Annotated in this window: 207 protein-coding genes, 7 tRNA genes and 3 pseudogenes (2 of these 217 only partly in view); 118 read left to right on the forward strand and 99 right to left on the reverse strand. The window is 41.4% G+C overall.

What is annotated here, in order from left to right:
• Both WA352_RS02500 and WA352_RS02505 read left to right on the forward strand, forming a co-directional pair.
• Window positions 1–560 carry the 3' portion of a DUF2804 domain-containing protein gene (locus WA352_RS02500; RefSeq protein WP_004802803.1) on the forward strand. The gene continues 436 nt to the left of window position 1, outside the view, so only the last 560 of its 996 coding nucleotides appear in the window; its start codon lies beyond the left edge, outside the window; the stop codon is at window positions 558–560.
• 199 nt (window positions 561–759) lie between these two features.
• The gene (locus WA352_RS02505) at window positions 760–1,296 is read left to right on the forward strand and encodes a hypothetical protein (protein WP_336141137.1); all 537 of its coding nucleotides are present in this window, start codon (window positions 760–762) and stop codon (window positions 1,294–1,296) included.
• A 67-nt stretch (window positions 1,297–1,363) separates the two neighbouring features.
• On the opposite strand, the gene WA352_RS02510 is transcribed toward WA352_RS02505, so the two are convergent.
• Window positions 1,364–2,239, reverse strand: coding sequence for a metal-dependent hydrolase (locus tag WA352_RS02510; RefSeq protein WP_336141140.1), 876 nt, complete (start codon window positions 2,237–2,239; stop codon window positions 1,364–1,366).
• A gap of 116 nt (window positions 2,240–2,355) precedes the next feature.
• On the opposite strand from WA352_RS02510, the gene WA352_RS02515 reads away from it, so the two are divergent.
• Window positions 2,356–3,378 (forward strand): AraC family transcriptional regulator, encoded by a 1,023-nt coding sequence (locus WA352_RS02515; protein WP_336141142.1) that lies wholly within the window; start codon window positions 2,356–2,358, stop codon window positions 3,376–3,378.
• A gap of 261 nt (window positions 3,379–3,639) precedes the next feature.
• Here the strand turns inward: WA352_RS02515 and WA352_RS02520 are convergent, their stop codons facing one another.
• Window positions 3,640–4,971: a Na+/H+ antiporter NhaC family protein gene (locus WA352_RS02520; RefSeq protein ID WP_336141145.1), complete on the reverse strand. Its 1,332-nt coding sequence runs from the start codon at window positions 4,969–4,971 to the stop codon at window positions 3,640–3,642.
• 275 nt (window positions 4,972–5,246) lie between these two features.
• On the opposite strand from WA352_RS02520, the gene trpA reads away from it, so the two are divergent.
• From trpA to WA352_RS02545, 5 genes are all read left to right on the forward strand, one after another.
• Window positions 5,247–6,050 carry a tryptophan synthase subunit alpha gene (gene trpA, locus WA352_RS02525; RefSeq protein ID WP_336141146.1) on the forward strand — a complete coding sequence of 268 codons (804 nt, stop codon included), beginning with the start codon at window positions 5,247–5,249 and terminating at the stop codon, window positions 6,048–6,050.
• Window positions 6,047–6,943 carry an acetyl-CoA carboxylase, carboxyltransferase subunit beta gene (gene accD / locus WA352_RS02530; RefSeq protein WP_004802814.1) on the forward strand — a complete coding sequence of 299 codons (897 nt, stop codon included), beginning with the start codon at window positions 6,047–6,049 and terminating at the stop codon, window positions 6,941–6,943. The genes trpA and accD overlap by 4 nt, the downstream gene beginning before the upstream one ends.
• Window positions 6,940–8,226, forward strand: coding sequence for a bifunctional tetrahydrofolate synthase/dihydrofolate synthase (folC, locus tag WA352_RS02535; protein WP_336141148.1), 1,287 nt, complete (start codon window positions 6,940–6,942; stop codon window positions 8,224–8,226). Before accD ends, folC begins: the two co-directional genes overlap by 4 nt.
• The gene (locus tag WA352_RS02540) at window positions 8,217–9,293 is read left to right on the forward strand and encodes an SPOR domain-containing protein (RefSeq protein WP_336141150.1); all 1,077 of its coding nucleotides are present in this window, start codon (window positions 8,217–8,219) and stop codon (window positions 9,291–9,293) included. Before folC ends, WA352_RS02540 begins: the two co-directional genes overlap by 10 nt.
• A 94-nt stretch (window positions 9,294–9,387) precedes the next feature.
• Window positions 9,388–10,308, forward strand: coding sequence for a DUF6929 family protein (locus WA352_RS02545; protein ID WP_336141152.1), 921 nt, complete (start codon window positions 9,388–9,390; stop codon window positions 10,306–10,308).
• 151 nt (window positions 10,309–10,459) lie between these two features.
• On the opposite strand, the gene WA352_RS02550 is transcribed toward WA352_RS02545, so the two are convergent.
• The 3 genes from WA352_RS02550 to WA352_RS02560 all read right to left on the reverse strand — a co-directional run bounded on the left by WA352_RS02550 (window position 10,460) and on the right by WA352_RS02560 (window position 12,811).
• On the reverse strand, window positions 10,460–11,044 hold the full coding sequence (locus tag WA352_RS02550; RefSeq protein WP_032859819.1) for a dual specificity protein phosphatase family protein: 585 nt from the start codon (window positions 11,042–11,044) through the stop codon (window positions 10,460–10,462).
• 1 nt (window position 11,045) lies between these two features.
• On the reverse strand, window positions 11,046–11,855 hold the full coding sequence (locus WA352_RS02555; protein ID WP_241272147.1) for an MBL fold metallo-hydrolase: 810 nt from the start codon (window positions 11,853–11,855) through the stop codon (window positions 11,046–11,048).
• Window positions 11,856–12,169: 314 nt separating this feature from the next.
• Entirely contained in the window at window positions 12,170–12,811 is a 642-nt protein-coding gene (locus WA352_RS02560; RefSeq protein WP_251116398.1) for a peroxiredoxin, read from the reverse strand.
• Between the two features lie 363 nt (window positions 12,812–13,174).
• Here WA352_RS02560 and secA point away from each other — a divergent pair, with 363 nt between their 5' ends.
• Together secA and WA352_RS02570 are read left to right on the forward strand one after the other, a co-directional pair.
• Window positions 13,175–15,904 (forward strand): preprotein translocase subunit SecA, encoded by a 2,730-nt coding sequence (gene secA, locus WA352_RS02565; RefSeq protein ID WP_004802826.1) that lies wholly within the window; start codon window positions 13,175–13,177, stop codon window positions 15,902–15,904.
• A gap of 148 nt (window positions 15,905–16,052) precedes the next feature.
• Window positions 16,053–16,457 carry a hypothetical protein gene (locus tag WA352_RS02570; protein WP_004802827.1) on the forward strand — a complete coding sequence of 135 codons (405 nt, stop codon included), beginning with the start codon at window positions 16,053–16,055 and terminating at the stop codon, window positions 16,455–16,457.
• A gap of 63 nt (window positions 16,458–16,520) precedes the next feature.
• Here WA352_RS02570 and lpxO read toward each other — a convergent pair whose 3' ends face one another.
• The 3 genes from lpxO to trhA form a co-directional block, all read right to left on the reverse strand.
• A complete protein-coding gene (lpxO, locus tag WA352_RS02575) occupies window positions 16,521–17,426 on the reverse strand; it encodes a lipid A hydroxylase LpxO (RefSeq protein WP_005206139.1) in 906 nt (301 codons plus the stop codon).
• 162 nt (window positions 17,427–17,588) lie between these two features.
• Window positions 17,589–18,899 carry an MFS transporter gene (locus tag WA352_RS02580; RefSeq protein WP_004802831.1) on the reverse strand — a complete coding sequence of 437 codons (1,311 nt, stop codon included), beginning with the start codon at window positions 18,897–18,899 and terminating at the stop codon, window positions 17,589–17,591.
• A 371-nt stretch (window positions 18,900–19,270) separates the two neighbouring features.
• On the reverse strand, window positions 19,271–19,912 hold the full coding sequence (gene trhA, locus WA352_RS02585; protein ID WP_336141156.1) for a PAQR family membrane homeostasis protein TrhA: 642 nt from the start codon (window positions 19,910–19,912) through the stop codon (window positions 19,271–19,273).
• Between the two features lie 101 nt (window positions 19,913–20,013).
• On the opposite strand from trhA, the gene WA352_RS02590 reads away from it, so the two are divergent.
• Window positions 20,014–21,231 (forward strand): class I SAM-dependent methyltransferase, encoded by a 1,218-nt coding sequence (locus WA352_RS02590; protein ID WP_336141157.1) that lies wholly within the window; start codon window positions 20,014–20,016, stop codon window positions 21,229–21,231.
• Between the two features lie 17 nt (window positions 21,232–21,248).
• Window positions 21,249–21,671 carry a GNAT family N-acetyltransferase gene (locus tag WA352_RS02595; protein ID WP_336141159.1) on the forward strand — a complete coding sequence of 141 codons (423 nt, stop codon included), beginning with the start codon at window positions 21,249–21,251 and terminating at the stop codon, window positions 21,669–21,671.
• Window positions 21,672–21,709: 38 nt separating this feature from the next.
• Here WA352_RS02595 and WA352_RS02600 read toward each other — a convergent pair whose 3' ends face one another.
• From WA352_RS02600 to WA352_RS02620, 5 genes are all read right to left on the reverse strand, one after another.
• Window positions 21,710–21,946, reverse strand: coding sequence for a hypothetical protein (locus WA352_RS02600; protein WP_005322474.1), 237 nt, complete (start codon window positions 21,944–21,946; stop codon window positions 21,710–21,712).
• Between the two features lie 199 nt (window positions 21,947–22,145).
• Entirely contained in the window at window positions 22,146–23,000 is an 855-nt protein-coding gene (locus WA352_RS02605) for a patatin-like phospholipase family protein (RefSeq protein WP_336141162.1), read from the reverse strand.
• Between the two features lie 66 nt (window positions 23,001–23,066).
• The gene (locus tag WA352_RS02610; RefSeq protein WP_005206131.1) at window positions 23,067–23,291 is read right to left on the reverse strand and encodes a hypothetical protein; all 225 of its coding nucleotides are present in this window, start codon (window positions 23,289–23,291) and stop codon (window positions 23,067–23,069) included.
• Window positions 23,292–23,457: 166 nt separating this feature from the next.
• Window positions 23,458–25,593 (reverse strand): 3-hydroxyacyl-CoA dehydrogenase NAD-binding domain-containing protein, encoded by a 2,136-nt coding sequence (locus WA352_RS02615; protein ID WP_336141165.1) that lies wholly within the window; start codon window positions 25,591–25,593, stop codon window positions 23,458–23,460.
• Between the two features lie 283 nt (window positions 25,594–25,876).
• Entirely contained in the window at window positions 25,877–27,082 is a 1,206-nt protein-coding gene (locus tag WA352_RS02620; protein ID WP_241352097.1) for an acetyl-CoA C-acetyltransferase, read from the reverse strand.
• Window positions 27,083–27,308: 226 nt separating this feature from the next.
• Here WA352_RS02620 and WA352_RS02625 point away from each other — a divergent pair, with 226 nt between their 5' ends.
• The 3 genes from WA352_RS02625 (at window position 27,309) to WA352_RS02635 (ending at window position 29,460) form a co-directional block, all read left to right on the forward strand.
• Window positions 27,309–28,406 carry an agmatine deiminase family protein gene (locus WA352_RS02625; protein WP_336141168.1) on the forward strand — a complete coding sequence of 366 codons (1,098 nt, stop codon included), beginning with the start codon at window positions 27,309–27,311 and terminating at the stop codon, window positions 28,404–28,406.
• Window positions 28,407–28,489: 83 nt separating this feature from the next.
• Window positions 28,490–29,032: an AAA family ATPase gene (locus WA352_RS02630; protein WP_336141170.1), complete on the forward strand. Its 543-nt coding sequence runs from the start codon at window positions 28,490–28,492 to the stop codon at window positions 29,030–29,032.
• Window positions 29,029–29,460 carry an NUDIX hydrolase gene (locus tag WA352_RS02635; protein WP_336141172.1) on the forward strand — a complete coding sequence of 144 codons (432 nt, stop codon included), beginning with the start codon at window positions 29,029–29,031 and terminating at the stop codon, window positions 29,458–29,460. The genes WA352_RS02630 and WA352_RS02635 overlap by 4 nt, the downstream gene beginning before the upstream one ends.
• 6 nt (window positions 29,461–29,466) lie before the next feature.
• Here WA352_RS02635 and WA352_RS02640 read toward each other — a convergent pair whose 3' ends face one another.
• Together WA352_RS02640 and WA352_RS02645 are read right to left on the reverse strand one after the other, a co-directional pair.
• A complete protein-coding gene (locus WA352_RS02640) occupies window positions 29,467–29,946 on the reverse strand; it encodes a GNAT family N-acetyltransferase (protein ID WP_336141173.1) in 480 nt (159 codons plus the stop codon).
• A gap of 94 nt (window positions 29,947–30,040) precedes the next feature.
• The gene (locus WA352_RS02645; protein ID WP_004652394.1) at window positions 30,041–31,054 is read right to left on the reverse strand and encodes an AraC family transcriptional regulator; all 1,014 of its coding nucleotides are present in this window, start codon (window positions 31,052–31,054) and stop codon (window positions 30,041–30,043) included.
• A gap of 213 nt (window positions 31,055–31,267) precedes the next feature.
• On the opposite strand from WA352_RS02645, the gene WA352_RS02650 reads away from it, so the two are divergent.
• From WA352_RS02650 to WA352_RS02670, 5 genes are all read left to right on the forward strand, one after another.
• Complete coding sequence (locus tag WA352_RS02650) at window positions 31,268–32,386, forward strand: CaiB/BaiF CoA transferase family protein (protein WP_336141174.1); 1,119 nt, start codon at window positions 31,268–31,270, stop codon at window positions 32,384–32,386.
• Window positions 32,387–32,530: 144 nt separating this feature from the next.
• Window positions 32,531–33,754 (forward strand): carbohydrate porin, encoded by a 1,224-nt coding sequence (locus tag WA352_RS02655; RefSeq protein WP_336141318.1) that lies wholly within the window; start codon window positions 32,531–32,533, stop codon window positions 33,752–33,754.
• 144 nt (window positions 33,755–33,898) lie between these two features.
• Complete coding sequence (locus WA352_RS02660; protein WP_336141176.1) at window positions 33,899–36,304, forward strand: glucose/quinate/shikimate family membrane-bound PQQ-dependent dehydrogenase; 2,406 nt, start codon at window positions 33,899–33,901, stop codon at window positions 36,302–36,304.
• Between the two features lie 173 nt (window positions 36,305–36,477).
• A complete protein-coding gene (locus WA352_RS02665; protein WP_336141178.1) occupies window positions 36,478–38,121 on the forward strand; it encodes a nitrite/sulfite reductase in 1,644 nt (547 codons plus the stop codon).
• Complete coding sequence (locus WA352_RS02670) at window positions 38,114–38,599, forward strand: DUF934 domain-containing protein (RefSeq protein WP_004802870.1); 486 nt, start codon at window positions 38,114–38,116, stop codon at window positions 38,597–38,599. The genes WA352_RS02665 and WA352_RS02670 overlap by 8 nt, the downstream gene beginning before the upstream one ends.
• Window positions 38,600–38,668: 69 nt before the next feature.
• Here WA352_RS02670 and WA352_RS02675 read toward each other — a convergent pair whose 3' ends face one another.
• The 3 genes from WA352_RS02675 to WA352_RS02685 all read right to left on the reverse strand — a co-directional run bounded on the left by WA352_RS02675 (window position 38,669) and on the right by WA352_RS02685 (window position 41,043).
• Window positions 38,669–39,112 (reverse strand): VOC family protein, encoded by a 444-nt coding sequence (locus tag WA352_RS02675; protein ID WP_004652388.1) that lies wholly within the window; start codon window positions 39,110–39,112, stop codon window positions 38,669–38,671.
• A gap of 129 nt (window positions 39,113–39,241) precedes the next feature.
• Window positions 39,242–40,417, reverse strand: a complete 1,176-nt coding sequence (locus WA352_RS02680; protein ID WP_336141181.1) for a thiolase family protein — start codon at window positions 40,415–40,417, stop codon at window positions 39,242–39,244.
• Window positions 40,418–40,527: 110 nt separating this feature from the next.
• Window positions 40,528–41,043, reverse strand: coding sequence for a GspH/FimT family pseudopilin (locus tag WA352_RS02685; RefSeq protein ID WP_336141182.1), 516 nt, complete (start codon window positions 41,041–41,043; stop codon window positions 40,528–40,530).
• A 365-nt stretch (window positions 41,044–41,408) separates the two neighbouring features.
• Here WA352_RS02685 and omp38 (WA352_RS02690) point away from each other — a divergent pair, with 365 nt between their 5' ends.
• Complete coding sequence (gene omp38 / locus WA352_RS02690; protein WP_005206103.1) at window positions 41,409–42,425, forward strand: outer membrane protein Omp38; 1,017 nt, start codon at window positions 41,409–41,411, stop codon at window positions 42,423–42,425.
• 458 nt (window positions 42,426–42,883) lie between these two features.
• Window positions 42,884–43,984, forward strand: a complete 1,101-nt coding sequence (gene omp38 / locus WA352_RS02695) for an outer membrane protein Omp38 (protein WP_171550177.1) — start codon at window positions 42,884–42,886, stop codon at window positions 43,982–43,984.
• A 131-nt stretch (window positions 43,985–44,115) separates the two neighbouring features.
• Here omp38 (WA352_RS02695) and WA352_RS02700 read toward each other — a convergent pair whose 3' ends face one another.
• From WA352_RS02700 to WA352_RS02720, 5 genes are all read right to left on the reverse strand, one after another.
• Entirely contained in the window at window positions 44,116–44,274 is a 159-nt protein-coding gene (locus tag WA352_RS02700) for a hypothetical protein (protein WP_005206101.1), read from the reverse strand.
• A 4-nt stretch (window positions 44,275–44,278) separates the two neighbouring features.
• Window positions 44,279–45,484, reverse strand: a complete 1,206-nt coding sequence (locus WA352_RS02705; protein ID WP_336141185.1) for an RtcB family protein — start codon at window positions 45,482–45,484, stop codon at window positions 44,279–44,281.
• A 253-nt stretch (window positions 45,485–45,737) separates the two neighbouring features.
• Entirely contained in the window at window positions 45,738–47,195 is a 1,458-nt protein-coding gene (locus tag WA352_RS02710; RefSeq protein ID WP_005206090.1) for an amino acid permease, read from the reverse strand.
• A gap of 18 nt (window positions 47,196–47,213) precedes the next feature.
• Window positions 47,214–48,230: a class I SAM-dependent methyltransferase gene (locus tag WA352_RS02715; protein ID WP_336141187.1), complete on the reverse strand. Its 1,017-nt coding sequence runs from the start codon at window positions 48,228–48,230 to the stop codon at window positions 47,214–47,216.
• Window positions 48,231–48,292: 62 nt separating this feature from the next.
• Entirely contained in the window at window positions 48,293–49,651 is a 1,359-nt protein-coding gene (locus tag WA352_RS02720; protein ID WP_017402214.1) for a uracil-xanthine permease family protein, read from the reverse strand.
• A gap of 176 nt (window positions 49,652–49,827) precedes the next feature.
• On the opposite strand from WA352_RS02720, the gene typA reads away from it, so the two are divergent.
• On the forward strand, window positions 49,828–51,663 hold the full coding sequence (gene typA, locus WA352_RS02725) for a translational GTPase TypA (protein WP_017402215.1): 1,836 nt from the start codon (window positions 49,828–49,830) through the stop codon (window positions 51,661–51,663).
• A 245-nt stretch (window positions 51,664–51,908) separates the two neighbouring features.
• On the forward strand, window positions 51,909–52,340 hold the full coding sequence (gene mscL, locus WA352_RS02730; RefSeq protein ID WP_004652374.1) for a large conductance mechanosensitive channel protein MscL: 432 nt from the start codon (window positions 51,909–51,911) through the stop codon (window positions 52,338–52,340).
• Window positions 52,341–52,386: 46 nt separating this feature from the next.
• On the opposite strand, the gene WA352_RS02735 is transcribed toward mscL, so the two are convergent.
• The gene (locus tag WA352_RS02735) at window positions 52,387–53,073 is read right to left on the reverse strand and encodes a hypothetical protein (protein ID WP_004802894.1); all 687 of its coding nucleotides are present in this window, start codon (window positions 53,071–53,073) and stop codon (window positions 52,387–52,389) included.
• Window positions 53,074–53,294: 221 nt separating this feature from the next.
• Between WA352_RS02735 and WA352_RS02740 the strand changes: the two genes are divergently transcribed.
• Window positions 53,295–53,627, forward strand: a complete 333-nt coding sequence (locus WA352_RS02740; protein ID WP_336141193.1) for a gamma-glutamylcyclotransferase family protein — start codon at window positions 53,295–53,297, stop codon at window positions 53,625–53,627.
• A gap of 61 nt (window positions 53,628–53,688) precedes the next feature.
• Here the strand turns inward: WA352_RS02740 and WA352_RS02745 are convergent, their stop codons facing one another.
• A complete protein-coding gene (locus tag WA352_RS02745; RefSeq protein WP_004802898.1) occupies window positions 53,689–53,979 on the reverse strand; it encodes a peptidylprolyl isomerase in 291 nt (96 codons plus the stop codon).
• Window positions 53,980–54,009: 30 nt separating this feature from the next.
• Window positions 54,010–54,831: a bifunctional DNA-formamidopyrimidine glycosylase/DNA-(apurinic or apyrimidinic site) lyase gene (gene mutM / locus WA352_RS02750; RefSeq protein ID WP_336141194.1), complete on the reverse strand. Its 822-nt coding sequence runs from the start codon at window positions 54,829–54,831 to the stop codon at window positions 54,010–54,012.
• Window positions 54,832–55,041: 210 nt separating this feature from the next.
• Between mutM and WA352_RS02755 the strand changes: the two genes are divergently transcribed.
• Complete coding sequence (locus WA352_RS02755; protein WP_336141196.1) at window positions 55,042–57,210, forward strand: TonB-dependent receptor; 2,169 nt, start codon at window positions 55,042–55,044, stop codon at window positions 57,208–57,210.
• Between the two features lie 38 nt (window positions 57,211–57,248).
• Here WA352_RS02755 and WA352_RS02760 read toward each other — a convergent pair whose 3' ends face one another.
• The 5 genes and pseudogenes from WA352_RS02760 to ygfZ form a co-directional block, all read right to left on the reverse strand.
• Window positions 57,249–58,049 (reverse strand): tetratricopeptide repeat protein, encoded by an 801-nt coding sequence (locus WA352_RS02760; RefSeq protein ID WP_336141199.1) that lies wholly within the window; start codon window positions 58,047–58,049, stop codon window positions 57,249–57,251.
• A gap of 256 nt (window positions 58,050–58,305) precedes the next feature.
• Window positions 58,306–59,022, reverse strand: coding sequence for a DsbC family protein (locus tag WA352_RS02765; RefSeq protein WP_336141319.1), 717 nt, complete (start codon window positions 59,020–59,022; stop codon window positions 58,306–58,308).
• Window positions 59,023–59,105: 83 nt separating this feature from the next.
• Window positions 59,106–59,425 (reverse strand): annotated as a pseudogene (locus tag WA352_RS02770) (low molecular weight protein tyrosine phosphatase family protein).
• A gap of 4 nt (window positions 59,426–59,429) precedes the next feature.
• Window positions 59,430–59,660: a hypothetical protein gene (locus WA352_RS02775; protein WP_004802911.1), complete on the reverse strand. Its 231-nt coding sequence runs from the start codon at window positions 59,658–59,660 to the stop codon at window positions 59,430–59,432.
• A gap of 89 nt (window positions 59,661–59,749) precedes the next feature.
• Window positions 59,750–60,472, reverse strand: coding sequence for a CAF17-like 4Fe-4S cluster assembly/insertion protein YgfZ (gene ygfZ, locus WA352_RS02780; RefSeq protein WP_004802914.1), 723 nt, complete (start codon window positions 60,470–60,472; stop codon window positions 59,750–59,752).
• Window positions 60,473–60,920: 448 nt separating this feature from the next.
• On the opposite strand from ygfZ, the gene WA352_RS02785 reads away from it, so the two are divergent.
• The 5 genes from WA352_RS02785 to WA352_RS02805 all read left to right on the forward strand — a co-directional run bounded on the left by WA352_RS02785 (window position 60,921) and on the right by WA352_RS02805 (window position 63,031).
• The gene (locus WA352_RS02785) at window positions 60,921–61,373 is read left to right on the forward strand and encodes an SRPBCC family protein (RefSeq protein ID WP_336141321.1); all 453 of its coding nucleotides are present in this window, start codon (window positions 60,921–60,923) and stop codon (window positions 61,371–61,373) included.
• Window positions 61,374–61,407: 34 nt separating this feature from the next.
• Complete coding sequence (locus tag WA352_RS02790) at window positions 61,408–61,770, forward strand: DUF2004 domain-containing protein (protein ID WP_171550167.1); 363 nt, start codon at window positions 61,408–61,410, stop codon at window positions 61,768–61,770.
• Window positions 61,771–61,794: 24 nt separating this feature from the next.
• Entirely contained in the window at window positions 61,795–62,151 is a 357-nt protein-coding gene (locus WA352_RS02795; protein WP_336141204.1) for a DUF488 domain-containing protein, read from the forward strand.
• A gap of 51 nt (window positions 62,152–62,202) precedes the next feature.
• Window positions 62,203–62,547, forward strand: coding sequence for a zinc ribbon domain-containing protein YjdM (locus WA352_RS02800; protein ID WP_005208695.1), 345 nt, complete (start codon window positions 62,203–62,205; stop codon window positions 62,545–62,547).
• 148 nt (window positions 62,548–62,695) lie between these two features.
• Window positions 62,696–63,031, forward strand: coding sequence for a YegP family protein (locus WA352_RS02805; protein WP_005192866.1), 336 nt, complete (start codon window positions 62,696–62,698; stop codon window positions 63,029–63,031).
• Between the two features lie 56 nt (window positions 63,032–63,087).
• Here the strand turns inward: WA352_RS02805 and WA352_RS02810 are convergent, their stop codons facing one another.
• A complete protein-coding gene (locus WA352_RS02810; protein ID WP_336141206.1) occupies window positions 63,088–64,803 on the reverse strand; it encodes a proline--tRNA ligase in 1,716 nt (571 codons plus the stop codon).
• Window positions 64,804–65,000: 197 nt separating this feature from the next.
• Window positions 65,001–65,654, reverse strand: coding sequence for a hypothetical protein (locus tag WA352_RS02815; protein ID WP_336141207.1), 654 nt, complete (start codon window positions 65,652–65,654; stop codon window positions 65,001–65,003).
• A 279-nt stretch (window positions 65,655–65,933) separates the two neighbouring features.
• Between WA352_RS02815 and pilG the strand changes: the two genes are divergently transcribed.
• The 6 genes from pilG to WA352_RS02845 all read left to right on the forward strand — a co-directional run bounded on the left by pilG (window position 65,934) and on the right by WA352_RS02845 (window position 75,124).
• A complete protein-coding gene (gene pilG / locus WA352_RS02820) occupies window positions 65,934–66,317 on the forward strand; it encodes a twitching motility response regulator PilG (RefSeq protein WP_004802929.1) in 384 nt (127 codons plus the stop codon).
• A 20-nt stretch (window positions 66,318–66,337) separates the two neighbouring features.
• Complete coding sequence (locus WA352_RS02825; RefSeq protein WP_004652355.1) at window positions 66,338–66,700, forward strand: response regulator; 363 nt, start codon at window positions 66,338–66,340, stop codon at window positions 66,698–66,700.
• Window positions 66,701–66,740: 40 nt separating this feature from the next.
• Window positions 66,741–67,277: a chemotaxis protein CheW gene (locus WA352_RS02830; RefSeq protein WP_005206065.1), complete on the forward strand. Its 537-nt coding sequence runs from the start codon at window positions 66,741–66,743 to the stop codon at window positions 67,275–67,277.
• A 46-nt stretch (window positions 67,278–67,323) separates the two neighbouring features.
• On the forward strand, window positions 67,324–69,408 hold the full coding sequence (locus WA352_RS02835; RefSeq protein WP_005322576.1) for a methyl-accepting chemotaxis protein: 2,085 nt from the start codon (window positions 67,324–67,326) through the stop codon (window positions 69,406–69,408).
• Between the two features lie 153 nt (window positions 69,409–69,561).
• The gene (locus tag WA352_RS02840; RefSeq protein ID WP_336141210.1) at window positions 69,562–74,655 is read left to right on the forward strand and encodes an Hpt domain-containing protein; all 5,094 of its coding nucleotides are present in this window, start codon (window positions 69,562–69,564) and stop codon (window positions 74,653–74,655) included.
• Window positions 74,656–74,668: 13 nt separating this feature from the next.
• A complete protein-coding gene (locus WA352_RS02845; RefSeq protein ID WP_005206060.1) occupies window positions 74,669–75,124 on the forward strand; it encodes a hypothetical protein in 456 nt (151 codons plus the stop codon).
• Window positions 75,125–75,174: 50 nt separating this feature from the next.
• Here the strand turns inward: WA352_RS02845 and dapE are convergent, their stop codons facing one another.
• From dapE to WA352_RS02860, 3 genes are all read right to left on the reverse strand, one after another.
• Window positions 75,175–76,308, reverse strand: coding sequence for a succinyl-diaminopimelate desuccinylase (gene dapE / locus WA352_RS02850; protein WP_336141213.1), 1,134 nt, complete (start codon window positions 76,306–76,308; stop codon window positions 75,175–75,177).
• Window positions 76,309–76,431: 123 nt separating this feature from the next.
• Complete coding sequence (locus tag WA352_RS02855; RefSeq protein WP_016541456.1) at window positions 76,432–76,575, reverse strand: entericidin A/B family lipoprotein; 144 nt, start codon at window positions 76,573–76,575, stop codon at window positions 76,432–76,434.
• Window positions 76,576–76,696: 121 nt separating this feature from the next.
• A complete protein-coding gene (locus WA352_RS02860) occupies window positions 76,697–77,554 on the reverse strand; it encodes a DUF1853 family protein (protein WP_336141215.1) in 858 nt (285 codons plus the stop codon).
• Window positions 77,555–77,654: 100 nt separating this feature from the next.
• Here WA352_RS02860 and WA352_RS02865 point away from each other — a divergent pair, with 100 nt between their 5' ends.
• Window positions 77,655–78,020 (forward strand): YbaN family protein, encoded by a 366-nt coding sequence (locus tag WA352_RS02865; protein ID WP_336141217.1) that lies wholly within the window; start codon window positions 77,655–77,657, stop codon window positions 78,018–78,020.
• A gap of 187 nt (window positions 78,021–78,207) precedes the next feature.
• Here WA352_RS02865 and WA352_RS21810 read toward each other — a convergent pair whose 3' ends face one another.
• Window positions 78,208–78,321, reverse strand: coding sequence for a hypothetical protein (locus tag WA352_RS21810; protein WP_442892216.1), 114 nt, complete (start codon window positions 78,319–78,321; stop codon window positions 78,208–78,210).
• A 14-nt stretch (window positions 78,322–78,335) separates the two neighbouring features.
• On the opposite strand from WA352_RS21810, the gene elsL reads away from it, so the two are divergent.
• The 8 genes from elsL (at window position 78,336) to WA352_RS02905 (ending at window position 80,376) form a co-directional block, all read left to right on the forward strand.
• Window positions 78,336–78,845 (forward strand): cell wall-recycling L,D-carboxypeptidase ElsL, encoded by a 510-nt coding sequence (gene elsL / locus WA352_RS02870; RefSeq protein ID WP_004802943.1) that lies wholly within the window; start codon window positions 78,336–78,338, stop codon window positions 78,843–78,845.
• 163 nt (window positions 78,846–79,008) lie between these two features.
• Window positions 79,009–79,084, forward strand: a tRNA-Val gene (locus tag WA352_RS02875).
• Window positions 79,085–79,107: 23 nt separating this feature from the next.
• Window positions 79,108–79,184, forward strand: a tRNA-Asp gene (locus WA352_RS02880).
• A 43-nt stretch (window positions 79,185–79,227) separates the two neighbouring features.
• Window positions 79,228–79,304 (forward strand) — tRNA-Asp (locus tag WA352_RS02885).
• 93 nt (window positions 79,305–79,397) lie between these two features.
• A tRNA-Val gene (locus WA352_RS02890) sits at window positions 79,398–79,473 on the forward strand.
• Between the two features lie 39 nt (window positions 79,474–79,512).
• Window positions 79,513–79,589, forward strand: a tRNA-Asp gene (locus WA352_RS02895).
• A 139-nt stretch (window positions 79,590–79,728) separates the two neighbouring features.
• Window positions 79,729–79,804 (forward strand) — tRNA-Val (locus tag WA352_RS02900).
• 89 nt (window positions 79,805–79,893) lie between these two features.
• Window positions 79,894–80,376: a DUF2750 domain-containing protein gene (locus WA352_RS02905; protein WP_004802944.1), complete on the forward strand. Its 483-nt coding sequence runs from the start codon at window positions 79,894–79,896 to the stop codon at window positions 80,374–80,376.
• Between the two features lie 20 nt (window positions 80,377–80,396).
• Here WA352_RS02905 and WA352_RS02910 read toward each other — a convergent pair whose 3' ends face one another.
• From WA352_RS02910 to yccS, 4 genes are all read right to left on the reverse strand, one after another.
• Window positions 80,397–81,182, reverse strand: a complete 786-nt coding sequence (locus tag WA352_RS02910; RefSeq protein ID WP_336141218.1) for a YdcF family protein — start codon at window positions 81,180–81,182, stop codon at window positions 80,397–80,399.
• 121 nt (window positions 81,183–81,303) lie between these two features.
• Complete coding sequence (locus WA352_RS02915) at window positions 81,304–83,838, reverse strand: sulfite reductase flavoprotein subunit alpha (RefSeq protein WP_336141219.1); 2,535 nt, start codon at window positions 83,836–83,838, stop codon at window positions 81,304–81,306.
• Window positions 83,839–83,999: 161 nt separating this feature from the next.
• Window positions 84,000–84,581, reverse strand: a complete 582-nt coding sequence (locus tag WA352_RS02920; RefSeq protein WP_004802952.1) for a YcxB family protein — start codon at window positions 84,579–84,581, stop codon at window positions 84,000–84,002.
• A gap of 106 nt (window positions 84,582–84,687) precedes the next feature.
• The gene (gene yccS / locus WA352_RS02925) at window positions 84,688–86,862 is read right to left on the reverse strand and encodes a YccS family putative transporter (RefSeq protein ID WP_005206055.1); all 2,175 of its coding nucleotides are present in this window, start codon (window positions 86,860–86,862) and stop codon (window positions 84,688–84,690) included.
• A gap of 107 nt (window positions 86,863–86,969) precedes the next feature.
• Between yccS and WA352_RS02930 the strand changes: the two genes are divergently transcribed.
• Complete coding sequence (locus tag WA352_RS02930; protein ID WP_336141222.1) at window positions 86,970–88,184, forward strand: multidrug effflux MFS transporter; 1,215 nt, start codon at window positions 86,970–86,972, stop codon at window positions 88,182–88,184.
• Window positions 88,185–88,204: 20 nt separating this feature from the next.
• Here WA352_RS02930 and WA352_RS02935 read toward each other — a convergent pair whose 3' ends face one another.
• Window positions 88,205–88,909: a nitroreductase gene (locus WA352_RS02935; protein WP_004802957.1), complete on the reverse strand. Its 705-nt coding sequence runs from the start codon at window positions 88,907–88,909 to the stop codon at window positions 88,205–88,207.
• 423 nt (window positions 88,910–89,332) lie between these two features.
• On the opposite strand from WA352_RS02935, the gene WA352_RS02940 reads away from it, so the two are divergent.
• The 6 genes from WA352_RS02940 (at window position 89,333) to WA352_RS02965 (ending at window position 98,514) form a co-directional block, all read left to right on the forward strand.
• A complete protein-coding gene (locus tag WA352_RS02940) occupies window positions 89,333–90,682 on the forward strand; it encodes a DcaP family trimeric outer membrane transporter (RefSeq protein WP_004802959.1) in 1,350 nt (449 codons plus the stop codon).
• Between the two features lie 189 nt (window positions 90,683–90,871).
• A complete protein-coding gene (gene gltS, locus WA352_RS02945; RefSeq protein WP_004802961.1) occupies window positions 90,872–92,107 on the forward strand; it encodes a sodium/glutamate symporter in 1,236 nt (411 codons plus the stop codon).
• Between the two features lie 94 nt (window positions 92,108–92,201).
• Entirely contained in the window at window positions 92,202–93,683 is a 1,482-nt protein-coding gene (locus tag WA352_RS02950; protein ID WP_004802963.1) for an alanine/glycine:cation symporter family protein, read from the forward strand.
• A gap of 157 nt (window positions 93,684–93,840) precedes the next feature.
• Window positions 93,841–94,821 (forward strand): patatin-like phospholipase family protein, encoded by a 981-nt coding sequence (locus WA352_RS02955; RefSeq protein WP_336141228.1) that lies wholly within the window; start codon window positions 93,841–93,843, stop codon window positions 94,819–94,821.
• A 227-nt stretch (window positions 94,822–95,048) separates the two neighbouring features.
• Window positions 95,049–96,242: a peptide antibiotic transporter SbmA gene (sbmA, locus tag WA352_RS02960; protein ID WP_336141230.1), complete on the forward strand. Its 1,194-nt coding sequence runs from the start codon at window positions 95,049–95,051 to the stop codon at window positions 96,240–96,242.
• 220 nt (window positions 96,243–96,462) lie between these two features.
• On the forward strand, window positions 96,463–98,514 hold the full coding sequence (locus WA352_RS02965) for a M13 family metallopeptidase (protein ID WP_336141232.1): 2,052 nt from the start codon (window positions 96,463–96,465) through the stop codon (window positions 98,512–98,514).
• A 49-nt stretch (window positions 98,515–98,563) separates the two neighbouring features.
• Here the strand turns inward: WA352_RS02965 and WA352_RS02970 are convergent, their stop codons facing one another.
• Complete coding sequence (locus WA352_RS02970; RefSeq protein ID WP_005322602.1) at window positions 98,564–99,079, reverse strand: chromate transporter; 516 nt, start codon at window positions 99,077–99,079, stop codon at window positions 98,564–98,566.
• The gene (locus WA352_RS02975; RefSeq protein WP_004802971.1) at window positions 99,076–99,648 is read right to left on the reverse strand and encodes a chromate transporter; all 573 of its coding nucleotides are present in this window, start codon (window positions 99,646–99,648) and stop codon (window positions 99,076–99,078) included. The genes WA352_RS02970 and WA352_RS02975 overlap by 4 nt, the downstream gene beginning before the upstream one ends.
• Window positions 99,649–99,748: 100 nt before the next feature.
• On the opposite strand from WA352_RS02975, the gene WA352_RS02980 reads away from it, so the two are divergent.
• Complete coding sequence (locus tag WA352_RS02980) at window positions 99,749–100,648, forward strand: LysR family transcriptional regulator (protein WP_336141233.1); 900 nt, start codon at window positions 99,749–99,751, stop codon at window positions 100,646–100,648.
• A gap of 6 nt (window positions 100,649–100,654) precedes the next feature.
• Here WA352_RS02980 and WA352_RS02985 read toward each other — a convergent pair whose 3' ends face one another.
• Window positions 100,655–101,404 carry a DUF4850 domain-containing protein gene (locus tag WA352_RS02985; protein WP_336141234.1) on the reverse strand — a complete coding sequence of 250 codons (750 nt, stop codon included), beginning with the start codon at window positions 101,402–101,404 and terminating at the stop codon, window positions 100,655–100,657.
• Window positions 101,405–101,690: 286 nt separating this feature from the next.
• Between WA352_RS02985 and WA352_RS02990 the strand changes: the two genes are divergently transcribed.
• The 5 genes from WA352_RS02990 (at window position 101,691) to WA352_RS03010 (ending at window position 105,449) form a co-directional block, all read left to right on the forward strand.
• Window positions 101,691–102,179 (forward strand): hypothetical protein, encoded by a 489-nt coding sequence (locus tag WA352_RS02990; RefSeq protein WP_336141237.1) that lies wholly within the window; start codon window positions 101,691–101,693, stop codon window positions 102,177–102,179.
• A 215-nt stretch (window positions 102,180–102,394) separates the two neighbouring features.
• Window positions 102,395–102,772 carry a hypothetical protein gene (locus WA352_RS02995; RefSeq protein WP_336141239.1) on the forward strand — a complete coding sequence of 126 codons (378 nt, stop codon included), beginning with the start codon at window positions 102,395–102,397 and terminating at the stop codon, window positions 102,770–102,772.
• 155 nt (window positions 102,773–102,927) lie between these two features.
• The gene (locus WA352_RS03000) at window positions 102,928–103,992 is read left to right on the forward strand and encodes a DUF1176 domain-containing protein (RefSeq protein WP_336141241.1); all 1,065 of its coding nucleotides are present in this window, start codon (window positions 102,928–102,930) and stop codon (window positions 103,990–103,992) included.
• Between the two features lie 34 nt (window positions 103,993–104,026).
• Complete coding sequence (locus WA352_RS03005) at window positions 104,027–104,797, forward strand: hypothetical protein (protein ID WP_336141243.1); 771 nt, start codon at window positions 104,027–104,029, stop codon at window positions 104,795–104,797.
• A 136-nt stretch (window positions 104,798–104,933) separates the two neighbouring features.
• Entirely contained in the window at window positions 104,934–105,449 is a 516-nt protein-coding gene (locus tag WA352_RS03010) for a hypothetical protein (RefSeq protein WP_336141245.1), read from the forward strand.
• 53 nt (window positions 105,450–105,502) lie between these two features.
• Here WA352_RS03010 and WA352_RS03015 read toward each other — a convergent pair whose 3' ends face one another.
• From WA352_RS03015 to gatC, 4 genes are all read right to left on the reverse strand, one after another.
• Window positions 105,503–105,985, reverse strand: coding sequence for a hypothetical protein (locus tag WA352_RS03015; protein ID WP_336141247.1), 483 nt, complete (start codon window positions 105,983–105,985; stop codon window positions 105,503–105,505).
• A 97-nt stretch (window positions 105,986–106,082) separates the two neighbouring features.
• Entirely contained in the window at window positions 106,083–107,552 is a 1,470-nt protein-coding gene (gatB, locus tag WA352_RS03020) for an Asp-tRNA(Asn)/Glu-tRNA(Gln) amidotransferase subunit GatB (RefSeq protein ID WP_336141249.1), read from the reverse strand.
• Window positions 107,552–109,030 carry an Asp-tRNA(Asn)/Glu-tRNA(Gln) amidotransferase subunit GatA gene (gene gatA / locus WA352_RS03025; RefSeq protein WP_241272105.1) on the reverse strand — a complete coding sequence of 493 codons (1,479 nt, stop codon included), beginning with the start codon at window positions 109,028–109,030 and terminating at the stop codon, window positions 107,552–107,554. The genes gatB and gatA overlap by 1 nt, the downstream gene beginning before the upstream one ends.
• Before the next feature lie 53 nt (window positions 109,031–109,083).
• Entirely contained in the window at window positions 109,084–109,401 is a 318-nt protein-coding gene (gene gatC / locus WA352_RS03030; RefSeq protein ID WP_004652310.1) for an Asp-tRNA(Asn)/Glu-tRNA(Gln) amidotransferase subunit GatC, read from the reverse strand.
• A gap of 133 nt (window positions 109,402–109,534) precedes the next feature.
• Here gatC and WA352_RS03035 point away from each other — a divergent pair, with 133 nt between their 5' ends.
• From WA352_RS03035 to WA352_RS03060, 6 genes are all read left to right on the forward strand, one after another.
• Window positions 109,535–110,575 (forward strand): rod shape-determining protein, encoded by a 1,041-nt coding sequence (locus tag WA352_RS03035; protein WP_004652309.1) that lies wholly within the window; start codon window positions 109,535–109,537, stop codon window positions 110,573–110,575.
• 17 nt (window positions 110,576–110,592) lie between these two features.
• On the forward strand, window positions 110,593–111,450 hold the full coding sequence (gene mreC, locus WA352_RS03040) for a rod shape-determining protein MreC (protein ID WP_004802987.1): 858 nt from the start codon (window positions 110,593–110,595) through the stop codon (window positions 111,448–111,450).
• The gene (mreD, locus tag WA352_RS03045) at window positions 111,437–111,928 is read left to right on the forward strand and encodes a rod shape-determining protein MreD (RefSeq protein ID WP_336141252.1); all 492 of its coding nucleotides are present in this window, start codon (window positions 111,437–111,439) and stop codon (window positions 111,926–111,928) included. Before mreC ends, mreD begins: the two co-directional genes overlap by 14 nt.
• Complete coding sequence (locus tag WA352_RS03050) at window positions 111,916–112,476, forward strand: Maf-like protein (protein ID WP_336141254.1); 561 nt, start codon at window positions 111,916–111,918, stop codon at window positions 112,474–112,476. Before mreD ends, WA352_RS03050 begins: the two co-directional genes overlap by 13 nt.
• 63 nt (window positions 112,477–112,539) lie before the next feature.
• The gene (gene rng, locus WA352_RS03055; RefSeq protein ID WP_004802994.1) at window positions 112,540–113,994 is read left to right on the forward strand and encodes a ribonuclease G; all 1,455 of its coding nucleotides are present in this window, start codon (window positions 112,540–112,542) and stop codon (window positions 113,992–113,994) included.
• 135 nt (window positions 113,995–114,129) lie between these two features.
• A complete protein-coding gene (locus WA352_RS03060) occupies window positions 114,130–114,303 on the forward strand; it encodes a PA1571 family protein (RefSeq protein ID WP_004775299.1) in 174 nt (57 codons plus the stop codon).
• 36 nt (window positions 114,304–114,339) lie between these two features.
• Here the strand turns inward: WA352_RS03060 and WA352_RS03065 are convergent, their stop codons facing one another.
• Window positions 114,340–115,722: a WS/DGAT/MGAT family O-acyltransferase gene (locus WA352_RS03065; RefSeq protein ID WP_004802995.1), complete on the reverse strand. Its 1,383-nt coding sequence runs from the start codon at window positions 115,720–115,722 to the stop codon at window positions 114,340–114,342.
• Window positions 115,723–115,908: 186 nt separating this feature from the next.
• A complete protein-coding gene (locus WA352_RS03070) occupies window positions 115,909–116,640 on the reverse strand; it encodes a phosphoadenylyl-sulfate reductase (protein ID WP_005206012.1) in 732 nt (243 codons plus the stop codon).
• Window positions 116,641–116,813: 173 nt separating this feature from the next.
• On the opposite strand from WA352_RS03070, the gene thrH reads away from it, so the two are divergent.
• Window positions 116,814–117,431, forward strand: coding sequence for a bifunctional phosphoserine phosphatase/homoserine phosphotransferase ThrH (thrH, locus tag WA352_RS03075; RefSeq protein ID WP_004652299.1), 618 nt, complete (start codon window positions 116,814–116,816; stop codon window positions 117,429–117,431).
• Window positions 117,432–117,519: 88 nt separating this feature from the next.
• Here the strand turns inward: thrH and WA352_RS03080 are convergent, their stop codons facing one another.
• Window positions 117,520–118,749, reverse strand: a complete 1,230-nt coding sequence (locus tag WA352_RS03080) for an OmpP1/FadL family transporter (protein WP_004803000.1) — start codon at window positions 118,747–118,749, stop codon at window positions 117,520–117,522.
• Window positions 118,750–119,003: 254 nt separating this feature from the next.
• Window positions 119,004–120,521, reverse strand: a complete 1,518-nt coding sequence (locus WA352_RS03085) for an outer membrane protein transport protein (RefSeq protein WP_336141258.1) — start codon at window positions 120,519–120,521, stop codon at window positions 119,004–119,006.
• Between the two features lie 488 nt (window positions 120,522–121,009).
• On the opposite strand from WA352_RS03085, the gene kdpA reads away from it, so the two are divergent.
• The 8 genes from kdpA (at window position 121,010) to WA352_RS03125 (ending at window position 130,633) form a co-directional block, all read left to right on the forward strand.
• Window positions 121,010–122,707 (forward strand): potassium-transporting ATPase subunit KdpA, encoded by a 1,698-nt coding sequence (kdpA, locus tag WA352_RS03090; RefSeq protein WP_033133620.1) that lies wholly within the window; start codon window positions 121,010–121,012, stop codon window positions 122,705–122,707.
• Between the two features lie 16 nt (window positions 122,708–122,723).
• Window positions 122,724–124,736 (forward strand): potassium-transporting ATPase subunit KdpB, encoded by a 2,013-nt coding sequence (kdpB, locus tag WA352_RS03095; protein WP_033133619.1) that lies wholly within the window; start codon window positions 122,724–122,726, stop codon window positions 124,734–124,736.
• A gap of 9 nt (window positions 124,737–124,745) precedes the next feature.
• Window positions 124,746–125,381 carry a potassium-transporting ATPase subunit KdpC gene (gene kdpC, locus WA352_RS03100; RefSeq protein ID WP_033133618.1) on the forward strand — a complete coding sequence of 212 codons (636 nt, stop codon included), beginning with the start codon at window positions 124,746–124,748 and terminating at the stop codon, window positions 125,379–125,381.
• A 12-nt stretch (window positions 125,382–125,393) separates the two neighbouring features.
• Window positions 125,394–128,045: an ATP-binding protein gene (locus WA352_RS03105; protein ID WP_033133617.1), complete on the forward strand. Its 2,652-nt coding sequence runs from the start codon at window positions 125,394–125,396 to the stop codon at window positions 128,043–128,045.
• Between the two features lie 11 nt (window positions 128,046–128,056).
• A complete protein-coding gene (locus tag WA352_RS03110; protein WP_033133616.1) occupies window positions 128,057–128,755 on the forward strand; it encodes a response regulator in 699 nt (232 codons plus the stop codon).
• 146 nt (window positions 128,756–128,901) lie between these two features.
• Window positions 128,902–129,573: a CsgG/HfaB family protein gene (locus WA352_RS03115; RefSeq protein ID WP_033133615.1), complete on the forward strand. Its 672-nt coding sequence runs from the start codon at window positions 128,902–128,904 to the stop codon at window positions 129,571–129,573.
• A 17-nt stretch (window positions 129,574–129,590) separates the two neighbouring features.
• Window positions 129,591–129,959 carry a DUF4810 domain-containing protein gene (locus WA352_RS03120; protein ID WP_005205995.1) on the forward strand — a complete coding sequence of 123 codons (369 nt, stop codon included), beginning with the start codon at window positions 129,591–129,593 and terminating at the stop codon, window positions 129,957–129,959.
• A complete protein-coding gene (locus WA352_RS03125) occupies window positions 129,956–130,633 on the forward strand; it encodes a DUF799 domain-containing protein (protein ID WP_005205993.1) in 678 nt (225 codons plus the stop codon). The genes WA352_RS03120 and WA352_RS03125 overlap by 4 nt, the downstream gene beginning before the upstream one ends.
• Window positions 130,634–130,692: 59 nt before the next feature.
• On the opposite strand, the gene WA352_RS03130 is transcribed toward WA352_RS03125, so the two are convergent.
• Window positions 130,693–132,153 (reverse strand): coniferyl aldehyde dehydrogenase, encoded by a 1,461-nt coding sequence (locus WA352_RS03130; protein WP_033133614.1) that lies wholly within the window; start codon window positions 132,151–132,153, stop codon window positions 130,693–130,695.
• 156 nt (window positions 132,154–132,309) lie between these two features.
• Here WA352_RS03130 and WA352_RS03135 point away from each other — a divergent pair, with 156 nt between their 5' ends.
• The 5 genes and pseudogenes from WA352_RS03135 (at window position 132,310) to WA352_RS03155 (ending at window position 138,814) form a co-directional block, all read left to right on the forward strand.
• Window positions 132,310–133,356: an AraC family transcriptional regulator gene (locus WA352_RS03135; protein ID WP_033133613.1), complete on the forward strand. Its 1,047-nt coding sequence runs from the start codon at window positions 132,310–132,312 to the stop codon at window positions 133,354–133,356.
• A 481-nt stretch (window positions 133,357–133,837) separates the two neighbouring features.
• Window positions 133,838–135,180, forward strand: a pseudogene (locus WA352_RS03140) (CitMHS family transporter).
• A 141-nt stretch (window positions 135,181–135,321) separates the two neighbouring features.
• The gene (locus WA352_RS03145) at window positions 135,322–136,461 is read left to right on the forward strand and encodes a porin (protein WP_033133612.1); all 1,140 of its coding nucleotides are present in this window, start codon (window positions 135,322–135,324) and stop codon (window positions 136,459–136,461) included.
• 213 nt (window positions 136,462–136,674) lie between these two features.
• The gene (locus tag WA352_RS03150; protein WP_005322644.1) at window positions 136,675–137,235 is read left to right on the forward strand and encodes an undecaprenyl-diphosphatase; all 561 of its coding nucleotides are present in this window, start codon (window positions 136,675–136,677) and stop codon (window positions 137,233–137,235) included.
• Window positions 137,236–137,401: 166 nt separating this feature from the next.
• A complete protein-coding gene (locus WA352_RS03155; protein WP_033133611.1) occupies window positions 137,402–138,814 on the forward strand; it encodes a glutamine synthetase family protein in 1,413 nt (470 codons plus the stop codon).
• A 45-nt stretch (window positions 138,815–138,859) separates the two neighbouring features.
• Here WA352_RS03155 and WA352_RS03160 read toward each other — a convergent pair.
• Together WA352_RS03160 and WA352_RS03165 are read right to left on the reverse strand one after the other, a co-directional pair.
• Window positions 138,860–138,932: transfer RNA gene (locus tag WA352_RS03160), tRNA-Arg, on the reverse strand.
• Between the two features lie 69 nt (window positions 138,933–139,001).
• Window positions 139,002–140,360 (reverse strand): amino acid permease, encoded by a 1,359-nt coding sequence (locus tag WA352_RS03165; RefSeq protein ID WP_004803037.1) that lies wholly within the window; start codon window positions 140,358–140,360, stop codon window positions 139,002–139,004.
• Between the two features lie 372 nt (window positions 140,361–140,732).
• On the opposite strand from WA352_RS03165, the gene prpF reads away from it, so the two are divergent.
• The 3 genes from prpF (at window position 140,733) to WA352_RS03180 (ending at window position 143,554) form a co-directional block, all read left to right on the forward strand.
• Window positions 140,733–141,920 carry a 2-methylaconitate cis-trans isomerase PrpF gene (gene prpF / locus WA352_RS03170; protein ID WP_033133610.1) on the forward strand — a complete coding sequence of 396 codons (1,188 nt, stop codon included), beginning with the start codon at window positions 140,733–140,735 and terminating at the stop codon, window positions 141,918–141,920.
• Between the two features lie 160 nt (window positions 141,921–142,080).
• Entirely contained in the window at window positions 142,081–142,992 is a 912-nt protein-coding gene (locus WA352_RS03175; RefSeq protein WP_033133609.1) for a polyprenyl synthetase family protein, read from the forward strand.
• Between the two features lie 193 nt (window positions 142,993–143,185).
• Entirely contained in the window at window positions 143,186–143,554 is a 369-nt protein-coding gene (locus WA352_RS03180; protein WP_033133608.1) for an MmcQ/YjbR family DNA-binding protein, read from the forward strand.
• Between the two features lie 47 nt (window positions 143,555–143,601).
• Here the strand turns inward: WA352_RS03180 and WA352_RS03185 are convergent, their stop codons facing one another.
• From WA352_RS03185 to WA352_RS03200, 4 genes are all read right to left on the reverse strand, one after another.
• On the reverse strand, window positions 143,602–144,453 hold the full coding sequence (locus WA352_RS03185; protein WP_005150204.1) for an SPFH domain-containing protein: 852 nt from the start codon (window positions 144,451–144,453) through the stop codon (window positions 143,602–143,604).
• A gap of 19 nt (window positions 144,454–144,472) precedes the next feature.
• Window positions 144,473–144,934 (reverse strand): NfeD family protein, encoded by a 462-nt coding sequence (locus WA352_RS03190; protein ID WP_005192694.1) that lies wholly within the window; start codon window positions 144,932–144,934, stop codon window positions 144,473–144,475.
• A gap of 181 nt (window positions 144,935–145,115) precedes the next feature.
• Window positions 145,116–146,033, reverse strand: coding sequence for a patatin-like phospholipase family protein (locus tag WA352_RS03195; RefSeq protein WP_033133624.1), 918 nt, complete (start codon window positions 146,031–146,033; stop codon window positions 145,116–145,118).
• A 62-nt stretch (window positions 146,034–146,095) separates the two neighbouring features.
• Window positions 146,096–146,722 carry a lysophospholipid acyltransferase family protein gene (locus WA352_RS03200; protein ID WP_033133607.1) on the reverse strand — a complete coding sequence of 209 codons (627 nt, stop codon included), beginning with the start codon at window positions 146,720–146,722 and terminating at the stop codon, window positions 146,096–146,098.
• Between the two features lie 144 nt (window positions 146,723–146,866).
• Between WA352_RS03200 and WA352_RS03205 the strand changes: the two genes are divergently transcribed.
• The 5 genes from WA352_RS03205 to WA352_RS03225 all read left to right on the forward strand — a co-directional run bounded on the left by WA352_RS03205 (window position 146,867) and on the right by WA352_RS03225 (window position 153,545).
• Window positions 146,867–148,114: an MFS transporter gene (locus WA352_RS03205; RefSeq protein ID WP_033133606.1), complete on the forward strand. Its 1,248-nt coding sequence runs from the start codon at window positions 146,867–146,869 to the stop codon at window positions 148,112–148,114.
• 345 nt (window positions 148,115–148,459) lie between these two features.
• The gene (locus WA352_RS03210; RefSeq protein WP_033133605.1) at window positions 148,460–149,566 is read left to right on the forward strand and encodes a porin; all 1,107 of its coding nucleotides are present in this window, start codon (window positions 148,460–148,462) and stop codon (window positions 149,564–149,566) included.
• Between the two features lie 301 nt (window positions 149,567–149,867).
• On the forward strand, window positions 149,868–151,505 hold the full coding sequence (locus WA352_RS03215) for a phosphoethanolamine transferase (RefSeq protein WP_033133604.1): 1,638 nt from the start codon (window positions 149,868–149,870) through the stop codon (window positions 151,503–151,505).
• Between the two features lie 14 nt (window positions 151,506–151,519).
• The gene (locus WA352_RS03220; protein WP_005205969.1) at window positions 151,520–152,197 is read left to right on the forward strand and encodes a DNA-binding response regulator PmrA; all 678 of its coding nucleotides are present in this window, start codon (window positions 151,520–151,522) and stop codon (window positions 152,195–152,197) included.
• Window positions 152,198–152,201: 4 nt separating this feature from the next.
• Window positions 152,202–153,545 (forward strand): ATP-binding protein, encoded by a 1,344-nt coding sequence (locus WA352_RS03225; RefSeq protein WP_004803061.1) that lies wholly within the window; start codon window positions 152,202–152,204, stop codon window positions 153,543–153,545.
• 13 nt (window positions 153,546–153,558) lie between these two features.
• On the opposite strand, the gene WA352_RS03230 is transcribed toward WA352_RS03225, so the two are convergent.
• The 11 genes and pseudogenes from WA352_RS03230 to WA352_RS03280 form a co-directional block, all read right to left on the reverse strand.
• Window positions 153,559–154,374 (reverse strand): lipopolysaccharide kinase InaA family protein, encoded by an 816-nt coding sequence (locus tag WA352_RS03230; protein ID WP_004803062.1) that lies wholly within the window; start codon window positions 154,372–154,374, stop codon window positions 153,559–153,561.
• Window positions 154,375–154,435: 61 nt separating this feature from the next.
• The gene (locus WA352_RS03235; protein WP_033133603.1) at window positions 154,436–155,152 is read right to left on the reverse strand and encodes a phosphatase PAP2 family protein; all 717 of its coding nucleotides are present in this window, start codon (window positions 155,150–155,152) and stop codon (window positions 154,436–154,438) included.
• 244 nt (window positions 155,153–155,396) lie between these two features.
• On the reverse strand, window positions 155,397–156,122 hold the full coding sequence (locus WA352_RS03240) for an amino acid ABC transporter ATP-binding protein (RefSeq protein WP_171248656.1): 726 nt from the start codon (window positions 156,120–156,122) through the stop codon (window positions 155,397–155,399).
• 14 nt (window positions 156,123–156,136) lie between these two features.
• Window positions 156,137–156,820 carry an ABC transporter permease subunit gene (locus WA352_RS03245; RefSeq protein WP_033133601.1) on the reverse strand — a complete coding sequence of 228 codons (684 nt, stop codon included), beginning with the start codon at window positions 156,818–156,820 and terminating at the stop codon, window positions 156,137–156,139.
• 1 nt (window position 156,821) lies between these two features.
• Window positions 156,822–157,565: an amino acid ABC transporter permease gene (locus WA352_RS03250; RefSeq protein WP_004803070.1), complete on the reverse strand. Its 744-nt coding sequence runs from the start codon at window positions 157,563–157,565 to the stop codon at window positions 156,822–156,824.
• Between the two features lie 79 nt (window positions 157,566–157,644).
• Window positions 157,645–158,589, reverse strand: a pseudogene (locus WA352_RS03255) (transporter substrate-binding domain-containing protein).
• A gap of 433 nt (window positions 158,590–159,022) precedes the next feature.
• Window positions 159,023–160,210: an ammonium transporter gene (locus tag WA352_RS03260; RefSeq protein ID WP_033133599.1), complete on the reverse strand. Its 1,188-nt coding sequence runs from the start codon at window positions 160,208–160,210 to the stop codon at window positions 159,023–159,025.
• Between the two features lie 355 nt (window positions 160,211–160,565).
• Entirely contained in the window at window positions 160,566–161,975 is a 1,410-nt protein-coding gene (locus WA352_RS03265) for a short-chain fatty acid transporter (RefSeq protein WP_151715045.1), read from the reverse strand.
• A 130-nt stretch (window positions 161,976–162,105) separates the two neighbouring features.
• A complete protein-coding gene (locus tag WA352_RS03270) occupies window positions 162,106–162,747 on the reverse strand; it encodes a CoA transferase subunit B (RefSeq protein ID WP_033133597.1) in 642 nt (213 codons plus the stop codon).
• 2 nt (window positions 162,748–162,749) lie between these two features.
• Window positions 162,750–163,454 (reverse strand): CoA transferase subunit A, encoded by a 705-nt coding sequence (locus WA352_RS03275; protein WP_033133623.1) that lies wholly within the window; start codon window positions 163,452–163,454, stop codon window positions 162,750–162,752.
• A 179-nt stretch (window positions 163,455–163,633) separates the two neighbouring features.
• Complete coding sequence (locus WA352_RS03280; protein ID WP_004803082.1) at window positions 163,634–164,518, reverse strand: LysR family transcriptional regulator; 885 nt, start codon at window positions 164,516–164,518, stop codon at window positions 163,634–163,636.
• Between the two features lie 506 nt (window positions 164,519–165,024).
• On the opposite strand from WA352_RS03280, the gene WA352_RS03285 reads away from it, so the two are divergent.
• Both WA352_RS03285 and WA352_RS03290 read left to right on the forward strand, forming a co-directional pair.
• Window positions 165,025–166,449, forward strand: a complete 1,425-nt coding sequence (locus WA352_RS03285) for a GntP family permease (protein WP_033133596.1) — start codon at window positions 165,025–165,027, stop codon at window positions 166,447–166,449.
• Window positions 166,450–166,496: 47 nt separating this feature from the next.
• Window positions 166,497–167,309 carry a 3-hydroxybutyrate dehydrogenase gene (locus WA352_RS03290; RefSeq protein ID WP_277605725.1) on the forward strand — a complete coding sequence of 271 codons (813 nt, stop codon included), beginning with the start codon at window positions 166,497–166,499 and terminating at the stop codon, window positions 167,307–167,309.
• A gap of 64 nt (window positions 167,310–167,373) precedes the next feature.
• Here the strand turns inward: WA352_RS03290 and WA352_RS03295 are convergent, their stop codons facing one another.
• Window positions 167,374–167,982: a hypothetical protein gene (locus tag WA352_RS03295; protein ID WP_033133594.1), complete on the reverse strand. Its 609-nt coding sequence runs from the start codon at window positions 167,980–167,982 to the stop codon at window positions 167,374–167,376.
• Window positions 167,983–168,145: 163 nt separating this feature from the next.
• On the opposite strand from WA352_RS03295, the gene WA352_RS03300 reads away from it, so the two are divergent.
• From WA352_RS03300 to WA352_RS03315, 4 genes are all read left to right on the forward strand, one after another.
• Complete coding sequence (locus tag WA352_RS03300; RefSeq protein WP_033133593.1) at window positions 168,146–168,733, forward strand: hypothetical protein; 588 nt, start codon at window positions 168,146–168,148, stop codon at window positions 168,731–168,733.
• 103 nt (window positions 168,734–168,836) lie between these two features.
• Complete coding sequence (locus tag WA352_RS03305) at window positions 168,837–169,856, forward strand: molecular chaperone DnaJ (RefSeq protein WP_033133592.1); 1,020 nt, start codon at window positions 168,837–168,839, stop codon at window positions 169,854–169,856.
• 145 nt (window positions 169,857–170,001) lie between these two features.
• The gene (locus tag WA352_RS03310; protein ID WP_081406948.1) at window positions 170,002–170,436 is read left to right on the forward strand and encodes an endonuclease domain-containing protein; all 435 of its coding nucleotides are present in this window, start codon (window positions 170,002–170,004) and stop codon (window positions 170,434–170,436) included.
• Between the two features lie 71 nt (window positions 170,437–170,507).
• Window positions 170,508–170,984 (forward strand): hypothetical protein, encoded by a 477-nt coding sequence (locus WA352_RS03315; protein ID WP_033133591.1) that lies wholly within the window; start codon window positions 170,508–170,510, stop codon window positions 170,982–170,984.
• A 164-nt stretch (window positions 170,985–171,148) separates the two neighbouring features.
• On the opposite strand, the gene WA352_RS03320 is transcribed toward WA352_RS03315, so the two are convergent.
• Window positions 171,149–174,049 carry a valine--tRNA ligase gene (locus WA352_RS03320; protein ID WP_033133590.1) on the reverse strand — a complete coding sequence of 967 codons (2,901 nt, stop codon included), beginning with the start codon at window positions 174,047–174,049 and terminating at the stop codon, window positions 171,149–171,151.
• Window positions 174,050–174,420: 371 nt separating this feature from the next.
• Here WA352_RS03320 and WA352_RS03325 point away from each other — a divergent pair, with 371 nt between their 5' ends.
• The 4 genes from WA352_RS03325 (at window position 174,421) to WA352_RS03340 (ending at window position 177,404) form a co-directional block, all read left to right on the forward strand.
• The gene (locus WA352_RS03325; RefSeq protein ID WP_005322691.1) at window positions 174,421–175,101 is read left to right on the forward strand and encodes a hypothetical protein; all 681 of its coding nucleotides are present in this window, start codon (window positions 174,421–174,423) and stop codon (window positions 175,099–175,101) included.
• A gap of 113 nt (window positions 175,102–175,214) precedes the next feature.
• Window positions 175,215–175,877: a hypothetical protein gene (locus WA352_RS03330; protein ID WP_033133589.1), complete on the forward strand. Its 663-nt coding sequence runs from the start codon at window positions 175,215–175,217 to the stop codon at window positions 175,875–175,877.
• A 13-nt stretch (window positions 175,878–175,890) separates the two neighbouring features.
• Window positions 175,891–176,697, forward strand: coding sequence for an SDR family NAD(P)-dependent oxidoreductase (locus tag WA352_RS03335; protein ID WP_033133588.1), 807 nt, complete (start codon window positions 175,891–175,893; stop codon window positions 176,695–176,697).
• On the forward strand, window positions 176,694–177,404 hold the full coding sequence (locus tag WA352_RS03340) for a diphthine--ammonia ligase (protein ID WP_033133587.1): 711 nt from the start codon (window positions 176,694–176,696) through the stop codon (window positions 177,402–177,404). The genes WA352_RS03335 and WA352_RS03340 overlap by 4 nt, the downstream gene beginning before the upstream one ends.
• A 31-nt stretch (window positions 177,405–177,435) precedes the next feature.
• On the opposite strand, the gene WA352_RS03345 is transcribed toward WA352_RS03340, so the two are convergent.
• The 8 genes from WA352_RS03345 to sdsA form a co-directional block, all read right to left on the reverse strand.
• Complete coding sequence (locus WA352_RS03345; RefSeq protein ID WP_033133586.1) at window positions 177,436–177,876, reverse strand: YbjQ family protein; 441 nt, start codon at window positions 177,874–177,876, stop codon at window positions 177,436–177,438.
• Window positions 177,877–177,884: 8 nt separating this feature from the next.
• A complete protein-coding gene (locus WA352_RS03350) occupies window positions 177,885–178,235 on the reverse strand; it encodes a YbjQ family protein (RefSeq protein ID WP_005296351.1) in 351 nt (116 codons plus the stop codon).
• Between the two features lie 108 nt (window positions 178,236–178,343).
• Window positions 178,344–179,807, reverse strand: a complete 1,464-nt coding sequence (gene adeK, locus WA352_RS03355; protein ID WP_005205918.1) for a multidrug efflux RND transporter AdeIJK outer membrane channel subunit AdeK — start codon at window positions 179,805–179,807, stop codon at window positions 178,344–178,346.
• A 5-nt stretch (window positions 179,808–179,812) separates the two neighbouring features.
• The gene (gene adeJ, locus WA352_RS03360; protein ID WP_033133585.1) at window positions 179,813–182,986 is read right to left on the reverse strand and encodes a multidrug efflux RND transporter permease subunit AdeJ; all 3,174 of its coding nucleotides are present in this window, start codon (window positions 182,984–182,986) and stop codon (window positions 179,813–179,815) included.
• 12 nt (window positions 182,987–182,998) lie between these two features.
• Complete coding sequence (locus WA352_RS03365) at window positions 182,999–184,252, reverse strand: efflux RND transporter periplasmic adaptor subunit (protein ID WP_005205916.1); 1,254 nt, start codon at window positions 184,250–184,252, stop codon at window positions 182,999–183,001.
• Window positions 184,239–184,889 (reverse strand): phosphatase PAP2 family protein, encoded by a 651-nt coding sequence (locus WA352_RS03370; RefSeq protein ID WP_033133584.1) that lies wholly within the window; start codon window positions 184,887–184,889, stop codon window positions 184,239–184,241. Before WA352_RS03370 ends, WA352_RS03365 begins: the two co-directional genes overlap by 14 nt.
• A 536-nt stretch (window positions 184,890–185,425) precedes the next feature.
• The gene (locus tag WA352_RS03375) at window positions 185,426–187,474 is read right to left on the reverse strand and encodes a site-specific recombinase (protein ID WP_033133583.1); all 2,049 of its coding nucleotides are present in this window, start codon (window positions 187,472–187,474) and stop codon (window positions 185,426–185,428) included.
• Between the two features lie 14 nt (window positions 187,475–187,488).
• Complete coding sequence (gene sdsA, locus WA352_RS03380) at window positions 187,489–188,466, reverse strand: All-trans-nonaprenyl-diphosphate synthase (RefSeq protein ID WP_004803115.1); 978 nt, start codon at window positions 188,464–188,466, stop codon at window positions 187,489–187,491.
• A 450-nt stretch (window positions 188,467–188,916) separates the two neighbouring features.
• Here sdsA and rplU point away from each other — a divergent pair, with 450 nt between their 5' ends.
• Together rplU and rpmA are read left to right on the forward strand one after the other, a co-directional pair.
• On the forward strand, window positions 188,917–189,228 hold the full coding sequence (gene rplU, locus WA352_RS03385; protein WP_004652230.1) for a 50S ribosomal protein L21: 312 nt from the start codon (window positions 188,917–188,919) through the stop codon (window positions 189,226–189,228).
• Window positions 189,229–189,246: 18 nt separating this feature from the next.
• On the forward strand, window positions 189,247–189,501 hold the full coding sequence (gene rpmA, locus WA352_RS03390) for a 50S ribosomal protein L27 (protein ID WP_004640422.1): 255 nt from the start codon (window positions 189,247–189,249) through the stop codon (window positions 189,499–189,501).
• A 67-nt stretch (window positions 189,502–189,568) separates the two neighbouring features.
• Here the strand turns inward: rpmA and WA352_RS03395 are convergent, their stop codons facing one another.
• Window positions 189,569–190,438, reverse strand: coding sequence for a pirin family protein (locus WA352_RS03395; RefSeq protein ID WP_033133582.1), 870 nt, complete (start codon window positions 190,436–190,438; stop codon window positions 189,569–189,571).
• 288 nt (window positions 190,439–190,726) lie between these two features.
• Here WA352_RS03395 and lolA point away from each other — a divergent pair, with 288 nt between their 5' ends.
• From lolA to WA352_RS03420, 5 genes are all read left to right on the forward strand, one after another.
• The gene (gene lolA, locus WA352_RS03400; RefSeq protein ID WP_005322714.1) at window positions 190,727–191,425 is read left to right on the forward strand and encodes an outer membrane lipoprotein chaperone LolA; all 699 of its coding nucleotides are present in this window, start codon (window positions 190,727–190,729) and stop codon (window positions 191,423–191,425) included.
• A 122-nt stretch (window positions 191,426–191,547) separates the two neighbouring features.
• Window positions 191,548–192,312, forward strand: a complete 765-nt coding sequence (locus tag WA352_RS03405) for an RsiV family protein (protein ID WP_033133581.1) — start codon at window positions 191,548–191,550, stop codon at window positions 192,310–192,312.
• 117 nt (window positions 192,313–192,429) lie between these two features.
• Window positions 192,430–193,701, forward strand: a complete 1,272-nt coding sequence (gene serS / locus WA352_RS03410) for a serine--tRNA ligase (protein WP_005205904.1) — start codon at window positions 192,430–192,432, stop codon at window positions 193,699–193,701.
• 67 nt (window positions 193,702–193,768) lie between these two features.
• Window positions 193,769–195,142, forward strand: coding sequence for a siroheme synthase CysG (gene cysG / locus WA352_RS03415; RefSeq protein ID WP_336141280.1), 1,374 nt, complete (start codon window positions 193,769–193,771; stop codon window positions 195,140–195,142).
• Between the two features lie 109 nt (window positions 195,143–195,251).
• Entirely contained in the window at window positions 195,252–195,722 is a 471-nt protein-coding gene (locus WA352_RS03420; protein WP_004669235.1) for a tRNA (cytidine(34)-2'-O)-methyltransferase, read from the forward strand.
• Here WA352_RS03420 and WA352_RS03425 read toward each other — a convergent pair whose 3' ends face one another.
• Complete coding sequence (locus WA352_RS03425; RefSeq protein WP_336141283.1) at window positions 195,723–196,103, reverse strand: VOC family protein; 381 nt, start codon at window positions 196,101–196,103, stop codon at window positions 195,723–195,725.
• 15 nt (window positions 196,104–196,118) lie between these two features.
• Window positions 196,119–196,502 carry a winged helix-turn-helix transcriptional regulator gene (locus tag WA352_RS03430; RefSeq protein WP_005205896.1) on the reverse strand — a complete coding sequence of 128 codons (384 nt, stop codon included), beginning with the start codon at window positions 196,500–196,502 and terminating at the stop codon, window positions 196,119–196,121.
• A 117-nt stretch (window positions 196,503–196,619) separates the two neighbouring features.
• On the opposite strand from WA352_RS03430, the gene WA352_RS03435 reads away from it, so the two are divergent.
• Window positions 196,620–197,174, forward strand: a complete 555-nt coding sequence (locus tag WA352_RS03435) for a flavodoxin family protein (RefSeq protein WP_336141284.1) — start codon at window positions 196,620–196,622, stop codon at window positions 197,172–197,174.
• Window positions 197,175–197,228: 54 nt separating this feature from the next.
• Here the strand turns inward: WA352_RS03435 and WA352_RS03440 are convergent, their stop codons facing one another.
• The 6 genes from WA352_RS03440 to rpoD all read right to left on the reverse strand — a co-directional run bounded on the left by WA352_RS03440 (window position 197,229) and on the right by rpoD (window position 203,805).
• Entirely contained in the window at window positions 197,229–198,623 is a 1,395-nt protein-coding gene (locus tag WA352_RS03440; RefSeq protein WP_005192588.1) for an APC family permease, read from the reverse strand.
• A gap of 268 nt (window positions 198,624–198,891) precedes the next feature.
• Window positions 198,892–200,076, reverse strand: a complete 1,185-nt coding sequence (locus WA352_RS03445; protein ID WP_005205894.1) for an iron-containing alcohol dehydrogenase — start codon at window positions 200,074–200,076, stop codon at window positions 198,892–198,894.
• 1 nt (window position 200,077) lies between these two features.
• Window positions 200,078–200,611 carry a hypothetical protein gene (locus WA352_RS03450; protein ID WP_004652214.1) on the reverse strand — a complete coding sequence of 178 codons (534 nt, stop codon included), beginning with the start codon at window positions 200,609–200,611 and terminating at the stop codon, window positions 200,078–200,080.
• An 81-nt stretch (window positions 200,612–200,692) separates the two neighbouring features.
• Window positions 200,693–201,346: a lipoyl(octanoyl) transferase LipB gene (gene lipB, locus WA352_RS03455; protein ID WP_336141287.1), complete on the reverse strand. Its 654-nt coding sequence runs from the start codon at window positions 201,344–201,346 to the stop codon at window positions 200,693–200,695.
• A 149-nt stretch (window positions 201,347–201,495) separates the two neighbouring features.
• Window positions 201,496–201,783, reverse strand: a complete 288-nt coding sequence (locus WA352_RS03460; RefSeq protein WP_004669225.1) for a YbeD family protein — start codon at window positions 201,781–201,783, stop codon at window positions 201,496–201,498.
• A 138-nt stretch (window positions 201,784–201,921) separates the two neighbouring features.
• Window positions 201,922–203,805 (reverse strand): RNA polymerase sigma factor RpoD, encoded by a 1,884-nt coding sequence (gene rpoD / locus WA352_RS03465; RefSeq protein WP_016162793.1) that lies wholly within the window; start codon window positions 203,803–203,805, stop codon window positions 201,922–201,924.
• Window positions 203,806–204,153: 348 nt separating this feature from the next.
• On the opposite strand from rpoD, the gene WA352_RS03470 reads away from it, so the two are divergent.
• Together WA352_RS03470 and WA352_RS03475 are read left to right on the forward strand one after the other, a co-directional pair.
• Entirely contained in the window at window positions 204,154–204,360 is a 207-nt protein-coding gene (locus WA352_RS03470) for a PA3496 family putative envelope integrity protein (protein ID WP_004803146.1), read from the forward strand.
• A gap of 72 nt (window positions 204,361–204,432) precedes the next feature.
• Window positions 204,433–204,957 carry a YecA/YgfB family protein gene (locus WA352_RS03475; protein ID WP_004803148.1) on the forward strand — a complete coding sequence of 175 codons (525 nt, stop codon included), beginning with the start codon at window positions 204,433–204,435 and terminating at the stop codon, window positions 204,955–204,957.
• Between the two features lie 137 nt (window positions 204,958–205,094).
• Here the strand turns inward: WA352_RS03475 and WA352_RS03480 are convergent, their stop codons facing one another.
• Window positions 205,095–205,700, reverse strand: a complete 606-nt coding sequence (locus tag WA352_RS03480; RefSeq protein WP_336141290.1) for a LysE family translocator — start codon at window positions 205,698–205,700, stop codon at window positions 205,095–205,097.
• 101 nt (window positions 205,701–205,801) lie between these two features.
• On the opposite strand from WA352_RS03480, the gene WA352_RS03485 reads away from it, so the two are divergent.
• Window positions 205,802–206,689, forward strand: a complete 888-nt coding sequence (locus WA352_RS03485; protein WP_336141293.1) for a LysR family transcriptional regulator — start codon at window positions 205,802–205,804, stop codon at window positions 206,687–206,689.
• A 12-nt stretch (window positions 206,690–206,701) separates the two neighbouring features.
• Here WA352_RS03485 and WA352_RS03490 read toward each other — a convergent pair whose 3' ends face one another.
• Window positions 206,702–207,325, reverse strand: a complete 624-nt coding sequence (locus WA352_RS03490; RefSeq protein ID WP_336141295.1) for a DedA family protein — start codon at window positions 207,323–207,325, stop codon at window positions 206,702–206,704.
• A 144-nt stretch (window positions 207,326–207,469) separates the two neighbouring features.
• Entirely contained in the window at window positions 207,470–208,402 is a 933-nt protein-coding gene (gene trhO / locus WA352_RS03495) for an oxygen-dependent tRNA uridine(34) hydroxylase TrhO (protein WP_016162797.1), read from the reverse strand.
• Between the two features lie 109 nt (window positions 208,403–208,511).
• On the opposite strand from trhO, the gene WA352_RS03500 reads away from it, so the two are divergent.
• On the forward strand, window positions 208,512–209,009 hold the full coding sequence (locus WA352_RS03500) for a DUF1289 domain-containing protein (RefSeq protein ID WP_336141296.1): 498 nt from the start codon (window positions 208,512–208,514) through the stop codon (window positions 209,007–209,009).
• A 66-nt stretch (window positions 209,010–209,075) separates the two neighbouring features.
• On the opposite strand, the gene WA352_RS03505 is transcribed toward WA352_RS03500, so the two are convergent.
• Complete coding sequence (locus WA352_RS03505) at window positions 209,076–210,851, reverse strand: DKNYY domain-containing protein (RefSeq protein ID WP_336141297.1); 1,776 nt, start codon at window positions 210,849–210,851, stop codon at window positions 209,076–209,078.
• A gap of 118 nt (window positions 210,852–210,969) precedes the next feature.
• Complete coding sequence (gene gltA / locus WA352_RS03510; protein WP_004652200.1) at window positions 210,970–212,244, reverse strand: citrate synthase; 1,275 nt, start codon at window positions 212,242–212,244, stop codon at window positions 210,970–210,972.
• Between the two features lie 899 nt (window positions 212,245–213,143).
• Here gltA and sdhC point away from each other — a divergent pair.
• The 9 genes from sdhC to sucD all read left to right on the forward strand — a co-directional run bounded on the left by sdhC (window position 213,144) and on the right by sucD (window position 225,027).
• A complete protein-coding gene (sdhC, locus tag WA352_RS03515) occupies window positions 213,144–213,545 on the forward strand; it encodes a succinate dehydrogenase, cytochrome b556 subunit (RefSeq protein WP_017401997.1) in 402 nt (133 codons plus the stop codon).
• Window positions 213,545–213,910 (forward strand): succinate dehydrogenase, hydrophobic membrane anchor protein, encoded by a 366-nt coding sequence (sdhD, locus tag WA352_RS03520; protein WP_004652198.1) that lies wholly within the window; start codon window positions 213,545–213,547, stop codon window positions 213,908–213,910. The genes sdhC and sdhD overlap by 1 nt, the downstream gene beginning before the upstream one ends.
• 12 nt (window positions 213,911–213,922) lie before the next feature.
• A complete protein-coding gene (locus tag WA352_RS03525; RefSeq protein ID WP_004803167.1) occupies window positions 213,923–215,818 on the forward strand; it encodes an FAD-dependent oxidoreductase in 1,896 nt (631 codons plus the stop codon).
• 14 nt (window positions 215,819–215,832) lie between these two features.
• Window positions 215,833–216,543, forward strand: coding sequence for a succinate dehydrogenase iron-sulfur subunit (locus WA352_RS03530; protein WP_004664446.1), 711 nt, complete (start codon window positions 215,833–215,835; stop codon window positions 216,541–216,543).
• A 747-nt stretch (window positions 216,544–217,290) separates the two neighbouring features.
• Window positions 217,291–220,131, forward strand: coding sequence for a 2-oxoglutarate dehydrogenase E1 component (locus WA352_RS03535; RefSeq protein ID WP_336141300.1), 2,841 nt, complete (start codon window positions 217,291–217,293; stop codon window positions 220,129–220,131).
• Window positions 220,131–221,327, forward strand: a complete 1,197-nt coding sequence (gene odhB / locus WA352_RS03540; RefSeq protein WP_004803170.1) for a 2-oxoglutarate dehydrogenase complex dihydrolipoyllysine-residue succinyltransferase — start codon at window positions 220,131–220,133, stop codon at window positions 221,325–221,327. The genes WA352_RS03535 and odhB overlap by 1 nt, the downstream gene beginning before the upstream one ends.
• Before the next feature lie 59 nt (window positions 221,328–221,386).
• The gene (lpdA, locus tag WA352_RS03545; protein ID WP_004803172.1) at window positions 221,387–222,820 is read left to right on the forward strand and encodes a dihydrolipoyl dehydrogenase; all 1,434 of its coding nucleotides are present in this window, start codon (window positions 221,387–221,389) and stop codon (window positions 222,818–222,820) included.
• Between the two features lie 137 nt (window positions 222,821–222,957).
• On the forward strand, window positions 222,958–224,124 hold the full coding sequence (gene sucC / locus WA352_RS03550; protein ID WP_003655470.1) for an ADP-forming succinate--CoA ligase subunit beta: 1,167 nt from the start codon (window positions 222,958–222,960) through the stop codon (window positions 224,122–224,124).
• A 12-nt stretch (window positions 224,125–224,136) separates the two neighbouring features.
• Window positions 224,137–225,027, forward strand: a complete 891-nt coding sequence (gene sucD / locus WA352_RS03555; protein WP_003655479.1) for a succinate--CoA ligase subunit alpha — start codon at window positions 224,137–224,139, stop codon at window positions 225,025–225,027.
• Between the two features lie 91 nt (window positions 225,028–225,118).
• On the opposite strand, the gene WA352_RS03560 is transcribed toward sucD, so the two are convergent.
• From WA352_RS03560 to trpS, 4 genes are all read right to left on the reverse strand, one after another.
• Window positions 225,119–226,759 carry an alkaline phosphatase D family protein gene (locus WA352_RS03560; protein WP_336141306.1) on the reverse strand — a complete coding sequence of 547 codons (1,641 nt, stop codon included), beginning with the start codon at window positions 226,757–226,759 and terminating at the stop codon, window positions 225,119–225,121.
• Window positions 226,760–226,955: 196 nt separating this feature from the next.
• Window positions 226,956–228,662 carry a flotillin family protein gene (locus WA352_RS03565; RefSeq protein WP_005205870.1) on the reverse strand — a complete coding sequence of 569 codons (1,707 nt, stop codon included), beginning with the start codon at window positions 228,660–228,662 and terminating at the stop codon, window positions 226,956–226,958.
• A 33-nt stretch (window positions 228,663–228,695) separates the two neighbouring features.
• A complete protein-coding gene (locus WA352_RS03570) occupies window positions 228,696–229,340 on the reverse strand; it encodes a YqiJ family protein (protein ID WP_005205862.1) in 645 nt (214 codons plus the stop codon).
• A gap of 416 nt (window positions 229,341–229,756) precedes the next feature.
• A protein-coding gene (trpS, locus tag WA352_RS03575) for a tryptophan--tRNA ligase (protein WP_004652187.1) crosses the window boundary here: on the reverse strand, window positions 229,757–230,686 show its 3' portion. 84 nt of this gene lie beyond the right edge of the window; 930 of the gene's 1,014 nt are visible here — the last part of the coding sequence; the start codon falls outside the window, past its right edge — the gene reads right to left on this strand; it ends in the stop codon at window positions 229,757–229,759.

The following is a 230,686-nucleotide window of genomic DNA, read 5'->3' on the forward strand; positions in this document are numbered from 1 at the left end:
GTGCAGGTACGGATGCCTTAAGTTTATGTAGCCCGACGGGGATTAATGGCTGGACCTATACCCAGAAACAAACCACATTGGCGGTTGAAGGATTCTTTATCAGCCCAGATCGACAACAGATTGAATTTAATGCCCATAGCCTTGCGGCTTTGGATGATACCTGTGGTTTTTTGCGCCCTGAAACAGCTTGGTTTTGGTTGTCTTGCCAGTTCCGTGATGCGCAGGACCGTCGGATTGGCCTTAATCTGGCTTCAGGAGTCAATGAAAGTTTTGGTAATGAAAATGCCTTATGGGTGAATGGTCGTTTGTTTCCACTGACGGATGTTTTATTTGAACAGCAAAATGAAAATACTTGGTCGATTCGTTCTTTGGGTGGATGTTTGAATTTGATGGTGGAAACAGGCTGGTGCCGTTTTGAAAATATTAATCTGCGTTTGATTGGCAGTCAGTTTAATCAATGGCAAGCCAAAGTCAGTGGTACGATTGCACATGAACAGGTGGAGTTAGTGACCTTAGATAATGAATATGGCTTATTAGAACAACATTACGCGAAGTGGTGATCTTAAAGTCAGAATTCTGACTTTTTAATCATCTGTATGGTATGAGTGTATTGAAGGAGAGCATATTATTTTATAAATATTTCTATAAAAAAGATAAGATGTTTTAAATTTAAATGATTTTTTTTGTTGATATGATCTTCTATGGTTCGAATTGTTTAGTTAATGAAATGTATTAAAATAATCTTAAGAGGGGGTGAGGGTGGAAGCTTATAATATATACAATATTCTTTTGTTCTTAGCATTTTCTATTGTCGTGCTAGGGATCTTTTTAGGGGCAGGAAAAAATAGAAAGATAGTTGTTTTCATTGATTATGACGACTTAGGCTTAACTTTTTTGATACCAGTATCATTTTTGGGTATTTTTTTCCTTTTTCATATGTTCGGTGGAAATCCTATATGGGGGCTTATCTTATCTGGAATTATATCTTTTACATTATTTTTGATAATGTTGATTCGTAGTTATAAGGATAACCAAAAAAATATATTAAAGACGTGCTTAGCTGTGTTTACAAAATTACCGTTAGCGTTTATTTGGATTATTAATCTTATAACACTAATAAACCCATCTGGGCAAACAGCTCGCCAGCGACGTGATAGTAGAGCTAGTGCATTACTTATATTGATGTTCATCACACCAATAATTGGATTGTTAGTCGTTAATAAAGTGGGTAGTGCTATAAATCCTAAGGATTGGATTAAGGGGCGACGTGTAGGCGGTATCAGGCAATATATGTAATCCTGAAGATATTATTGGGCTAATGCCGATTAGCCCAATATTTTAATAGATATCGCTTAAATCTAATTTATAACCCCGCTTGCCAGAATGCTTCACCTGCTGCAATTGGGTCATTGGTCTTAGCTAAAGTATCAATCCAGACATCATACTGGCGAATAACAGGATGTTGATTCGGATGGAAATCTTTTTTAAACCAGTCGCTATATTGCGCTTTTTTCGCGGTTAAAATCCCGTTGCGACCAAAGAACCAAGGCAAACCTTTACGTGCCATATCAAAACGTTGTCTTAAGTTAAAACCATCAGTTTTGAGCATGACATCAGTACGATACAGGGTGAAGCCAAACATCATCACTGTGGTGAACACTAGGGCAAAGCGACGAGTGGCTTCAGGTACTTCACCAACTTCACGCATCACATCAAAAGCCACATCACGATGTTCCATTTCTTCAATCGCATGCCAAGCAAAAAGCGCACGTACAAATGGATCAGCTTCCGCTAAGGTTTCTTTTTTACTATAGAAGGTATCGGCCATTAGTGCAGTTAAATGCTCGGCTGCTGCGGTCATAGCAATGTTGTATTGCGGAGAACGATTCTTGAGTTCAAATCTAAAGATTTTCTTTAAACGCGCCGTGAACTGATCCACAGGCATCCCTTGATCTTTCATGACTTGGTTCATTTTGTCATGTGCAATGCCATGTTGTGCTTCCTGACGGATAAAATCAGCAACACGTTCCTGCAAGTCTGGATCATCAATTTTGTCACGGAATAAACGGACACATTCAATAAAGTAGCGCTCGCCATCAGGGAAGGTGAGGCTTAAAGCATCAAACATACGAGTACGGAACGGATCACCCCCAAACCAGAAGCGTGGCGCTTGGTCGAGGTGGAAGTCCAGTTTCGTTCTCACTACCGGATCAACTTGATAGGAAACATGTGCATTCATCTTGACTATTCCTTGTTTTTCTTCATGCACTCAGTATGGAAAAACTCCGATGAAATGTTTTGACAGTTACAGCCAAGTTTTATACAAATAACGACAGCTCAGGATGAGATTGACCCATGTCAGTTAAAATAATCATTGGATATTTGCGTTTGTTTAATCGTGTTTTACAACAGGAACAAATTGATTTGTCTAAAGTTGTTGCACCTGAACTTTGGCAAGCCTTTCAAGCCTGTTTGGAAAACCCCGATGAGCGTGACTTTGATGTCGAACGCTATGCCTTGTTGTTACAGGCTGCTCAAGCACACTTTACTCGTCCGATTACTTTGGTATTGGCAGAGCATGCCAATTTACAAGATTTGGGTCTGATGGGCTATTTAGCATCGACCAGTATTGATCTACAACAAGCACTTCAACTCTTACAACGCTATTATTCTCTAGTGTTTAAACAAACCAATTTAGAACAACTCGATGTACAGCAGTTTTCTGAATATATTCAAATTGTTTGGAGTGCATCCTATAGCGATTATCGAGAAATGTATGAGCTCAATCTGGCCTTGATCTTTAAAATTTCACAATCGATTGTGCAGGATGCTTTAGTGCCACCGCAGATGATCCAATTTGGCTATGCGCCGCATACCGCGCTCTATCATTTTGAAAAATTCTATGGTTGTCCGATTCAGATTCAGCAGGGGCAGTATGCCATCCGCTTTTCCAATCAAATTTTGAAGGCAAAAAGTATTGCTGCCGATCTGCAACTGAATCAAGTGTTATCCACTCAAGCACAGCATTCATTGAATAGCGTGAGTTCTTTTGAGGTACAACAGCAGCAATTTCGTCAAAAAATACATGGCTTTATCGAGCAAGGTTTATTGCAGCAGGAAGAGGTATTGCAAAGTTATGTGGCAAAACGTCTGCACTGTTCGGAACGGACGCTACAACGCCAACTGAAGGCCTATGAGTTAAATTTTCAGGATGTGCTGGATCAATATCGTTTAGAGCAGAGCAAGCTGTATTTGCAGCAAGGTAAATCTTTTTCTGAGATTGCGGAGCGGCTGAATTATGCTGATCAGAGTGCGTTTGGACGTGCATTTAAGCGTTGGACAGGAGTTACTCCCAAGCAGTTTTTAAAATCTCTTTAGATTTTAAATGAATCTTTCCACTGGGCGTAAGTCTTATTTAAATAGAAATTTTCTCAACAGAGTCTTGCTGTATTCTCACCTAATTATTGGATAAACCTTCGGTTCGACCTACTTTTGTTTTGGCAAAAGTAGGCAAAACCATTGTCATTCACAAAACCTGTTCACTTCTTGTATTTCTTTCATTATTTCGCAGAAACAGTATTTTACTGAGACCACGCAGGTTGTGAACGACATTTCCGAGTCTCGTATTTCGCACAGGATTTAACGTGTTTTGAGGCGCGGATAATTAAAGACAATGGCAAGGACTGCGCAAATTGCAAGGATCCAGCAATAATAAATATTGCCAATCAATTCAACGGGTGAGAGTTTGGCAATCGAACAGGCCAACAGCAGTTGCGCGCCGTAGGGGATAATCCCTTGAATTACACAAGAAAAAATATCCAGTAAAGCCGCACTGCGTTTAGGATCTACGCCATATTCTCTTGCCACTTCACGCGCCATATCGCCCGATAAAATAATTGCCACGGTGTTATTGGCCACAAAGAGATTCGAGAATACGACTAGGAAACTAATCCCTAATTCACCAGCACGTTGTTTACCGAATTTGAATAGGCTTGTAATGGCATAGATACGTTGGATCAACCACTGTAAACCACCTTCTTTTTGCATCAAGGTGGATAATCCACCTAACAACATGGAAAGTAATGCCACCTCAAACATGCCGACAAAGCCATCATAAATCGCGCTATTTAACTTGAGTAAGTCGAAGTCTGGCTTCTCAATCAATCCCATCAAGCCCGATAAAATTACACCGATCATCAGTACCGCGAGGACATGCAGGCGGGTAAAAGCGAGGAAAAACACAGCTAGATAAGGCAGAATCAGCCAGATATCATAAGGGGTTGATTGAATCGCTTCCGCCTCATGGCTCATCGAAATGTAGACCAATAAGGTCATAATGGCCGCAGGGAGTGCAATCCAGACATTGACTCTAAACTTATCTCTCAGTTCGACATTCTGGCTACGGGTTGCAGCAATGGTAGTATCTGAGATCATAGATAAATTGTCGCCAAACATGGCACCACCGACTACAGCACCAATTGCATATACTGGCGCAATATCAGTGGCTTGGGCAAAACCAAAGGCGATTGGGGCACAGGCGGCAATGGTGCCCATTGATGTTCCCATTGCTGTTGCAATAAACGCGGCAATGATAAACAGCATGGGTAAGACAAATTCTGGCGAAATAAGTGAAAGTCCCAACTGTACCGTCGCATCGACGCTGCCTATGGCACTGGAGACACTGGCAAAAGCACCTGCCAGCATAAATACCATAAACATCAGAATCAGATTAGGGTGACTGGCGCCTTGCAAAAACTCTTCAATTGCTGCATTGAGTTTTTGCTTATATAACAACAACGCCAAAATGACGGCTGGAATAGCAGCAACAGGTGCTTTGACTTGATAGAAGGCAAATTCTGTCCCAATCATTGAATGATAGACACCACTCCCGAGAAAGATGATCAAAAATACCAATAGCGGTAGCAAAGCAAGGGCATTGCTTTGTACTTTTTCCTGAGAGTGGGCAGACATAAAAATAAAAAGAAAACTTAAAAATTGCGGCTAGTATAAAGGAGCTTGGCTGATTTCTAAAATGCTATGCGATCAGTCCAAAATTAGGAAGCTTTGATCATTGAGAAAAAACTCAAAATATAGATAAATGTAGCAAGGCTGTTGTAAGTAGCAAGATTCACTGTCGCATTCACGTCAAACTCTGTTCAATGAACAAAAAATAGCGTTACAATGCAGTGTTTTTGTATGACTACAAACAACTCCTTAATTTATATAAATCAGGAAAGCATAATCCTATGTCACGTCTTGCCACTCGTTTTGAACAGCTTAAATCTCAGCAACGTAAAGCGCTTGTTTCTTATGTTATGGCAGGTGACCCGCATCCACAGGTAACCGTTCCATTGCTTCACCAAATGGTTGAAGCGGGTGTCGATGTCATTGAACTGGGTCTACCATTCTCTGACCCAATGGCAGATGGTCCTGTGATTGCTTTAGCCGCTGAGCGTGCTTTGGCAGGCGGAACCAATACCTTAGATGCATTGGATATGGTGAAAGTCTTTCGTGAAAAAGACCAAACCACACCAGTGGTATTGATGGGATATTTAAATCCTGTCGAAGTCATTGGTTATGAAAAGTTTGTTGCTTATGCGAAAGACTGTGGTGTGGATGGGGTGCTTTTGGTGGACTTACCGCCAGAAGAGTCTAAGCAATTAGGTGAAGTTCTTCAACAAAATGGAATGGATCAGATCTTCTTGCTTGCACCTACTTCAACCGACCAACGTATCCAACATGTGGTCAATCAGGCGAGCGGCTTTGTTTACTATGTGTCACTCAAAGGTGTGACAGGTGCAGCAACTTTAGATACCTCTGAAGCAGCAGCGCGTATTGCAAAAATTAAGTCTAAGACCAATGTACCAGTAGGTGTTGGTTTCGGGATTAGTGATGCTGCGTCTGCAAAAGCAATGGGTCAAGTTGCCGATGCCGTGATTGTAGGAAGTGCTTTCGTTAAATCTTTTGCGACATTGCCAGCGGATGAAGCTGCGCAACAGACGGTGAATAAAGTGAAGGAGCTTCGAGCTGCGCTCGATGAGTTAGTATGAGTCAAGAGTTAACATCAGGGAAGGTTCTTAACCCTTCAACACCTTGGACTGAGCGTCATGTCCCAGGTATTCAGGTTGCAGATCAACAACAGATATTTAAAGCGACCTTTACTGAGCCTACGATTGAATGTCCTGAGTGCCATGCGCTGGTAACACGTACTGCAATGTCATTTAATGCCTATGTGTGTCCTCAGTGTGATGAGCACTTACATATGCGTGCGCGTGATCGTTTGAACTGGTTCTTTGATCAAGTGAATGGTGAGTTAGGTCAAGAATTTAATCCCAAAGATCCATTAAAATTTGTAGATAGCAGACCTTATCCAGATCGCATTCGTGAAGCACAAGACAAAACAGATGAAACCGAAGCACTTGTGGTAATGCAGGGTTCGTTGAAAGGCCTAGATCTGATTGCATGTGCCTTTGAGTTTGATTTTATGGCAGGTTCAATGGGTACTGTCGTTGGCGACCGTTTTGTACAGGCCGCTGAACGCGCAATCGCCTTGCATCAACCAATGATCTGTTTTGCTGCTTCTGGCGGCGCACGTATGCAAGAAGGCATGTTGTCTTTAATGCAGATGGCGCGTACTGCGGCTGCAATCCAAAAAATGAAAGAAGCGCGTGTTCCATACTTGGTGGTACTCACTCATCCTGTATACGGTGGTGTAACCGCTTCATTGGCGATGCTTGGTGATGTCCATATTGCTGAACCGAAAGCGATGATTGGTTTTGCAGGTAAACGCGTGATTGAACAAACAGTACGTGAAAAACTGGAAGAACCGTTCCAACGTGCAGAATATTTGCTTGATCATGGTGTGGTCGATCAGATCGTTCATCGTCATGCATTACGTGATACTGTATACAGACTTGTCGCTAAGCTGATGAATTTACCTTGAAACCACTCGCACCACATTCAACAGACACATTAACAACATGGCTCGATTATTGGGGCCATGTTCATGTTACAGGCATTGATTTAGGTTTAGAACGTGTCATTCCCGTCGCTGAAAAGCTCGGTGTGATGCAACCTCAGGCGAAGGTGTTTACCATCGCTGGAACCAATGGTAAAGGTTCAACCACCACAACCTTGGCTGCGATTTTAAATGCGCAAGGTTACAAGGTTGGCCTGTATCAATCACCGCATATTTATCGTTTTAATGAAAGGGTAAAGTTGGCGGGTGCTGAAGTTGATGATCGAAGTTTGGTGGATGCGTTTGTTTTAGTCGATCAAGCACGACGTGAATGTGGTTTAAGTCTATCTTTTTTTGAAGCAACCACTTTGGCTGCTTTTTTGATTTTTAAACAGCAACAATGTGATGTTTGGGTGCTTGAAGTCGGTCTAGGCGGTCGTCTTGATGTGGTCAATGTGATCGATCCTGATATTGCTGTGATTACCAATATTGGTCTAGATCATCTAGATTGGCTCGGCGACACCGTAGAAAAAATCGCATTTGAAAAAGCAGGGATTATTCGTCCGAATATTCCAGTGGTGTTCGCAGGTCAGCAACAACTGCCACAAGCCATTCAAGATAAAATAGTTGAAACCCAAGCTCAGCTATATGCCTTGAATCGAGATTATTTTTACCAGCAGAATGATGATTGCCAAACTTGGTCATTTGCGTCTTCTGGCACAACCTTACAGCTTCCTGTTGGACAACTAGCGCTCGACAATATTTCTACCGCAGTAGCTGCTGTATTGGTGAGTGGTGTTGAGGTTTCTCAAGCAGCGATTGCTACGGGGATTCAACAAGCACGCTTACAAGGTCGTTTTGAAATACGACAAATCCAAGATAAAACCGTAATTTTTGATGCTGGGCATAATGCACATGGTGTCGAATTTTTATTGAAGCAGTTGCGAAAATTCTTAAAATACAATAAACAGTACACAGATGTTGTTGCAGTATTTTCAATGCTGGCCGATAAAGACATTCCATCGGTCACTGATTTACTAAAAACAACAGTAAAAGATTGGTTTATTGCTAATTTAGATGTGCCTAGAGCCGCACCAGTGCAACAGATCCATGATGCATTGCAAGGGCAACAGGTATACGAGTTCGGCAGTATCCAGCAAGCGTTTGAAACTGTGCTGAAACAAAGTAATAACAATCAGCTGATTTTAGTCTGTGGTTCGTTTCATACTTTAGAAGCGGTCTGGGAGTATTTAGAAGAATGTCGATGAATAACAAACAACGTTGGATGGGCGGCGTTGTTCTACTCGGTGGTGGTGTTTTATTAGCTGCATTGCTGTTAAAGGGCAATGATGAAATTGAGCAAGATCACACGCAAGCTCCAGTTACTCATCCGATTCCCAAAACTGAGTCTAAACCGAAAACAGCACAGCCAGCTCAAGACAGCGAAATGGTGTCATTACAACCATTGGCTGTCGATGTGGAAACAGAAAAGCGGTTGCTGGAAGAACAGCGTCGTTCACGTGAAAAAGCGGTGGCTGAACAAGAAGCGCGTGCAGCTGAATTCTTAAAGATGCAGCAACAGGCCGAAGCAGCAGCAGCACGTAAAGCTGCGGAAGAATATGCAGCGATTAATGCACGTCGTACTGCAGCTCAAGAAAGCTCGGATAATATTCCACCTGAATTGGTTGAAGATGAAAAAGCCAAGGCTCAACGACTTGCGGATGAAAAACGTAAAGCGGATGAAAAGAAGCGCGCTGAACAACAGAAAACAGATCAACAAAAGTCTGATGCTGATAAGAAGTTAGCGGAAGATAAGCGTAAAGCTGAAGCAGCAGACAAGAAAGCAGCCGAAGATAAACGTAAAGCAGAAGCAGACAAGAAAGCTGCAGAAGATAAGCGTAAAGCAGAAGCAGACAAGAAAGCCGCTGAAGATAAACGCAAAGCAGAAGCTGACAAGAAAGCAGCAGAAGATAAACGTAAGGCAGAAGCAGAGAAGAAAGCTGCTGATGAGAAAAAACGCAAAGCTGACGAAGATACTAAGAAGAAAGCTGAGGCTGAGAAAGCACGCGATCTGATGGAAAATGGCGATAAAAAGTGGATGGTACAAGTCGCTTTGGCAGCAAACCAAGCCAATGCAGATGCTGTTGTGTCGAAATTACGTGCTAAAGGCTACAAGGTAACGACCAGCCAGACCTCTAAAGGAATCCGTATTATGGTTGGTCCTGCCAAGGATCGTGATACTGCGGATAACACGCGTAAGAAAATCACAACGGATGAAAGCTTAAATATGAAATCTGCTTGGGTGATTGATTGGGTTCCGCTTGACCAACGATAAACCTTGATCATCCCCTAGATCAAATCAGGAACACATCACAGGCTTTATTCATGCTGTGAGTGTTCCAGCAAAATTAAATAGGGGACTCGCGATCATGAATACAGCGATCAGAATATTAGAACGATTTGTTTTTTCACAAGATTCTGATGTTAGTGCACTCTCTGGTGTCGCCTGTATAGGGGACGATGTTTACCTTGTTGGGGACGATGTCCGTTACTTACTCAAAACCAATCGAAACAACAATATAGGTAGTGCAACGGTTTTTGAAAAAGTTCCGTTATCTGAGTCGTCTGAGCAAATATCATTTAGTGTATTGAGCAAAGCAAAAAAGCCTGATTTTGAAGCACTAAGTTGCATAACCTTAGATGGGCAACAGCAACTACTGGTGATGGGATCAGGTTCTACCGAAAATCGAAAACAAGCATTACTTTATAATCCATCTAACAATCAAATCCGCATTTTTCTGGATGCAGTCGATTATCACTTTTTAGAAAACAGCGTTGAATTAACGGGTGGAGCTGAACTGAATATAGAAGCCGTATGTTCAGACCATCATCATCTCTATATCTTTCAACGTGGCAATATTAATCGCCATCATGGTGTTTTAGTCTTTGATTTAGCTGAAATTCAAGCAGGAAAATCGTTAGAAAACGCGCTTATCAACTCGCTTAATCTCAATTTGCCTGAGATTGAGGGGGCTGCAAGTGGGATTTCTGATGCCTATTTTTTTGTGGATAAAAATCTAATTGTCGCCACGGCAGCGGTTGAGCAAACATTAAATACCTATGACGATGGTGATGTGCTGGGTAGTTTTATTTTGCTGTTTTCGCCAGATGGTAAAGCCTTATCTAGCCATTTGATTCAAGATGAAGAAGGTAAAACGCTCGCGATTAAAGTTGAAGGGATTACTTGGTTGGAGTCGAGATCCGATGGGGAAGTGTTCTTATTGGTCACGGATAGCGATGGTGGTGATTCTGAAATTTTGAAGCTATGGCTGGCTCATTCAGCTTTTTGAAAAGCAGAAGGGCAAGTAAAACTTGCTTGGTGATCATGCAATTTTGAGCAGTATATTGTGCAGGTTGATTCATGATGACTGGACAATTTAGCTTCTTTAATAAGCTCTATTTGCTAAATAAATAGAGCTTGGTCCAAAATAATTCCAATGTTTAGCGAGATGGATTAGACAGTTGTTGTTGAATCCATTTTACATTTTCAGGCGTAAATAAATGATCAATATTTTTCCAGATCACATGGAAGCCATAGCCTCCTTGTTTCATCTCTTTGACCGCATCATCAATTGACCAGTTTTCAAAAACAATCCGATACATGGCAATGGTTGCACCAGTACGGTCAGAACCATGGTAGCAATGCACTAAAATTTTATGATTCTTTTCTTTGGCTGTCTGAATCGCTTGCATGGTCTGTAATAGATCTTGACGATTGATGGCCCATGTATAAATTGGAATATGCACAAGATTAAACGGTTGATCTTTTAAAACTTTGGCATCTTCATTTTTGGCTCTGAGATTGATGACCGTATCAATGTTATATTGTTTTAAGCTTGGAATGAGTTCATTGCTGGGCTGATCACTACGAAATACATCATTGCTAATTTGATAAAAATTATGCTGCTGTGAAATCAGTGTTCCCCAGTTTTTTGGACGTTGTTCATCATTGAGGCTTGAATGCTTCATGCATCCGCCTACACTGAGTGTAGAAATCAGGGTGAGGGCAAGGAGTGTTTTTTTCATATTACTGATAACGATTGAATTCGACGGGATCGTGCGCACAAATTAACTCAATGCTTGGTTCATGTTGAGCGAGATATTGTAACTGCTTGAGGTTTTGCAAACGCAGTTGATTATTTTCAGCCAATAAGCGTTCAGTGAAATCTAAGGCTCTGAGTTTATTTTTTGGATTGAGTTCCAAGTGGGTGTAATAGGCATCGCCACAGAATAGGACCCAGCCATCAGTCTTTTTAATCGCAATCCCACAGTGTCCAGCAGTATGGCCAATCAGTGGAATCATTAGGATTTCCTCTTGAAATAAGGCTAATCCTTTGACTTTTTGTAGATTAAACCAAGATTCACCTTCACTATGTTCCGCAAAGCTCCAATGGCGATGTTGTTTGAATTGCTCCGTTTTATAACGGAGCTTGCCTTTGGCTGTGAGTGATTGAGTGGCATTAAATTCCGCAGCTAAGAGATGTACAGTGGCATTGGGGAAGTCTGAAATTCCACCGGCATGATCAAAATCTAAATGGGTCACAAAAATATGTTTTACATCACTGGGGTTAAAGCCGAGCTGTTGAATTTGTTGGATGGCAGTAAGTTTTAAATTCGGCACAATTGAACCAAACTGTTTAAGTAAACGGCCTAAACGCTGTTCAGTATGTAAATAGTCTTGAAGCCCTAGACCTGTGTCAATTAAGACTAAGCCACGATCAGTTTCAATCAACAGGCAATGACAAACGAGGTGCGCTTTCCAACCTTTTTGTCCAAATAATGGCGCACAAGTCGGGCAGAAGCTGCCACAATGTAGATGGTGGATATTGTAGATCATGGTGCTTTTTTTATTGTGTAGCGGATCGAATTATTTTTATAACCGATTGATTCAGAAATACCAAAACAATTTTTGCTGGTATATAAAAAAGCCTATCCAGAGGATAGGCTGAGATGCATGTTATTCAGATTTAATATTATTTTCTTACTGCTTGGGTTTATCCTCTACTACGCACTCCGTTTGTCTTGCACGCTTAGCTCACAGCATAGCTGCTCATCTTCTTGCGAAGCTTTAGCCGCTTCTCAGGAACGAGCATTGCTCGTCTTTATTGCTACGCACTTCGTTTGTCTTGCACTGCGATTAAAGCATACGCTTTAATCTTGTTCAGGCTGGGGGGTGAGTCTTAAATATGGTTTGACCGCCTTATAGCCTTTCGGGAAGCGTTGTTTGATTTCTTCTTCATCTTTCAATGAAGGCACAATCACCACATCTTCGCCATGTTGCCAGTTTGCTGGGGTTGCCACTTTATGCTTGTCAGTTAATTGTAGTGAATCTACCACACGCAATACTTCATTAAAATTACGGCCTGTCGACGCAGGATAGGTAATAATCAAGCGAACTTTCTTGTTCGGGTCAATAATCACCAATGAACGTACCGTTAAAGTCTCACTGGCATTTGGATGAATAAAGCCATATAGCTCAGAAACTTTACGGTCTTTGTCCGCGATAATCGGGAAGTTGACCGTGGTATTTTGCGTTTCGTTGATGTCCTGAATCCAGCCTTGATGTGATTCAACATCATCGACTGAAAGGGCGATGGCTTTCACTCCACGCTTGTCAAACTCATCTTTTAGCTTTGCGGTATAGCCAAGTTCCGTGGTACAGACTGGGGTGTAGTCGGCAGGATGGGAAAAAAGGATTCCCCAGCTATCCCCTAAAAAGCCATAGAAATCAATATCGCCTTGGCTTGATTGTTGTTGGAAATTTGGGGCGATGTCGCCTAAACGTAATGTCATGATCAGTCCTCTATACATTCTTTATGTTTTCTATCTCTATTCAATATGCAGTATTCTCTTTATAAATAAAAAGATTGTTTTTTCATTTTGTTATGAATTTTTTGGATATGAATAAGTAGTGATGCTAAAAAATGATCAGAAATACACATTCAAATCGATGTAAGTTAAATGCAAATTTGCTACATTAACGCTCTTTGGTTGTGTGATGTCAGAATCGCCTCGCAGATTTTTTTGCCTGTTTGAATGCAAAGCACTTGTAGTTCTTATTTCTGACTCCATAATAACAGCTAAGAAAAAATTAACCGACCTAGGGTTTGTTGAAATTGACAAACCTTATAACAAACAGGATTAGAGAGTTTATTCATGTTGGCAAGTCTGATCGGAGGTATCTTCGGTACAAAAAATGAGCGTGAGCTCAAACGCATGCGTAAAATTGTTGAACAAATTAATGCGCTTGAACCGACGATATCTGCTCTTAACGATGCAGACCTCTCTGCAAAAACTCCAGAATTCAAACAACGTTTTAGTAATGGCGAAAGTTTAGATAAGTTAATGCCAGAAGCGTTTGCGGTGTGTCGTGAAGCAGCAAAACGTGTCATGGGCATGCGCCATTATGACGTGCAGTTGATTGGTGGTATTACCTTGCACGAAGGTAAAATTGCCGAAATGCGTACAGGTGAAGGTAAAACCCTGATGGGTACTTTGGCGTGTTATCTCAATGCATTAAGCGGTCAAGGTGTTCACGTGATTACGGTGAACGACTACTTGGCACAACGTGATGCTGAGTTAAACCGTCCATTATTCGAATTCTTAGGGCTCAGCATTGGTGTGATTTACTCCATGCAAATGCCTGCTGAAAAAGCACAAGCGTATACTGCTGATATTACTTACGGTACCAATAACGAATTCGGTTTCGACTATCTACGTGACAATATGGTGTTTTCTCTACAAGAGAAAAAACAGCGTGGTTTAAGCTATGCCATCATCGATGAAGTCGACTCAATTCTAATTGATGAAGCGCGTACGCCATTAATTATTTCCGGTCAAAGTGAAGATTCATCTCATCTTTATCAGCTCATTAATAATATTCCCCCAACATTACGTCCACAGAAAGAAGAAAAAGTGGCTGATGGTGGGCATTTCTGGGTCGATGAGAAACAACGTTCAGTTGAAATGACTGAAGTCGGCTATGAAACGGTTGAGCAAAAACTGATTGAAATGGGCTTGTTGGCTGAAGGCGAGAGTCTTTATTCAGCAACTAACCTGAATTTGGTTCACCATGTGACTGCAGCGATTCGTGCACATTATCTTTATCAAAAGAACGTACACTACATCATCGGTGTGAATCCACAGACTCAGAAAGAAGAAGTCATTATTGTGGATGAAAGCACTGGTCGTACCATGCCAGGTCGTCGTTGGTCAGAAGGTTTGCATCAAGCGGTTGAAGCCAAAGAGAGCATGGAAATTCAACCTGAAAACCAAACGCTTGCAACGACAACCTTCCAGAATTATTTCCGTCTGTATAAAAAACTTTCAGGTATGACGGGTACTGCAGATACTGAAGCTGCGGAAATGAAAGAAATTTATGGCCTAGATGTTGTCATTATTCCAACGCACCGTCCAATGGTTCGTAAGGATCATAACGATTTAATTTATTTAAACCGTAATGGTAAATACACCGCGATTATTGAAGAAATTACTAATATTCGTCAGCAGGGTGTTGCACCAATCTTGATTGGTACCGCGACTATTGAAGCAAGTGAAATCTTGTCTTCTAAGTTGCTACAAGCTGGTATTCATCACGAAGTCTTGAACGCAAAACAGCACGAACGTGAAGCGGATATTATTGCACAAGCGGGTAGTCCAAATGCGGTGACGATTGCGACCAACATGGCGGGTCGTGGTACAGATATTTTGCTGGGTGGTAACTGGAAAGCCAAGCTTGCCAAAATTGAAAATTCAACGCCTGAAGATGAAGCACGCTTACAAGCACAATGGGAAAAAGATCACGAAGATGTTTTAAGTTCGGGTGGTTTGCATATCATTGGTTCTGAACGTCACGAATCACGTCGTATTGATAACCAGTTACGTGGTCGTGCCGGTCGTCAAGGTGACCCAGGTGTATCTCGTTTCTATTTATCGCTTGAAGATGACTTGATGCGTATCTTCGCGGGTGATCGTGTGGTTGCCATGATGCGTGCGATGGGCTTACAAGAAAGTGAAGCGATTGAACACAAAATGGTCAGTCGTTCAATCGAAAATGCGCAGCGTAAAGTTGAAGCACGTAACTTTGATATTCGTAAGAACTTATTGAAATACGATGATGTAAACAACGAACAACGTAAGATCATTTATTCGCAACGTGATGAAGTATTGGCTGAAAGCACTTTACAAGATTACATCGAAGAAATGCATCAAGAAGTGGTGAAGGGTTTAATTGCGGACTTTATTCCACCTGAGTCGGTTCATGATCAGTGGGATATCGAAGGCTTGGAAAATGCTTTACATGCAGATTTAGGTATTGACTTGCCTGTACAGCAATGGCTAGACCAAGATCGTCGTTTAGATGAGGAAGGTTTGATTGCACGCATTACTGATGAAGTAATTGCACGTTATCGTCAACGCCGTGAACAAATGGGTGATGAATCAGCAGCAATGCTTGAACGTCACTTTATGTTGAATTCACTTGATCGCCATTGGAAAGATCATTTAGCGGCGATGGATTATCTGCGTCAAGGTATTCATTTACGTGGTTATGCGCAGAAGAATCCTGAGCAAGAATACAAGAAAGAAGCCTTTAACTTGTTTGTGAATATGTTGGGTGTGATCAAGTCTGATGTCGTGACGGACCTTTCTCGTGTGCATGTGCCGACAGCAGAAGAGTTAGCTGAACTTGAAGCACAGCAACAACGTCAAGCTGAATCAATGCGTCTGTCTTTCGAGCATGATGATGTTGATGGTTTAACGGGTGAAGTCACTGCTTTTGAAGAAACTGAAGTGACAGAAAATGCATTCCCAGTACCAGAAAGTCGTAATGCGCCTTGTCCATGTGGTTCAGGTCTAAAATACAAACAATGTCACGGTAAAATCTAAGTTCATAACTTGATTTAAGCTGAAATAAAAAAGCAGAGCATCAGCCTCTGCTTTTTTTACGAGAATTTACTTGAGTCCAAGCACGCTTTGTAGTTTCATTATTGGACTTACAGATCTTGATTGAGTTCGCATTAAAAGCGGGAAGACAATGAAAAAACCATTACAACTTTTAATTTTGGCAACTGCGGCGGTATCTGGTTTTGCATTTGCAGACGATGCACCACAAACTACAACTGTGGATAAAGTATTGGCAGCAAAAGGTACCAATACAGCTGAAGCGCAAGTCAAGCGTGAAGTAACAACTGTGATTAGTCCACGTACTGGCATTCGCTATACCTTAGGTGATACAGGCAACCGCCCAATCGTATTGCAAACGGCTGCAATCGCACCTGCAAACTCAGCAAATATTAACCGTATTGTGGCATCAAACCCTGCATTATCAGCACAAAGCCAAGAGAAAGCGAAGATTGCTTTAATCGGTGAAACAGCTGTTCAGGCGGCCAATGCGGCTGCGGCACAAACTGCAGGTACACAGACTGCTAAAGCAAATTAATTTCAATTTGTTTGAAATAAAAAAGAGATGCAATTGCATCTCTTTTTTTATGGAAGAATTTTATTATAAAAAGCTTGGTAATAAAATTAAGCCAATCAGGATAGCAAAAAGCAGCCACTTTGATACGTAGTAAAGTGGGCGATTACGCTCTTTTAAACCACGGCCATAGTGATGCACGGCATAGCCGTATTTAAAAATACGGTTAATAAAACCAGTTTTGTCTTGGTCATCATTGGGCGAACTTGCCGCAGACATGACATTACGGCCAAACCAGTGATTAAACTTTTGTGCCCAACCCCATTTCATCGGGCGTTCGATGTCACAGAATAAGATAATACGGGTTTCATCGGTTTTGTTTTCAGCCCAATGCACAAAGGTTTCATCAAAGACGGTAGCTTCACCATCTCTCCAGCTATAACGCTCTTGATCGACTTCGATAAAGCAATCATCGCTATTGGGTGTCACTAGACCAAGATGATAACGTACCGATCCTGCATAAGGATCACGGTGTTTACCTAAGTAGCTGCCAGAAGGCAATTCGGTAAACATGGCTGCTTTGACTGATGGAATACTTTCCAGTAACGCCACCGTTTTTGGACAGAGTTGATGTGCAGATGGATGACTATCTTGATACCATTTCAGATAAAAGCGTTTCCAGCCTCGTTTAAAGAAGGTATTAAAGCCTGCATCATTGTTTTTTTCAGAAGCTTTAATTTGATTTTGCAGTTGAATTGCTTCTTCACGAATCACTTGCCAGTTATCCTGCAATGGTTTCAGTTCTGGGAACTGTGCCACATCGAAGAAAGCCTGATTCGGCAACTTAGAAAAGCCCGTCATAAACATGTTGATCGGTGCTAAAAATGTCGAATGGTCAAATAATTGTCGAGATGCTTTTAAGCGCTCTTTACCCCGTAAATAGGTATACAAAAAGCTGACTAAAAATACGGCAACGATAATCACTGCGTACATAACACAATCGTCTAAAAAAAATGAAGGCGGTTATTTTAGCACAAAAAATATTTGGAAGAATGCAGCCCTAAGCGCAACTTTATAAGATAAAAACTATGCAATTGAATGGTATTTCAGATGATCTGAGCGTGTATTTTTCACAGATCATCTGAAAAATAATGATTAAATTTGGTTATTTACATCATCATGCTTGGTTTCACGAATCATTAAAAATGCGATCAACGATAAAATGGAAGCCAAACTTAAATATAAACCAACTGCGCCTAAGCCATAACTTTCTGCCAACTTGGTTGCGATATACGGTGCAAAGGATGCGCCGAAAATGCCTGCCAAGTTAAAAGTTAAAGCTGAGCCTGTATAGCGAACTGAAGTTGGAAAGATTTCTGACAATACGGTACCAATTGGACCATAGGTTAAGCCCATAATCGAAAGACCGATACATAAGAACAAGAACACCAGAATTGGGCTACCTGAGCCGAGCAGTGGTGCAAAACACAGTCCGAACAAGGCTGAAAGAATACATACCGCAATTGATGTATTTCTACGGCCAAATTTCTCTGCAAAAATTGCAGATAAGGGAATAAAGGCAGCAAAGCATAATGTCGCTACGAGCTGCAATACTAGGAATTCACCACGGGCATAGCCGAGCTTGGTGGTGCCCCAGTTCAAGGCAAATACGGTGGTGAGATAGAACACCACGAAAGTACAGATTGCTGCGATCGTACCGAGGATGAGCATTGGTAAATGCTTGGTCATGACCTCTTTAAACGGGACATTCACTTCTTTTTGCTTGTTTAATACTTTTTGGAACGCGGGGGTTTCATGCAACTTTAAACGGATGTATAAACCGACCAAAACCAACACTGCACTTGCAATAAATGGAATACGCCAACCCCATGTCATGAATGCTTGTTCAGACATAAAAGCATTGAGTAATAAAAATGAACCTGTTGCAAGGATAAAACCGATCGGGGCACCGAGTTGTGGGAACATACCATACCAAGCACGCTTGCCCTCTGGTGCATTCTCAGTGGCAAGCAGTACCGCACCGCTCCATTCACCACCTAAGCCTAAACCTTGACCCAAACGGCATAAGGCGAGCAATAGAGGCGCAGCAAGGCCAATTTGTGCATAGGTTGGTAGTAGGCCGATACAGACAGTTGAAATACCCATCGTCAGTAAAGCAGCAACCAATGTGGCTTTACGTCCGATTCGGTCACCGAGATGTCCGAAAATTGCAGCACCAATTGGGCGGGCAATAAAAGCGATCGCAAAGGTCGCAAGTGACTTCAGCACCGCAGCGCCATCGCTACTTTCAGGGAAAAATAAGTGTGGAAAAATGAGTACTGCTGCTGTGGCGTAGATATAAAAGTCAAAAAACTCAATTGTCGTACCGACAAGGCTAGCAAATAATACCCGTACTTTTGAATTGCTGGCCACTTCTGGGGTGGCAGTCGTAGTGCTTGACGACATACAAGACCTTCATGTTATTCATTCAAGAACATATAGGGGCTGCTGATATTTCACCGATGCTTGCGACAGTGGAAATTTTTTAGGCGGTACAAGGAATGTCTTGCGAAACTTAGTCATTCTAAGTAAGCAAGATATAACGCAGTAACGGCAAAAAATATCCCTGTCCCGTAGGGTTATGGCTAAAACTTCCCTAAACTGCGTTATGAAACTTGACAAGGGGGATACCATTGCTTGCGTTTCATGCCTTGTTTATGTCGTTTTAGCCAATAACGCAATGTATGGATGAAACGTCAACAGCCCCTAATCACTGTCTTGAAAAATTCCTTTTGAATGTGCAGTTTTACTTCGAAAACTTAATGCTATATATGGACTTATAATACATAACAGTAGATTGCCAAAAAGTGTAATCCTGCGCCTAATAGCACAAAAACATGCCAAATTGCGTGGGTATATCTTACCTTTTTTAAGGCATAAAACAATGTGCCGATGGTATAAGCCAAACCACCTGCAATCAGTAGTTGCACCGCTTCTCGAGACAAGTAACGTTGCATATCATCCATCACCAAAACAGCCAGCCAACCCATGACTAAATAGGCGGCTAGAGAAATTTTTTGGAAGCGATGAATGAATACCAGTTTGAACAGAGTACCGATCAGGGCAATGGCCCATAAGGCGATCAGTAAGTAATGCGCTTTGGCGGTTGGGATGGCAATACTGAGAAAAGGGGTATAGGTGCCTGCAATCAGATAGTAAATCGCGGTATGATCCAGTTTTTTATACCAATAACGTTTACGTTCATCTTGGGCAAAGTGATACAGCATGGAACTACTGAGCAACAGTACCAAGCTAAAGCCATAGACCCATAAACTGATCCATTGCCCTAAAGGCAGGCCATAGCCTTTGATGATCAAAAAGATTGAGGCAATTAAAGCCAACAATGCGCCAGCCCCATGACTATAGGCATTAATCAATTCTTCTTTGGGGTCATAGTCCAGCAATGTGTTTGTGTTCATCAAGCGATCTGGTTGCATAAAAATACAACTGTATCGCAATGCAATTTCCCTTTTAAAGTAAGACGCTTTAAAATTTAGTTTCTATTTGTCAGGTTTTCATTATGTTTGCGCCGAATTTTTCTTTTGAACAAGAACAGCAGTTTTTCTTGGATATCCAGCAATCTATTGAAAATAAAAGCTTTGATCGTCTGATTTTGAGTCAGTACAAAGGCGAAATAGCGCAACTAGAAAAGATGACATTTCGTGTGATTGAACTACAGGGGCAGGCAACCTTGTCTTGCTTATACCATCACAGCACACAAGACATCACTAAAAATTATAGTATTGCCGAAGGTTTGGAAAAGATTGCTGAGTTATTGAGTCTGTCTAAGCAAGCCAATCTCTTTAGTACTGAACAAGACGTTCAACTGAAGAAAAATAAGAAGAAAGCCATGTTGAACACTCAGAAGAAACAGGCATCTACCGACAAAGTAGGGCAACAGCAGCACGATCGTGAAAAGCAGCGCTATGTACAACAGCAAAGTCCATTTTTAAAGCATCTCGGTATTACTGATGAAAAAGGACAAATCGTTCCAAGCATGGCGCGGAAGTGGAAACAGATTAATAAATTTATTGAAATCTTTTCGCATGCGTATGAACAGATTGATGCTTCACAGCAAGAATTGAATATTGTTGATTTTGGCTCAGGCAAAGGTTATTTAACTTTTGCTTTATATGATTATTTGCAGGCGCAGCATAAGACCCCCTTGATTACGGGGGTTGAACTGCGTTCGAATCTGGTTGGGTTTTGCCAGAATGTGGCTGATCAAACGGGTTTTAGTCATCTGGATTTCTTTGAAGGGGATGTGCGTAGCTATCAGCCAGAAAAGTTAGATGTGATGATTGCATTGCATGCCTGTGATATCGCCACTGACTTTGCCATTCATACTGGTATTCGTCTGAATGCATCCATGATTATGTGTGCACCGTGTTGCCACAAGGAACTTCGCCCACAGCTACAAAGTCCAGAGGTGTTACAGCCGATGTTGCAATTCGGCATTCATGCAGGGCAACAGGCTGAAATGCTCACTGATACCTTGCGAGCTTTATTGCTTAAAGCCTATGGTTATGAAACCAAAGTTTTTGAGTTTGTATCTTTGGAGCATACCAGTAAGAATAAAATGATTCTTGCAACCAAGCGCAAAGATATTCAACAACCTGATGCCAAAATCATGCAGCAAATTCAAGCGTTGAAAGCCATGTATGGCATTGAAAAACAGAGTCTGGAATTATTATTACAAGATCAGATGCCAGTCGAGAATATTGGCTGTAAGTGTTAATTAAAACAGAGAAAACGATGTACCAAGTCAAACAGGGAAATTGGGATCAATTACAGCAAGATGCGAAATTGATCCGAACATTGGTTTTTATTCAGGAACAAGGTATTGCTGAAGTGGATGAGTGGGATGAGCAAGATGCGATCTCACAACATTTTGTTATCTATGATCAGGATCAGCCGATTGCGACAGCACGATTATTGCAAAATAATAGTGTGGGGCGCGTTGCTGTGCTTAAGGCTTATCGGGGGCAAGGTCTTGGTCAAATGATTATGCTGGAGATTATTGCTTTTGCGAAGCAGCAGGGACGTATATTCCTGCATTTGTCTTCACAAGTCCATGCGATGTCATTTTATCAGCAGCTGGGTTTTGTGGTGCAAGGGGATGAATATGATGAGTGTGGCATCCCTCATATTGAAATGCGGATGCCACTTCTACAGTAAATTCACAATGAAGTGAATGAGCTTGAATTGGACTGAGTTTATGGCTGTTGCTGAGTTTGGGCAGCCACTTCAGAACTCGCTGAAGAGCTATTTTGAGTATGTTCCTGTTGTTGAGCTTTACGCTGTGCGCCTGGCATATAATCCGGTTCTTGGGTCATGGCCAAATAGAAAAAGCTTAAAAAGATCGTGCTGAGCACACCGACAATAATGACAAATTTCCATCCCAATACCGTTTCTTCATTTGAATCTTTTTTTGGGGATGGTTGATTATTCATAATAAATTCCAAAAATAACAAAAACAAAACTAGATTTTGCGCCTTTTGAGGCAGATTTGCCAAGTAGGAATATGGAATTGATGATAAGAAATTGGTTCATGCTTTGGATAGGGATGCGTAGACCGAAGATGCTGCCATCATTGAACTAAGAAAAAACGCTTCGCCATCCAAAGGAAAATTGGATTTGTTTGTATAAGAATTAAAGCTTGTTCCAGTCTTCAATTGCCTTTAAACCTGTTTCTATTCCTACATCATAGCTATAGCGTATCTTGGCTTTATTCTTTGAAAGACGACCTGCCATATTTTTTAAATCAGGGGGGCAAACTTCCAAGATTTTCTGACCAGAGGCTGAGCGGGTAAATTCGACAGCATCGTTATAACGTTGAGTCCGCGTTAATAAACTTTGTGCAAAACCACGCTGTTGTTTAAACAGGTATTTGGCAAGGAACTGATCACCTTTACTACTAGCTTTATAATATTTTTTTGGACGAGTTCTGAGTACCATTAACTTGGAAACATCATGTTGTTGTGCTGCCCAATGCACAGGTAGGGCATCGGCAACGCCACCATCAAAATAAGGTTCACCGAAAACCTCAACGGCTTGGCGTGTCAATACAGGGATCGAGCTTGATGCTCTTAAACCATCTAGAATATTGTCTTTCGAGGCTTTAATGTAAGTCGCCTCGCCTGAAATCGCATGAGTCAATACCATATAAAATTCAGGATGATTGGCAAACAGATGGGCTTGATTGAGCGGATGCTCTTTTTCGACGATGTCCCACATCCATTTTAAGTCCAATAGGTCACCGCCTTTGAAAAAGCGACCATATTGAATAAACTCAGAACGAAGCGAGTGATCGAGGTAGAGATTTAGGGTGCGGCCTTGTTGGGCTGCGAGATAGTTGGCCACATTGGTTGAGCCTGAAGAGACGCCAACGCAGAGATCAAAAGGATTAAATTGTTGCTGTAAAAATGCATCTAAGACACCGCTGGTGAATGCTCCGCGCATTCCACCGCCTTCAACGACCAGTGCCTGACGATTTTGTTGAAGCATTGAAAATCTCGAATATCATGATAAACCCATGTTTTACACGGATTTATCATATTCGACAATAACACTTTAGTGATTGTGTTGATGTGCTTCCGTTGCCCCTGTTTCTGTTGTCACTGATGATTGTGACATTTCAGCTGGGGTAGCTGCTTTCTTTTGATTCATTGGCATATAATCTGGTTCATTATTAATGGCCAAGTAGAAAATCACCATAAACAGTACACTGAGAATTGTGGTGATAATTAATGCTTTCCAACCCCAAGGCGAAGTTTCTGGGCAGAGTTTTTCAGACATAAGAAATTTCCAAATGATGCAAAAAAATAAAGCAGAATTGAGAAAGTTATAGCATAAATTGTGATGCATTACTCAGATGTTTTGCTGTGATTTTGTCGAGCGCATAAAAAAGCCCGTACAGACAAGGAGTTCCATACGGGCCTTAATTGGCTTGGCTAAATCGAGATTATTGAATCACAGTATTTTGCTGTGCTTTTTCTTTCAATAATTTTGGTGGTGTAAAACGCTCACCGTATTGTTCCGCCAGTTGCTCGGCACGTTGCAATGATTTTTGAATGCCATTTTGATTCAGGAATTGAATGGCACCGCCTGTCCATGGAGCAAAACCAATTCCGAAAATTGAACCGACATTGGCATCAATCACAGATTCTAAAACACCTTCTTCATAGCAGCGTAAAGTATCCAGTGCTTGTACAAACAGGAAACGATCAATCATGTCTTGTTCAGAAATACTATTGTCTTTCTGCCAGCGGCTGAGACCATCCCATAAATGTTTTTTACCATTTTCAGGATAGTCATAGAAACCTGCACCCGCTGCCTTACCTTTACGGTTTAGCTCATGAATCATGGTGTGTACCACTTCATCCACTGGGGTTTTCGGTAAATCTTTGCCTTCCGCTTGCAGGGCTTTACGGGTTTCTGCTGCGACATGTTCAGTCAAGCTCAGAGAAACTTCATCCTGAATCGCAAGTGGGCCAACCGGCATACCTGCTTTCAGTGCTGCCATTTCAATTTTGGCTGGATGTACACCTTCTGCAAGTAGACGCATCCCTTCTTGAATGAAAGTACCAAACACGCGGCTGGTGAAGAAGCCACGGCTGTCATTCACTACAATTGGGGTTTTGGCAATTTGCTGAACAAAGTCGTAAGCCTTGGCCAATGTATCAGCAGAGGTCTGTTTACCTTTGATAATTTCGACCAATTGCATTTTATCGACTGGGCTAAAGAAATGTAGTCCAATGAATTTTTGAGCATCTTTACTTGCCGTCGCCAAACCAGTGATTGGTAGGGTAGAGGTATTCGATGCAAAGATTCCACCTTCAGCCAAATATTGTTCAGCTTCTTGCGTCACTTTGGCTTTCAGTTCTTGGTTTTCAAACACCGCTTCTATGATCAGGTCACAGCCTTGCAAATCTGCCGCATTCGCCGTTGCAGTAATCAGTGCTAAGACTTGGTCACGCTTTTCTGCGGTCATACGGCCTTGTGAAACACGTTTATCCAGTAATTTTTGTGAGTAGGCTTTGCCTTTTTCAGCATTTTCAACAGAGACATCTTTCAAAACTACAGGAATGCCTTTGATTGCAGTTGAATAGGCAATGCCTGCACCCATCATACCCGCACCTAACACACCGACTTTGGTCGCTTGCCATTTTGCAACATCCGCAGGGCGACTTGCACCAGACTTAATTGCATTGAGGCCATGCCAGAAAGTACCGATCATATTTTTAGAAATCTGACCGACCGTGAGTTGAGTAAAGTAACGTGATTCGATACGCAAAGCGGTATCAACATCAACCTGCGCACCTTCTACTGCTGCCGCCATGATCGCTTCAGGCGCAGGGTAACAGCCTTTGGTTTTATCACGTAGCATCGCAGGGGCAATTGCAAGCACTTGTGCTACAGCAGGCGTTTTCGGATCGCCACCTGGGATTTTGTAGCCTTTAACATCAAAAGGTTGCTGTGACTTTGGATTGGTTTTGACCCAAGCAATGGCTTTGTCTAACAGCTCTTGTTCGTTCTCAGCGGTGTCATGTACCAAACCAAGTGATTTTGCTTTATCTACCCCAAATTGCTTGCCTTCCATCAGGAATGGAAACGCATTTTGTAAGCCAAGCAGACGTACCATACGCACGATACCGCCACCGCCTGGCAGCAAGCCTAAGGTCACTTCAGGCAAACCAAATTTGGTTTTTGGATCATTGATGGCAATACGGTAATGACAGCCTAAAGCAATTTCCCAACCGCCACCAAGCGCCGTACCATTTAAGGCAGCAACAACAGGTACACCTAAAGTTTCAATTGCACGTAAGTCACCCTTGAGTTCTTCAATCATTTTGAAAAATTCAGTGGCATGTTCAGGTTGTACTTGAATCAGCTCATCCAAGTCACCACCAGCAAAGAAGGTTTTCTTGGCGGAACGGAAAATAATGCCTTTTAGATCCGTTTCTGTTTTAAGCTTTTGGCTGACTTCATTGAGTGAATCACGGAATTCTGCATTCATGGTATTGGCAGATTGACCCGATGAATCAAGGGTAAGAATTACAATATTGTCAGCGTTTTTTTCGTATTTAATAGCGCTCATATATCATCGTCCAATATTTTATAAGCTTTGTTTCAAGTCACCCGCTTATCTGTATTTATGAAAATACGCATAGCAGAGTCTTGTTTAGCTCTCATCTAATTTCAGGATAAACCTTCGGTTCGACCTACTTTTGTTTCGGCAAAAGTAGGCAAAACCATTGTCATTCGCAAAACCTGTTCAATTTCTTCATTTATAAAATTGATCGTAGAAACAATAAATTGCATATACTGTGCAGGTTGCGAATGACCTTTCCGAGTATCATATTTCTGGGAGCGTTGGGTGTTTATACAACTTCAATAATGGTAGCGATCCCCATTCCACCACCAACACACAATGTGGCTAAGCCACGTTTTTTGCCTTGACGTTCTAACTCGTCTAACAAAGTTCCTAAAATCATGGCACCTGTTGCACCCAACGGATGACCCATCGCAATTGCACCGCCATTCACATTGACTTTCTCGGCTGGAACGTTGAGTTCATTGATAAAACGCATCACCACGGCAGCAAAGGCTTCATTGACTTCAAATAGGTCAATATCATCAATCGTTAAGCCCGCTTTGGCTAAGGCTTTACGTGCAGCAGGGGCAGGGCCTGTCAGCATAATGGTTGGATCTGTACCCACCAATGCCGTTGCAAGTACTTTGGCGCGTGGTTTTAAGCCTTGTTCTTTGACGGCTTTTTCAGAAGCCAATAACACCACCGCAGCACCATCAACGATGCCTGATGAGTTACCCGCATGATGCACATGGTTAATTTTTTGTGCTTCAGGATACTTCTGTAGCGCAACCGCATCGAAGCCCATTTGTCCCATCATTTCAAAGCTGGCATTCAGTTTTGCTAAGCCTTCAACGGTGGTAGCACCTCGAATAAATTCATCTTTTTCTAAGATCAGTACACCCGAATGATCTTTAACAGGAACGACGGATTTATCGAAATAACCTTTGGCCTGTGCTGCCGCTGCTTTTTGTTGTGAGCCGACTGCAAACGTATCGACATCTTCGCGGCTATAGCCATCTAATGTTGCGATCAAGTCCGCGCCAACGCCTTGTGGTACAAAAGAAGATTTTAAGTTGGTTTCAGGATCAAGTGCCCATGGGCCGCCATCAGAGCCCATCGGGATACGTGACATGGATTCCACACCGCCTGCGACGACGATATCTTCCCAACCAGAGCGGACTTTTTGTGCTGCCAAATTGACTGCTTCCAAACCAGATGCACAGAAACGGTTGATTTGTACACCAGCAACATCATCATTCCAGCCTGCTGCAATAGCCGCAGTTTTAGCAATATCACCGCCTTGGTCTGCAATCGGGGTAACACAACCTAAAACGATGTCATCCACTTTTGACGTATCAAGTTGATGGCGTTGTTGTAATTCATTGAGTAATGATGTGAGTAAAGTAATCGGTTTGACTTCATGAAGTGAGCCGTCTTTTTTCCCTTTTCCGCGTGGTGTGCGAATGGCATCAATAATGTAGGCCTCGCTCATAGGTTTTCCTTGTATCACCTTAAAATTGTTGTTTATCGAGTGTACTCAATTTAAGTGTCAGTGCAATGATGATAAACATTGGCAAGTTTGATGCTTTTCGCCAATTTGATAGGTTGCGTGAGTAATCAAGCCAAGCGTTAAATTTGGTATTTTTCTACATGTCTTGTGACATCTTCGATTAGACTAGCATTTGGAAATGATTGATAGAAAAGATGGGCGAAAGCACATGATAAAACTAAAGCGTCACTATGCGGCCATGGTATTGATCTTGTCACTTTTTGGATGTGATTCATCTGGACGGAATATTGAAAATAACAAAACAATCGAGGATAAAAACAAGGTGAGCCAAACCTATTCAAATCAAGCTGCTGATGACAAAATGCTATTGGTGTTGTCTGCACCTTCTGTACATGATCCGTATTACAAATCTGCTTTTCAACGAATTGTAGATTTTCAGATTGATTATGCAAAATCAATTTTGGGTAATGACAATGTCGTGATTTTGGTGGATGAGGATACCAAGCCTTATTTCACGGGCAAAGTGCCTGAAGATATTTTACTGGTAGATGATGTCCGTGATATCTGGATGCGCGACTTTACTACGGTTAATCCAATGCAACCTGTGCAATTTACCTATACTTGGGCTTCGATGACCCAGAAACAAAGTAAAGATGTGCAAAAAAGTTTTAGTCAGTTTGCTGATCGTTATCAAATTCAAAGAGCTAAAACTGATTTGATGATTGATGGGGGTAACCTCGTTGATGACTATGCGGGTCGTGTCATTACCACTACACGTTTTATGGAAGATAATGAGCTTAGCTATAACGAGGCCAAACAAGAGTTAAAGGCTACGTTGGGTGCAACCGAAGTTGCCATTTTAGAACCAGATGAAGAAGTGCTGGCACATTCAGATGGCATGGTCAGTTGGGTGGATAAAAATACTTTGCTTGTGAATGACTATTCAAAAACACCATCATTTAGAAAAACCGTAATGAAGGAGTTAAAAGCATCATTTCCAACTGCAAAAATTGTGGAAGTGCCTGTTGAATATAAGACCAATCCCAAAGGGCAATGGGAAGGTTTTGAGTCAGCATGTGGTGTGAATTTAAATGCGACGGTCACACATCACAATATTTATGTGCCAACCTTTAATATGCCGCATGATCAGAAAGCACTCACGATCATCAAGCAAAATACCAGTAAGAAAGTCATTCCTGTAAATGCTGAAAGTGTTTGTCCAATGGGCGGTAGCGTGCGTTGCCTCACTTGGCAGGTGACTGAGGACAATGCTGAGAAACTGATTCAAGCTGCTCGAGATAAGTAATTGATTTGCAACTTGCATCTGCTGATTCACAAGCCGATGCAAGTTGTTTAGACTCTCATGTCTTTTAATTGTGCTAATAACAAATGAAGTTTATTAATATTATTGGTACGACAGGTTCGGGTAAATCGACGTTTGCCCGACAGTTGGCGCAAAAACAACTATTACAATACATCGAACTGGATAATTTACTTTGGCTGGATGATTGGCAAGAATCGGCCAATGAAGCCTTGTTTTTGAAGCTAAAAATCGCCATGAAAAATGCTACAGCAGGGTGGGTCATTGATGGTCTTTATACCCGCACTACTCCAATGATGATGGAGAAAGTAGATACCGTCATCTGGTTAGATTATCCCTTTCACATCAATTTATATCGTTTGACCAAGCGTACATTCGGGCGTGTGATCAGTCGGAAAAAGTTATGGGAAGATTCAAATAATCGGGAAAGTTTAAAATTGATGCTGTCCAAAGAATCTATTTTTATCTGGTTAATTAAGTCCTATCCGAAAAACCGAAAAAAATACTTAGCTTTGATGCAGAATCCAGACTATCAGCATATTCGGTTTATTCGTTTAACCTCTCCACAACAAGCAGAAAAATTTTTAGAACAGATTAAGGCCATGCAATGACGTCTATTCGAGCAAAAGCGTTATGCCTATTTCGTCATAATGACAAGGTGTTACTTGCAAAAGCGTATGATCCCAACAAGGATGAATATTTTTTCAGACCGATCGGTGGTGGTATCGAGTTTGGGGAAACATCTATTCAGGCAATTGAAAGAGAGGTCTTGGAAGAAATTCAGCAGCAGCTGATACAGCCAAAACTTATCTGCGTCATGGAAAATCTATTTAGCTTTGATGGACAGCAAGGCCATGAAATTGTGTTTGTATATGATGCCGAATTTATAGACCTACATATCTATAAGCAACACCACATACAGGGTTGCGAAATCAATGGACATAGCTATATCGCACAGTGGCTAAGTCGAGAACAAATCGCACTGACTCAATATCCTGTTTATCCAAAAGGCATTGAGCAATGGCTATTCAATGCGTAGATCATCTCAAGTTGAGTTTATGGAATCATTCGACAAATCTAAATGAAAGAATTGGTTATAAGGTGATTCGGTATATTTTGCGAAAGCGGCACCTTCAATAAAGCCAAACTTCTTATAAAGTTTGATTGCTGCATCAAAGTGAGTATCTTTTCCTGTTTCTAAACTGACTTTTTCATAGTGACGTTGCTGGGCAAGTTCTAGCAAATATTCCAGTAGTTGTGCTGCAACCCCTTGACGTAAATGGGCAGGATGAGTCCGCATAGACTTGATTTCTGCATGGTCGGGTGTCAGTTCTTGGATTGCGCCACAGCCCAGTAATTCTTCATCGCTCCATAAGGTATAGACGCTAATTGTATCTTTTTGCAGACTGCTGAGGTCTAATGCAAAACTATGTTCAAGTGGGGTATTTTGATGTAGGCCATGCAAGTGGATATAAATCAAATTTTGTACTTGTGGGTGAGAAAAGTCAGCTTTTTTAATGATCATTGTTATTCAAGCAAATTGTAGGGGGCTGCTTGATTATTAGCATATTTAAAATGCAGTGTTCAACTATATAAGGTTGAACACTGCATTGTCGTTATTAGTTGTGATGGCCATGCAACTGACGATATAAACCAGGAGTCACACCTGTCCATTTCTTAAAGGCACGGTGGAAAGTACTGGTTTCACTAAAGCCGACTTGTTGTGCTACATCTTCAAGAGTGAGGTTTGGTGTGAGTAATAAATGAATCGCAGCATCACGACGCAAGGCATCCTTAACACCTTGATAGCTTTTACCTTCTGCAGCCAAACGACGACGTAAGGTTTGTGGCGATAAATACAACATTGCCGCGACATCATTGAGTGTTGGCATTTCTTCGCCAATCTGGCTCTTTAATACATCACGAATACGTGAAGTCAACGAGTTGGTATTTTTGAATTTCACTAACAGTTGGGCAGGTGCTGCTTTCAAGAATTCTTCTAAAGTCTTTTCATCTTGACGGATTGGAAGATCTAGATAATCCGCAGCAAAAGTAATCTCTGTACGTGGCGCATCGAATTGCATCACTGGAGCAAAGAATAATGCATCGTATTCATCAGCATGATTCGGACGCTCATAACCAAAATGCACACGCTCTAAAGGTAGGCGACGTTCAATCAACCATGATGCTAGACCATGCCAAATCATCAGCATGCTTTCAGTAATGAAGTGATCAGGGTCTAAAGCTTTAGGAATGTGGGGGACTAAACGTGCTTCATGCTTGTCACGTTCCAAGCTCACAGACCATTCATCTCCAAACAGTTTGTAGAATTGAGAGGAGAGTTCCAGTGCTTGTCCAAGTGTTTTGGAGTGGATGATCAATTGGCACATGATTGCAAATGTACCTAAGCGACGTGGCTGTACATCGAAACCAACGTGTTCGTCTTGGGTCACCATCCATAACATTTTTACAAAACGAGTGTACTGCTCTGGAGAGATTCGAGCCTTCGGTTGGCGAAGTAATTCAGCCTCTATGCCGACATGTGAAAGTAACGTTTCAACGTCCATGCCTAGGCGTTTAACACCTGTTAAAGCCGCATTCACGAAGTGGATGCTGATCGTATCACGGCTCATATTGAATCCTTCAGTTTCTTTACTATTCACGATAATTGACCTAAATAACCGTCTAAAATATCAAATTGGGCAATTGACAAGAAAAATAATTGCGCCTTGTATACATGTTAAATTGCCGAAACTATCAAGGTAAATGGCTGAACATGACATTGTTTTTGTGTTTATCCACACCTAGTATAAAAGAAAATTTGAACAAATTGAGTAAAAATTATTATGCCATCTGCACTAAAGGGATTGAAAGTCCTCGATTTTTCGACTTTATTACCAGGGCCATTTGCCAGTATGTACCTTGCCGACATGGGTGCAGAAGTTATCCATGTGGAATCACCGACTCGTCCAGACCTTGTACGGATTATGCCACCCTATGCCAATGGTCAGGCCACTGCGCACAGTTATCTGAATCGGAATAAACAGTCGATTGCACTTGACCTCAAAGATGCAGCCAATATTGAACTGATCAAAAATAAAATATCTGAGTTCGATATCGTGCTTGAACAGTTCCGTCCAGATGTGATGCGCCGTTTGGGCTTGGACTATGAGACTTTAGCGGAGATTAATCCACGACTTATCTATTGTTCGATTACAGGTTATGGTCAAACAGGAGCTTATAAAGATCGGGCAGGACACGACATTAACTATTTAGCGTTGGCAGGCGTGTCTGGGCATAGTGGTCGTCAAGATGGTGGACCGCCACCCTTGGGAATCCAAATTGCAGATGTGGCAGGTGGTTCTTTGCATGCAGTGATTGGGATTCTTGCTGCTGTGGTTGAGCGTCAACGCAGTGGTCTAGGTCAATATCTTGATATTTCAATGACCGATTGTGTGGCGAGTCTGAATAGTATGGCCGCTTCTGCAAGTCTGGCAGGGAAAACGCCACAAGCACCCGAGGCGGGAATGCTGAATGGTGCAAGCTTCTATGATTATTATCAAACCAAAGATGGTCGCTATTTTTCAGTGGGAAGTTTAGAGCCACAATTTATGACAGGCTTGGCTGCAGCTTTAGAATTACCTGTACTCCTTGCAAAAGGAACATCGTTTGACCCAGAAGATCGTCAAGCGGTAAAGCAAGCCTTGCAGGAAAAGTTTAAAACACAAGACTTTGCAGAATGGCAGCAGCTGTTCCAAAGCTTAGATATTTGTGTTGAACCTGTACTCAGTCTGGATGAAGCCTTGGTCTCGCCAATGGCTCAACAAAGAGGCTGGGTGGTTGATGTGCCAGTATCGGAAAATGCATCACAAACTGAGCCACAGTTGGCCTGTCCGATCAAGTTTTCCCGTTCGCAAATGAAGTATGCCTTTATTGGTCAGGGTTTGGGTGAGGGTAAATGGTAGAAAATATGTGCGACTAATCACTGATTGTTAAAATATTGTACAGATTGTTAACATTTTGAATAAGTTGTAATTTAAAAATGAGAGTAACCTTTTATACACAATAACATAAAAGGTTACGTAAACATGACAATCTCTAAGTCTTTGATTGTTTCTTGTTTATCCGTTCTATCATTGAGTCTTTTCACACAACATACTCAAGCAGCATCTTCCGCATTTGACCCAAATGGTCAATGGCTGTTTGGTGATTGGAACGGTCAACGCACTGCGTTGCAAGAACAGGGTTACAAATTTTCTGCTGATTACACAGGTGAATTTGCAGGGGTTTTAGATTCTAAGCAATACTCAAGCCACGGCAGTGAATTCACTGGACAATTGGCGTTGGGCACAAACTTCGACCTAAATAAAATTTTAGGTTGGCAAGATACTGAGGCGCAGATCACGGTGACATACCGTGATGGGCAGTCTTTGTCACAAACCGCAGATGGCTTACAAGGTCACCAAAGTTCTGTACAAGAAGTTTGGGGGCGTGGTCAAACGTGGCGTTTAACCGACCTCTGGATCAAAAAGAAATTTTTAGATCAAGCTTTAGATATTAAAGTCGGTCGTTTTGGTGAAGGCGAAGATTTCAACAGTTTTAACTGTGATTTCCAGAACTTATCACTATGTGGTTCTCAGGTGGGTAACTGGGTGGGTGACCAATGGTACAACTGGCCTGTGAGCCAATGGGCATTGCGTGTCAAATATAACCTACAGCCAGATCTTTATGCACAAATCGGGGTGTATGAATATAACCCTGAGAACTTACAGCGTGGCAAAGGTTTTAACCTAAGTACAGATGGCTCTCGTGGTGCGATTATTCCAGCAGAAGTGGTCTGGAATCCTAAGCTGGGTGCACTTGCTTTGCCAGGTGAATACCGTTTTGGTTATTACTACAGTACAGCGGATGCCGCAGAAATCGAGAATCCTGCCAAGACTGGACATAAACAAGGCGGTTGGTTTACTGCGAAACAACAGTTGACTCGTCATGATGGTCAGTCAGATCGTGGTTTAACTGGCTTTGTCAATGTCACAGTGCATGATTCTAAAACCAATGCCATCAAAGACATGCAAAATGTTGGATTGGTCTATAAAGGCCTGTTAGATCAACGTCCTCAAGATGAAATTGCCTTAGGTGTTGCCCGTATTCACGCCAATGACAAAAACAATAGTCTATTGGATGAAGAATATAACACTGAGTTGTATTACGGCATTCATGCCACCAACTGGCTCACCATCCGTCCAAATATTCAATATGTTCACCATGTCGGTGCATTGAAGGATGGGGATAAGACCTGGGTGGGTGGGATTAAGTTCCAAACCATTTTCTAATTTTGATACTCGAGCAATTTTGCAGATATAGTTTATAAAATAGGCGATATCTGCAAAGTTCTTGCTGTGATTTGAACTCGACCATAAAAAGAGACTTTTCTTGCTTTTTATGGATCTAAAATATAAAAGATGCAAGGTGATCTTATGAATCAATCTGCTTCAAAATCTGGGCTTAGAGCCTTGACGGTGGTGATTATCGCCCTCATTGCATTGTTCTTGCTCGTTGGCGGTATCTGGCTCGCAGCAATTGGCGGGTCTTTTTATTATGTAATTGCAGGCGTGCTGCTGCTCATTGTAGCAGTACAACTCTATAAACGTGCCTCAGGTCCATTATGGGTTTATGCGGCATTGATGTTAGGTAGTGTGGTTTGGGGTGTATGGGAAGTTGGGACCGACTTCTGGGCACTGGCACCACGTCTTGATATCCTTGGCATCTTAGGTTTGTGGTTACTCATTCCAGCGGTGACGCGTGGGATTGATAACCTCACTTCAAGTAAAGTGGCATTGTCATCGACTTTAGCCATTGCAATTGTGGTGATGGTGTACTCGATCTTTAATGATCCACAAGAAATTAATGGTGTGATTCAAACGCCACAGCCAGCACAAGCGAAAGCCGTGGATGGTATTGCCCCTGAAGATTGGCCTGCATATGGTCGTAGTCAGGGCGGTGAACGTTATTCTCCATTGACACAGATCAACGATAAAAACGTCAAAGATCTCAAAGTGGCTTGGACATTACGTACTGGTGATTTCCGAACTGAAAATGATTCGGGTGAAACCACCAACCAAGTAACACCAATCAAGATCGGCAATAACATGTTTATGTGTACACCACATCAACATTTAATTTCGATTGACCCTGCAACGGGTAAGGAAAAATGGCGTTTTGATCCTAAGCTCAAAACCGATAAAACCTTCCAGCATTTAACTTGTCGTGGTGTGATGTACTACGATGCTGCTAATACCACTGAATTTGCAACCAGTTTACAGGCGAAAAAGTCGACCTCAACCGAGTGTCCACGTAAAGTCTTTGTTCCTGTAAATGATGGTCGTTTAGTTGCAGTTAATGCAGATACAGGTAAAGCATGTTCTGACTTTGGTCAAAATGGTGAAGTGAATTTACAAGAATTCATGCCATATGCATATCCAGGTGGTTATAACCCAACATCTCCGGGTGTGGTTTCTGGTACCACTGTAGTGATTGCAGGTTCTGTAACAGATAACCATTCGAATAAAGAGCCATCAGGTGTGATTCGTGGTTATGACGTGAACACAGGTAAATTATTATGGGTGTTTGATACAGGCGCAGCTGATCCAAATGCAATGCCAGGTCAAGATACTCAATTTGTTCATAATTCACCAAACGCATGGGCGCCACTTGCCTATGATTCAAAACTAGATATCGTCTATGTCCCAACAGGTGTGGGTACACCAGATATCTGGGGTGGAGATCGTACTGAGTTGAAAGAGCGTTATGCCAACTCAATGCTGGCGATCAATGCTACGACAGGTAAACTGGTCTGGCACTTCCAAACCACACATCATGATTTGTGGGATATGGACGTACCATCACAACCGTCATTGGCCGATATTCAAGATAAATCTGGTCAAACTGTTCCAGCGATTTATGTATTGACTAAAACAGGCAATGCCTTTGTTTTAGATCGTCGTAATGGTCAGCCGATTGTACCAATTACCGAGAAACCTGTTCCACAAACTGTGAAATGGGGCCCACAAACCAAAGGTGAGTTCTACTCAAAAACTCAACCATTCTCTGACTTTGATTTAGCGCCGAAAGATAAATTGACGGATAAAGACATGTGGGGTGCCACTATGTTTGATCAGTTGATGTGTCGTGTGAAATTTAAACGTCTGAATTACGATGGCATCTATACGCCACCTTCTGAAAATGGAACCTTGGTATTCCCTGGAAACTTAGGTGTGTTTGAATGGGGCGGTATGTCAGTGAATGCTGATCGTCAGGTTGCAGTCATGAACCCGATTGGCTTGCCATTCGTAAGTCGTTTAATTCCAGCAGATCCAAACCGTCAACCTGTGGCACGTGGTGCTGGTACTGAACAGGGTATGCAACCAATGTATGGTACGCCATATGGTGTTGATATCAGCCCGTTCCTATCTCCATTGGGTTTACCATGTAAACAACCAGGTTGGGGCTTTGTTGCAGGTGTGGACTTGAAAACTCATGAAGTGGTATGGAAAAAACGTATTGGTACCATTCGTGACAGCTTGCCAACCTTATTCCAGTTACCACCAGTGAAAATTGGTGTACCTGGTTTAGGCGGCTCGATTTCGACTGCGGGTAATGTGATGTTTGTCGGTGCAACCCAAGATAACTACATTCGTGCATTCAATGTTTCAAATGGTGATAAGTTGTGGGAAGCACGTTTACCTGCAGGTGGGCAAGCAACCCCAATGACTTATGAAGCCAATGGCAAACAATATGTGGTGATTATGGCCGGTGGACATGGTTCATTCGGTACTAAAATGGGTGATTATCTCGTGGCGTATGCATTGCCAGATAAGAACTAATTTCATTTAGAAATTGATTGTCAAAGCTCAGATTCGTCTGGGCTTTTTCTTTTTGTGGCAATTAGATAGGCTTATCAATAAAACCGTTATTAAATATGCAAAAAAAGCATTTTGTTGATGAATAAAAGCTCGCTATGCTAGTCGCCTTTATAATGAATGACTAGCCATACGCCATGTATTTATATACGGATTTCGATCAACAACTGATTAACCAACGTGTTGCTCAGTTTCGCGATCAAACAGAACGCTATTTAGCTGGAAAATTAACAGAAGACGAATATCGTCCATTACGTTTGCAAAATGGTCTGTACGTGCAACGTTATGCACCTATGCTCCGTATCGCTGTGCCGTATGGCTTGATGAATACTAAACAACTCAGAAAAATTGCTGAAATTGCGACAGAGTACGATCGTGGTTATGCCCACGTTTCAACTCGTCAAAATATTCAGTTGAACTGGCCTGCATTGGAAAATGTACCTGACATTTTAGCTGAGCTAGCAACGGTACAAATGCACGCCGTACAAACTTCAGGTAACTGTATCCGTAATACCACCACTGACCAGTTTGCAGGTGTGGTTGCAGGTGAGATTGCTGACCCACGCCCAACCTGTGAGCTGATTCGCCAGTGGAGTACCTTCCACCCTGAATTTGCTTTCTTGCCACGTAAGTTCAAAATTGCAGTATCTGCTTTAGAAGAAAAAGACCGTGCTGCAACAGCATTCCACGACATCGGTGTTTATCTGGTACGTAATGATGCAGGTGAGATGGGTTATAAAATCATGGTCGGTGGTGGTCTGGGCCGTACCCCAATTATTGGTAGCGTGATCCGTGAGTTTTTACCACGTGAAGATCTAATTGCTTATTTAGAAGCGACATTGCGTGTTTATAACTTACATGGCCGTCGTGATAATAAATACAAAGCGCGTATCAAAATTTTGGTGAAAGCTTTGACACCAGAAGTGTTTGCACAAAAAGTGGAAGCTGAATTTGAGCACACGCGTGAAGCATTGAAGATTCAACCTGAAATCTTGAAAAAATTGGATGAAGAATTTACCCCATTTGATTATCAAGATTTAGAAGATCAGGACTTCACCGACTTATTCGCTGCACATCCGAAATTCAAACAGTGGTTTAACGTCAATACCAATGCACATAAAGTGAAAGGTTATCGTATCGTTACGATTTCTTTGAAGCGTGCGGGTATTGCACCGGGTGATGTCACCAGTGAAGAAATGAACTTAATTGCGGATTTGGCCGATAAATATACTTTCGGTGAGTTCCGTACCACGCACGAACAGAACATTTCATTGGTCGATGTGCCGCAGAAAGATTTATTCGAATTGTGGCAAACGCTTGAAAACAGCGACATGGCACGTGCACATATCGGCTTTATTACCGATATTATCTGCTGCCCAGGCGGTGACTTCTGTTCATTGGCCAATGCTAAATCGATTCCAATTTCAGAAGCGATCAGCCGTCGTTTTGATGACCTAGACACTATTTATAATCTGGGTGAACTTGATCTGAACATTTCGGGTTGTATGAATGCCTGTGGTCACCACCATGTCGGTAACATCGGTATTTTGGGTGTGGATAAGAAAGGTGCGGAATTCTATCAAATCACTTTAGGTGGTCATGCAGATCATGATGCATCACTTGGTGATATCTTAGGGCCTTCTTTTGCCGCTGAAGTCGTACCAGATGTGATTGATGAAATCTTGAATACTTACCTTGACTTACGTACAGAAGGTGAGCGTTTTATCGATACCTATCGCCGTGTTGGTATTCAACCATTTAAGGAGCGTGCTTATGCTTAATACAACGCTACAAGTGCTCTTTAAAGATGGCACAATTGCAGACAATACTTATCAAGTCATTGCAGAAGATGGTGTACTTCCACAAGGTGACGTGGTTGTAACAACTGCGCAGTTGGATCAATTGGCAAATGTACAAGGCAAAAAGGCGCTTTACATTACAGTGAATGATTCGCCTGAAACACATCAATTTCCATTGAATGAGCTCGATGCCATTTTTATTGAATTTGCTGGTTTTAATGATGGCCGTGGTTATTCATTCGCTGCCTTATTACGTCGCCAAGGGTATCAAGGTGAATTACGTGCAGTCGGTGATATCTTTAAGGATGTTTTAAACTATTTAAAACGTTCTGGCTTTGATACTTTTGTCGTCAAAGAAGGGAAAGATATTCATGAAGCTGCTGCTGGGCTTCAAGATTTTACCAATCCTTATCAAGCATCGACTGCTGTACCACAAGCAAGCTATCAAACTGGCGCATAAGCAGATTGAAAGAAAAAAGCTGAACTAAGGTTCAGCTTTTTTTTGTTTTAATTGCTAAGTTCACAATGATTATTCATCTAACTGACAATTGATCATCCATTTGATTCCAAACTGATCGGTGAATGCGCCATAGAGCGCACCCCAGAAGGTTTTTTCTAAGGGCATCTCAATTTGGCCATTTGCAGATAAAGCATTAAAGAGTCGTTGTGCTTCGTCTTGTTCATCAGGATCAAGATTAATTGAAATATAGTGGTTGTTACCTTGGGTAAATACGCTATTTTGAGCGCAGAATTGATCATTAACATCTGAAGCCATCAATACGGTAAATTCATTGATGGGTAGGGAAACATGTAAAACCAAGTTTTTATCTGCTTCTGAAAGGCTGACGCCTTCAGTAGGTGGCATATCGCCATAACGGCTGAGCATGGCAAATTCACCACCAAACACAGATTTATAAAAATTGAATGCTTGTTCTGTTTGTCCTTTAAAATTTAGATAATGATTAAGTTGCATGTTGTACTCCTTGTTGTTTTTTTATACACAGCATAACTTATCGGGAATTTAACAATGGGTGCATTATTTTTTGTAATCCAAAAAATAAAAATCCTACATCAAGCAGGATTTTTATTGCATTCAAAGGGCTTAGATTAATTCAATCGCAACCGCAGTCGCTTCACCACCACCGATACATAGGGCTGCAATGCCTTTCTTACCGCCGGTACGTTTAAGCGCATGAATTAATGTCAGGATGATACGCGAGCCTGTAGAGCCAACAGGGTGACCCAATGCACATGCACCGCCATTGATATTGACTTTTTCAGCATCTAATTTGAAGTCATCGATTGGGCACATGGTCACCATGGCGAATGCTTCGTTGATTTCCCATAGATCTACATCTTGCGCATCCCAGCCTGCTTTTTTCAATACTTTTTCGATTGCACCGACAGGGGCAATGGTAAATTCAGAAGGATGTTGAGAGTTAGAAGCAGTTGCCAGAATTTTTGCCAAAGGTTGTAAACCACGTTGTGCCGCAACTTCACTTGAGGTTAATACCAAGGCTGATGCACCATCAGAAATTGAACTTGCGTTCGCAGCAGTAATCGTACCATCTTTTGCAAATGCTGGTTTTAATGATGGGATTTTATCGATTTTTGCACTTAATGGTTGTTCGTCTTGATCAACAACCACATCACCTTTACGGGTAGAAACTGTTACAGGAACGATTTCATCTTTGAAGTAACCTTCAGTAATCGCCTTTTGTGCACGCTGCAAAGAACGGATGGCAAAGTCATCCATCTGTTCACGGGTATAGCTACGTTTATTCGCCATATCTTGGGCAAATGAACCCATTAAACGACCAGTTTCAGCATCTTCCAAACCATCAAGGAACATATGATCCTTAATTTCACCATGACCCATACGGTAGCCAGCGCGTGCTTTCGGTAATACATATGGTGCATTGGTCATTGATTCCATACCACCTGCAACCACGATCTCTGCACTCCCTGCTTTAATCATATCTGCTGCTTGCATCACTGCTTTCATGCCAGAACCACACAGTTTGTTAATGGTCACTGCACCGGTAGAGTCTGGTAAGCCTGCTTTACGCATTGCTTGGCGCGCAGGGCCTTGTTTTAAGCCTGCAGGTAAAACACAACCCATGATTACTTCTTCTACATCAGTTGGTTGCAGGCCAGAACGGGCAATTGCTTCTTTAATGGTAACAGCACCTAATTCTGGCGCTGTAACACCAGATAATGCACCTTGGAAGCCGCCCATTGCTGTACGAGCGCCATTAACGATTACGATATCAGTCATGATGTGTCTCCACACTTATAATTTATAAAAATGTTCCAAACTTAAGCAGTATAGTAAAAAAAGGATTGGAATAAAGTGTTTTACCCATTTTAGGCTAGACTGAAGAGTTTTTAGCAACTTGATAACTTTTCAAAGCGAATATTGCCCATCCGACTTAAAACAATCTTAGTATGGTGCTGAGGGGATTCAGAGCAGTAGACAAAGCTGCCATTGGAGGCAAAGGGAAGGCCGTTCTCAGCTTGAAAAACAAGAGAGTTGGGGCTTCGTCCAAAAGACCTAAAGTTGAGGTAACCATATTTATGGTTCAAAGGGACGCTAAAGAGGAGAGTCTCATTCTGATCACGTTGGTTGTTTCGATTAATATCAATAAATCCGATAAAACCTTTATTCCAATTTGTGTCACAGTTCTCAAAATTTGAACTTGGGCACAGCATCACATTTTTATGATGAAGTTGTGCATCCGTTTTTGCTTTTTGTATATGAATTGTGAGGATTCTTTTAAGGTAGTTTACTTCAGTAGAGATCATCATTTCACGAAAATGGGGGATTGCAACAGTAATCAAAATTGTCAGAATTCCAAGGGTGATGACTAATTCAATCAAAGTAAAGCCAAATGGTTTAAACATATTCTACCTATCTATTTTTATTAATTTTTTTATTAACAGTGTGTTAAATGAAAACTTAATTTTGCTAGTGAGTATTTCTAAAAAAAAAATTAAGATATACTAAAGCACAAGTTCCTGAACAATAATTCAATCAGATACCCGATGGGAATTGAAAATTTACTGAACTACAACGGAAATTGTAAGAAATTTTGTCAATAATTTATGAGGTTAAAGTTATCAAGCACTTGGAAAATTCATCAAGTGATTGTATGATTCAAAGTGAAGTGAATAGCTGAAAAAATAATACTGTAGAACACCTGTGTTCTCAGGACGAAAAATCATAGGCTGAGCTTACACAAAACAATTGTTATCTCTGGAGGATATCCATGAAATTGAGTCGTATTGCACTTGCTATGCTTGTTGCTGCTCCTTTAGCTGCTGCGAATGCGGGCATAACTGTAACTCCATTATTGGTTGGTTATAGCTGGCAAGACAGTAAGCATAATAATGACAACCTAACAACTCATGCTGAGTTGCAGGATGATTTATTTGTTGGTGCTGCATTAGGCGTTGAATTAACACCTTGGTTAGGTTTTGAAGTTGAATATAACCAAGTGAAAGGTGATCTTGACGGTACTGGCGTAGCTAATGCTGAATATAAACAACAGACAGTTGCTGGTAATTTCTATGCAACTTCTGACCTAATCACTAAAAACTATGACAGCAAAATTAAGCCGTACGTATTATTAGGTGCTGGTCAAACTAAAACTGATTTTGATGGTATCTATGAAGTTAAGAAAGATACTATTGGTAACGCTGGTTTAGGTGCTTTCTGGCGTTTAAACGATGCTTTATCACTTCGTACAGAAGCTCGTGGTACTTACGACTTTGATGAGAAGTATTGGAGATATACAGCACTTGCTGGCTTAAACGTAGTTCTTGGTGGTCACTTGAAACCTGCAGCTGCAGTAGTAGAAGTTACTCCAGTTGCTCCAACTCCAGTTGCTCCACAACCACAAGAGTTGACTGAAGATCTTAACATGGAACTTCGCGTATTCTTCGATACGAACAAGTCTGACATCAAGCCGCAATACAAGTCTGAAATTGCTAAAGTTGCAGAGAAGTTAGCTGAATACCCGAATGCGACTGCTCGTATTGAAGGTCACACAGATAACACTGGTCCACGTAAGTTGAACGAACGTTTATCTTTAGCGCGTGCTAACTCTGTTAAGTCTGCACTTGTAAATGAATACAACGTGAATGCAACTCGTTTGACAACTCAAGGTTTCGCTTGGGATCAACCGATTGCTGACAACAAAACTAAAGAAGGTCGTGCTATGAACCGTCGCGTATTCGCTGCGATCACTGGTAGCCGTACTGTTCTTGTACAACCTGGTCAATAAACTCAATAATTTGAGTTTATGAACTGAAAAAAAGCGACTCGTCAGAGTCGCTTTTTTTTATGGATATATAGGTTTTTGTAGCATTGATGTAAAACTAAAACATAAGGATTCAAAACTAGAATAATCTTGCCTTAACTTTGGATACATTGTGGGAATTATTTAGTTTTATTGAAAAGATTTTGATACCTTGTTAAAATTTTGATTAAAAAGTGATAAGCTCTCACAGCTTTATTAGATGTTGTTAAAATAGAATTTTCTAGATTTTTGGGAGAGAAATAAGTGGTTTTTTCAGTGGCTGCTAACTAAATGTTGTCAAATACTTGGAAAATTGATCAGGTATTTGTATGATTCAACATAAAGTGAATGACTGAAAAAGATACAATAAGATTATTTCTCAGTATTCAAAAACTATTAGAGTTTAGAGAACAAACAATTTTTTGTTTTTTGGAGGATATTCCATGAAAATGAGTCGTATTGCACTTGCTATGCTTGTTGCTGCTCCTTTAGCTGCTGCGAATGCGGGTGTAACAGTCACTCCATTAATGCTTGGTTATCACTGGTACCCTGAGAATGCTCAGGACAAGATGCGTGATACTTTGCAAGATCGTGATCCTCAGGGTCGTGGTGATGCTGGAAGCTTAAAAAATGGCGTTGCGTTACAAAGTGATTTACTTGTTGGTGCTGCAATTGGTGTTGAGTTAACTCCTTGGTTACAAGCAGAGATTGAATATCAACAAACGAAAGCTGACGCAGCTCGTAATGAGAAAACTAACTTTAATGGTCAGCCGTGGGATGCTAAGCAACAAACTTTAAGTTTGAATGCAATTGCTACTGCTGATGTGTTTACTGGTAATTATGACAGTAAAATCAAGCCGTATGCTTTATTAGGTGTTGGTCATTCTAAAATTACAGTAGATAACCCAGGTTGGGATCGTCGTTCATATGACACAATCAGCAACTTAGGTGGTGGTGTATTATGGCAAGTAAACGATGCTTTAACACTTCGTACAGAAGGTCGTGCAGTTTATAACTACGACAATAAGTGGTGGGAAGGTCAAGCCTTGGCAGCACTTCAAGTTGTTGTTGGTGGTCACTTGAAACCTGCTGCTGCTCCAGTGGTAGAAGTTGCTCCAGTTGAACCAACTCCAGTTGCTCCACAACCACAAGAGTTAACTGAAGATCTTAACATGGAACTTCGTGTCTTCTTTGATACGAACAAATCTGTTATCAAACCACAATACAAAACTGAAATCGCTAAAGTTGCTGAGAAGTTAGCTGAGTTCCCGAATGCGACTGCTCGTATTGAAGGTCACACAGATAACACTGGTCCACGTAAGTTGAACGAACGTTTATCTTTAGCACGTGCTAACTCTGTTAAGTCAGCACTTGTAAATGAATACAACGTGAATGCAACTCGTTTGACAACTCAAGGTTTCGCTTGGGATCAACCGATTGCTGACAACAAAACTAAAGAAGGTCGTGCTATGAACCGTCGCGTATTCGCTGCGATTTCTGGTAGCCGTACTGTTTTAGTACAACCAGGTCAACAAGCTCAGTAATTTGGGTTTATGAACTGAAAAAAAGCGACTCGTCAGAGTCGCTTTTTTTATATGAGGGATTTAAGTAATAAAACATTGGGATTCTCCTTTTTGTTTAATGGGTTTAAGGTATTTCAATCACTATCAATTATTTACCATATCTCTTTTTTTAACTGCTGCTTAGTATTTTGTCTTTCACGACGATGTTGTGCTCGAGGCTTCTCGGTTTCATGAACTCCACCTTTGTGTAATAAAGGTGAAAGCGCTACAGGATTACGGACCTTAATTTTTGGCATTTCTTTGAGTTTCATTTGATTATCCTTTGATACATAAAATTTGTTTAAGGGTATGCACAATTTCAATCAAGTCAGATTGGTTGGCCATGACTTGATCAATATCTTTATAAGCAGCAGGAATTTCATCAATCACCGCACTGTCTTTGCGACATTCGATGCCTTGAGTCTGCTGAATCAAGTCATCTTGGCTAAACAGCAGCTTGGCTTTGCTGCGGCTCATTTTGCGTCCTGCGCCATGTGAGCATGAACAGAAGGACTCAGGATTGGCTTTACCTTTTACAACATAGGAGCGTGCTCCCATTGAGCCAGGAATGATGCCTAATTCATCTTGGCCCGCTCGAATTGCCCCCTTACGTGTGATTAAGAGATCCTCACCAAAATGAGTTTCTTGACTGACGTAATTATGGTGGCAATTAATCGCTTCTTTGGTCATTTGAAAAGGGGGGAGTAATGGTCGAATTGCCTCTAAAATTAGACGCATCATTTCACGTCGATTTTCAAACGCATATTCTTGTGCCCACTCAACGGCTTCCACATAATCATTAAAGCTATTTGAACCTTCCGCAAAATAACTCAAATCTTTATCTGGTACATGTCCAAATCGATGCTGAGCTTCTTTCTTTGCCAGTTCAATGAAGTAGGTTCCAATGACATTGCCTAAGCCACGGCTGCCTGAATGTAGCATCACCCAGACATCCTGATTTTCATCAAGGCAGAGTTCGATAAAGTGATTACCACCACCTAAAGTTCCCAGTTGTTTCTGCCAAGTGGCATCAAACTTTCTTAACATTCGAACTAAGCCGGGATGTTTTTTAATGATCGGTTGTAAGCGTTTTTCAAGCGGAATAATGCTCGAAGCTTTTGCTTTCACCTGTTTGTGTAATTCAAAGCCTACAGGGACTTTGCGTTCGATTGCATGACGTAGCGGTGCAAGGCTGTCTGGAAGCTGTGACGCTTTTAGATTGAGCCTTATTGCGTTCATTCCACAACCAATATCAACACCTACAGCGGCAGGAATGATGGCGTGTTTGGTCGGAATGACGCTGCCTACGGTAGCACCTTTACCCACATGTACATCAGGCATCACGGCAATATGTGAATAAACAAATTGCAGTTGTGCCATTTTTTTCAGTTGTTCAATACTTTCGCTATCAATATCGTTGGTGAAGATTTTCACTGGAACGCCATATTGTGCATCTGCATTGAGTATTTTTTGTATGCCCATTTTCTTGTCTCGGGATATTTTAATTTTTCGTCCGAATAGGCATAAAAAAACCTAGCGAATGCTAGGTTGAATAGAGCATTCGGACAAGTGATCAATCGATTTGTACACTTGTCCGTGAGTCGACAGTGCCAAACCTTATTGTGTGGTTCCTTGTGGTAATGGCATGTTGTCGTCCTCCTATCATATGGTGCCGTTGAAAATATGAGCGAGATTTTACTCATATTTTCAATTGGGTCAAGTAAAAAGCGGTTTTTTATTCGCCTTCTTTCACATTCATATCTTTATATGCAATCAGTTTGGTCTTGTGTTTCCACTTATACCCCAGCCAAATCGCTAAGAATAATGGAATACTAATATAGGTTGAAATTAAACCTAACCAGTCAATTTTTCCGCCAAGTAAAGCTTGGTAGTTTTGACCTAAAATGATAATTGAACAAAGAATAAATGCAAACCAAGGCGCAAATGGGAAAAATTTGGCACGGTAAGCCAGATCTTCAACTTTATAACCCTGAGCAATATAACCTTTACGGAAACGGTAGTGTGAAATCGCAATACCTAGCCAGACAATGAAACCACACATCCCAGACATGTTGAGTAACCAGTTAAAGACTTGTTTCTCGCCAATAAAGGTGGTTAGGAAGCACAGTGCAGCAACCGCAGTGGTCGCATAGAGTGCATTCATTGGTACGCCACGGCCATCCAGTCTTGAGAACCACTTAGGTGCACGACCTTGTTTTGCCATATCAAATAGCATACGGGTAGAAGAATACATGCCCGAGTTACCAGCAGATAAGATCGCACTCAGAATAACCGCATTCATCAAACTTGCTGCAAAGGCAAAGCCTGCTTTTTCATACAATAAGGTGAATGGTGAGAGGGCAATATCTTCACTTTGCGCTGCTTTTAATAGCAGTGGATCATCATAGCTGACTAACGTACCGATGATGAAAATGCAAAGGATATAGAACAGTAAAATACGCCAGAAGATTTGTTTAATTGCCAATGGAATGGTCTTTTTAGGATCTTTCGATTCACCTGCGGCAACCCCAACCATTTCAGTTCCCTGAAAGGAGAATCCAGCAATCATGGCCACACCGATTAAGGCTTGCAAACCACCCACAAAAGGCGCTTCTTTATAAGTCCAGTGCTGAAATACCGATACATTTGGTGTCATCATGATTTTAAAAATCATCCAGATACCAATGATGATAAACACGATAATCGCGATCACTTTGATCAAAGAGAATAAGAATTCACTTTCACCAAACCCTTTGACTGTTAAGGCGTTAATTCCAAAAATGATGGCAAGGAAAATGGCACTCCAGTAGAAACCTGGAATATCAGGGAACCAAAACTTCATGATGAACTGAACTGCAACCAGTTCAAAGGCTACCGTAATCGCCCAGTTATACCAATAGTTCCAACCTAAGGCGAAACCAAAGCCATCTTCGACATAGCGGCTACCATAGGTAAAGAATGCACCAGACGTTGGATTGTGCGTGGCTAACTCACCTAAGCTGGTCATCAAGAAATAAATCATGATACCGATGAGGGCATAGGCCAATAACGCACCACCTGGACCCGCAGTGGCAATGGTTGAACCTGAAGCAAGGAATAAGCCTGTGCCGATCGATCCACCAATGGCAATCATGTTCAGGTGGCGAGCCCCGAGCTTGCGCTGAAGGTGTTGAGGAGCAGATGTATCGCTCATAAAAATTCCTTAAAATGTTTATTTTGCACAGGCATATAACACCTTGAATCCTTGTTGATCGGCTTTCACCAGACACTCACCAAAGCTTTGTTCAATCAGAGGAGGGTAGTTTAGAAAACGATTTGCTACGATCCATAATTCACCTGAATTTTTCAGATGTCTTTTCGCACGTTGGCAAAGTTCCTCACTCGCATCGTAATTGGTATGAATTCCCTGATGAAAAGGCGGATTGCTGACGATCGCATCTAAATCATTCGGTGCATCTACAAAACCGGTGACAGCTTGCAGATTTAACTGAGTTAAATTGAGACCATTTCGTTGAAAGGTCAGTTCAGTAGACCGTAATGCAAATGCATCAACATCAAGTGCAAAAATTTGCCGATTCGAATCTAGTTTGGCCAAATAGGCACTAATAATTCCAGCGCCACAACCAAAGTCGGCAATCTTACCTGATTTTACTTGACTAAGGTAAGGGACTAATACGGCTGTTCCGACATCTAAATGATCTTGACTAAATACACCAGGCAAGGCACAGATATTTAACTGTTCTTGATCTATTTGAACTGTATAAGTTTTTAACCAGTGTTCAAGTGGTTTTAACTGCTCTGTTCTTTCGATCTTCATTTGCCAAAGTTGGCAGTGACGTGCACTGTCAAGTTTTAGTGTTTTGCCATATTGCAATAATTGTTTTGCTGCCCGCTCAACGCCACCTTTTTTTTCACCAACCAGAAAAATATTTTGATCAAGTTTTAAATGGCTAACGACAACGTGCAGAATATAATTCAGGAGTTCTTTAGACTTTGGAACGAAAATAACAACCTGATCAAACGTTGCTTGTGGGAATTCCACGGAAAAATGAGAGCGAATTCCAGAGCTGATAAAACCTTGATGATCAGCATAATTCCAAGTCCATACTGAGGCTTGGACTTTATTGGGTAAAGTTTTGGCGAGTTGATCATTTGGGGCATTAATCAGTAAAACTTGCCCGCTTAAATAATCTTGTTGTCTGATGACAACTTCACTACGTGGATCCATTTTGATCTCTCATCAAAAACAAAGCCCAGTCGTGAAACTGGGCACTTGTGATGGTTGGATGATTATTTATGTGTTTCAGGTAAAACAATATTTAAAATCAAGGCTGCAATACCGCCTGTTGCGACGCCTGAACTAAAAATATTCTTAAATAATTCAGGAAGGTGCTCAAGGATTTGAGGTACTTGTGCAACACCTAAACCCAAAGCGAGCGAAATCGCAATAATTAACAAAGCACGACGGTCAAGGTGAATACTAGAGAGAATATTGATTCCAGAAGCAGCAACTGCGCCAAACATGACCATGACAGCACCACCAAGCACCGCTTGCGGCACGGCTTGAATCACGGCAGCAACAGCAGGGAATAGCCCTAAAATAACTAGAAGTACTGCAATCCAAATCCCGACATAACGACTTGCCACACCAGTCAATTGAATCACGCCATTGTTTTGGGCAAATACAGAACTTGGGAAGGTATTGAAGATACCAGCCAGGAAAGAGTTGGCACCGTTGACGAGTACGCCACCTTTAATCCGTTGCATCCAGATTGGGCCATCGACCGGCTGATTAGATATTTTACTGGTCGCGGTAACATCACCAATCGCTTCGAGAGAAGTAACTAAATAGATGAATGCCATTGGAATGAACAAACTCCATGAGAAGCTGAGTCCAAAATGCATCGGTGTTGGAATTTGAATTAAAGGTGCATCATTGAGTACTGAAAAGTTTAAATGGCCCATGAATCCAGCAAGAATATAGCCAATCACCAGTGCAATTAAAATTGCTGAACTTTTCACCCAAATAATTTTGATACGATTTAACAGGATAATAATACCAAGTACGGTACATGACATGATCAGGTTATCTGCATTGGCAAAAGTATTGTCCTGCATTGCGGTATAACCACCGCCCATGCTAATCAAGCCTTCTTTAATCAAAGTAAGGCCAATCAACAGCACCACAATACCTGTGACTAACGGCGTAATCAGCTTTTTTACCCATGGCAAAATTCGAGAAACGCCCATTTCAATAAATGAACCCGCAATCACAACACCAAAAATGGCTGCCATGACTTGCTCAACAGGGGTACCCGCAGCAACCATCGCACTCCCAATACCAATAATTGGGCCGATAAAGTTAAAACTTGTACCTTGGACAATGAGGAGTCCCGCACCAAATGGACCAACCTTTTTACACTGTAAAAAGGTTGCAATTCCTGAAATGATTAAAGACATCGAAAGGATCATGTTGGTGTCTTCGCGAGAGACGCCAAGTGCTAAACAAATCAGTAATCCAGGGGTGACAATCGGGACTAAAATCGCCAAAAGATGCTGTAGAGCGGCTAAAAATGCAACAAAAGGTTTCGGTCGATCATTGAGTCCGTAGACCAGATCAAGCTGCTGCTGAGGTTGTGAATTCGACATGGGAGTATAAAAAGCGAGAGGCATTAGTGGAATATTCTAATAGAGTTAGTTCGCTTTACCAACGATTCTATGACACTTCGTCAGAAAAAAAGTGCACTGTCAATAAACTGTCACTACTAAAGTTTAGTATTTTTCTGTATAATTTGCCCTCAAATTTAAAGCGTATCGAATTTTACATGTCAGATATTAAAACTCTCCGTAACATTGCCATTATTGCGCACGTCGATCATGGTAAGACGACTCTAGTCGACAAACTTTTACAACAATCAGGTGCTCTTGGTGATCGCGCAGGCGAGATTGAACGTGTTATGGATTCTAACGCGCTTGAGTCTGAACGTGGTATTACCATTCTTGCAAAAAATACTGCAATCAAGTGGTTAGACGCACGTACAAACACCGAATACCGCATTAATATTGTGGACACCCCGGGACACGCCGACTTCGGTGGTGAAGTTGAACGTGTAATGTCGATGGTTGACTGCGTATTGCTTCTTGTAGACTCACAAGAAGGTCCAATGCCACAAACTCGTTTCGTAACGCAAAAAGCGTTCGCACGTGGTTTGAAGCCAATCGTGATTATCAACAAAGTCGACAAGCCAAGCGCGCGTCCAGATTGGGTTATTGATCAAGTATTTGATTTATTTGATAACCTTGGTGGTACAGACGAACAGTTAGACTTCCCAATCGTTTATGCTTCTGGTCTTCGTGGTGTTGCTGGTCCTTCACCAGAAGAATTAGCGGAAGACATGACACCGTTGTTCCAAACAATTGTAGATATCGTTGAACCACCAGCAGTTGATGTTGATGGTCCATTCCAAATGCAGATTTCATCACTTGACTATAACAGTTTCGTAGGTGTAATCGGTGTTGGTCGTATCCAACGCGGTTCAGTAAAATTAAACACTCAAGTAACTGTAATTGATAAAGAAGGTAAGACTCGTAACGGTCGTATCTTAAAAATCATGGGTTACCACGGTTTAGAGCGTGTTGATGTAGAATCTGCATCAGCTGGTGACATCATCTGTATTACAGGTATTGATGCATTAAACATTTCTGACACGATTTGTGATCCGAAGAATGTAGAAGCTTTACCGCCATTGTCTGTAGATGAGCCAACAGTTTCGATGACGTTCCAAGTAAACAACTCACCATTTGCTGGTAAAGAAGGTAAGTTTGTAACTTCACGTAACATTCGTGAACGTCTTGATCGTGAATTGATTCACAACGTAGCATTACGTGTTGAAGATACTGACAGCCCAGACCGTTTCAAAGTTTCTGGTCGTGGTGAACTTCACCTTTCAGTATTGATCGAAAACATGCGTCGTGAAGGCTTCGAAATGGGCGTATCACGTCCACAAGTAATCATGAAAGAAATCGATGGCGAAAAACAAGAGCCATTCGAAAACGTAACTTTTGACGTTGAAGAACAACACCAAGGTTCTGTAATGGAACAAATGGGCTTCCGTAAAGGTGAGATGACCAATATGGAAGTTGACGGTAAAGGCCGTATCCGTATTGAAGCAACTGTACCTTCACGTGGTTTGATTGGTTTCCGTTCAGAATTCTTAACCATGACTTCTGGTACAGGGATCATGACATCAAGCTTCTCGCATTACGGTCCAGCAAAAGCAGGTACTGTTGCGAAGCGTCAAAACGGTGTGTTGATCTCTATGGTTCAAGGAACTTGCTTGGGCTATGCACTCTTCACACTTCAAGACCGTGGTCGTTTATTCGCTAAACCACAGTTAGAAGTATATGAAGGTATGATCATCGGTATTAACTCTCGTTCTGATGACATGGTTGTTAACCCAACTAAAGCGAAGCAGTTAACTAACGTTCGTGCATCAGGTACTGATGAAGCTTTGACTTTAACACCTGCAATGGAATACACGCTTGAACAAGCGCTTGAATTCATTGAAGATGATGAATTAGTTGAAGTAACTCCAAAATCGATTCGTATTCGTAAGCGTTACTTAACTGAAAACGAACGTAAGCGTAATCGTGATAAATAATTTTTCTTCACTGAAAAATGACAAAACCGCTAAATTTATTTAGCGGTTTTTTATTGCATAAACCTAAGGGGAGGGACATGCTTAAACACATATTTTTATTAAAATAAAAAGTGTTGTTAAAGTGTGAAATAACTTTCTTTTTTTGATAAAAATATTAAATTATCAACATTATGTGGATAACTGCGCCTGTGTAATAAACAATGCAAAAACAGGTTGCGATCAAGTTCAACTCTGGAGAGTTATAGATGAGTATTATTAAAGAATTTAAAGAATTTGCCATCAAAGGCAATATGATGGATTTAGCGATTGGTGTCATCATTGGTGGTGCTTTCGGTAAAATCATTGATTCATTAGTGAAAGATATCGTGATGCCGGTGATTTCATGGATCTTGGGTGGTGATGTGGATTACACCAACTGGTTCCTTATCCTCGGCGACAACCCGAACAATGTGACAACCCTGAAAGCTGCACAGGATGCAGGACTGAATGTATTTGCTTATGGTAGCTTCTTAACCATTCTGATTAACTTCTTGTTATTGGCATGGGTTGTATTCTTGTTGGTGAAAGTGATGAACCGTATCCGCAAACAAGAAGAAGCTGCACCTGAGCCTGAAGCAACACCGGAAGATGTTCAATTGTTACGTGAAATTCGTGATGAGTTGAAGAAACAAGGTTAAGTCATCTTGTAAAAAACGGCATCTAAGATGCCGTTTTTTGCGTAGATTAGAAAGTAACCTCGAAAATATGGGCTTCGGAAATTTCTAAAAATAATGAAAACTGATTGGATGGAAAAGTAACTTTTAAAGCGATGCGAATATCGTGGAAGTGCGGAAATAGCTTTTCTAAGTTATCTGTTACTCTAGAAGTATTTTTAAAAATGGTATCCCTTTTCAGTTGATTTTCGATGTCGAACAAATCATCGAATCTTTTAAAAGGAATTGTGATACTAGTTAGATCATCTTGATGTTGCTGGATGATATTAGCTAAGAAATCATCAAGATCATCAAAGAAAACACAAGTATTTGGCTGGAAAATAAACCAAGAAGGGAGATGTAAATCTCCAAATATCAAATCATCAGTTAGAAATTTAGGTTCATGAAATTGACTTTCTCCTTGATTAAATAAGAAAAAATATTCATTTTTTCCATATTTATCATTCCAATCAGAAAGACCTAATACAAAACTTAAATCAGCGTATTTCTTACTAAAAGCTAATAAATGTTTGTCATAATCATACCATTTTGCTTCTTGTTTGGTTTGACCATCTAACGTAATAGCCTCCATCATTTCTTTGAATGGATCTATAAGCGGATCGTCAAATAGGCTTTGAATGATTTGTTGTTTTTCTCTAACGAGAACAATATTTCTCCCCCTTAGAACCCCTAAACGATACTTGCTATATATCCCCATTATATTTTCCTCAATTTTAAGTCAGTTTATTAGATTAAAAATAAATTCATTTAACTAAAATTTATTAATATTCATAATTTTAGTTAGAAAAATATGATTTCTTTTATAGCAAGAAGCATAGCAAAAATAAAATCGCTAGTGTAAGCCTTGACCACTAAATTTCATTTTAAACGTTATTTCATGGCGTGCTAAAATCTAAAAAATTCTTAAAAGGAATCGTCGTGAATCGACTATTTGTTTACGGCACCCTGTGCCCAAATCGAGAAAATGCCCATATTTTGGGGGAAATCGGGGGGGACTGGCAGCAGGCTTCGGTGCATGGCACCATTCATATTCTGGATTGGGGACCAGATCAAGGTTTGCCTGCAATGGTGCTGAATGAAGCAGATCCTTTGGTTGAGGGCTATCTATTTAGTACGGATAAGTTAGAACAGAATTGGCAAATGTTGGATGATTTTGAAGGGATACAATATCAACGTGTAAAGGTTCAGGTTAAGTTGTTTGAGGGCGGTACAACATTGGCATGGACTTATGTGATGAAGCCTCAGGATTAAAAGGTTTATTCACAGAACAGGCTGTTGAGCTTAAATCAGAATTTAAGCTCAAACCCAGCGATTATCTCAAACCATCCATACGGAATTTGACTTCGACTAGATGAAAGCCAAACTGGCTTTTAATCGGACCATGTAAAATACGCTCTGCTGCGCTAAAGACCAGTTTATCGATCACAGGGACCAACTGACCTTTTTTGACTTCACCAAGTTCACCACCACGTTTTGCTGAATTACAAGTTGAATATTGCTTGGCAACTTTGCTGAAATCCGCACCCGACTGAATCCGTTTTTTTAGCTGCTCAGCCAAGTCTTTGTCTTTAACTAGAATATGTCGAACAATCGCAGTTTGCATGCTGTGTTCTCCTTTGTACATTTCATAAGCTTACGCTTTTTTTAACTTCAGTGGCTGGCATTGTGGGCAGAATACACTGGCACGCTGACCTAATTTCATGTTTTCTAATGTGGTTTCACAATTCACGCACATTTCACCAGCACGCCCATAGGCCAAAAGCGTCTGCTGAAAATAACCATTTTCACCCATCGCATTGCTATAGTCACGTAAGGTTGAGCCACCTAAGTCAATCGCCTGTTTTAAGATGCGTTTAACCTCAATGACCAACTTTTCCACTTGTGTTTTGCTCAGCGTCGAAGCAGGTTGTGCTGGATGAACCCCGATGTTGAATAAACTTTCAGTCGCATAAATATTGCCGACACCAACCACCACATGGTTATCCATCAAAGCAATTTTAATGCCGACATTCTTTTTACTCAGCTTTCCGTGTAAATAAGCTGCGTTAAAGTCTTCACTGAGTGGTTCAGGACCAAGCGTGTCGATTAATTTACTTTGATTCTGTTGGTCTAACCACAAAATACAGCCGAAGCGTCGTGGATCATGGTAGCGAAGTTGCAGATCTTCAAAATCAATCACCAGATGGTCATGCTTTCTGAGTGCTTCATTGGGTTCACATAGACGAAAGCTACCAGACATGCCCAGATGCCAGAGCATATGGTCTTGTTCAAATTCAGCTAAAATATATTTCGAGCGACGTTTAAGTTGAATCAAACGTTGTCCAACTAGCTTATTGAGATCGTTTGGAATCGGCCAGCGTAAACTTGCATTTAAGACGTTGACTGCTTGAACACGTTGTTGCAACAGCGGCAGCAGGCTGGTTTTGGTGGTTTCAACTTCAGGAAGTTCGGGCATAGAAAGCTCAAGTTGTTTCAACAACAATACAATGAGGGCAAATGTTTCACTTACAATTATGATGGTATTTAATTTTATTTACCAATGCCGATCAGTAACCAGATTATTGATGATTTTGGCTAAAGTTAATGATGTAAGACAAATATAAAATAATCAGATGCTTACTTTTAAAAATCATCCTTTCGAAATTTTGAGAAATAAGGAATCTTCATGCCTTCACTGAAAATTAACCTTTTATACGGTTGCGTCGCAATGTGTATGGGGGCGGGTAGTAGCGTTGTCTGGGCAGCTGAATCAGATGCGGATCAAGCGGTGCAGCTTCCAACGATCAAAGTTGAAGCGACACGAACCAATACCACATATATGCAAACCCCTGCATCGATCTTTAGAGTGGATATGCCTCAAAATGATCAATCTGCGCAGGTGAACTTAACCGAAGTGGTGAAAGGGATTCCAAGTGTTCAATTACGCAATCGCGAAAATTACGCGCAAGATTTGCAGCTCTCGATGCGTGGTTTTGGTGCGCGTTCTACCTTTGGTGTGCGCGGGATCCGTTTATATACCGATGGTATTCCAGCAACGATGCCAGATGGTCAAGGTCAAACCTCAAATATTGATTTGGGTAGCTTGAGCCATCTTGAAGTTTTAACGGGGCCATTTTCATCACTATATGGCAACTCATCAGGTGGGGCGATCTTGGCGACGACCAAAGAAGGTCAGGGCAAAGATTCGATTGAGATGAGTTATGCGGGTGGCAGTCATAACAAGAATCGTGCAGGGCTGGTACTACAGGGGGGGGCAAAAAATCAAAATGAACCGAGCTATATCATCAGTTCCTCGTATTTTGATACCGATGGCTATCGAGACCACAGCAGTGCAGAAAAAGTCTTAAATAATGCGAAACTGACGTGGAACTTGGATGATGGTAGTAAAATTAATTGGATCACCAACTATGTCAAGATTCATGCCGATGATCCACAAGGCTTAAATCGAACTCAATGGCAGCAAAATCCGCGTCAGGTGAATGATGCGAATAATGAATATAACGTTCGTAAAGACATTGAGCAAACGCAAACGGGTGTGACTTGGTCTAAACCGATTAATGATCAACATGAGTTGTATGCCATGGCGTATTTTGGCAATCGTCAGGTGACTCAATATCAATCAATTCCCCAATCCGCGCAAAAAAATCCTAATCATGCGGGTGGTGTGATTGATTTTGAACGCAATTATTATGGTGCTGATTTCCGTTGGACAGGTAAAGAACTATTGCCGAATACAAGCTTCAGCGCAGGGCTTGCGGTTGATAGCATGGATGAAGATCGTAAAGGGTATGAGAACTTTAATCTCATTAATGGTTCGCCATCTTATGGGGTGAAAGGCACATTGCGTCGCGATGAAGACAATTCCTTGTGGAACGTTGATCCCTATTTACAAGCCTCTTGGCAGTTTTTACCGACTTGGCGTTTAGATACTGGTGTGCGTTATAGCAATGTGCATTATAAATCTAAGGATCATTATTTAAGCAATGGTAATGATAGTGATAAAACGGATTATAACAAGGTGTTACCATCGGCTGCCTTAAGCTGGCAAATTACACCTGAGTTATTGGCTTATGCCAGCTACGCCAAAGGCTTTGAAACCCCAACCTTTACTGAAATGGCTTATCAAGCAGATAAGGATAAATCTGGATTTAACTTTGATCTCAAACCATCAAGCAGCGATAACTATGAACTTGGCTTAAAATCACAAAATCCGCTAGGTGATTTCACCTTGGCTGTTTTCCAAAGTAAAACCAAAGATGATATTGTTTCAGCAGGCACTTCAAATGGACGTGCGACCTTTCGGAATGCTGATAAAACCTTGCGCCAAGGGGGTGAGTTGGCATGGAATAAAAAGCTCTGGAAAGACTTAGAAATGAATGCCAGTTATGGTTATTTGGATGCCAAATTCGATGCTGATATTCCAGTGAAATTGGATGAAAAAGGGGCGGTACTTGCTGTTGGTATTCCATCTGGTAATAGAATTCCGGGGATTGCCAAGAACCAAGCTTTTATGAGTATTGCATGGCAACCAGAACAGGGTTTCTATGCTGGTGTAGATGCGCAGTATATGGATAAAGTTTATGTCAATGATATCAATAGTGACGCAGCGCCAAGTTACACCGTTGCTTCAGTCTATACGGGATATGTTTGGAAATATGCAGATTGGGGCATTAATGGCTTTGCCCGAGTAGATAACCTATTTGATAAAAATTATGTTGGTTCGGTCATTATTAACGATAGTAGTGGAAATCAAAAACCTCAAGATGGCCGATATTATGAACCTGCAGATGGGCGTAACTGGAGTGCTGGAATTAAAGTGAGTAAACAGTTCTAAGTGAAAAGAGCAGCATTTATTATGCTGCTCTTTGTTTTCTACTTTTTAGTTGCTGCTTTTTTTGCTGCCATTGCTTCTTCAACCTTGGCTAAAGATTCTTTCGCATTGGGATAGTTTGCTTCAGCTAAACGAGAGAAAATATTTTTTGCCTGCTCTAAATCTTGATCGATAATATTGCCGTTGGCGAGCATGTTACCCAAAATCATTAGAGATGGCGCATAGTTTTTCTTGGCAAGATCTTTCAAGCTTTCAACAGCTTGTTGTTGCATGAAAGGGTTTTTATTCTTTACGCCAATGCCAAGATCATATACTGCTTTTAAATTCTTCGCTGGATAATAGTCCTTTCGCAGTAAAGGGAGCAACCTCTGAATGGCAATTTGGTCATATTCAGGTTTTCCTTGTCTGAATAATAAATCAGCAAACTCAACAGTTGCTTCATCTGAGCCTTGAGTCGAGGCCTTATCTAAATACTCTTTATATTTTTGCGGATTATGTGTTAAGCCAAGCGTACTTTTATGGTAGGCCTGCGCTAGGACATAGCTTGCTGGTCCATAGCCTTTATTAGATGCCTCTTGGTAATACTGCAACGCTTTTTTATCATCTTTTACTGTACCTTGGCCAAGTTGAGTCATATAACCAAGATTATAGACAGCTTGCTTATTTCCTGTTGTGGCTAAGCGTTGCATTTCTTGGAAGGCAGCAGGGTAATCCTTTGCTTCATAAAGTTGAGTCGCTTTAGTAAATGCAGGATCAGGTTTAATCGTTGACGTTTTAGGGGCAGCTGCGAATGTTGCATGGCTTGCAATCGTCATTAAACTTGCGATAAGCAATTTTTTCATGTTTATTTTTTCCTTTCATGTTGATCTGCTTTCATCCTTTGCATAGCAGAACTCAATATGCTGTTCCCATCATAAAAGCTTGCTGAAAAATGTAAATATGGATTTTGTATAAATCGTAGCAAAGGAGAAAAGTGATATTGATCTTATTTTTTATTAAATTAATTAAAATCAGTTAATTGGAATTAATTTTAAAAGAATGGCTTGTGAGTCATTTGTGGCAAAATGGTCAACAAGCCTTCATATTTTATCTTTATTTTTAGCGACTGGCTTCTTGTAAAAGTTGCTCAATCTGTTCAGCATTTTGCGGGCTACCTGAAAGTCGCATACCATTTTGCAAGAATAAGGTTGGTGTCCCATCGATTTGTAATTTTTGACCTAAGGCTAGATTTTTCTGTATTGGAGTCTCGCACTGTGCAGCATTTTTAGGTGCTTTGCGGTGCAGCATATAGTCTTCCCAAGCTTCATACTGATTTTTCGAGCACCAAATTTTATTCGCAATCGTTTCTGCTTGAGGATGTAGTCTTTTAAGCGGGAACAAGAACAGATACACGGTGACATTATCAACCGAAGTCATATGTTGCTCAAGCTTTTGGCAATAAGGGCAATCAGGGTCGCTAAAGACATAGAGGATACGTTCCCCATTACCTTTTACATATTTGATGGCCTGATCGAGTGGCAGCTGTTTAACATCAATTTTACCAAATTCAGCCAAGCGCTCTTCGGTTAGGTTTTTCTTATTTTTGACATCGAGGAGGTTACCAAAAAATAGGTATTTGGCTGTTTCATCAGTATAGATAATTTTACCTGCGGCATAGACTTCATAAATACCCGGTAAAGGAGAGGGACTGACTGATTTGACTGGAATATCAGGATAATTCTGTTTGAAGTTTCGTTCCAGTGTTTTGCTATCTGCATGCAGGCTTTGTACGCTGAGAAGGCTCAGACTGAGTACAGATAACCATGTTTTGATCATTATTTTCATGATAAATCGGTTGTATTGGGAATAGGTGAACAATAACCTTCATTTCGATTCTCGACAAGAACGATCGTTAAACTTTATTTCAAATAAGGCTGCATTGCCAATTGCAGCAATTCGATTAGTTCAGCATCCATATAGTGATAGTCATCGGGAATATCGAGCACAAACACTTTCTTATGTATAAGCTGTTTGGAAAACTGTTGTTTGATTTGCTGTTTATGTCGAGATTCCATCACAAAAATTTGCTCGGCCAAGCGATATCTTTGAGTGAAATTGTATGTTTGGCGTGGCGGCTGGTTCCCGCTGAACGGGTATGTAGACCATACCCTTGAGCGAAAATACGTTCGGCTGTAGGACTGCGCCATTGATTGCGACTGCAAATGAAAAGAGTGTTCAGTATGTTAAATCCAAGAGTTGAAATGGGCTTCACGTAAATATTTTGCTTTGGAAATTCGAGGATATTCAATTCTTAATTGCTTGGCACGTGCAAGTTTATCTTGTCGTGTATACAGATATTTCCATTGTTTAGGTGGCTTCCAACATAGAGAACTATGCCTACAGTCTCGACCACGAAATAGAAATTTTTGTTTACGTCGCCACGCTCGATTACGTTGTTGTGATACATCATCCATATTAAAAAACTCATGAGTCGATCGGGTTCAGCAGCCGCGATAACACATGAGTTTTTAATATAAAATCAAAGCCTGATTTTTACAAGTATTTAGCTTGGTCTTGCTACATCACCATTAAGCGTTTCTGGTAAATCCAAAACAGTTACACCGAGTTCTTCTAAAGCAGCGGGTTTCGCAATCACCAGTGCTAAATAGTCTTCTTCATACGCAATACTATTGACTACTTCAACATCTTTATTGAGTTGAGTTGCAGAGGTAGGAAGATCACCTTTGGCTTGGATTAAATGAAGCCAGTGCTTTGGTTTAGCTTTAAACCAAAGACGTGCCACAATTTCCTGACCAAGGTAACAGCCTTTATCGAAATGCACACCATCACGTTGATGTAAACGTAATTCTTGAGGTTGGAACAAATGTTCCGTTGTTTGGGTAATCCAAGCCTGTCCAGACTGGATTGCCTGAACTTGCCAAGTATCGATATCTGTCGTTGTTGCAGAAAACTCGGTTTGTGTGCCGACAACTGTTGGATAAACTGTTCCAACTTCTTCTAGCTTCATTTTAGAAAAAGCACCAAACTTTTTAATATGCTTAGAAAACTCTTCAGCCTGATCCTGAGTGGTCACAAGCTCAAAACTTTCTGGATTTAATCTTTTAATCCATAAACCAAAATGAATACGTCCTTTTAAGTCACAAATAGCAGTATAGCGACTTTCATTTTCAGGCAAGCGTTCTACATGAACCGTCACTTGACCTTGTAAAAATTTTTGTGCATCGACACCATTTAAACTAAAAGCAGTAAAACCAAGCTGACTCATAGATCAATCCTAAATCTGCGTTCTGATTACTAGGGGCTGTTGACCTTTCAGCTATGCATTGTGTTATCGGCTAAAACGACATAAACAAGACATGAAACGATGGCAATGGTGATTCCTTGTCAAATTTCATAACGCAGTTTATGGAGGTTTTAGCCATAACCCCGTGGGACAGGGCCATTTTTTGTCGCTACTGCGTTATGTCTTGCTTACTTAGAGATACTAAGTTTCGCAAAACATGCCTTGTATCGTCTAAAAAAAGGCCACTGTCACAAGCATCTGTGAAATGTCAACAGACCCTAAATATGGATTGTTATTTTGCGCCATTTTTCACAAAAAAGCAGCTTGAGATTCTCGATATTCGTGTTCAAATGAGCGATTGAAGGCATAGCTTTTGTACAATAAATCGCTATGATGAATCGATCCAACAGAATAATAGTGATATTGGAGAATAATAATGACAGGCACAGTTCGATTACATCGCGTATTTAATGCGCCACCTGCACGTGTGTATAACGCATTTCTTGATCCTGATGCATTGGTTAAATGGCTGCCACCGCATGGATTTACCGCAAAAGTTCATCATTTAGATCCACGACAAGGTGGAACTTATAAAATGTCATTTACCAATTTTTCAACGGGGAGCTCGCATTCCTTTGGTGGAACCTATGTTGAACTGGTACCCAATGAGCTTCTGCGTTATACCGATCGTTTTGATGATCCGAATTTACCAGGTGACATTCAAGTCACAATTCAATTGAAGCAAGTATTGGTCGGTACAGAAATACAGATTACACAAGAGGGAATCCCTGATGTGATTCCTGTAGAGGCATGTTATCTGGGTTGGCAAGAATCACTTTATTTATTGAGCTTATTGGTGCAAGCAGACATACCAGATCAATAAGGAAAACAGTTTAAATCTTAAATACAGAGTTTTGATGATCATTACATCGGGGGATGCTATGTCAGAACAAGCGATTGTTGAACGCCGTGAACAACTTGCGCGTATCGCCATGCGTGAAGCTTTGGAAAATCAACAAGCCGAAGATAGTGTGGAATTGTTTATTCAGCACCATCTGGAGGAAGTGGAGCCAGCATATTGGAAAAAGCATTTTGCAACGTCAACGCCATCACCTATACAGGTGTTAGAGTTTTTGGTGCTTACTCATCAGTGGCAAGATGAGGATTTAGACAGTTATGATATGCTGGATTTTACCTTACCAGACGAAATTACCAACTATGTGATTTGTGTGAGCTTTGATTCCAAAGGGCAGGTCATAGATATTTCAATGGAAAGTTGAACGGGTAAGGTGCTGGAGAGTCATGTGCAAATCGAGATCAAACGTATTTATGATCCTGTAGAACCAACCGATGGGCAGCGTGTACTGGTTGACCGTTTGTGGCCAAGAGGAATTTCTAAAGAGCGTGCGCATTTGGATGTTTGGCTCAAGGAAATTGCACCTTCTACAGAATTGCGGCAGGCCTTTTGTCATAAGGCTGAGCACTGGCTCAGCTTTCAAGAAGGGTATTATCAGGAATTAAGTGATAATCCACATGTGAATGAACTTAGAGAAATGGCAAAGCAACAGCAATTGACGCTGATTTATGCAGCTAAAGATCCTGGGTTGAATCATGCTTTGGTACTTAAAAATTATTTACTTGGCAAAGCGATTCAAGCCTAAATTTTGAAAAACTGCGTCTATCCATCATAATAGTCGTTTTGAGTTTCTTTTATGTCTTTTCCAAATTGCCCACAATGCCAATCAGAATATACTTACCAAGATGGCGACTTATTGATTTGTCCTGAATGTTCACATGAATGGAAAGAAGGGGAAGCATCAGCTTCAGAATTGCAAGACATTATTAAAGATGCCAACGGTAATGTATTGGCTGATGGTGATAGCGTTACGGTTGTTAAAGATTTAAAAATTAAAGGTTCATCATCTGTCGTTAAAGTGGGAACGAAGGTAAAAAGTATTCGTTTGGTTCCAGATGCCAGCGATGGTCATAACATTGATTGTAAAATTGATGGTGTGGGTGCCATGAAATTAAAATCTGAATTTGTGAAAAAAGTTTAAATTCTTATTAAGGAGCATGAAAATGCTCCTTTTTTATTCATTACATAAATTACCAAAAATGAACAAAAAATAATCTTCTTAAACGATGAGAGCTGATCTATATTGGATGAGATAACAATCAATACTAACTCCAAAAATAGAGGTCCTTATGGCAGGATGGTTCGAAGTAAGTCAAGCGAGTGATGGGCAATATCGTTTTGTATTAAAAGCAGGAAATGGTGAGCCAATTTTAAATAGTGAATTATATAAAACCAAAGCAGCTGCGCAGAATGGAATTGCATCTGTACAAAAAAATAGTCCAGATGATGCACGTTATGAGCGATTAACGTCTAAGAATGATAAACCTTATTTTAATTTAAAAGCTGCTAACCATCAGGTGATTGGTACCAGTCAACTGTATTCAAATGAACAATCGCGTGATAAAGGCATTGAGTCTGTTAAAAATAATGGACCATCAGAAACCATTAAAGATTTGACTGTTTAAATCAGTAATAAAAAAGCCGTTTCAATGAAACGGCTTTTTTACAGATAGAATTGAGATTAGCGAACAAATTTTGCTAATAATTCTTCTTTATTGAGGTTAGTCGCTTCAGCATCACGACGGCCTTTATATTCAAAAGTACCTGCATCCAAGCCTTTCTCACCGATCACGATACGGTGTGGAATACCCATCAACTCAAGGTCAGAGAATTTCACGCCTGGGCGTTCGTTACGATCATCTAATAATACGTCATAGCCTTGTGCTTGTAATTCAGCATAGAGTGCTTCAGCTGCTTCAAGCGTACGTGGTGATTTATGCGCGTTCATTGGCACAATTGCAACTTCAAAAGGTGCAATCGCTTGTGGCCAGATTATACCTTTATCATCGAAGTTTTGTTCGATCGCAGCAGCGACAACACGTGTTACACCAATTCCGTAACAACCCATGGTGACGGTAAATGGTTTGCCATCTTCACCTAAGACTTTACAGCCCAAAGCTTCAGAATACTTTGTACCGAGTTGGAAAATATGACCAACTTCAATACCACGTCTAATTTGGATCGTACCTTTACCATCTGGAGAAGGGTCGCCTTCAACCACATTACGTAGGTCAAACACTTCTGTAAATTTCGCATCGCGGTCCCAGTTTACACCCGTTGCATGCTTATCGACTTCATTTGCACCTGCTACAAAATCGGATAAGACCGAGGCAGCACGATCCACAATCACAGTTAAGCCTTTTTCAAGCAAACCTTGCGGACCGCAGAAACCAGCTGTTAGGCCGTGTTGTTGCAATTGTTCTTCAGTTGCAAATGCCAAAGGCGCAGCAATCAATGGATGCTTTTCAGCTTTAATATCATTGAGCTCATGGTCGCCACGGAGGAACAATGCAACAACTGGTGTATTGCCTTTGTCGTCAGTTGGACCTTGTACCAGCAATGCTTTAACAGACTGTTTGGCATCAGCATTTAAGAACTGGCAAACATCAGCAATGGTTTTTTGATTTGGTGTATCAACTAAGGTTAATGCTTGAGTTGCTGCAGCACGTTCACCAACTAAAAGCGCTTCTGCCATTTCAACGTTTGCGGCAAAGTCAGACTCTGTCGAGAAAGCGATGTCATCTTCACCACTTGATGCAAGTACATGGAATTCATGCGATGCAGAACCACCAATTGAACCTGTATCTGCTTGTACTGGACGGAAATCCAAGCCTAAGCGTGTAAAGATACGGCTATAGGTGTCATACATGACATCATAGGTTTCTTGTAATGATGCTTGGTCAGCATGGAAAGAATAAGCATCTTTCATGATGAATTCACGCGAGCGCATCACACCAAAACGTGGACGAATTTCGTCACGAAATTTGGTTTGAATTTGATAAAAATTCAATGGTAGTTGCTTATAGCTTTTTAGCTCGTTACGCGCCAAGTCTGTAATCACTTCTTCGTGAGTCGGGCCTAGCACGAATGGGTTGTCATGACGATCTTTAAAACGTAATAACTCTGGGCCGTATTGTTCAAAACGACCTGATTCTTCCCAAAGCGCAGCAGGTTGTGTAACCGGCATGAATACTTCTAATGCGCCTGAACGATTCATTTCTTCACGAACAATCGCATCCACTTTCTTTAAAACGCGCGTTCCCATGGGCAACCAAGAGTATAAGCCAGAAGCTAATTTACGAATCATCCCCGCACGTAACATGAGCTGGTGAGAAATCACTTCAGCATCATTTGGGGTTTCTCTTAACGTTGCAAATAAAAAGCGGCTTGCGCGCATGGAAACTGTCCTAAAGTTAAGTGTTATTTAAAAAGTGCTATAAAATGAGCAAAAATAATGGGCTCAGTTTTGAGCAATGGGCATTATGACATGAAACATTCAATTTCGCGCAGTATATAGCACTGGCATATGGTTAAATATTGAAATTGTTTAAAAATTAATATCGTGGGGGGAGGGATTTATACAAGATTTCGAGCTTAAGTCGAGCCGAGTGCATTTAAGCGATTGATAATATCGCTATATTCAACTTCAGTCTTGTGATAGGCATTACGTAGGCTTTCAACGGTTTTTTTGACGTTTTCGATATTTTGAGCATTATTTTCTAGATTGCTTTTAAGCTGGGCAGGCAGCATTTCACCTTTGCGGTGATATTCCATTTCTTGGCGTTTGAAACCAATCTTATCCTTTTGTAATTGCTGTAACTGTTCTTGCTGATAATTCAGCTGTTTTTTGAGGTTTGCTAAAATTTGATCGCGTTTTGCCGCTGCGATTTGTGGACTGCCATAGGCGCGTTTGAGCCTTAAATCCTGTTCACGACGGCGTGCGAGAGACTCGCGTTGGGCTGATTGCTGAACATCGGCAGCGGCATTATAAGCACGATTACGTTTGATCACTTGCATATTACGATCAAGTGCTTCATAACCATGTCGGATGTGTTCTGGCGTGACAGAGGTACTGACATTGGCAACACCATTTTTGTCATAATAACGATACCAAACAGGTTTAACCTGTTCAGTTGCTGCAAAAGTGGAATTGTTGACAAATAGCAATAGGAAAAAACAACAAATGTAACTACGAGTAATCGTTGTAAAGTGACGAATGCGGAAACCGCACTTTAACGAACCAGTCATTACATTCCCCGTAAAAAAGTTAATTAAATCACTTATTTTTAAATAATAATCAGTTGTATATTAGTGCTAATTTAGACATTTAAAAATAGTTATTCAGCAAAAAAATTAGGAATTTAATCAAAAGTGTGAACTGTTTGTGATTGTTAAGCGAAACTGATAGGTTGGTTCAAAAAACTTCATTGATAATGCAAGTAAAGATATGTTAAAAATATCAACTAATCTGTATAAAACAAATTAAACCAACCATAGTTTGTATTGAGTATTGGGGCAGGACAATAAATGGACGATAAATTTCAAAATTTAAAGGTGATGGTAATTGACGATTCAAAAACGATTCGCCGTACAGCTGAGACCTTATTACAACGTGAAGGTTGTGAAGTGATCACTGCGGTTGATGGCTTTGAAGCATTGTCAAAAATTGCAGAAGCCAATCCAGATATCGTTTTTGTAGACATTATGATGCCTCGTTTAGACGGTTATCAAACCTGTGCATTAATCAAAAACTCTCTAAATTATCAAAATATTCCAGTAATTATGTTGTCAAGCAAAGACGGTTTGTTTGATCAAGCGAAAGGGCGTGTTGTGGGGTCGGATGAATATTTAACCAAGCCATTCAGTAAAGATGAATTGTTAAATGCGATTCGCAACCACGTTAGCGCATAAAATTTAAGATTGAGGAAAAAATGGCTCGTATACTTATTGTAGATGATTCACCTACTGAAACATTTCGCTTTAGAGAAATTTTGACGAAGCACGGTTATGACGTTATTGAAGCGACCAATGGTGCTGATGGGGTCACTATGGCTCAAGCAGAATTGCCTGACTTGGTATTGATGGATGTGGTGATGCCAGGGATGAATGGCTTTCAAGCAACACGCCAGATTAGTAAGGGCAAAGACACACAGCATATTCCTGTTGTAATCGTGAGTACCAAAGATCAGGCGACAGACCGTGTATGGGGTAAACGTCAAGGGGCTTGTGATTATTTGACTAAGCCGATTGATGAACAGCAGCTTATTGATGTAATTAAACAATTATTAAGTTAATTTTTTGCTCAAGATGAGCCTTCTCAATACGGGATAGGGTATGGCAGCAAATGGATTTATCGAATTGCTTCGTTTATCCAAGCGAGGCAATAAACAATACACTTCAACTCAAAATGAAGTCAGCCGTTGGTCTGGTATCGCATTTGAGATGTTAGGGCAATATTTTGTTGCGCCTTTAGGGGAAATTTCGGAGGTGATTTATCCTCCGAAATATACACCAGTACCAAATACTCAGGCGTGGGTACGTGGTTTGGCCAATATTCGTGGACGACTACTTTCAGTTTCTGATTTAACACATTTTATTTCAGGGCAACGAAGTCAGTTTTCCCCAACGCAAAAAGTGATTTGTATTAGCCATCAAGACCATTATGTGGGGTTGGTCGTCGATCAGGTTTTGGGGATTCAACACTTTAATAAAAAGAGTTTTTTCTCTCAAAATAATGAGCTGGATAATAAATTGAAAGATTATTGCCAAGGTCACTTCCACCAACATAATCAACAATGGCATGTGTTTTTATTGAGTCGGTTGCTCAGCAATCCACAATACATGAACGCATCAATAAAATTTATAAACTAATTTATACGCTACGGAACATAAACGCGTATTCAGGGGAGAAGCTGATATGGGCTTTAAACTTAAAAAAAAGAACGGCAATGGCGATAGTGCAGGGCTGAAAAAAGGTGGTGCGTTTTTAGATAATATTAAAGCGCAACTTGACCAGTTTTCACGCTTATTCGGTGAAACAGAGAAATCGAAACCGATTATCTATCGTGCTTTAATTGCTTTGGCCCTTGCAGTTATCCTCTTAATTTACTTATTCGTGAGTGTTCCGCGTTCGAACCAGTTGACCCGTAGTTTGGGTGAATTGCGTTTGTTATCGCAAACGATTTCGCGTCAAGCAACTGAAGCAACTGCATCTGGTACGCCAGAAGCGATGAAAAAACTAGTCGAGTCAGAGAAGCAGTTTGCTGAAAACCTAGACACTGTTGAGAGTGTGTACGGTAAAGGATCTGATGAGTACAAGAAGGTGAGTGGTCTTTGGGATACTGTTGCCAAGAATATTGACCTGATTGCATCGCAACAAAAAGTTATTAACCAGCTTTACGATACCAACATCTCGATCAGTGAAACCATTCCTGAAATTCAGGCGGAATATAACTTGATGGTCGACCAGATGGTTCGTGAAAACATGCCGAGTAGTCAGGTAATTATCACCAAAAACCAAGTGTTCATTGCAGAACGTATTTTACGTTCGATCAACTCGGTATTGGTCGGTACGGACAACTCAAACGTTTCAGCGAATGACTTTGGTGCCGATATTGATACCTTTGGTGTGTATTTAAATGCACAGTTAAATGGTAGCTCAGAGCTTGGTGTAGACCGCATCAGTTCAGCAGCATTGCGCGAATCTGTAGACAGCATTAAATCTGATTATGATGCCGTATTGAAATCTGCGGCAGCAACGGTATTGCAAAACGCCAACCAGATTGTTCGTGTACGTCAGGCATCTTCACAAATTTTCTCTCAGTCCGATGCACTCTTAACTTCACTCAATGATTTATCAAATAAAGCTGAAGGCGGTTGGGATAACGTTGTTGCAGGTATTGTACTGATTGGCGCTTTGGGTTTACTTGTATTCTCAGCATTACAATTACTTGCATTACGTAGTAATACCGATAAAGAACGTGTAACACGTCTACAAGATGAATATGACCGTAACCAAAACGCGATTTTACGTTTACTGGATGAGATCGCCGACTTAGCGGATGGTGATTTACGCTCTTACGCAACAGTATCGGAAGACTTTACGGGGGCGATTGCCGACTCGATTAACTTCGCGATTGACCAGTTACGTGACCTTGTATCTCGAATTACCGATACCTCGCAAGAAGTTGCACGTTATACCCAAGATACCCAGAGCATTACTAACCAGTTAGCAGAAGCTTCTGAACATCAGGCGCAAGAAATTGCAGGTGCATCAGCGGCGATGAACGAAATGGCACTGTCAATTGACCAAGTATCTGCCAACGCTTCTGAATCTGCTGACGTAGCACAACGCTCGGTACAAATTGCAACCAATGGTGCGCAAGTGGTAAACCGTTCGATCGAAGGTATGGATCATATTCGTGAACAGATTCAAGAGACTTCAAAACGTATTAAACGTTTGGGTGAATCTTCTCAAGAGATTGGTAACATTGTCTCGTTGATTAACGATATTGCCGACCAAACCAACATCTTGGCATTAAACGCAGCGATCCAAGCATCGATGGCGGGTGAAGCAGGTCGTGGTTTCGCGGTCGTAGCCGATGAAGTACAGCGTCTTGCAGAACGATCTGCATCAGCAACCAAGCAGATTGAAAGCTTAGTAAAAACCATTCAAACGGATACCAACGAAGCCGTAATTTCGATGGAACAAACCACGTCGGAAGTTGTACGTGGTGCGAACTTGGCAAAAGATGCGGGGATTGCACTGGATGAGATTCAAACGGTATCGGGCGACTTAGCAAAACTGATTGAAAGCATTTCGGATGCAGCAAAACTTCAGTCTGCATCTGCCAGTCATATTGCAACTACGATGAATGTCGTACAGGAAATTACTTCACAAACAACAACTGCAACGTTTGATACAGCGCGCTCAGTTTCTGAGTTGGCAAACATGGCTGAATCATTACGTGAATCGGTAACTGACTTTAAGTTACCTGAGTAAACCGAATTGGAAAGGCAGATGGGGGTGTCTGTCTTTCCATTTTTAGAGATGTTGGATATCTCAACAAGGTGATGGCGAAATGTAACTACATCTTGTGTGATAGATAGACGTAATTTTTACCCACGTTGGTGGATAAAAACGAAAGAAGCAGCTATGAAACAAATATTAAAAACGTTAGTTGAAACGATGACGCTTCCTGAAGACAGTTATCTTGAACAAGATGCAGAGATTCTTGAAATTTTTATTGAAGAATTAGATGAGATCTTTGTTGAGTTAGAACCATTATTAGTTCAATGGACGGAACAACCACATCAGCAAGATGTGCTCACCGATATTCGTCGCCATTTCCATACGCTGAAAGGCTCTGGAAGAATGGTGGGGGCGAAGTCGTCTGGAGAGTTGGCGTGGACGGTTGAAGATACTTTAAATCGTGTGATTGCGGGTACGATTAGCTTAAATACCGATATCCAACACTATATACAAGCAGTTTTCAATCTCTACCGTTTTAAACTGATTCATGATTTTAAAGCAGTTCAAAGTCATCTGATCGACTTCAGACCACTGGTTTTATTGGGACAACAATTACAACAACAGCAAAGTCCTGAGCCAGCATTGGCCGAGTTATTTAGGCTTGCTACTGATCTGACACATGATGATGTCGTGACGGGTCTTGAATGGGCAGATGTCGAAGCAGTTGAAGAAACAGTTTCTGAAACTATCGCAGTCGAATCTCTTTCAGCTGAGACAACAGTTCATACCGATGATGAGGTTCTTGCGAAGGAAACTTTGGCCATCTTCTTGGAAGAAGCGGAAGAGCATCTTGCCACGATTGATCAATTCTTGGTGAATGATCGTCCAAGTAATGATCACTATAATACGCTGATTCGAGCATTACATACCTTACGTGGTAGCTCTGCCATGGCGCAGGTTGATCATGTGTTTGAAGCCAGCTCAAAAGTTGAGAATTTGTTTAAAACATTATTACAAGAAGAGCTGGATTCAAGCTCAGATGAAACGGCTCTGTTGACACATTATGCTCAATTTGTACGTGATTATTTACACACTTTGAAACAGCAAGCTCCACAGCAGAAATTTGATGAAATCTACCAGACCTTCAATGTTGCTTGGGATAGCTACGATTTCCAACTTGAAGAAAAGAATGGGAACACCGTTCGACCACAAGGTTTAGTCTCTGAGTTACTTGAACTCAATATTAATGATCTCTTAGACGTTGAGTTTGATTTTGAAAAACGTGCACGTCATGAGTTCCCGAAATATATTCAGTTACTCAGCCAGCAAGCTGAAACCTTGTTACAGCATACTCATCACCATGCAACCATTGGCATGTATCAATACACCAGTCAGTTGCGTTCTAGCTATCAAGATATTCTCTTTAAACCAAGTCTACTTAATCTTGATTATGCATTTGAGCTTTATCATCAAGTTCATCAACAGTTTATCCAACTGTTTGATACTTTGGCTGCAGGACAGCGTGTTACCTTAAGCAAAGCGCATGAGCTTGTTTTAAATGAATTAAGTTCCTTCACTCAACAAAATGTTGAGTCTCTAGAAACACCTGTTGTTGAGATGACTGAGGCAGTTGAAGAGACAAATACAGTCGAACTCCAACAGGCAACTACGCCTGTTATTGCCAGCACTGATTTAGCCGCTCAGTTTGCTTTAGATAAGCAGCAGTTACAGTCAGATGAAGCGAATCGAGATTTTGACCCTGACGTATTGGATATCTTCCTTGAAGAAGCCGACGAATTACTGGGTGGGATTGATACTGACCTGAATACATGGGCTGCGGATCATCAAAACGTCAATGCCTTAAAGAATCTGATGCGCTATTTGCACACCTTAAAAGGTGGTTCAAATATGATTCAAGCGCGTCATATTGGTTTGATTGCGCATGAATTAGAAACCATCTATGAGAAGTTGATCAACCAACAGATTCAAGCAACGCCACAGTTGATTACTGCGATTCGTTCAGTGCAAGATGATATTGCTGATCGTATTCAAACCATTCGTGATCAGCAGATAGATTATCCATCGACACACACTTTGATTGTATTGGCCGATTTGTCGAAAACAGCTGCTGTGGCAGATCCAGTTGAAACTGAATCGGTACCAGCAACACTGCAAGACCCTTCAGCTGTAATTGATGATGTTGCTGAGTCATCAGATTCAATTATGACGGTTGCGCCAGTCCAAACTGAATTTGTGTCAGCAACGATTGATGTCACCACATTCGCTGCTCAGTTGGCTCTGGATAAGCAACAGTTACAATCAAGTGATGCAAACCGCGACTTTGATCCTGACTTGTTGGATATCTTCCTTGAAGAAGCAGATGAGTTGATGGGTGGGATTGATGCTGATCTAATTACATGGACTGCCGATCACCAAAATATTAATGCTTTAAAGAACTTGATGCGTTATTTGCACACCTTAAAAGGTGGTTCAAATATGATTCAAGCACGTCATATTGGTTTGATTGCGCATGAGTTGGAAACGATTTATGAAAAACTGATCAACCAACAGATTCAGGCAACACCACAACTGATTGCGATCATTCGTTTAGTCCAAGACGATATTGCAGATCGTATTCAAACCATTCGCGATCAGCAAACAGATTATCCATCAACGCATGTGGTACAACTACTGCAACAGGCCGATCAAGCGGTTGCTCCTGCAACGTTTGAAACAGCTGTTGAGGATACGCCTGTAGATGAAGTCAATGAAACTGAGCGTGTTGATACTCAGGCAGACGTACTTGAACTTGTTGAGGCTGAAGCTGAAATTAACGTACAGCCAATAGCACTTGAAGAGCAAACCAGCAGTGTTGAAGTTGAAGAGGAAGTGCTGGAAGATACTTCAGCAGCTCAAACGGTTGAGACAGAGACCGCGTCAGCAGATGACGATGTTCGCTCTCTGGTTGAACAAACTTTCCTTGAAGAAGCGGAAGAGTTAATAGAGCAGGCACAAGGCTTATTAAAACAATGGTTTGATCAACGCGGTAACCGTAGTTTACTGTTGCAGTTACAGCGTAATGCCCACAGTCTTAAAGGTGGTGCACGTATGGCAGAAATGGATGCGATTGCCATTATTGCCTACCACTTAGAAAATGCATTTGAGCAATTTGGTGTGCATCATTTCAACTCGAATGTGTATGACAATCTACTCAACACTGCATTTGCGTGGCTTGAGGATGCGATCTCTAAACGCCAATATGCAAACTTTGATGGCTTAAAACAAAGCTTGGAGAAGATGGAATTTGTCGATGTTTCGGCACAACTTCCACAGAAACTCTCTGCCAAAGACATCTTTACGCCTGAATATACGATGGAGTTTGTTCAAGGGGATGGCACTGAGCCGCCGTCAATGCTAGGTGAATGGGAAACCGCTGAACGCATTGAACAGAATAATGAAATGATCCGTGTTTCTGCTGACGTCATCGAGAAGATGATTGATTTGTCAGGGGAGAATGCGATCAACCGTTCACGTATCGAGATGGACTTAGGTCAATTGGGCGGTACCTTGACGGAAATGGAACTTGCAATCAAACGTTTGGCGGATCAGTTACGCCGAATGGAAGGCGAGTTGGAAAGTCAAATCATTGCACGACATGGTGGTGAAAACTCGCGTTATGCCGACTTTGACCCACTGGAAATGGACCAATATTCATCGCTGAATCAATTGTCTAAATCCTTGGCCGAGTCAGCATCGGATTTGGTTGATTTCAAAACTACGCTGTCTGAAAAGATTCGTGATACCGAAGGTTTGCTGTTACAACAGTCACGTATTCAAGCAGAAATCCAAGAAAGCTTGATGCGTACTCGCTTGGTACCATTCTCTCGTTTATTGCCGCGTTTGCAACGTATTGTGCGTCAAACAGCATCGACCTTAAACCGCCCAACAGAACTAGTGGTAAATAACACTGAAGGTGAATTAGACCGCAGTATTCTTGAACGTTTGGTTGCGCCGTTTGAACATATGTTACGTAACGCGATTGACCACGGCATTGAAGACCGAGAACAGCGTCTACAAGCACAAAAGCCAGAGACTGGACATATTGTGCTGAACATTGGTCGTCAAGGTACAGATGTAGTGGTGACCTTTAGTGATGATGGTAAAGGGATTGATGTTAACCGCATTAAAGAGAAAGCTTTACAAACAGGTTTAATGACCAAAGACCAAAAGCTTGATCAGGAAGAAATTCTACAATTTATCTTCCATCCAGGCTTTAGTACCGCGGCTCAAGTCACTCAAATTTCTGGGCGTGGTGTAGGTCTGGACGTTGTACAAAGTGATATTAAAGCCTTAGGTGGTCACGTCAGTGTCGATTCAAGCTTAGGTCAGGGCACCACCTTTACCATTCGTGTACCAACTACCGTGGCGGTGAGCGATGCCTTGATGGTAAAAGCAGGTGATCAACAGTTCGCGTTCCCATTGGCACAGATCGATCGTATTGTACGTATCTCACCAATGGCCTTAGAGCAATACTTTGATAGTCAAGAAGACTACTTCAGTATTGACCAAGAACGCTATCGTTTACGTTATTTGTCGGAGTTTGTTGCTGGGCAACCAATTCCACGTTTAAGTGGGGTAGTGCATTCCTTACCTGTGCTGTTGATTAAAGGGGCTCAAGGTCAGACCACGGCATTACTGGTTGATCAGTTGATTGGCTCGCGTGGACAGATTGTGGTCAAACCAGTGGGACAACAGTTCTCCAGTATTGGTGTGATTGCAGGTGCAACGATTCTAGGTGATGGTCAGGTTTGTTTGATCTTGGACGGTCAAAATATTGCGCGACAAGCGCAATCAACTGCACGTAGTAAGCAGGCGGATGAGACCTATACCAAGCAGCGTTATGACGAACGTCGCTTGATTATGATTGTCGATGACTCGGTGACGGTACGTAAGGTGACTTCACGTCTATTAGAGCGTCAAGGCTATGATGTTGTAACCGCGAAAGATGGTGTCGATGCAATTGAACAGCTTGAGACGGTTAAGCCAGATCTGATGTTGTTGGATATCGAGATGCCACGTATGGATGGTTTCGAGGTTTCGAACCTGGTACGACACCATGAAATTCACCGTGACTTGCCAATTATCATGATTACATCACGTACCGGTGAGAAGCATCGTGAACGTGCATTATCGCTCGGTGTAAACCAGTATATGGGTAAACCATTCCAAGAAGAGGCGCTCTTGGAAAATATTGAAAGCTTACTTGCGGTGCGCTAAGAGGTGAAAAATAATGGCTAAGAAAAGCGCAAACTCAGCACTGGGACAGATTGACCAGCAAGAGTTACAACATTTAATTACGGTCTCAACCGGATTTATTGATGCATATATTATCCAATGTCATCAAAAAGTACCGATGCTATTACCACAAAATATTGTGTTATCAGCAATGGATACCCAAACCAATGTTGATCATATCGAATGGCATGATCTAAAACTTCCAGTCTATGCTGTGAATGATCCGAAGCAGAAACAAGGGGTTGCATTGGTGATTGAAGGGGATGACGTTTCTGAACGATTTGCTTTGGTCTGCGATGAAATGCCTGAATCGATTCGTGTGCGTATTTCAGAGATTGTGGATGAAGAGCGCGAAACCGATGACGACAAAGTCTTTAAATATGTAAAAATGGGAGAACATGAATTCTATGTTCCTCATCTGCAAAATATACAAACCCAGCTCGGGTTGTAATAAAAAAGGAACTCATTTGAGTTCCTTTTTTATTGATCTGTTTTTATTTTTTAGGCAAGCAGCTCGATTAAAATCTGTTCATAGATTTCAGCCAATGGTTCAAGCTCAGCCACATTGACATGCTCATTAATCTGATGGATGGTTGCATTCAACACACCCAGTTCAAGTACTTGTGCACCTGTAGGGGCAATAAAGCGACCATCTGAAGTTCCGCCACTGGTTGAAAGTACCGTATCAATGCCTGTAACATTTTTAATCGCTGTTTTTGCAGCATTCACCAACTCACCAACAGGCGTAAGGAAAGGCAAACCCGATAAAGTCCACTGAATATCATAATTCAATTGATGCTTATCTAAGGTCTCAAGTACACGTTGTTTTAAGATGTCCGCAGTCACTTCGGTTGAATAACGGAAGTTAAAGGTTACTTTTAAGGTACCAGGAATGACGTTGGTTGCGCCAGTACCTGCTTGGATATTTGAAATTTGGAATGAGGTTGCAGGGAAGTATTCATTGCCATTGTCCCAAACGGTTTCACAAAGCTCATTCAGTGCTTTAGACGCAGAATGAATTGGGTTCTCAGCGAGATGTGGATAGGCAACATGACCTTGCTTACCATGAACAGTCAGTACAGCATTTAGAGAGCCACGACGGCCATTCTTGACGATATCGCCCAGTTGATTTGTGCTTGATGGTTCGCCAACTAAGCACCACGTCATTTTTTCATTACGCGCTTCTAATGTTTCAACGACTTTAACTGTACCGTTAATTGATGGACCTTCTTCGTCAGAGGTGATCAGATAGGCGATTGAGCCTTTATGATTTGGATGTTTTGCGACAAAACGTTCAGATGCAACCACCATTGCAGCCAAAGCGGTCTTCATGTCTGCAGAACCACGACCATATAATTTACCATCGCGAATACTTGGTAGAAATGGATCTGAATTCCATGCGTCTAAATGGCCAGTTGGTACCACATCGGTATGTCCTGCAAAACAGAATACTGGATTTTCAGTACCGCGGCGCGCCCATAAATTATCAACATCTTCAAAACGCATGTTTTCGATATTAAAGCCAATCTTCGATAAGCGTTCAGCCATGATGTTTTGGCAATCATGGTCAACAGGTGTGACAGAAGGTTGGCGAAGGAGTTGTAAACTAAGTTCAAGCGTATCGGAATGGTTCATGCGAGATGTAGCTAAATCTGGTGAAATGTGAACCGATATAATAGGGGAATATGCAGCAGAAAGGTATGGGAAAATAAACCTTATCTAGGTTTAGATAAGGTTTTGGTAAGTTGCTTTCAGGGATTACATTTTATCTTGTGTTTTCTCCGCAGTTTGTGTGACTTTATCACCTGCCTTAGACACATCTTTACCAATACCTTTAAATGTATTACAGCCAGTTAAAACAAAAGCAGTCATGATTGAAGCAACTAAAATTTTTTTCATCATCGTCTCCATTTCAATTTAATTATGATGTACTTAAGAGGCTAAAAAAGTTAACAGAAAATGACCATGTGGGTTTGATGGTAGATATGTTATAAAATGTTAATTTGTAGAATAATAATTCACTTTATTTGATAAATAAAAGTGAAGGTTGGCGAAACATATAATAAGAAGGCGTTGGCTGATCCTGATAATACAAACCATTGCTCCACCAGACTGCAGTTTGTGATGAAGGCTCTAAATCAGGGCAGAGCCATTCATGTCGTTGTAGGCGGTAATAAGGCGTTTGTGGGATCTGGGTTCCCCAATGCCCTAAACGTCGTGATGCATTGATCCAAGACGGTAGATTTAAGTTATTTTGCTCTTGGGGTAGATAGAGTTGGCCTTTCATCACTGCAAACTTTCGTTGAATTTGATACTGATTGGCTTCTGAAAACTGAAATTGACGTTCAGTAAAATGTTTTAACTTTCGCTGCAAGGTATCTTCTAGGTTTAGGCCATACCATTGCGCTAAATCTAATTCATTTTCACCCAGGTAATATTTTAGTGCTACTTCCCAATGTTCAATTTCATTTGTTCGTGTATTGAGTACAACAAAATCGAGTTCACCTAAGGTGACTGCACCTGCAATTTTTTGAATACTATGTCCCAACAGTTGGTAGGGATGATAGTCATCATCCAATAACCAGAACCAGAGTAAATTCTCAAAACGCAAACCGAGACGGGTACTTTTGAGTTGTGCCAAAAAATCAATCAGTGGCTGAGGCTGTTGATCCAGCTGCTTTAATCGCTGTTCATAGTTTTGATAATGAGTGTGCCAAATCGAATCGTGATGAAGCTCAAAATGATGTTTTACATTAAGCTCATTAGGAATTTGAGCCAATATACTCGGGCTGGCAATACAAAATGCTAAATGTCGTACGATTGGGTTATTAAACTGTAACCACGGTTCAAAATAACTGGAAGTGGTAATCAGGTTAGGCATGAATTAACTCAATCATTGAAATAATAAGTGAAGTTTAAGAAAGAACGATAAAAACACTTTATACTAGCACGGTTGTAAATCGGTGTTGGTTAATTGCTCAATGAAAACATTATTCTGGCGTAGTTTAGTCGTGATTTTTATTACGTTAGGAATTATTGGGGCAATTCTACCGGGGATGCCAACCACGGTCTTTCTGATTTTAGCAGCGTGGGCTGCTTCAAAAGGCTGGCCTGAAATGGATGCATGGTTATTGAATCATCCGAAGTATGGACCAACCTTACGGAACTGGCGTGAGCATGGTACAGTCCCGCGTAAGGCAAAATGGATTGCCAGTATCATGATGCTGATCAGTGGTATTTTGATGCTATTTACCAATGCGCCATTTTGGGTAAAAGTTTTTACCGATGTCACTATGTTTATCGTGGCTGTGTGGCTGTGGTTACGCCCCGAGCCTGAGCAATGTTAAGAAAAGCAACGCTCTTGCGGAATATATTCCTCATGCGCAAGATGAGCACTATGTTCGAGTGAAAGCGTTAAGCAAAGCAACGCTCTTACGAAATGTATTTATCGCACGTAAGACCTTGTGCCAAATATGGTTCATATGCTGCGAGTGGCAAGGATAAATAAACTTAAAGCACTGCTTTTAGCTTATCTCAAAGATAAATCATGCTGTTTTGTTTTATATTTAAACCCAATGAACAATTAAAACTACTGAAAAGTACAAGAAAAAGCCGATCGTCTATGTTGAAATAAAGATGTTCTATCAGTTATCGAGATAAAAATGAGCTACACCTTAGATCAGGCAGACATTGTCATTGACTTGGCACAACAGACCTTAAGTTTGCCAAAACATAATAAATTTTATGTGATCTCTTCTGGTAAGAACGGCATTGGTGAGCAAGAAAATAGTGGCAAGACGCCAAGAGGTTGGCATCAGGTTGCACAAAAAATTGGTGGTGATGCACCTAAAAATGCCGTCTTTATTGCACGCCAACCCACGGGTGAAGTGTATGACCAGCAATTAGCGCAACAATTTCCACAACGAGATTGGATATTGTCGCGTATTTTATGGTTGGATGGTTTAGAGGAAGGCTTTAACCATGGGGAAGGGCACGATACGTTTAAGCGTTATATCTATATTCATGGTACTCCTGATACAGAACCGATGGGCATTCCAATGTCACATGGTTGCATTCGTATGAAGAATGATGAAATTCTTGAACTGTTTGAACTCGTTTCTGAGCAAGCTGTGGTTTATATTTCTGAACAAGCCTTAGAAAATAAAGCGTGAAAATGCAAATAAGTGCTTAAATAAAATACGAAAATATCATTTTTTTGATGGAATGACTTATTTTTTAATCATTCGTACGGTTTTTTCGGAAAAGAGTGGCAAAAGCGTTTGACAGGCTGTAAAGATTCTCTATAATGCACCTCACAAACGATGAAGACGTTAAGGGCGCTTAGCTCAGTTGGTAGAGCGTCTGCCTTACAAGCAGAATGTCGGCGGTTCGATCCCGTCAGCGCCCACCAAGCCTTTACGTTAAAACTCAAGTGCAGCGGTAGTTCAGTTGGTTAGAATATCGGCCTGTCACGCCGAGGGTCGCGGGTTCGAGCCCCGTCCGCTGCGCCACTTAAGTTTTAATAATTGTTTGTCATGATTGCAAAATTATCGTGCAGCGGTAGTTCAGTTGGTTAGAATATCGGCCTGTCACGCCGAGGGTCGCGGGTTCGAGCCCCGTCCGCTGCGCCACTTAAATTTGCAAGAATGAACACCTTGGGATACAAGATGATAATTTTTATCTTGCGTCATAAAGATTGATAGTTAATCAGTTTTTATTCCTTAGGGCGCTTAGCTCAGTTGGTAGAGCGTCTGCCTTACAAGCAGAATGTCGGCGGTTCGATCCCGTCAGCGCCCACCATAATTTGTGACATTTACTTCTCAATAGAAGTAATACAGTGCAGCGGTAGTTCAGTTGGTTAGAATATCGGCCTGTCACGCCGAGGGTCGCGGGTTCGAGCCCCGTCCGCTGCGCCATTCTCTTGATATCAATTTAAGAGAGTGTTAGTTTTAACAAGTATCTTTATACTTGATCTCTGATTCGAGATGCCATTAGAAAAATCAAGGATTTTTCTCTTGCGCTCAGACAAAGCTTCGCTTTGTTTATCCTCGCTCAGGGCGCTTAGCTCAGTTGGTAGAGCGTCTGCCTTACAAGCAGAATGTCGGCGGTTCGATCCCGTCAGCGCCCACCATATATCTTCCTTAAATCTCATATCATTGTAATCCATACAAAGTTATTCTATGATTAGCGTCAATAATGATTCTAATATTGAAGTACTTTATGAGAAACCCTTATCAACGCAAGGCTGCGTCGAAATCTCAAACTACACCTTCTGGTTCTTCACTCAAAGACGCTTACCGTCAGTTCATTCAAAATATTGTTATGCAACGTCATGTGATTGCACTGTATCACGATGGTTGGGCCTTATGCTCAACACCATCTGGACAGCATGCTTTATCCGTGTGGCAGAATAAAAGTTTGGCAAAACTGCTAATTAAAGACAATTGGGCGCAATACGAAATTCAGGAAGTACCATTACTGGCTTTTATTGAAAAATTAATTCCATTTTTAAAAGAAAATAATACGATCTTATCTCTAGACTTAACCCCAGAGGGAAACAATTTACTGGTTTCCCCTGATTCTTTATTATTGGATATTAAGAATTTTTTATACCAAATATATTTACAACGTCCAGATGTCTTTGCTGAGTTAAAACTCCCTTTACCACGTGATATTCGTTTGCATAACTCAGCTTCATCCTAATTGAGAGGGTAATCTCTCAATCAATACTCATTTAAAATCCAGCCACTCGCATAGGCAAAGTATTCTCTTAACCATGCGTTATAACGTGTTGCCAAAGGTGTGGTTGCACCAAGCATGGTGATATTGCTGTAGCCTTGTTTCTTGGCAATGGCAGCGGCACGTAAGGTATGGAAGTCACTGGTCACGATTGCAATTGGCTGCTGAATATTGATGTGTTGTGCCTGCAATAAGGTTTGACTATTTTTGAGATTTAACTCAGTACTGGTGCTTTTATCTTCCAAAATGATTTGTGATGCAGGAAGGTGATAGTGTTGTTGTACATAACGTGACATCACCACGGCTTCGCTATCAGTTTCACCAAAATCAATACCACCTGTCATGACTAATTTTGCTTGAGGCTGAGCTAAAGCAATTGGGGCGGCACGGTCTAAACGTTTTGCGAGTGTTGCAGATGGTTGTCCTTTCTCTACACCACTACCTAGTACGATAATCGCTTTAACCGCAGGGATATGTTGAGTTTTATCATTGTTATCGGACAGATAATCAAAGAAATAGCCTAAGCTAACTAACCAAATCCAGAAACAGAGCCAGCCAAAGCGCCAGATTGAATGCAAGCGGAAATGATAGAAAAAGAAACGTTCAATATGATAATAGAAATAAGCATAGAGACAGAAAAATAGTCCAAGTAGCAGCGGCAGTACGGTTCCGATATGAATCTTTTTAAAAGCGATCAGAATTGCGCCATCTAAGAACAGAACTGAACCGATAAGGGCTAAAATAATACGAACCCATGAACTTATTTGCATAATCTTAATTGTGTCGATTTGAACCGTGCTAAGTGTATGCAAAATTCAGAGAAAGGCAAATCCTCTTATTGTCTTATAAAAAAACGAGTGGCTAGCACTCGTTTTTTTTTATAGAGAAGAATTAATAAACGTCTCGGCGATAACGACCAGCTTGTCTTAACTCATCCAGTTTTTCTTCGCTAAGAATTTCCATCAATGCCTGATCGACACCAGAAGCCATACCTTCAATGCTACCACAGACATAAATCACAGCACCTTGCTCAACCCATTTGATCAGTTCATCTGCATTGTTGCGCAATACGTCCTGAACATAGATGCGCTGTTCTTGATCTCGCGAAAAAGCCAAATCCAGGCGCTGTAGTGTTCCCATGTTTAACCAGGCTTGAATGGTTTCTTGATAGAAGAAATCATGTTCGCGTTGACGTTCACCAAAGATCAGCCAGTTGGCAGTGTAATTTTGGCGATTACGTTGCTGTAACAAGCTCATGAGACCTGCGATACCAGTACCATTACCAATACAGATAATTGGGCGGTTGTCATCAATTAAATGGAATGATTCATTGGTTCGAATACGCAGGGCGATGTTTTGTTTGGGTTGCGCAAATTCGGTTAACCAGCCAGAACCAAGACCGAGTTGATCATTTTCATCACGTTTTTGGCGAACCACCAGTCTTAGTACTTGTTGAGAGGGAATACTCGCAATCGAATATTCACGTGCGGGTAGGGTGGGCAACTGTTTCAGTAAATCTTCAAGCGTACTAAAAGGCTGGATTTCAACCCGCAGATTTCTATCCCACAGCGCTTGTTCAATATTTTGCTTCAATGATTTAACGATACTATGTGCTGGGGTTTGATACTTGATCAAGAAATTCTGAATATCGGTCAAACTGTTGGCAGGTTGAATTTCTGCAATATCACCCGCATGCCAGGTCATGTCAGATGCTGAGGTCAGCTCGATATTATAAGCTGCCTGCCCTAAGCTATCTGGATTAAGTAGGGTGCGTTCGCTTAGCGTCCATTGATCAAATACTTTCTCAATATTCATCGCATGTAGCTCATGCTGGGTTACCGCAGACAAGCCCTGATTCCAACGCTGAATATCAGTGGCATTGGCATTATCCACTTCGATCAAGTCGAATAATGGTTGAGCATGGCATTGCTTTAACCATGCATCTACCGCATAGCCGAAGCTACAATAACTATCAAGATATTCTTTTGAACCCAGTGCCAGTACAGCATATTGCATTTGGCTAAGATCAAGCTTTTGTTGCATCAGTTTCTTGCTGAAACTTGCGGCCAGATCAGGTGCCTCACCTGTACCATAGGTACTGACTACGAATAAAACCTGTGGTGCTTGTAATAGATCTTGCTCAGTCAGTTGCTGAATTGGTTTAACCGTGGTGGGCTGTTGTGCTTCTTGTAAGCTGGTCGCTGTACGCCAAGCCAATTGTTCAGCCACACCAGTTTGCGTTGCATAAGTAATCAGCCAAGGCTTAGCATTTGGATCAATCTGCTGTGCGCCGAGTGACTGACGTGCCGCTTGAGTTAATTTCTTCTGTTTACGACGTTTTAGATAGAGCATCCAACCCGTTACAAAGAACAGTGGCATTGCTAATGAAGCCAACATGGCAATAAATTGATAGGTTGAACCAAAGAAGCTACCGCGATGTACTGGCAGCATGCTGCTCATGATTTTTTCATTGAGCTTTTTATCTTCATAGAGTTCGAATTTTTCGAATTTATTGTTTTGATAGTTATAAACCGCTTGGTTGCGTGCACGCTCATGTTGTGGAATAGCATCGACAAATGAAAGTTCAACCTTGGCATCATCACGTTTAGGAATATTTAAGGTGAGGCTAGAATATTCACGGCCAATCTGTGCATTTACGCCTGTCCATGTTTGCGTCAGAATGGTGTTAATCTGCGTTTTTTCTAGCTCTGGTTGTTTATCTTTACCACGTTCATTTTGTTGATTACGTTGTGGTTGTTCAACTCCCATGACTTTGAACATGCCAGCACGCCACCAGTCATAAGACCAATATAAACCTGTACATGCAAATAGTAGGTAGAACACAACTACCCAGGTTCCCACCACTGCATGTAGATCCCAAATAAAATTACGACCTTTTAGTTTCGGTTTAATAAACAACCATTGTTTAAAACTATGTTTCTTTGGAAAGCGCAGATAGATGCCACTCAATACAAAGAAAATGAGCATCAGGGTCGATGCCCCAGTAATCTGTGCGCCAAATTCACCAGCAGTTAAATTACGGTGTAAACGCTGAATAAATTGCAGCGTATCACGCCCTTTAACTTCAGGTAATACTGCCGCTGTATAGGGGTTGACCATCATATTATAGCCACGACGCGCACCTTCTTTTTTAATATTGACGGTTGACGATTCGGTGGGATCGGCGGCAATGGTAATGCTGTTAATTTCAATTTCGGGTTGTTGTTGATTGAAATGTTGATACAGTTGGGCAGGGGTGAGTTTCGGTGTTTGGGCAACCTCAACGACATAGCTGTCTTGGTTGATCCATTTTAGAATCTGTGGTTCGTATGAATAGATTGCACCTGTTACTCCCATCAAAGAGAGAATAAGCCCCGCGGTAATCCCTAAAAACCAATGGATTTGGAAGAAAACTTTTTTAAACATGGTCAAAGAATGGAAAGATAATGGAATTCATGTAAAAAATTATAACCCAAGAATAAGAACATAATATGGATTTTGCAGGTAATATTGATTTTGATTCTCATTTATTTAATGGGCATTAAAAAACCTCTCATGTCGAGAGGTCTTTTATAGTGATTAATCTATTAGATTGATTTAGGTGCACCAACCGTTTCATTGAGGTGTCTGCGTACGGTATTGAACGAGAAATTTTTCGAGTCCATACGCTTTGGTAAAATATAGGCACCTTGTTGTTCTTCACCTTTTGTTTTTACCTTGAAGTTCACCAAAATAAAGTCAGGTGAACTATACCATTCGTAAATGTCTTTCCAACCAATGGTTGCAGTACCTTCTTGCAGACCCATTTTTTGGCGCATCACGATACCGTGTGGTTGTACGCCTAAACGTAGACCTTTAATTTCCTGTACAGGGAATTCAGTCATCTTGCGTTTAACGTACCACTCCAGACCAAAACGTTTGATCAAATAGAATAGCACCACACTCACAATCACGACCCAACAAATCACGGTTGAGTAGGTTGAATAATATTTAATAAGTCCTGCAGCAACCAATGAGAGCACAACCAGTGCAATCATAATCATCCATGCTTTGCGGCTGAATTTGTTGGTACTACGCCAAATCATCAGTTGAGCTTGACGTTGTTCAGCTTCAGAAACTTCGTAAGGAACAGGTTGTAGCGTATAAGCGTATAGCGTTTTGGCGGTCATAGTATAAAAAATGAGTATATAACTGGGTTTAGTTTAACATCTATTGGCATGCAAAGATATTATGCCAATGGCGAATCATGGGCGGCTATTGCAATCACAACAGCCATTAAAGTGAAGCAAATTCGGTACCATCTTCATTCGGTTCATGGCTCAGACTCTGTTTCAGCATACTTAAGCGTGTCAACACACTGAGCATGAGTGAAAGCTGCTGCAAAATGATCAGCGATTTTGGATCATTATCTTCATTGCGGCTGAGACGGTCACGAATGGTTTGCATCAGATTTTGTGCTGATAAATCAGGAACTTCATCTCTGAGTAGTGCACCTTGAATGTCATCCAAAGCCTGATCGAGTAAGCCCAATACTTCCTGATCTTGGATTTGTTCTCGATGCGCACCTAAAGCTGCGATGTAGCTCAAAAAAGTATGGCTCAGGCATAAAAACTCAAACGCTAAACTTTTTTGATTCACATCAATATTCGGTTCAGTTGCAATGGTTGAAATCAGGGAAGCCACTTCAGCATCGGTATTGTGTGCGGCACGTCGAACGACGCGATAATTCAACGCATTATTACGACCTTGATGATACTGCTCTACCACCTCGGCAAGATATTTACATTGCGCCTGTAGAGAACGTTGAATCGAACGCGGCAGTCTACGGAATTTCCAGTCTGGCCAAATGAAACTGACACCAAACCATGCCAAGGCACAGCCAATGACAGTATCAATAAAACGGGGTAGACCCGCTGCGAATGCAGAGCCATCCAGATTAAAGTTGATTAACGCAAGGATGGTAATGAATGCAGTGGCTTGCGCATATTGCTTACTACGCAGCTCCAGAAACAGCACACCGCTCAGAATCAACATCACCAATTGACCTTCGATTGAAGGAATAAAATAGATGATGGCAAGTCCAACGATAATACCGACCAATGTTCCGACGATACGTAAATATAAACGTCGTTTAGTGGCATTGAAGTTGGGTTGGCATACAAATAATGCGGTGAGCAGAATCCAGTAACCATATGCAATATTAGTAAGCTGAATAAATAGATAGCCAATAAACAATACGATCGACAAACGTACCGCATGACGGAACAATACCGACTCAGGTGTGAGATGTTGTTTCACTCGTACCATGATGTCATTCCAGCCTTTTAGATCATCATCTTTTAACTGGCTTTCGGTATGCTGTGCATTGATCTTTTGCAGGTTTCGTTCTGTTTCTAGGTTTTGTAATTGTGCATCAATCGATTTGAGGTTTTGATAAAGTGCAAATAAGGCATTAATTCTGACTTGATCATAGTGTCCATCTTTGCGCAGTTTCTCTAATGATAGACGCAAGTTCTCAAAACTATGCTTAAAGCGCTTGTTATGCACATAACGGGTACGACTTAAAATAGATTGAGCCAAATCCTGACAGGCTTTGCCTTGAATAGATAAAATCCTTTGGAAGCGAAATAAAATGTCACTATGTTGAAACACTTTGGCCAGTTTTTGATAGTCGATATGTGCTGAATCGGCGCGCTCATGAATATCTTGAGCGACAAAATAGTATTGCAGACTGCGTCGAGTTCCCTTTTGTCCACGGTCACCTTTTAATCGTGTCAACAGCGACATCCGCATATCGTTAAAGATCGCTACTAATTTGCCATTTTCCATGGCGATATCAATCATGCTTTGTTGATAGCTAGAGGGGGTCATATCCACATCAAATAAGTTTGATTTTGCGAATAAGAAACTTCCTAAGGCAGTATAGGACGCAGCCAGTTGATCTTGAACTTTACGTACGGGGAACAATAGAAAGCTGATGGTTGACAGTAAACCATACCAAGCCGCACCGACAACAAGCAGAGCAGGTTGCAGATACCATTGTTCAAATAAATGTACGCCCAACATGGAATAGACCGAAATGACCAGACAACCATAGGCAATAGTCGCATAGCGACGACCTAAAGAACCCAATAAGATCCAGCCGATACAAGAGGCGATTAATCCAATTGCAAAGGCGATCGGATAGGGGAATAACAGTTGAACCGAAGCCGCTGTAATGAAGAACCCGATATAGGTATAAATCAGGTTCATGATGCGCACAGAAAAGCGGTCATCAATATCACTAATGGCCGCGGCAACGACACCGAGTGTTAAGGGAATCGTTGCCAATTGATAATCTAAAAGATAGGGAACAAAAGCAGTCCCCGTAAAGGCGATTAACATACGCACGTTATACATAAACGTGGTGTTATAGGTTGCTTGTCTTAAACGTCCGAACCAAGGATTCAAAGTTTGTCCTTTTTGTATTCTGCAATCAATTTTCTGATTCTTATTATGCACAAATATGTTGAGGATGCTAAGCTTAGAATGGTGATTAACATGAAAAGTAGAGCATTATGCAGGCAGAGCAAACCAATCAGCGTCAATATTCAACAGCATGGATTTTGTTGCTTGCTTTGTTAACCGCATTAGGGCCGTTGTCGATCGATATGTATTTACCCGCTTTGCCGCAAATGGCAGATGAGTTTGGGGTCAGTACACAAATGGTGGCCAATACCTTACCTGCTTATTTCTTGGGACTGGCGATTGGACAGTTGATTTATGGACCTGTCAGTGACCGTATTGGACGTAAAAAGCCATTATATTTTGGCTTGGGGCTTTATGCGATTGCCAGTTTAGCCTGTGTCTTTGCAAGCAATGAGTGGGCTTTGATTGCAGCTCGTATCTTTCAAGCTTTAGGTGGCTGTGTCGGTGTGGTCATGGCGCGAGCAACCATTCGTGATCGTCTGGATATGCACGGTTCTGCACAAGCCTTTTCCAGCATGATGATTGTGATGGGGCTGGCACCGATTCTGGCGCCAATCTTTGGTGCATGGATTCTTAATTTCTTTCCATGGCAAGCGATTTTTATCACTTTATCGATGATTGGGGTGATGTGCTGGCTCTGTGTACATTTCTTCTTTAAAGAGTCACTGCCTGTTGAACGCCGTTTAAAATTATCGGCTTATCAAGTGACTACACTCTATGCTGCTATTCTCAAAGATGAGAGCTTTAGAGTACCAATGTTTGCGGGCTGCTTAACTGGCGCAGCTTTATTCTGTTATATCAGCTCTGCTTCCGAAGTATTTATGGGGCAATATGGATTGTCTCAGCAACATTTTTCATATGCATTTGCGTTGAATGCAGCAGGGATTATGTTGATGTCCTCGCTGAATAAACATCTGAATACCCGAATGGGAATTTTCCAACGCCTGCGTTTGGGTGGTCTAATCCAATGTTTTGGGGCATTGATTGTGCTGACTGCTGGATTGATGGCGGATGCACCGCTATTACTGCTAATGTCAGGCTTATTCTTGGTGGTATCAGGAATTGGTTTAACAGGGCCGAATGCCATGGCTTTGGCGATGTCTCAGCAAGGGGCACGTGCAGGTACGGCGAGTGCCATTATGGGCAGTATGCAATTTGCTTGTGGTCTGTTGGCTGGGATTATCTTGAACTTCTTGGTGTGGAAGGCATCTTTGAACATGGGCATCATGATGCTGTTATTTACCAGTGCGGGATTGTTCGCCATTTTAAAAGTAGGAAAACAGCAAAGCAGTCTCTCAGCTTAGAGACTGCTTTATTTACAAGTCTAGTCTAAAAACACCGTAAAGTTTTCAACGGGCTCGCGTGGTGTAATAAAGGTATTCACAATATGGTCTGGGTCGGCATGACCTAAAGCCACCGCACAAACCAGTTCTTCATCTTCTGGCGCACCCAGAATATCGAGTACGATTGGGTGAAAATGATTCCATGCTGCTTGCGGGCAAGTATCTAAGCCACGCGCTTTAGCAGCCACCATGACATTTTGAATCATCATGGCAATATCCATTTTGGAGCCGATACCCATGACTTTATTCACGGTAAAATATAAAGCAACGGGGGCATCGAACAATTGAAAGTTACGCAATTGTTGTGCTGCCATTTTTTCTTTTTCGCCCTTTTGAATGCCCAGCAAACCATACAGACCCCAACCATTGGCACGACGACGATCAATGAACGGTGAAATCCAAGTTGCAGGATAATAGGCAAAAGTCTCTTGATATTGTGCTGCAAGTTCAGGTTTTTGTAGCAGTTCAATTTGGGCAGTGCAAACACGATCAATCATCTCTGCACGTTTTTGCCCTGTCACCACATAGACTTTCCAAGGCTGAACATTGGTGCCAGAAGGCGCACGACTTGCTACCGCTAAAATATCTTTGATGGTTTGTGTTTCGACAGGGGTATCTAAAAATGCACGGACTGAATGACGAGACGTAATCGCTTCATCTACATAGCGGACTTGTTCCGTGTTCATAAAAAACTCCTCATCATTTTGATCTTTTAATGTGTGCTGACTATAAATCAATAAATGGTTTTTGCAGATAGTTTTTCACATACAACTTTAGCGGTGTGTAAAAAATAACCATAAAAAGAAAGCTTTATGATATGTTGTAGTATGTTTTATATGTTTTGTTTGGTTTGTGTGAAAAAGAAAACTATTAGTAACATAATGAAATCGAAAAACTATTTTTTTATTCACGCGAAAATGATGAGAACTCCTTAAATAAAAAGTACACACAATATTCGAAATTTATGCATAATACGCCCTTTTTAAAAAACTGATTGGGCTTTCCTTACTGATAAGGTGAGGGGAATTTTCTATTCTAGGCATAGCAAATTTATCCAATTTTATGCCGCTAGAAAATGTTGAAATATACACAGATACAAGGAGCTTCTCATGAGTGTATCTCTCATCCGTAAGCCGTTCGTACTACAAGGTTTAGCAATCACTGTTGCTGCCTTAATGATGAACAACGCACACGCTGCTAGTGAGCAAGAACAGATTCAACAACTTCGTGATGAAGTGAAGGAATTAAAAGCTTTATTACAGCAATATGTTCCCCAAGCAAAACAAAAAAATGACCTTGCTCCTGTACAGGAACATTCTAATTTTAAAGAAACACACCCAGATCACCCTGCAAATGTAGCTGTAGCACCCGCTGTTCCTAAAAAGTCGCAATTGGTGTTTAACACTGCTTCTGGTGCAGAAGTTAAATTACACGGTTTCTTACGTGGTGATGCTTCTTATCAATCTAAAGGTGGTGACGGGATCTTTAACCGCATCAATAAGGTTGATTTAGAAGGCGCTGAAAAGAACAGTGATCGCTTCTACAGCACTGCAACGGTTACCCGTTTGGGGCTTGATTTTAAAGCACCAGTCGAAGGCGCTGAAGTGGGTGGTAAGTTAGAAGTCGATTTCCGTGGTGGTAGTAGCAATGACACCATTCGTATTCGCCATGCTTATTTAACAATGAATGACTGGCTATTTGGTCAAACCACCTCAACTTTCTTGGCAACTGACTTACAGCCAGAAATGCTTGATTTTAACTCGCCTTTGGGAATCGGGACTTACCGTACGCCAATGGTCCGTTATAGTGGTGCATTTAATCCAACGACACATTATTTTGTTGCTTTGGAAAAAGGCAATGACGATAACCGAGCACCTGCTTTAACTTCAAAATTAAAATATGATTTTGCTGAAGGCAAGGGCACAAGTTCGGCACGTGCATTGATTACTGAAGCACGCAGTCGAGCTGCTTATAATAATGACAAACAACTCAGTGCCAATGATTCAGAATTGGGCTGGGGTGTCGCGGTCGGTGCAAAATATAAGTTCACCGATGCGTTGCAGGCGATGATCGACTATTCGCATGTGAAGGGCGATAGTAAATTCTTGTTGTATACCAACAATGCTTACAACGTAAATCCAAATAACTTCGGTCTAAATTTGAATGAGTTCGATGCGCTGACGGTCGGTGCAACTTATCAAATTAATCCTAAACTGCGTAGTACTTTGGCTTATGGTGCAATGTTTGCTGATGACAGTAATGACTTTGCTAAGCAGGCTGTGATCGCAAAAGATGCTGCACAGAACAAAACTTTGCAACAAGGTTGGTGGAATATCATGTATTCGCCAGTTACACCGATTACGTTTGGTCTAGAGTATGTCTATGGTGAACGTAAGACCTTTGATGGACAAAAAGGTAAGGATAATCGTGTAGGGGCCATGGCTCGCTATAACTTCTAAGCCACCTATCCAGTAGGTGTAAATCATCCGTGAAAACTGATCAACGAAACAGGCCTTAGTTCTTGCTTAGAACTGTATGCTTTTTATTAAGTTGATTGAGTTTTCACTCATTTTGAGAGTTACTATTTTATGCGTTCCAAAGTGGTGAAAAAATCATCGGTAGAACGAATAAAATAAACGGAAGAAGATATGGAATTTACTTTTAATGGTTTCTATACCCTAATTTCGGCGGTCATCGTCTTGTTATTAGGACGTTTGCTCGTTAATAAAATTGACTTCTTAAAACGCTATAACATTCCTGAGCCTGTGGCTGGTGGTTTGGTTGCAGCGGTACTTTCACTACTTGTACACTCACTTTGGGGTTACAGTATTGTTTTTAGTAGTGAATTACAAACCAGTTTTATGTTGATCTTCTTCGCTTCGATTGGCTTAAGTGCTAACTTCATGAAGCTCAAAGAAGGCGGTATTGGTTTAGTGATCTTCTTGGTCTGTGTCGCCTCTTTTATTGTGGTACAGAACGCTGTCGGTATGAGCCTTGCAACCCTATTGGGTATTGATCCTTTGGTGGGTTTGATTGCAGGTTCAATTACATTGACAGGTGGTCACGGTACTGCTGGTGCGTGGGGTGAAATTCTTGAGACTCAGCATGGGATTCAAGGTGCGTTAGCTTTGGGTATGGCGAGTGCAACTTTCGGTCTGATTATCGGTGGTATTATCGGTGGTCCATTGGCGAAGTTGTTGATTAACCGTTATAGCCTTGCTCAAGCACAGACTCCAGCTGAAATCAAAAATCGCGATACGCATTTAGATCAACATCCAGACGAGCTGGCGCCATTTGAAAATCCACATCAGGTTCGTTTAATTACGGCTGATAATGCGATTACGACTTTGGGTATGTTTGCTGCGTGTTTGGCATTTGCAGAATTCATGACAGGTTTCAGTAAGGGCACTTGGTTCGAGTTACCAACATTCGTTTGGGCGCTTGGCGGAGGTGTGATCTTACGTAATATCTTAGAAAGCGTATTAAAAGTAGATATCTTTGACCGTGCAATTGATGTATTTGGTAATGCATCATTATCGCTTTATCTTGCAATGGCATTGCTTTCATTAAAATTATGGCAGTTGGCAGATTTGGCTGGTCCACTTGTCGTTATTTTAGGTGCGCAAACCATTACGATGGCATTATATGCTGCGTTTATTACCTTCCGCGTCATGGGTAAAAACTACGATGCAGCGGTATTGGCGGCAGGTCACTGTGGTTTTGGTATGGGGGCAACACCAACTGCAGTTGCAAACATGCAAGCGATTACCAATATGTACGGACCATCTCATAAAGCCTTCTTGATTGTTCCGCTTTGTGGTGCGTTCTTCGTTGATTTAATTAACGCAACAGTAATTCAATTAATTTTGAAATTCTTTGCCTAAGTCGGATCAAAAGCCCCAAGCGGGGCTTTTTTGATTCATCCATTGTTATCGTATATGTACGGATGTACATAAAATATTTAAAAGCGAATAAGTGATGAATGAAAAATTAAATGACACCCTGATGGCTTGGGTAAGTTTTTTCAATGATCCTTTATGGGACTTTCTCGTTGTTTTCCTGCTTGCAGTTGGTATTTTCTATACCATTGCAACGAAAGCTGTCCAAATCAGAATGTTCTTCCACAGTATCAAGGTGATGAAGAGCAGTCGCAGCAAAGGTGAAGAGAAAGATTCACATGGACTTACACCTTTTCAGGCTTTTGTAACGGGGTTAGCAAGTCGTGTTGGTGTAGGTAATATTGCGGGTGTTGCAATCGCGATCGCGATTGGTGGACCGGGTGCCGTGTTTTGGATGTGGTTTACTGCGATTCTCGGGATGAGCTCAGCATTTATCGAATCTTCACTCGCACAGTTGTTTAAAGTCAGAGACAGTAACAGTAAGCAATTCCGTGGTGGACCAGCTTATTATATTACTCAAGGCTTACGTAGCAAAACCTTTGGTGTGATCTTCGCACTTGCACTGATCTTTACCTATGGTTTTGTATTTAACTCAGTCCAAATCAATGCGATTGCTAATGCTTCTTCTCACGCTTGGGGTTGGGATAAAGCGAATCTCATCGCTCACTTAGGCGGTGTTGATTTAGAAATTTCATGGGTTGGTCTTGCGCTTGTGGTGATGGTTGCATTGGCAATTTTTGGTGGTATCAAACGTATCGCTAAATTTGCAGAAATGTTTGTCCCATTAAAAGCGGGTCTGTATTTAGCAGTGGCGATGTATATTGCAATTAGCAATTACGAACTTCTTCCAGGTATCTTCAAACTGATCTTCACTGAAGCATTCCAGTTTAATGCGGCAGCAGGAGGTTTCTTTGGTGCAATGATCTCGATGGCAATGATGCAAGGGATCAAGCGTGGTTTGTTCTCAAACGAAGCGGGTATGGGTTCTGCACCGAATGCGGCAGCAGCATCTGATGTAAAACATCCAGTGAACCAAGGTTTGGTGCAAATGCTCGGTGTATTCGTAGATACCTTTATTGTATGTACCAGTACTGCGATTATTATCTTGGTGTCGGGTGTTTACCACGATGCGGGCTTTGTTGGTGTTGAACTGACACAGCGTGCACTAGAGACACAAGTGGGTAGCTGGGGCGGTGATTTCCTTGCGATCTTGTTATTCTTATTCTGTTACTCAGCTGTTCTAGGTAACTATGCTTATGCAGAAAGTAATGTGCAGTTTATTAATAACAATCCGAAAGTAATGTTCATCTTCCGAATCTTTGTATTGGTGATGGTGTATTTCGGTGCGATCGGTAGTGTGCCACTGGTTTGGTCAATGGCTGACTTGTTCATGGGTATCATGGCAACGATTAACTTGATCGCAATCTTGCTGTTAACGCCAATGGCGCGGACTTTGTTAAAAGACTATACCTCGCAGCTTAAGAAAGGTATTAAAGAACCTGAGTTTAAGATTGATAATTATCCAGAGCTGAAGAAAAGAGTCGACTCTGATATTTGGTAATTTGATTTAACTCAAGTTGAGTCATCTTAAAAAGCTCCTTTCGAGGAGCTTTTTTTATGAAGTTTTTATGAAAAATACAAAAAATTGATACAGCATTTAGGCTTGGCAAACGCTAAAATTTAGTCAAGAAATATCGTAAATATGGCAATTGTTGCGTATGAAACAGCTTAAATTATGGATGTTGGGTCTTTCAATGGCAGTTTTGGCTGGTTGCCAAAACACATCACATTTGAAACCTGTCATTGAAGATGCCCAAGCTCAAGCTGTAAACCAACCCTTTAATGCCATAAAACAACAGCACAAACGTCCTGTGATTGCATTGGTGTTGGGCAGTGGTGGCGCGCGTGGTTATGCCCATATTGGCGTGATTGAAGTATTAGAGCAGCAAGGCATTCGTCCAGATTTTATCGTGGGCACCAGTGCTGGCAGTATTGTCGGTTCAATTTATGCTAGTGGTAAAAGTCCTGCTGAATTACGCGATATTGCCTTAAAGCTCAAAGCCAATGATGTACGCGAAGTCAATGTCAGTCTAAAGGGGTTTTTTGATGGCAAAAAAGTGGAAGACTATATCAACGAGCAAGTGCATAACCTGCCATTAGAAAAAATGAAAATCCCAATGTATGTGGTGGCGACCGAATTAAAAGACGGTACCCGAACTGTATTTAATTATGGCAATACTGGGCAGGCGGTACGCGCTTCTGCATCAATTCCAAGTATGTTTGTACCGACCAAGATTCATGATGTTGAGTATGTCGATGGTGGTTTAGTCAGCCCCGTGCCTGTACAGGTCGCACGTGAATTGGGGGCGGATGTGGTCATCGCCGTGGATATCTTGGCTCAGCCGATTCATACTGAAACCAGTAATGTCTGGGGCTTGTTCAACCAAAATATCAATATCATGCAAGGACGTTTGGCCGAAGAGGAACTTAAAGAGGCTGATATTGTAATTCAACCTGATCTGCGTGAAAAAGCGCATATCTTTGATGTCAAAGGTCGAGAGATGACTATGCAGGCAGGAGTGGATGCTGCCAATGAAAAACTCGCTGAAATTCAATGGGCAATTCAAAGCAAGAGCTTCCCAACGCAAAGCGAGCAACAGGATATTGCCTTAAAAATGAGTACCTCAGCGCCACGTTAAACCTTTATTTTATGAACCTTATAATGGACTTAAGTACTTGAGTCCATTTACTAAACTTATATTTGGGCAAAAACAAATTGTAAATCATCTACAAAAAGCTATTAAAAAGAGAAAAAAACAGGTAAATAACTACAAATCATCAAACTTTTTTATCAGACAGTTTTAAGTTTCAGGTCATAGGATGACCTAGTCAAATGAGTCGCTACCTAACAAGGATTGTTAAACAGATGTTTAAGTCTTTCTTTCCCAACCCACGTTTGTTTTTTATTTCTGTCATCGTATGGTTATCCCTCAATATGTTGCTGTGGTACACCGGTGGGCATAGTTGGGGCGAATATCTTGGTTTTGCCAAAGGTTATGCTGATGCTGAACTACCGATTGATGTAAGTCGCTTCTGGGCACCTTCGTTTCTTTGGTTTTATATTTGGTTTTTTATCGCAACAGCATTATTTGCAGTTTTTTGGCGGATATTCTCCGACAATAAATGGCAAGCCTGGTCGATTTGGGGCTCAGCTTTTATCCTATTTAATATCTGGTTTAGTGTTCAGGTTGATGTAGTTATCAATGCTTGGTATCAACCTTTTTATAATTTAATTCAGAAAATGGTATCTAGTGGAGGGGGAGAACTTAATCTACTTTATACTGAGATGCTGACTTTTATCTTTATTGCTATGGTCTATGTCACCATTGCGGTCCTGAATTTATTTTTTGTCAGTCATTATATATTCCGCTGGCGTACAGCGATGAATGAATACTATACCCAATTCTGGGATAGACTCCGTCATATTGAAGGTGCTTCACAGCGTGTACAAGAAGACACGATGCGTTTTGCAAAAACTTCAGAAAGTTTAGGAGTCAGTTTTATTGAAGCAATCATGACACTGATTGCCTTTTTGCCAATCTTGTTGCAACTCTCAGTTCATGTAAAGGTTTTACCAGTCGTTGGAGAAATTCCCCATGCGTTAATGATTGCGGCTTTAGGTTGGGCAATCTTCGGGACAGTTGTTTTGATGTTGGTTGGATATAAGCTTCCTGGTTTAGAGTTTAATAATCAAAAAGTTGAGGCTGCATATCGTAAAGAGTTAGTTTATGGAGAAGATCATGCAAATCGAGCCGATCCTTTGACTCTAAAAGAGCTTTTTAGCAAGGTTCGTTTGAATTATTTTAAACTGTACTTTCATTATACCTATTTTAATTTAGTGCGTATTTGGTACCTACAATTAGATAATTTATATGGGATTTTTATACTTGCGCCTTCAATTGCAGCGGGTGCTGTTACTTTAGGAATCATGATGCAAATTCTGAATGTATTCCAACAAGTGAGAAAGTCCTTTCAATACCTGATTACATCATGGCCAACGATTATTGAATTATTATCCATTTATAAGCGTCTTAAAGCTTTTGAAAAAACTTTGGATTAATCGTTTAGTTAGTTAATAAAACAAGCCTTGGCTCGATGCTAAGGCTTGTTTTATTGCCAAAGGTTTTAGCGAGTTTGTGGTTTTTATGTGAAAAGTGAATATATATTGCAACGAAAATGACTTTATTTGATCAAAGTACTTCACTATAGTCGCTTGATAAAATTAATGATCTTTCATTTCTCTCTTGTATCACTTAGAACCTAAATAAATAGGATAAATCATGAAACCTATATTGCTCAAAAGTGCATTGGCGCTTGCACTGACTGCCTTTACTGCAACTGTATGGGCAGATCAAGCAATTCAATCTTCCCCAACACAAAAAGTTTCAGGCATAGACCAACAGTATATCGACCAAAGCGTGCCTGCCAATGATGACTTTTATAACTATGTGAATGGCACATGGTTAAAAGATACTGAGATTCCAGCAGATAAATCACGCTGGGGCGCATTCAACGAATTACATGAGCTATCGACCAATCAGTTACATGCTATTGTTGATGAACTGAGTACAAAAAAATGGGCAACAGGAACAGTAGAGCAAAAAGTTTCCAGCCTATATGCCAGCTTTATGGATGAAAAAACAATTGAAGCGCAGGGAATTACACCATTAAAGCAAGAATTGGCAGGTGTGGATGCGATTCAAAACAAACAAGACCTTGCTCAATTAATGGGGCATTTCTCACGTATCGGGGTTAGAACGCCGTTTGATATCAGTATTGATCAAGATATGAAACGCTCTGATGTGATGATTGCAGGTCTGGCGCAGCGTCGTTTGGGTTTACCAGATCGAGATTATTATCTAAAAGATGATCAGAAGTTTGTGGAAACTCGCGCCAAATATCTGAAGCATATTGAGCGGATGCTGCAACTGTCTGGCGATCAGCAAGCAGCACAGCATGCACAAGACATTCTCAAGCTCGAAACAGAATTGGCAAAAATCCAGTGGAGCAATGTTCAGAACCGTGATTTATCTAAACGCTATAATATTTACTCACTTAAAGATTTGAATAAGTTAAGCCGTAGCTTTGATTGGGATAGTTATCTCAATACAGTCGGGGTCAAAGACAAAATTCAAACCATCCAAGTACATCAATTAAGTTATTTCAAAGCACTTGATCCAGTGATCAATAAAACCCCTTTAAATGTGTGGAAAGCGTATTTTAAATGGAACTTGATCAGTAATTTTTCACCCTTTTTACACAAGGCTATTGTGGATGAAAGTTTTGAGTTTTATGGCAAAACCTTGCGTGATGTGGCAGAACAAGAAGTTCGCTGGAAGCGTGGTGTACAAACCGTGAATGCAGTATTGGGCGATGGTCTAGGCAAAATCTATGTGGATAAACATTTTTCTGCTGAGAAAAAACAACGCATGGATACATTGGTTCAAAACTTGATACAGGCTTATGATCAAAGTATTAGCCAGTTGGATTGGATGAGCCCTGAAACTAAAGTACAGGCTAAAAAGAAATTAGCCAGCTTATCGATTAAAGTTGGTTATCCAAACAAATGGCGTGATTATTCAGCACTGGACATTAAAGATGGTGATTTGATTGGTAATGTGATTCGTGCCAGAGAATTTGAGCATCAAGATGATTTAGATAAGCTCGGTAAGCCTGTGGATCGTGATGAATGGTTTATGACCCCTCAAACCGTGAATGCTTATTACAATCCATCATCAAATGAAATTGTATTCCCAGCCGCAATCTTGCAACCGCCATTCTTTAATATCGATGCCGATGATGCGGTGAATTATGGTGGGATTGGCAGTGTCATTGGACATGAGATTAGCCATGGTTTTGATGATCAAGGCAGTCAGTTTGATGAATTGGGCAATATGCGCAATTGGTGGACCAAACAAGATCATCAGAAGTTTAAAGCCAAAACACAGGCTTTGGTTGCACAATACAATGCCTATGAGCCGATTGCAGGCTATCACGTCAATGGTGAACTGACCTTGGGTGAAAATATTGCCGATAACTCGGGTCTATCGATTGCCTATAAAGCGTATCAAATTTCATTAGCAGGCAAAGCTGCGCCTGTGATCGAGGGGCGTACGGGTGAGCAGCGTTTTTATATGGGCTGGGCGCAAGTTTGGCGTGCCAAAACCCGTCAAGCACAAGCAATTGTGTATTTAAAAACTGATCCGCACGCACCAGATAAAGTTCGCGCCAATGGTGCTTTAGTCAATCAAGCGCCGTTCTATGATGCTTTCAAGATCAAAGCGGGAGATAAAATGTATTTAGCGCCTGAAAAACGGGTTAATATCTGGTAATGCGAGATCTAATAAAAAACCTGCATCAAGCAGGTTTTTTATTGCCCTTTTAAAGGAAGGCGATTCCAAGCCCTGCGCCTGCGGCCATGACCCAAAGTGGATGAATTTTTTTAAACATGCCGAGGATGGCTGTCAAAATCACGATGATGACCAAGAGCAGGTTCTGTGCAGAAGCATCGGCAATCAACCATGCACTGACCAGAACTAAACCTACAGTAATCGGTTTCAAGGCTTTTTCAAAACGTGCCCGTAATGGATTGGCTTTAAAGCGTTCCCAGAATTTCAGTGCATAAATGGTGATGATTGAAGATGGACCGAACTTCGCCAGTGAAGTCACCAATAAACCTGCAGGACCTGCGACATGCCAACCGACCAAAGGTACAATCATCATATTCGGGCCTGGAGCAGCCTGTGCCATGGCAAACAGCGAACTAAACTGTTCTGCACTCATCCATTGATGCACCGTTACCACTTGGTGCTGCATTTCAGGCAGGATGGCATTACCACCGCCAAAAGCCAGTAGCGAAAGCTGAGTAAATACGACAGCAAGGGTGACCAAGATCATGATTTTTTCACTCCTAGAACCAGCATATTAATCGCCAGTAAAATCGCTAAAGTCAGTGCCAACGGTAGCTTGATCCAGATCATAAACACGAAGGTCAGGCCAATGGTGAAAATGGTCAGATAGCTTTTTAAAATTGGCTTGAGCATCTTAAATCCTGTCGCAAATAGCAAGCCTGCGGCAGCAGCGGCCAAACCTTGAATCATGTGTTTGACTGCGGGGAGGTACTGAAAATGCTCATAGACCTGATAGATGATCAGTACAATTGCAGTCGGGGCAGAGATTAAACCGAGAACTGAGCTGATCGCACCTTTCACGCCTTGGAATTCCATGCCAATAGCAACAGCCATATTGATGATGTTACCGCCTGGCAATAACTGGCACACACCAAGCAAGTCGGTAAATTTGCCTGCATCAATCCATTTATGTTCTTCAACGATAATGCGATGTGCCAGTGGCAGCACGCCACCAAAACCCATCAATCCCAATTTCATAAATCCCGTAAAAAGTGCCTTACAATCAGGAGCAGTCGCTAGTGGTTCACTCTCTATTGATAGGGCTTGGGCTTTCATTGGATTACCTTTCTGTTCAACCTTGTGAGCTATAGCATGAAAGATTTGTGGTATATTCACAAATGCTATTTTTGCCATTATCTATACTTTTAGGGTATGTATGATTGATATTCATAAACTCAATGCATTCGTTGCTGTGGTGGAAGAAAGCAATATCTCCAAAGCAGCGGTTAGGCTGCATATGCAACAGCCGCCATTGACTCGATTGATTAAAAGTCTGGAAGAAGAATTGGATACAGCGTTGTTAAAACGCTTGCCCCGAGGTGTAGAGGTGACGGAAGCAGGTAAGGCTTTATATCAGGAAGCGATTACCATTTTGGCGCACGCTCAGTCGATTCCGAAACGGGTCAAAAACATTGCGCAAGGCTTGGAAGGTCAAATCAATATTGGCTTTACCAACTCCGCTGGGCTGCATCCTTTTTTGCCTGCACTCTTGCGTCAATTCAGGGAAAAGTTTCCTGCTGTTGCCATTCATTTGGAAGAAGATAGCAGTACCGCCTTAACCGATGCGGTGATCAATGAAAAACTGGATATCGTTTTCCTACGCAAACCTGCATCGATTCATGCCGCAGTACAAAGCATACATGTACTGGATGAGCCCTTGATTGTCGCTTTGCCGAGTAATCATCCTTTGGCTGAGCAAGTGGGATCAATCCGCCTACTGGATTTAGAACCGTATGAGTTTGTGTTGTATCGCCGTATTGCGGGACAGGATCTGTTTGATAATATTTTGGCAAATTGCTATCAGGCAGGGTTTAGTCCCAACATTGTCCAAGAAGCTCCTCGTTTAACTTCGAGCCTGAATCTGATTGCAGCGGGGATTGGACTGTCAATCGTTCCTGCGTCAATTCAGGACTTCTGGAATAAGCAAATTGTGTACAAACCGCTAGAAGCGAAAAAGCCCTGTATTGCCCCGATCTATGCAATTTGCCGTGCCAAAGGCAATAGTGTTCGGGTCGAGCATTTCTTAAGTCTACTCAAAGCCAGTCAAGCAGTTTGAAACGGCTCAATGGCTAAAGTGATAGAAGTTTAAAATGGGCCCAACCAAGTGTTGTTGTGATTTATCCAAAGTTACGATGATTTCTCTAAAATTGAAGGTGTCCTCGTCATGGTATTTCGCGACGCCATGGGTTTTATTATCCAGGTTTGGGATTTGATAGCTAAAGAAAGCCACTTGTTTGGAAGGATGTACGATATTCACCAGTTTTTGTGGATCTTTATAGCCGCCAAACTCATTTTCAATACTCTCTTTTAACAGATTGGGAAAGTAAAGCGTGGCATTGGGCATACCACAACCGACACAGAAGGATGAATCGTATAATTCTATGGCCTGTTTTTGATTTGGACTCATCAGCAGGGCTGAACCTGTACCATTTGCACCCGCATGTGCCTCCACATCGTGCCAATCTTTGGGTACAAGCACTGCACCAATTTCAGGTAGCGCAACTAATTTGAGTTGCTTGGCCTGATGTGTATCTAACTTAAAATCGAAATGGCAGCTTTTGGCTGTACAGTTTTTAAAGTCTTTTAATAAGCCTTCATCGGCAGGATTAAGTGCAGTCACTCCATAAAAGGGAACACGGACATCGTTGGCAAAGGACACTTCACCCAAGGCATAAATTTGGTTTTCGGCTTTTCGCTCTTGCGCTGTATTTGAAAATTTGGGAAAGATGGGTTTAAAGGTACTGACCTCAGCATGAGTTGAAGTGGCTGATAGTGTTAATAAAACAGCAGAAACAGTGAGTGATGTTTTCATTTTTAGTGTGGTGTTTTTGGGTTGAGTTCAAATTAATATATTGTTTGAGATAAGTGCATTTAGCAAGGCGATTTATAGAGAGTGTTAATAATGAAATTCAAACTTAGCTCTAATGAGGTAGAGTGAAAAATGTTCGATATAGAATACATTTCAACTTATAGTTTACATTTAATCTATATTGTTAAGTTATAGTTAATAATTTATGTTAATAATCTTAATAATTAACATGTTGATAAATAAACAAAATAAAATAGTTCATGATCCTTGTTAGTTAGAAGAAATGGTTATGAACATAAACTTAACACTCAAAGTACTTTTAGTTGCGACTGTACTTGGAATGACAGCCTGCGCGTCTATGTCTGGTGGTACATCCAGTGAAAAATATCAACCGACTTATCTACAATCTCATTTAATTAAAGGTAAGACCACTAAAGCAGAAGTCATTTCGATGTTTGGAGAGCCTAAAGAAAAGTCTATTTCCTCTAATAAGAGAGAATCTTGGTATTACAATTCTAGCGTATCAAATTCTCCGCTTGGAGCATTTGCTTCTTCTTCCTCTCAAACGGTTAATACAGGAATGAATATCCTTAAAAATCGCTTGATGCAGGCAATTCCTGGTGGTGGGGCGGGAGAAGTAGGGGCTATGGTTAATTCTGCGAAGTCAGATGCGGTAAATGCTGCTACAGGTACAGGTGGCAGTAATAGTAATGGTGTTTCTTTATGGGTTCAATTTGACAGTAAAGGATACGTAGAGAGCTTCCATACGAGCCAATGATCAGTAGAAAAAATTTTAATATATAAAACAGGAGTATGAAAGATAGTCCTGTTTTTAATTTAAAAATTCAGTTTAATCTGAAGTGGATGTACCTCCAATGCAATCACAGGGATAAGTGTATTTAAGAACTTACCACCTGATATCTTCTTACCGTCTAAGTTGAAAAAGGAACTTGATAAAATCTCTAATCCCATAAAAATATTGAGAAATAAACCATGATGAAGCCAAGCTATCTAGGGTGGGGATTACTCAATTTACAACTGACCATCGGTTTTGCTTATTCTTATGATTATTTTCATAGACATATTATTGTAGACCATGTTTTAGCTTTTACTTTGTCAGTTATTTTTATTGCGAATCTATTTTTCTTTTTTACTAAATTTGTTAAAAATTATTCTCTTAGAGCATTTATTTCTATCATTTTCTCTAGCGTTCTAGTCTCTATATTATTTATTCAACTTAATAGAGAGGATGCTAATTTCATTGTGAGTGATGTTCTCCTTTTGATTGGGTATATGATGCTTAGAATGCTGCTCTATATTACAACTCCTATTGCATTCGTGGTTGAATTCTTTTTAAAGAAAAATAATTAAAATTTATTTTAAAAACAGTTGTTTGTGTTTATTTGTTTTTTGGTAAAGTTGCTTAATCTGTAGCGTTAAAACGTATATAGTATGAGTAATCATGTCAGTATTCATAATGATTAAAATAATAGTATTGAAATTAGACGGCCTAGAGCATAAGTCTTATGAAAAAGATTCTTTCAGCCTGTTCCCTTGTTGTTTTGAGTTCTAGTGCTTTTGCCCAAGATATTAAAGGCATTTCATTCTCGCATGAAGATTGGGAAATTTACTGTAGCAATACAGGCACTTGCCGAGCAGCAGGTTATTACAATGAATATAGTGATGATGAACCCGCATCACTGTTATTGACCCGTCAGGCAGGCGCACGACAGCCTGTACAGGTTGAATTTGCATTGGCTCGTTTTGAACAACCTTCTATGCCCGCAGCAAAGCTTAAAAATCTCCATTTTTATGTGAATGGCAAAGACTTTGGACAGGTGCCCGTCGATGGAACAGAATTCCCATTGATGGGGCAACTCTCAACAAATCAAGTCAATGCCTTATTACAGCAATCCAAGAAAAAGACCGAAATCGTGTTTAAAAATGCCAATCTACATTGGCAAATCTCAGATAAGGGGATGACTGCGGTATTGCTAAAAATGGATGATTTTCAAAAACGTATTGGCACAGTGGGCGCTTTGATTAAAAAGGGTAAGGCAGATGAGTCCAAGGTATTGGCTGCTCAACCCAAATTCAGCGTCAAGCAGATCAAAACATCCAGTAAGCCTTATCTGACCTTGCGACCAACCGACAAACGCTATGCTGCACTCTATCAAAACTTGATGGCTGCCCAGCCAATTCCGAAACAAGAAGGCTTTTGTGAAGGGGCTTATGATGGTAAGCAAACAGCACCTCAAGCAATTGATCTCTATAAATTGACCAATAAAAAAGTTTTGGCAGCTACGCTATGTTGGCGAGGTGCATATAACGAAGGTTATGGTGCATGGGTATTGGATGAGTCACTTGCGAATAAAGCCACTTTTGTGACGGAACATTCCTCTGAGTTTTATAATGGGATTCTCAGCAGTTCGCAGAAAGGGCGCGGTATTGGTGATTGCTGGTCGAGTGATGAATGGGTCTGGGATGGGCAGAAGTTTGTACATACCCTAGATCGCTGGACAGGGATGTGTCGAGGCCTTGCCGCAGGTGGAGTGTGGGAACTTGATCAGATTGAAGCGATCGTCAAATAATATTGTGAATATAAAAATAGCCTAAGGAAACACAATGCTAAAACATAAGATGGATTTAGGTGGAATGATTTTAATAGGTGCATCTGCCTATTTTAGCGCATCTGTTTTTGCTGCACCTTTACAGATTCTTGACTTTAAAAAGGGGCAACTGAGTGCAACGGAGCAGACGCAACTCTGTGAACAAGTCAAAGAGCTGTGTCAGCAGCGTACACAATGGAAGAGCCTGAAAACCCCTGACCAAACCTTATGGTTATTATCTGAGGGAAATATTGCCCAGTTTGCGACATCGAGCACAGGTTTTAAATTGTTAAAGCAGTGGCGTATTGAATTGGCGGCTACGGAAGAAATGGCAAGATCTAGCCAATATATTTTTCCTAAACTGTTTCCAATGGATCAAAACCGTTATGCCGTTGCAGTGATTGATACCTTTTCAGAATCATATTCAGGTGGTGGGGCTGGAATTGAACGTGCCAGCTTTTATGAGTTAAAGGATTCAGGCAAGACGCATCGCTTTATTGAAAATTATCCTTTTAATTTTAGCCGTATGATTCGGGCCTGTTTTTCAGAACAGGATTATGAAAGCTCTAAGGGCAAGTGCCATGATGAAGATAGTTTGAGCTTAGATATTCGTCCGATCAAGCCGATGCTTTGGCAATTCCGTTATCGCTACAGTCTGGATGTGTCACCTGCGTCAGATTCGGGTGAGAAATCATTTAAGGGCAGCCGCAACCTGAATATTGATTTAAATAAAGCACCTGAGCAGCCGAATATTCCAGAAGAATGGGACTATGAGGGTGCAGGTTGAGTGATTTACCATCATCATGGTTTTTACATTTTGCCAAAGCTTTAAGGGAGAGGACTTACGCAATTTACAGCGTCATAACAGATGATCTAGACAGAGCATGGTACAAAGGGAAAGATTGCAATTTGGAACTGTGCTTATGTCTCGTGTTTATACTTCTGCCCGCCGTAAATTTTCTCATTTGAGTCGTTCTGTGTTGATGGCTGCGGCTGTGTTGGGTACAACCCAAGTGGCGATGGCAGGGCCAACTGTGGATCAACTGAGTGATTGTTTAGTGAAAGCCACAACGGCAGCAGATAAGACTACGGTTTTGCAATGGACTTTCACGGCTTTAGCGGCACATCCAGATTTAAAGTCTTTTAGTAATGTTACACCTGAGCAGAAAACTCAGTTGGATCAGAAGTTGGCTCAGGTGTTACAGCGTGTGATTGTAGAGCAGTGTTCGACACAGACTAAGGCTGTGATTCAAGCTGAAGGCATTCAAGCAGTTGGACAGGCTTTTCAACAGTTAGGTCAGAGTGCAGGGCAGGATATTGTCAAAGACCCAGCGGTAAGACAGCAGTTGCAAGGTACATTACGTTATATTGATTTAAATAAGTTGGTCACGACTTTTTTAACGCCTGATATTTGGAATAAGTTGGGTATCGTGCGTTAAGAAATTACATAAAATCCCTCGTTCATGAGGGATTTATTTTATTGTATCTTTATTTATCGTAATGAACATGTTTTGCCTTCATATTCATAACGGTGAACCTTATATTCTTGACCATCCCAACGGAATACGGCAAAGCAAAAACCAGAACCTGCATTAATAAGATCTGGCCAACCATCTTTACCTTTTGTGTCTAAGAAAGTTGGAGTGCCTCGATTTTCGACGATCATTTTCCATCTTCCTTTTTTCTGTTGGGAGATGATGTGGTAACCAACCATTTCTCGACCATAACATGTTGAATCAGCATCTGAAATGATGGCATCTTTTATTCCATCACCATTTAAGTCTTTATACGTAGTGATTTCACCTATACCACAGTTGCCTTCCCAACCATATTTTGTTTTTGAAAAGCCCGCTGCTTTAAAAATGGCCTCAGCATCGGCTTTAGGAATCTGGGGTGTTTGTGCAAAATTAGAATTGCTGATCAAAAGCAAACAGGTACTCAGAAGTAATCTATTTTTCATAAGTTGAATAATCATGACGATTTTAGTTTAAAAATTTATTGTGCGGGTATTTTATCCTATAAAAACCAAAAAACCCGCTCTAAAGCGGGTTTTCTTTTGAAATCAGATCAGTTTAACCAATCAATTTTTTCATTAATTCATTCACTTGAGCTGGGTTAGCTTTACCTTTTGCAGCTTTCATGACTTGACCAACCAGACCGTTAAAGGCTTTTTCTTTACCAGACTTGTACTCTTCAACCATTTTTTCATTAGCTGCAAGCACTTCTTTGATAATCGCTTCAATCGCACCTGTATCGGTTTCTTGCTTTAAGCCTTTCTCAGCAATGATGTCATCCGCAGATTTACCTTCTGCTTCCCACATAAAGCCAAACACTTGCTTCGCGATTTTGCCGTTAATAGTATTGTCGACAATACGCGCGATCATGCCGCCCAATTGCTCAGCAGAAACAGGAGAGTCCGCCAATTCTAGGCCCGCTTTATTTAAAGCACCTGAGAATTCACCCATCACCCAGTTTGCAGAAACTTTACCTTGCTTCGCACCGCCAGCAGCAGCCACAACCGCTTCGTAGAAGTCCGCCATTTCGCGTGACAGCGTCAATACATGTGCATCGTACTCAGTCACAGCAAAGTCAGCGATAAAACGTGCACGACGCGCTTTAGGCAGTTCTGGAAGGGCAGCACGTGCCGCTTCGATCTGCTCATCGGCAATAATCACGGGTAACAAGTCTGGATCAGGGAAGTAGCGATAGTCGTTCGCTTCTTCTTTCGAACGCATTGAACGGGTTTCCATCTTGTTCGGATCGAACAAACGGGTTTCCTGATCAATTGTGCCGCCGTATTCCAAGATTTCCATTTGGCGTTCAATTTCAACATTGATCGCTTGCTCAATGAAACGGAATGAGTTGAGGTTTTTCAACTCGCAACGTGTACCGAATGGTTGACCCGGACGACGGAGTGACACATTACAGTCAGCACGGAATGAACCTTCGGCCATGTTACCGTCAGAAATACCTAACCAACGCACGAGCGTGTGAATCGACTTGATGTAGGCAACTGCTTCTTCAACTGAACGCATATCTGGTTCAGATACGATTTCAAGCAATGGCGTACCCGCACGGTTTAAGTCGATACCCGACATCCCTTCGAACTGGTCATGAATCGATTTACCTGCATCTTCTTCAAGATGGGCACGCGTTACGCCAATACGCTTCACAGTGCCATCTTCAAGCTGGATGTCGATATGACCCAAGCCCACAATCGGATTGTCCATCTGGCTAATCTGGTAGCCTTTTGGCGAATCTGGGTAGAAGTAGTTCTTACGTGCAAATACAGACGCTTGGTCGATATAGGCATCGATACCCAAACCAAAACGAATTGCAAGATCAACCACTTCTGCGTTTAATACTGGCAATACGCCCGGCATGGCTAAATCAACAAGGCTGGCTTGTGTGTTTGGGTCTTGACCAAATTCAGTCGATGAACCAGAGAAGATTTTAGATTTGGTTGCCAACTGAGTATGGATCTCGATCCCGATAACGACTTCCCAACCGTCAATAAGCTTTAACTTTTGAGCTTCAGTCATTATGCATTCTCCTCAGCAATTGCCGCACGTTTGGTATGCCAGTCTGTATTTTGTTGATATTGATGCACAATTGAAAGCAATTGAGATTCTGACCAGTAGTTACCAATCAACTGTAAGCCCACAGGCAAGCTGTCTTTATCGAAACCTACAGGTGCGTTGATGGCTGGTAGACCTGCCAAGTTCACAGCAAGGGTATAGATATCGCCTAAATACATTTCAGTCGGGCTGAGATTCGCACCGATCTTGTACGCAGTAGTTGGTGCAGATGGCGCAGCAATCACATCAACATTTTCAAATGCTTTGAGGAAATCTTGTTGGATCAAACGACGTACTTTTTGTGCTTTGACATAGTAGGCATCGTAGTAACCCGCAGAAAGGGCATATGTCCCGATCAAAATACGACGTTGTACTTCAGCACCAAAACCTTCTGAACGTGAACGTTTGTACAAGTCCATCAAGTCCACAGGATTTTCACAACGATAGCCATAACGGACACCGTCAAAACGTGACAGGTTCGAAGAAGCTTCCGCAGGCGCGATCAAGTAGTACGTCGGCACATAAGCTTCAGTCATGTTGAGATCAATCTCAACCAAGATTGCGCCCATCTCTTCAAGCTTTTTCAATGACTCTTCAACGCGTGCTTTTACATCTGCATCTAAACCTGCCACATTGAAGTATTGCTTTGGAATACCAATGCGTAAGCCTTTTACGGCTGTGCCGTTTAGGTTAGCCACATAGTCATCTACTTCTTTGTTGATCGAAGTCGAGTCTTTGGCATCATGACCAGCAATGACATTCATCAAATAAGCACAGTCTTCCGCAGAGCGTGCCATTGGGCCACCTTGGTCGAGAGATGATGCGTACGCAATCATACCGAAGCGAGACACACGACCATAGGTCGGTTTTAAGCCTGTTAAACCGCAGAATGAGGCAGGTTGACGAATTGAGCCACCTGTATCGGTACCTGTTGCGATTGGCGCAAGATCAGCCGCTACGGCTGCTGCAGAACCACCTGATGAACCACCCGGAACATGATCTAGTGCCCAAGGGTTAGACGTTGCACCGACATACGAGTTTTCAGAAGTTGAACCCATGGCGAATTCGTCCATGTTCACCTTACCCAAAGTCACAAGACCCGCAGCTTTGGCTTTTGCAACCACAGTTGCATCATAAGGTGAAATGAAGTTATCCAGCATTTTTGAACCCGCAGTGGTTTTAATGCCTTGGGTACAAAAAATATCTTTGTGGGCAAGAGGAATACCTGCCAGCGCGTGTGCATTGCCTGCTTTCAGTGCCGCATCGGCTGCATTCGCTTCAGCGAGTGCCTGTTCTGCGGTAACCGTCACATAACTTTTTACTTTCGGGTCAATTTGGGCAATACGCTTTAAATAATGTTCAGTCAATTCGCGTGATGAAAATTGGGCTTGTTTTAAGCCTTCAGAGAGTTCACGGATTGATAAGCGATGTAAATCTGTCATATGAAAAATTTCTTTACATTCTAAATATAAAATATTGACTAATCGAATAAAACTTATTCAATTACGCGAGGTACGAGGTATAAACCTGCTTCTGTAGCAGGTGCGACCGCTTGATATTCATCACGATGGTTGCTTTCAGTCACAACGTCAGCGCGTAAGGGTTGAGGGTTGTCAAATGGGCTCTTTAAAGGCTCAACATCATCGGTATTAATGCCTTTCAAGCTTTCCATCATGCCAAGGATTTTATTTAAACTTTGAGCATATTCAGCAGATTGCGTGTCATTGAGAGATAAACGGGCAAGGTGTGCAATTTGCGAGACCGTTTGCGCATTTAAGTCTGTTGTCTGCTGAGCATCTGATGATGTAGACATAACTTTACCTAATTCAGTATTAAAAAATTTCAAAATATCGTGCGTTATAATAAGCGATTGACTTGTTCAAATCATCACATTTAGTTAAAGTTGCCACCTTGTATTCACACAAAGTTTAATTGAGAACGCCCCCGTGATTCTAAAACGACTAATTGGCTTGTTTTCGCCGGATTTAGCCATTGATTTAGGTACTGCAAATACACTTATTTATGCACCAGGCCGTGGCATTATATTAAATGAACCAACTGTTGTGGCAATTCGCCATAGTGGTTCACAAAAAATTGTTGCCGCTGTAGGTATTGATGCTAAACAAATGTTAGGCCGTACACCAGCGAATATTTCAGCAATTCGTCCGATGAAAGACGGTGTGATTGCTGATTTTGAAGTCACTGAGACCATGTTGAATCAGTTCATTGGCAAAGTGCATGAAAAGCGTTTATTCCCGCCAGCACCGCGTGTCGTGGTCTGTGTGCCGTGTAAATCGACATTGGTTGAGCGTCGTGCGATTCGCGAAGCTGTATTTAATGCAGGTGCGCGTGATGTTCGTTTAATCGAAGAGCCAATGGCTGCTGCGATTGGTGCGGGTATGCCTGTTGAGCAAGCATGTGGTTCTATGGTGGTCGATGTTGGTGGTGGTACCACTGAAATTGCAATCATTTCATTACAGGGTTGTGTCTACGCTGATTCATTACGTATCGGTGGTGATGTATTTGATGAGCAAATCATCAATTATGTGCGTAAAGCACACGGTTGTGTGATCGGGGAAACGACAGCCGAAGTCATTAAAAAAGAAGTGGGTATGGCTGTTGCTGATGGCAAGACCCTCGAGATCGAAGTTCGCGGTCGTAACTTGGCTGAGGGTGTACCTCGCGCGATTACGGTGACTTCTGATGAAATTACGCAGGCCATTTCTGATCCGTTACAAAGCATTGTGAGTGCTGTTAAATCTGCACTAGAGCAAACGCCTCCTGAATTATCTTCGGATATTGCAGAGCGCGGTATTGTGTTGACAGGTGGTGGTGCATTATTGCGTAACCTGGATAAATTGCTTGCGCAAGAAACAGGTTTGCCTGTAATTGTTGCAGATGATCCTTTAACTTGTGTCACTCGTGGTGGCGGTAAAGTATTAGAGTTCTTTGACAATCCAAACCACGACATGCTTTTCGTTGGTTAAATCATAAGGACTAGGCGGTGCAACCGAATCTTTTTTCAAGACAACCGCCATCTTTTCGCTCATTTGTCATTGCGGTGATTACATGTTTGGTGGTGCTTTTCTTTGATTGGCGCATGCCTTATGTAATTCAACCTGCAAGGGATGTCTTGTACGCCGCGTATAATCCAATTTATGCGCTGGCAAGCTATCCTGTACTGTCGCGAGAATGGCTTAACCAACAAACCAAATCTGAAGCGCAATTGCGACGTGAAAACACCGCAATGCAAGCTGAACTGCTACAAGCACAAGTCCGCCTCCAAAAACTTTCAGAACTCTCTGCGGAAAATAACCGTTTAAGAGGGCTTTTGGATACACCGTTAATTATTGATGGACGTATGCAAATTGCGGAAGTGATTGGAACCGATGCTGATCCATTACGCCATATTATTATCATTAACCGTGGTTCAGTGGATCATTTAAGTGCGGGGCAAACTGTTCTAGACGATAAAGGGATTATGGGGCAGATTATTAATGTCTATCCACATAGTGCCCGTATCATGTTGCTGTCTGATAAAGAGCATTCATTGTCTGTGCGTTTAGAGCGTACTGGAATGCGTGCGATTATTTCGGGTACTGGCGATTTGGGTCAACTCAAAATGGAATATGTGCCAACCAGTGCCAATATTCAGGTTGGGGACAAAGTCTTTAGTTCAGGTTTAGGCGAACATTTCCCAGCAGGTTATTTGGTGGGGACTGTGTCTAAAGTCAGTCGTCATACTTCAGGTGAGTTTGCTGAAATTGATGTTACACCAGCAGCTCAACTTGCCAGTGGTCATCATGTTGTGGTGCTCTTCTCTGAATCCTTAGCGCAGGAGCAACCGTATGCCGATCGCTAAGCTCAATTATGAGAAACGCAAAGATCCGCTATGGATGATTATTCTATCCATCGTGATTGGTTCTGTATTGTTGGTTTATCCAATGGCCTATGAGGCCTCGGGTTGGCGACCATCGATCATGCTAATGATTATGCTGTTCTGGATTCTCTATCAGCCTGTTTGGTGTGGTGTCTGGTTTGCTTTTGGCATGGGCCTGTTTGCCGACCTGCTGCTTGATGCACCGTTTGGCTTAAATGCACTCAGTTTTGTTGTGATCAGTTTTGGTATTCGCTATTTAATCCGTGAGCGCCGTATTCTGACGTTTGGGAATTCGTGGGTCATTGCGGTGATTGCGATTGTCGCACATATTACTTTTTTGTGGATTAGCCAGACCATTGCAGGTACACATTTTTCGATTGCGCGCCATTGGCAACCTGTTGTGACAAGTGTACTGGCATGGCCATTGGTTTATTATTGCTTACATAAATGGCGCATATAATTCTCGCATCAAGCTCGCCTCGTCGGCAGGAGCTACTACAGCAGTTGGGTTTGGACTTTGAAATCTATCGTCCAGATGTCGATGAGGCGGTGCATGAGGGTGAGACTGTTGAGCATTATGTTGAACGCTTGGCGCGCGAGAAGGCACAAGTCGTTTTAAATAAATATACTGACGCAATTGTGATTGCGGCAGATACCAGTTTAAGTTTTGCTGGGCAGATCATTGGTAAGCCAGCGTCAAAGCAAAACGCTTTTTCCATCTGGTCGATGCTTTCTGGGCAATGGCATGATGTCTATTCCGGAATTTGTGTCGCAAGTTCTGTTCAGATTTTGAGTCGTGTGGTGAGAACGCAAGTTGAGTTACAGCAACTCAGTCATGCGGAAATGGAAAAATATTGGGCAACGGGCGAACCGATTGGTAAAGCAGGTGCTTATGCGATACAGGGAATTGCAGCACAATATATTCCACAAATTCGAGGCAGTTATAGCAATGTCGTGGGTTTGCCTTTGCATGAGATCGCACAGTTATTAGAAAGCGTTAAAGCCTAAGTATTTCAATACAGGGAACGACACTTTCGGGTATAAGAATTTTTATAAAATTTTGAGTTTGTTATGGCAGAAGAGTTGCTGATTAACGTCACGCCGATGGAATGTCGTGTGGCATTGATTGAAAATGGTACGGTCAATGAATTATTCGTTGAGCGAACTGTAAAACGTGGGTTAGTGGGTAATATCTACAAAGGTAAAGTGGTTCGTGTACTGCCGGGTATGCAAGCAGCCTTTGTCGATATTGGTTTGTCTCGAACCGCTTTTTTGCATATTAACGATATGGTGTGGTCGCGTTCACAACCGACACCAAACGTTTTTGAGCTGTTACACCCGGGGCAGATGCTCACTGTCCAAGTCATGAAAGATATGTTGGGGACCAAAGGTGCTCGTCTAAGTACCGATCTTTCGATTCCATCGCGTTATCTCGTACTCATGCCGTATGGCAATCACATTGGTGTATCGCAGCGGATTGAGTCTGAAGAAGAGCGAGACCGCCTGCGTAGTATCATTGAACATATTCAGGCAGAACATAATTTGCCGGGTAGTGTGATTGTGCGAACTGCGGCAGAAGGTGTCGATGAAGCTGCGATTGCACAAGATATGTGTTATCTCAGCAAACTGTGGGAATTCATTCAGCGCAAACAAAAAGAAGCGGCAACGGCTGAACTGATCTTTGAAGAATTGCCTTTACCGCAACGTATCATCAGAGATTTAGCCAGTGATGAAACGGCGAAGATCTATGTCGATTCACGCGAGATTCATGGCAAGCTCAGTGAGTTTGTCGATGAGTTTGTTCCGACGATTCAAAATCGCTTAATTCATTATCCTGGCGAAAAGCCACTTTTCGATTTGTATAACGTCGAAGAGGATATTCAAAAAGCATTGCAGACCCGTGTCGCACTCAAGTCTGGCGGCTATCTGATGATTGATCAGACAGAAGCGATGACCACGATTGATGTCAATACAGGCTCATATGTGGGTGGACGCAGCTTAGAAGACACAGTATTTAAAACCAATATGGAAGCAACTCAAGTGATCGCAAGACAACTACGTCTGCGTAATTTGGGTGGTATTCTGATTATTGATTTTATCGACATGCAAGAAGCTGAGCATCGTGAAGAAGTGATGCGTCAGTTTGAAAGAATGCTGGAACGCGATCATGCGAAAACTAAAATTACTCAAGTTTCGGAGCTGGGTTTAGTTGAAATGACACGTAAAAGGACTCGTGAATCATTGGAGCATTTGCTTTGTGAATCATGTCCAACCTGCCAAGGGCGGGGCTATGTGAAGACAGCAGAGACAGTATGTTACGAAATATTTCGAGAGATCATGCGTTATGCGCGTGCATTTGATTCCAAGGGTGGCTTTACTGTCGTTGCGCATCCAGCCGTGATAGACCGGCTATTAACAGCAGAAGCCCCAGCTGTCGCGGATTTAGAACATTTTGTGAATCGTGTGATCAAATTCCAAGTGGAAAATCTATATACGCAAGAGCAATACGATATCATTTTGACCTAAAGTTGTAACAAGATTTCGCTTAAGCCTTGTTACAACTGAAATTTTACTTTCTATCACGAATTTTAAATACTAGAACCATAAAATGAGCCATAGGTACTTTTGGGTCCCTTAGCAAATAATATGAGGTATATAACGATGAATGTGAGTGAAAGATTAGTGAACCACGGTTTCAAGCATGTTTTAGACAGCAACCCTGTAAATACATGTTATATGGTAGACAGCCAAGGTAAAGAAGTTCAGATTACTACGGCGATGATTCGTTCAGCCTGCCATCAACTGCTACAACGTTGCCGCACAATCAAAAAATAAGGGGCCACTGAAAGCCCCTTAATTTTTTCTCAATCTTTAATTCGCCACTTTCTGTGGTAAATCTTGAATCGCTTGCTCAAAGCGTTGAATTTCTTCTTCTAAATGGGTCAGTAAATTTTGCATTTTTGGCAAAGCATTACGACATGCAATCAAACCCACTTCCAGTTTATCTAAATAACTGGTCATGGTGATATTCAAAGCCTGTCCATCCATCACAATCGATGCAGGGTAGAGCGCATCTAACTTTGCACCATTCCAATATAAAGGTTCACGCGGACCTGGTACGTTTGAGATGACAAGGTTAAAGGCTTGACGCTTAGGTAACATGCCTGATGCAATATTCAAACCGGCTGGACCATACACAACTGCACTATAATTCAAAATCTCATTGGCAGTCATACGGCTAAAACGCTGTTTCGAGTTCTGTACGCTACGGCGAATAACTTCTAAACGCTCAATTGGGTCTTCAATATGGGTCGCAAGATTGGCCAAAATCATGGTAATACGATTGCTGACATCAGAATCGTCGGTACGCAGTGATGCTGGAACCATCGCAATTAAAGGTTTCTTTGGCAAGCTGTTATGGCTGATCAGGTATTCACGTAAAGCACCTGAACATACCGCTAGAATCACGTCATTGAGCGTTACTCCCAAAGATTTGGCAATACGACGGAAACGACCGAGTTCAAAGGATTGAGCGGCAAAACGACGTGAAGAACTCACGCGTTGGTTCAGAATAGAAGGTGGTGCTTGAAAGGTCGAGACATAATCTGGATTTTTGCCCATCTCTTTAAAAATGGTTTGCGACAGCTCTTGCATGACTTTAGGGGCAACTTCAAGCTGAGATTTAATCCCTTCCATCACACCTTTGATTTTACTCACGGTAGGTGGTTTTGGTGCTTTAAGACGCTTGGTCCGTTTGCCTTCCACACACCACAACGGCACCACATGCTTTTCATTTGGATCTTGAGAGAGTGATTTTTCAATCAGACGCATGCCCGCAACACCATCCACCATGGCATGGTGAATTTTGAAATACATGGCAAAACGGTTGCCTTCAATGCCTTCAATAATGTCGCAGGTCCAAAGAGGCTTGGCGCGATCAATCAAAGAGCTATGCTGCTGTGAAATATAAACCAGTAATTCACGGATACGCCCTGGATTTGGCAGCGCAATATGACGGAAGTGGTGATCCAGATCAAATTCGCTGTCTTCACCCCAGAATAAACCATTCAATTGGTTGTTAAATGGCGGTACAGGAATACTTTTTGATTGGCGAATTTCATTGACGAGATCGTGCACAAACGTGGGTGATGCATTCTCTGGAAGCTCGAATAAAAACAATCCGCCTACATGCATAGGCTGTTGCCTTTTCTCTAGCGAGAGAAAGATAAAATCAATGGGGTGTAGTGGGCGCATAGCAGATCTAGCCTCTCATCGCATTTTTTCTAAGATACTCTCGAAGAGCTCTTATTAGAATTATTGGAACCGTTCTGCGCAGTATATACTGTTTGTTCTGGTTAAAATATGACTTTAGACAGGCGAGTCAGGAAAAATAAAACCACTGACGAATCAGTGGTTTTAATATACCAAATCTGTAATTGATTATTTTTTTAGGTTGCCTGCGTGCAAACCACATTCTTTATGCGTGGCCTCTTCCCACCACCAACGACCTTCGCGTTCATGTTGATTTGGTAGCACCGCACGTGTACATGGTTCGCAACCAATTGAAGTAAAACCGCGTTCGTGCAATGGGTTATATGGAATTTCCATCATGCGGATATAACTCCATACATCGGCACTGCTCCAATTTGCAAGCGGGTTATATTTGATCAATTGCTTGCCTTCACCAGAAAAACCAGCATCAGCTTGAACCACAGGTACCTCGCTACGGGTTGGACTTTGATCCTTGCGTTGGCCAGTAATCCATCCATCTAATGTTGCCAGTTTCTTGCGTAGAGGTTGTACTTTACGGATTCCACAACATTCCTGATGTCCATCTTCAAAAAAGCTAAACAAGCCTTTTTCAGTCACGAATTGCTGAACTGCAGCAGACTCAGGGAAGCAAATTTCAATATCGATCTTATAGTGCTTACGAACAGTTTCAATGAATTGGTAAGTCTCTGCATGTAAACGTCCCGTATCCAAACTAAAAACACGGAAGGGCTTGCCAAGACGAGAAGCAATATCAATTAAAACAACATCTTCTGCGCCTGAAAATGAAATTGCGATTTCACCTTGCTGGCTTAACGCAAGTGCTAAAATTTCTCGTGGCGATTTATCTGCATATTCAGCAGCGAGCGCATCTACAAGGTCAATAGTCGGAATAACAGTCATGGATGTTCCTGGCGATAGGCTTGGGCACAATTGTAAATCAATGGAAGCAAAGTAGTGTGCTTGTCATTGATTTTAATCTTGCAGAATAAAATGATTTTATTCAACAACAGCGCAAAAATTGAATAATCTTAGTGCTATGATACAGCAATTTTTAACCAACATTGGAAGCATTCATGGAAATCGTATGCCTAGATCTTGAAGGGGTGTTAGTTCCAGAAATCTGGATTAACTTTGCAAAAAAAACAGGGATTAAAGAACTCGAAGCAACTACACGTGACATTCCAGATTACGATGTACTGATGACACAACGTTTGAATATCTTAAAACAACATGGCTTGGGATTGAATGATATTCAAGCTGTGATTGCAGATATGGGGCCATTTGAAGGCGCGAAAGAATTTGTTGAATGGGTACGTACTCATTTCCAATTGATTATTTTATCTGATACTTTTTATGAGTTTGCGCATCCACTTATGAAGCAATTGGGATGGCCAACGATTTTCTGTCATAAGCTTGAAACTGATGAAAATGGCATGATCACCGCGTATAAATTACGTCAACCTGATCAAAAGCGTCAGGCGGTAAAAGCATTGCATGGTTTGAACTTCCGTGTCATTGCAGCAGGTGATTCTTATAACGATACCACGATGCTGGGGGAAGCTGATCATGGTTTCTTATTTGATGCACCAGCCAATGTGATTGCAGAATTTCCACAGTTCCCACCATTGCATGGTTATGAGGCATTAAAACAGGCGATTCGTTCTGTATCACAACGTGATATTCCAGAGTAATTAATCCTCCCCAGCCCTCCTTTAGAAAAGGAGGGGGCTTTTTCACCTTGCGCCACTTCAGTCGTGGCTCAGGATGAGGGGAGATTTCTTAGAATTTATAACCAATCTTTAAACCATAAGCGATGGCATCATTATTTTCAAATTCAGCCACATAACCAGGTGTGTTGAATTGTGAACCTGATTGAGCTTTGGCATCGCCGAGCCAGAAATATTTCACGCCACCCGCAATAAAGGTTGCAGGCGTAGGACTATATTGAACACCGATACCGACATTCCAATAACCTTCAGTTGGACCCAGTGTGGTCACAGGGTTACCTGCACCAGAATCCCAACCCACAGATACATTTCCTGCCCATTGATCATTCAGTTTACGACCAACGCCTGCGGTAATTGAGTATTGATCTTCGGTATATGCAACCAGATCAAAACCGTCTTTTTTACCTGTTGAAGCAACGATTGGAGGTAATGTTGAAGCAGCACCAAATTTATATGGACGAATGGCAAAATCTTTCCAGTTCACCCAGCGTAAATTCGCAAACGCAACTGTGTTTTCCATAATCCCTGTTTGGAAATCAAGGTTAACCGATTGAGGGGTGGTGATTTCAGTTGTGCCTGTTGAATGATTGATTTTATTTAAAATCGCATCAAAACCAGCATTACCAGTCATACCTGCAATGCCATGTGTTTCATAAGCATTCATTTCATGCTTGATTTTGGCACGATAGGTCAAAGAGGTTTTGAGTGCGATTTCAGGAATTTGATAAGCAACCCCTGCTAACCAACCGACTGCTTCATCACGGCCTGTTTTAAAATCATAACCACTATAGGCACTATAGCTCTGACCACGTAATAACACGGTGCTGTCTAAAGTTTGATAAACCGCACCCGCATAAAGGTTCCAGTTTTGTGTTGGTTGATAACCGAATAACAAGTTTAAGTTTTCAGTATCGACCGTAACGGATGTACCACCTTTAAAAGGCAAAGGACGGCTTTCGATAAAGTTACTTTTGCCTGTATATTCTGCATCAGCACCATAAGGCTGGTCATAGATCAAACCAATCGAGAATTTATCCGTTGCTTGAATTTTTAGGGCAGCATTTGGAGAGTAATAATGATTCGCCATATTCCCTGTATTGTTTTGAGATGTGTCCTTACCTGATACATTGGGATCAAGAACAGTAAGACCTGCTTCAAAATAGTTATTTGGCTGTAAAAATGCTGCAATTGATTGACCTGAGCGATCCAGTGCTGCGGCAAATGTTGTCGTTGTTGGAACTAAGCTAAGTAGAAGAGCCGTTTGAATAGCATTCAGCTTCATTAATATGTTCTCTCAAATCACTTTGTAACAGAATGGCGCGAAAAGTATCATAATTTTTATGCGCTTAAATATTTTACAAATGTCAATAAATGAACTGATAAAGTCACGAAAAATGCTTGAGCATTCATGTTTTCTATTGATGCATCTAAACGTACAAGAGGGTGTGTGTTTATTGATCTATTAATTTGATTTTATTGATTAAAACATAATAAAAAAGGTCATCCTAAGATGACCTTCTCTTTTCTAAAAATTGATTAGAATTTATAACCAATTTTTAAGCCATATGCGAGTGCATTGTTGTCTTCAAACTTCGCAACGTAATCATTGCTACCTGCTTGAGCACCAGTTTGTGCCTTAGCATCACCTAACCAGAAGTATTTTACACCACCAGCGATGAATGTAGCAGGGGTTGGGCTATATTGAACACCAACACCAACGTTCCAGTAGCCTTCTGTTGGGCCTAAAGTTGTTACAGGGTTACCTGCGCCAGAATCCCAACCCACAGAAACGTTACCAGCCCACTGTTCACTCAGTTTACGACCAACACCAGCGTTTACAGACCATTGGTCATCCGAATATTCAACTAGGTTAAAACCATTTGCTTTACCTGGTACTAGGCCTGCACCACCTAATACTTTAGATAACTCGCCAAATTTATATGGTTGAATAGAGAAGTCTTTCCAGTTCACCCAACGAACGTTTGCAAATGCAACAGTGTTCGCCATGATACCAGTCTGGAAATCTAAGTTAACAGATTGAGGAGTCGTAATTTTTGTTTTCTTATCAGCATTTAATCCTGCAAGTTTAGTTGGATCAACACCTAAACCTGTAAGTACGTTTGTTAAACCAGGAAAAGCTAATAAAGATAAATCTTCTTTGATGTTCACATCGTGATCGATTTCTGAACGGTAAGTTAAAGAAGCTTTTAACGCAATTTCAGGAATTTGGTATGCAGCGCCTGCTAACCAACCCACACCAGTTGTTTCTTTAATATTTGCATCATAACCATTGTAAACGCTGTAAGCTTCACCACGAAGGCTAACATTACCTTTTACAGTTTGAAGCACTGGACCCGCATAGAAATTCAGGTTTTTATTTGGTTGGAATCCAAAAACCATAGAAAGGTTTTGAGTGTCAACTTCAACTTGTGTGCTATTTGAACCTGTGCTTGAGCCAAGGTAGCCTTTTGCTGCATTTAACGCTGCTTGAGTTTGTTGTAGTTTTTGAAGACCAGCACCTACGGCAGCATTACCACCTAGTGCAACTCGTTGTAATGCACCTAAAATTTCTTGTTGAGTAGGATTTGCTGGGTCTTTTGCAACTTGTTGAAGAGCTGGTCCGAATGAAGAACCAGCAGCTTGAACTAACTGACCAACAGATTTGGTTGATAAATCGTTTAGAGATTTTTGATTTAAAACACCGTCAGTTGGGCTAGAAACGAATACATTGTTACCAGTATATTTTGCATCAGCACCAAATGGTTGATCATAAATAAGACCAAAAGAAATGTTGTCAGTCAGTTGCAGTTTTAATGCTGCGCTAGGGAAATAATAATCATCACCTATATCGCCAATTTTACGAGTAGTTGCTGAGGTACCAGCTTCCTGACCTTTAACTGTTGGGTCTAGAACCGAAAGACCAGCTTCAAAATAGTTACCCGGCTGTAAAAATGCAGACATAGATTGACCTGAACGGTCTAACGCTGCTGCAAAAACTCCAGTTGCAGGTAGCGTTGCTAAGATCATGGCAGTGCTAAGATGTTTTAATTTCATTGTAATCTTTCCTTGAACTTCAAGATTCTTAAGTGTTAAGAAGCTATGATCTGACAACAAAAAAGTTATCTATCGTGATTGGCTATAACTTCATGTAACAAAAATACCATAATTAAAATAAGAGTAAATGTTCTAAATGAACTAAGCAGTACGCTGGATTAGATGAAAATGGATAAAAATAAATCTTAAAAAATTTATATACATATGTGTTTTTATTTGTAAAATAATGATAAATATAAATTATTATTTTAAAATAGTAATCGTTCTTTTTTGCATTTTTCCCAAAAAAGTTTTTTATTTGGTCAAAGATTTTTTGTAAAAAATGAGATTTATTTCTCCATATTTTCTTTTTAGGTAAAAATTTCAGCGCATTAGAACATCGTTGAATAATTTTACGCAGAATTTACGTCTACTGGTTTTTTCAATATAGAGAATTTACGTCCTTCATTTCCATACTAACGCTAACCTATTTTTAAATGGCATATGCTATGTGGGAATTTATCTCTGTATTTGTCCTTTCATTACTGCTGGCTTATCCGCTCGGTGCTTATCTTGCAGATGTGATGCAAGCAAAGCCAATGAAAAGTGACGCGTTGTTTAAATGGATTGAACAACCCATTTATGCTGTGTTGGGTGTTAAGCGTAGTGGAATGAATTGGCGGCAATATTTAACGGCATTTGTGCTCAGTAATATTTTACTGCTCGCTGCAAGTGTCACTATTTTAATGACTCAAGCATGGTTACCACTCAACCCTGATCATATTCCAAATATGAATTGGGATCTGGCTTTACATACCAGCATTTCATTTCTGACCAATACCAACCAACAACACTATTCAGGACAGGCTCAACTGTCTTATCTATCGCAAATGACAGTCATTGTTGGATTGCAATATTTATCGCCAATTATTGGGCTGGCTTTGTTGGTGGCAATGTTGCGAGCTTTATTTTTGCAATCAGGTCGAGAAGAAGGCTCGGATAAAAAAAATTGGAATACGATTAATTTAGGTAATTACTGGATGGATATCGTCCGACCATTATTTAGATTCTTTATTCCATTAGGTCTTATTTTTTCTTTGCTACTCACTTTTCAAGGCGTGCCTGCAACACTATCTGCCGGTCCAACCGCACAGGTCTTGGATCAAAGCACAGAAGTAAAAAACCAACATATTCCATTGGGTCCTGTTGCGCCGATGGTGGCGATTAAACAATTGGGGAGCAATGGTGGTGGCTGGTATGGTCCAAATAGTAGTGTGCCTTTAGAAAATCCAACGCCGTTATCCAATGTGATCGAGATGATCGCGATCTTACTGATTCCGTTGTCGGCAGTATTTATGGTCGGGCGCTTTATTCAACGCAAGAAATTGATGTGGATGATTTTTGGCAGCATGTTGCTGATGTCGTTGGCTTCAACCTCATTAACGTTGTGGACTGAAAAATCATCTTTAAGTGTTAATGCCGCGTTTATGGAAGGGAAAGAGCTTCGTTTCGGTGCGGATGCATCTGCATTATGGGGAAGTTTGACCACGCAAGTGAATAACGGTTCGGTCAATATGATGCATGATTCTGCCTCACCACTGACAGGATTGATTGAGCTGTGCAATATGTTGATTAATGCCATTTGGGGCGGGATTGGTTGTGGCTTATTGCAGTTCTTTATTTACCTGTTTCTTGCTGTCTTTATCGCGGGCTTGATGACGGGGCGTACTCCTGAGTTATTTGGCCGAAAAATTGAAGTGACTGAAATTAAGTTGTTAGCACTGGTGATTCTATTACAGCCGGTGGTGATTCTTGGCTTAACAGCCATCGCCATTGCATTTCCATCGATTACAGGGAATTCAAATCCAGCATTTCACGGCATCAGCCAAGTGTTTTATGAGTATGTCTCTGCTTATGCCAACAATGGTTCTGGTTTTGAAGGTTTAGGCGATAACACTCTGTGGTGGAATCTGAGTGCCAGTGTCGCGTTATTGGCAGGTCGTTACAGCGTACTGATCATCCCTGTGTTGATTGCAGTCAGTTTGGCTACCAAAGCTCAAGCAACAGAAAGCAAAGGTTCTTTACATATTGAGTCACCGACATTTGCACTGACCTTAATCGGGATCGTGTTAATTCTCACCTTATTGCAATTCATGCCAGTGTTGGTGATTGGGCCAATTGCTGACTACTTGTCTATAAAAGTTTAAGTGTGGAGCAAGCACAATGAAACATTCAAATGCGACACAACAAATGGATATTTTGAATAAAGAAATTATTCAACAAACCTTTCATAAGCTGTTACCACAGTATGCTTTTAAAAATCCAGTGATGGCCTGTGTCTGGGTGGGAACAATCTTAACCATTATTGCAACCTTGATGGGTAGTGCCAGTTTAGGTTTTGGTTTGGTACTGAGCTTGATTCTATTGGTGACGGTCTTATTCGCCAATTATGCAGAAGCGGTTGCAGAAGCCAAAGGTCGCGGACAAGCCGCATCATTGCGTCAGGCCCGTGAAAACTTAACTGCAAATCGTATCCTCGATTTAAATGCGGTACCGAATACCATTTCTGCCAATCTACTTAAAAAAGATGATCTTGTCGTTGTTAAAGCAGGTGAGATAGTCCCTGCGGATGGTGAGATTATTCAAGGCTTTGCCACCATCAATGAATCAGCCGTTACTGGTGAATCTGCACCTGTACTCCGTGAAGCTCATACCGATCGTTCAGGCGTGATTGGCGGTACCAAGGTCTTGTCCGATGAAATTATTATTCGGGTCAGTAATGAAGCTGGTCATAGCTTCTTAGACCGTATGATTGCTTTGGTTGAAGGTGCCAACCGCCAAAAAACACCCAATGAGATCGCACTGAGTATTTTGCTCAATATCATGACCATTACCTTTATTGTGGTGGTGGCGACATTACCATTCATTGGTTCCATGGTTGGGATCAAAATCAGTATGGTTTTGTTGATTGCACTGTTGGTATGTTTGATTCCAACCACGATTGGGGGCTTGTTGCCTGCAATTGGGATTGCTGGGATGAACCGTGCTTTAAAAGCCAATGTCTTAGCCAAATCAGGTAAAGCAGTTGAAGTTGCGGGTGATATTGATGTGTTGCTGTTGGATAAGACCGGCACGATTACCTATGGCGACCGCCAAGCGACTGCTTTTTATCCATTGGCGGGCGTGAGCCCAAGTGAATTGCGCCAAGCAGCCATGCTAACTTCTTTTGCTGATCCAACTCCTGAAGGTAAATCCGTGGTGAGTTTAGGTAAAGAAATGGGAGAGAGCATTCGTGAGCCTCAAGATGCCGAATTCATTCAGTTTAGTGCCTCGACACGTTTATCTGGGGTGGACTTAGTCACGGGGCAAAAGATTCGTAAAGGTGCCGTGGACGCGATTCTTAAATTTACCAACCAAGAAATCAAGGATAACGTTGAGCTTAAGACTCGTGTCGAACAAGTGGCATCAAAAGGTGCAACCCCGCTTGTGGTGGCTTCGAATCACAGCATTTTAGGGGTGATTGAGCTCTCGGATGTAATCAAGTCTGGGATTAAAGAACGTTTTGCACTGTTACGTGAGATGGGTATTAAAACCATTATGGTTACAGGAGACAATCCGTTGACTGCAGCAGCGATTGCCGCAGAAGCGGGTGTGGATGATTATATTGCAGAGGCCAAACCTGAAGATAAATTGGCTTGCATCCGTAAAGAACAAGCCGCAGGTAAACTGGTGGCAATGGTGGGTGACGGTACTAATGATGCACCTGCATTGGCTCAGGCTGATATTGGCTTAGCCATGAATTCAGGTACTCAAGCCGCAAAAGAAGCAGGCAATATGGTGGACTTGGACTCCGACCCAACCAAACTGTTGGATGTGGTGGAAATTGGGAAACAGCAATTGATTACCCGTGGCGCCTTAACCACCTTTTCTCTGGCAAATGATGTCTCCAAATACTTTGTGATCTTACCTGCACTGTTTGCAGTAGCAATTCCACAACTTGGGGTATTGAATATTCTGCAACTCAGTAGTCCAAGCAGTGCAGTAATTTCGGCCTTGATTTTTAATGCACTGATTATTCCGATGTTGATCCCATTGGCATTGAGAGGGGTGCAATTTAAACCCGCCAGTGCATTGCAATTGTTACGCCGTAATATGCTGATTTACGGTGTAGGTGGCGTGATCTTTCCGTTTATTGCGATCAAGTTGATTGACCTTATTGTGTCATTGTGGATTTAGGAGTGAGAGATGAATACTTTATTGAATCATGAGCAATTGAATAAACAGGACCTACCATTATCCAATTCAGTGCATGCAATTTTACGTCCAAGTCTTGGTTTGATTGTGGTCGGATTTGTGATCGCTGGGGTCTTATATTCTACTGCGAGTGTATCGATTGCTCAGTTGATTTTTCCGAAGCAGGCCAATGGCAGCTTAATCGAACTTGATGGCAGAATTGTTGGTTCAAGTTTGGTGGGGCAAAATTTTGTTGGTGAACAATATTTCCATGGCCGCCCTAGTGCGGTAAGTTACAATGTTGATGGGATGGCAGGCAGTAATTTGGCGGTTTCTAATCCTGACTTACAAAAACAAATGAAGGAAAGAGCCGTGCAATTTGCTCACAATAATCACATTTCAGAACAGCAGGTACCGAACGATATGGTTACGGCATCAGGCAGTGGGATTGATCCTGATATTTCACCTGAGAGTGCATTATTACAAGTGAAACGAGTGGTACAACAACGCCATTTAGCAGAGCAGCAATTGCGAGATTTAGTGCAACAACAGATTCAGCCTGCACAGCTTAGTTTATATGGGCAAGCACGAGTCAATGTACTGCAGTTGAATCTAGCCTTAGACCAATTGTCATCTACACCTCGTTAGTAGAGTCCACTTATGCAGATCGACCGTAATCACAAAGCAGATGCATGGCTGGCACATAGCCAGCGTGAACAGTCTGGACGTTTGACCATTTTCTTGGGTGCAGCACCGGGGGTTGGTAAAACCTATGCCATGCTGACTCGAGCACATGAATTGATGCAGCAAGGGCAACATGTGGTGGTTGGGATCGTAGAAACTCACGGTCGATCTGATACCGAGCGTTTGATTCAGGGGCTTAATGTTATTCCTAGAAAGACGTTGGAATATCAAGGGCGAATGTTGGAAGAGATGGATCTTGATCAAATCCTCAAATTAAAGCCTGAAATTGTGCTGGTGGATGAACTCGCACATCGTAATGTTCCGAATAGCCGGCATGAATATCGCTGGCAAGATGTCAATGAATTACTGGATGCAGGCATTGATGTTTATAGCACTTTAAACATTCAGCATCTAGAAAGTCTGAATGATGTGGTTTATCAAATTACAGGGATTCGGGTCAATGAAACTGTTCCTGATGCGTTGCTAAAACGATTAAAAGACATTCGCTTAGTGGATCTACCTGTTCCAGAACTATTAGAACGCATGAATCATGGCAAAATTTATTTAGCCGATGTTGCACCACATGCACTGCAAGGTTTTTTTAAGCCCGCACATTTAACTGCTTTACGTGATTTAGCGATTCAAACCGTTGCAGGGCAAGTTGAAATTGATTATCGGGAGAAGTTTGTTGCACAAGGGCAGATTATCCCGATTCAAAATCATGTGATGTTGGCGATTGATGGATCAGAATTTTCTGAAGATCTGGTACGGCGGGCACATCGCATTGCAGAAAGACGCAATGCAATCTGGAGTGTGATTTCGATTCAAAAGAGCCAGAAAACCACAACACAGACATTAGCCGTGACCAAAGCATTCAATTTGGCACGTAAGCTGGGGGCTGATACTTATTTGTTACATAGTAATCATATTGCATCGACCATTTTACAAGCAGCTTATGATTATGGTGCGTCCAATATTTTACTCGGGAAAAGTCCTAAAAAGTCACTCTGGCAGCGTCTATTTTCAGACCATATTGCTGATCAACTTTTAGAAAAACAGCATCCATTTGAGATCACTTTTGTTCAACCCTTAAAAGTTAAAAACAATAATGAGGCTAAGCCACAGACAGACAGGATTTATGCTTTTTGGTTAGAACAAGGCTTGGCATTTAACCCACGAGAGATGATCGAAAGTATTTTGATTGTTCTATTGGGATTGATTGCGGCAACTGTGAGTGATCATTTTATTGGTTATAGTGAACTGGCTTTAATCTTTGTGGTCACCGTGCTTATCGTGGCGATGCGAGCAAGGATGTTTATCACCATTATCAGCGTCCTGATTTGCTTCTTGCTGTATAACTATTTCTTTATTGAACCACGATTTACGCTTCGAATTAGTGCTGAGCGTGGGGTGATGACCATCATCATTTTTATCATTTCGGCATTGTTAGTAGGGCGTTTAGCCAATCAATTACGTGCTCAGGTACTGAGTTTACGTGCAGCAAATTCAGTTTCTTTGCAGCTACAAGAATTGGAGCGGAAACTATCGAGCTGCGTCGATATTGAACAAGTCTTAAATGTCGCTAAGCAGCATTTAGAAAGTTCTTTAAATGCAGCCGTTTGGCTTCGGATCGGAACACAAGAGTTAGGTGATCACTCTTTATTTAATGAAAAAGATCAGATTGCAGCAAATTGGACCCAAAAAAATGCTAAATCTTGTGGACGTTTTACCAATACATTAACGCAATCCGAATGGTGGTTTAATCCACTTAATCTGGTCGGTGGATTTGGGGTGATTGCGATCCGCTTTCATCAAAATGCAGAAAACATTAATTTTGAACAACAACGCCTTGCAGAATTGATGATTGATGATATTGCTCAAACCGCTTCTCGTGTACAGTTGTCCTTACAGTTGGAAAATTCCCGTGTGGTGGCTGAAACTGAAAAGTTACGTTCAGCTCTACTTTCATCTGTTTCGCATGACCTACGCTCACCATTGGCAGCAATGATCGGTTCTGCTGATAGTCTGAAATACTATGGCGAGCAAATGTCCGAGGAGGACCGACACGAATTGTTAGATACCATTCATGTAGAAGGTGAGCGTCTGGATCGTTATATTCAAAACTTACTGGATATGACCCGACTCGGCCATCAAGGTTTGAGTCTCAGTCGAGACTGGATTGGGGTGGATGAGCTGATTGGCTCTGCGACGCAACGGCTGAAGCGTTATCAACCCAAGGTCAATATTGATGTCACAATGACAGATGACTTGCCGCAATTGCATGTGCATCCTGCTCTGATTGAGCAGGCTATTTTTAATGTGCTGGAAAATGCAGCCAAGTTTTCACCAGATGATATCCCGATTGAAGTACATATTCAGCAGGATGACGGTTATCTTCAAATTGATATTATCGACCAAGGTGTTGGCATTCCTGAAGAGGAGAGAGAGCAAATCTTTGATATGTTCTATACCATGCAACGTGGTGATCGGGGCAAAACAGGAACGGGCTTAGGCCTCGCCATTGTCCAAGCCATTATCGGTGCACATATGGGCAGTATTGAAGCTTTGGCTGGCACATATGGTCAGGGCAGCTTAATTAGAATACGATTACCACTGCATCAGGATTAAAATTATCATCTATGCCACAAACATTAAATTCTCAAGCATCAATTCTGATTATTGATGATGAGCCACAAATTCGGAAGTTTTTGGATATTGCCTTACGTGCACAGGGCTATCAGGTGCATGTGGCTGAAAATGGTATGAAAGGGCTGGAGACTTTGGCGACGCGTGGTGCTGATTTGTTGATTCTGGATCTGGGTCTGCCGGATATGGATGGACAGGCGGTATTGCTTGAGTTGCGACAATGGTCAGATATTCCTGTGATTGTCTTGTCGGCCCGCCCAGATGAAAATCAAAAAATTAAACTGTTAGATGCAGGCGCGAATGACTATGTTACCAAGCCGTTTAGTATTCAAGAACTCTGTGCGCGTATTCGGGTGATGTTCCGCAATAAGCCACAACAGGCAGAACACAATCTGATGTTTAATGATGGACAGCTCTGGGTTGACGTGGCTGAACATGCAGCCAAACTGGCAGGCGAGGACATTACTTTAACCAAAAAAGAATTTCAGTTGCTGACTTTATTGATTCGTCATCAGGGTAAGATTGTCACACAAAAACAAATCATGACCGAGCTATGGGGCATTACTCATGAAGAGGATACCCATTATCTTCGTATCTTGGTGAAAAAGCTTAGAACCAAAATCGGTGATTCTGCTGTGACGCCCAAGTATATTTTTACTATTGCGGGTGTAGGGTTACGTTTTTGCGAATAATCTGGATTAAGTTGAGCTAATTGGTTGGATTATAAAATTATTTATGATGATTTAAAGGTGGAGCTTGAATTGTAAAATGTTAGATAGTTCACAGTTTTTAAGCTATAATTTTCACGTTTTTTAATCTTTATTTTGATCGAGCGACAATGAAAAAATTATTAGCGGTTACAGTATTCAGTGCTTTCGGCTTAATGGCCTGCTCAACAACAGAAACATCCAAATCAATTCAAAGTCCTCAAGTGACAGCAGCAGTACAACAGATTAAATATAACGGGGTAAAAGTACCTGTTTCGATTGGTAAGTTTGATAACCGTTCAAGTTATATGAGAGGTATCTTCTCTGATAATGTTGACCGTCTTGGTGGGCAGGCGAAAACTATTTTAGAAACGCATTTACAGCAAACGGGTTATTTCTCGGTTCTAAATCGTGATAATTTGTCTGAACTTAAACAAGAAGTGGGATTTAGCAACAGCACTCAAAGCATTAAAGGTGCACGTTATGTGATCACTGGTGATGTGTCTGAATTTGGTCGCAAAGAAGTGGGTGATCAGCAATTATTTGGGATTTTAGGGCGCGGTAAACAGCAAATTGCTTATGCCAAAGTGAACTTGAATATTGTGGATGTAAAAACCTCAGAGATTGTACATTCAGTACAAGGCGCGGGTGAGTATGCATTGAGTGCGCGTGAAGTACTCGGTTTTGGTTCTACAGCCTCTTATGACTCAACCTTGAATGGTAAGGTGCTTGACTTAGCGGTACGCGAAGCGGTCAACAATTTGGTGACTGATATTCAAAATAATCGTTGGACTGCGCAATAAGGCTGGACCGCTGTAAAATGAAAAAAATTCTGTTCAGCAGTCTGATGACGATCGGCTTGGTTGGCTGCGCTGCGGGGCCTCAACCTTTATATAGTTGGGGCTCTTATACACAACAGACCTATCTGATGTATAGCCAGCCAGAAAAAGCCACACCCAGTGCACAAATCATTAAGTTAGAAGCGGAAATTGAAAAAGCCAAAGCGAAAAATTTGGCTGTTCCACCAGGCTTATATGCACATCTAGGATGGCTATCTTTACAAGTGAATAATGCGCAAAAAGCAGTTGAATATTTTCAATTGGAACGACAAGTTTATCCTGAATCTACGGTATTGATGGATCGGTTGTTGCAGAAGATGGGTGCCAATGGGGGAATTGCAAAGCCATGATCAAGGCATTTTTAGTTTCAAACCTTGTGCTTGCAGGCTTACTGGTTACAGGCTGTGCTTCATCTCCAGCGGTAAATAAGGATATGACGGTGTATAAACAGCATATGCCGAAATCTATTTTGGTATTACCGCCCGTTAACGATTCTCCTGATGTAAAGGCAACTTATAGCTATTGGCCGACAGTCGTTATGCCTGTTGCTGAAGCGGGTTACTATGTCTTTCCAATTTCTGTTGTGGATTCGATGTTTAAAGAGAATGGCGTGACCAATGGTCATGACGCGCAAAGCATTTCAACACAGAAATTGAAGGAAATCTTTGGTGCTGATGCGGCTTTGTATATTCGAATTAAAGAATATGGTTCTCAGTATCAAGTCATTCAAAGTGTTGCAACGGTGAGTGTGGAAGCAAAACTGGTCGATTTAAACACCAATGAGACGCTTTGGTCGGGTGAAAAGAAAGCCGTGCAATCGAGCAATAGTGGCAACAATGACTTACTCACAGCACTGGTCGGGGCATTGGTTGAACAAATTGCGGGGAGCTTAAATGATCGTGCTTATCCCTTGGCAACGATTGTAAATACCCAACTCTTTACCCCGACGCAGCATAACCCTGGTTTGGGTTTGCTTTACGGACCTCGTTCACCGAAATACCAACAAGATGGCGTAGTGAAGTAATTCATGTTTCATTTGCAGAATAAAAAAGCCTCTTGATGAGGCTTTTTTATTATCGAATCTTATTTAATATTTGGATCACCTTGTTTCAAGAAGAAACGTAAGGCGAGTTTCTGTACCCAAGTACCATAAGGTGGATAGAACAGTTGGGTTGGGAAGAAGCGATGACGTGCAAAAACAGTTTTTGCATGGGAAAGCTCACGGAAACCTTCTTCGCCATGATATGTGCCCATGCCCGAGTTTCCGATTCCCCCAAAAGGTGCATCATGATTGACCACATGCCAGCCCCAATCATTTAAGGTTACACCGCCTGAATGAGTCTGCTTTAAGACATAATCACGTTCATTAGCATCGTGGGTAAAGAGGTATAAGGCTAATGGTCGTTCACTCGCTTGAATATAATCAATTGCATCATCCACTGTACCGTAAGCAACCACAGGCAAAACTGGGCCAAATAACTCTTCTTTAAGAATCCGCATCTCTGGGGTGCAATTGAGGACGATATGCACTGGCATACGACGCGCATCTTTGTCACGATCATATTCACCACAGGCAATGATTTGAGCGCCTTTGGCTTTGGCATCATCTAAGATATCGAGTAAACGTTTTAGATGACGATCATTCACAATCGAAGTGTAGTTTGTATTTTGGCTAATATTATTGCCATACATCGTAGTGAAATTTGCTTGGCATTCTGCAACGAATTGATCCACTTTTTCTTTTGGCACCAGTGCATAGTCGGGCGCAACGCAGATCTGACCACAGTTGGTCGCTTTACCATGTAAAACGCGTTTCGCTGCATCAGCAAGCGGATAGTTGCGGCTGACTAATGCTGGGGATTTACCACCAAGTTCTAAGGTGACTGGGGTTAAATTATCTGCTGCCGCACGCATGACCACCCGACCAATTGCTGGTGAACCTGTAAATACAATATGGTTGAAGGGCAGCGAGGTGAATTGTGCTGGATCAAGGATCTCTTCACCAAAAACAGCTACTTCATCTTCACTGAAAATTTCAGCCAGCATCCGTTTAACTACAGCATTGGTTACTGGAGTCACTTCAGGTAACTTGATCATCACCCGATTGCCTGCTGCAATTGCGGCAATTAAGGGTCCCAAGGCTAAATAAACAGGGAAGTTCCATGGAACAATAACACCCACTACACCTTTAGGCTGGTATTGCACACGTAGGCGATTCGATAAAAATAGCAGTTCAGTGCTACGTTTACTTGGTCGCATCCAACGGCGGACATGACGAATGGCATGTTCTGCTTCAAGCACTGAACCGAGTAAATCAAGCAGTTTTGATTCATCCACTGAGCGTGAACTAAAGTCGGTATTAATTGCAGTCGCAATCACATCTTGATAACGAATAATTTGTTTTTTTATTTGCAATAATTTGGTACGTCGAGCATCGAGATCTGGGTAGGGCTTGGCATCAAAAGCAGCACGCTGTTGCTTAAACACCGAATACATATGTTCGGTTGCAGGATCACTGAATTGTTGTGAAGTTGAAAGTGTCATTGTTGCTCCTTTCATGCTTATTAGTAGAATAGACTTTATGATTGATGAGATTTGTAGTCGATGTTAAATTGAGACAACAAAAGGTAATTTAGTGCCATTATGCATCATCACTCAAGGGATGAGGTGAAAAAATGCGTAAAACAGGATGTGAGCCCGATGCTGATTGAAGCGCGTTATGATCAAAATCAATTGGCTCAAGGTACGCCGATTTTAGGTCTAACCAGTCTGCTGGAAGCCATGCAACAGCAAGGTTATCGTTTGGATGAGGTTTTAGCGGGCATAGGCATTTCTCAAGATGCGCTGAATAGTGCAGCTTCTCATATTTCCCCCTATCAAAAATTACAGCTTTTTCAAACCATTCAGCGTTTATCTAAAGATCCGCTGATTGGCATGCGGGCTGGGCAAAAACAGCGACTATCGGACTTTGGCGTTTATGGTTATGCGCTGTCTTCCTCTCGTAATTTCCAACAGGCTGTAGAGTTTGGTATTCGTCATATCAAACTCGCGGCACCTGTACTCAAGAAAAGCTTTTCGATTCAAAAGCAAGTTGCCATTTTTGAAGGTCATGAAATTATTGCGCTGGGTCAATTATTGCCTTTGGTGTGTGAGTTTTGGTTTAGTTCAATGCAAACCCTGATTGAATGTGTATTAGAGGCACCATTTCAGGCCAAAAAACTGTTACTGCCTTATTCTGCGCCTGACTATGCAGATGAATATGAAAAAGTCTTTCGCTGTCCTGTGGAATTCGATGCAGAGGTAATGCAATGGCATTTTGATCTTGATTGGCTCGATAAACCTTGTCCGAATGCCAATCCGATTACTGCAGATATGTGTCAATCCTTTTGCGAAAGGATGTTGGGGAGCGATGATGATGAACAAGAACCCGATTTAGTCCGAACGATCCGTCTGATCTTATTAGATGCAGTGGGCAGCTTTCCGAGCGCACAAGAGATTGCTGATCAATTGCATTTATCCAAGCGAACTTTATACCGCCGTTTGTCAGATGCTGAAGTCAGTTATCAAGAGATTTTAGACAGCACCAGAAGGCGACTTGCAGATGAATATTTGGCAACAAGTTTGAGCATTGATGAAATCGCAGAACGCTTAGGATTTTCTGATACCTCAAATTTTAGAAAAGCCTATCGTAATTGGGTGGGGGTTTCACCAAATGAATATCGAGCCGATAAAAATAAGATAATTTAGTTTAAAAAATAGGTTTTATTCTCAAAATATGAATTTTTTAATTTAATTTTAATATCACGCGATAATAATGATGATTGTAATTGTTGGAATGTTCATAAATAGCTATTTATTTTAAATACGATAGAAGTTTTATAAATGAATGATATTTGTTTTAATTATCATTTAATTAAATATGTTATTTTTTAATCAAAAAATGCACCATAATATTGCATTAAGTTTTTAAATATATAGCATTTTGATTAGTTATTCTTCATGGTTTTTGATCGATTGATCTATATTTTTTAATAAAAACATATTAATAATTAGAGTCTTATATTTAAAAGTATATTTGTATACTTTTAAGGTATTTTTCATGTGAATGGCTATGTTCACTATATAATTAAATTAAATGAATTAGCTAAAGTTAAATCGCATAGAATCTGTGCTGGATTAGGGTAGGTCTACCCATTAAAAAAATTTATTATGCTAAGGATTGCATTCAATGCTGACTTTTTTAGGTATCAGCATGATCATGTGCTTTATGTATTTGATCATGTCAAAACGTCTCAGTGCATTAGTTGCATTAATTTTAATCCCATTCATATTCGCTATTATCGCTTGGGGCTTAGGTTTTTATTTTGACAGCTTAAGTCATATTCAATTGGCCGAACTTGGCAATACCATGTTAGAGGGTATTAAAAAGCTCGCACCAACAGGCGTTATGCTTCTTTTCGCTATTTTATATTTTGCCTTAATGATTGATTCTGGGTTATTTGACCCTTCGGTAAGATGGATTTTAAAGAAAGTAAAAGGCGATCCATTAAAAATCACTTTGGGTACAGTTTTTCTCACATTATTGGTCTCTTTAGATGGCGATGGTTCAACCACATATATGATTTGTGTGGCAGCAATGATGCCGCTTTATAAACGAGTCGGTATGAATCCACTGATCATGACTTGCTTGATGTTGCTTTGTAGTGGTGTGATGAATTTGACGCCATGGGGTGGACCAACAGCACGTGCTGCGAGTGCACTTCAAGTCGATGCCAGTGAAGTCTTCATTCCAATGATCCCATCAATGATTGTGGCGGCTGCTTGGTTATTCTTCTTGGCTTATATGTATGGCATGTATGAACGCAAACGTTTAGGCGTGATTGAACTTGTAGACATCAGCCATGCAGATGATATTTCGATTTCAAAAGATCCAGAAGCTCAACGTCCACATTTACGTTGGTTTAACGGTATTTTAACCTTAGTCTTGATGGCATCTTTGGTAAAAGGGATTTTACCAATGTCGATCTTATTTATGCTGGGTTTCTGTATTGCATTGGTGGTGAACTATCCGTGTGTCAACATGCAGAAAAAGCGTATCGCCATGCATGCAGACAGTGTCTTAGCGGTAGTGGGGGTAATCTTTGCTGCGGGTGTTTTTACAGGGATTTTATCGGGCACAGGTATGGTTGAGGCCATGTCTAAAGGTTTCGTTGCGGTGATTCCACCGAGCATGGGACCTTATTTGGCACCGATTACGGGCGTATTACATTAAGTATGCCTTTAACCTTCTTTATGTCAAATGACGCCTTTTATTTTGGTGTCCTACCGATTTTGGCAGAAGCAGCATCACACTATGGCATTGCACCGGTTGAAATCGCACGTGCGTCGATTATTGGACAACCGATTCATTTATTATCGCCATTGGTTCCTTCAACCTACTTACTCTGTGGTTTGGCTGCGGTAGAAATGGGGGATCATCAGAAATTCACGTTGAAATGGGCATTTATTACTTGCTGCGTGTTGATGGGCAGTGCCTTAATATTTGGTGTATTTCCATTTTATAATATGTAAATCAAATTGTTATAATGCTTTTATATTCATGAGAATATAAAAGCATACTTATTTACGCATTCCCACTTAATTCTAAATTTTGCTTGAAACACAGCGAAATAGAGATTTTTTACACTTTTTTAGATGGTTAGGAACATAACAATGAAGATGAAAATTGCACTCGCGACGATGATGAGTATTGCGACCTGTTCTGCATTTGCAGCACAAAAATTTTATGGAGAGATTGATGCCAGTATTGATTATCTACCAGAAAAAAATGCAAATTCGGCAGATCATGATGTTTGGAAAGTAAATAGTAATAGTTCATTTGTTGGAATTAAAGGTGAAGAAAAATTAACCGAAAATTTGAGTGCAGTTTATTTAGCAGAATGGGCATTTTATGCGGATGGCGACAAAACTGATTGGTCGCAACGTAATCGTTTTGTCGGATTAAAAGATGATCGTTTTGGTACAGTCAAAATCGGTAAACATAATACACCGTTAAAAGATTTATCCAGTCCTGTAGATAGTTTTAATAACTATATTAGTAATAAAGCAGATATCACCGGCATTATGACGGGTGAAAACCGTGTCAATAATGCGGTGGTGTATGATTCTCCTGAAATTGCTTTGAATGGCGGTAATCTGGAAGCCAGTGTCTTGCTTGCAACAGGGGAAAGCCGTGGGATTGAAGATGACAAACGTGGTGGGGTGAATACCGCAGGGCGTGGCTTAGGGGATGCATGGTCTGCATCATTGAGCTATAGTCATCCGGTATTCTTAGTCGGTGTCGGCTATGACAAAGCCATTCCAAGTGATTTCTTGGGGCATGGTCTATTAAATGCAGCTGAGACTGAAACGCAAGTGGATGAAGTGTTCGCTGCTGCGAATACCGTGCGTGTGATTGGTCGTTTGACACCAATTGAAGGGCTTGCCATAAAGGCTCTTTATCAGACATCAAAGATTGTAGATAAGCCGGGCAATAAAGTTGTTGATCCAACAACTTTAGATCCAGAAGGATTTATTCGTAATATTGATGATTCACAAGGTTGGCTGATTGGTGCGGAATACAAATTACCGAAGCAATCGAAATGGACGGTAAAGGCACAATACAGCCAAAACAGTACCAGCTTTAAAAGCAATGAGGCGGATTTCGATGCCAAGCAGTTATTGCTTGGTACAGACTATTCATTTAACAAACAAGTGAAAGTCTATGGCTATGCTGGATACTCAACATTCGAGCAAGCAAGCGCTAAAGACAAGCAACCGATTGCGGGGACTGGTCTAGAATTTAAGTTCTAAATTTCAGTGAATTAACATCAATAAATAGGGTAACTTTGTCCTATTTATTGGTGGCTTTATTTGAAGGGTTTTTCTCGTTGATAAAGCAAGGCTTGACTTAATTCCTTTTAGGATATGTGAATAATAAAATATAAAAATTATTAATAATTTCTTCATTATTCTCCTGTATATTGAGCGCATTGATCTTCATGGATAGTGTGGATAGAAAAGGAAATGATTTTTAAAGATTTAAATATCTCTTTGTTTAATAGTATAAATTCTTTTGCAAAGGAGCATGCCGCGCTAGACAAGGCCGCAATTTTTTTGGCGGAGGATTTAAATACGGTACTGATCAGTTTTCTGGTATTTTTATTGGTCATCCAATGGAAAACATATCATCTTTTATTTGCCAAAACTTTAGTGATTGTGCTGTTTTCTTTACTTTTAAGCGACATTATTGAATTCTTTTATCATCATCCTCGCCCATTTCAAATTGACTTAGGTCATAAGTTAATTGGCCATGGTTCAACTTCATCTTTCCCAAGTCAGCATACGATAACGGTTGTGATTATTGGCTTTTCTTATTGGATGGCGGGCTTTAAAAAGATTGGTTTGATCGGATTATTGTGTAGTGTAGTTGTCGGTCTATCGAGAGTTTTTGTCGGTGTTCATTTTCCCTTTGATGTGATTGGTTCTTTTGTGATTGGTTTTATGCTGGTGGTATCAGTCAATTATGCACTGAAAGAATTGGCAATTAGAATTAGACGTATAAAGCCAGTTCAATTGATGGATTGATATCTGGCCTAAATGAATTTATAAAAAACGGAGCATTGCTCCGTTTTTTATTGTCCGAGTTATAAGAAATTTATTCGATTACCCCAAGAGTTTACGCACTGTTTACGTTACTTCTACCCAAGCCTCAACTAAGCTAAATTTATCTATATAACTTGAGCTTTCAGCTATGAGTGCTGTACTTGTTGAGATCAATCATCCATCTGCGCTTAAAAAGTATATTCAAACGGCAATCTGCAACAATGATATTAATGGTGTTACGCTAAAAAAACGATTTATAGAAGAAGTTGAAACTTATTTAAAACATTATCCACAGACTCAACACGTCGATATTTATTTATGTGACTTAAATGGACATTTACGCGGTAAACGTATAGATGTCGGTTGCCTCAAAAATCTGAGTAAAGGCTGTTATTTTCCATTGTCGATTTATGCTATGAGTTTGGATGGCAAAGTGATTGAAGAGACAGGACTCGGTAAATATATTGGAGAGCCTGATCATTTATGTGAACCTGTTTTAGGCACATTGAAACCACACGCACTTGAGCCAGAAACAACAGCCCAACTACTGCTCAGTATGAAGGATGATCATCAGCAAGATTGCGTATTTGAACCTCGCAATATGTTGAAAAAAATCCTCTCTCAACTTCATGATAAAAGTTACTTTCCCTGTATCGCTGCCGAAGTCGAGTTCTATCTGCATCCCTTAAGTGAGGCTGATGAGGTTGAAGAAACCATGAGCCAATGCTTTGATATTAATACCTCCGATCATTATCAAAATATTCTGAATGAGATCGAAGCAGTCGCAAAACGACAGCGTATTCAAATTACAGGAATCGTTTCTGAATCCTCTTCAGGTCAGTATGAGATTAATCTGCAACATACAACGGATCTATTGAGCTTATGTGATCAGATTATGTTGCTGAAAAGAAGCATCAAGCAGATTGCGAATAAGCATGGACTACGTGCAAACTTCCTTGCCAAGCCTGATATGCATAAGGCGGGCAGTGGTATGCACTTCCATATGAGTCTTTTAGATCAGAATCAGGAGAACCTTTTTAGTTCGGCGCAAGAAAAAATCTCTGACAATTTATTAAAAGCGGTGAGTGGATTACTGTTATTGATGCCTGATTCAATGGCGATTTTAGCGCCTAATTTAAACTCTTTTAGACGCTTTAAATTTGGCAATCATGTGCCACTTGAAGCCAATTGGGGGCTGAATAATCGAAATGTGGCGATTCGAATTCCATGTTCAGATCAAGAAAATCAGAGACTGGAATACCGCGTGGCAGGAGCTGATTGTAATCCTTATTTGGCTGTCGCTATAATTTTGATAGGTACATTGCATGGTCTAACACAGGGATTAGATATTCCAAAGCAAGCGCATCAGTTAAAACTGAAAAGTGAGCATGTATTCTTGCCGACTGAGCAAATGCAAGCATTGCAATTATTCCAAGCCAATTCGGTTTTAATCGAATACTTAGGAACGGACTTTGCCACGCTTTGGTGTACGCTAAAGCAGGCAGAGTATCAAAGTGTTTATAGCCAAATTACTGCCATTGAAAAGAATTGGGATATTTAGCAGCTCAATGTGCTGCTGCAATATAACTAAGATGCTGATGGGTTATGCGCTCAGCGGGACTCGAACCCACGTCGGTCGCTTAGGAGGCAACTGCTCTATCCAGTTAAGCTATAAGCGCATAATTTTATGATTATAAACAAAAAAGTGATTGCAGAAGCAATCACTTTTTAATGAAACCGATTAACTGTTAGTTTTCAGTTTTGCGATTTAAAAACTTATAGAAAATAAACATGGCGACGATCCAGATCGGAATCATCAGTACAGATTCTTTGAAGCCTTGTTGCCACATGATATACAGCACTACAGCAATAAAACCTAATACCAAATAGTTACTAAATGGAGACCATAAAGCAGGGTAAGAGGTTTTAATTTGAGCTTTTTTGATATGACTTCTATATTTCAAATGGGTCAAACTGATCATGGCCCAGTTTAAAACCAGTGCACCAACAACCACATACATCAAATGTCCAAGTGCATCTTCAGGTACAAAGTAGTTTAACAAGACACAACCAAAGATCAGGAATGCCGAGAGCAGGACTGCTGGAACAGGGACGCCTTGTTTATTGGTTTTGGTAAAGATTTTTGGTGCATTACCTTGTTGAGCTAGGCCAAATACCATACGGCTATTGGCATACATACCACTGTTGTATACAGATAATGCTGCTGTCAGGATAATAAAGTTAAGTAGGTGGGCTGCCCAACCAATCCCCATTTGACTGAAAATCATCACGAATGGACTTTTATCTAAGCCACCTAAGTCCAATTGGTTCCAAGGCACAAGTGACAAGAGAATAGCAAGCGAACCCACATAGAACACTAAAATACGAATCACCACTTGGTTAATCGCTTTAGGAATGGTGGTCTTTGGATCTTTGGCTTCTGCTGCGGCCATACCAATCAGTTCAATACCCCCGAAGGCAAACATCAAGAAAGCCAGCATATAGAACAAGCCATCGAAGCCATGCGGGAAAAAGCCGCCATGTGACCACAGGTTGCTAAATGAGGCTGTTGAATTTGCATCCGCAGTGAAGAGCAAGAATAGACCAAACAAGATCATAGCAACGACGGCAGTTACCTTGATGATCGCTAACCAGAACTCTGATTCACCATAGAATTTAACATTGGTTAGGTTCACTGCCGTAATCACGACAAAGAAGAACAATACAGACTGCCAAGCGGGGATTTGTGGCCACCAGTAATTAATGTATTTACCTACTGCCGTTAGCTCAGTCATTGCGACAAGGATATACAGTACCCAATAATTCCAGCCAGTGATAAAACCTGGAAATTTACCCCAATACTTATAAGCAAAATGGCTAAATGAACCTGCAACAGGTTCTTCAACAATCATTTCACCTAAATGACGCATGATTAGAAAAACAATCAAGCCGCCAATCGCATACCCCAAAATAATAGATGGCCCAGCAGACTGGATAATTTGCGCAGAACCTAAAAATAAGCCCGTACCAATCGCTCCACCCATCGCAATGAGTTGGATATGGCGGTTTTTTAGTCCACGCTGAAGTTGAGAAGAATCGTTGTTCAAAGGACTGAGCTCGACGAGGAATTAACTGGATTATTCTAATAGATTCAAAGATTTTCGCCTAGTAAAAGTACAGCGATGCTATGACTGGAAAGTTGTTTTTAAAAGTTATTTAAAATCTTATATTTATATGAACATTAAAATGAAATATGCTGCAATTTTGTACAGTTGGAGAATGCCTTTGTTTTTCCCGACGGATGGAATAGTATTTTTGCCATTGTGAAAGTCTTGAAATCTACTCACTATAATGCACAGATTTTACACATTATGACCAATCCCAAAACCATTGGTCGTATGGTATTTTTGATGGCCGTGCAGTACCTTTAGATTCAAAACCAATCTGCACCAAGAATATGATAAAAGGAAGACATTGACATGAGCTCAGTACCGCAAATAAAAGTCCCAGCAACCTATATGCGTGGGGGGACAAGTAAAGGTGTGTTTTTCAAACTGGATGATTTACCTGAAGCGGCACAAATAGCGGGCAAGGCACGTGATCAACTTCTTCTCCGTGTGATTGGCAGTCCAGACCCTTATGGCAAACAGATTGATGGCATGGGTGGGGCGACCTCAAGCACCAGTAAAACGGTAATTTTGGCAAAAAGTTCTGAGTCAGAACACGACGTTGATTATCTATTTGGTCAAGTATCAATTGATCAGCCGTTTGTCGACTGGAGTGGTAACTGTGGCAACCTAACCGCAGCAGTGGGTTCCTTTGCCATTTCAAATGGTTTGGTCGATGCAGCGCGTATTCCTGAAAATGGGATTTGTACGGTACGGATCTGGCAGAAGAATATTCAAAAAACCATTATTGCACATGTTCCTGTGACCAATGGTCAAGTTCAGGAAACAGGTGATTTTGAACTGGACGGTGTGACTTTCCCCGCAGCTGAAGTTCAGATTGAATTTTTAGACCCGGCGGATGATGGCGAAGAAGGCGGCGATATGTTCCCGACAGGAAACGTTGTGGATCAACTGGTTGTTCCTGAAATTGGCACATTCCAAGCCACATTTATCAATGCAGGTATTCCGACCATTTTCCTCAATGCAGAAGATATTGGTTATCAAGGGACAGAATTACAGGATCAGATTAATGCTGATGCCGCAGCTTTAGCACGTTTTGAGAAAATTCGTGCCTATGGCGCAGTACAAATGGGCTTGATTAAAGATATTTCAGAAGCAGCTGCGCGTCAGCATACCCCTAAAATTGCTTTTGTCTCACAACCGAAAAGCTATAGTTCATCTAGTGGTAAACCCGTTGAGACCAATGATGTCGACTTATTGGTTCGTGCCTTGTCGATGGGTAAATTACATCATGCCATGATGGGAACGGCAGCAGTGGCAATTGGAACAGCAGCAGCTATTCCGGGTACCTTGGTAAATTTAGCTGCAGGCGGTGGTGAACGTGAAGCAGTGCGCTTTGGTCATCCATCTGGGACTTTGCGTGTGGGTGCTCAAGCTGAATTGATTGATGGTAAATGGTCTGTGAAAAAAGCCATTATGAGTCGTAGCGCACGTGTGCTGATGGAAGGTTGGGTGCGTGTACCAGGCGATAGTTTCTGATTTGTGTATTGTGCTATTTGATAAGGCCTTCATTTGAAGGCCTTATTATTTTGAATTGATTCAAAATACAAACACAATTTCCTGATATAAATAGTGTTATGATGTCGCCATTCTGGCAAGTCTTGTCATTTTCCTTTCATTAAGATTTCCCGAGGCAACTGTGTCATCTATTTCTCAAGTTAATGCGGATGTTTTACAACAAGCTCAACAACGTATTCAACAAGATTTATTGACAGCATTGGCTGCATTTTCCATTCCAGAACCTTTAAAAGCCGCCGTTCATCATGCCGTGATGTTAGGTGGTAAACGTGTTCGCCCAGCTTTATGTTATGCAGCAGCATCCTTACAGCCGAATCATCATTTTGCTGCAGCGCGTCGTGCTGCTGTTGCGGTTGAATTGATTCATTGCTATTCATTGGCACATGATGACTTGCCATGTATGGACAATGATCTATTACGCCGTGGTCAACCCACTTGCCATGTGGCATTTGGTGAAGATACCGCGTTATTAGCTGGTGACATTTTACAGTCGATGGCATTTGAGATTTTGGGCAGTCGTTTGTTCGATGAACAGGGACAAGGCACAGAGGCTGCAATCGTTTTAAAGCAAATGCAGATTTTAGCAACAGCCAGTTCAAAAATGGTTTGTGGTCAGGTATTAGACCTGCAAGCGGAAGGTAAGCAGGTCGATCAAACGGAATTAGAGAACATTCACCGTAATAAAACGGGTGCCTTGATTCAAGCGGCGATTATGATGGGGGCAGTGACCATTTTTAATGGGACGGATCAGGCCATTCCGAAATTACGCCAATTTGGACAAACGATTGGTTTAGCCTTCCAAGTGCAAGATGATATCTTGGATATTACTGCAAGCACTGAAACCTTAGGTAAAACCGCGGGTAAAGATGAGCAAGTACAGAAATCAACTTATCCTGCCTTAATGGGCTTAGCACAAGCACAGGCCTATGCACAAAGCCTACATGATCAAGCTTTTGACGCTTTGGCTTATTTTGGTGAAGACGCCAAAGAGTTGGTCGAGATTTCACAGTTTTTACTGGCACGCAAAAGTTAATCTTGCGTCAGCTTTGATCAATTATTGAATGTTATAAAAGACCATCCTTGTATGGTCTTTATTTTTGGAGTCGGTATATACCTTAAGATGATCAACAGCATAGATTTAAGCAGTTTATAAATCATTGTTTTAATATAAAAGTGAATCTAAGATAAATAGATGATCCATAGAAATAACCACAGAGCATCGCTTTATGAATGACGATCAATTAGAACAATGTGCGCTTGAATATGGACAACAACTGGCTTTTTCCATCCAATCACAACCTTTTGGTCCAGACTGTGAGGTCTTTAAGGTCTTTGACAAGGTATTTATGTTGATTGGTGTTTATTCTGGCAAGTTGCTGGTGACGATTAAATGCAAGCCTGAGAAAAGTTTGGAATATCAGGAGCTGTATCCTTCAATTTCCGCAGGTTATCATATGAATAAGAAACACTGGATATCAATTGCTAGTGGTCATGAAATTACAGCTGATTTGCTGCAAGATCTGATTAAAGATTCTTATGATTTGGTGGTGGGAAAACTCCCACTTAAAGATCGAAAGCGAATTCAGAATGTATAAAAAATAAAGCAGCGTTATCGCTGCTTTATTTTGATTGGAAACAGGACTTAGTGTTTGCCCATAATTCCACGAATGGCATTGAGTACATCCGCTGGAAGTACCACAGTTTTTGCATTGCTTGATTTAGAAAGATCTTGCATCGCTTTTACATATTGCTCACCGAGTAAGTAAGCAACAGGGATTTCTTTATCACCGACAGCTGTAGTGACCATTTCAATCGCACGTTGTGAAGATTCCGCAAGAACAACTTGCGCTTCTGCATCACGACGCGATGCTTCCAAACGGCCATCTGCTTCTAAAATTGCAGCTTGTTTTTCACCATCAGCTTTAGTCACAGTTGCACGACGTTGGCGTTCAGCAGCCGCTTGAGCTTCCATCGCTGCTTGCATGGTATGAGATGGCTGAATATCTTGGATTTCAACCGTTTTAAGTGTAATCCCCCAATCTGAAATATCATCAGAAATGGCTGCTTTTAACTTCGCTTTGATATGATCACGTGAAGAAAGCGCATCATCCAAATCCATTTCACCAACGATTGAGCGGAGTGAAGTTTGAACAAGGTTTTGAATTGCCCAAGTATAGTTTTCAATCCCGTACACCGCTTTTTCTGGTGTTGTCAGGTTGATATAAGCTACGGCATTCATCACCAGTACGGCATTGTCTCGGGTAATTACTTCTTGTGAAGGAATATCTAAAACAATATCTTTAGTGGTAATTTTATAAGCAACTTCGTCTACATAGGGGATAACGAAATTGAGACCAGGATTCAACGTAGTATGGTATTTACCCAGACGTTGAACAATCCATTTATAACCTTGGGGAACAATACGAACCCCTTTAAAGATGGTTATAGCAATAAAAGCTAAAAGTGCTAAAACAACAATAGTACCGACAGACATTGAAAACCCTCTTTTGTGTTTATGACGTGCTATGCGGTTGAACGACTAAATCATTACCCAAAATATCAACAACTCGAACGCGATCGCCGACTTGTACAGGTACGGTACAACGGCAATTCCATTCATCATTACCTAAAACAGGCATCGGAAAGCGCACAATAATTTGTCCATGCTCAAGTCCAGTTTGGATCACCATACCCACTTGACCAATGGTTGCTTCACGAGGAAGTCCTGCTTTGGTTTTATCAATGGAGAGAGGTTTGATAAATTTGAACCAAAGAATCGTGCATAAAATAGATAAAATTCCCCAAGTAATCACTTGGGTGGTAAAGCCCATCATTGGGAAAAGCCACAGTAAAATACAGACCATGACTGCTGCTATGCCAAACCATAATGCAGCAAAAGCAGGCAAAATTAACTCTGAAAGAATCAGTAAAATCCCTAATACAAACCAGTGCCAAGGTTCAACTACAAATTCCATAGATTTGCTCGCATCATTAAACGGAGTGGAGGTGAAAAAATATTCACCTTTAGCACTCTAGCAGATCATTATCTTTATGAATATACAAAGATTGTTTTTTTGGAATTTAGGGCTGATGGTCACGAGTAATCTTGCTTGGATTGCAAGTCATTATGCAGATCAACAGCCCTTGAGGAGGGTTTTAGAATTTAGACTTTGGTGCAGGTTTAAGGGCAGCAGGAGAGTTTTTAAATGTCGTAATCGCATTTCGAATTGCAGTGATCTTGGCTTGAGCCGCTTTTTCACCTTCCAAAATTGCTTCATTACTTGATTTAAGATCAAGCGCACCGAGATGACCAACTTTAGGTTGAATCACGACAGTGGCTTGATTGAGCTCCTCATTGATACTTTGTTGTCCCATAATATTAATGGTTTGATCTAATAAGCCCCACATACTGAGCGGTTTACCACCGACTGGACGTGCAGAAATATCTACTGCAATCACAATATCGGCCCCCATATCTTTGGCTGTTTTAACAGGGATTGGGCTGACTAGGCCACCATCTACATATTTGGTATTGCCAATCACCGCAGGCACAAACACGTTTGGAATACTACAAGACGCACGTACGGCTTGACCTGCATTGCCTTTAATAAACTCAGCTTTTTTACCACTATCTAAGCGCGTTGCGACTGCAGCAAAGCGAATTGGAAATTGTTCAATCGGTTTATTGCCGACTTGTGTATTCACATAATTCTGTAGTTTTTGTCCGAGAATAATGCCTTGACTATTTATAGTTAAGTCACGCAAATCAGATTCTTGCAGTTTTAAAGCCAGATTTTGCATTTGATAAGGTGTTTGACCGCTGGCGTAAATACTGCCCACGAAGCTACCTGCACTGGTACCTGTCACGATTTTGGCTTTAATGCCATGAGACTCTAAAACTTTGATCACACCAATATGGGCAAAGCCCTTGGCACCACCACCGCCTAAGGCGAGTGCGATCACGGGTTCACGCGCTTTAATTGCTGTTGTAGAGGGTGTTTTCTTTGCTGTTTGATCACATCCAAATAAAGCCAAGCTAACAATAGCGAGGCAAGACAGTCGAGCAATTTTCATATCAGGTGCAGATAAAATGTACAAAAAGATGGGCACATCAGAGCAGATTTGCCCTCAACTTTCTAGTTTTTTTTCACAAGTTTTTGTAAGGGTTCAGCCAGCCAATCTGGATTCTTTGGTGAGAAGTGTCCGACATAGCGTTGCATGATTTGCGCTAGGTCTTGTTGATAGTGACCTGTCGGAGTGAATGCACCTAAACAATAGATAGTTTTGTGGTCATAATCAAAGGCAAACATCACGATGGGAATCCCAGCGGCATGTGCGATATGATAAAAGCCACTTTTCATTTTTTCGGCTTTTTTACGCGTACCTTCAGGCGCCATGCCGATCCAGATTTTATCGTGTGCATGAATCGTGGCAACGACTTGTTCAGTCAGTCCATGTGCGCTGTCACGACGCACGGGAATCAGCCCAGCCCAATTTAATAACGGCTGAAATGGTGGTTTGAACAGACTATCTTTACCCAAGACGGTAATCTTTAGACCTAAGCCGCCAATGGCTAAAAAGCCATACCAACCATCAATGTTGGAGGTATGCGGCGAGATAATCGCAACAGCTTTGGGTAAATTGGGAATTTCACCTACGACAGTCCAGCCTTGACCGAGAAAAAGTTTTTTACACAATGCACGACTATAAGCAGTCCCACGTTGGGGAACCAACGGAGGTAAATCTGGAAAATGCTGTGGCATAAATCACGATATGTAATGACAACTATAATCATGTTAAACGCTCATGACATCGACTGCATTGGCAAAAAATAAGATTTTATTGCCTTACAGATGAAAGGATTGGATACTTGAGCGACCTTATTGTGCAGCCATGGAAAACTCTAAATGCTTAATCTTCGACAGGTTTACATTTTATTGTTTTCTTTATATTGGGCGCAGGGTTTACCTGTAGGTTTTATGACCCATGCATTGCCTGTAATTTTAAGAGCACAAGGGGTGTCTTTAGCCCATATTGGTGGCTTTGGCTTATTAATGCTGCCTTGGTCGATTAAGATTTTTTGGGCCGCTTATGTGGATCGTTTTGCCTTATCTGGATTTGGGCACTACCGTAGCTGGATCATTCCGACGCAACTTTGCAGCGTTGTTATTCTGATTATTCTCTCATTTTTCCCGATTCAATCCTTAGATCAGCCGATTTATTTATTGGTTTTCTTTGGCTTATTGCTATTCATGAATTTAACTGGTGCAACCCAAGACATCGCAACCGATGGCCTGGCCGTTAATTTACTCAAAAGTGATCAACAGCATTGGGGCAATACCTTTCAGGTGATCGGATCACGCTTGGGCTTTATTGTCGGTGGGGGAGCAGTACTCTGGTGTTTGGATTGGCTGGATTGGCAAAAGACTTTTCTGGCTTTGGCTGCATTGGTGTTGGTCAATACCTTACCAGTTCTGTTTTATCGAGAACCGCACCATCAAAGTAAAGTTGTACTTCAGCAAGCCAGCTCACAATCTTTTATACAGGCAGTCAAAAGCTATTTAAATTATTTCCAGTCTTCTCCAGAGTTAAAAGCATGGTTACTGGTATTGATCAGTTTTAAAGTGGCTGATGGTTTAGCTGGCCCTTTATTGAAACCATTGATGGTGGATATGGGACTGAACTTTACCCAGATTGGGGTGTTTATTACCATGTTTGGAGCGGTTGCTGCATTATTGGGGGCGGCTGTCGCTGGACTATTATTAAAATATTTCTCGAGAAGCTCTTGTTTAATCGTGTTCTCATTTTTGAAATTGATCAGTTTGGGGGCCTATGCCGTTCTCGGCTATGCCTACGAATCACAGTTTCAAATTGCGCCACTTTGGTTGTATGTGGTAAATGCGGTTGAAGATGCTTGTTCTGCAATGCTGCTGGTGGTGATGCTGACACTGGTCATGCAATATAGTCGTAAACAATTTGCAGGAACGGACTTTACCTTTCAGGTCTCAATTATGGCAACGGTCAGTGGTTTGTTGTATTTATTCAGTGGTGTGGTGGGCGACTGGCTGGGCTATGCGGATTATTTGTTGGTGATCTGCATCATTGCAATGCTGTGTTTGAGTCCGATCTTTTATTGGAAAAATAAAGCAAGATAAAGGTCACTTTTTATTACAATTTTTGTGTTTAAAAAACGTATGTTGAAATAAAAACTGGGTACATGACTCGGCTTATATAGGAATGGAATGATTTTCGTCGGATTTTATCATTTTATGAATATAGAGAATTCTGTGAATAAAAATAAAGAAATATTACGATAATTAATTGATATAGATATTAAATTTAGAGTGGATGTTGTCGTAAATAAGTCAATTAGAATGAATAACTGAGTGTATAAAAATTAAACTTTAGTCGAAATTGGAATAAATTAATAAGATTTTAATCGTTTTGTCATATAAAGTTAATGTGTAGGATTTGTTACAAATTTAACCAGGATGTAAACAATGAAAATCAAAATTGTAACAGCAGCAGTGCTCAGTCTGCTTGCAACAACCACATTTGCAGCACCAACATTTTATGGTGAAATTGATGCCAGTGTTGATTATTTACCAGAAAAAAATGCAACTAAGTCAAACAAAGACGTTTGGGAAATCAGCTCAAACAGTTCATTCCTTGGACTTAAAGGTGATGAAAAACTCACTGAACGCTTAAGCGCAGTTTATGCAATCGAATGGGGCTTTAGCGCTGATGGCGATAGCAATGATTGGGTACAGCGTAATCGTTTTGTCGGTTTGAAAGATGCGCAATTGGGTACTTTGAAAATTGGTAAGCACGATACCCCTGTAAAACAATTATCGAGTGTTGTCGATACTTTTAACAACTATGTTGCCAATAAGGCCGATATCACAGGTATTTTCACAGGTGAAAACCGTATTGATAATGCAGTGATTTATGAATCGCCAGCAGTGAAACTACTTGATGGCGCATTTAAATTTAATGCCTTACTTGCAACAGGTGAGTCTTCTGGTATTAAAGCAACCAGTGGTGGTGCAAAAGTTGCTGGTCGTGGTCTAGGCGATGCATGGTCAGCATCTGTAACTTATGAAAATCCATTGGTGGTAGCTGGTCTTGGTTATGACAAAGCGATTCCAAGCACCTTCCTTGGTCGTGGTTTCTTAAATGCTGCTGAGCCTGCAATTGCTGGTGGTGGCTTGTTTGCAGCGGCAAATACGGTACGTGCAATTGGTAAAATCACGCCGCTTGAAGGCTTGGCACTTAAAGCACTGTATCAGACTTCAGAAGTAGAAGCTGTGTCTGGTAATGCGCCAGGTTCAGAAAATATTGATGATACACAAGGTTGGTTGTTAGGTGCGGAATATAATATCCCTCAAGCGAAGAACTGGACGGTGAAAGGTCAATATAGCCAGAATGATACGAGCTTTAAAACCAATACTGCTGACTTTAAAGCAAAACAAATTATTGCTGGTGCAGATTATGCATTTAACAAACAAGTTAAGACTTATGGTTATGCAGGTTATCTAACGCTTGAGCAAGCAAGCAAAAAGGATAAACAACCTGTTGCAGGCTTAGGTTTAGAGTTCAAATTCTAATCTGCTTTTATTTAAAAAAATGCCCTTTAAGTTTGCTTAAAGGGCATTTTTGTTTATATTGTTTTTTCTTTAAATAGAATAATTTATTTTCATAAAACGCTAGGCTACAAGGATGGAGGATTACTTCAACAAGGATTTATAAAAATAGGACCTTATTCATACTTTAATTACTCCAATTCTTAATTAACTCAATTTTCAACCTGTCATTTGTTGGGTTGCTATTGTTTTGTTTAAGTCATTTTTAAGTTTTTATTCTTATCTTAAAAAAAGCTAAGAAATTTATTTTTAGATTGTGATGCTTATGTTGCTAAAAAGACTCAAAACCAAGACCATTTCATTACTTACCTTCAATGTGTTACTCGCAGTTTGGTTAGGGGTTTTTCTGAATTTTGCATTTTATGAAAAGATGCAGACACTGACCCCTTATACAGGTTTTAAAGCAGGACTATTTGTTTTAGCCTCAGTCGGTGTGGTAACTGCATTCTATACTTTTCTTTTTCAAGTTTTGAATTGGAAATGGACCGCAAAACCAATTGCAATCGCCTTAGTTTTTATTGGTGGTTTTGCCTCTTATGCGGTTAATACTCTAGGGGTCTGGATCACCTCAGACCAAATTCAAAACCTGATGCAAACGGATATCGCTGAAGCAAAAGATACATGGTCTTGGCATTTGCTGGTCTGGATCATTGGTATGGTGATTGTGCCGATTATTGTGATTTTGCTAATTAAACTAAAACCTGAACCTGTTATTCGACAAATTTGGAAAAAGGTGCTGGCTTCACTTGTTTCTTTAGCTATGGTTGGTGGTTTGCTATTTGTCTTTTATGTCGATTTTGCTGCAATCTTTCGTGAAAACCGCGATTTAAAAGGCATGATTTCTCCTCAAAATATGATTGCTTCATTTGTATCGTATTATAAAAAGAAAGCGCCTAAGGAAAATCTTCCTCTGGTGACTTATGGCGAAGATGCTCAAGCAACGCAATCATCAACAACTGTACCCAAACTGATGGTATTGGTGGTGGGTGAAACGGCACGTGCAGAAAATTTTTCTTTAAATGGTTATGCAAAAGATACTAATCCCAAACTCGCCAAACAGGATATTTTAAATTTCTCTCAGGTGAGTTCGTGTGGTACAGCAACGGCAGTTTCAGTACCTTGTATGTTCTCTGGTATGCCAAGAGAAGATTACGATGAACGTCTTGCGAGTCATCGAGAAGGCCTACTGGATATTGCAAAACGAGCGGGTTACCAAGTGACTTGGATTGATAATAATTCGGGTTGTAAAGGGACTTGTGACCGTGTTGAGCAATTCAAAATCCCTGAGCCAATTCAACAGAAATGGTGTAAGGATGGCGAATGTCTGGATGACATTTTGATTGATAGTCTGAAAGCTTATATTGAAACAATCCCGAAAGATGATACCCGTCCACATTTAGTGGTATTGCATCAAATGGGCAGCCATGGACCAGCCTATTATAAGCGGGTACCTGCTGAATACCGTGTATTTAAACCAACCTGTGATACCAATGCGATTCAGGGCTGTACTCAAGAAGCACTCGTGAATAGCTATGATAATACTTTGCTTTATACCGATTATGTTTTAGATTCATTTATTGAAACATTAAAAAATACAACGAAATATCAAACAGGTTTGTGGTATTTGTCTGATCATGGTGAATCAACAGGTGAGAGTGGGATGTATTTGCATGGTGCACCTTATGCGATTGCACCGACGCAACAAACCCATGTCCCGATGGTGATGTGGTTCTCTCAGGCATGGCAACAACAAGCAGCGAAGCAAGTCAAATGTTTGGCACAACAAAGTAAAAATAAGCTGAGCCAAGATAACTTGTTCCCAACCATGCTGAGTTTGCTTGATATCAAAACCAAGGTAATTAATGCTAAAAATGACATGTTGCAGACATGTCCTAACCCATAAGGTGTAATGAAATCATGACTAAGATCTTGATGATAGAAGATGATTTTATGATTGCTGAGTCAACATTGACTTTATTGCGATATCATCAGTTTGAGGTGGAGTGGGTCAATAACGGGGTCGATGGATTAGCTTTGTTAACCAAACAGTCTTTTGATTTAATCTTGTTGGATTTAGGTCTACCTTTGATGGATGGGATGCAAATTCTCAGACAGATTCGTCAACGTAGTTCAATACCTGTGTTGATTATTTCTGCACGAGATCAGTTACAAAATCGTGTTGATGGTCTCAATCAAGGTGCAGATGATTATTTGATCAAACCGTATGAGTTTGATGAATTACTTGCACGAATCAATGCGTTATTACGTCGTGGCAGTGTAGAAACAGCACAATTGAAAAGTCAGTCACAATTGTTAAAAAGTGGTGAGTTGATTCTTGATGTTGAACAGCACTTGGCGACATTTAAAGGACAACAGATTGAACTTTCTAATCGGGAATGGGCCATTCTGATCCCGATGGTTTCTCATCCAAATAAAATTTTCTCGAAAGCTAATTTGGAAGACAAACTGTATGATTTTGACAGTGAAGTGACCAGTAATACCATTGAAGTCTATGTGCACCATTTACGAGCCAAACTTGGAAAAGACTTTATTCGAACCATTCGTGGTCTAGGTTATCGTTTGGGGCAAGCTTAAACTTATGAAAAAAACTCAGCATTATTCACTCAAGAAAAGACTGATTTGGGGGACCTCTATTTTCAGTATTGTGCTGGGTTGTTTCTTGATTTTAGCCGCATATAAAATTTCATTGCATGAAGTCGATGAAATTTTAGATACCCAAATGCAGTATATGGCGGAACGTTCAAGTTCTCAGCCAGTAACGCCAACGGCAAGTCGGGTGGAGTTGCACAGAACCTACCATGAAGAGGATTTGTTGATTGATATTTGGGCCTATAAAGATCAAAGTCATTTATGGCATCAGACCCATCTCTTGCTCCCGCCTGTGAAACAAGCTGGTTTTTATACCCAAAACACACCGCAAGGAAAGTGGCGTGTGTATGTGATTCCATTAAAAGACTATCAGATTCAAGTCAGTCAACAAGAAGAGGTACGCCATGCGTTTGCGTGGGAGTTGGCCGGGAGTATGTTTGTCCCTTATCTGCTCTTATTGCCGATTGCGATTTTGGTGTTAGCATTTATTATCAGTTTGAGCTTAAAACCCTTAGATGATTTTAAAACGGAATTGACCCAACGTGATTCGGATGGTTTATCACCGATAGATGTGAAAGATTATCCACAAGAACTGTTACCCACCATTGAAGAAATGAATCGTTTATTTGAGCGTATTCAGCATGCTCAAACTGAGCAAAAGCAATTTATTGCCGATGCCGCGCATGAACTTAGAACACCTGTGACTGCACTGAATTTGCAAACCCGAATTTTGATCAGTCAGTTTCCAGAACATGAGGCTTTGCAAAATCTGAGTAAAGGCTTAGCCCGTATTCAACATTTAGTCACCCAGCTTTTGGCATTGGCTAAGCAGGATGTTGCACTAAGCCTGATTGAACCCAATACTAATTTCAGATTGAACGATGTTGCACTCAACTGTGTTGAGCAATTGGTGAATTTAGCCATGCAAAAGGAGATTGATTTAGGCTTTGAGCGCAATGATCCGATTGAAATGCAGAGTCTTGAATCAACGGTACATTCGATTATTTTTAACCTGATTGACAATGCAATTAAATATACCCCGAATCAAGGCATTATTAATATTTCAGTCTATAGCGATACCGATGATTTTGCCTATATTCAAATCGAAGATAGTGGTCATGGAATTGATCCTGAACAATACGACAAAGTACTAAAACGTTTTTATCGTGTCCACCATCACTTAGAAGTGGGTAGTGGGCTTGGACTTTCAATTGTAGATAAAGCCACCCAACGTTTAGGTGGGGTTTTGACTTTATCTCGGAGTATTGAATTAGGCGGTTTGAGCGTATTGGTCAGATTACCAAAGAAACTTGCGCATCATGAACCGCATTGAATATAACGAGGGCTTAATTTGACTGAGTATTGGCTTCAGATTGCTGTTTCAGATCGCGCAGAAATAACACACATTTCTGGATACGTTTACCATCATTGCCGACTTTGCTGACATTCAAGCGTAATACCCAGTTTAAACGTTTACCGACCTTACAAATATCTTTATAGACTTGAGGTTCATCCAGTAAAGCTTGATAAAGCAGTTGGCTGGCTGGCTCGAGTCGTTCAAATTCAAAATGATAGGCTGTCGAGAAGATAAACAGTAACCAGTCACGAACAAAACAGTCATGCAGGCTGAGCACATCCCGCGGATCTGTTTCAAAATCAATAAAAGTAAACTGATTTTGTTCATCGACCAGAATGTTCCGCGCAAAGGCTTCACTTAAATAACCATCATTCGCATGCAACTTGCGAATGGCCTGAATGGCCTGATGAAATAAGCCGAATTGTTGTTCTGGATGATCTTTAAGGCTTGCAATTTTCTGGTCTAGTTGGCTGACATGGCTTTGACGTTGTGAGCCGACATCTTCGAGCAAAATGCCTTTTTTTGAGAGCGCCAATACATTCGGTGTTGAAATCCCTAATGCTTTGAGCTGATGGATACGTTTGAATTCACATTGGATTGCAACTGATCCCCCTTGGTTAGGAACTGGGGTAATGGAGCCGAGATTAAATATTTTTGCTAGCCATTTCAGAGGCGTATATAACCACAAACCATGACGTTCAGATGCTTTTTTAAGCCATACTTTACGTGAATCTAGTTCATAAGACTGAATAGAGTCGGATTGCGTTGCTAAAGTGGATTCCAAAAAAGATTGATAGTCAGACATACGGCAGCAAAAATAATCCTAATGTGAGCGTCAAACATACTCGTTGTTTGAGTACGGGCGTTCACTTTACCACATCAATTGTCGATAACGGTATAGAATTACGATTTGTAATGGCTTGGTGGCGTTTATAAGTGAACGCATACAACACAAGGTTCACAGCAACACAAACCCATGCAGTCCACAAATTATGACTCAAAAAATGGGCGCCACGCATCATCTGTGCCCAACCCATCGCAAAGCCAATGATCATTGCTGCAACGAGATAAAACCAAGCACGTTGTGTTTGATGCAAACGATAGACAAAATAGCCTGTGACCAGTGCGAAGCCTGTACTAGCATGCCCACCAGGAAAACAGTGTCCAGCAGTTGCAGAGAAATCCCAGATAAAGCCTGTTGGCGTTTCATGGGTCATATACCATGGACAAGCGTGATAAGAATGGGCTTTGAGTAGTCCTACGATACCTGTACAGAGCATGCTGACCCAAAACATATAACCATATTGCCAACGTTGTGGTTTCAGCTTTTCGACTTTAAAAGAGGCGCACCACAAAAAGAAAAAAACCACATAAACAAGCGTTAAAAGTTGTTTGACGTAAGTATGGTTAAGTTTATCGAGAAACCAATCATTTTTATAAGGGAAGCCACCATGTTGACTGACCCAAGGTTGAATCAGTTGCATGTCAATGGTTCCACCGACTGGAAACACGAACAACAAGATGAAAAAGCTGACCAATAATAGAAAGCTTATCAATGCGAAGAAAGGTGTTTTCAAAATCATGGAACGTATTATTAAAATCAGATGACAATTGTGTTATTTAATGTGAATAAGCTTAATTGGCTCTTAAATTATCATAAAAAAATGGTAGTGGAGGGGAGTTAAAAATAAGTGTAAGTTTATTTCTTAAATATTTGAAAATATTTATTTAATTTTTTGTTTAAGTATATTTTATGATTCTTCCTTGTCCCATTTCAGCATAAAGCAGCCATTTGGCTGCTTTATTTCTGCTGTAAGCCAGAACTGATTAGTGCAGAATTTTATTCAGGAATTGCTGTGCACGTTCGCCACGTGGTGTACCAAAGAATTCATCTTTAGAACAGTCTTCTACGATTTTGCCTTGGTCCATGAAAATTATCCGATTGGCGACCTGACGGGCAAAGCCCATTTCATGCGTTACACACATCATGGTCATACCTTCTTTGGCTAGTCCCACCATCACATCGAGAACTTCATTGATCATTTCAGGGTCAAGCGCAGAAGTTGGCTCATCAAACAGCATTGCGATCGGATCCATGCTAAGGGCACGCGCAATCGCAACTCGCTGTTGTTGCCCTCCTGAAAGCTGAGCAGGGTATTTATTGGCATGGGCACTGAGCCCCACCCGATCCAGATAGGCCAGTCCTTTTTTATTGGCTTCCGCTTCTGAACGGCCCAGCACTTTGATCTGCGCAATGGTCAGATTTTCGGTAATGCTGAGATGAGGAAACAATTCAAAGTGCTGGAACACCATACCGACACGGCTACGTAGTTTAGTCATATCCGTTTTAGGTTCGTGAACGGGCACGCCATCGACAAAGATCTTACCTTGCTGAAAGGGTTCTAGCCCATTTACGGTTTTAATCAAGGTTGATTTTCCTGAACCTGATGGACCGCAGACCACCACCACTTCACCTTGGCAGATTTGGGTACTGCATTCGGTTAGGACCTGAAATTGATCGTACCATTTACTGACATTCTGGAGGTCTATCATTACTTTATTGTTGCTCATACACTTAACCTCCTTTGTAAACGTTTCACTGCGAATGTTGCTAAAGCACTAATCGTGAAGTACACCAGCCCTGCAAATAAAATATATTGGGTGAGTAGAGACATTAAATCGCCACGAACATAATTTGTTCTGAAAAAATCGAGTAAGCCAATGGCATAGACCATGGTGGAATCCTGAAACAGGATGATGGTCTGTTGAAGCAGTAAGGGTGTCATTTTTCTGAATGCCTGTGGCAGAATAATCAGACGCATGGATTGGCCATAGCTCATGCCCAATGCAGAAGCAGCGGCAGCTTGACCTTTGGGAATGGACTGAATTCCTGCACGGACAATTTCAGAAAAATAAGCGGCTTCAAACAGCATGAAGGCCACGATACTTGAAACCAAAGCGGTATCAATGGTCAGATATTGTCCTGTAATTGCGGTATAAAAAAATGGCACGGCAAAGTAGAACCACATCAGCACCAGTAACAGCGGAATGGAACGGAACAGATCCACATAAGCCTGTGCAATCCAATTTAAAATTTTGATTGATGACAGGCGCATCAGGGCCACGAGAGTACCAATCGCAATACCACCAATGGTCGCAATCACCACGACTTTTAAGGTAATGCTGAATCCATACCACAGCGCAGGTCCAGACTGCTGTAAGTCACTGAGAAAAGAGATTAGCCATTCCATACTACTTTCCTCCTGATATTAAACCAGGAATACGCAGACGCTTTTCCAACAGGTTCATGCTAAAAATAAGACAGATGTTAATCAGAATAAAAATCAGCGTGACATAGGTATAAATTTCGATGGTATTCTGAGTGTATTCACTGATGGTTTTCATCTGCGAAATAATTTCTGCAACACCGACTAAAGAGGCGACCGAGGTGTTTTTGACACAGTTGGTCAACTCTGAACTTAGCGGCGGTAAAATGGTGCGAAATGACTGCGGTAGAATGACATAGCGATACAGTTGCGCCGTGGAAAAGCCCATAGCATAGCCTGCATTGATTTGTCCCTTGGGCAGGGCTTCAATCCCAGTTCGGACTTGCTCACATACCCGCGCAGCAGTGAACAGACCCAGCCCGATACTGGCCGAAATCAGGGCAGTGGTATTGGCTCCTAGATCATTCATCCACCAGTTTTTAATCGGGGCGGGCAGAAAGTTGGGAACCACATAAAACCAGATAAATAATTGAACCAGTAAAGGTACATTTCTAAACAGGGTAACGTAGGTGGTACCGATGGCTCTGGCGGTTTTATTGGGGAGCGTGCGCATAATGCCGAGGATACTGCCCAGCAGCAGGGCAATAGTCCATGCGACCACAGCAATCACAACCAGCCAGCCCAGACCCGTAATGATCCAGTTCAGGTAGGTGGTATCTCCGATACCTGTGGATTGCCATAAAACTCCCCAGTTCCAGCTATAATTCATAACAACTCCTGAGTAGAGTCGGGACAACATCCACTGTTTCCCGATCTCACACTACTATGCTTGCGATAAGGGGAGCGAATTATTGATCGCGATCATGTGGATTGCTGATTAAGGCTTTGAGCTGATCCGACATGGCAAAATTCAAATTAATATTCTTTGGTGGAATCGGTTGCTGGAACCATTTTTCATACATCTTGTTGATTTCACCAGAGGCATAAGTTGCCTTGATGGCATCATCGACCACCTGTTTAAAACCAGTATCTCCTTTACGCAGCATACAACCATAGATTTCATGAATTGGCGCAGTACCAACGATGTCCCATTGATTCGGATCTTTGGCTTTAGATTTTTCACCTGCGAGCAGAATATCATCCATCATAAAAGCGACAGCACGACCATTTTGCAGCATCAGGAAGGATTCAGCATGGTCTTTGGCAGAAATGATTTCGCCAATGCCAAGTTCTTGTTGGTGTTGACGAATTTAGCGTTCAGATGTGGTTCCTGCTGTGGTGACCAGTTTTTTGCCTTTTAAATCTGAAAAATCTTTAATTCCTGAATTTTTTGCAGTCAACAGCCGAGAGCCCACTTCAAAGAAACCGACAGAGAAATCGACTTGCTGTTGTCGTTCTTTATTATTGGTGGTTGAGCCACATTCCAGATCGACAGTCCCATTCGAGACCAGTGGAATACGGTTCTGGCTGGTGACCAAGTTATAGCGAATCTTCAGGTCTGGCATATTCAGCTTCTGCTTTACGGCTTCAACAACTTTAAGTTGCAGATCATGCGCATAACCGACAGGTTGGTTTGGGGTCGATGCAATATAAGAAAAGGGAATTGATGAATCTCGATATCCCAGCACTATCGTGCCAGAGCTTTTGATTTTGTTTAATGTTCCCGAAGTGGAGGCACCCGCTTCAGTCGCTTTGTCGCCAGTAGCCGGCGCTTTGTTGTCACTACAAGCACTGAGTCCGAATACCAATGTGCCTGCACAAAGCAGAGAGGTCATGGTGCGTTTATAAATCATGTACAAAACTCCTTTTGTATCGTTATGATCGCATGCGTCATTGTTGCGGTTTAACCGTTCATTGTTATGAAAAATAATGTGTTCTTTTTGATGTATTAAAAAACATTATTTTTCATCTTAATAGAGTTCAATGCGCATGCTCAAGCGATATTCTTTACGGTTTTGTTAATCGTAATGGTGGATGAATGGCGTAATTTAAAAGCTGTAAATTACAGTAAAAATTGCAAGAAATATAAAGCATGATATGTGCCATGATCGCTTGGATTCACTGGGGCAGAGTCGGTTGTACAACTGCTTTATCCCAATATTAAAACCGCTATGTATAGGCAAGGTTGATTGGAATAGAATGATCAAATACGAAAACGAAAAGTTAGCTCGTTTTTAGTCGAGATAAAAAAAGCGACGTTTCCGTCGCTTAAAAGAGTTTAAAAAATTAGAACATTGATTCTTCCGAATTGGCTGAAATTTTATGGATTGAAAGATCCGCACCACGATACTCATCTTCTTGTGACAGGCGAATACCCATAGTCGCTTTTAATAGACCATAGACAATAAAACCACCGACCAAGGCAATGATAATGCCAAGCCCCGTACCAATGACTTGTGAGATGATGGAGACACCACCTAAGCCACCTAAAGCTTGTTGACCAAAGATGCCCGCTGCAATTCCACCCAATGCACCACAAACACCGTGTAAAGGCCATACCCCAAGGACATCATCAATTTTAAGTTTGTTTTGGGTATAGGTGAACAGGTAAACAAACAGTGCACCCGCCGTACCACCAATCACTAGTGCACCAATTGGGTGCACAATATCAGAACCCGCACAGATTGCGACTAAGCCAGCCAATGGACCATTGTGTAAGAAACCAGGGTCATTACGGCCCATAAAGTTGGCTGCTAAAGTACCACCGACCATTGCCATGAGAGAATTGATTGCAACCAGACCAGAAATCGCTTCAACCCGTTGTGCACTCATCACGTTAAAGCCAAACCAACCAACAATCAGAATCCATGAACCTAAAGCAAGGAATGGAATAGATGATGGTGGATGAGCACTGACACGACCATCATTTTTATAACGACCATGACGGGCACCAAGTAAAATTACTGCAGCAAGGGCAATCCAACCGCCCATGGCATGCACCACAACGGAGCCTGCAAAGTCATGGAAACTTGCACCAAAAGAGTTCTCTAACCACTTTTGTAGGCCATAATTACCATTCCAGATCATGCCTTCGAAGAACGGATAGATGAGTGCCACCAAAATCAATGTTGCAATCGCTTGAGCACGCATTTTGGCACGTTCTGCGATCCCACCTGAAATAATCGCAGGAATTGCAGCAGCAAAGGTCAGTAAGAAGAAACAGCGCATCAGGTTATAGCCATGATCAGCTGCTAAGGTACTGCCTGCATGGAAAAAGTTTTGGCCATATGCAATCCAATAGCCTACAAAGAAATAGGCAATTGCTGAAATGGCAAAATCGGTGAGGATTTTACTCAATGCATTGACTTGGTTTTTATGGCGTACCGTGCCCAATTCCAAGAATGCAAAGCCAGCGTGCATTGCTAATACCAGTACTGCCCCGAGCAGTAAAAAAAATAGATCTACGTTTTGCATAGTGGCGCTCAAAAAAAGTGCTAAATTTTATTTTGGTGCAAATATTTGATTCGTTTTTTGCACCAAAATAGATTTAGTAAATCTAAAAACTCAAGCTATATCGCAACAGCTCAATTTGATGAAATATCTAATGCAAAAAACGCACCAATTTAGAGGTTAAATTATCATTTTGATGAAAAGTGGTGCAATTTGCCTAAAAATAGCACAGTTTTGGGCATTTCTAAATGAAAGGCGTCTAGGGGGATTTGAATGCAAATGAGGAGAGGTTTTTTGCTGTGTTCAGGAGTTGCTCACGCCACTTTTTATATCTGTGATGTTCAATATAAAAAGCAGCGCTGTGTAATTGTTGCTGGTCTTACATAACAGGTGGGCTATAGCTGAGGGTACGGCCTAAAATCCACAATAAGAACAGTACTAAAGGCAGATGGAACACCAATTGAGTGACGGTAAAACCAATCACATCTTTGGCCTTGAGTTTTAAAATTCCCAGCATCGGCAGCATAAAGAAGGGATTGATCAGATTGGGCAATGCTTCTGCCGCATTATAAATCTGCACCGACCAACCTAAATGCACCTGCAAATCATTGGCGGCCTGCATCACATAAGGTGCCTCGATAATCCATTTCCCACCGCCTGATGGCACAAAGAAACCGAGTACCGCAGAGTAGATGCCCATCACAATCGCAAAGGTTTCCTTGGATGCGATCGAGACAAAGAATTCAGCGATATAGTGCGATAGCGATAAATCCTGGCTATTCAGCGCTTGGGTCATAATAAAGGCGATACTGCCGTAGAGTGGGAATTGGATCAGAATCCCTGATACAGCAGGCACCGCCTGACTCACGGCATTAAGGAAGTTACGCGGGGTGCGGTGTAGTGCCAGACCCAGCATCAAAAACACAAAGTTATAGGTATTGAGACTGGAAATGGCGATGATCGGATTGGTTTTAGAAAATTCGATAAACATCCAGATCAAGCCTAATGCCACCACAATAATGGTCAAAAGCGGTGAGTTCTCCAACCAATCACCCGGTCGGGTCGATTTGACTTCGGTCTTTTCCTCTTCTTCAAAACTCAGCTCAAAATCCTGCATGGTTTTGACATTATCGCCTTTCGGTGCAGACCAATAGGCAATCGCAATCGAGACAATCACTAAAATTAGGGTCATCAGCATGGATTGCCACAGGAAGATGGTTTCGGTAAATGGAATCACACCGGTTAAGTTATAGATCGACTCAGGCAGGCTGGCTTTATTGGCCTGTAATTGAGCTGCAGAAGAGCTGATACCCAGTGCCCACGTTGCGCCCATACCAATGATTGCGGCAGCTGCGGCAGCACGATAGTCCATCTGTAGTTCTTTACGTTTTGCCAGCGCAATCACCAATAACGCCGTCAGAATAGTACTGACTGCCCAATTGACCAAAGAAATCAATAAACTGACCGTGGCCACCAACACAATGGCACTGCGTCCCGAATGGGGGATACGCGCCATCTTCTGAATCAGTTTTTTCACAGGTGCAGAAACCGAAACGACATAGCCAACAATAATCAGCATGGTCATTTGCAGAGTGAAAGGGATTAAACTCCAAAAACCATTCCCAAAGGAGCTCGCCACATCTTGTACCGATGCACCGATACTGATTGCAGCAAAGGAAACGATAATCACACCGAGCAGGGCAAAGATATAAGAGTCAGGAAACCATTTTTCCGACCAGTTACTAATCCGCAGGGCAAACCGTTCTAACAAGGCAGGTTGTTTATTCATGTATAGCATCCATTTTTAATTTTGTTGTATCTGATTCATTTGTCCTAAATGAATGTGCTGCTCCCGAAAACAGCGAAAAGTGATGCCATTACAGCATCACTTCAACGAGAAAAATAAAGGGGGGGGAGCGTTAAGCTTTGGCTTCAATCAACAGCTCAACACCTGTAGCATCTAGAATTTGTTGTTCAGTCACATCCGGTGCTAACTCCACCAGTTTGATGCCTTCTGCGACAACATCCAAAACGCCCAAGTCGGTAATAATACGATGCACCACTTTTTGACCTGTCAGCGGTAAGCTGCACTGTTTGACAATTTTAGCGGTACCATCTTTGGCATTGTGTTCCATCAGCACCACCACACGTTGAACGCCTGCAACCAAGTCCATCGCGCCGCCCATGCCTTTGACTTTTTTGCCCGGAATCATCCAGTTGGCGAGGTCACCTTGTTCAGAGACTTCCATAGCCCCCAGAATGGCGATATTGACGTGGCCGCCACGAATCATGGCAAAGGATTCACTGCTAGAGAAAAATGCCGCACCTGCACGAGCGGTGACAGTTTGTTTGCCTGCATTGATTAAATCTGGGTCGAGTTGCTGTTCGGTAGGAAATTCACCAATCCCGAGCAGACCATTCTCCGATTGCAACCATACATCCATATCCTCTGGGATGTAGTTGGCAACGAGGGTTGGCAGGCCAATACCAAGATTGACGTAGAAACCATCTTGTAATTCTTGCGCGGCACGTTGTGCCATTTGTTCACGTGTCCATGCCATGATTATGCGTCCTGTGCTTTTAGGGTTTTTTGTTCGATACGTTTTTCTGGTGAGGCATTCAGCACCACACGATTGACGTAAATGCCCGCCAAATGAATTTCATCTGGATCAAGTTCGCCGATTTCAACAATTTGCTCGACTTCGGCAATGGTGATTTTTCCAGCCATCGCACATTCAGGGTTAAAGTTTTGAGCGGTTTTACGGAATACCAGATTGCCAGCTTTATCCGCCTTATAGGCTTTGACCAGTGCCACATCTGCGGTCAGTGATGGTTCAAGGATGTAAGTACGGCCATTAAATTCACGTTGTTCCTTACCTTCAGCCACCAAGGTGCCTGCACCTGTTGCGGTATAAAAGGCAGGAATACCTGCACCACCAGCGCGTAGTTTTTCCGCCAATGTGCCTTGGGGTGTGAGTTCAACTTCAAGTTCGCCATTCAGATACTGGCGTTCAAATTCTTTATTTTCGCCCACATAAGACGAGATCATTTTTTTAATTTGTCGGGTTTTGAGCAAGACACCCAAGCCAAAATCATCAATGCCTGCATTATTGGAAATACAAGTGAGGCCTGTTACACCAGTTTCTTTCAGTGCTTGGATTAATGCCTCAGGAATACCACATAGGCCAAAACCGCCAACCGCAAATGTCTGTTGATCTTGCACCACATCTTGCAGTGCCAGTGCTGCGGTTGAATAGACTTTATTCATTTTTTTCACCTGTAAATTCCTTGGTTTCTAATAGTTTTAGCACTCAGGGATTATTTACAGAAGTTTAAATTTTTAAAGGATTAATGAGGGAAACTCATTAATACAATAAATTTCATCTATTTTACTCAAAAGGGCAGGATGACGGAGCGAGTCTGTATTGGTGTAGCAGTCAATCAGGGTTAGCCAAAATCATGTTGTAGCAAGATCTCGATAAACTCGGCTGAAATATTGGAAAGCTCAAAGTCTTTTTTATAGACAATGCCAATCGCTTGCGGCAATTTGCCATCCTCAATTTCGATTAAGACATTATGTTCCTTGTCGATAAAGTTTTGAAAATGACGGGGGATGGCACTGACTCCCATATCCAATGCGACAAAGCTGGAGAGGGAACTGATTTGATGACATTCGACTTTTAAATCTAAAGTTAGATGGTTTTTAAGACAGTTTTCTTCAATCAGATGCCGAACAATGGAGGGATGCTGCAAGGTCACAAAGGGATTGGCACACAGCTGTTTCCAACTGATCGAATCCGCGCTTGCTAGTGGATGTGTTTTCGGTAAGAGCGCAAGGAAATCTTCCTCAAATAAAGGCTTAAATTCCAGTTGATCATTGCGCGGTGGCTCAAAGCAAATCCCAATTTCAAAAATACCATCCTGAACATTTTCCAGTACTTTTTCATTGGGAATATCATGAATGGAAAAGCTGATATTGGGATGTTTGGCTAAAAAACTATGAATGACTTGCGGCAAAATCGCATGGGTGACAAAGGGCATCGAGGCAATATTCAGTGTGCCGCGATTGAGTTTAAATCGTTGCTTGACGTCTTTTTCCATATCTTCCCAATTGGCCAGTAATTTCTTGGCATAGGGGATCAATGATTTTCCTTCCTGTGTTAGTTCAACCCGACGGGTATTGCGTTTAAACAGCTTGCCGCCCAGTTCTTCTTCCAGTGATTTGATACTTAGACTTAAAGCAGATTGACTGAGATGCAATTCAGCAGAGGCATTTGCATAATTCAGGGTACGAGTCAAAGCCAGAAATGCTTTGAGTTGCTTTAAAGTCATGGTGGACGACCTATGCGGAAAGTTTTTGATTTATATGCTGTAATTTATAAAAAAAACAGCACATTGTGACTGGCATTTTTGTTAATTCGGTGGCGAGAGGCAAGCCGTTTATTTTTAAAAATGCGATATGCGATTATTGATTTATTGTAGCTTAATATCGAAAAATGGATTTTAAAAAGAATAAGCTAAATATAACTGAATGGGATTGATGAGTATTTTTGAATAGTTGATTTGTTTTATTAATCAATTAAATTATTTAATTTTAATTTATGTAAGATATTGATTTTTATAAACAATTAAAAATATTGTATTTTGTTTTAATCATCTTGTTTTTTGTGATTTTAATGCTATTTTAAAATACGTTTTAACATGCGTCATGGTTTTAGATTCTGTACTGTAATTAGCAGTATTTTGATTTTATTTATGGTTAGGATAACCACCACACAGTATAAAAAAAATAATTTGGTTGACCCTGACATATATTCTTTGGAATGGAGTAAAAGAATATGTGGGACTTATTTGTCATTCTGCTGTCTTTAGGCTTGCTGATGTACACGGCCTATCGCGGTTTTTCCGTGATTCTCATGGCGCCGTTATGTGCATTGCTCGCGGTTTTTCTGATTAACCCCGCCAATGTGCTGCCGTTTTATTCGGGCGTTTTCATGCCGAAGATGGTCAATTTCATTAAAGACTATTTCTTGGTGTTCTTGCTTGGTGCAATCTTTGGCAAAGTGGTAGAAATGTCGGGTATTGCCGAGTCGATTGCCCGTACTATTGTCAATTTGATTGGTGCAAAGAAAGCCATTTTAACGGTGGTTTTACTCGGTGCAATTCTGACGTATAGCGGTGTCAGTCTGTTTGTGGCGGTATTTGCGATTTATCCATTTGCCAATCAGTTGTTCCAACAAGCCAATATTCCAAAACGTTTGATTCCCGGCACTATTGCCCTAGGCGCATTTACATTCACCATGGATGCCTTGCCGGGGACACCACAAATTCAGAACGTAATTCCGACCACCTTCTTTGGCACCAATATTTATGCAGCGCCGTTTTTAGGTGTCATTGGGGCGATTTTCGTCTTGAGCATGGGTCTACTCTATCTGGAATCACGCCGTAAAGCTGCTGTTCGTACAGGTGAAGGTTATGCTGGTTTTGCTGCTGAAGAGGCAGTCACACCAGCGACTGCCGATGTTGAACAATCTACGCAGCACAATGGTTCAGTACTACGTCAAGGCATGGCCTTTGTGCCGTTGATTCTGGTTGCGGTGATGAACCGTTATCTATCCACAGCCATCAAAGAATGGTATCCGAATGGTTTTGATTTTAATGCAATTGGTTTAGCCAACTACACTGTTGATGTAGCAAAAACTGGGGCGATTTGGGCAGTGGGTTTGGCCTTGATTGTCGGGATTATTGCCGCAATTTTATTTGATTATCAGCGCGTGGTAACCAACTTTAAAGAAGGCGTCAATGCCAGTATCAGTGGTTCATTATTGGCAGTGATGAATACCGCTTCTGAATATGGTTTTGGTGCGATTATTGCGGCATTGCCGGGCTTTGCTTTGATTAGTCATGCACTCGGTACCACCTTTACCAATCCTTTGGTCAATGGTGCGGTGACCACGACCGTATTGGCAGGGATTACTGGTTCGGCATCGGGGGGGATGAGTATTGCCTTGAGTGCGATGGCTGAAACTTATAACGCCGCTATTGTGGCGGCAGGTATTCCACCAGAAGTGATGCATCGCGTGGTGGCGATGGCATCGGGCGGTATGGACACACTGCCGCATAATGGCGCGGTGATTACCTTGCTTGCGGTCACAGGTTTAACTCATAAGCAATCCTATAAAGATATTTTTGCGGTCACCATTATTAAAACCTTAGCGGTATTTGTGGTGATTGCTGCATTTACATGGTTCGGTATTGTCTAGTTGAATTTTAATTTGAGCTTGCCAGTACTGACTGGTGAGCAATCAAAATGATTAAGAATAGGAGTAGTAACACAGTGACTCAACAACTCGAAGCCAAAGTGGCCTTTATTACTGGTTCGGCGAGCGGTATTGGATTAGAAATTGCGAAAAAATTTGCTCAGGAAGGTGCGAAAGTGGTGATTTCTGATGTTAATGCCGAGAAATGCCAGCAAGCGGTGGAGCAGTTAAAACAGCAGGGTTTTGAGGCTTTGTCTGCGCCTTGTGATGTAACAGATGAACAGGCTTATAAAGCGGCAATTGATTTGACCACACAAACTTTTGGATGTTTAGATATCCTGATTAACAATGCAGGTTTTCAGCATGTTGCAGCAATTGAAGACTTCTCAACAGAGATTTATCAGAAACTGGTACAGGTGATGTTGACAGGTTCATTTATCGGAATTAAACATGCTTTTCCGATTATGAAAGCGCAGCAATATGGTCGGATTATCAATATGTCTTCGATCAATGGCTTGATTGGTTTTGCGGGTAAGGCAGGGTATAACAGCGCCAAGCATGGGGTGATTGGTTTGACCAAAGTGGCAGCTCTGGAATGTGCCCGTGACGGGATTACCGTGAATGCATTATGTCCGGGTTATGTGGATACGCCTTTGGTGCGTGGGCAAATTGCTGACTTGGCCAAAAACCGTAATGTCAGTCTGGAAAGTGCTTTGGAAGATGTGATTTTGGCGATGGTGCCACAGAAGCGTTTACTCAGCGTTGAAGAAATTGCCGACTATGCGATTTTCTTAGCCAGCAACAAAGGGGCAGGGATTACAGGACAGGCGGTGGTGATGGATGGTGGCTATACCGCACAGTAATACGTTTATCTGATTAAAAAAGCCGCTCAATTGGGCGGCTTTTTTATGAAATGAACGTGATGCGTTAGCACAGCGCAATTCGTTTAATTTTTTCATCTGTTAAGAAAAAAACAGAAGTTGCACAGGTTTCTTCTAGAACATTGACAGAAATACCATCACCTTTGAACTTTAGATAATGTTTTGGATCAATTTGCTCATCAGCTAAGATATTTCCATCTTCATCAAAGCGATAGTCTTCATTCACGTAAATATCTGTTTTAGGTGCAACTTCAAAAGTTCCGAAAATATCGAGGTCATAATCTTTATCTGTATTTTCGTAGTAATAAACTTTGTTGCTACTTGAGATACGGAATTCAAAGAGATATTTCATTCCTTTTTTATTTGGGTTTTTCAGCACTCGAAAGGTATCCAGATTTCCATCGCCATCAAAATCAATAAACAAAGGCTTTTTGAGATGGGTTGTATCGACTGAATAGCCTTTTGGTAGTGGAGTTGAATTATTGGCGAGATAATCGGATTCAGGTGTAGTGGGAATAAGCACAGGTTCTGATACGGCTTGAGTCTGTTGAACTGCCTTTTGTGTGGGGTGATCGCTTTCTGATGATGTTTTTGGTTTTTCATTACATCCAGCGAGCAAAATAAATGAGGTGAGCAATAGGACTTTATTCTTCATACAATTCGAGTATTTAAATGATGATGTATATAACGGATTTTAGCTTAAAAGTTGGGTTTGTCATTTTTAATGTTTAATTCAAATTGAGGAGTATGAGGACTTTCTTTAGTCACTCAATTTTTAAGATAGAATGAGTCAACCTTTAATTCTAATACGACTTCATATGAACAATAAATTCATCAGTTTTTGTCTTTTATCAGTCTGTTTAACTCAGTTGAGCCAAGCCCAAGCAACACCATTCAAGACCTATCAATCCGAGTCGTTGCATTGTGGTGAAGCGACTTTTCAAGTGATTTCATCCTGTTTTGATCCAGATGAAGGCGCGCTGAGAGGAAGTGGAGGTGTTATGCGTGAATCTTGTCAATCCAGTCATTTGTTGGTGAGCTGGAAAGGACAGCAAAAGCGGATTGATTTTCCAATCGCAACAGCAGAGCAAGCGCAGCAATTAAAAAGCAAAGGCTATACGTTGCAAAAAGTGATTCGCCAAGGGGATTGGTCACCACAAAGTTTGGCTTGTGGTCAGGTCAAAGGCATTTCAGGCTATTTTGTGGTGGTCAATCAAGCAACCACCAATGATTTGAATCAAGAATACTTAGGTAAAGGGTCACTGAGCGAAGAGCCTGTGTTACTGAATTTGAATGGCAGCATGACCAGTGATGTACTTAGACAAAAAATCTATCCCTTGCTGAAACAAGATAAAGTTAAAATCACCAAGGTCGTTTCAGCCAATGCCTTATTTGGCGATGAGTAAAGCTTAGTTAAGCGATTTGTTTGTCCAAACACGATATTGAAAGTGTTTGCTGACTTTGTTGGTTGATTATTGCTACACTTTTTAATTTTTAGGCGGCAGCATTATGTCCTTTGATCTCAAAGTCAATTTAAAGCAAAGGGCTCAACCTTCTGCACAGCAGAAGAAGCTGAATCGCCTGATTGATCAAATAGAACAGCAAAAAATCAGCCTTGCCGCATGGCAGAATGCGCAAGCCGAGATTCAACAACACACACGGCAAAAGCTGATGCCTGTGTATAGTGAATTGCATGAAATTTTGTTTCAGCAGTTAGATCAGCTTTGGACGCTGTTACAGCAGCATGAGTTTTCCAAAGCGGATATACAGCAACTGGATGAAAAAATTGCTCAGCTTGCCCAAATGTTAAAGCGTTCCAAGATGTTGAGTGATGAACAGTTAAAGCTGGTCAAGCAGATTGATACTTTTTATCAGCAACATGCCCAGCAATCGCTTAAAAAGACTAAAAAAGTACAGTCAGCCAAGTTGGAACAGCATCAAAGTTATGAGCAAAGTGCAGCATTAGAACAAGATGATTTTGAGCAGTATGCAGCCGAGCAGCAACAAGCAAGGGAACAGGCCAAACAACTTCGACAACAGCAGAAACGTGAACAAGCTGAGCAGATGGCAGCGCAGTCATTGAAAACCGTGTATTTAAAAATTGCTGCGATGATTCATCCTGACCGTGAGCAAGACGAGACCAAGAAAGAAGAAAAAACCGAGTTATTCCAGCAAGCGAGTCAGGCTTATGAACAGCAGGATTTGTTTTATTTATTGAAACTTCAATTACAGCTTGAACAGAATAAAGGTGTAGGCGCTAAAGAGCTATCGGCCGAGCAAGTGAAGTTTTATAAACTGGCTTTGGATGCACAAAGTCAGCAGCTTGAAAGTCAAATTGAAGAGATTTTGGATTCTTTTCAGTTGGCGAAGAAAGTCAAAGCCGAGCATCTGAATATTGGGGATGTGTATAAAGCCATAGATGCGGATTGTGCTGAGTTAAAGCAGCAATTGAAGTGGGAAAAAGAGCGTTTAAAGCATATGAAAAAAGTGAGTGGGGTGGAGATGTTGTTGGGGCATGGGGTTTTGTAAGCTTTTTTAAAAATACCTATCCCTAGCCCTCTCCTGAAAGGAGAGTGAACTTTATTGCGTATCGAATAACTATCAAATTCACAAAGGATGCTCCCTCTCCCTTAGGGAGAGGGTTGGGGTGAGGGAAATTAAAAATAGGAAAAAAATGAAACTAGACCCACAGTTATTAGAATTCGCCAAAACTATGCGAAGTAATGCAACTGAGGCAGAACACCTGATGTGGCAACTACTTCGTGCTAAACGATTTATGAATCTTAAATTTCGCAGACAGCATGTGATTGCCCCCTATATTGTCGATTTTTACTGTCATGAATTGGGTTTGGTGATTGAACTAGATGGCAGCCAGCACGGAGCTGAAGATGCGATTGAATATGATGCTGGACGAACCAAGTTTTTAGAGGCTTTGGATTTAAAAGTAGTACGGTATTGGAATCATGAAATTTTAAAAAATACTGAGAGAGTTTTGGATGATTTATGGAATAAATGTTGGTCGCTTTCTAATAAGACCTCTCCCCTTGCGCAGCAGTGCTGCTCATCTCCTAAAAGGAGAGGGAATATCGATATATCGAATCTGTGTTAGAAAATCTGCTACTTTTAGCGTGAATAGAATCCAGCAACATAGTAGTATTAGAATTATTTGGATTTTAAAGAATGGACAATAATCCAGTAATTTTTTTAAATATTAATAACGAAGAAAAACTTTATTCTTTTAATTTTGAAAATAAAGAATTAGACCAATCAAATATATCTATAACAAATCGTGCAGCGGATGGATATGGTTTTTTTATTGATGTAGATAAACATAAAAAATTAGTAGCAATTTTGGGTTGCGAAGAGTTTATTTTTTTTCTATTCGATAGAAAATTGTATCGTTTAGATGATGAGCACTTAACAGTAATTCAAAAAGATGGTTTTCTAAAAAATACTTTTCAACTGTTTATTGGTGGGAAAAAAGAAATTGATATCCGCTATAAGCAAATATGGGATATTGAGAATGATATCTTCTTGGATGTGAAATATTGGTTGGACATAAAACCTAGAGAGAAGAGGCTCTCTAAGTTGAGTGAATATGCATGTTTTCTTAAAGAAACAGATATACAAAAAAGAACTGAAATGAAAGAGTATTAGGACTTCTATATTTAGCTTTTTATAGAACAGTCTTTGTCATCTGTATGAATAGGCCTTGGACATTTTTTAGCTCTCTTGGAACTTATTTATTAATTTCATATATGTAAAAAATCCCCTCGAATTTGAGGGGATTTTATCTTAATTTTTAATCATTTAGCAATTATTTAAAGCGCAGCAATCTGCTCCATACTTTGCTTAATTTTCGCTAACTGATCAGCAAACTCAGCCAATTTCACTTTTTCACCCTCAACAACCGCTGCTGGTGCTTTAGCAACAAAACCTTCATTTGAAAGTTTATTGGCAATTTGATCATGTTGCTTTTGAACTTTATCCAAGTCCTTCTGCAAACGACCTAATTCAGCTTTAGGATCAATCAAGCCTTTCATTGGTACAAATACCGATGCATGGCTGACAACGCTAGAACAAGACAACGGTGGTTCTTGCTCATTGCTCAAGAACTCAATGCTTTCAACTTTAGCCAATGCTTTGAATAAAGCTTCAATACGGATGATTTGCTCGCGCTCAGCGTCAGAAATGTTCTTGAGTAATACAGGCAATAAACGCGCATTACCTAAGCCCATTTCACCACGAATATTACGTACCGCACCAATCAAACCTTGTAACCACTGCATGTCTGCTTCAGCTTGATCATTCACTTTCGCTTGATCAGGAACAGGGTATTGCGCAGTCATAATCGTTGCACCGCCTTTGCCTAACATTGGCGCAAGGGTTTGCCAGATTTCTTCAGTCAAATAAGGCATCAACGGATGAGCCAAACGTAAAGATGCTTCCATCACCGCAAGTAACACACGACGAACTTCAGCTTTACGCTCTTCAGAGACATTGGCATCGTTCAGAACTGGCTTAGTTAACTCAACATACCAGTCACAGTATTCATTCCAGATAAAGTCATAGATCGCTTGTGCAGCAAGGTCTAAACGATAGGTAGCAAATGCTTGATGTACCGCAGCCTCTGCTTTTTGCAGACGGCTCATGATCCATTTTTCTGGAAGTTCCCACAGCTCAGGACGCGCTTCTTGAGCAACCGTTTGACCTTCAACATTCATCAATACGAAACGGGTTGCGTTCCAGATTTTGTTGGCAAAGTTACGGTAGCCTTCAACACGCTTCATGTCGAATTTGATGTCACGGCCCGTGTTCGCCAATGCACAGAACGTGAAACGAACTGCATCGGTACCATAAGCTTGAATACCTTCTGGGAATTCTTTACGGGTTGATTTCTCAATCTTCGCCGCTTGTTTCGGGTTCATTAGACCCGTAGTACGTTTTTGTACCAAGGTCTCAAGGTCAACACCATCAATCAAGTCAAGAGGGTCAAGCACGTTACCCTTAGACTTCGACATTTTTTGACCTTCGCCATCACGAACCAGACCGTGAACATAGACCGTTTTAAACGGTACTTGTGGCGTACCATCTTCATTCTTCATGAAGTGCATCGTAAACATGATCATACGAGCAACCCAGAAGAAGATGATGTCAAAACCAGTCACCAATACATCAGTTGGGTGGAACGTATTGAGGAAATAGTTTTCCGCATCTTTCTTGGCATCGCCAGTCCAACCCAAAGTTGAGAAGGTCCACAGCGCAGATGAGAACCACGTATCCAGTACGTCTTCATCTTGGTTTAACACAACATCAGCAGGGATGTTGTTTTTGGCACGGACTTCTGCTTCGTCACGACCCACATAGATGTTGCCTTCAGCATCGTACCAAGCTGGGATACGGTGACCCCACCAAAGCTGACGAGAGATACACCAGTCTTGGATGTTGTTCATCCACGCCATGTACATGTTACTGTACTGTTCAGGAACAAACTTGATACGACCGTCTTGAACCGCTTCAATTGCAGGTTGCGCCAATGGTGCAATTTTTACATACCATTGATCTGTCAATAAAGGCTCAACGATCACACCTGAACGGTCACCGCGAGGTGGTTTAAGCGTATAAGGTTGGATTTGATCTAACCAGCCTTCAGCTTCTGCTTGTTCGACCAGTTTTTTACGTGCTTCAAAACGCTCTAAACCAACATAGTCTGCAGGGGCAGGGATGGTTTTAGAAATTTGCTCGCCCGCTTTGGCGATATATTCAAACTCAGCCAATACTTCAGCATTTTTGTTGAAGATATTGATGATTGGCAATTCACAACGCTTACCGACTTCATAGTCATTAAAGTCATGTGCCGGGGTGATTTTCACACAGCCTGTACCGAATTCTTTATCTACATATTCATCTTTAACGATTGGAACAGCACGGCCTGTAATTGGCAGGATAATATTCTGACCCACAAGGTGCGTATAGCGTTCATCATCAAGTGCCACAGCAACCGCGGTATCACCTAACAAGGTTTCAGGACGAGTGGTCGCGACAACGATGTGGTCTTTACCATCATGGGTACGTAGGTTTTTATCTTCAAAGAAATATTTGAAGTGCCACAATGAACCTGCTTCTTCTTTATCCGATTCAACTTCTAAGTCTGATAGTGCTGTTTGTAGTTTCGGATCCCAGTTAACCAGACGTTTACCGCGATAGATCAAGCCATCTTCATGCAGTTTTACGAACACTTCTTTTACTGCATTAGACAAGCCTTCATCCATAGTGAAGCGTTCGCGTGACCAGTCGACTGACGAACCTAAACGACGAATCTGACGGGTGATGGTATTGCCCGATTGCTCTTTCCATTCCCAAATTTTTTCGATGAACTTTTCACGACCTAAGTCATGACGGCTGACACCTTGCGCACCCAATTGACGCTCGACCACCATCTGCGTTGCAATCCCCGCATGGTCGGTTCCTGGCTGCCATAAGGTATTTTTACCCATCATACGGTTGTAACGGGTTAGTGCATCCATGATGGCATTGTTAAAGCCATGTCCCATGTGCAAGCTACCGGTGACGTTCGGTGGTGGAATCATGATACAGAATGATTCACCTTGACCTGATGGTTTGAAATAACCTTGTTGTTCCCAGATTTGATACCATTTCTTTTCGATCTCGGTTGGATCGTAAGTGGTTGCAATATTTTGAGCAGATTGAGCGTCAGTCATAGTACAGAAGATTAAAATTGAATAAAAAATTAGATCTATTGTAGCAAAAAATCCTCGCTTCTGTAGGCATTTCAGCCGCGCCAAGTGTTAATGCGAAAAGCTGCTTAAATAATGTCTGAATTGCTGTTTTTTGAGCTTTTATAAAGGAGACGTTTAGTACAGCTTCATCATGTGGCTTTTATGCCTGATGATCGACAGCTCAATCAAGATAAAGTCTTTATAGACTTCATTTTTTTGAAAAAAGCCGATGAAAGGCGTTGGATTTTTATACAAATAGGATTAGATTTGTGTAATGCATCACATAACTTAAAAATATTGATGCTCAAAACAACAATATAAGAATGCAAAAAACTAAAAAAGGGATGCTTCTCATGAGTTATTCAATCCTGTTGAAAATTAATGACGTCACACATGGACAATTTGAAACCATCCGCCAACAGCTCAATGCTGGTACGCATGAGAGCCAATCCCGTATCTTGGGTGAGGTGTTATCCGAAATTGCGTGTGAGATTGTCGAGCAAGTGTTTTCGGTACTCTTGATTCAAAATCGTCAGCCGACGCAGCTCACCCAGAAAAATACTGCTGAATCTGAAAGGGTGATTCAACAGATCATTGGGGCGGTACGTAAATATATGCCGTGGTCGATTGCTTTATTTGGGAATGAACGTCTGTGTCCCTTTGCCAATTATTTTTCCAATATGATCAAGTATCACGATGAGCAGGTTTATGTATCTTATCCGATTGATCGACAATTGGTGCAGCAGGCACATCGTTTGGTCACGCAACTCAAGAATAATGAAATCAGTGATATGGTCGATGTGTTTCAAACCTTGATTCAAATCGTGGATTTGGGTGTGACCAGTTTGATCCGTGAACCGAAAAAATGTCTCAACTTTAATACTGTGGTGGATAAAACCTTAAATGGGGTGATCAATATGACTGCCCATTTAAGTTATAAGCGTTTAGAGAAAATGGGTAATCAAGTGGATAGCAATGCAGCAACCGATTGCGTCAATCATTTTTTAGCATTTATGCATGTCGATACAGAATAGATTGTGCTAAATTCGGCGTGTACAATGCCAAAAATGATAGAAAAATAGATTTGATAAAAGGGCTTGTTTAACAAGCTCTTTTTTTATGGAATCTTACAATTAGGGTTATTAAAATGGACACCGCCGTTTTTTTAAATATTCATGCGGATACTTATGCAAGGTTTGCACATATTCGAGCGCAATTATTGCAAGGACATAAAGAAAGTCAGGCCAATGCTTTGGGCAGTGTATTGTCAGAAATGGCTTGTGAAGTGATTGAACAAGTGTTTATGGTGCTGTTACAAGAAAATCAGCAGTATTCACAAACGGGTGAATCTGAAAAAGTGATTCAGCAAATTTTGGAAGCAATTCGCAAATATATGCCATGGTCGATTTCATTTTTTGGCAATGACCGCTTAATCCCTTTGGTGGAATACCTCTCTAAAACCTTACAACTTGAAGATGAACAGGTATATATGACTTATCCTGTTGAGCAGCATTTGGCTCAGAAGGTCATCGCTTCTAGCCAAAAGTTGGCAGGCGGAGATCATCGAGAAATTTCAAATGCACTCAAACTTCTCACTGAAGTGATTGATGCTGGTGTGACCCATTTGATTCGTGAACCAAAGAAATGTCTCAAGTTTAATTTCGTGGTCGATAAAACCCTTAATGGGGTCATTAATATGACTACACATTTGGGTTATAAGCGTTTGGAAAAATTAGGCACGCAAATTGATCAGCAAGTCGCGGCAACATATGTAGATTACTTCCTGAAATTTATGCGTCATCAAGCATAGGTAGGACATGGACATGGCAAAACTCAAAACTCTCGAAAATAAAGTGGTCTGGATTACTGGCGCTTCATCTGGCTTAGGCAAAGCTTTAGCTCGTGAATGCGCATTGCAAGGTGCACAAGTGGTGCTGACCTCGCGTCGTTATGATGAACTGGAAGCAGTACGCGTTGGATTACTCAAGCCCGAACAGCATCTTTCGATTGCCGCAGATATTACCGATGAAGCTCAAGTCCGCCATGCGCATGAACAGGTCTTGGCCTGTAAAGGACGTATTGACTGGCTGATCAATAATGCAGGTTTGAGTCAACGTGCCTTGATTCAAGACACTGCGATGCAAACTGAACGTGCCATCATGGAGGTTGACTACTTTTCACAGGTCTTTTTTACTAAAACCGTGTTACCGACTTTGCTGCAACAAAAATCAGGTCGAGTAGTGTTCGTTTCCAGTGTCGCGGGTCTTTTAGGAACACAATATCGTGCTACGTATTCTGCGGCTAAGGCAGCGATTCATATGTGGGCCAACAGTTTGCGTGCTGAAGTGTCGAAAGATGGCGTTGAAGTTTCGGTGGTTTTCCCTGGCTTTGTCAAAACCAATGTCTCTTTTAATGCCTTAAATGGTGAAGGCAAGCCACAAGGCCATCAGGATGAAGCCATTGAAAATGGTTTAGATGCTGATGTGTTTGCTGAGCGGGTGGTGGAGTCGTTGATGGCAGGCGAGCAATATATTGTGGTCGGTGGCAAAAAAGAACAATTAGGTGTGTTGGTTTCTCGATTGTCACCAAACTTGTTGTATAAGATGATTCGCAAAATGAAAGTGAAATGAGTGTGAATAATCGTAAGAAAGCCGTTTTTAATTGGAGCGGTGGTAAAGACTCTTCATTGGCACTGTATAAAGTCTTACAGCAAAATGAATTTGAGGTAGTTGCTTTATTAACCACGGTCAATGAAGAAACAGCGTTGTCATCTATGCATGCCATTCCACATGCATTGCTTGAAAAGCAGGCTGAAAGTATTGGTATTCCACTTTATCCTGTATTTCTACCAAAAAGTCTGCCTGTCTATGAGCAACGTATGCTCGATGCAGCCAATCATTTTAAGGCACAGGGTGTTGAGCACTTTATCTTTGGTGATATTTACCTCAGCGATGTACGCAAATATCGTGAAGACCGTTTGCATCCTTTAGGTATTGAAGTGGTTGAGCCGATATGGAATCTGAACTCGCTTGAAGTGATGCAGGATTTCTTGGATTCAGGCATTCAAACCAAAATCATTGTAACTGATGCCAGTAAGCTCGATGAGTCGTTTATTGGGCAGGATATCGATGCAGCTTTGATTAAACGGATGCCAAGCGACGTTGATGTTTGTGGTGAAAATGGCGAATACCATACCTTTGCTTATGCAGGCGGTATATTCAAACATCCTGTTGAATTTGAAATTACTGAAATTCGTCAGATGTCATACCAGTTTAAGTTAGAAGATGGGGAAGAGAAAACCTATCATTATTGGCAAGCGATCTTTGCCGAATCCTAAGCAAAAATCCTGTGCATGGCACAGGATTTTTTTATTGTGTATGGATGATTGCCGTACCATAAGCAAATACTTCAACCATTCCACCTTGCATACCCAATTCAGTGGTACTGAGTCGAACCCCCATAATATGGTTCGCACCCATGGCATGCGCTTCTTGCTTCAGGCGAACCACAGCTTCACGACGCGCCCGTTCCACCACACTTTCATAGCTGACCAAACGCCCACCAAAGAAGTTTCGAATGGTTGCCAGTACATACTTAAAATAATCGTGGGAGATCACCACATTGCTGCTGACCATTTGCCCATAGGCTGAGGTTTCTACAAAGCGATTGGTGTCAATACGGATATGGGAAAATTGCTTTTCTTTCTGATCCAGTTCACGTAAGTGTTTCTGCTCGATATGACGACCAAAACCCCAACCGACTGAAAATAGGATCAGAAACAGGACAATCTGAAAAATTAATCCATCCATAATTTTGCCTATGCGCCAAATGGATCAGGAAGTTTAGGCGCAACGGGTTGTACTACTACCGCTGTACCATAGACAAATAACTCTGATGCGCCTTGGGCAATATTTGAAGTTGAGAAACGAATACCGACAATGGCATTGGCACCTAAACCTTTGGCCTTATCAATCATACGTTGAGTGGCTTCCTGACGTGACTCTTCCAGCAATTCGGTATAACCCGTTAACTCACCACCCACAATATTCTTTAAACCTGCCATCAAATCACGACCAACATGTTTACTACGAACGGTGCTGCCATACACCACATCTAGCTGGCGTAAGATTTCATGGCCCGGTACAGACTCTAAACTGCTTAGTAACATCGTATTTTCTAAATCATTAATATATTCAGTTTGAAGATAAGAAATATTGGCAATGGTTGCAATAAAAAAGCTCACCGAAGTGAGCTTTTTTATCCGCAAAAGATGAAATTATTTTTTTGCGTAATGTTGTTCAGAGCTCGATGGCTGATGCGTTACCGTTTCACTGCTTGAGGCTTTGAGACCACCGCCAAGTGTTTTGTAAAGTTCAACTTGGTTGTTGAGGTTTGCTTGTTGTAATAACAATAAACCTTGTTCTGCTGAATAAGCAGAACGTTGTGCATCCAATACGGTTAAATAGCTATCAATACCAGCACGGAAGCGGGCATTTGAAAGCTTGTATGTTGTATTAGTTGCATCAACCAAACGACGTTGAGCGGTTAAACGGTCACCAATGTTAGCACGTGTTGCCAAAGCATCATTTACTTCACGGAAAGCTGACTGTACTGACTTCTCATAGTTAGCAAGTGCAATTTTCTGATCAGTTTCAGAGATTTTGACATTGGCCTTACGAGTACCCCAGTCAAAAATTGGGATATTCAAGCTTGGACCAATTGACCATAACGCATTCCCTGATTTGAATAAGTCACTCAAGTCAGTTGATGCATAACCAGCAGAACCAGTCAGGCTAATAGTTGGGAAGAGTTGGGCTTTAGCAGCACCAATATTCGCACCCGCAGCACTTAACTGGTATTCAGATGCTTTCACATCTGGACGGTTATTGAGCAAGTCACTTGGTAAGCCAGCGCTAAACACGTTTTGTTGCGTGATACTCGCCACTTGTTGTTGAGGGAGTAAGTTCTGAGGAACTGGCTGACCAACAAGTAAGTTCAACAAGTTTTGAGCTTGAGCAACTTGAGTCTTGTAGTTCGCGACATCATTACGTGCCGTTTCAACCGAAATTTGTGCTTGGCGCACAGGGATTTCGCTATCAATACCCACATCGAAACGTTTCTTGTTCAAGTTAAACGAGTCTTGTTGGGCTTTCAGCGTTTGATCCGCAAGTTTCAATTGTGCATTCGCATATGAGTAGTTTAACCATGCTTGAGTCACTTGGCTGATTAAACTGATCTGCGTTGCATCACGTGAGCTTTGTGTTGCGAGGTAGCTATCTAAAGCTGCATCTTTCAAGCTACGTACACGACCCCAAAAATCTAACTCATAAGCAGTTAGACCCAAACCAACTTGATAAGTTGAATAAGGATTATTTGGGTCACGGGTAGGGGTCACTTGACGAACAGCACTACCACTTGCCCCAATTGTTGGCAATTGGTTGTTTTCCGAAATTTGGTATTGCTGTTGCGCTTTTTGAATGTTCAACGTAGCCGTACGTAAATCACGGTTATTGGCAAGTGCTAGATCAAGCACTTGCAGTAAACGTTGGTCAGCAAAGAAGTCTTTGTAACCTTGTTCCGCAATTGATTTTCCAGAAGCATTGCCATAAGACGCGAAGCTTTCAGGAACATCTGAACTCACAACAGGCTCTGGCCCGCGCATGCTTTGGCAGGCAGCCAAAGATAGCGCGAGTGCAGAGATTGCAATGCCACGACTGGAAATAGACCATACAGTTTGCATCACGATCAATGCTCCTGAGTATTTAAAGTTTTAGGTTTGTACTTAAAGATACTACGAATCCACACGAAGAATACAGGGATAAAGAAGATACCTAAAAGAGTTGAAGAAATTACACCACCAAGTACACCATAACCGACTGAGTGTTGGCTACCAGCGCCCGCACCGCTTGCCAAGGCTAATGGTAATACACCAAAACCAAATGCAAGTGTGGTCATGATAATTGGGCGTAAACGCATTTTTGCAGCATGTAATGTTGCTTCAAAGAGCTCTTCGCCTTGTTCCTGTAATTCTTTCGCAAATTCGACGATCAAGATCGCATTTTTCGCTGAAAGACCAATTACGGCAACAATTGCAACCTGGAAGTAAATGTTAAAGGATAAGTTTGGATCACCTTTAATCAGCATACCTAACCATGTCAAGGTAAATGCACCCACGATACCTAAAGGTACAACCAGTAATACCGAAACGGGTACTGACCAGCTTTCATAGAGTGCAGCAAGACATAGGAATACGATTAATAATGAAAGAACCAACAGAGGAGCCGTTTGGCTACCAGAATCACGTTCTTCTAAAGATAAACCTGTCCATTCATAGTCGAAACCTGTTAAGCCCATAGATGGCAACTTACCAATGATTTCTTCCATCGCCAACATTGCATCACCAGAGCTGACACCTGGTGCAGGCGTACCTTGAATGTTAACAGATGATACGCCGTTATAACGCTCTAGACGTGGTGAACCATAAGTCCATTCACCTTTGGCAAAGCCAGAGAAAGGAACCATTTCGCCTTTGTTATTACGCACATACCACTTGTTCAAGTCTTCAGGCATCATGCGGGTATCCGCTTCACCTTGGACATAAACTTTCTTCACACGACCACGGTCAACGAAGTCATTGATATATGAACCACCCCAAGCCATGCTCATGGTGCTGTTAATATCAGCGATACTGACGCCCATTGCACCTGCTTGCGCTTGATCAATGGTGATCTGGTACTGCGGTGTATCTTCTTGACCATTTGGACGTACACCTGCAAGACGTTTGTCTTGTGATGCCATACCTAAAATTGCATTACGTGCAGCAATCAGCTTTTCATGCCCTTGACCGCTTGCATCTTTCAACTGGATATCGAAACCAGAAGCGACACCCAATTCAGGCATTGCTGGTAACTGCAATGGCATGATGTAAGACGCATCTTTCACAATCATGTTCAATGCCATACCACGTTGAATGATGGCACCAATCTGTGATTCTGGTGTGGTACGTTCACTCCAGTCTTTTAATTTAATAAAGGCAAGACCCGCGTTTTGACCCACCCCTGTGAATGAGAAACCAGCAACTGTAAAGATCGACTCTACATTTTCTTTTTCCTTATTCAAGAAGTAACCCGTCATGGTATCAATGACTTTATCAGTACGTTCCAAGCTCGCGCTCGGTGGTAACTGAACTAAGGTCATGACCACACCTTGGTCTTCTTCTGGTAAGAAAGAAGATGGCAATACTTTGTAGATACCAACCAACGCTGCGATCACAACAATATAAAGCACACCAGAGAATAACTTGTGGTGGGTCATACGATTGACGCCGCCTTGGTATTTCTCTGAAAGTTTTTCAAAGCTACGGTTAAACCAACGGAAGAAACGCGCGAAAATATTGTTGCTTTCTTCTTTGTTTGGATCGTGTTGTTTTAACAAGGTCGCACACAGGGCAGGGGTAAAGGTTAATGCTACAAGTAATGACAGGATCATCGCCGTAACCAGCGTGATCGAGAACTGACGATAAATCACCCCAGTGGTTCCACTGAAGAATGCCATCGGTACGAATACCGCTGTTAATACACTGGTGATACCGACTAAGGCACCCGAAATCTGACTCATTGACTTTTCAGTCGCTGGAATCGGTTCGAGATGTTCTTCTTGCATCACCCGTTCAACGTTCTCGACGACAACGATGGCGTCATCTACCAACAGACCGATGGCCAGTACCATTGCGAACATGGTTAAGGTGTTGATTGAGAATCCGAAGATATTAATCACGGCAAAGGTACCCAATACCACTACAGGTACAGCCAATGTCGGAATAATCGTTGCGCGCCAGTTCTGTAAGAACAAGAACATTACGATAAATACCAAGACGACTGCTTCAATCAGTGTATGGACAACACTTTCAATTGATAGACGAATAAATGGTGTGGTGTCATACGCAAGCTTGTCTTTTAAACCGCTTGGATAGTTATGACGTAACTCAGATAAACGCTTTTCAACTGCGGCAGCGGTATCCAGTGCATTGGCACCTGTTGCAAGTTTGATTGCAACACCACCTGCAGGACTACCATTAAATTTCGAGTCGAATTGGTAGTTATCAGAACCCAATTCCACACGTGCAACATCACCTAAACGAACTTGAGCACCACCTGAAGTATTTTTCAGGAAGATGTTTTTAAACTGTTCAGGGGTTTGCAACATGGTTTGTGCATTCACGGTTGCGTTGAGTACTTGACCCGCAGTCGATGGCGCACCACCGAGCTGACCAACTGCAACTTGAGAGTTTTGTGCACGAATGGCTGTTGCAACATCATTAGGCGTTAAGTTAAAGCTCGTCAGCTTTGCTGGATCTAACCAGATACGCATTGCATATGAACCACCAAATACTTGGAGTTCACCCACACCCGCCACACGACTCAGTGGCTCAGAAATATTTGAGTTCACATAGTCTTTAATGTCAGATGCAGAAAGGCTGTTATCTGGTGAGTAAAAAGCAATAACTTGCAAGAAGCTTGCGCCAGACTTAGTCACTTTTACACCTTGACGTTGTACGTCAGCAGGTAAAAGCGCTGTTGCTGATTGCAGTTTGTTTTGAACTTGAACCTGCGCGATATCTGGATCGATACCTTGTGCAAAGTTTAAGTTAATTGATGCTTGACCATTACCCGCACTGTTCGATGAAATGTAACGTAAGCCATCCAAACCATTCATTTGTTGTTCAATGATTTGGGTGACCGTATTTTCAACGGTTTGAGCAGAAGCCCCAGGATAAGTTGCAGAAATGGTTACCGTGGGGGGGGCAATTGTCGGATATTGTGCAACTGGCATTTTTGTCAGCGTGATAATACCCGCCAACATAATGACCAGTGCAATCACCCAAGCGAAAATTGGGCGATGGATAAAAAATTGAGCCATGCAATCTACCCCTTAAGCTTCTGAAGTTGCTTTTTGTTCAGCTTTTGGTGAATTGGCTTGCTTTTGTTGTTCAGCAGCTTTTGGTGCTGCATTTTGACCTTCAGCTGCTTTTGGTTGATAAGGTTTAGCAGACACTTCCTGTCCTTCTTTTACCTTGGCAACACCATCAACAACAACTTTATCACCAGCCTGTAAGCCTTCAGTTACAATCCAGTCTTGACCTTTGACACCCACAGTTTTAACTGGGCGTGTTTCGATCGCACCTTTTGCATTTACTACTAAAGCAATTGCTTGTCCTGTTGGTAAACGAGACACAGCTGCTTGAGGAATCAGATAGGCATTTGGCAAAACTCCTTGCGAAATTTTAGCCGTTGCATACATACCTGGTAATAACAAATGGTTTGGATTTGAGAAGACTGCACGTAAAGTCACAGTACCTGTATCCGGATTCACACTTGCATCAGAGAAAGCGAGTTGACCTTCCACTGGGTATTCAGAACCATCTTCCAGCGTGATTTTGACACGGGTATTGTTACTGTTATTCAAGCTGCCTTTGCTGAGTTGTTGGCGTAAACGCAATAATTCAGCACTCGATTGATTGATATCAACATAGATTGGATCTAGTTGTTGAATTGTCACCAATGGATCGGCTTGGTTTGCAGTCACCAATGCACCTGGTGTCACCGAAGAACGGCTAGATTGACCAGAAATTGGTGCGCGAACAGTTGAGTAGCCCAATGTAATTTCAGCATTTTTTAATGCAGCTTCAGATGCAGCGACATCAGCTTCAGCTAATTTTACTTGAGCATTGATATCATCATATTCTTGTTTAGAAACCGCATTGGTTCCCACAAGCTGACGATAACGGCCTTCTTTCACGCGTAATGCATTTAAGTTTGCTTGTTGACGCAATAACGTTGCACGAGCATTGTCTGCTGTTGCGCGGTTGGTATTTGCATCAATTTGATAAAGTGCTTGACCTGCTTGAACGTAGCTTCCTTCAGCAAATAATCGTTTTAAGATTACGCCACCTGTTTGAGGGCGTACTTCCGAAACTTGATATGCAGAGGTTCGTCCTGACAGTTCGACGTTTTGTTCAACGCTTTGTGGTTGCGCAACAATGACACCAACTTCTGGAGGTGGCATTTTTTGAGCAGCAGCAGCTTGCTGTGCATCTTTAGGATCTTTGCTACAACCAACAAGCGCAATGCTTGTTGCTAATGCGCAAGCAGTTAGGGCAGGAGCCCAAAGCTTAGCCGACATCATTATTCCACCTCAATTTAGATTTTTTATCTAAAAACAAATTGTTGCTGAAAGTGCTTTGATACAGCCCAAACCAAAGCAACGAAGTCCAAATCAACCCAATTCCCCAACCGGCAAGTACGTCAGTTGGGTAGTGAACCCCCGCATAGATTCTAGATATCCCCATGAAGATAAACCATAAAGTAGATACTAAAATGACACTGGTGCGATATTTATGTTGTTGACACAACAACATAGCTAGACTCGCAAGGGTTGCAGCATAAAGGCTATGGGCACTTGGGAAGGATGCACCATAACTTTGAACCAAGTGATAAAACTCCATTGGTCTTGGCCGATCAATGCCCCATTTCAGAAGCCAACCAATCACAATGCTGCCACTGACACTTAAAGCGATAAACGTCACATTCTTATAATTTTTAATCCACGTTTGGTAAATACACAAAAATGTTGTTAAAAATAGTAAAAAAGGCATTCCACCGAGCCGAGAGAGCAGAACTGTCACATGATTAAGCGTAAATGAACGGTGTTCAAAAAAAGCTTGAACACTAAAAAGGTCTAAAGTTGATGCGTTGGAATTCATTAACCCAATCACACCGAGTCCTAAAAAAAAGCAACCAATACAAAGCAATAGGTATGGCATGCGCTACTCATTATTTGCTTAACCATTGTTCAGGGTTGTTGAGTGTTAGAAAGTGTACTCGTGAGTACACTTTTGGTCAAGTCTTGAAATTTTATGATAATTTCATTTTTGTGTTTTTTTAAGGTCTAGTAAAAAAACATAACAAAATTTGATGTATATCTCATTTTCAATCGACATCAGTATTTATTGAAAGAAGCTGTTTTTAACGTATTCGATTCATCATGAAAACCACAATATCTGCCATATAACATGATTCGACGAAAGTGAAATAACAAACCACTTATTCAAAATACATCATAAAATTCTTACATAGTTAGTGATATAGAAGCATTTTTTGATCTCTATCATTCAAATTGAGATACGAACTCACGTCATCGTATCTCCTTCGGGTAAAGGGGATACCATGGCTGAGAAGTGATCTATTGAACAATAGACGCTGGGAATACCAACCCATTTGAACTATTTTTGGTGGTTTGATTATACGTAAAAATAGTTCAAATGTTAGACTTGTACTTCGCTGTTTTTTCTGTACAAAGTTAGTGATGTGAAGATACGTTTTTGCTTTGCTCTTCAACTTCTACGGGTTGCTTAGGTGGCCAGAAAAAATCACTTGGTCGAGTTAAGAAATGCGTTGTCACTAACTTAGCTAAAGGTTTCCATTGTGCAAAACGAACACGACGTGCACGTAGAGCAACAATAATCGTCAAGGTAAAGCTGACAAATAAGTTGGTTAAGCCGATCAGCATCACACCTAAGAATGACACTAAAATTAAACCAATGTCAGGACCACCAATGGTCATTAAACCTTGGATAAAGTTGGCAGAAGCAAAGGCAATATGACGAATATCTAAAGGCAAGCCTAAGATAAATCCAATCGTTCCCATACTACCCAGCATGATCCCGAACAAGAAGTTACCCGCCAATGCGCCAAGATTGGTTTCAATATAGTTGGCAAATTTATCCAACCGTTGTTGTCCCATCCAGCGTTTTAAACGTCGATGCTGCTTTAAGCGTGGGCCGACTTTACGGTAAACCGCCAAGTTATCGAAATATCCTGCGATTAGGCCTGAGAAAAATAAACAAACACCTGCAATTGCAGCATGTGGAACCGCCAGTGAGGTAAAGGGGTTGAGACTATGTAGCAATGCGGCTGATTTGGCATGATTGAGCAGCGGTTCACCGAGATTGTATTGCCATAAAAAGGTAATCAGTGCCGCAGTTGGGATTGCAATCGAGATATTGCCTAGAATCGCAATGAACTGGGTTCGGATAATATTAATAATCAGTGCGGCCAGTTCGGCAATTTGTGCGGTCTTGCTGCCTTTTTGCTGCTGTACGGTTGATGCCAAAGCTGCAGCAGTCATGGCAGGCTGTTTGGTCGCCACGGTAAAATGCAATACATGGATCAGCATAAAACCAAGCGCATAGTTCATACTATATAAAAAGGCATGACCAAACGGTGCAAGTACCAAGCGTGCAGTTAAAATTTTCAGCGTTGCCATGGTGGCAATGATTGCACCTGCACCCGCAGCTGCCTTGTACATACCAAAGAAGCCAGCTTTGTCGGTACTTACATAATGTTCGCCTGTTTTACTGGCGTTTTCAGTTACCTGTAAGGCAATCAATTCACTGGTTGAAGTCAGTAAATGACGAACACTTTTTTCATTGTAATGAGCTTTGGTCAAATCGACGATCAGCTCACCCAATGCGGTATAACGTGCATCATTTTGACTGGCTAATAAAGTCAGCAGCAGTTCAATCCGATCAATCGCCTGTTCTAATAGTGATAATAAATAGGTCAGGCTGATACTAACCCCAATCCGTTTGGTGGCACGGCGAATTTTGAGCACCACTTCACGACACTGATCCAGCATTACAAAGGCTTGTGAAGCGTCTGGTGGCGGCAAAACAACAACCGCGTCTTGATCATCAATCTGCTTTTTATATTTCTCGATAAATTCTACGATTTCTCGGTTTTGAACTAGAAAAGGCGATTCATATTCGGTAATTTCAGGTTGCGCATTAATAAATTCAGGATATAAACCGATACCACTAATTCGATAGGACAATACGGTAATCGCTTTAATCAGCTCATTTTTTGAAACTTGCTTTTCTTTGGTATTGCTTTGGCTTTCACCTAATAGGTTGAATAGCGTAATCCAGTCCTGATTCTCAATCAGATCGAGCCATTCACTGTCATTTTCTTGGTGGAACACTTTTCCAATCAAAGTTTTAAGCTGTTGACCGTCTTCGACTAAAGGGAGGAAATGCGCACCTAGACGTTGTCCCAGCTGGTTCCAAAAACCATCCAGCGATAGAATCCCGCTGTCAGCATATAAGCTTAACTGTTTATATTGGCTAATGAGCTTAAGTAAGAAATTTTGCAGCAGGATTGCTGAGGTTGGAGTCAGTAATAATATTTTGATCAGCGCATGAATACGTTGTTTGACTTCATCCGCATCATTTGAATTTTTGGGACGGATCCGATTGACCAGTTCAATCAGTAGTTGTTCGTCAAGAATAGCTTGAGGTTGGTCAAGCTGTTCCTGCATTTTTAGAAAAAGATCAGATAAGGTTAAATGCATAGGCGGTCAGAAAATTATTGTAGTCGATGTAAAGCCATTAAGGTCAAATTGATCAGTGCTTGGCGATATTCATTATCTGGCAGCGCTTTTAACGCTTCTAAAGCGGCATCCGTTTCCTGTTGGGCACGTTTTTGACAGTAATCTAGGCCACCCGAGTGATGAACAATTTCAATCACTTTATCTAAATGCTCAACACCACCCGTTGCAATACTGCGACGAATGATCTCGTGATCCTCGCCTGTTGAATGAGCTAATGCCGAAATTAACGGTAAAGTTGGTTTTCCTTCCATTAAATCATCGCCAATATTTTTACCTAATGTTTCAGCATCAGAGGTGTAATCTAAAATATCGTCGATAATCTGAAAGGCATTACCAAAATGACCTGCGAAGCGACGCAAAGGTTCACGGTATTCTTCTGCTCCCGCCAGAATAGCTGCACCTTCAGTGGCAAGTTCGAATAAACGAGAGGTTTTACCGTGGATAATTCTTAAATAAGTTTCTTCTGTGGTTTCTGGTTGGTGCTGCGATTGCAGTTGCAGTACTTCACCTTCTGCAATTTCACAGGTACCTGTCGAAAAATCTTTTAATAAGGTCATATTGTTTAAGTCGACCAATAAATCAAAAGCTCGCGAGATTAAAAAGTCACCGACTAAAACTGCTGTTTGATTATTCCAAGTGGCATTTGCTGTTGGACGACCACGGCGCAAGTTCGATTCATCTACCACGTCATCATGAACCAAAGTTGCGGTGTGCAGCATTTCAATCACCGCAGCCAAATGCTGTGCCTGTTGCATATTGGCGAGTCCACAAGCACGCGCTGCCAATAAGCACATAATCGGGCGCATGCGTTTGCCGCCTGCTTCTACCACGTGTTTGCTGACACTCATGACGAGGCCCACTTTTGAACTAATTCCTTCATTAATCAGGCGATCCATCGCAGCAAAATCTGTCGCAACAGGGGAGAGAATGTCTTGCTTAAAATCGATAACCATATGAAGAAAAACCTCGTATAGGTGGGTAGTGTTGCCAAGTGTATCAATTAATCTGTGACTAAACAGTTATACAGACTGCGTAATCTGTCATTTAAAACACGATGATGAGCTCTTTGGTCTTAAATTAGACAGAAAAAAGGGAAGTTCCCACCAAGCGCCATTACTTTACTTATGGCACTGTAAAAACACAGTTTGTTATTGTCACAATTTGTTTTCAAAAATGTATTTCAAATTTTGATCAGAATCAATCAAAACAGTTCGCCATCAATCTAATTGATTTTGCTTAAAAATCCAAGCAAGTTATCGATATACATGTGTTTATGTAAAATCACTTGTCGTTTGATCAATTTTCACTTAAAATTTGTCCCCTTGTATAACCCCAGTGGCGTTCGTCTTAAGATCGGTATATCCCTTTATCGGCACGACGACACGGGCAAGTTGGAGTACATTATGTACGCAGTAATCCAAAGCGGTGGTAAACAGCACCGTGTTGTTGAGGGTGAAACCCTTAAAGTAGAATTATTGAAAGCTGAAACTGGCGCGACTATTACGTTTGATGACGTATTAATGGTTGTTAACGGTGACAACATTCAAATCGGTGCTCCAGTTGTTGCTGGCGCAAAAGTAACTGCAGAAGTAGTTGGCCATGGTCGTCACGACAAAATCCGCATCATCAAAATGCGTCGTCGTAAACACTACCGTAAGCAACAAGGTCACCGTCAATGGTTTACCGAGTTGAAAATTACTGGTATCGCAGGCTAACACGAGGAGTAAATAGACATGGCAACTAAAAAAGCCGGTGGATCGACGAAGAACGGTCGTGATTCGAATCCTAAGATGTTAGGTGTTAAAGTTTACGGTGGTCAAACTGTAACTGCTGGTAACATCATCGTTCGTCAACGTGGTACTGAGTTCCACGCTGGTGCAAATGTTGGTATGGGCCGTGACCATACTTTATTTGCTACTGCTGACGGCGTAGTAAAGTTTGAAGTGAAAGGTCAATTTGGCCGTCGCTATGTAACTGTTGAAGCTTAAGTTTTAATAGTTCGAGAAAACCCGCTTTGAGCGGGTTTTTTTATGTATATCAATTTTGAATTGTAGTTTAGTCGGAAGCTGTTCCAAAGTTTCCTGTTTTTAAGTCCTCGTAAGCCTTTAAAATTTCCTCATAACTGTTCATCACAAAGAAACCATGTCCATTGATTGGTTCTTGTAAGGGCGGTGCGGATAAAAATAGCAGATCACAATCCTCTAAGGCAGTGATCACAACATTTGTATCAAAGCTCGACATCACCGCTAAGGCCTGTTCTTCTAAGCGGTCTTCATGCGCTGCGAACTGAAGCTTGCCTTTACGTAAATAAATTAAAGTCGTATCGCCATGATTGGCAGGCAGAGTGAGTTGCTGTCCTTTATTTAGGTGTACATCAAAGACATTCATCGGGCTAAAGGTTTCGGCGATCCCATGAATATTCTGGAACTGTCCGGCCACGATACGAACATAGCCTGCATTATTTTCGAGAATGACTTTTGGGATCTTGTGATTCAGTAAGCTTTGATAATGTGGTGCTGACATTTTATCTTTTGCGGGAAGGTTGACCCACAATTGCACCATTTCAAAGTATCCACCACGCTCACGAAACTCTGGACTAAAATGTTCTGTATGCTGAATACCAGAAGCTGCCGTCATCCATTGAACATCGCCTTGCGCAATGATGCCGCCTTGACCTGTAGAATCTTGGTGTTGTAATTCACCTGCAAAAACAAAGGTCACTGTTTCAAAGCCGCGGTGTGGATGTTCATTGACACCTTTTTTCGTGCTTTTGGGTGATAAACGTCCTGGGCCTAGATGATCTAGCAATAAAAAGGGCGAGGTGGTATTACCCAGTTCCTGATAAGAAAAGACAGAAAGGGCTGGATAAAAATCGCCAATCGCAAATCGTGTGTCATTTCGGTGTATAAAGGCAAGGCTTTTCATGGACGGTGCTTTTTAAATTATTGGTTTTAGGTTATCAAACTCTTATTTTTCGTCTAGAGCATTGTTGATGAATAATTTCTCTGATCTGGCATTGAAGTCCTTAGTTGGTGAATGGTCGAAAAGTAGAATTTCATCCTTACAATCTCTACATAAAGGCTGCAACTTCATACATAATGCAGAACTTTGCGACACGAATTACACAAAACCGTTGCTTTTCTTCATTTTTTTAATGATCAAAAACAGTAAGATGTCGTCATACCAGTAGAAATCTGATAGAAGGTTGTTTTTATGAATTTCGTAAAAAAAATGGCTTATGCTGCAACGTTAAGTGCAATGACACTTGCTCCTGTTGTGAGTAGTCAGGTATTCGCTGCACCTGTAGCTGCATCGGCTCAGCAAGCGACCACAAGTTTGGTTCAACAGTTATCTGGCTTGCAACGATTCACCGCAGATTTTGAACAAACCACAAAAGTGGCAACCAGTAATAAAGCAATACAAAAAAAAGGTTTAACTGCTCAACATATGAATCAAACCTTTAAAGGAACCATGAAAGTTGAGCGTCCGGGGAAATTTTATTGGGAAACCACCAGTCCAGCCAAACAAACCATTGTGACCACAGGTAAAGTGGTGTGGATTTATGATCCGGACTTACAGCAAGCCGTACGTCAAAGCTTAGATGATCAAATTGCCAATACGCCTGCATTATTGTTATCGGGTAATACCAACCAGATCATGCAGTCTTATCGTGTGACTCAACCAGACCGTACCAAACTGTATTACACCTTGTATCCGAAACAGGAAGATGGCGCATTCCAAAGCTTAACGATTAGTTTTGGTGGCAATAAGGCACCGAATTTGATGGTATTACAAGACTCTTTGGGTCAAACCACTTATGTTCGTTTCAATAATATTAAAGTGAATCAGGCGATTCCAGCCTCAGTGTTTAATTTCACGCCGCCTAAAGGCACCGATATTATTGATCAGTAATTCTCTGTTCCACTTAAAAAGCCGCACATGTTGCGGCTTTTTTTATATGAAGTTTGGATACATTTTTTAATTTCATCTAGGAGCAAGGCTTTGTATAGTGAAGAAAAACATCAGAGACTTGCATGACGATGAATACTTCACAACGATCAAAAATTATTCCACTTCTTCCCATCCTGACTGTCGTTGCACTTGTAGGTTGCCAACCTAAAAAAGATACTGCAGCGGCAACTGAAAAAGTCGATATTCCATTGATTCATGCAAAAGTGGTGGCGGTTAAAATTCCAAAGCAGAAAGTCTGTTTGGAGGATGGTTGTACCACTTATGATTTACAAACAGTTGAAACCAATCAGAAATGGATTGATGAGTATTTCGTGAATCGTATGAAAAAAGCGGAGCCGAATGCATTTTCGAATATTGCTGATCAAAAAGTAAAAGTCCCTGCGGACGAACCATCGCAAAGTGAAAGCAGTACTTATGTACGCTTTATTGGGCAAAATTATAACTTAGCGACTTTTGCGATTCAGAGTTATTCTTACTCTGCAGGTGCAGCACATGGCATGTCACATCAAGAGTTTGTGAATTTTGATTTGAGCAATAAAAAACATATCACAGTCAGTGAATTGCTTAAACCTGATATGAATACCAAACTACGTGATGAGCTTTATGCATCTAATCAAAACTGGTTGGAAGACCACAGCATTAAAAAAGAGCAATTACAGGTCAGTGATAACTATTACTATGGGGTAAATGGCATTGTATTTGTTTATCCACTGTATGAATTGGCATCTTATGCAGAAGGTATGAGTGAGTTGACCTTGCCTTACTACGCAGCCAAGCAGTTTGTAAAAGCAGAATACTTACCAAGCTTACCTAAAGATCCTAATTAGTGCATGTCAGCACCTACTTCTTAGCTGTAGGTGCTGAGACTTTAATTGTCAATCGCTGTATTTTTTTAGGTTAAAGCCTTACACTATAGCCAGTTTTTTCTCTATTCATGATTGATTATGATCGACCCAAAATTACTCAGAAATAATATTGAAGCAGTCAATGCTGCTTTGGCAAAACGTGGTATTCAGCTAAATGTACAAGAGTGGGCTGATTTAGAAGCTCGCCGTAAAGATTTGCAATCCAAAGCTGAAAACTTACAAGCAGAGCGTAATGCAGGTGCCAAGCAAGTCGGTCAAATCAAAAAATCGGGTGGAGATGCTTCTGAGATCATGGCGCGTATGGCGGCCATTGGTGATGAAATCAAAGCTGCAGAAGTAGCTTTGGCTGAGTTGCAAGCTGAGCTTGAGCAAAAGTCTCTCGCAATTCCAAACTTGCCAGATGAATCAGTCCCTTTTGGTAAAGATGAAAGCGATAACCTTGAAATCTTGAAGTGGGGTACACCACGCCAGTTTGATTTCGAAATCAAAGACCATACCGATCTTGGTGAAATGATGGGTGGTCTGGAGTTTGAAACAGCAACTAAATTAACAGGTTCACGTTTCAGCGTATTGAAAGGACCTTTGGCGCGTTTACAACGTGCTTTGGCCCAGTTCATGTTGGATACACACACGCTTAAAAATGGCTATACCGAAGCTTATGTACCGTATTTGGTCAATGCAGATAGCTTACGTGGTACAGGTCAACTGCCTAAGTTTGAAGAAGACTTATTCAAGCTACAAGGTGAAAAAGAGTATTACCTGATTCCAACCGCTGAAGTACCGGTGACTAACTTCGTTCGTGATGAAATTATTGATGCGGATCGTTTACCACTGAAATATTCTGCACATACGCCATGTTTTCGTAGTGAAGCGGGTTCTTATGGTCGTGATACCCGTGGTTTGATTCGTCAACATCAATTCGACAAGGTCGAAATGGTGCAAATCGTAAAACCAGAGCACTCTATGCAGGCACTTGAAGAATTGACTGCACACGCAGAGGGCATTTTGCAGGCATTGGGCTTACCGTACCGTAAGATTTTGCTCTGTGGTGGTGATATGGGCTTCGGTGCAGTTAAAACTTATGACTTAGAAGTATGGGTGCCGAGCCAAGATACCTATCGCGAAATCTCAAGCTGCTCAAATGTGGGTGATTTCCAAGCACGCCGTATGAAAGCACGCTACCGTGTTGATCAGAAGAAGATCGAATTGGTGCATACCTTGAATGGCTCAGGTTTGGCAGTTGGTCGTACCTTGCTTGCAGTGATGGAAAATTATCAACGCGCTGATGGTTCAATCGAAATTCCAGAAGTTTTACGTCCATATATGGGCGGTGTTAGCTACATCGACTAAACTTTGCATCGAATTTGTGCATAGTTTTTGCTTAAGCTCAATCAGATTGAAAATATAGAGGCGTGACGTGGAAATTTTCCCAATCTCTTTAAAGTTGCAGCAGCAACGTTGTCTGATTGTGGGTGGTGGGCATATTGCCTACCGCAAAGCAAACCTGCTCGTCAAAGCTGGTGCAATTGTTGATGTGATTGCACCAGAGATCATTCCTGAATTACGCCAGCTTATTGAGCAATCGGCAGGGCAATATATTCAAGCCTCTTTTTCTGAAACGATTCTGGCAACAGCTTATCGCTTGGTGATTGCTGCCACAGACCAGCCTGACGTCAATAAAAGCGTATTTGAACAGTGTGAACAGCGTAACCTGCTGGTCAACAGTGTCGATGATATTCCGCATTGCCGTTTTATGGTGCCTGCGATTATTGATCGCTCACCGTTGGTGATTTCAGTGGCTTCCAATGGTGCATCACCCGTTTTATCCAGACAGTTGCGTACTCAGATCGAAACCATTGTGCCGCATGGTATGGGCAAGTTGGCTGAGTTTTCGGGACAATGGCGTAAGCAAGTGAAAGCCAAAATTGCCAATCCAGATGAGCGTCGTATTTTTTGGGAAAACTTGTACGCTAGTCCGCTGAAAGAACAGGTTTTCAATGACAATATTGATGTGGCCAATGATCTGATTGAGCAGGCTTTAACAGAATGGACTGCACCGAAAGGTGAGGTGTATTTGGTCGGCGCGGGGCCGGGTGATCCAGAACTGCTGACTTTAAAAGCCTTGCGTCTGATGCAGCAAGCCGATGTGGTGATTTATGACCGCTTGGTATCTGCACCCATTCTAGATTTGTGTCGCCGTGATGCTGAAAAGATTTACGTTGGTAAAGCCCGTTCTAATCATTCGGTTCCACAAGATGGCATCAATGCCTTATTGGTGGAATATGCACAGCAAGGTAAACGTGTTTGCCGTTTAAAAGGTGGTGATCCCTTTATTTTTGGCCGTGGTGGAGAAGAGATTCAGGAATTAGTGCAAGCCAATGTGACGTTTCAGGTTGTTCCAGGCATTACCGCAGCTTCAGGTTGTTCTGCCTATGCAGGTATTCCACTGACACATCGTGATTATGCGCAAAGTGTACGTTTCCTGACAGGTCATTTAAAAGAAGGCTCACCTGAGTTACCTTGGAATGAACTGGTCTATGAAAACCAAACTTTGGTGTTATACATGGGTTTGGTCGGTTTGGGGCGCATTTGTGAGCAATTGATTGCACATGGTCAGCGTCCAAGCATGCCTGTGGCCTTAATTTCTAAAGGAACAACCCCTGATCAGAAAGTGGTGGTGGGTACATTGGCAGATATCGCGACCAAAGTATCTGAACATCAGATCGTAGCGCCGACTTTAACCATTATCGGTGAAGTGGTCAGTCTACGTGAACAGTTAAAATGGCAATAAAATCCCTCCTTGCGGAGCTATAACCGCTCCTCACCTCTTTAAAAAAGAGGGGAGTTCCTCCCTTTTTCAAAGGGAGGCTAGGAGGGATTATGAAAAGTAGAGAAAATTTGTGATTCATGTCGTCCTATACGAGCCTGAGATTCCAGCGAATACAGGTAATATCATTCGTCTATGTGCCAATACAGGTGCGCAACTCCATTTGGTCAAACCTTTAGGTTTTGAGCTGGATGATAAAAAGTTGAAACGTGCTGGTTTGGATTATCACGAATGGGCAAGAATGCAAATTTGGGACAATATTGAGCTTTGCCTCGCAGACTTGAAAGCCAAAGGGGTCGAGCATGTCTTCCCATTGACGACTAAAGGTAGTGCGACGCCGCATACAGTTGACTTGAATCGTCCAGTTGCTTTGTTGATGGGGCCTGAAACCCGTGGTTTACCAGAGCAGGTGCGTCTCATGTTCCCACAAGAACAGTGGATTCGTTTACCAATGGCTGAAAACTCAAGAAGCTTAAACCTCTCTAATGCAACCGCTGTCATTGTTTACGAGGCATGGAGACAGCAAGGTTTTAAACAACTCTAATCAAAGATCGCCATATGGACTTGCCACAACCAGCGTATAGCCATTCGGGTCTTTAAACCAGATTTCGCGATGATGTGCGTTCGGGTTATATTTCGGTCCTTCCAAAATTTCAACTTGGTGAGTTTGTAGCTTTTGTACAATCTCATCAAATTGATCGCTTTCAAACCAAAGCAAAACGCCGTTACCAATCACCCGTTTCGGATCGCCGATATGTGAGTGATCATGCGCTTGCCATTGGTGCAGTTGCAGCACCATGCTTTGCTCAAATAGCAATTGTTCATATTCTCTGCCGCCATGTCCACTTTCTAAGCCCAGCACAGTTTGATACCACTGACTGGTTTTTTCGACATCTGCAACTGCAATTAAAGGTTGTGGGTACATACACACCTCACGGAATTATTCGAATTGTTGTTCCTGTATCGTATCAAAACGTCGTTGAGCGTAAATCACCTGTTCAATATTACTTTCTGCCCAATCCTTGAGTTGATAGGCCATTTCTGCAACTTCTAAACCGAGTGTGGTGAGTGAATAATCCACTCGAATCGGTGCAGTATCTTGTACTTGTCTTTCAATAAAGCCATCTCGTTCCAACATTTTTAGCTTTTGTGACAATACTTTAGGTGAGATGCCTTGAATGCTTTTTTTGAGTAAATTGAAATGCTGGGTTTCTCGCGCAAGCACATTGATGATCATCAGTACCCATTTATCTGCAATTTTTTCAAAAAATAACCGAGCAGGGCAATGTTGTTGATAAATATCGTATTTTAATGCCTGATTCATAGCGATAACCTTCATTTTCTTAATCGAATGTTAGTAGTTACCAGTTGGTAACTAATTGACACCTAGTTTCTAAAATATATCATTAAATCGAACTTTTGAAAAATTTTGGATACTCTCATGACACAAATTGCGGTTGTATATTTCTCTGGCTATGGCCATACCAAAGTGGTTGCTGAAACTTTTGCGGGTGCAATTGACGCAGCTTTAATTGAAATTGATCAGAATGGTGAAATTACGGAACAAGATTGGCAAACACTTAATAATGCGCAAGGTATTGTGTTTGGAGCACCAACTTACATGGCAGCAACCCCTTGGCAGTTTAAAAAGTTTGCCGACGCTTCTTCAAAAATCTGGTTTACCCGTGGTTGGCAGGATAAGGTGTTTGCAGGTTTTACCAATAGCGCGAGCTTGAATGGTGATAAGCAGGTGACCTTGATTCAATTACAAACTTTGGCTTCACAGCATGGCGGTATTTGGGTGAGCTTAGGTTTGCTGCCTGCCAATACTAAAAATGCGAAACGTGAAGATGTGAACAATTTAGGTGGTTCAGTCGGCTTGTTGGTTCAATCACCATCAGATGCAAGTACCGATGAGATTCCAACAGGGGATTTGGAAACAGCGAAGCTTTATGCACAACGTGTGAAATCGATCGTCGAAAAGCTGCACGGCTAAATTTTCAAGTAATAAAAAAGGCGCATTCAGCGCCTTTTTTATTACCTCATCAGATTAATGTCTGTCATCAAATTCATTATGCTGTGGCGCATTGTATTTGAAGCCTTTAGTCTTATAAGCAAGATAACCGACACCGATTACTGCCCAAGCCAGACCAATCTGTAAAGCCAATTTATCAATTTCTAACCACATCATAAACACGCTGGCGAAACCTAGTGTAGGAATGATGATGTAACTGATAATGTCTTTTGGTGTCTTGTTCTTGCCATCTCGTAACGCGTAGCGAGAAATTACCGAGAAGTTAACAAAGCTAAATGCAGTTAAAGCACCGAAGCTAATCAAGTTCACGATATGCTCAAGATCAAGGAAACCAGCAGACAACGCAACAACACCCACAATCAAGATGTTGTAAGTTGGGGTATGCAAGCGTGGGCTAATATGACCGAACAATTTCTTATTGATCACGCCATCACGACCCATCACATACATCAAACGCGATACACCTGCATGCGCCGAAATACCAGATGCCATTACTGCCACGACCGCAAAATATAAAACCATGGTCTTAAATGCAAGGCTACCAATTGCTGCAACCATCACGGGCTGAGATTCGTCCAGTGGGTTGAAGTAGGTACTCGGATTACTTGGGAAGTAAAGCTGAATAAAGTAGGTGCTGACAATAAAGATGATACCCGCAACCAAGGCTGTAGTGAAAATTGCACGTGGCAAAGTTTTCTCAGCATCTTTGGTTTCTTCTGCAAGTGAAGAAAGCGCATCAAAACCCGTAAATGAGAAGCAGAGAACCGTTGCACCAGCAATTAAAGCCCCAACAGAGGTCATTTCATTCCAGAATGGCGCAAGTGACCATAATTCAGCTTTGTCTGGATTCAGTGTGCCATCGGCATAGACCCCTTGTGTGAGCAGGATATAGACCTGATACACAAAGTAGAAAATGACACCGAGTTGGATCACGACAATGGTACTGTTAAAACGCGCAACAAAACGTGCACCAAACAAGTTGATCACAGTCATGAGTACGGTTAAACCAATCACCCAAATCCAGTTGTTTACTTCTGGGAAGAGTGCTCTCAAATAAATATCAGCAAGAATGATATTCACCAGAGGAGAGAGCAAATAATCTAACCATGAAGACCAACCCACCATAAAACCAACATTAGGGTGAATTGACTTTTGGGCATAGGTATATGCAGAACCAGAAGACGGATAACGACGAATCATGTGACCATAACTGATCGACGTTAAAAGAATTGCAACTAAGGCAAATATGTAGGAAGTCGGTACATGACCACCACTTCTTTCAGATACTAAACCAAACGTATCAAATAAAGTTAATGGTTGAATATAAGCCAAGCCAATAATGATGATGTGCCAAAGCACAAGATTCTTTTGAAGCTTCGCTGTTGGTTGAGTCCCAGATAAATTTGTCAACGGCGTTATCCTCATAATCGTTGATCAAAGATCAGCCATAGTGTTAAGGATCATTTGAGACAAAAACGATCCCCCGTACAAAAAACGAAAGTGCGCCAATCTATCCTAAAACACTATAAATTGTCAGTACTTTTATGCTTTTTTTAGCAATTTTTTTGCCAATTGGGTAAAGAAATAGATGAATAAAGATTCACTTAAAATTAAAAAGCCCCGATACTCAATCAATATCGGGGCTTTTAAGCAGCAATACTTGATTTAACTCAATGTATTACCATGCTTTTTGTAAGATTGCACGAATGTCTTGCAAGTTTGCTTCTTTCGGATTGTAAATGATAGAACCATCATTCAATGCCTTATCTGCAACTTCATCCAGTTGTGCTTCAGTGACTTTACCTGTTTCGCGTAATGTACGTGGCAGTTTGGTCAGGCTGAAAAGACGATCACGCATTGCTAAAATTGTGGCAATTGCTTTGTCTGCACGTAAGTTTGCAGGAGTTTGTGCATAAATATCTGCACCCGCAAGCGGTAGTAGCAACTCGCCAATTTTGTCGCCATTAATTTCTTTGTTATATTCCAGCACGTATGGCAGGAATAAGTTCATGCATAAGCCGTGGGGCAGATGGGCAACTGCACCAAGCGCATGACCAAGTGAATGAACTAAACCAACCATTGAATTTGAGAAGGCAATCCCCGCCATAGTAGATGCTTGTGCAAGCTCTAAACGACCTTGTGCATCGCTTGGATTGTCTAAAACTTTGAACAGGTTTTCGCTGATCTTTTTAATCCCTGCGCTGGCATAGGCATCGCTAAGTGGGTTTGCAGCTAAACAGGTATAGGCTTCAACACAGTGTGTCAGTGCATCCATGCCTGTCATGGCAGTCAGATGCGGCGGCAAAGTCTGGGTCATGCGTGGATCAAGAATCGCGGCATGTGGCATCAAGTAATACGAAGCAAAAGCCAGTTTGACATTGCGTTGGGTATCCGATACTACAGCCACCATGGTGGCTTCCGAACCTGTACCAGAGGTGGTTGGAATCACAAAGAATGGCTTCAGTGGTTTCGGTAGATTGTGTGCACCTGAATATTGCAATAAATCATCACCACCTTCTGAGACCAAGATATTGGTCGCTTTAGAGGTGTCAATCACGGAGCCACCACCAATCGCAATGATCGCATCACATTTTTGCTTGCGGTAAAGTTCTGCGGCTAAACGAACCACTTCCAAGCTTGAGTCGGGTGGAACATCATCAAAGATCGCACCAATCACCGCATCAGTGGTGCTGAATGCTGCTTCGATTGGGCTAAGCAAACCATTGGCACGTACACCTTTATCGGTAATGATCATCGGGCGTTTTGCGCCAAGCGTCGCAAGTTCAAACGGGATATGCTCTAAAGCAGCGTTACCAGCAATGACTTTTACAGGACAGAAAAACTCGTAATAAGGCTTAGCCATGTTATGCGCTCCGTTTGAGATATGATTTTGCGACTTTAAGATAAATATTTTTTGCACCCGTGAATTTTTCTTTTAATGTTAATTCAGCAGGGTAGCGTTTGACTGCAAGTGAAGCGATTAGTTTAGGTAAAATCAGGGCTTCCATTTTGTTCAAGCAACGCACCAGACGGATGGCACTTGAAACATCACCATCGGCAATCATACGGTCATTGGCAAAGGCTTGTGCCGTACTTTCTTGGAAAGAAAATACCAAAAAGGCGTGGGTTAAATGCTTGAAGGTAATGGTTAAATCAGGCTTGCCTTTGTAATTGGACAATAGCTCTAATTGTTTTTCTTCGGTTACTCGAGCAACAAATGCAGGTCCATTTGGGAAAACATTCATTGAAAGGATAAAACCAACAGGAAATTTCGACACTTCCTGTTGTACTTCATCATCCACTTGGCTTGCCATCACGAGGCCACGACCCACAACATCCATCATGAGTTTGACGTAGGCAAATTGCAACGTGGGCTTCACTGCTTTGGTTGAAATCACTTGTGTATCCCTTGTTAAAATTATGCAAAAGCTAATTTAGAGTATTTACTCTAATTTATTTTATTAGAATTGAAAAGTAAATTATTCAGATTTGACTACAAGGTCATTAAAGAAATCGGTATTTTGCAGATAGTGGACAAAATCAGCGCAAAGCTGTTCAAAGCTTGGATAATCTGTCAGTAAGTCCTGTAAGCGCACCATCTCTAAACCTGCATAACCGCAGGGATTAATGGTTTGAAAACCAGTGAGGTCGCAGTCGATGTTCAGGGCCAGACCATGATAACTACGGCCACGACGGATTTTAAAACCAAGAGAACCAATCTTGCGTTCATCGACATAAACGCCTGGGGCATCAGCTTTGGCATAGGCATTGATATTATATTTTTTGAGTAGATCAATCATGGCTTGTTCTGCAAAACTGACCAAAGTACGCACATGCCATTTCAAGCGATTCAGGTCTAACAGGAAATAGGCAACCAATTGACCTCTGCCATGCCAAGTGACTTGGCCACCGCGATCAGTATGTACAATCGGCAGGTTGCTGTGCAGCAGGATATGTTCAGGCTTGCCTGCTTGTCCTTGGGTCAGGACATCTTGATGTTGAAGCAGCCAAACTTCATCGGGTGTGGTTTCATCACGATTAGTTGAGAAGTCTTTCATTGCTTCAAAACGAGTTGTGTAATCTTGTAGATCATTGAAACAACGAATGATTAAAGTCGGTTTTGCAGCATTCATTACAACAGGATTTCCTTGGCGGCTTTGAATTGATGAGTTGTTGAATTATGTAATGATTTGAATCAGATAAATAGGAATTTATCAAAAAAGTCGGATGTTATTTTTTGCGAAAAAAAATCCAAAACACTTTCGTATTTTGGACTTTTTAATTAAAGCGCTGTCTTAATTAAAGGACAGGCTGCAAGGTCAGCGTATAAGGCATGAACTTGTTCCAGCTCTTCAAAGCGCAATTGTGCAGTCAAAGAGTGGTATTTGCCTGTACGTGACGGCTGAACTTTCACTGTTTCGCCATCAAATTCAGGGAAGTGCTTCTGCAAAATATCAACAACAGCCACTCGAAGTTCATCCCCTGCATTACCAATCAATTTGATCGGATAGTCCATTGGGAAAACCCAAAGATGTTCTTGCAATTCACGAGAAGGAGTGCGGTCTAACATGAGCAACCTCTTAATTTGAAACGCCTGCATCAGTGCAGGCGCTTTTGATCTAATACATAGATGGGGATGAAGTGTTGAACTTCAAGTCCTGTGCTAAACCAAGACAATGCATTGGCCTAGCACAAGATTTCCCAAATATTAGTCGTTTTCCAAGAATGAACGTAAGTGTTCTGAACGAGAAGGGTGGCGAAGCTTACGTAATGCTTTCGCTTCAATCTGACGAATACGTTCACGTGTTACGTCAAACTGTTTACCTACTTCTTCTAAAGTATGGTCGGTTGGCATATCAATACCAAAACGCATTTTCAATACTTTCGCTTCACGTTCCGTCAAGTTTTCAAGTACTTCGCGAGTTGCTTCTTTTAAGCCTTCTGAGGTCGCAGCATCCACTGGTGAAGTGATGTTTGAGTCCTCAATGAAGTCACCAAGATGCGAATCTTCATCATCACCGATTGGTGTTTCCATCGAAATCGGTTCTTTTGCGATTTTAAGTACTTTACGAACTTTAACTTCATCCATTTCCAAACGTTCGCCTAATTCTTCAGGGGTAGGTTCACGACCCATTTCTTGAAGAAGTTGACGAGAAACACGATTGATCTTGTTGATGGTTTCAATCATGTGTACAGGAATACGAATGGTACGTGCTTGGTCGGCAATCGAACGCGTGATCGCCTGACGGATCCACCACGTCGCATAAGTCGAGAATTTATAACCACGACGGTATTCAAACTTGTCTACGGCTTTCATTAAGCCGATGTTACCTTCTTGAATCAAATCGAGGAATTGTAAGCCACGGTTGGTGTATTTCTTCGCAATTGAAATTACCAAACGTAAGTTTGCTTCAACCATCTCTTTCTTAGCACGACGAGCTTTTGCTTCACCAACCGCCATACGTTTAGAGATATCTTTGATATCTTTAACGTTTAAACCAAGATCTTTCTCAATATCTGCAATTTTTTGCTGGAAAGCCAATACGTCAGGACGTACTTTCTCTAAATGCGCTTTGGTTTCAGCAGGTGCTTTTGCAATTTGTTCGTCTAACCAAGCTGGATTTGATTCTTGCTCAGGGAAAGTTGTACGGAACTGGGTACGATCCATACGACCACGACGTACTGCATAACGCATAATTTCACGTTCATTTGAACGAATTTGGTCATGTGTACCACGAATCATTTCTGAAATGATTTCGAATAAGCGTGGTGTAAATTTGAACATCATGAACACAGCAGCAAGCGCTTCAAGCGCAGCTTTTGCTTCATCACTATCACGACCGTGCTTCGCTACAACCGTTTTAGTTTCATTCCAAGCAGCCTCTAATTCAGAGAAACGAACTTTAGCAACTTCAGGGTCTGGACCTGACTCACCTTCAGAATCATCATCACCTTCAGATTCTTCTTCTTCGTCATCATCATCGAGTTTGACGTCTTTCGCTTTAGGTGAAGAATCTTCGTCTTCTTCAAGCTCAGCTTCTTCTTCAAGAACTTCTGGAATATCTTCGTCAGTTTCTGGGTCTAAATAACCAGAGAGAATATCGGCAAGACGACGCTCGCCTGTTAAAAAGTCATTATATTCTTGTAAAACAACTTCAACAGCATTTGGCCAGTAAGCAATCGAATGTAAAACGTCACGAATACCTTCTTCGATGCGTTTTGCAATGCTAATTTCGCCTTCGCGTGTAAGAAGTTCAACCGTACCCATTTCACGCATATACATACGTACAGGGTCTGTGGTACGACCAGGCTCACTTTCAACCGATGCTAATACGGCAGCAGCTTCTTCTTCGGCAACTTCGTCAGCCGCTTCAGTTGATTCACCAAACATGGTGTCATCAGTTTCTGGTGCACGTTCATGCACTGGAATACCAACGTCTTGAAGCATCTGAATGATGTCTTCAATCTGCTCACTTTCCGTAATTGAGTCTGGTAGATGATCGTTAACCTCAGCGTAAGTTAAATAACCTTGCTCTTTGCCTCGGCTAATCAGAGCCGCTACTTGCGAAGTAGGGGAATTCATATCGCTCATCTTTGCTTACTCTTTTGTTGAATCTGGGGCGGTGAAAAACCGTGCATGATAGCACAATTCACGATGAATGTTTTGGATTCGATCCGTTAACTTTAAAATAAAAATAGCTTTGATTTCACGTTCGTTTCTTGAATATGGGGTTGAGTCATAAATTTTCAAGCAGTCAGTCCTGATTAAAGATGTTTTTTAATTACAATTGTTCTTAGATTATAAATACACAAAAAAACTGACGAAAAAAAGTACAAAACATCGTTTTATCACAAAAAAAACAAATAAAACTTGACAAGGCTGGCTAAGACCGATAAATAGCGGCTAGACCCATTTATATTTTTTCATTAGAGGTACTTAGTGTCTTCTACAGATTTTGAATTAGATGATGATAACTATGGTGAAGATGATGCAGGTTTTGATGAGTCATCTGGAAAAATTACTGCCAAAGAATCATTAGAAAAGCGCCGTTTGATTGATGAGCTTCTGGCGCAACGTCGTTTAGAGCGAGAACTCAAAGATTTTGATTACGATTTCGACGACGATGATCTTGATGACGAAGACTAAGCAAAATTGCTAAGACTTTATGTCCGAAAATGTTATGCTGTTGACGATGTATTTTTAAAATTGGATTAAAGAATGAGCACGTTAGATTTAGACTTATTGAGTAACTATCTTGACGGCGATCAAAATGAATATGGTCTAGATTTTGCAGCGACTCATGGCTTTTTGTGTGCGATTGCAGTTGGTCCACAATTCGATCGTTGGTTAGATGAGCTTTTCGAGAGTAATCAAAAGAAACTTCCTGCTGAAGTGCTTGAGCAGGTTAAGCTTTGGTTGGAGTCTATTCGTCAAGATTTAGCCAATGAAAATGGAATCGAGTTTCCATTTGAAATCGAAGAAGCAGACGTTGAATCGAGCTTAGGTGATTGGAGTGTTGGTTTTGTTGATGCCATGTTCCTTAATGAAGATGCGTGGTTTGCGCCTGAGTTTGAAGAACAGCTTATCGATTTAACATTACCAATTATGGTGTTTAGCGGAATTGATGAAGAAGATCCACAAATGGAATCTTTCCGTCGCAATGGTCAGTTGATGGATGAATTAGCGGAAGAAATTCCAAATAATTTAAATGAACTCTATCTGATGTACCATACGCCAGCATAAGGATACCTCGGATACTGTGATCATCGCGGTTGAAGAATGACAAACAAATAGAATATTAAAACGCCTCTAGAAGGCGTTTTTTTATTGCCGACAATTGGCGTTGTTGCTTTACATTTAGATCGTTTAAAGATCAATCTTTAAAAATGAGCGAAAAATAGACTCAGTCCTAAAGCACTCAAGATACAACCAATCACTCGATTAATGCTGATTTGTCGAGCGAGAATTTTATTTCGAATGAAAGGGGCAGAACAAAAAAGTGCAACAAGACAAAACCAAGCCAGATGACTGCCAGAAATAAAAATACCATAGCCGATTAGTGTGTGCAGGTTGTTGGTGCTGGTCATGACTTGTGCATAAATACTCATGACAAAAAGTGTGGTTTTGGGGTTGAGACTATTGGTGAGAAAACCATGCCTAAAAGCCTGCCAACGTGTGATCTGATGGTTATTTTCATCAAACAGAATGGGGGCTTGGGTAAAGGTTTTGTAGCCAATATAGATCAAATAAGCTGCACCCATATATTGAATTAGATGAATTAAACTGGGGAGGTGTTGCTGTAAAAAGCTGAGTCCAATCAAGCTGTAGCTGATATGGACCCAGACACCGATTGCAATGCCGTAGGCGGTACACATGCCCAAATGGCGACCATAGAGATAGCTGTTTCGGGTCACCAGGGCGAAGTCAGCACCAGGGCTGATGACTGCAAGCAGGGTAACGATGCCGACGGCAATGATTTCATTCACTCATCTATTCCTAAATTGATTGATTAAAGATTTTTTATATTTTTCATATTCTTGCTATATTTAAAATTGAAGTTAATTCTTGTTATACATGAGTTTTTGGAATGATTGAGCGATTATCTTTGAATTCACTCAAGTTTTTTTATTACGTGGCCCGTTATGAAAGTGTGACACTTGCTGCGGAAAAGCTATTTGTGACGCAAAGTGCAGTGAGCAAGCAACTTAAAAACTTGGAAGAAAGTTTAGGTTTGCTGTTATTTGTACGTGAAGCCAGAAAATTAACTTTGACCCCAGAAGGTGAGGTGCTGTTTGATTGCTGTCAGCAGGTTTTTCAACAGATCGAGCAGTGCGTAGTGCAATTACAGCAACACAACAAAGTGCAGAAGAACCTAATTCTTTCTTGTGAACCGACACTGGCCATGAAATGGCTGATTCCCCGTTTGGCGCAATTTAAACAGCGCTATCCTGAATTTGAGGTGAGCTTGTTAACCGGTGGTGGAGCGGTGGATTTTACTGCACAGCATATCGACGTGGCGCTGAGAAGAGATGATTTTGATTGGGGCACAGCCCTGTATAGTGAAAAAATTGCAGATGAACAGATGCTCGCTGTACGGGCGAAGAATGATCACGCGGCAATGACACAGCTGTTTATTTCCAAGTCCAGACCTCAGCTATGGCAACAGTTTAATCATCGGCATCCAGAGCAACTCAGTGATTTAAAACGATCTTCGCTTGAGCATTTTTATCTCTGTATTGAGGCTTGCTTGGCGGGTTTAGGTGCAACAGTGGTTTCAGCTTATATGGTTGAACGAGAAATGAAATATCAGATGCTGGAGCCACTCACCACGACTTATGCGGATGGTTCGGCCTATCATTTATTGTCTGCCCAGCCTTTTGAAGCGGATATTCGTAAACGATTGCTGAGAGACTGGTTAAGGGGTGAAATGCATAAAAGCCAACTGGGATTTAACGCAGTTTCATCTCAGGTCTAAGTTTTGTTGGTGTTATTGGTTATGGTTTGATTTAGATCGGTAAAACTTCTTAATTACCCACCAGATGATATACAAGGCAATTAGGGCGAAGATCAGATAGCTGATGCGTTGAAGAATCGCCAGCATGAGTGTCTGATTTTCACTAAAATGATAGCCCAGATAGGCAAGGAAACTGGTCCAAATCAGCGTTCCAGCGCTACTGTAGAGCATAAATTTACTAAAAGGCATCCGGCTGATCCCTGCAGGGATACTAATCAAGGAACGGACTGCTGGAATCATTCGCCCGAAGAAAACAATGCGATGCCCATGTTTGTTAAACCATGTCAGTGCTTTGTCTAAATCAGCAACCTGAATGCGTAAATATTTGCCATAACGTTCGATAAACTGAAACAGTCGTTGTTGTGGAACTTTTCGACCGATCCAATAGAACAACATCGCAGCTAAAATTGAACCAGCACTTCCTGCAATAATGACGCCGATCAGGGTGAGTTCACCTTTTGAAGCGGTATAGCCAGCCGATGGCATAATGATTTCTGAGGGAATAGGCGGGAAGATATTATCTAGGAACATTAAAAATGCGATACCTAAATACCCAAGTTTTTCCATGATCGATAAGACCCACTCTTCAAGTCCCATAATGCCCTTATATCGTTCATTTGATTATTGTTTTTAGCATAGAGAAGTGGAGAGCAATGCTCAAGGGTTGAATCGTTACATGATTTTTATCAAGGTAATAAAAAAGCCATAGTTTAACTATGGCTTTTAATCGACTTGTTAAGCTTACAGACGTTTGCGTTTTGCTGCTGCAATTTGTGACTGACGCATACGGAAGCCTGCTTTTTGTTTGTCTGTGGTTTTATCAATACAGTACACACAAGAGACACCATGTTCATAGCTTGGCAGTTCAGCTTCAACTTTGGTCAATGGCCAACCGCAAGCATGACACTTGATGTTTTCACCTTCTTCAACACCATGGGTAACAGCAGTACGGCCATCAAAAACGAAACATTCACCTTCCCACATGCTTTCTTCGGCAGGGGTTTCTTCTAGATATTTAAGAATACCGCCTTTCAGGTGATAAACCTCATTGAAACCTTCTTGAAGAAGGAGAGAGGTTGATTTTTCACAACGAATACCACCAGTACAGAACATCGCAATTTTTTTGTCTTTGTGCTGTTCAAGGTTTTGTTTTACGTATTCAGGAAATTCACGGAATGATTCTGTTTTAGGGTCGATTGCACCTTTGAATGTGCCTGCTTTATATTCATAATCATTACGAGTATCGATCAGGATTACATCATCACGATTAATCAGCTCATTCCATTCTTTAGGATCAAGATAGTGACCAACTAAATCACGTGGCTTGACTTCTACACCTAAAGTTACAATTTCATTTTTAAGTTTAATTTTCATTTTACGGAATGGCTTTTCAGAGCTTTCAGACTCTTTATATTCCATTGTGTTAAAACCTTCGTTGAGAAGGAATTGATGAACTGCATCAATTGCGGCACGGTCACCAGCAACAGTTCCATTAATCCCTTCAGACGCTACAATCAGAGTTCCACATAAATTGATGCTATTCACTAAGTCCAAAAGACGTTGTTGCAGATCCGCTGCATCTGAAACTTCTTTAAATTGATATAGTGCCGCAACAACCCAATTATTGGTCGCTTGCTGTTCTACAGGTGCAAGCTGTTCTACAGTAGCGTTCATGGATAACTCCAAATGTATTAAGATAGAAAAATGAGGCGCACATTTTAGCGCGAAATCTGAAAATAAGCGAGAAAACCATAAAATAAATATGGTTTTAGAGGAGTTGGTTTTGAGTAATGATCGTCGAATCCCTTCATTGACCCCGTGTGCAGGGCGTTGTTCAACGGTATTTGGTGATCTGGTTTGCCGTGGCTGTCGCCGTTTTAATCATGAAGTGATTCAGTGGAATACCTATACCGCAGAGCAACGTTTGATGGTGTGGAAGCGCTTAGATGCACAGCTTGATCAGATCTTAGTGCCTTTGCTTCCTCATGCAAATGTACAGCATATCGAGGGCTTTATTCAGAATAAACGTACGCGAGTATTAGAGAGTGCCAGTAAAGGGCGCAAGCTGTACCACGCCTTGAAGATTTGTGAAAAAAATAAACATTTGGCACATGATAGTGGGCTGGGGATTAGTGATGCACAAGTTAAACCGATCTGGGATGAATTTGAGCGTCGTGTACTGGCCCTGGCAAAAGCGAGTTATGAATTGGCTTGGTTGCGTGCCGATGGCATCAGCAATACCTTATTGCGTGCATTAGAGCTTGAAGAAGATGAGATTTAAGCAATCACATGTTGTAGAGAATCTTGTTGATGATGCAAGTTGTTGATCAACATCCAGTTGATCTTGTTAATTCTGAGATCCGTTGATCTCCCTGTTATGAAGCAGGTTGGATAGTTTTAAAGTGCTAGGGTTACGAGCAAAATATTGTGCCATGATCTGTTGATTTTGTTCACGAATCAGGCTGATTTTAAAACCATGTGTGGTCGTTCCTGAAGAGCGCCCTTTAGATCGGTAGATCTTTTCAGTGATGGTGTACATATTTTTTCCATCACTAAAGCGCCGATCCTCCAGAACCTGCAACTGCATTGGTTGAGGAAATCGATAGAGCACTTTTAATCGTTGATAAAACTCGTCATAGACATAAATCTGTTGCTGATCTGCAAAAAGATAGCTGAAATTTCCAGGGTAGGGTTCACTGCTTTGACTACCAAGCAATTGTAACTGACTCAGGTCAACAGGTGTTGTTCCCCAAAATTTATGCTCAGCAAAATGGGGCAGTGGTTGTTCATTTAAATAAAAAGATCGACCGTCTGTTGCTAGATTTAAGTTCTGACTAAAACGGTTGCTGCCACTAAAAATCTGCGTTTGTTGCGCATTTAACTTGCCCAGCTTTTTATCTTGATAATAAACCAGCTGTTGATCGTGAATATATTGGCTGCTATTTGAAAATGCTTGGCTCTGTTGCGGATCTAAATCTGTTAATGCTTTTGTTTTGTAATAAACCTGTTGATCATCTTTGGCGTAAAAATAGCTAAGCGTATTGAAGCTTGGATGTAATATTGCTGAGAAATGAGCGGCTCTCGCGTTGGTTATGCGTAGATCCCGAAAGTAAACCTGTTGAGCATCTTTGGTGAAATCATTACCTAAATAGTGTGTTTGTGCAGGATTTAATTGAGACAGGATGTGGTCTTGCCAGTAAACCTGTTGGGGTGTTTTACCGACATTGCTATATAGCTCATCAGCACGATCAGGGAGATTGCTCAGAGCTAAGGCTGTAAATTGATCAGCCTTTGCTTGGGGAAGTAAAAAAGTGCCTTGGCCTTGTTTAAAAATATATACCTGATTCTGAAATGTTTCGAAATTTGTGCCGGAGATTGACTGGGTTTGTTGATGGGGGAGTTTGACACTGCCATCGTTAAATTCATGCCAGAGTAGATAGCTCATAAAAAGGCTAAAGCTGACTAAAATACCAAGCGTTAATCCGATAGCTGACCATCTCTGTTTTCGTTGAAAAGCGTCTAGCGCCTGTTGATTTGCAATTATGCTAATGATATCAATATGGGTTTTCTTGTGGGTACTTGCGTTGCTGATCCGTTGCAACTGTTGCTGTTTTGCCAGTGCTTCCAGTTTTTTCCAGAATGGTAAAAACTCACAATGTTGCTGGGTTAAGGTGGCAGGCCACATCCATGAGTTAAAATAAAAATACTGTCGATAGGGTTTGCTTGTGCTTAAGAGATTAAAACTATGGATTTGAGTTTGTCGTTGTTGAAGTTGTATCTGAATCAAATCTTGCCAAGAGAAAAAAGTAGCTTGCTTGGAATCTTCCAGTGCCATGCCTTGCTGATATAACTTAAAGGTGATGGGACGTCTAAAGTATTTTTGATAAAGCTGGTTATACAGGTAAAGCGTCGGTATCAATAAAGCAAACATCAAAGCAATACTAAGCAGTTGGGCGAAGAAAGGCAGGAATTGATAAAGATAGTACAGGCTTAAATCATAACTAAAGTAAACGAGTAAGAGCCAAGTCAGTATGATCATCAATAAAAACAACGCAAAAGACGCAATTGTTATTTGAAAGACGGGCAGTGTGACTTGCATCAAAACAGCGGTTTTTTTGATCATCGGCTCGGTAAATTAGTTCTGTAAAAATGAATGTTGTTTACGTTTTCTTTTTTGAGCATAACCGATAAAAACAAAAAAAGGATGCAGAAGCATCCTTTTTTATTAACGCTAATCGAAATTAACGTTTGATGTCGCGCTGCGTCGAGCCAGTGTAAAGCTGACGTGGACGACCGATCTTGTAAGGACCGCTGTGCATTTCTAACCAGTGGCTGATCCAACCAACTGTACGTGCAAGCGCGAAGATCACCGTAAACATACCTGTTGGGATACCAATCGCTTTTAAGATGATACCTGAGTAGAAGTCTACGTTCGGGTAAAGCTTACGCTCAACGAAGTACGGGTCGTTCAGTGCAATACGCTCAAGTTCCATTGCAAGTTGCAATTGTGGATCGTTGATGCCTAATGCAGCAAGAACTTCGTCACAGGTTTCTTTCATGACTTTCGCACGTGGATCAAAGTTTTTATAAACACGGTGACCGAAGCCCATGAGTTTAACTTCTTTGCGTTTTACTTTTTCCATGAATTCAGCAACGTTTTCTACGCTACCAATTTCATCTAACATTTTAAGTACAGCTTCGTTTGCACCACCGTGAGCAGGCCCCCAAAGTGCAGAGATACCTGCAGAGATACATGCGTATGGATTCGCGCCAGTAGAACCAGCAAGACGAACTGTAGACGTAGACGCATTTTGTTCGTGGTCAGCATGAAGCGTGAAGATACGATCCATTGCACGAGCAAGAACAGGATTTACTTTGTAATCACGGTCAGCAGGCGTAGCAAACATCATGTGTAAGAAGTTTTCTGCATAACCAAGGTCATTACGTGGGTAAATGAATGGTTGACCTACAGTGTACTTGTAGCTCCACGCTGCAAGTGTAGGGATTTTCGCGATTAGGCGAATTGCAGTAATTTCACGGTGGTTAACATCTTCGATGTCTAAACCGTTGTGATAGAACGCAGATAATGCACCAACAACACCAACCATGATTGCCATAGGGTGAGCGTCACGACGGAAACCATTGAAGAAGCGGCTTACTTGATCGTGAACCATCGTATGGTTACGTACTTTCGCATCAAATTCTGCTTTCTGTTCAGCATTTGGAAGCTCGCCATTAAGTAGTAAGTAGCAAGTTTCTAAGTAGTCTGCTTGAGTCGCTAATTGATCAATTGGATAGCCACGGTGTAATAACACACCTTTGTCACCATCAATGAATGTGATCTTAGATTCGCAAGCCGCTGTCGCCATAAAACCAGGATCGAAAGTAAAGTGACCTGATGCCAATACATCTTTAACGTCAATTACATCTGGGCCTAATGTGCCGCTGTAAATTGGTAATTCAATTTCTTTGCCATCAAGCTGTAATACGGCTTTTTTGCCAGTTGCTGCAGACATTCAATAGATCTCCTGTCCTGGTGAATGATTATCTGACTCGAAATACTAATCTTGTCATGTGCGAATCAGACGGTGTCAAAATTTGCTATAAGATTAGTGGTTACTAAAATTTTGTCAATTATACTTAGGGATAAAAAATGACGTTGCTACAGTCAATTAGTCATTCAGTATCGAAGAAAAAACTGAGTAAAATCACAGCACCGGTCGAGTATAATATGTCAAATCAAGTTTCAGGTGCATAAAAAAAATGAAGCATCAGTCCAATTGTAAGTAAATTTTTATTTGGGTCAGATGTTGCTGCTTATAAAATAAATACTTATCACGCTTGTAATCCCTCTATTTATTAAGGTTTGAAGTGAACTGTTCATTCAAAAACCATCTAAAAGCACTCTCTGTGGAGTAATAATTGATTCATTATGGTGCGATTAATTGTATAAAAAATGACTGATTAATTTTGGTTAAGTGATTGATGAAAATATATTATTAATTGAATATATTTAATATATAAATGAGGGGTATTATTTTTAACTATATATAAAGCTGAAAAATTCGGCTGCTTTAAAGCCGAAAAGGGGACTTTTTGTGAAATAACAAGAAAAGAATTTATAAAATTAAAAAGTATCTATAAAAAATAGTATTTTATTTTTATCATTACAAAACAATTAGATAGTTGTTTTTAGTAAAACTTGATGTATTTATCGCCGTTATTATGCGTGTGAATGATTCTTATTTAAAGTTTTTTTCGACTAAAGCGAAAGTTGATTGTTTGTATTTTGATATTTCACGTTTTATAATTCGGTGTCGTTATATAGGTTAGGCATGTGCTGTGCTTGCCTAACAATGCCAGCTTTCCTTTGAATTAAGTCAAACAAACTCCAGATGGAGTTTCTACCTACAGGATGCCCGCTGTGAAAAGCAACAGACCTGTCAATTTGTCCATGGGTCAGGTATTAGCGGTAAATTTACGCTCACCCGTGGCTATTGCCTCAATTCTACACCGTCTATCAGGTGTAATCGTTTTCTTATTGGTTGCAGTTCTTTTATGGATTTTGGATAAGTCTTTATCTTCTCCAGAAGGATTTGACTACGTTAAAAATGTCGTTTTCGGAAATATCATTGTACGTTTCATCGTATGGGTATTTGTAGCTGGCTTGATTTTTCACTTTATCGCAGGTGTGAAGCATTTACTTGCTGACCTCGGTTTTGCTGAAGAACTTCAAAGCGGTCGTATCGCTGCTACAGTTTCATTGATCTTGTCTGCGGTTGGTATTGTCGCAGCATTCGTATGGATTATGTTCTGATGAAAAGTGCTACAGGTTTAACAGGTTCAGGTTCTCGCGACTGGTATATCCAACGTGTCAGTGCTGTAGTGTTAGCTGCATACACTGTAGTTTTGTTTGGCTGGATCCTTTGCAATAGTGGATTTGGTTATGAACAGTGGGCTGGCTTTATGCTGACTTTGCCAATGAAGATTTTCTCTTTATTAGCAGTGTTATCGCTGGTTGCACACGCTTGGATTGGTATGTGGCAAGTCTTTACTGATTATGTAACGACTCGTCAAATGGGCCCTTCAGCTTCAGGTTTACGCCTTGTACTCACTTCTGCTGTCATTATTTCAGTGTTCGTGTACGCAATCTGGGGTATCCAGATTTTCTGGGCAAATTGATAGGAAGAGATCATGGGCGCAATTAACCCTAAAGAAGATTATTCAAATATTCAAAACCTCACTTTCGACGCAGTTATCGTTGGTGGTGGTGGTTCTGGTATGCGTGCTGCTTACCAACTTGCTCAAGCGGGTTTAAAAGTTGCTGTATTGACCAAAGTATTCCCAACACGTTCGCATACAGTTGCCGCTCAAGGTGGTATTGGTGCGTCGTTAGGTAACATGCAAGAAGATAATTGGCATTATCACTTCTATGACACGGTTAAAGGTTCTGACTGGCTAGGCGATCAGGACGCAATCGAGTTCATGACACGTGAAGCGCCAAAAGTTGTGTATGAGCTTGAACACTTGGGTATGCCGTTTGACCGTAACGAAGATGGTACGATCTATCAGCGTCCATTTGGTGGTCACTCTGCAAACTATGGTGAAAAAGCAGTTCCACGTGCGTGTGCTGCTGCTGACCGTACAGGCCATGCGTTATTGCATACCTTGTATCAAAGCAACGTGAAAATGGGTACTCAGTTCTACGTTGAATGGATTGCATTAGATTTAATCCGTAACGAAGAAGGTGATGTACTTGGTGTAACGGCGATTGACCAAGAAACAGGTAACATTGCTGTATTCCAAGCCAAAGCAACCTTATTCGCTACAGGTGGTGCGGGTCGTGTTTATCGCGCATCAACCAATGCTTATATCAATACTGGTGACGGTCTTGGTATGGCTGCTCGTGCGGGTATTCCATTGCAAGATATGGAATTCTGGCAATTCCACCCAACGGGTGTTGCTGGCGCAGGCGTATTGTTGACTGAAGGTTGTCGTGGCGAAGGTGGTATCCTTCGTAACAAAGACGGCGAACCATTCATGGAACGTTATGCACCAACTTTAAAAGACTTGGCGCCACGTGACTTCGTATCACGTTCTATGGACCAAGAAATTAAAGAAGGTCGTGGTTGTGGCCCTAAAGCGGATTATATCTTATTGGATATGACTCACTTAGGTGCTGAAACGATTATGAAACGTCTTCCGTCTGTATTTGAGATTGGTAAGAAGTTTGCAAACGTTGACTGTACTAAAGAGCCAATTCCAGTGGTACCAACAATCCATTATCAAATGGGTGGTATTCCGACCAATATTCATGGCCAAGTGGTTGTACCACATGGCGTAGAAGAAGGTGAATTCTCTGCAAGCTACAACAAAGACACTAAAGAGTATCATTATGTCGGTACTCGTGATTACGTAAAACCTGTGAAAGGGTTCTATGCAATTGGTGAATGTTCTTGCGTATCAGTACATGGTGCAAACCGTTTAGGTACAAACTCATTGCTTGACCTTGTGGTATTCGGTAAAGCAGCGGGTGAACACATCATTGACTACGTGACTAAACATCATGGTGATGATTATCAACCGCTTCCGACTGATGTATTGGTAAATACATTAGAGCGTATTCGTAAGTTAGATGATTCAACTACGGGTGAAAACGCGCAAGAAGTTGCTGATGCAATCCGTGACATCGTACAAGATCACGCAGGTGTATTCCGTACTCAAGCATTGCTTGATAAGGGCGTAAAAGAAATTCTTGCGATTGAGCCGCGTGTTCGTAACATTCATTTGAAAGACAAATCTAAAGTATTTAACACTGCGCGTGTTGAAGCATTAGAAGTTGAAAACTTGTATGAAGTTGCGAAGGCGACTCTGATTTCTGCTGCTGCACGTAAAGAATGTCGTGGTGCGCATACAGTTGTTGACTATGAGTTAGCACCTGATCACCCAACTTATTCTTACGGTCGCCGTGATGATGAGTGGATGAAGCATACTTTATGGTATTCATCAGATAACCGTCTTGAATATAAGCCGGTACGTTTCAGCCCATTAACGGTTGAAGCAATTGAACCTAAACCACGTACATTCTAATCGGGAGAACAAAGATGAGTAGAGGCACTCGTACATTCGAAATCTACCGCTATGATCCTGATAAGGATAAAGCGCCGTACATGCAAACTTTCAAACTTGAGTTAACTGATAAGCACCGTATGTTGCTTGATGCGTTACTTGCGTTGAAAGTGCAAGATGAGTCATTAACATTCCGTCGCTCTTGCCGTGAAGGTATTTGTGGTTCGGATGGTGTGAACATCAATGGTAAAAATGGTTTAGCGTGCTTGTGGAACTTAAACGATTTACCAGAGAAGATTGTGATCCGTCCTTTACCTGGTTTACCAGTGGTAAAAGACTTGGTTGTAGACATGAACCAGTTCTATGATCAATATGACAAGATTCAGCCATTCTTGATTAATAATCAGCCAGCACCAGCAAAAGAGCGTTTACAGTCTCAAGCAGAACGTGAACACTTAGATGGTCTGTATGAATGTATTCTTTGTGCATGTTGTTCAACGTCATGCCCATCATTCTGGTGGAACCCTGATAAGTTCCTTGGGCCGTCTGCATTGTTAAATGCATACCGCTTCATCATTGACTCTCGTGATACGGCAACACAAGAACGTTTGGCTCGTTTAGACGACCCATTCTCTTTGTTCCGCTGTAAAGGGATCATGAACTGTGTATCAGTATGTCCTAAAGGTTTGAACCCGACAAAGGCCATTGGTCACATTCGTAATATGTTGTTAGATCAAGCGGGTTAATTTGCTTTTTCTAGCGTAAAAAAGAGAAGCTCCGAAAGGGGCTTCTTTTTTTTATGGTTGCTGTAATTGCTGGCTGCTTAAAAAATATCTATTTGCAAAAGTTGGGCTTGAATTTTAGAAATGAGGCCTTAAATATTTATAGATTTTGCTGTTAAACCAAATCATGGGAATCGATATGATAAATATATTGATTTATTTTTCATCAAACTGAATAAGGTTTGTGCAAGATTTGTAGAGAATGTTTATTTTTGATCGATTGGAGTGCAACTTTTATCAAAAGGGCGGTATATTAGAATATAATTTGATGTGTGTATTTAGCTGCTTTATAGATGGTATGTGTCAAAAAAATCAATCCCTGCTTGAGAACATGATAGGATTTCTGCCACAAATGAAATCAAAAAATAAACAGATTCTGGATGTTATCGATCGATAATGCCTTAAAGATTTGTACAGATTTCATGGAAAAAGTCAATTTAGAAAAGTTAAAAATCCAGTTAATTTTTCTAAAATGATTTGCAAAAAATTGCTCGATTTCATCGAGTATGAAAAATGAGTTATGTGCCTTGAATTGAAGGTGCGTAGCTCATTTGTTACATCAAAGGGAATACTCCTGATGTGTAGTAATAATGTCTCAAGGTTGGATGATCTTGAGTAGTAGTGTCGTGTTTACCAATTTGACACTATGAATCATGGGTGTGCTTAAAAGGCAGCCTGTATTATTTTTTGCAATAGGAAATGGGTCCAAAAATGCAAGAAGTTGCTGACGCATCGCGTCTTGACACTGAACTTTCCGCTGATAGTGCAGCGTATATTGAAGAGCTATACGAGCAGTACCTAACTTCTCCAACCTCAGTGTCAGAGGATTGGCGTGAATATTTCGATAAATACCCTAAAGGTGATCAACCACACGGCAGTGTGCGCGAGCAATTCCTCCTTTTGGGACGTAATGCCAGCCGAGTTCAGCCTGTCGTACAAAGCACTGTAAGTACAGAACATGAGCGTCGTCAAATTGGTGTATTACAACTCATCGCTGCTTACCGTAACCGTGGTCATCAAAAAGCTAAACTCGATCCATTAGGTCTTGCGAAACGCGAAGACGTTCCTGACCTCGATTTATCTGCACACGGTTTAACTAAGTCTGATCTCGATACTGTATTTAATACAGGCAACCTCGCAATTGGAAAAGCAGAAGCAACATTGTCTGAAATGGTTGAGGCAATGGAAGCGACTTACTGTAGTTCAGTTGGCGTGGAATATATGCATATCGTTGACACTAAAGAGAAACGTTGGATTCAACAACGTTTGGAAAGTGTTCGCGGTAAATTTAACTATAGCAGTGATCAGAAGAAAGGCTTCCTAGAGCGTTTGACTGCTGCAGAAGGCTTAGAAAAGTATCTTGGTAATAAATTCGTTGGCGCGAAACGTTTTGGTGTAGAAGGCGGTGAGTCTTTTATTCCAATGATGAACGAAATCATTCAACGTGCAGGTAGCGTCGGTTGTAAAGAAGTTGTGATTGGTATGCCACACCGTGGTCGTCTCAACCTTCTTGTCAACATCATGGGTAAAAACCCAGCTGATCTGTTTGGTGAGTTCGAAGGCAAGAGCCTGCATAAAAAAGGTTCTGGTGACGTTAAGTATCACCAAGGCTTCTCTTCAAACGTGATGACTCCAGGTGGCGAAGTTCACTTAGCATTAGCGTTTAACCCATCACACTTAGAGATCGTTGGTCCTGTAGTTGAAGGTTCGGTTCGTGCACGTCAAGTTCGTCGTAAAGACATTGGCGGTGATGACGTTCTTCCAGTGATTGTACATGGTGATGCTGCATTTGCGGGTCAAGGTGTAAACCAAGAAACCTTCCAAATGTCACAAACACGTGGTTATACAGTGGGCGGTACAGTCCATATCGTGATTAACAACCAAGTTGGTTTCACGACCTCTGATCCACGTGATACACGTTCTACAGAATACTGTACTGACGTTGCAAAAATGATCCAATCACCGATTTTCCATGTGAATGGTGATGATCCTGAAGCTGTGATTTTCGTAACTCAGCTTGCTCATGATTTCCGTCATACTTTCCGTAAAGATGTCATTTTAGACTTGTTCTGCTACCGTCGTCGCGGTCATAACGAGGCAGATGAACCATCTGCAACTCAGCCATTGATGTATCAAGTGATCAACAAGAAAGCGACTACGCGTACCTTGTATGCTGATCAATTGGTTCAAGAAAAAGTACTCGATCGCGCAAGCGCAGATGCAATGGTTGAAGGCTACCGTTCTGATTTGGAAGCGGGTAACCATGTTGCCAATGCTTTAGTTCGTGAACCAAACAAAAAAATGTTTGTCGATTGGACACCATATTTGGGTCATGAATACACAGATCTTTGGGACACAACATTCAGTATCGATCGTTTGAAAGAACTTGGTTTAACAATGAATACATTACCAGAAGGTTTTGTATTACAGCGTCAAGTTCAAAAAGTCATTGATGATCGCGTGAAAATGCAAACAGGTGAAATGCCACTCAACTGGGGTGCTGCAGAAACCTTAGCGTATGCGACTTTACTTGATGATGGTTTCTTGGTTCGTATTACGGGTGAAGACGTGGGTCGTGGTACATTCTCGCACCGTCATGCCAAATTACATAACCAAGTGGATGGTTCTGTTTATATTCCACTTTGCCATATCAAAGAAAATCAGCCACGTACTGCGGTTTATGACTCTTTATTGTCAGAAGAAGCAGTGCTTGCATTTGAATACGGTTATTCAACCACATTGCCAAAAAGCTTGATCGTTTGGGAAGCTCAATTTGGTGACTTCGCTAACTGTGCACAAGTTGTAATTGACCAGTTTATCGCTTCGGGTGAAACCAAGTGGGAGCGTGTGTGTGGTCTAACTATGTTGTTACCGCACGGTTATGAAGGTCAAGGTCCAGAGCATTCATCTGCACGTTTAGAGCGTTTCTTACAGCTATGTGCTGAAGACAACATGCAAGTGATGACACCTACGACACCTGCACAGATTTTCCATGCATTACGTCGTCAGGCAGTTCGTCCGATTCGTAAGCCAATGATCGTGATGTCGCCAAAATCGTTATTGCGTCATAAACTTGCGACTTCAACTTTAGATGAATTAGCAAACGGTTCATTCCAAACTGTGATCGATGAAATTGATCAAATCAACAAAGCTGACGTAACTCGCTTAGTGCTTTGTGGCGGTAAGGTTTATTACGATTTACTCGAAAAACGTCGTGAGCTTGGTTTAAACCATATCGCGATTGTTCGTATCGAGCAGTTATATCCATACCCAGAACAACGCTTAGCTGAAGTAATGGCAGCTTATCCAAACATTCAAGAACTTGTTTGGACACAAGAAGAGCCGAAGAACCAAGGCGCTTGGTTGTTCATCGTTCCTCGTTTGTATGAAGATGTTCTTAAATCTGGTAAACAAATCCGTATTAGCTATGCTGGTCGTGAAGCATCTGCCGCACCTGCTTGTGGCTCGCCATACTTGCATGCAAAACAACAAGCTCAGCTTATCAATGACGCACTTGCGATTGAAGTTGAACAATCAGGAGATTCTAAATAATGGCAACCGAAATTAAAGCACCGGTATTTCCAGAGTCAGTTGCTGACGGTACGATCGCAACTTGGCACAAGAAAGTAGGTGAACCTGTATCACGTGATGAAGTGATCTGTGACATTGAAACCGATAAAGTTGTTTTAGAAGTGGTTGCTCCAGCTGATGGTAGCTTAGTTGCAATCATCAAAGGTGAAGGCGATACAGTTCTTTCTGACGAAGTGATTGCTCAATTCGAAGCTGGTGCTGTTGCTGCAGCTGCTCCTGAGGCTGCTGCACCAGCAGAAGCGGCACCTGCTGCATCTGCTCCTGCGGCTGCTGCATCAACTCAAGCAGTTGATCAAAACCAAGCGCCTGCAGTTCGTAAAGCATTATCTGAAACTGGTATCAATGCTGCTGACGTACAAGGTACAGGCCGCGGTGGTCGCATCACCAAAGAAGATGTTGCTAGCCATCAAGCTAAACCTGCTGCATCAGTTCAACCATTAAGCGTTGCTGTAGGCGAGCGTATCGAGAAACGTGTTCCGATGACACGTTTACGTAAACGTGTTGCTGAGCGTTTATTGGCGGCTACACAACAAACTGCAATGTTAACAACGTTTAACGAAGTTAACATGAAGCCAATCATGGAAATGCGTAAGCAATATAAAGATGCTTTCGAAAAACGTCATGGTGCGCGTTTAGGCTTTATGTCTTTCTTTGTTAAAGCAGCGACTGAAGCATTAAAACGCTACCCAGCAGTGAACGGTTCTATTGATGGTGATGATATTGTTTATCACGGTTTCTATGACATCGGTGTTGCTGTATCGAGTGAGCGTGGCTTAGTTGTACCAGTCCTTCGTGATACTGACCGTATGAACTATGCAGAAGTGGAAAACGGTATCCGTGATTACGCTTTTAAAGCGCGTGACGGTAAATTAGGTATCGAAGACATGACTGGCGGTACGTTCACGATTACCAATGGTGGTACTTTCGGTTCATTATTATCTACGCCAATTTTGAATACGCCGCAAACAGCGATTTTGGGTATGCATAAAATCCAAGAACGTCCTATGGCGGTAAATGGTCAAGTTGAAATCTTGCCAATGATGTACTTAGCGCTTTCTTATGACCACCGTTTAATCGATGGTAAAGAAGCTGTAGGTTTCTTGGTAACAATCAAAGAATTGTTAGAAGAACCAGCTAAACTCATTCTTGATCTTTAATACTACAAATATTGCCTCCCATATAAAGTGATCCTTTATATGGGATTTTGGAGATAAAAATGTCTCAACAGTTTGATCTTGTTGTCATTGGCGGTGGACCTGGTGGTTATGAAGCGGCGATTCGTGCAGCTCAACTTGGTTTCAAAGTCGCTTGTATCGAAAAACGTATTCACAATGGTAAGCCATCTTTAGGTGGTACCTGTTTAAACGTTGGTTGTATCCCTTCTAAAGCATTGCTTGACTCTTCTCACCGTTACGAAGCAACTGTTCATGAACTTGCTGAACACGGTATCACCACAGGTGAAGTTAAATTTGATTTAGACACTTTGTTGGCGCGTAAAGACAAAGTTGTTGATCAATTGACGGGTGGTGTTGCTCAATTACTAAAAGGTAATGGTATCGAGTGGTTACAAGGTACTGGTAAATTACTTGCAGGTAAAAAAGTAGAATTCACACCGTTTGAAGGTGAAGTACAAGTTTTAGAACCAAAGTACGTGATTCTTGCGACGGGTTCTGTACCTGTAAATATTCCAGTAGCACCTGTTGATGAAGACTTAATTGTTGATTCGACTGGCGCATTGAAATTCTCAGAAGTTCCTAAGCGTCTTGGTGTAATTGGTGCTGGTGTTATCGGTCTAGAACTTGGCTCTGTATGGCGTCGTCTTGGATCAGAAGTTGTTGTGTTTGAAGCATTAGATGCATTCTTACCAATGGCTGATAAAGCATTGGCGAAGGAATATCAAAAAATCTTGAAGAAACAAGGTTTGGATATCCGTATTGGCGCGAAAGTTTCTGGCGCTGAAACCAATGGTCAAGAAGTAACGGTTAAATACAACCAAGCTGGCGAAGACAAAGAACAAGTTTTTGACAAGCTTATCGTTTGTGTAGGCCGTAAAGCATATGCAGAAGGTTTATTGGCTGAAGATTCAGGCATTAAATTGACTGAGCGTGGTTTGGTTGATGTAAATGACCAATGTCAAACATCTGTAGAAGGTGTTTACGCGATTGGTGACTTGGTACGCGGTCCAATGCTTGCACATAAAGCAATGGAAGAGGGCGTAATGGCTGTTGAACGTATTCACGGTCACGCAGCTCAAGTGAACTATGACACGATCATCAGCGTTATTTACACACACCCAGAAGCAGCTTGGGTTGGTTTAACTGAAGAACAAGCCGCTGAAAAAGGTCACGAAGTTAAAGCAGGTCAATTCCCGTTTGCGGTGAATGGTCGTGCGTTGGCTGCTGGTGATACTGCTGGTTTTGTGAAATTCGTTGCTGATGCGAAAACAGATCGTCTTTTAGGTATGCACGTTGTGGGTCCTAATGCATCTGATATCGTACACCAAGGTATGATCGCGCTTGAATTTGTTTCTTCTGTTGAAGATTTACAATTGATGACTTTCGGTCACCCGACTTTCTCTGAAGTTGTACATGAAGCAGCGCTTTCTGTTGACGGTCGTGCAATCCACGCGATTCAACGTAAGCGTAAATAAATATAAAGTGTGGTTCGCCACACTTTTTTTGAATGATGATGATTGTCTTATTTAGACAATCATTGATTCAATATGTAGCAGTCTGATTTTAAGAAGATCAAGGCTGTATCACTACAAACAACATAGTAGGTAACTAAATGAACTTACATGAGTATCAAGCTAAAGCGTTATTGAAAGAATATGGCATGCCAGTACAAGAAGGTATCTTGGCAACAAATGCAGACGAAGCAGTTGCTGCATTTGAACAGCTTGGTGGTAAATTCGCTGTAATGAAAGCGCAAGTTCATGCTGGTGGTCGTGGTAAGGCTGGTGGCGTTAAAGTTGCAAAATCTAAAGAAGATGTTATCGAGTTTGCAAACAATATCATTGGTACTCGTCTTGTAACGTATCAAACAGATGCAAACGGTCAACCGGTTAACAGCATTATCGTTGCTGAAGACGTTTATCCAGTTGAGCGTGAGCTTTACTTGGGCGCGGTTGTAGACCGTTCTAGCCGTCGTATTACTTTCATGGCTTCTACCGAAGGTGGTGTAGAAATCGAGAAAGTAGCAGAAGAAACGCCTGAAAAAATTATCAAAGTTGAAGTTGATCCTTTAGTTGGCTTACAACCATTCCAAGCACGCGAAGTTGCGTTTGCTTTAGGTTTGAAAGACAAGCAAATCAGCCAATTCGTAAAAATTATGGCTGCTGCTTACCAAGCATTTGTTGAAAATGACTTTGCATTATTCGAAATTAACCCACTTTCAGTTCGTGAAAATGGCGATATTTTATGTGTAGATGCGAAAGTAGGTATCGACTCTAACGCGCTTTACCGTTTACCTAAAGTTGCTGCTTTACGTGACAAGTCTCAAGAGAATGAGCGTGAATTAAAAGCATCTGAATTTGATCTTAACTATGTTGCTTTAGAAGGTAACATCGGTTGTATGGTGAATGGTGCTGGTCTTGCAATGGCAACTATGGACATCATCAAACTTTATGGTGGTCAGCCTGCAAACTTCCTTGACGTTGGTGGCGGTGCAACGAAAGAGCGTGTAATCGAAGCGTTCAAAATCATCCTTGCTGATACTTCTGTACAAGGTGTTTTAATCAACATCTTCGGTGGTATCGTACGTTGTGACATGATTGCTGAAGCAATTATTGCAGCGGTTCAAGAAGTAAATGTAACTGTACCAGTTGTTGTTCGTTTAGAAGGTAACAACGCTGAGTTAGGTGCTAAATTACTTGATGAATCAGGTTTGAAATTAATTTCTGCGAACGGTTTATCTGATGCCGCAGAAAAAGTTGTAGCTGCAGTTAAAGCGTAAGGAGTATCAATCATGAGCGTATTAATTAATAAAGACACTAAAGTATTGGTACAAGGTTTTACTGGTAAAAACGGTACTTTCCACTCTGCACAAGCTTTAGACTACGGTACAAAAGTTGTTGGTGGTGTTACTCCTGGTAAAGGTGGTACAACTCACCTTGACCTACCAGTATTCAACACAATGAAAGAAGCGGTACGTGAAACAAATGCAGATGCATCTGTTATCTATGTACCAGCTCCATTCGTTTTAGACTCAATCGTTGAAGCGGTTGATTCAGGTGTTGGCCTAATCGTTGTGATCACTGAAGGTGTTCCAACAATCGACATGCTTAAAGCGAAACGCTACTTAGAAACTAACGGTAACGGTACTCGTTTAGTTGGTCCTAACTGCCCAGGCGTGATCACTCCAGGTGAATGTAAGATTGGTATTATGCCTGGTCACATCCACCAACCAGGTCGTATTGGTATCATTTCACGTTCAGGTACATTGACTTATGAAGCTGTTGCTCAAACAACTAAGCTTGGTTTAGGTCAGTCTACTTGTATCGGTATTGGTGGTGACCCAATCCCAGGTATGAACCAGATTGAAGCGCTTCAATTGTTCCAAGACGATCCAGATACTGATGCAATCATTATGATCGGTGAGATCGGTGGTACAGCAGAAGAAGAAGCTGCTGAATTCATCAAATCTAACGTGACTAAGCCTGTAGTCGGTTACATCGCGGGTGTAACTGCACCTAAAGGTAAACGTATGGGTCACGCTGGTGCGATCATTTCTGGTGGCCAAGGTACTGCTGAAGAGAAATTCGCTGCATTTGAACGCGCAGGAATGGCTTACACGCGTAGCCCAGCTGAGCTTGGTTCTACTATGTTGCAAGTTTTAAAAGAGAAAGGTTTAGCGTAATACGTTAGATTTTAATCTTTAAAAAAACCCCAATGGAAACATTGGGGTTTTTTATTGGGTTATTATTCAGTTTTGTTTTAATGTTTGAGCTTTAACCCAACACGGCTGTTAATTCTTGAGTATATTGGGAAATACCGTCCAGATTAAAAAATTCAACTTTTAACGCTTTACTTTGGGGATCAATATTCACTTCACCAAAGAACTGGTACCCATCTAAAGGCGAGAGATTTGCTTTACCTGCGGGTGGAGTTTTTTCAAAGATCACTTGTCCACCAAAGGTTGCATCCATTTGATTAGGACCAAAAGTACCCGCATTTAAAGGACCTGCTACAAACTCCCAGAAGGGTGAAAAATCAGTAAATTGAGCCCGAGTATTATCATAATAATGTGCGGCACAATAATGAACATCGGCTGTTAGCCATATAATGTTTTTTACTGACTTAATACGACGAAGTAAGCCAGCAATTTCCAGTTCACGCCCGAGAGGTGCGCCATTGTTGCCATTTGCAATCGCTTCCCATGTTTTAGCAATACCGTCAGCGACGCCAAAATTATCTTGCACATTTAAACCAATCGGCATATCTGCAGCAATCACTTTCCATACGGCTTTTGAATTAGACAATTCATCCACCAGCCAGTTGACTTGAGTTTCACCGAGAAAGGCTGTGTCTGCATTTAGACTGGCCTGTAAATTGGTACTATTACCTCCACGATACGACCGCATATCGAGTACAAATACATCTAGTAATGGACCATGACTGATTTTACGGTAAATACGCTGATCGCTGAATGCCTCAGTTGTCCATGGCATCGGAGAGTATTCTAAAAATGCTTGCTTGCCACGATAACTCAGCGTATTGATGTCTTTTTCGGTATAAGCATTATTTTTGCTCAGATCTTTGGTAGCAGACCAGTTATTGGTAACCTCATGGTCATCCCATTGCCAAATTTGCGGTACTTCTGCAGCGAATTTCCGTAAGTTTTCATCCATAAAATTATAACGATAGCGACCACGGAATTCTTTTAGGCTTTCAGCGACTTTACTGACTTCTTCTGTGACAATATTTTTCCAGATGCGCAGCTCATCGGGCTTTAATGATTGTCCTGCTTGTAAAGTCACCGTATTTTGGATCGGACCATCTGCGTAAATGGTGTCACCACTATGAATAAAAAAGTCTGGTTGACGTAGCCGCATCGTTTCCCAGATTTTCATGCCTCCAATATCGGGATTAATACCCCAACCTTGTCCCACAACATCACCACCCCAAACAAAGCGAATGGGGGAGGTGCCTGTTGATATGGTGCGGAAGCTACCTGTATAGATTTCACTGGTGGCATTATTTTGTGTCGCATCTTCAAAGCTAACTCGCAAAAAAATATGCTGATCATTTGGTAAACCTGTCAGATTCACTCGCCCTGTATAGTCACTGGCTGCGGTTACCACTGGGCCTGATACGACTTTGGGTTGTTTAAAGCGATCAGTAAAGTCATATTCTACACGTAGTTTCGAAGCTCGATCTGATTGTGCCCAAATGGTTGCATTGCCATTGCGGACATCACCAATTTGAATACCAGACGGGAGTTTGGGTCTGGCATGCTCTGGAAGAATAATTGCTGGGGCTTTGTTGTCATTTAGGCCGCAGGCAGCCAAGGTTGAAAAAGATGCAACACCGACAGCCAATTTTCCACTATTAATTAAGAAACGACGACGGCTTTGAATAAACTGCGACATATTGGCATCTCATTTATTTACTGAGGTGGGGATTTTGCAGTATGAGAAGCCTAAGTGAATGAATGATGACATCAACATCATTTGAATTTTTGCAGAAGCGAGAAGTGCTGATTTACTTTATAAAAATAAAAAAATCGGCTGCAAGACAACCGATTTTTGAAATGACTTACAGCTCTCTAGCCATAAGATTGTTGGTCTACTCTTTTGGTTTTAACCCTTGCGTTAAACCATTAATATCACCACCTTGTAAGCCAAGTTCATTCATTAAGCTATCAATGAGTGGTGCTTGTGAGCGGTAGCGTAGGGCACTATTTACCACTTGATCAGATAAAGAGGTTTGACCATTTTCAACCGTATCGCTACCGACAGTACCGCCACCTGCAAAACCATTTAAACCATTAACTTGTAAAATCTTGATATCATCAATATTCTCCATTGGTTTAACACTTTCGCGAATGATCTCAGGTAAGTGTTTAAGCAAAGCTAAGCGAACTTGCATTTCAACCTGTTCAGCAGAAAGAGTATTGGCTGCTTCATTCACCGCACGCGCACCTTCCGCATCAACCTGATATTGTTTTTCCAACGCTTGAGCAAGTAGGATTTTTGCATCCGCCTCACCTTTCGCTTTTAAGCGAATCTTTTCAGCATCTGCTTCTGCTGCAATACGTACTGCTTCTGCTTCATCAGCAGCGGCTTTTTTACCTGCATCCGCAGCAACCGTAATTGCAATGGCTTCTTTCTCTGCCGTTTGTTTAGCTGCAACCAGCTCGACTGCTTTTTGACGCTCAGCACGTTGTGTTTCACGTACCGTCACAACTTCTTCCTCTGCTTTCACCGCTTCGGCACGAGCCTTGTCTGCTTGCGCTTTGGCTTCTGATTCAGCACGAGATTTTTCAGCAATGGCAATGGCGCGATCTTGCTCAGCCAATTCAATAGTTTTCTTCTGTTCGACCTGTGCTTTTTGAATGAGCTGAGCTTTTTGAATATTTTCATTCTCTACATCACGAGCAGAAGCAATTCGTTTTAGTTCCACTTCACGCTCAGCCGCAATTTGAGCTTCTTCAGCCTCACGTTTTTTACCTGCTTCTTGAGAGGCGATTTCTGCAGTTTGTTCAGCTTTACGAATCGAGATTTCGCGCTCTTGTTGCAACTTTGCATATTCTTCTTCACGTGAAATTTCTAAACGAGCACGTTCTGCTTGTAAGTTCTTGGCACGAATCGCAAGGTCAGCATCTTGTTCAATATCATTGCGTTTCTTGCGACGGTCTTCAATGGTTTCGGTCAGCTTGGTTAAACCTTCCGCATCAAACGCATTTTGTGGATTAAAGAATTTAAAGCTAGTTTGGTCTAGACCCGTTAAAGATACGGTTTCAAGTTCTAGACCATTTTTGGATAAATCTTCAGACACGACTTGTTGAACTTTTTGCACAAAGTCGACACGCTTTTCATGTAGTTCTTCCATTGCCATTTCTGCAGCAACGGCACGAAGTGAATCGACAAATTTACCTTCGACCAGATCTTTAAGCTCTGGCGGGGACATGGTTTTACGCCCCAAGGTTTGTGCAGCAGTCGCAATGGACTCTGCAATCGGTTTAACACGAACATAGAATTCAGCCATGACATCGACACGCATCCGGTCACGGGTAATCAGGGCTTGGTCTGCAGCACGTTTTACCTCTAAACGTAAGGTATTCATATTTACAGGAATAATTTCGTGTAAGACAGGGAGAACAATTGCACCGCCATTTAAAATGACTTTTTCGCCACCAAAACCAGTGCGCACAAAAGAAACTTCTTTACTTGAACGGGTATAGAGACGGGCGATAATTATGCCAATAAAAATCAGTGCTGCAAAAATAACACCAGTAATAATTAAAATTTCAGTCAATGCTGAATTCAACATGTAAACACCCTCATGTAGTCATAAATATAAAAATTAAGCAGCAATCGCTTGGAATCCAATTTTGGTTCTTTGCGTTAAAATCACATCTTGTCCTTGATGGAAAACCAGATCAAGTTCGGGTTCAACCAAGACGTAATGGGTTTGGCCAAATTGGTCTTTAACTTTGGCTTGTGCAGGGGAGTTGGGTTTAGCATCCCCTAAAATGATATGTGCTGTTCTGCCAATTAGATCGTCTGCTTGAATTGCTGTGGTTTCATCTTTAGGAATAATTTTGGCAATTAATGCAGCGCTGTAACGGACCAGTGGCATACAGAGAAATAAGCAGGCAGGGGCAATGATCCACGCAGAAAGATAATGTTCTGTAAATTGATAGAACAGGTCTTGGATGATTAAACCTGTGAGTGCATAGACGGTTAAGAAGATGATCAGCCAGATCAGTAAAGGGACTTTACCCAAATACAGCCATTCTAAAAACTGGATCAAAACAGAATCAGATTGTTCTACAGAGACATCTGCATGATCAATATCGCTCAGACTATCAGGTAAAAATTGTTCTAAAAAGCTAGAACTACCACCGAATAATAATAGAATGAATTCGAGCAGGCCAATAAACAGGCATAGCATTAAAGCAATGCTAAAAACAAGGTTAGAAGGATGTGTTAAAAGATCCCAGATCATCGTAATTACTCTTATTTCTTTTAGCGTTAATTAATAAATTTTTTATAAAAATAAAACAGTTATAAGAGTAAAGCCAACACGTCTAAATTTCAACCTAAATTGACCACAATCTTGCAGACGAAAAAAAACGCAATGATTGGGGTGATCACTGCGTTGAACAACGAATCTGTTTAAAACAGTTTCGGTTGAAAGGAGAAATGTCATGAGATTAGTGTTAACTAACCTACAACGCCATAGTATTTAAAAACCTGACTAAGTTCATCGGTATTCATGTTAACTACTGTTAATAGATGTTAAGAAGTGACGATAATTGTTAGTTTTTGATTGTTTGGATGAGTTCTAAAATAAAACTTAAATCAAATGCTTAAAACATAAAAAGCCCAATCAAGGGCTTTTTATGTGAAAAGTAACGCAAATTAGAATTTAAATAATCCAATTCCCGCTTTCACTTCATCCAGTGTTTGTTGAGTAATGATGCGGCACTTTTCGGTACCTTGTTTCAATACATCCATAATGTAATCTGGATCTTTTTCCAGCTCAGCACGACGTTCACGAATCGGGGCAATTAGCTCTTGCAAAACACCTTCCAAGCGCTTTTTCACAGTACCATCACCGAGACCACCACGACGATAATGTGCTTTTAATTCTTCCACTTCTTCTTTGTTTGGATCGAAAGCATCAAGATAGGTAAATACGATGTTGCCTTCAACCTGACCTGGGTCTTCAATACGAAGATGGTTTGGATCGGTATACATTGCATTGACAGCTTTTTTGATGTCTTTATCTGTAGCATTCAACACAATGGTATTGCCCAAAGATTTCGACATCTTCGCTTTGCCATCAAAACCAGGTAAGCGTGCCATATTTGACAACAGGGCTTTACATTCTGGTAATAGATCATGACCAATTTGACGATTAATACGACGTACCACTTCGTTGGTTTGTTCGATCATTGGGAGTTGATCTTCACCAACAGGAACGACAGTCGCTTTAAATGCGGTAATGTCTGCTGCTTGTGCAATTGGGTAGCACAGGAAGCCTGCTGGAATATCACGCTCAAAATTACGTAATTGAATTTCAGCTTTTACAGTAGGGTTACGCTCTAAACGTGCAACAGTCACGTAATTGAGGTAAATCATGGTCAATTCATTCAACGCAGGTAAGCAAGACTGTACACAAATTGTGGTTTTGCTTGGGTCAATCCCGACAGCAAGATAATCGAGTGCAACTTGCAGGATGTTATTGCGGACTTTATCTGGATTATCAGCATTGTCTGTCATTGCTTGCGCATCTGCTAATAACAGATGTTGATGGTGACTATCTTGTAGACCTACACGAGAACGTAA

The sequence above is a fragment of the Acinetobacter sp. 102 genome (assembly GCF_037028485.1).
In the GTDB taxonomy this organism is placed as follows: Bacteria; Pseudomonadota; Gammaproteobacteria; order Pseudomonadales; family Moraxellaceae; genus Acinetobacter; species Acinetobacter higginsii.

Coding starts and splice junctions, on each gene's coding strand:
- WA352_RS03335 (WP_033133588.1), top strand. CDS start 175,891: ATGGCAAAACTCAAAACTCTCGAAAATAAAGTGGTCTGGATTACTGGC.
- WA352_RS03135 (WP_033133613.1), top strand. CDS start 132,310: ATGCTGATTGAAGCGCGTTATGATCAAAATCAATTGGCTCAAGGTACG.
- WA352_RS02700 (WP_005206101.1), bottom strand. CDS start 44,274: ATGAAACTCAAAGAAATGCCAAAAATTAAGGTCCGTAATCCTGTAGCG.
- WA352_RS02790 (WP_171550167.1), top strand. CDS start 61,408: ATGATCATTACATCGGGGGATGCTATGTCAGAACAAGCGATTGTTGAA.
- WA352_RS02635 (WP_336141172.1), top strand. CDS start 29,029: ATGACGTCTATTCGAGCAAAAGCGTTATGCCTATTTCGTCATAATGAC.
- gatB (WP_336141249.1), bottom strand. CDS start 107,552: ATGACTGAAGCTCAAAAGTTAAAGCTTATTGACGGTTGGGAAGTCGTT.
- WA352_RS03285 (WP_033133596.1), top strand. CDS start 165,025: ATGTGGGACTTATTTGTCATTCTGCTGTCTTTAGGCTTGCTGATGTAC.
- WA352_RS02590 (WP_336141157.1), top strand. CDS start 20,014: ATGTTTGCGCCGAATTTTTCTTTTGAACAAGAACAGCAGTTTTTCTTG.
- WA352_RS02545 (WP_336141152.1), top strand. CDS start 9,388: ATGAATACAGCGATCAGAATATTAGAACGATTTGTTTTTTCACAAGAT.
- WA352_RS02675 (WP_004652388.1), bottom strand. CDS start 39,112: ATGCAACTTAATCATTATCTAAATTTTAAAGGACAAACAGAACAAGCA.
- WA352_RS03395 (WP_033133582.1), bottom strand. CDS start 190,438: ATGAAAAGCCTTGCCTTTATACACCGAAATGACACACGATTTGCGATT.
- WA352_RS02745 (WP_004802898.1), bottom strand. CDS start 53,979: ATGCAAACTGCGATTGTTCGACATATTCTAGTTAAAGACAAAGACTTG.
- WA352_RS02995 (WP_336141239.1), top strand. CDS start 102,395: ATGATGAAGCCAAGCTATCTAGGGTGGGGATTACTCAATTTACAACTG.
- WA352_RS03560 (WP_336141306.1), bottom strand. CDS start 226,759: ATGTCGCAGTTTATTCAAAGCCGTCGTCGTTTCTTAATTAATAGTGGA.
- WA352_RS02815 (WP_336141207.1), bottom strand. CDS start 65,654: ATGACTGGTTCGTTAAAGTGCGGTTTCCGCATTCGTCACTTTACAACG.
- WA352_RS02765 (WP_336141319.1), bottom strand. CDS start 59,022: ATGATCAAAACATGGTTATCTGTACTCAGTCTGAGCCTTCTCAGCGTA.
- WA352_RS02715 (WP_336141187.1), bottom strand. CDS start 48,230: ATGGATCCACGTAGTGAAGTTGTCATCAGACAACAAGATTATTTAAGC.
- WA352_RS02760 (WP_336141199.1), bottom strand. CDS start 58,049: ATGAAAAAATTGCTTATCGCAAGTTTAATGACGATTGCAAGCCATGCA.
- WA352_RS03315 (WP_033133591.1), top strand. CDS start 170,508: ATGGACAATAATCCAGTAATTTTTTTAAATATTAATAACGAAGAAAAA.
- WA352_RS02975 (WP_004802971.1), bottom strand. CDS start 99,648: ATGAAAGCCCAAGCCCTATCAATAGAGAGTGAACCACTAGCGACTGCT.
- mreD (WP_336141252.1), top strand. CDS start 111,437: ATGCCGATCGCTAAGCTCAATTATGAGAAACGCAAAGATCCGCTATGG.
- WA352_RS02595 (WP_336141159.1), top strand. CDS start 21,249: ATGTACCAAGTCAAACAGGGAAATTGGGATCAATTACAGCAAGATGCG.
- WA352_RS02955 (WP_336141228.1), top strand. CDS start 93,841: ATGAAACAGCTTAAATTATGGATGTTGGGTCTTTCAATGGCAGTTTTG.
- WA352_RS02685 (WP_336141182.1), bottom strand. CDS start 41,043: ATGTTTAAACCATTTGGCTTTACTTTGATTGAATTAGTCATCACCCTT.
- sdhC (WP_017401997.1), top strand. CDS start 213,144: ATGCCCGCTGTGAAAAGCAACAGACCTGTCAATTTGTCCATGGGTCAG.
- WA352_RS02510 (WP_336141140.1), bottom strand. CDS start 2,239: ATGAATGCACATGTTTCCTATCAAGTTGATCCGGTAGTGAGAACGAAA.
- WA352_RS03375 (WP_033133583.1), bottom strand. CDS start 187,474: ATGCATTTAACCTTATCTGATCTTTTTCTAAAAATGCAGGAACAGCTT.
- WA352_RS02755 (WP_336141196.1), top strand. CDS start 55,042: ATGCCTTCACTGAAAATTAACCTTTTATACGGTTGCGTCGCAATGTGT.
- rplU (WP_004652230.1), top strand. CDS start 188,917: ATGTACGCAGTAATCCAAAGCGGTGGTAAACAGCACCGTGTTGTTGAG.
- WA352_RS03320 (WP_033133590.1), bottom strand. CDS start 174,049: ATGACTGACGCTCAATCTGCTCAAAATATTGCAACCACTTACGATCCA.
- WA352_RS02580 (WP_004802831.1), bottom strand. CDS start 18,899: ATGTCGTCAAGCACTACGACTGCCACCCCAGAAGTGGCCAGCAATTCA.
- WA352_RS03230 (WP_004803062.1), bottom strand. CDS start 154,374: ATGTCTGACTATCAATCTTTTTTGGAATCCACTTTAGCAACGCAATCC.
- WA352_RS02845 (WP_005206060.1), top strand. CDS start 74,669: ATGGCTAAGAAAAGCGCAAACTCAGCACTGGGACAGATTGACCAGCAA.
- elsL (WP_004802943.1), top strand. CDS start 78,336: ATGAGCTACACCTTAGATCAGGCAGACATTGTCATTGACTTGGCACAA.
- WA352_RS03065 (WP_004802995.1), bottom strand. CDS start 115,722: ATGCGCCCACTACACCCCATTGATTTTATCTTTCTCTCGCTAGAGAAA.
- sucC (WP_003655470.1), top strand. CDS start 222,958: ATGAACTTACATGAGTATCAAGCTAAAGCGTTATTGAAAGAATATGGC.
- sucD (WP_003655479.1), top strand. CDS start 224,137: ATGAGCGTATTAATTAATAAAGACACTAAAGTATTGGTACAAGGTTTT.
- WA352_RS03120 (WP_005205995.1), top strand. CDS start 129,591: ATGAAAAAAATTCTGTTCAGCAGTCTGATGACGATCGGCTTGGTTGGC.
- WA352_RS02985 (WP_336141234.1), bottom strand. CDS start 101,404: ATGAAAACATCACTCACTGTTTCTGCTGTTTTATTAACACTATCAGCC.
- WA352_RS02630 (WP_336141170.1), top strand. CDS start 28,490: ATGAAGTTTATTAATATTATTGGTACGACAGGTTCGGGTAAATCGACG.
- WA352_RS03080 (WP_004803000.1), bottom strand. CDS start 118,749: ATGAAGCTGAATGCTATTCAAACGGCTCTTCTACTTAGCTTAGTTCCA.
- WA352_RS03005 (WP_336141243.1), top strand. CDS start 104,027: ATGCTAAAACATAAGATGGATTTAGGTGGAATGATTTTAATAGGTGCA.
- gltA (WP_004652200.1), bottom strand. CDS start 212,244: ATGTCTGCAGCAACTGGCAAAAAAGCCGTATTACAGCTTGATGGCAAA.
- WA352_RS02970 (WP_005322602.1), bottom strand. CDS start 99,079: ATGATCTTGGTCACCCTTGCTGTCGTATTTACTCAGCTTTCGCTACTG.
- WA352_RS03330 (WP_033133589.1), top strand. CDS start 175,215: ATGGACACCGCCGTTTTTTTAAATATTCATGCGGATACTTATGCAAGG.
- thrH (WP_004652299.1), top strand. CDS start 116,814: ATGGAAATCGTATGCCTAGATCTTGAAGGGGTGTTAGTTCCAGAAATC.
- typA (WP_017402215.1), top strand. CDS start 49,828: ATGTCAGATATTAAAACTCTCCGTAACATTGCCATTATTGCGCACGTC.
- WA352_RS03060 (WP_004775299.1), top strand. CDS start 114,130: ATGAATGTGAGTGAAAGATTAGTGAACCACGGTTTCAAGCATGTTTTA.
- WA352_RS03435 (WP_336141284.1), top strand. CDS start 196,620: ATGACACAAATTGCGGTTGTATATTTCTCTGGCTATGGCCATACCAAA.
- WA352_RS02865 (WP_336141217.1), top strand. CDS start 77,655: ATGAAAACATTATTCTGGCGTAGTTTAGTCGTGATTTTTATTACGTTA.
- WA352_RS03290 (WP_277605725.1), top strand. CDS start 166,497: ATGATTAAGAATAGGAGTAGTAACACAGTGACTCAACAACTCGAAGCC.
- WA352_RS02540 (WP_336141150.1), top strand. CDS start 8,217: ATGTCGATGAATAACAAACAACGTTGGATGGGCGGCGTTGTTCTACTC.
- rpoD (WP_016162793.1), bottom strand. CDS start 203,805: ATGAGCGATATGAATTCCCCTACTTCGCAAGTAGCGGCTCTGATTAGC.
- WA352_RS03200 (WP_033133607.1), bottom strand. CDS start 146,722: ATGCCACAGCATTTTCCAGATTTACCTCCGTTGGTTCCCCAACGTGGG.
- WA352_RS03235 (WP_033133603.1), bottom strand. CDS start 155,152: ATGATTTTGAAAACACCTTTCTTCGCATTGATAAGCTTTCTATTATTG.
- WA352_RS02905 (WP_004802944.1), top strand. CDS start 79,894: ATGAGAAACCCTTATCAACGCAAGGCTGCGTCGAAATCTCAAACTACA.
- adeK (WP_005205918.1), bottom strand. CDS start 179,807: ATGCAAACTGTATGGTCTATTTCCAGTCGTGGCATTGCAATCTCTGCA.
- WA352_RS03260 (WP_033133599.1), bottom strand. CDS start 160,210: ATGCAAAACGTAGATCTATTTTTTTTACTGCTCGGGGCAGTACTGGTA.
- lipB (WP_336141287.1), bottom strand. CDS start 201,346: ATGAATGCTGCAAAACCGACTTTAATCATTCGTTGTTTCAATGATCTA.
- sbmA (WP_336141230.1), top strand. CDS start 95,049: ATGTTTAAGTCTTTCTTTCCCAACCCACGTTTGTTTTTTATTTCTGTC.
- WA352_RS02680 (WP_336141181.1), bottom strand. CDS start 40,417: ATGACTGATATCGTAATCGTTAATGGCGCTCGTACAGCAATGGGCGGC.
- sdsA (WP_004803115.1), bottom strand. CDS start 188,466: ATGGTTATCGATTTTAAGCAAGACATTCTCTCCCCTGTTGCGACAGAT.
- WA352_RS03325 (WP_005322691.1), top strand. CDS start 174,421: ATGAGTTATTCAATCCTGTTGAAAATTAATGACGTCACACATGGACAA.
- WA352_RS02660 (WP_336141176.1), top strand. CDS start 33,899: ATGAATCAATCTGCTTCAAAATCTGGGCTTAGAGCCTTGACGGTGGTG.
- WA352_RS02670 (WP_004802870.1), top strand. CDS start 38,114: ATGCTTAATACAACGCTACAAGTGCTCTTTAAAGATGGCACAATTGCA.
- prpF (WP_033133610.1), top strand. CDS start 140,733: ATGAGCTCAGTACCGCAAATAAAAGTCCCAGCAACCTATATGCGTGGG.
- WA352_RS02640 (WP_336141173.1), bottom strand. CDS start 29,946: ATGATCATTAAAAAAGCTGACTTTTCTCACCCACAAGTACAAAATTTG.
- ygfZ (WP_004802914.1), bottom strand. CDS start 60,472: ATGAGTCAGCTTGGTTTTACTGCTTTTAGTTTAAATGGTGTCGATGCA.
- WA352_RS03280 (WP_004803082.1), bottom strand. CDS start 164,518: ATGACTTTAAAGCAACTCAAAGCATTTCTGGCTTTGACTCGTACCCTG.
- WA352_RS03370 (WP_033133584.1), bottom strand. CDS start 184,889: ATGCCATACCTATTGCTTTGTATTGGTTGCTTTTTTTTAGGACTCGGT.
- WA352_RS03240 (WP_171248656.1), bottom strand. CDS start 156,122: ATGATAGACCTCCAGAATGTCAGTAAATGGTACGATCAATTTCAGGTC.
- WA352_RS02735 (WP_004802894.1), bottom strand. CDS start 53,073: ATGGGGATATATAGCAAGTATCGTTTAGGGGTTCTAAGGGGGAGAAAT.
- WA352_RS02720 (WP_017402214.1), bottom strand. CDS start 49,651: ATGTCGAATTCACAACCTCAGCAGCAGCTTGATCTGGTCTACGGACTC.
- WA352_RS02810 (WP_336141206.1), bottom strand. CDS start 64,803: ATGCGCGCAAGCCGCTTTTTATTTGCAACGTTAAGAGAAACCCCAAAT.
- WA352_RS02645 (WP_004652394.1), bottom strand. CDS start 31,054: ATGAGCCGTGATACGATCAGCATCCACTTCGTGAATGCGGCTTTAACA.
- WA352_RS03070 (WP_005206012.1), bottom strand. CDS start 116,640: ATGACTGTTATTCCGACTATTGACCTTGTAGATGCGCTCGCTGCTGAA.
- dapE (WP_336141213.1), bottom strand. CDS start 76,308: ATGAACCATTCCGATACGCTTGAACTTAGTTTACAACTCCTTCGCCAA.
- WA352_RS02825 (WP_004652355.1), top strand. CDS start 66,338: ATGGCTCGTATACTTATTGTAGATGATTCACCTACTGAAACATTTCGC.
- WA352_RS03295 (WP_033133594.1), bottom strand. CDS start 167,982: ATGAAGAATAAAGTCCTATTGCTCACCTCATTTATTTTGCTCGCTGGA.
- WA352_RS02950 (WP_004802963.1), top strand. CDS start 92,202: ATGAATGAAAAATTAAATGACACCCTGATGGCTTGGGTAAGTTTTTTC.
- WA352_RS02990 (WP_336141237.1), top strand. CDS start 101,691: ATGAACATAAACTTAACACTCAAAGTACTTTTAGTTGCGACTGTACTT.
- WA352_RS02915 (WP_336141219.1), bottom strand. CDS start 83,838: ATGTTTAAAAAAGTTTTCTTCCAAATCCATTGGTTTTTAGGGATTACC.
- WA352_RS02965 (WP_336141232.1), top strand. CDS start 96,463: ATGAAACCTATATTGCTCAAAAGTGCATTGGCGCTTGCACTGACTGCC.
- WA352_RS03505 (WP_336141297.1), bottom strand. CDS start 210,851: ATGATCAAAAAAACCGCTGTTTTGATGCAAGTCACACTGCCCGTCTTT.
- WA352_RS03000 (WP_336141241.1), top strand. CDS start 102,928: ATGAAAAAGATTCTTTCAGCCTGTTCCCTTGTTGTTTTGAGTTCTAGT.
- WA352_RS03215 (WP_033133604.1), top strand. CDS start 149,868: ATGTTGCTAAAAAGACTCAAAACCAAGACCATTTCATTACTTACCTTC.
- WA352_RS03340 (WP_033133587.1), top strand. CDS start 176,694: ATGAGTGTGAATAATCGTAAGAAAGCCGTTTTTAATTGGAGCGGTGGT.
- WA352_RS02520 (WP_336141145.1), bottom strand. CDS start 4,971: ATGTCTGCCCACTCTCAGGAAAAAGTACAAAGCAATGCCCTTGCTTTG.
- WA352_RS02710 (WP_005206090.1), bottom strand. CDS start 47,195: ATGAGCGATACATCTGCTCCTCAACACCTTCAGCGCAAGCTCGGGGCT.
- WA352_RS03565 (WP_005205870.1), bottom strand. CDS start 228,662: ATGTTGAATTCAGCATTGACTGAAATTTTAATTATTACTGGTGTTATT.
- WA352_RS03010 (WP_336141245.1), top strand. CDS start 104,934: ATGTCTCGTGTTTATACTTCTGCCCGCCGTAAATTTTCTCATTTGAGT.
- WA352_RS03405 (WP_033133581.1), top strand. CDS start 191,548: ATGACGATGAATACTTCACAACGATCAAAAATTATTCCACTTCTTCCC.
- pilG (WP_004802929.1), top strand. CDS start 65,934: ATGGACGATAAATTTCAAAATTTAAAGGTGATGGTAATTGACGATTCA.
- mscL (WP_004652374.1), top strand. CDS start 51,909: ATGAGTATTATTAAAGAATTTAAAGAATTTGCCATCAAAGGCAATATG.
- secA (WP_004802826.1), top strand. CDS start 13,175: ATGTTGGCAAGTCTGATCGGAGGTATCTTCGGTACAAAAAATGAGCGT.
- lolA (WP_005322714.1), top strand. CDS start 190,727: ATGAATTTCGTAAAAAAAATGGCTTATGCTGCAACGTTAAGTGCAATG.
- WA352_RS03195 (WP_033133624.1), bottom strand. CDS start 146,033: ATGAAAATTGCTCGACTGTCTTGCCTCGCTATTGTTAGCTTGGCTTTA.
- WA352_RS03275 (WP_033133623.1), bottom strand. CDS start 163,454: ATGAATAAAGTCTATTCAACCGCAGCACTGGCACTGCAAGATGTGGTG.
- WA352_RS03305 (WP_033133592.1), top strand. CDS start 168,837: ATGTCCTTTGATCTCAAAGTCAATTTAAAGCAAAGGGCTCAACCTTCT.
- WA352_RS03205 (WP_033133606.1), top strand. CDS start 146,867: ATGCTTAATCTTCGACAGGTTTACATTTTATTGTTTTCTTTATATTGG.
- WA352_RS03485 (WP_336141293.1), top strand. CDS start 205,802: ATGATTGAGCGATTATCTTTGAATTCACTCAAGTTTTTTTATTACGTG.
- WA352_RS02980 (WP_336141233.1), top strand. CDS start 99,749: ATGATTGATATTCATAAACTCAATGCATTCGTTGCTGTGGTGGAAGAA.
- WA352_RS02560 (WP_251116398.1), bottom strand. CDS start 12,811: ATGACATTACGTTTAGGCGACATCGCCCCAAATTTCCAACAACAATCA.
- WA352_RS02625 (WP_336141168.1), top strand. CDS start 27,309: ATGATAAAACTAAAGCGTCACTATGCGGCCATGGTATTGATCTTGTCA.
- WA352_RS02840 (WP_336141210.1), top strand. CDS start 69,562: ATGAAACAAATATTAAAAACGTTAGTTGAAACGATGACGCTTCCTGAA.
- WA352_RS02605 (WP_336141162.1), bottom strand. CDS start 23,000: ATGCTTCAACAAAATCGTCAGGCACTGGTCGTTGAAGGCGGTGGAATG.
- WA352_RS02920 (WP_004802952.1), bottom strand. CDS start 84,581: ATGACCGCCAAAACGCTATACGCTTATACGCTACAACCTGTTCCTTAC.
- WA352_RS02615 (WP_336141165.1), bottom strand. CDS start 25,593: ATGAGCGCTATTAAATACGAAAAAAACGCTGACAATATTGTAATTCTT.
- WA352_RS03300 (WP_033133593.1), top strand. CDS start 168,146: ATGAACAATAAATTCATCAGTTTTTGTCTTTTATCAGTCTGTTTAACT.
- WA352_RS03085 (WP_336141258.1), bottom strand. CDS start 120,521: ATGAAATTAAAACATCTTAGCACTGCCATGATCTTAGCAACGCTACCT.
- mutM (WP_336141194.1), bottom strand. CDS start 54,831: ATGCCCGAACTTCCTGAAGTTGAAACCACCAAAACCAGCCTGCTGCCG.
- WA352_RS03430 (WP_005205896.1), bottom strand. CDS start 196,502: ATGAATCAGGCATTAAAATACGATATTTATCAACAACATTGCCCTGCT.
- WA352_RS03185 (WP_005150204.1), bottom strand. CDS start 144,453: ATGTCTGTCGGTACTATTGTTGTTTTAGCACTTTTAGCTTTTATTGCT.
- WA352_RS03475 (WP_004803148.1), top strand. CDS start 204,433: ATGAGCACGTTAGATTTAGACTTATTGAGTAACTATCTTGACGGCGAT.
- WA352_RS03190 (WP_005192694.1), bottom strand. CDS start 144,934: ATGGAATTTGTAGTTGAACCTTGGCACTGGTTTGTATTAGGGATTTTA.
- rng (WP_004802994.1), top strand. CDS start 112,540: ATGGCAGAAGAGTTGCTGATTAACGTCACGCCGATGGAATGTCGTGTG.
- WA352_RS03145 (WP_033133612.1), top strand. CDS start 135,322: ATGAAGATGAAAATTGCACTCGCGACGATGATGAGTATTGCGACCTGT.
- WA352_RS03050 (WP_336141254.1), top strand. CDS start 111,916: ATGGCGCATATAATTCTCGCATCAAGCTCGCCTCGTCGGCAGGAGCTA.
- gltS (WP_004802961.1), top strand. CDS start 90,872: ATGGAATTTACTTTTAATGGTTTCTATACCCTAATTTCGGCGGTCATC.
- trhO (WP_016162797.1), bottom strand. CDS start 208,402: ATGAACGCTACTGTAGAACAGCTTGCACCTGTAGAACAGCAAGCGACC.
- WA352_RS03445 (WP_005205894.1), bottom strand. CDS start 200,076: ATGGCTAAGCCTTATTACGAGTTTTTCTGTCCTGTAAAAGTCATTGCT.
- trhA (WP_336141156.1), bottom strand. CDS start 19,912: ATGAACACAAACACATTGCTGGACTATGACCCCAAAGAAGAATTGATT.
- WA352_RS03125 (WP_005205993.1), top strand. CDS start 129,956: ATGATCAAGGCATTTTTAGTTTCAAACCTTGTGCTTGCAGGCTTACTG.
- omp38 (WP_171550177.1), top strand. CDS start 42,884: ATGAAAATGAGTCGTATTGCACTTGCTATGCTTGTTGCTGCTCCTTTA.
- WA352_RS03270 (WP_033133597.1), bottom strand. CDS start 162,747: ATGGCATGGACACGTGAACAAATGGCACAACGTGCCGCGCAAGAATTA.
- WA352_RS03345 (WP_033133586.1), bottom strand. CDS start 177,876: ATGGATGGATTAATTTTTCAGATTGTCCTGTTTCTGATCCTATTTTCA.
- WA352_RS03245 (WP_033133601.1), bottom strand. CDS start 156,820: ATGGAATGGCTAATCTCTTTTCTCAGTGACTTACAGCAGTCTGGACCT.
- gatC (WP_004652310.1), bottom strand. CDS start 109,401: ATGTCTACATCATCAGATGCTCAGCAGACAACAGACTTAAATGCGCAA.
- WA352_RS02800 (WP_005208695.1), top strand. CDS start 62,203: ATGTCTTTTCCAAATTGCCCACAATGCCAATCAGAATATACTTACCAA.
- WA352_RS02805 (WP_005192866.1), top strand. CDS start 62,696: ATGGCAGGATGGTTCGAAGTAAGTCAAGCGAGTGATGGGCAATATCGT.
- WA352_RS03350 (WP_005296351.1), bottom strand. CDS start 178,235: ATGTTACTAAGCAGTTTAGAGTCTGTACCGGGCCATGAAATCTTACGC.
- WA352_RS03105 (WP_033133617.1), top strand. CDS start 125,394: ATGCAGATCGACCGTAATCACAAAGCAGATGCATGGCTGGCACATAGC.
- WA352_RS02855 (WP_016541456.1), bottom strand. CDS start 76,575: ATGATGAAAAAAATTTTAGTTGCTTCAATCATGACTGCTTTTGTTTTA.
- WA352_RS02775 (WP_004802911.1), bottom strand. CDS start 59,660: ATGGATGATGTATCACAACAACGTAATCGAGCGTGGCGACGTAAACAA.
- kdpB (WP_033133619.1), top strand. CDS start 122,724: ATGAAACATTCAAATGCGACACAACAAATGGATATTTTGAATAAAGAA.
- WA352_RS03425 (WP_336141283.1), bottom strand. CDS start 196,103: ATGTACCCACAACCTTTAATTGCAGTTGCAGATGTCGAAAAAACCAGT.
- WA352_RS02555 (WP_241272147.1), bottom strand. CDS start 11,855: ATGATCTACAATATCCACCATCTACATTGTGGCAGCTTCTGCCCGACT.
- WA352_RS02600 (WP_005322474.1), bottom strand. CDS start 21,946: ATGAATAATCAACCATCCCCAAAAAAAGATTCAAATGAAGAAACGGTA.
- WA352_RS02835 (WP_005322576.1), top strand. CDS start 67,324: ATGGGCTTTAAACTTAAAAAAAAGAACGGCAATGGCGATAGTGCAGGG.
- WA352_RS02940 (WP_004802959.1), top strand. CDS start 89,333: ATGAGTGTATCTCTCATCCGTAAGCCGTTCGTACTACAAGGTTTAGCA.
- rpmA (WP_004640422.1), top strand. CDS start 189,247: ATGGCAACTAAAAAAGCCGGTGGATCGACGAAGAACGGTCGTGATTCG.
- lpdA (WP_004803172.1), top strand. CDS start 221,387: ATGTCTCAACAGTTTGATCTTGTTGTCATTGGCGGTGGACCTGGTGGT.
- WA352_RS03490 (WP_336141295.1), bottom strand. CDS start 207,325: ATGGGACTTGAAGAGTGGGTCTTATCGATCATGGAAAAACTTGGGTAT.
- WA352_RS03310 (WP_081406948.1), top strand. CDS start 170,002: ATGAAACTAGACCCACAGTTATTAGAATTCGCCAAAACTATGCGAAGT.
- WA352_RS02515 (WP_336141142.1), top strand. CDS start 2,356: ATGTCAGTTAAAATAATCATTGGATATTTGCGTTTGTTTAATCGTGTT.
- WA352_RS03525 (WP_004803167.1), top strand. CDS start 213,923: ATGGGCGCAATTAACCCTAAAGAAGATTATTCAAATATTCAAAACCTC.
- WA352_RS03365 (WP_005205916.1), bottom strand. CDS start 184,252: ATGATGTCGGCTAAGCTTTGGGCTCCTGCCCTAACTGCTTGCGCATTA.
- adeJ (WP_033133585.1), bottom strand. CDS start 182,986: ATGGCTCAATTTTTTATCCATCGCCCAATTTTCGCTTGGGTGATTGCA.
- kdpA (WP_033133620.1), top strand. CDS start 121,010: ATGTGGGAATTTATCTCTGTATTTGTCCTTTCATTACTGCTGGCTTAT.
- odhB (WP_004803170.1), top strand. CDS start 220,131: ATGGCAACCGAAATTAAAGCACCGGTATTTCCAGAGTCAGTTGCTGAC.
- WA352_RS03530 (WP_004664446.1), top strand. CDS start 215,833: ATGAGTAGAGGCACTCGTACATTCGAAATCTACCGCTATGATCCTGAT.
- WA352_RS03110 (WP_033133616.1), top strand. CDS start 128,057: ATGCCACAAACATTAAATTCTCAAGCATCAATTCTGATTATTGATGAT.
- kdpC (WP_033133618.1), top strand. CDS start 124,746: ATGAATACTTTATTGAATCATGAGCAATTGAATAAACAGGACCTACCA.
- WA352_RS03150 (WP_005322644.1), top strand. CDS start 136,675: ATGATTTTTAAAGATTTAAATATCTCTTTGTTTAATAGTATAAATTCT.
- WA352_RS03265 (WP_151715045.1), bottom strand. CDS start 161,975: ATGAATAAACAACCTGCCTTGTTAGAACGGTTTGCCCTGCGGATTAGT.
- WA352_RS03115 (WP_033133615.1), top strand. CDS start 128,902: ATGAAAAAATTATTAGCGGTTACAGTATTCAGTGCTTTCGGCTTAATG.
- WA352_RS03460 (WP_004669225.1), bottom strand. CDS start 201,783: ATGTTAGACCGCACTCCTTCTCGTGAATTGCAAGAACATCTTTGGGTT.
- gatA (WP_241272105.1), bottom strand. CDS start 109,030: ATGACAGATTTACATCGCTTATCAATCCGTGAACTCTCTGAAGGCTTA.
- WA352_RS02665 (WP_336141178.1), top strand. CDS start 36,478: ATGTATTTATATACGGATTTCGATCAACAACTGATTAACCAACGTGTT.
- serS (WP_005205904.1), top strand. CDS start 192,430: ATGATCGACCCAAAATTACTCAGAAATAATATTGAAGCAGTCAATGCT.
- WA352_RS02830 (WP_005206065.1), top strand. CDS start 66,741: ATGGCAGCAAATGGATTTATCGAATTGCTTCGTTTATCCAAGCGAGGC.
- lpxO (WP_005206139.1), bottom strand. CDS start 17,426: ATGTACGCAGTGATTATCGTTGCCGTATTTTTAGTCAGCTTTTTGTAT.
- WA352_RS02570 (WP_004802827.1), top strand. CDS start 16,053: ATGAAAAAACCATTACAACTTTTAATTTTGGCAACTGCGGCGGTATCT.
- WA352_RS03155 (WP_033133611.1), top strand. CDS start 137,402: ATGAGTGCTGTACTTGTTGAGATCAATCATCCATCTGCGCTTAAAAAG.
- WA352_RS02705 (WP_336141185.1), bottom strand. CDS start 45,484: ATGGGCATACAAAAAATACTCAATGCAGATGCACAATATGGCGTTCCA.
- WA352_RS03210 (WP_033133605.1), top strand. CDS start 148,460: ATGAAAATCAAAATTGTAACAGCAGCAGTGCTCAGTCTGCTTGCAACA.
- WA352_RS02860 (WP_336141215.1), bottom strand. CDS start 77,554: ATGCCTAACCTGATTACCACTTCCAGTTATTTTGAACCGTGGTTACAG.
- WA352_RS03225 (WP_004803061.1), top strand. CDS start 152,202: ATGAAAAAAACTCAGCATTATTCACTCAAGAAAAGACTGATTTGGGGG.
- WA352_RS03015 (WP_336141247.1), bottom strand. CDS start 105,985: ATGATTATTCAACTTATGAAAAATAGATTACTTCTGAGTACCTGTTTG.
- WA352_RS03570 (WP_005205862.1), bottom strand. CDS start 229,340: ATGATCTGGGATCTTTTAACACATCCTTCTAACCTTGTTTTTAGCATT.
- WA352_RS02930 (WP_336141222.1), top strand. CDS start 86,970: ATGCAGGCAGAGCAAACCAATCAGCGTCAATATTCAACAGCATGGATT.
- WA352_RS02910 (WP_336141218.1), bottom strand. CDS start 81,182: ATGCAAATAAGTTCATGGGTTCGTATTATTTTAGCCCTTATCGGTTCA.
- sdhD (WP_004652198.1), top strand. CDS start 213,545: ATGAAAAGTGCTACAGGTTTAACAGGTTCAGGTTCTCGCGACTGGTAT.
- WA352_RS03250 (WP_004803070.1), bottom strand. CDS start 157,565: ATGAATTATAGCTGGAACTGGGGAGTTTTATGGCAATCCACAGGTATC.
- WA352_RS02550 (WP_032859819.1), bottom strand. CDS start 11,044: ATGAAAAAAACACTCCTTGCCCTCACCCTGATTTCTACACTCAGTGTA.
- WA352_RS03220 (WP_005205969.1), top strand. CDS start 151,520: ATGACTAAGATCTTGATGATAGAAGATGATTTTATGATTGCTGAGTCA.
- WA352_RS03180 (WP_033133608.1), top strand. CDS start 143,186: ATGAATGACGATCAATTAGAACAATGTGCGCTTGAATATGGACAACAA.
- omp38 (WP_005206103.1), top strand. CDS start 41,409: ATGAAATTGAGTCGTATTGCACTTGCTATGCTTGTTGCTGCTCCTTTA.
- WA352_RS03130 (WP_033133614.1), bottom strand. CDS start 132,153: ATGACACTTTCAACTTCACAACAATTCAGTGATCCTGCAACCGAACAT.
- WA352_RS02610 (WP_005206131.1), bottom strand. CDS start 23,291: ATGTCTGAAAAACTCTGCCCAGAAACTTCGCCTTGGGGTTGGAAAGCA.
- WA352_RS02935 (WP_004802957.1), bottom strand. CDS start 88,909: ATGAACACGGAACAAGTCCGCTATGTAGATGAAGCGATTACGTCTCGT.
- WA352_RS02620 (WP_241352097.1), bottom strand. CDS start 27,082: ATGAGCGAGGCCTACATTATTGATGCCATTCGCACACCACGCGGAAAA.
- accD (WP_004802814.1), top strand. CDS start 6,047: ATGAGTCAAGAGTTAACATCAGGGAAGGTTCTTAACCCTTCAACACCT.
- WA352_RS02650 (WP_336141174.1), top strand. CDS start 31,268: ATGCCATCTGCACTAAAGGGATTGAAAGTCCTCGATTTTTCGACTTTA.
- WA352_RS03535 (WP_336141300.1), top strand. CDS start 217,291: ATGCAAGAAGTTGCTGACGCATCGCGTCTTGACACTGAACTTTCCGCT.
- trpA (WP_336141146.1), top strand. CDS start 5,247: ATGTCACGTCTTGCCACTCGTTTTGAACAGCTTAAATCTCAGCAACGT.